The organism is Pseudomonas arsenicoxydans (assembly GCF_900103875.1).
GTDB lineage: Bacteria > Pseudomonadota > Gammaproteobacteria > Pseudomonadales > Pseudomonadaceae > Aquipseudomonas > Aquipseudomonas arsenicoxydans.
Genome location: NZ_LT629705.1, coordinates 4,612,370 through 4,843,055, shown reverse-complemented (window position 1 = coordinate 4,843,055; position 230,686 = coordinate 4,612,370). Strand labels below are relative to the sequence as shown.

The window sequence follows — 230,686 nt, the reverse complement described above, 5'->3', positions numbered from 1 at the left end:
CGAACCAGCCATCGGCCTGAGGCAGTAGCGGCAAGGATTGTCCATCTTCCAGTTCGACACTGACATAAAACGCATCTGGCGCCCACAAGGCAAAACGCGTGTGTTCTGCGTCCAGCATAATTGCGCCGTGGGGCCAGGTCTCAAGGGTCCGTAACGGCATCTTTGAAAGCCTCTTTTTACTGTTTCCCTGATTTACCCAGGGCTTTGGCGACAAGTTGTTCGTAGAGTTCGGCGTAGGGTTCGACGGCTTGGCACCAGTTGAATGGCGCGGTCATGGCACGGCAACGCATGGCATTGAGCAGGTCAGGGAATGCAAATACCTTGAACGCACGGCTCAAGGCCTCCTGATAACTCTCGACCGTGGATTCGTCGAACAGGAAACCGGTCACGCCGTTCTCGATGGTGTCGGCCAGGCCGCCGGTGTTGCGTGCGACCGGCAATGAACCGAAGCGCTGGGCGTACATCTGGCTCAGGCCACAAGGCTCATAACGCGACGGCATCAACAGGAAATCGCTGCCGGCAAACATGCGCCGCGCATCGGTTTCGTTGAAACCGATGCGCACACCGATCTGCCCGGGGAAGCGCAGGGCCAGTTCACGCATGGCCTGTTCTTCTTCCGGTTCGCCCCGACCGATTATGGCGATCTGGCCACCGTTGTTGACGATGTATTCGGAGACCGCTTCGGTCAGGTCCAGGCCTTTCTGATAGACCAGGCGCGAAACCACGGCAAACAGAGGGCCTTCTGAGTCATCCAGGCCAAACAGATCACGCACATGGGCGGCATTGACCGCTTTGCCTTCCCAATCGCCGATGGTGAACGGGCAGAACAGGTGCGGGTCGGTGGCGGCGTCCCAGCTTTCATCAATGCCGTTGGGAATGCCGCTGAGCAAACCTTGCTGGGTCTTGGCGGCCAGAAAACCGTCGAGGCCGCAGCCGAAAGCCGGCGTGGTGATTTCCTGAGCGTAAGTGGCGCTCACCGTGGTGATGTGGCTCGAATAGGCCATGCCGGCCTTGAGGAACGACATCTTGCCGTAGAACTCCATGCCTTCCTGTTGCAAGGCGTGCATGGGAATACCGAGTTCCGGGCACGATCCAAGGCTGGTGACGCCTTGGTACGCCAGGTTATGGATGGTGAACAACGTCGGGGTGCGCTGCCCACGCCAGTGCATATAGGCAGGGGCGAGACCAGCAGGCCAGTCATGGGCGTGCACCAGGTCCGGGCACCAGTGAATTTGTGCAAGGTTGGCGGCGATATCGGCGGCGGCAAGGCCCAGGCGGGCAAAACGAATATGGTTGTCCGGCCAGTCGCGGCCGTTGTTGGCGCCGTAAGGAGAACCTTCGCGCTCGTAGAGTTCGGGGCAGATCAACACGTAAATGACCAGACCGTCCGGCATGTCCATGCGGCCGATCTTGCAGGGTGGCAATGCGGCGTGCCCTCCCATTTCACCAATGATATGGATCGGATTTTCGCTGTGCAGCACTTGCGGATAACCCGGGATCAGTACCCGCACGTCGTGCAGATGAGACATGGCCCGTGGCAATGCGGCGGAGACGTCACCCAAACCACCGGTCTTCACCAGGTCGGCAATCTCGGAGGTGACGAATAACACTTTCTTTCGATTCGGATTCTGACTGGCAGCCGGTGTCAGCGTCTTGGTGCCTGGCACGCTGATCGATTGAGCGCTCGGAGCAACCACGGCGCTCGATTCGCCGACCTGCTGATGAGCACGCTCTCCCTGAATATCTAAAGCCGCACTTATCATATGAATCTCCCGTGTTGTTGATCTAATTCTTAGTCCGGCACAAACGGTGTCGTGGCCAAATCCTGTGGCCGGGCGCGAACGCGCGACGCATAGGTGAGCAAGTGCTGCCCAATGCGTTAAAGCAAAATGGGTGGAGGGGCCGTTGCAAGGAATACACCAGTCGCTTAAGCCCTACCTTTAACCTGACCCCTGGCCACGACCTAAAGTTTCGAGTTTTTTACCGCCAGATGACCGACCGGTTTTACCTCGCGAAAATGAGTCTAGGCCAGATCCTAGAGCGGGGGAGGTCAAGTGGCGAAATTGTTCGACAATCGGTTCAAAGAGGGTAAAGGCACACGGCTTACAGGGGGAAACGCACCGACGAAGTGCAGGTTTATTTTTTATAGTGAGTCAAAACGGGACTGGCAAGTCACGGAAACGGGCGGGTTTTGCGTTGCGTCGCACCATTGTGGTGCGGGCGGATCAAGGGAATGGTGTGGGTTTCAGGGACCCATCGCGGGCAAGCCCGCTCCCACAGGTGACCGCATTCTTACAGTAGGAACGCGATTCATGTGGGAGCGGGCTTGCCCGCGAAGAACGATGACTCGGTATCAGATCAGTAATCGAATCGGTTCTCCCGCCGACCAAGCCTGAATGTCTTCGATCATCTGCGAAAAGAATTGATGATAGTTCTGCTGGCTGACATAACCGACATGCGGCGTCGCCAGCACATTTTCCAGCGTTCGGAACGGATGATTCACGGGCAACGGTTCCACGTCGAACACGTCCAGTGCCGCCCCGGCAAGCCGGTTCTTTTGCAACGCCTTGATCAGCGCTGCTTCATCGACAATCGGTCCGCGGGCGGTGTTGACCAGCAGCGCCGAAGGTTTCATCCAGGCCAGCGCCTGGGCATCGACCAATCCCCGGCTGCGCTCGCTGAGCACCAGATGCACCGACAGCACATCGGCCTGCTCGAACAGTTCCTGCTTGCTGACATGGGTCACGCCCGCTTCTGCGGCGCGTTCAGGCGTGAGGTTTTCGCTCCAGGCGATCACCCGCATGCCGAACACCTGGCCGAACTGGGCGACGCGTTTACCGATGCTGCCAAGGCCGAGGATCCCCAGGGTCTTACCATGCAGGTCGCCGCCCAGGCCTTGCTGCCACTTGCCTGTGCGCAAGGCATTGGCTTCGACCACCAGATTGCGGGTCGCGGCCATGATCAACGCCCAGGTCAGTTCCGGCGCCGCGTGTTTGTAGCTGTCGGTGCCGCAGACTTTAATGCCCAGTTCGGCGGCGGCTTTGAGGTCCAGCGCGGCATTGCGCATGCCGCCAGTGACCAGCAGTTTGAGCTTGGGCAGTTGGCGCAGCAGGTCGGCATCGAATCGGGTGCGCTCGCGCATCACGCAGATCACCTCGAATGCGCCCAGGCGTTGTGCCAGGGTTTGATTGTCGGCCGGATAGTCATGAACAAAGCTGACCTCGCCGATGCTGTCCAGCGCGGACCAGTCGACCACATCACGGGCCACGTCCTGCCAATCATCGATCACCGCTATCTGCACTGCCATCAGCCTTACCTCCTTAACGAACGGGATTGGTTTTGTTCAGCCAGTCGAGCAGGGCCTGGTGGAATTTCGCCGGCTCTTCCATCTGCGGCGCGTGGCCCAGGCCAGGGAATTCGACCAGGGTCGACTGCGGGATCAGCTTCGCCACTTGTTTGCCAAGAACGTCGTAGTGACCGAGCTTCGCCTTGACCTCCGGTGACGCGATATCACTGCCGATGGCCGTGGTGTCGGACGTGCCGATCAGCAACAGCGTGGGCATCTTCAGGTCCTTGAACTCGTAGTACACCGGCTGGGTGAAGATCATGTCGTAGATCAGCGCCGAGTTCCACGCCACTTTCGTGTGTCCCGGACCCTTGTTCAGGCCGGCGAGCATGTCGACCCAGCGGTCGAACTCGGGCTTCCAGCGACCGCCGTAGTAGGTATTGCGTTCATAGGTGCGGATACCGTCAGCGCTGAGTTTGAGCTCGCGTTCGTACCATTGATCGACACTGCGATACGGCACGCCGAGGGCTTTCCAGTCTTCCAGGCCAATGGGATTGACCAGCGCCAGTTGCTCGACTTGATCGGGGTATTGCAGCGCATACCGTGTGGCGAGCATGCCTCCGGTGGAGTGGCCCAGCACGCTGGCCTTCTGGATGCCCAGGGCCTTGAGCAGTTGTTGGGTATTGGTCGCCAATTGCTGGAAGGTGTACTGGTAATGATCCGGCTTGCTGGACGTACAGAAGCCGATCTGGTCCGGCGCAATAACCCGGTAACCGGCTTCACTCATTGCTTTTATTGAACTGTCCCACGTGGCGCCGCAGAAGTTTTTGCCGTGCATCAACACCACGCTGCGCCCGTTGGGCTTGCCGTGGGCGGCGACGTCCATGTAACCCATCTGCAGGGACTGCCCCTGGGACTTGAACTCGAAATGTTTGACCGTGTAGGGGTAGGTGAATCCTTGCAGTTGCGGCCCGTATTCCGGGCCTTCGGCGTGGGCCAGGACAGGCAGGGCCGCCATCAGGAACAGACCGGGCAGCCAGCGGGAGAGGGCAAGTGACATGGGTGAACTCCGTAGAAAACCCACCGATGCTGGATCGGCATGATTAGGGCGACATTAAACACTGGCAATCCGCGCTTCTGATCGTTCAACCGATCCAGCCCAGTGTGGCCAGCGTGAGCACACCGTAGCGCGCGCCCTTGGCCAGGGTGACGATCAACAGGAATCGCCCGAAGGGTTCGCGCATCACACCGGCCACCAGCGTCAGCGGATCGCCGATGATTGGCACCCAGCTCAGCAGTAATGACCAATGGCCGTAGCGTTGATAGTGTCGTCGGGCTTTTTCCAGATGGCGCGGGCTGACCGGAAACCAGCGCCGGTGGCGAAACCGCTCAATGCCGCGTCCCAGCCACCAATTGACCACCGAGCCGAGTACGTTGCCCAGCGTCGCGACGGCCAGCAACGACCACAACCAGTATTGACCATTGAGCAGCAGCCCGACGAGCAGCGCTTCGGACTGCAATGGCAGCAACGTGGCCGCGCCGAATGCCGCGAAGAACAGCCCGATGTACGCGCCGGACATCAATGGGCGGGGTAGTCCGCCACCACGACATCGGTGCCATCTTTTTTCAGACCGATGACTTGATAGGCATCGCTCATGCCATCCATTTCCATGCCGGGCGAACCCATTGGCATGCCCGGCGCGGCAACACCCAGCAAATCATCGCGCTTGCTCAAGGCCAGCACCTGATCCGCCGGCACATGGCCTTCGACGAACTTGCCATTGATCAGAGCGGTGTGGCAGGAGGCCAGGCGCGGTGGCACACCGTGCTGTTGCTTGAATTGGCTCATGTCCGATTCGACGTGATCTTCGACTTTGAAGCCGTTGGCTTCGAGGTGGCTGATCCATTTTTTGCAGCAACCGCAATTGGCATCGCGGTGGACTTCGATGGGGATCAGCTCGGCGGCCTGGGCCAGGGAGGAGATGAACAGGGCGCTCAGGGCGACCAGACGCAGGTGGTTTCGCATGGGGGATCTCGACTCGGATGGCGGTCAAAAAGAGCCATTTTGAACACTTTAGCCATTAAAACGGAGCGAGATTGTTTCGAAGTAATTCCTGTAGGAGCTGTCGAGAGAAACGAGGCTGCGATCTTTTGATCTTGACCTTAAAAAACAAAGTCAAAAGATCGCAGCCTCGTTGCACTCGACAGCCCCTACACAGCTCCTACACGGTTCCTACGGGGGGCTGTGTCATCAGCGAACCTTGAACCGCCCCATGATCGAGCTGACGCGTGCATTGGCTTCCAGCAGTTGATGAGTATTGAGCTCGCTGGCCTGGCCGCTTTTGACCAGTTCATCAACCATGTGACGGATCTGTACCATGCTGCGGTTGATCTCCTCCGTGACCGCGCTTTGCTGCTCGGCGGCCGTGGCGATCTGCGTGCTCAGACTGTTGATGTGGCTGACCGAACCGGCCATTTCATCCAGGCCCGAGTTGACCCGCGCCGTCGCATCGGCGGCGGACTGACAACTGGCCTGGGTGTTTTCCATCGCGCTGACCGAGGAGCTCACACCTTGAGTCAGGCGCTTGAGCATTTCATTGATTTCCGAGGTGCTGGCCTGAGTACGGGCGGCGAGGGCGCGGACTTCATCGGCCACCACCGCAAACCCGCGACCTTGCTCACCGGCCCGTGCCGCTTCGATAGCCGCGTTGAGCGCCAGCAAGTTGGTCTGGCCAGCAATGGCGCCGATCACCCCGAGAATCTCGGTGATGCGTTGCGCGTCCTGTTGCATGCTTTCGACTTTGTGCGTGGCGCTGGCGACTTCGTCAATCAACGCGATGACGCTGCTGGATGCTTCGCCGACCACCACCCGCGAACGGTCGGCGTTTTCATTGGCGCGCTGGGTGAAAGCGGCGGTTTCAGCGGCGTTCTGCGCGACGCTTTCAGCGGTCGAGCTCATCTCGGTGATCGCAGTGACGGTCTGATCAGTCTCCGAGGCATGACGCACCAGAATCTGGCTGGTGTGGGCGGAGGTGCGCTGCAGGTTGTCCAGACTGGACGCCATGGCGCCGGTGGCCTGGGTGATTTCGCCGATCATGTTCTGCAAGTAAATGATGAACGCGTTGACCGAATGGCCGATGGCGCCCAGTTCATCTTCGGCACGGATGGTGATGCGTTTGGTCAGGTCAGCATCGCCGGCGGACAGCGCTTCGATGTTGGTCTTGAGGATTTTCATGCGATTGATCAGTTGGCGAATCGCATAGACCTGCAGCAACACCAACAGGATCACCATCGGAATCTGCAGCAGGCTCAAGGTGCTGAGCACGTCGTCGCGCTGGGCGGTGATCAGTTTGGTCGGCAGGGCGGTGGCGAGGAACCACGGCGTGCCTTCGATCGGCCGCATGAAGAAGGTGCTGGCCTCGCCGTTGTTGTCGAATTCGACCCGCTGCGATTGATCACGGTTTTGCAGGCCTGCCTTCACTTGACTGGCGAAAGGCGAGTTGCCGGCCAGTTCACTGATGTTCTTCAGCACAATCGGTCCGCTGATCCGCGAGCTGTTGCTGATGATCTTGCCATCGGCTTCGACGATCAGCATTTCTGCACCGAGGTCTTTTTCCTTGCGTGCGATCAGGTCATTGAAGAAGCCCAGGGTCACGTCGATGGTTGACACACCGTACGCGGCGCCATTTTACTGAATGGCCATGGCGCAGTTGGTGCGCGGCTCGGCGCTGGCGTCATCTTTATAGGCGGCAGCCCAGGCGCATTGGCCGCGCGGGGTTTGCATGCCGCCCTTGTACCAGCTCTGGTCGTAATAGTTGGGGGCGGCGTCACTGTTCCAGAAGGTATTGACCGCCAACTTGCCCGAGGCATCGCGGTGCCAGAAGGTGCTGAATTTGTTGCGCCCGGCTTCACGCTGGCCGGGCAACGGCCAGATCCCGCCGCCAAAGACTTTCAACTCGCCGTACTGATCAACCAGGCCCGGCAACACCGTATCGATCGCCGCACTGTCGAGCAGGGGAATGGTCTGGGTGATGCTGCGCTGTTGCGCCTGGACCTTGTTCAATTCGCCCTGGATTTGCTCGGCAACTTCGGCAATGCGGTTGAGGGCCACCTGTTCTTCGGTGTGGCGAAGTTTTGGGGCGACCAACTGGCTGATGCCGACGACTGTCAGCACGAACAGCAGAAGGATGAACAGGACCAGAAACAGGGTGTAGCGAGCCTGGATGGTGCGGAATGCGGGCATGGGACCGGTCCTTGTGCAGCGTTCTTATTGTGGGTTTCGCTATGAAAAAATCGGCGCTTCATGGGGCTATCGGCCTGCTGACGGCGAGCTTTAGGTACGGACGTGCAAGACGAGGCGCAGGTGACGGACGCTTCGTGTCTGGCGGGTATCGATCCTGATACAAACAAACTAACCAAGCCGTGCAAACAGCGGAATAAGTTGGCTATGCCCATTACCAGAAGCTGGGATAGGCCAATGAAACAAGGCACTGTCGGCGTTGTATCCGAATTGTACGAGAATTGTAAAAAACACAAATAATTGTTGGTGTGGCTAGTTGCCAGCCTGATACTCGCCCGCACTAAAGTCGGTTAAACAAGGAGTTTTTATGGTCACGCAGTCGGGAGTTCATTCATGACTATCGGCTTAACCGGGGGCTGGACGGCCAAGGCGGGATTACTGGTTCAGGACACGAGCGGTGGCAAAGTTGTCACGCAAAGCGCCCGAGTCAGGCAAATGCTGGCGCTGGTGGGCAATAATCCAAGCGTGCTGAATACGGCGAAAATGGATGAGCTGAAAATCCACCGAAACGTAAAAGGTTTCGACCCGGAAAACGTATCGGCCAGACAGTTGGGCAATCTCAGTGCCTTCTTGAGAGATAGAGGGCTGATTTCTGACATTACGGCGATGACGCTGATGAATGCCGGTGACAAGTTCGACCGCTTCGGCGTGCAGAGTGACCCGGATGCCAAGTTTAATGCCCTGGCGTATTTCGCCACGCAACTCGACACCATCCAGAGCAACAGTATCAAGGGCGACAAGTACGCTGCTGGGTTGATCCCGGAATACAAGAAGGCAATCTACGTTCTGCAGAACCTGCAAACTTACGGCAAGGGCAACGGTACGACAGTGCCGACTGACAAAGGCGTTAAAGGCAAGGCCTGACTCAGTACTGGCCCACCCGGGTTGCGGGTGGGCCAGATGGCGGTTAGCGGTCGAGCAACTTCATGACTTCCTCGGGATAACGCAAGCCTGCGGTGGCATGTGCGGGAAATATCGCTTCCAGCGCCTGCAGCTCCTCCGGGTTTAACTTGACGTCCAGCGCGGCGACGTTTTCTTCAAGGTATTTACGCTGCTTGGTCCCTGGAATCGGGATCAGGTAGTCACCCTGCGCCAACACCCACGCCAACGCCAGCTGCCCGGCGGTCACGCCTTTGTCCGCGGCAAGGGCTTGCACCTGCTGCACCAGCAACAGATTCTTGGCGAAGTTTTCACCTTGAAAACGCGGGCTGAAGCGACGGTAATCGTCAGCGGCAAAGTCGTCCGGGCTTTTCAGGGCTCCGGTCAAAAAGCCACGCCCCAATGGGCTGTAAGGGACGAAAGCAATGCCCAGGCGCTGACACGCGGCCAGGCATCCGTTTTCCTCCTGATCGCGGCTCCATAGCGAATATTCACTTTGCAGTGCGCTGATCGGATGCACCTTGTGGGCGCGCTCCAGCGTGGTTACCGACGCTTCGCTCAGCCCCAGATAACGAACCTTGCCAGCCTTCACCAGTTCGGCCATCGCCCCGACGGTTTCCTCGATGGCCACCTGCGGATCGATCCGGTGCTGGTAATACAAATCCAGGGTTTCAACGCCCAGGCGCTTCAAGGTGCCGTCGATCGCCGCGCGAATGTACTCCGGCCGGCCATTGACGCCACGTGCGTCGGGGTTCGACAGATCGCGGACGATCCCGAACTTGCTGGCCAGAAATACCTGGTCGCGTTTGCCGACAATGGCTTTGCCGATCAACGTTTCGTTGGTGTGCGGACCATACATGTCGGCGGTGTCGAGCAGGTTGATGCCCAGCTCCAGCGCACGGTGCAAGGTGGCGGTGGCTTCGCGGGTATCGACGCCCGTGGTGTAGAAATCGGTCATGCCCATGCAGCCCAACCCGATAGCGGAAACTTGCGGACCGTTTTTGCCCAATTGACGTGTTTGCATGAAATCAACTCCCTGTGGTGAAGGCCCCTAGTGTTGACCTCGACAGAAACAAGATAAACCGGCTAAAACTGCTATCACTATTCGTAATTTCTAAATAATTAGCTGGATGGCCAGAGCAATGGACCGATTTAATGCCATGCGCGTCTTTACCCGAATCGTCGAGCTGGGCGGTTTCGCCAAAGCGGCGGACAGCCTGCAATTGCCCCGTGCCTCTGTCACTGTCCTGGTCAAACAGCTTGAAGCTCATCTTGGGGTGCAACTGCTGCAACGCACCACGCGGCAGATCAGCCTGACCCTCGATGGCGCAGCCTATTACCCAAGATGCGTTCGCTTGCTGGCGGATCTGGAAGAGACCGAAGCGGTGTTCAGCGCGGCCCGTTACAATCCAAAAGGGTTGCTGCGCGTCGACATGCCGTCCGGGATCGGGCGGCTGCTGGTGATTCCGGCGTTGCCGCAATTCACCCAGCGCTATCCGTTGATCGAGTTGGACATCGGCTTGAACGATCGGCCTGTCGACCTGATTCGCGAGGGCGTCGATTGCGTGCTTCGCGGCGGTTCGGCGCTGGACGATTCGCTGGTAGCCCGGCCGCTGGTGATGCTGGACCAGGTCACCTGCGCCAGCCCCGACTACGTGCAACGCCACGGCGCGCCACACAGTCTCGCGGAGCTCGAGGGGCATCAGATGGTTGAGTACTTCTCCAGTACGACCGGCAAGCGATTCGGGCTGGAGTTCATGGTCGACGATCAGGTCCAGGTGATTGACCTGCCCCGACACGTATCGGTCAACAGCGCCGATGGTTACCTGGCGGCGTGTGAAGCGGGATACGGCCTGGTGCAGGCGCCGTACTACCACGTTGCACGTCAGTTGAAGGAGGGGCGATTGTGCGAAGTGCTTGAAGCGGTGCCGCCACCGGGAATGCCGTTGACGGCGCTGTATCCACCTCACCGCCAGTTGTCACGGCGTGTGAGGGTGTTCGTCGACTGGTTGGTAGAGCTTTGCGCGCAACCGGGCAATGACTTTCATCGAAAAGTCTCAAGCCGCTGAGCGAGCGCTACGCAGAGGTTGAGCGTTGTGCTGCAGGTCGTTGTGCAACTGCTGCATGTGGGGGCAATGCAGGCTCAGGGATCGAGGCTGCGCCCCGCGATGAAACAGGGCGAACCATCCATGACGCCCGGGCGCGGGCGTCAGCCCGGTGAAGGCGAATCCGAGCATCGTCAAGCTGTGCAAGGCTTCGGCAAAGTGCGCGGACAACTCGACCCTTGCCGAGATCAGCCAATGGCCGGGCAACTGCCGGACTTGTTCCAGCAGATGTTTATTCAGCCGCTGGATGACGATTTCGAAGCGGTGATGGTGCTGCGTGATCTGCAACGGTATCGAAGACAGCGATGGCACATCGGCCTGCGTTCCAAACACCGAACACAAATGCTCCATGAAGCCACGGCAGCTCTCTGGCCACGCAATGTCTGGAAGCGGTCGGATGTTCCCCTCGACCAGGTAACAGCCCATCACGATCGTTTCCGCAAGTGGCTCGGCGAAGGGCGAGGGGACGTAGTCGGGTAGCACTCCGGTGCTCTGGAAACCGATAGTGGTCGCCATGCGCTGCGTATAGGAATGGTGAGTGACTTGCTTGATCACAACACTCGTTGACCCCAGCGAACCTGCTTGCTCCAGCAGTTCTCGGGAAAGGCGGGTCGCGATGCTTTGTCCCTGCGCGGCGGGATGCACGACGCTGAGGGCCAGTTCGGTGGTGCCAGAAGGCAAGTCATGACACAACGCCGCGTGGCCCAGCACGCGATGATCTTCTACCGCCAGCATGGACATCCAGCGACCATCGGCATTGTGCTGGCTGATCATGTTTGGCAGGTAAACATCCGGCTGGACATAGATATCGCCATAGACCTCGCGAAACAACTGGCTCACGCCCCGAGCGTCCGAGGATCGATAGCGACGAAAAATCAGCTCAGTCATCACGCGGACTCCGACGATGGGGTGTCATAGGTGCGCAAATCCAGCACACGCATCTGTTTGCCGGAGCGAGGGTGAAGCTTCAACTCCGTAACGGCGCATGACAGCACCCGCAACTCCAGCAGGCCTTCTTGCGTCAGGTGCTCGATGGCGGGGTAGTGGGCCATGAGCGCTTCATATAACGCACTGGACACCGCAAAGGTGTCCGCGGCCTGATCGAAAGGAACCCACTTCACGCTCACAATGTCCTTGCATCCCAGCTGCTCGATCCGTAATTGCCATTGGTCGCTGCCAGTAACATTGCGGACCATGTGCAGCACTTCGTCGATCAGCAACGAAAACATGCCCACCCGAACCCGTTGGCTGTGGGCGCTACGTCCCTTGATGGCAAATTTTCGCATGGGCGTGGCGCTGGGCTCTCGCCAGCAAGCAAGGTCTCCTACCGGATAACGCAGCAGCGGCATGAGCCGACGGGTGAGATTGGTCACTACCAGCATCCCGGTTCGGTCACATTCCTCGATGACTTCGCCGGTGAGCTCATCGACGATCTCCAGCACCGTCTGCGGTTCAAACATCCGGTGTTCGCCGAGGGCGCAATCACGGCTGGTTGCACCAATTAGACCCGCATCGACGCTGGCGTAGCCGATGGAAGCAATGCGCACGTTTGGCAGAACCTCGCGCAGCATGTCCAACTGCGAGGCAAACAGGCTTTCGCCGCCGTACAGCAAGGTATCGACCCCCGACAGCACTTGCTTTTGCTCTTTCAGGTAGGCGGCGAGTTGCAGCAACTGCGCCGGTACTCCGACGAGTACATTGATTCGGTGTCGGTCCAGCGCATCGGCCAGAACGTCCATGCTGACCTGTCCGGTAAAAGGAAACTCGCAGATCGAGCGTTTGACGTGCGCCAGTGCGTCATGGATGAACACGAAACTGGCATAGAGATCACCGCAAAAAAACAGGTTGGCGATTCGGTCGCCGTTTTTCAGTTGACAGGAAACACTGTCGCCGAAAGTACTGACCAGTGTTTGCCATTCGCTGACGGTATACACCGACAACTTGCCATCGCTGGTCGATCCGCCCGTTTTAAATACGACGCCATCGCTGAGTTCAGCCGTCAGCACTGGCCAACGATCCAGATCGCTACTGTCAGCCCAATAGTTGGCCACAGAGGTCAGCGGAAGATCTTTCAATGTCAGGGTGTCAGTTGGCAAGTGTTGCAGGTGTGCCTGATAAAAATTTGAATGTTTGCGTATGTAAGGCACGAGTTGTTCAAGCGAGTAAGTTGATTTCACAAGGTTCTTTCCTGCCAGGCGTTCACGGTTATAAGTGTTGGCAAAGTTGTTTTTATATTCTTTTGTCTATAACCAGGGGCGTTTTGCCGCTGTGATTATTTCGTGCAAATCCGGATTCGGCGCACTGTCGAACTTCGACGGTTAACAGCTTGGCGTTCACAGCATTGGCCACGGGCGCGTGAGTCAATAGTTGATCTAATACGTTGCTGCTCGTTGAGTTCGTCAATACCAGCATCCGCTCCCTGCCATCGGGGGCATGATCCAGGATGATTTGGACAGGGCCGCTGATGGCGTCCTGAAGCGCTGACGGTGAAATGAACTCCGTGCCAACGCGCAGCAGCTTGCCGTGGCGTTGCAGCAATTCGAATCGCGGTGAATCGAGCCCGCAAGGGCAGGCGCCGGGTATCCAGCGACCTGTGTCGCCCACCTCGTATCGCCGCACCGCCTGACCCTGGCGTGCTTTTGATGTGAACAACAACCGGCCGATCTCGGTGGCCTCAACCGGCAGGTCCTCTTCGAGGTGGACGATTTCCAGATGCTGCGTATCGCACATCAAATGAAACACGCCGTCCGCCGTTGCCGAGCAGGCATGCCCCAGCGGGCCGGCGTCGACCGAGCCATAGATCGCGGAGCGGATCAGCGAGACGCCGCAGCTTTCCATCAGGCGTATCGTGGCTTCGCCTGGATGCTCGCCGCCAAGAAACACTTTGGTGATGCCGGCATACTGCCGAAGAAGCGTTTGCTCATTGAAAAACAGTCGGTGCAGCGTACTTGGCATGCCGATCAGCACGGACACTCGATGGTCCACGATCATCTGGGCAATTTCGCTGAAATCATCGTTGTATGGCGCCCCCATGGGCAGGTGCGTTGCGCCCAACTGTTCCAGCACTTTGGTGAAACTCGAGAAGCCGCCATACAGGCCACCCCCATAAAACAGGTTCATCACCCGATCCGTCGAGGGATCAAGGCCGGCGGCGAAAATGCCGTCTGCCACGGCGCGCATTTGCCGCTCAAAGTCGCGATAGCTGAACCCGGCCAGTGCCGGTGTGCCGCTGCTGCCCCCAGAGCGGAAAAACAACTGTGCGCTGGCGCTCATCGGCTGGGTCATGAACGCGTTTTTGTCCATGATCGGGTCATGACCCGGAGCAGGGGCGGCAGGCAGTGCGTCGAGTGTCCCCCGACCCGGCACCGCTTGCGCCGGCAGGCTCACCGAGAGACGGCGGCTCAAGCGTGACAGGGCGTAGACACCGTCATGCGGTTCTCCGGGATAACCGTCGTGAATCTGCTCGCACGGTGCGATGCGCGTGACGCCGGCATTGACCAACGTGCGCACCAATGCGGGCGTTTGAGCCGCCGCGCAGATCAGCGCACAGCTTTGCAGGACGGTGCGCCAAGGCAATAGCGTCTCGGCAAGCAGCTCCTGCGGCACCGGTTTGAGCAACAATGTACGAAACAATGGCGACGGCGCGAGCGTTTGATGATGATCCCAGATAATCCGCCACCCGGGACCGGCCCAGACCTGACCCGCCTGATTCGCAAAACAATGATCGAGTCGCGCCATGGCGACGCGGGTGGTGATCTCCGAAGCCTCTTGATCGGTCGGCACCAGCGCTGGCCACTGTGACGCTCGACGTGTAAACGACTCGGCCAGGCGTTCACCCAGGTCTCGCAGGATGGCTGGATCGTTACTGTCCACCAGTAACCATTGCGGGCTGGAACACGCTTGTTGGTCCAGGCTGCACACTTGATCCACCAGCGCCTCCAGCGTCGATGAGTCGGCGGCTTCGGGTGTCAGGTAGGCAAAACTGATCTTGTGCCCCCAATCGATCCAGCGACATCCCGCCGGCAGGTGCTGGCGGATCGCTTTAAGGGCATTTACCCCGCCCCACGCCGCCACCCCGTCGGCTTGAACGCACAGCAGGGGAATCTGAGCAGTAGTGACCGGCAGCACCGCGATGAAGTCGGCGAGCTTGCCGCTGGCGTCGCACTGCACAAGCGCTGCCAATAAGCGTGCAGTCAGGCCTTCATCGCTGGAACTGGGACGTAGCCAATTGATGTTGCCGGCCAGCAGGCTTTCGAGCACGGCACAGAACGCGAGCATCGGCGCATTGCCAGGCGTCACATGCACCACCAGTCCCAGAGGGTGCCAACTTTCAAAGCAGGCTTGCTGGTAGTCGATGCGGCGCAGCGAACGCGGTTGTACACCCAGCTCGCGCTCGATTTTTGTGTTCAGATTGCTGTGTGAACAGAAATCGATGAGCCCTTGGCGTTGATCGTCGTCCAGGGGCAGGTCGAGTCGGCGCGCGTTCAGTTGCAGGCTGAAACGAGCGGCGGCTTCGATGACGGTTTCACTGTCGATCGGCACGTTCAGCAGGTCTGGCAACTGTTTGTGAAGCCGATCAAGCGTGGCCTCAAGGGTCACGTCATCGCGTAATTGGCCATTGATCAAATACATGTCATGCCCCTCCCAACAATTCTGATGCCGCCATCGCACAGCTTCGGCTGGCGGTGGTGCCGGCGCGTCCATGCAGTTCGAACCAATCGGTTGCAAGGCCGCACCCGCAAGCTGTCCCGGGATGCAGCGTTGCCAGGTCGCCCATCACCACGGCATGTGCCGGGCTGGACGAAATGTAGGGCGACACGAACTCAAGCAAACCGGGCCGGCCATAGGGTTGAACAGTGAAGTCGGATGGATTGCGCACGAAAACCTTCGAGTACACCGGGACATGGAAATGTTGGTGGGCACATTGGATGTAGGGCACGGCATGCTCGACGGCGCCATAGCCGTCGCGGCAGCGAGACAGGTCGATGCCCAACTGACGATTGATCCGTCCATACAAACGCGCCAGGGGAATCTCTTGCGCCGCCTGGGTTTTCCAGCCGCCGCCGAGAAACACCAGGGATTGGGCCGGCAGTTGCAGATCCGCTACGTCGGTGTCTTCCATGTGCTGCAGCGCATGGGAAAGAAATGCCGGAAAGCCGAGAATCCGCACCGGCAAACCTTCCTCGGCAAAATCCTGCAATGCGCGAATCACTCCGAACAGGTCGAACTCATGACCCGTGCCCGTCAGGCGCAATCCGTAGGCGACGCGGTTGACCGGCGCATAACGGCACAAAAACTGGTCGGTGTAGGCGGTACCCAGGGTGATTGCAGCCTTGGGCTCGTAGCTCAGGAGCAAGTAATTGCAGGGGCTGTCAGGCGTGTCCCAACCATAGTGGCGAAAAATATGACTGACCATCCCTTGCGCCGCGGCCATGCTGCGCGAGTCGTAGCGCATGCGACTCTTCTGGCCGCTGGTGCCCGATGACGTCAGTTCCAGCGCGCCTTCGCCCGTGGGACCGAACAACAAGTGACGCTTGAAGTAATTGGCGAAGATCGGCGGCAATCTCGACCAGTCGTCCAGCGTCTCCAGATCTTGCGTTCCCAGGCCATTGGCGTTCAGCCAGCGTTCATAGCCTGGCGTGTGGTGGCAATGGAAGAGGCTGATTTCCCCCATGGCCTGATCGAACAAGCCTTCGGGCACGGCTTCCAGGCAATAGGGTTGCGCTAACGCGCAAAGCGCATCGGTATGGGGTAAATGGATCATCGAGAAACCTATGGTGTTGTGTCAGACAGCAGGCACGAAGTGAGGGCGGCGCAGAAACAGTCGTAAGGGCAGCAGGCACATAAGTCCTGCAATGCCGGCCATGAGTGCGAACGACTCGTGACTGTCACCGGCGCCGGCGGCTGCAATCAGCGATCCACCGCCACCCATGATGGCGATCGACAGCATGCCGATCATGGCCGAAACCAGTCCCTTGCTGTCCTCGCTGGTAAACAGCGCAAGGCGGTACAGCGCGGCATTGCTCATGCCAAGGCCGATGGCGTAGAGACTCAGGCAGATGATCAGCAAGGGGGTAGAGGCCGTGCTGAAACTGATGACGATCAAGGCGATGAGTCCGGCGCAAAACGGCCAGAGCGCGTAGCGGATCAGCTGTGGCAATTGCGTGTGGGCAATCAATCGGTTGAGAATTAAATTACCGAGGATGACGGCCGCAAATACCGGGATTTGCCACAGGCCATACTGCAAGGGTGTGAGGCCCTGATTGTGGATCAGCAAGAGCGGCGCCAGGCCGATCCAGGCAATCAATGGCAGGCTCATGACACCCAGTGCGACAGTGGCGCTCAGGAAGCGCGGGTTGGTGAGCAACGCCGCATAGCGCCGCATCGTGCCGCCCCATTGAAATGGCACTGCCGCCAGCCGCTGACCGTCGTGGCGCAAGGTCCCCACGGTTTCCGGCATGAACACATACAGCCCGAGCCAGACCACGACTGCGCCGGTACCCAGCAGTAAAAACAGCTCTCGCCAGGAGAACCACTCCAGCAGCAGACTGCCGAGTAGCGGCCCCAGTAGGGGAGAAAGGAGCGCAATGTTTCCCAGCAACGCCATGATTTTTACCGCATCGACTTCGCTGAACACTTCCTGCAAGGCGGGATAGCTGACGGCGATGACAAATCCCAAACCGAGACCTTGAATCAGTCGCAGGCCATTGAACGCATAGATGTGTTGCACGTTGAATGCCGCTGCACTGGCGATGGCGAATACCGCACAACCGATCAGCAAGAGTTTGCGCCGTCCGTAATGATCCGACAGCGGACCAATCAGCCATTGCAGAAGAATGCCGCCCGCCAGATAAAGATTGAAGGCATGGGGAACATGACTTGCACTGGCGTCAAGATCTTGGGTGACGGTTAACATCGCGGGCATAATCAGGTCACTGGCCATATAGGTCAGCAGTTCGAAAAGTGTTATTGCAAGGCAAAAGCCGAGCAAGTGGAAAGAACTGATGTGTATTAAAGGTTTGTGCATGACATCCCGGCTTTGTTGCTCACGGTTTAATAACGAGATTGAAACGAGGCGGGGAGATTAAACGTCACTGATGGGCAGTTACAATCAACTATTGAGACTTAATGCTTCAATAATTTTCGTTATGTTTCGAAGTACAATAAGCGGCGGGAATAAAGTGTATTTGCTTGTAGGAAAATGCCCGCAGCGAGCGGGCATTTTTTCAGTGAGGTGAGGAACTGGAAATATACGAATGACGTTTAATTAATTAATGATCCTGGCCCGACGTTATCGGTGTTGGTAATAACCGGGTCCGCCCCGGTCGTAATGGTGATCGCCGTGCCAGCCGCCGTGGGGGAAAACGATGCAGCCGCTAAGGGTCAGGAGAGCGAGCAGGGGAATCAGCAGTGTGATTCGACGAAACATTTTTAGATCCTCATGGTTATCGCCGTCATGAAGCCAAAACTCTTCATCGGCTGTAACATGAGACCCCGTTTGTAGCGTTCCATCCCCGCGAAAAGGTAGGGGCTTGGTATGCTCTCGGATACAAACCGGATACATTTTTCAGGTTCAGGAACTCGCAATGACTCAGTCGCAACGTTTGAAATATTCGATTCTGATCTCCCTGGTGGTGCTGGGGATCATGTTCGGCCTTTCGTATCTGCAAAACACAGGCGTCATCAGCGAGAAGCTGTTTCAGTACATCGCCATCGGTGTGGCGGTGATCGTGGTGGTCATCAATGGCGTGATGCGCCGCAAGGTCAAGCCTTGAGCGACGCCTTGGGCTGATTATTCGCCGCGCAGCATGGCTGCAGCGTGCGGATGCAGGCTGTAGCTCTTGTCTGGATTGAGAATGATCACGCCTTCGCTGCACAAGCGTTTCAACACTTCGCGCACGCTGAGAAACGACAGGGGAATATCCAGGTCCAGCAAATATCCGTGCACGCCTCGTACACCCAGGCTGCGCTCGCTTTCGGCGGCGGTCAGCAAGGCGTCGATGACTTTCAGGCGAATCAGGCTGGTTCGCAGGCCAAAGCTCTTGAGCAGCAATCTGATCCGCTCGTTGCCATTGCGCTCGCCCCGTTGACTGAACATGCCGGAGCCCGGGGAGGCGTCCGTTGGCGCATCGCTACCGTCCGTTGGCAGTTGCGAGTTGTACATGCAAAACTCCTTTTCGGAACCGGCCAGGAAATGTGAGGGGGGGCTCTCAATCATTAATACGAACGAGTACGACTAATGATGAGGGCCTGAATGTAGAAAATTTGTCGCCGTCGCGTGAGCGGCATGTAAGAAACCCGCGAAGAGTGTCTTTAGGCGGCTAAATTTTTGTCTTTTGTTTCGGTCCTGACGATCCGTGAGCAGGATGACAAGACAGTGACGGTCGCAGCGCAATGAACATCGAAGGCCGCACCCGGCAGGGTGGCGGCCTTCAGCTTTTCGGGGCTTGCTGCGGAATCGAATTGAGGACGGGATTGCCCTCTTTATTGCGGGTCAGATAGACCGGCAACACTTTGGGCAGGGACGCCACCAGAGTATTGAGCTCCTTGATGTTGTAGATGCCGCCCAGGCGAATCGAGCCCGTGTTGTGATCGGCCACCATCACCGGTTTACTCAGGTAACGATTGATCAACGGCAACGCGTCGTTCAATTCCAGATTATCGAGCACCAATTTGCCGCTGCGCCAGGCAAGTGAATTGTCATTGGCGTCGGTCTGGCTGATTTGGGGCGTGAAGTCACCACGTTTGTAACGTGCCTGCATGGCCGGCCCCAGGCGCATGCCATCCCCTGCAAGGTCACCGCTGCTGCTGACCAGAACCGACCCTTCGATCAAATTGACGCGCACCTGATCCTCGTACATCCAGACGTTGAATCGGGTCCCGGTGACCTGAATCCTACCGTCCGCGGCCCTGAGGATAAATGGATGGCTGGCGTCATGGCTGACGCTGAAGAAGGCTTCACCCTTTTCCAGCGTGATCCGACGTTGATCCTTGTAATTGCTGAATGTGAGTTCGCTGCCGAGGTTCAATTCGACCTGACTGCCATCGCTGAGGGAGACCTGGCGGACAGTGTCGCGCGCTTCAAAATGCTGATACGAATTGGGTAACCAGCCCATGTTCCAGCCGCCATACAGCGCCAGCGGCACCGCCAGGGCGCAAATAGCGGCGGCGATGCCAAGCGTGCGCCAAGGCATTACCGGTCGGCTGTGGGCAATAGGCTCGACAGCGTCGGGCCGGGGCAAATCGCCCGCGATTTCCCAGATCTCCAGAATGGCCTCGTACTCGAACGCATGCAGCGGATGAGCATCACGCCAGTGTTCGAAGGCGATCCGCTCTTGCGCGGTGCAATCGATGGCGTGCAGACGCGTGCACCAGTGCGCGGCGGCGTCGGTGATCGCGTCATATTCGGCTTGCGAGAGAGAACTGTCGGTCATTGACTCATCCTGATGTCCCGCATTCTAACCTTGAGAGGAAGTCTGCGAGAACTGCCGTAATGGCAATTACCCATCAAATGAGCACTATTCTCTGATCATGGGGTATCGACGTGCAGCTGCCGTCCCAGATGACTGATCAGCCAGGCAACGCTGTCGGCGTTTGCGAGTTGCACGTTCAACCTGATCAGTGGATCTCGCCTGAAGGTGTGGCGGGCACCGCTGAGGTTTTCGGCCCCGGTCAACGCCAGAACACGCTGCTTTATCTTGCGAGTATCTTCAAAAAAGGTGTTGCCCAGGTCCTCCCACTCGCCGGTATCAGGGTCCAGGTTCATGAACAGTTGACTCAGGGGTGTCTTGATCGACAGTGCCGTTTCCTGAGTGGTGGACAAGGCATTCTTGAGTTCCGTGGCAATCGGGGTCGCTGTACCGATCAGCTCCACGAACGGCCTGCCGGGATCAAGGTAGGTGATGTCAACGGTGTCACAGACAATGTGTGAAATCTCATGAATAAGGGTCGTCGCTCGGGCATGGGTGCTGATCGGAAAGTCCGGATCAGAAAGATGCTGGCGGTAGTGATTGAACCTGGGCGTAAAGAACCGTTCGGCCAGATAAATTTTGCGTTTGATGTCCGTTGGCACGGTGAAACCGAAGACGTTTTCGGAGTCCCCGATCGTGTTGCCTATCACCATTCGGTTGGAGTCCGGTTTTCTGAGCGTGGGGTCCAGCAGCGCTGCAAAAATGTCTTCGACGACTTTTTCGATCTTCTCGATATGGATGGACTCCACCTGTGTCACGCCCATGAAATCCATGATGATTTGATGCACCGGGGTGACCGTGCCTTCAGAAGTCTTCAGCAGTTGCAGGTTGCGAAAACTGTTCCAGGCGTAGGTCGTTGCCAGGTCCAGCGATTCATCAATCTGACGGGCTTTGTGCGGAAAGAACCGACGGATCTCTCTCATCCCGCGAGCATTGACGTTCATGCCATTCCAAACCGATAGCGCGGTACGCAGGCGTTTGAGCAAGCTGAAGCGAGGGGCCGGTTTTTCCTCGGCCAGCACCCATTGCCTGACGACGTTCTGTTCAAGCTTCGCTCCCAGTGTGCCGGGCGCCGCGATGCGCCACCGAATGCCACGCTTGGCCACCGGATAGACCTTGCCCTCGACCGGTGCATAGTGTTTTTTGCTGACCGGATGGGTGTAAACCCCAAGCGCCGTATCGTGTGTCATGGAGCCCAGGTCCAGATCAATGCATTCGTGACGGCTCAATTTCGTGCGTTCTGGCGCGGTGATGTCGACGTGATGCCAGTCAAAACGGCTGGCGGAGGTTTCTGTGGTAGGCACGGCCGGCGTCACAGACAGGGGCGTTTGCTCACCCAGCGATTGGCGCAACGCGGCTAGTTGCGAGATGCCGCTGATAAACTCTCTGATGGCAGCCGCCCATTTATGCGTTTGAAGGTCCTCGGCAGATTGCTTGATATCGCGGTAACTGCGCCACACGGTCTGGGGGTACGCCAGTTTGCCCATGCAAAACGAGGATGCCTCGTGCACATCTTCGCCCAGCACCCGCTTGATGGTTGTCCACTCATTGGCTTTTTTATCGTCGGACTGACAGCCGAGCAATCGGGACAATAGCGCGGCGTTGTCATTGAAGAGGTGTTTGAACAGGTGGCCCGTCAGGGGACTGGACGCCAGCTTGACCTCGCCGGGGCGATTGTCCGAGTTCGCAGGCATGCCTTTGGCAACACGCTGAGGGTTGAGCATCATTCGGTATTCCAGGTGCGTCCGATCAGGCTGTGGCAGGTTCATGAGCACCCAGTCGAGCAATGGCCCGCGGCTTTTCAGTTCTGCCAGCAGTTGTGCTTCATTTTTGTATTCCTTCACGCTGTGCCGAGGACTGTGCGGTGCAATAAGCACCTGCGGCGCAGCACGGTCGGTGAGCGAACCGATCAGATACACGCCGGGCACTTTGAGGGCCTGCGCCTGCTTGATACCGAGCAACTCAAGCGGGCGGATGATCGCCTCGGCACCGTGGACGGCGGCACGGGCGATGGCGTCGGGCATGTTCATCACTTGCCGGATCAGGTCGAACCCTGTTTGGCTCAGGCACTCCTGCAGTCGTTCCTCGTGGGCGTAGTGCATCAGTTGCCAGGGCAATTGAGTGTGAAAGCGCTTCCTGCGCTCGGCATTTATCGGGGTGTCTGCGAGGGCCTGGTTCAGTACTTGCTGCTGATGCTCGCCTGGTTTCAGGTCGCGGATCAGGTCCTTGATGTAGCGCTCGTTCATCTCCTCAGGGATCACGGTGGTATCCAGGGAAACCAGTTTGAAACGGGCGTGCTCCAGATCCTTGATGTGCTCCAATGCAAAATCGGTCAGGGTCCGGGTGCTAGCCGCCGACGTCGGGCGCGCGCTGATCTGCACCTGAACCTTGTCCGGATCGATGTTGATATCGTCTGCCTTGAGTCGTTTCTCAAGCTCGTGGTGAGCCGTGCGTTGCAGCGAGCGGATGCCCGTGAGGTAGTCCTGGTCGTTGTTGACGTTATCAAGGTACTGCTGAAGCAGTTCGCCATGCAGCATCAGGTCTTCGATGGGTGCTTTGGCCAGCCATGCCGGCAGTTTTTGTTGCGTCGTCAGAGACTGTGCAATGTCCGTCACGCGGTGCAGTCCGGTCTTGGGCTCACGCAGTGTCACCAGATTCAAGAGACTGGTGAGCGGCGCAGCAGGCAGCGTCGTGGCCAGCGCGTGGGTCAGGCTCGTCAGGTCCAGATGGATGTGAGGTTTTTGCAGGTGTTCAAGAAAATGCCCTTGGATTCGGTGCAGCGGCGCCAGCGTGGGCGCCTTGCCGTGGACGCGCTCGGTGCGGCCAAGGTTCTCCAGAAGGGTGGAGCGATGATCGTCGTCGGCGAGGCGCGCCTCAAGCTCGGTCTGCAACAGTGACAATGCATTGAAGGACTCGAATCCGCAGGCAGGTGTCCACAAGATTGCCTTCCCGGAATGCACGGGGTCCAGGCCACCACGTTCGGTCAGCACGAAACAACTGGCCAGTTTCACCGGGTCGGTCACGTCGGCCATCTTCAATGCCAGGGAAAATACGTCCGGCAAAAAACCATTCAATGCCGCTCGCTGTAGATGGACAGGGGAATCGAGTACGGTCTTGATGATTGCCTGTTCGGCCGTGCCCAGGGTTCGCGAGACTGTGCGCAGCTTCAGCTCACTGCGTAACGCCGTTGACAGGGTATGCGTAAAACTCGATTGCAAGCTTGCCACTGAAGCGTCGACGAGCCTGAGTGCCTCGGTGTGCGTACGAGTTGTTGCGGGAATGGCCGGGTGTTTGTCGCGCAGTTGATCGAGCGCCTGCGCGACGGAATCGAGCGAGGCCAGCGCCTCTTTGGCCGACTCGGCCCGCACGGTTGCCGGTTGCGCAATCCAGCGTTGGTCCACCCGAGTGCTCCAGCGTCCTGCTGCTTCGGCAGACAGCAGCCGGTCATCAATCAGCCCCCGGACATCCAGCGCCTTGTCGAGCAGGGCGTGAGGGTCCAGCGAACCTTCGCTTTCACGGTAGCGGCTCAGTGCATGGCTCAGGTTGTCCTTTTGCTTGTCGAGGATGTCGGACATCAATTGTTCGAACACATTGCCGACGATCGGGTGACCGACAATCACTCGCTCATCGGACTTGAACGCCAGGAACCGGGCGCGTTCCTCCAAAGACATGAAATTGAGCAACGCGTCCTCATGCCCTTCACTGGCCATCATTTGCAGCACGATTTTCTTGAGGGCGGGCAGATTGCTTGTCGCCTCGATGCCTCGGGATTGGGTGTACAGAAAACCCAGGGTGTCGGTGCCGCTGATCATCAAGGTCGAGGCGAGCTCCGCGAAGTGCTCGAAGGGCGCGGCGACCCGCACTTTTTCAATACTGAGCGGGTCGTCAGGGCTCGGTGCGAGGCTGACATTCATCAGCCGTATGTATTCATGCGTCGTCAAGATACCTTGCTGGCGATGGTGAAAAAGCCTCGTGTGGAACGTGTCGCGCAAGCTTTCGGCAAAGAACTTCAGGCGTGACAACCCGTTGTTTACGGGCGTATTCCAGAAAGTGTCGAGCAGGCTGTGCAAGTGTGGCGTGAAGCTCTGCGCAGTTTCTTTCAAGGCGCTTTCCCACGCCTGGTTATCGGCATCACTGCTGACGCTGAGCTCGGGGTGGGCAAAGACTCTGGAAACGCCGGCAGGCCACTGATTGGTGAGGTAAACGTGCAACAGGGTTTCACTCAATGACATCGCCGATACCGTGTGGTGATGGTCGCTCCCGTCAAACGCTGAAATCGTACTGACAAAACTTTTCATCTGGGTGAGGCGCTGGTCCAGCTTGGGAAACGTCTTGTGCAGCGCATGTTTGAGGGTGTCGTCCAGCATCGATTGCAAGGTGGGCAGCCTGGCCAGCTCGCCGATCATTGTCTTGATGTTCTGTGCCTGATTGCCATCGAGGATCAGTTGCTGGGCCTGGAATACCGCGCCGTCAATGGTTTGGGTGGCGATCTCGGGGACGGTGGCAGAGGGCAAAGCGCTGCGCTGTTCGATGGCCAGAAAGCGTAAAAGCTCTCGCTTCCCGGTGGCCCGGGCCAGCCATTCCTTGAGCTTGCTTTTAAGGTCGGCCATGTCGGCAAACTTGATCAAGCCTTTCCATGGTGTGAAGAGCATGACCTCGGCGTCGTCGGGTCGGCTCATGGTAAATGCGCCGGCCAGTGGAATATCCTGCATGCCGGTCGCACTGAGCATCAATTGGTCGACGTGCATGGGGTTGGCTGGCGCGATGCGGGCCGTATGAGTGGCCAGGTAAACGTTCTTCAGCCACTTCAGGTCATCCATTGTGAAGTTCAGCGCTTTTTCGCGGTCGCCGGGCTGTTTGGCGTTGGCTGCACGTTCTGCCTCATCGAAAAAGTAGGGGAGGTCGGGTTCTGTCACGGTGTTTCCTCTTGTGCCGCGATCAATTGCCCATCACAGGCTGTCGGTTGAGGAAAAACAGTAAGACCCGGGAAGGGCTTAAATGCGGTACATATTGCTTGCACCGAACTGGCAGTCGAGACTTGACAGGACGCCCGTAGAACAGCGCTTAATCGACGTCTGCTGTGGGTTGCCATGCAACCTCGTTTTCCCTGGTGCCCGTACTTAATAATAAAACTGGAGCTTCAGATGACCGCAACGCCCGAAGTGGCCGTCAGTTCGACCACCCAATCGCTTGATTTCGACGCCCTCGTTCTATTGCTTGAGCAGGTTTTCCTGCGTCACGGTACGTCTGCCGACGTCGCCAGGACCCTGGCGCTCAATTGCGCCGGCGCTGAACGCGACGGCGCGCACAGCCACGGCGTATTTCGCATCCCCGGGTATGTCTCGACGCTCAAGAGCGGCTGGGTCAACGGCCAGGCAGTGCCGGTGGTCGAGGACGTTGCCTCAGGTTTCGTCCGGGTCGATGCCGGCAATGGCTTTGCCCAGCCCGCGCTCGCCGCTGCCCGTGCATTGCTGGTAGAAAAAGCTCGCAGCGCGGGCATCGCGGTGTTGGCGATCCGCAATTCCCACCACTTTGCGGCACTGTGGCCGGATGTAGAGCCGTTTGCCTATGAAGGGCTGGTGGCGCTGAGCGTGGTCAATAGCATGACCTGCGTGGTGCCGCACGGTGCCGATCGCCCACTGTTCGGTACCAATCCGATCGCCTTCGCCGCGCCTCGGGCTGACGGTGAGCCGATTGTCTTTGACCTCGCCACCAGCGCCATCGCCCATGGCGATGTGCAGATCGCCGCACGAAAAGGTGAACGCTTGCCGGTCGGTATGGGCGTAGACAGCCTTGGTCAGCCGACTCAGGACCCGAAAGCGATTCTGGAAGGTGGCGCGTTGCTGCCGTTCGGCGGCCACAAAGGTTCGGCATTGTCGATGATGGTCGAGTTGTTGGCGGCGGCGTTGACCGGCGGTAATTTTTCGTTCGAGTTCGACTGGTCGAATCATCCGGGAGCCAAGACACCGTGGACCGGTCAGTTGCTGATCGTGATCGACCCAAGCAAAGCAGCGGGGCAGAACTTTGCCGAGCGCAGTCAGGAACTGGTCCGGCAGATGCATGGCGTGGGGCTCAAGCGTTTGCCAGGTGACCGACGTCATCATCAACGGGCCAAGTCGGCTGCCCAAGGTATCGAGCTGGACGCTCAGACCCTGGCTGACCTGCGAGAACTGGCGGGGCAGTAACGCCGCCGCTACACGCAGGCATGCAAAAGGCGAGCACGAGGCTCGCCTTTTTTATGCTTTATCTTTTTTACGCTGTAACCATGAACGCGTGAGCGCTTAACGACGGCCCAGCAACAAGCCTACCACCAGGCCGAAACCGGCGGAGATGGCAACGGTTTGCCACGGGTGACCACCGATATAGGTTTCGGTCGCATCGACCACCGGCTTGGTACGGTCACGCACACTGGTGACCGAATCCCGGGCTTGCTGGAGCTTCTGGGCGATTTGTTCGCGCAGGGTTTCTGCCTCCTCACCGACCAGTGAGGCGCTGCTTTTGAGCAGTTTTTCCGACTCTTCGATCAGGGACTGAAGTTCGCTGAACGCCTGATCCTTGATTTGGTCCTGGGCGATTTGTATGTTGGTTTTCCGGGCCATTGGGGTACTCCTTGCAGATAAATGGGCAGTGAACAATGGAGTCTATCGCTGGCGAAAAAGTTGCACTCGATTTTCGCGTCGCGCCCACCCGGAACAAAAATCCCGGGTCGGACATTTCCTCCTACAGTGTAAGATGTCGCCTATTTTACGCAGCAGGTAATTCCCATGAGCTTCAATCTGGCCGACAAACCCCTTGCCGAGCGCGCGGCGCTTGAAGATGAAAAATCCCGTCTGTTCGACCTTTGGCAAAGCAACCTCGGCAAATCCAAGGGCGAAGCCGCGCGCCTGTTTGGCGAGCGCGCCAAGCGCAAAGGCAAGTGGGCTGAATGGGTTCGGGCCGAACTCGACGGCATGTCACCGCCGGAATTCGCGAACATGGTGCGCAGTGAAGTCAATCGGTTGATGGCTGCCAAGTAAACGCAGCCGTCAGGCAAAACTCGCAACAATGGCTTCACGCACTTTCAGCACCACCGGGTCGAGCTGGGTGCTGGTGCGCCAGCCCAACTCGATCGGGTAGCGCGGTAATGCCAAGGGGCAGGGCAGCAGTGCCAGCCCGCTGAGCGCCGCGATGCTTTGCGCCGCGTGCGCCGGAATGGTCGCTACCGCCTCGCTGCCCTTGAGCAAGTGCGGCAACGCCGCGAAGTGCGTGGTTGACGCGCACACCCGTCGACTCAGTCCCAGCGCCGCCAGCCCTTCATCTGTGATCCCGATAAAACCGCCCGACGACACCAGAATGTGCTCGCGGGCGACGAACTCTTGCAGGCTGATTGCCTGTTGTCCTGGCCCCAGGCTGCGCGGATCGACCAGGCACAAATAGCCGCCTTCGCCCAATACCTGACGACTGAGCAACCGCTCGGTGAACCCGCCCGCGGTGATCGCCAGATCAATGCTGCGCTCCATCAGCGCTTGAGCGACGATCTGGCTGTGGGTTTGCCGGAAGATCAGCCGCAGCTTTGGCGCACTGACGGCAATGTGTTCGATCAATCGCCGTCCGTAAGCAATTTCGAAGTCATCCGACAGGCCCAGCGCGACCGAGCGTCCGTCGTAATGGTGGGCCGCCGGATCGACCATCGCCAGGCTCTGACGGCATTTGTTCAACGCGTCACTCACCACCGGTTTCAACTGATTGGCCTTGAGCGTTGGCGCAAGGCCGCGACCGGTGCGCACGAACAACTGATCGCCATACACCTCGCGCAGCCTTCGCAGCGCGGCGCTGACGGCTGATTGCGTCACCCCAAGACGCAGCGCCGCGCGGCTGGCGCTGGACTCTTCATGCAGCGCTTCAAAGACTTTGAGCAGGTTCAGGTCGACGTCGGCGATATTCATTTGGTTCATATCAGTTAGCAGCGAACAGGGCTTTATTCATGATCACGTGGCGCCTGAGAATGAGCAACACCTCATTGCTTTCGGAGTTGCCGACATGCCCAAATCAATCGTTGCTGCGCTGCAAATCGGCGCCTTGCCCGGCGGCAAGGCCGAGACGCTGGAGCAGATTCTCGCCTGGGAAAACGCCATTACCGAATCCGGCGCCGGGTTGGTGGTCATGCCCGAAGCCTTGCTCGGTGGCTATCCCAAAGGCGAAGGCTTTGGCACTCAACTGGGCTTCCGATTGCCGGAAGGTCGTGAAGCCTTCGCCCGCTATTTCGCCAACGCCATCGACGTGCCCGGCATCGAGACCGAAGCGCTGGCCGGCTTATCGGCCCGCACGGGTGCCAATCTTGTCATCGGTGTTATCGAGCGCGCCGGCAGTACGTTGTATTGCACGGCGCTGTATTTCGATCCGCAGGCCGGGCTGGTCGGCAAACACCGCAAACTGATGCCCACCGGCACCGAACGTTTGATCTGGGGCAAGGGCGATGGCTCGACACTGCCGGTAATCGACAGCCAGGTCGGGCGGATCGGCGCGGTGGTGTGCTGGGAAAACATGATGCCGCTGCTGCGCACCGCGATGTACGCCAAAGGCATTGAAGTGTGGTGCGCGCCGACGGTGGATGAGCGCGAGATGTGGCAAGTCAGCATGCGCCACATCGCCCATGAAGGACGCTGCTTTGTGGTCAGCGCTTGTCAGGTCCAGGACTCGCCGCAAGCGTTGGGCGTAGACATCGCTAACTGGCCGGCAGACCGGCCGCTGATTGCCGGCGGCAGCGTGATCGTCGGGCCGATGGGTGACATTCTGGCAGGGCCGTTGCGGGGTGAGGCCGGTTTGCTGACCGCTGAAATCAACACCGATGACCTGGTTCGCGCCCGCTATGACTACGACGTCGTCGGGCACTACGCGCGCCCGGATGTGTTTGAGTTGATCGTGGATGAGCGGCCTAAAACCGGTGTCCGCTTCACTACATAACCCCTGTGGGAGCGAGCCTGCTCGCGATAGCGGTGGATCAGGCCACTGATTTGTTGAATGTGCCGGCGTCATCGCGAGCAGGCTCGCTCCCACAAGGGAAATGCATCGTTTCCAAGCTCCCGCAGTTTACCAAGTGCCAGTCGTAGACCCCGGCAAACTCAGTTTGCCCGTGTCGACAAAACGCATCGTGCCAAACAATCCGCCAGCCAGTTTGCCGCGCAGAACATAGGGAAGATTGTTCAGTGTCTGGGTCTGACTCAAGCCCAGCGTCTGGCGTATGACTGAAAACGCCGAAACGCTCACCGGCACCGTGAGCACGGTTTCGGAGAAGCGTGCGATCGAGCCCGATTGATCGCTGACGCCAGAGGCTAGCGGCTGGCCATTGACCTCTAGATCCAGCGCGACGCCGTTGTAGTCAATCGGCGTTTCGTTGGGGTTTTGCACGCGTATCTTTACGGCAAACCGTACTTCCATGTCCTGGCTTTGCAGCGGTTCGATGCCGACCACATTGATGTTCAACGCGTCGCGATGGGGGAAGAGGGCGCAGGCGCTCAGGGAGAGCAACAGCAGGGAAAGGATGACGGCGTGGACGCGGCGCATGGACAGGCTCTCGTTCAGAAAAAGGGCTGAACCGCCAACGGCTCGGCCCTTGAGCCTTTTAGCGGGTCAACTGTGCGACCGCCTCAGGCGTTGCGGGTTCACCTTTGGCCGGGACATCGGGATTTTCCATGACCTGCAGGATCGAGGCTTCCGGATCGAAATCGTCTTCCTCCAGCTCGATGAATTCCTCTGGCAGGAAGATGTTCAGCACGATAGCGCACAACGCACCCACGGTGATCGGCGATTCGAAGATGTTGTGCAACGCCAGGGGCAGCTCACGCAACACCTGCGGCACGGCCGCGACTCCCAGGCCCATGCCGAGGGAAATCGCCACGATCAGCATGTTGCGTCGATGCAGACCGGCTTCGGCGAGGATCTTGATCCCGGCCACCGCGACGGTGCCGAACATCACCAGTTCGGCGCCGCCGAGGACCGGTTTGGGCATCAATTGCAGCACCGCGCCAATCATCGGGAACAGCCCCAGCAGCACCAGCAGGCCGGCGATGAAAAACGCCACGTAGCGGCTGGCCACGCCGGTGAGCTGGATCACGCCGTTGTTCTGCGCGAAGGTCACCATCGGCATGCTGTTGAACACCGCCGCCATGGCCGAGTTGAGGCCGTCAGCCAGCAGACCGGACTTGATCCGGCGGATGTACACCGGGCCTTTGACCGGTTGCCGGGAAATCATCGAGTTAGCGGTCAGGTCACCCGCGGCTTCCAGCGGCGACACCAGGAAAATCACCGCCACCGGCACGAATGCCACCCAATCGAAGTTGAAACCGTACTTGAACGGCACCGGCACACTCATCAGCGGCACGTCGGGCAGGCTGGCGAAATTAACATCGCCCAACAACCAGGCCACGACGTAGCCCAACGTCAAGCCAATTACGATCGCCCCAAGGCGCAAGAATGGCACGTCGACCCGGTTCAATACCACGATGGTTCCCAGCACCAACGCCGCCAACGCCAGGTGACTGGCCGCGCCGAGGTCCGCTGCGCCGAAACCGCCGGCGATGTCGGTCATGGCGACTTTGATCAGCGACAGGCCCATCAACGTAATGATGGTGCCGGTGACCACGGGCGTGATCAGCATGCGCAACTTGCCAATGAACTGGCTCAACACCACTTCAATGAACGCCGCGAAAAAGCACACGCCGAAGATGGTCGAGAGGATTTCATCGGTGCCGCCGCCCCGGGCCTTGACCATGAACCCGGCGCTGAGGATCACGCTGATAAACGAAAAACTGGTGCCTTGCAGGCACAACAGGCCAGAACCCACCGGGCCGAACCGTCGCGCCTGGACAAAGGTGCCCAGCCCGGAGACGAACAACGCCATGCTGATCAGGTACGGCACTTCGCTTTGCAGTCCGAGGGCGCCGCCCATGATCAAGGTCGGGGTGATGATGCCGACAAAACTGGCCAGCACGTGTTGCAGGGCGGCGAAGACCGTGGCGGTGAGGTGCGGGCGGTCGTCGAGGCCGTAGATCAGGTCGGAACGGGGCTGGGGTTTTGCGTGTTCGGATGAGGTCACGGGGAAAGCGCCAGGGCCAGGTCAAAAAATGGAGGCGCAGGATGCCAGAAAGTGGCAAAAGATCAAAAGATCGCAGCCTCGTTGCACTCGACAGCGCCTACATGTGGAACGTGATCTCTTGTAGGAGCTGTCGAGTGCAACGAGGCTGCGATCTTCTAAATCTTCAGGCAAACGCCGCCAGCAAATCCTCTTCGAACGCCTTCTGCGCATCCCCCGGCACCTGCGCACGATGACGCGCCAGGTGAAACGCCACATCGAAACTCATGTCCTCTTGACGCACAGCCCTGAGCAAGCCTTTGTCTTCCCAACTGCGGGCAAAATGATCGGGCAAATAACCGACGTGTTTGCCGGACAGAATAAAGGCGAGGGTGCCTTCGACCTGCTCCGACCTTGCCGAACAGCGCTGTCCCTGGAAGGGCTCGTCGGCCCGCAGGAAGCGGTAGGGATGATCGACCCGGTCACACGCCTGCAAGGCTCGGTCGTCCGGCGCATCGTCAGTGAACAGCGGATGTCCGGGGGCGCAATACAGGTGCTGGGTTTCCATGAACAACTGGCGGTAGTCAAACGCACGCTGCACCTGTGAGAAATAACCGATGGACAGGTCCAGCCGTTGTTGCAGCAGAAGACGTTCCATTTCGCCGGGCATGGCGCTGATCAATTCGATGCGCACCGATTCGTCTCGCTCGCGAAAACGACTGATCGCATCGGCCACGCGTTGCAGCACCGATTGATCCAGGGCTTCGGACAAGCCGAGGCGTATTTCGCCGATCAAGCGCCCGGCCACACCATTGGATTTATGGCGGAAGGCTTCGATGGATTCAAACAGGCCGCGCGTCGCCGTCAGCAACTGCTCACCTTTGGGCGTGATCCTGAATCCACCCTTGCCGCGGCTGCACAAGCGATAGCCAAGCCGGGTTTCGAGCTTGGCCATTTGCTGGCTGATGCTCGATTGACTCAACCCCAGTTCGCCCTGTGCCGCACTGAAGCCGCCGCACTCGACCACTCGGACAAACAAACGCAGCAGTTGCAAGTCGAGGTCATGGAGTTGACCGAGCATCAAACATTACTCCGCAATAAAGTCAGGTTAACAAACTTGATATTTCGACAATGTATCGGAACGCGCACGCTGCAACCACTTCCTCTGGTCAGGTGTTCGTCATGGCTCCCATGTTCAAGCTGTGTTTATCCGCGTTGTTCCTCGCCGTGGCCGCTTCGGCCCAGGCCGAGGAAAAGACCCTCAACCTCTACAGTTGGGCCGATTACGTAGCGCCCGAGACCTTGCAGCGTTTCGAACAGGAAACCGGGATTCACGTGCGTTACGACACGTTCGATGCCCCGGAGGTGCTCGAAACCAAACTGCTCACCGGTGGCAGCGGTTACGACGTGGTGGTGCCGTCGTCCAGCGTGTTGGCTCGTGGCTTGGCGGCCGGTGCGCTGAAAGCCATTCCTCACGAAGGCTTGAAGGGCTACGCCAACCTCGACCCGGACCTGTTGGAAAAGCTCGCCGCCGTGGACCCCGGCAACCTTTACGGTGTGCCCTATACCTGGGGCACGCTGGGGCTGGGGATGAACGTCGAAGCGGTACAGAAGCGCTTGCCGAATAGGCCGCTGAACAGTCTGGATTTGTTGTTCAAGCCGGAGTACGCCAGCAAACTGAAGGACTGTGGCATCGCGATCATCGATTCGCCCCAGGAGGTCATCGGTCTGGCGTTGCACTACCTGGGTAAAGATCCCTACAGCACCGACAAGAACGATCTGGATGCGGCGCAGGCGTTATTGCATCAGTTGCAGCCAAACGTGCTGTACGTCGCCAGCGGCCGGCAGATCAACGATCTGGCCAACGGCAGTATCTGTCTGGCGCTGACTTATAACGGTGACGCCAGCATGGCTGCCGATCAGGCACGCAAGGCCAACAAGCCCTACGAAATCGCCTACCGGATTCCCAAGGAAGGCACCATCGTCTGGCAGGACAACCTGGCCATTCCCAAGGACGCGCCGCATCCCGAAGCGGCCCGCCAGTTCATCGAATTCATGTTGCGCCCCGAATCCGTCGCAGCGCTGACCAACACGCTGTTCTTCGCCACCGCCAACCAGGCCGCGACGCCACTTGTGGATGAGGCGGTGCGCACCGATCCAGACATTTACCCGCCCGCCGACGTTCGCGGTCTGCTGTACGCCGACCGCACCATGAGCCTCAAGGACATGCGTCAGCGAACCCGCTTGTGGACCACTTTCCGTAGCCGCCAATAAAAAGGAATACCTGATGGACATCCCTGTGCAAAACGATCAGGCCATGACCCGTGACAGTCTTTACGGCACAGCCGCCGAAAGCACCTACGCCGGCATTACCAGTTTCATGCGTCGACGCTACAGCCGTGACTTGCGCGGTGTCGACGTCGCGGTCAGCGGTGTCCCGTTCGACACCGCCACCAGCAACCGCCCCGGCGCGCGTTTCGGGCCGCGAGGCATTCGCGCCGCGTCCACCGGGATCGCCTGGGAACGCCACTGGCCGTGGACGTTTGATCCGTTCGATCATTTGGCCGTTATCGACTACGGCGATTGCGACTTCGATTACGGCTCGCCGCACTCGGTGCCGGAAAGCATCGAAGCGCATGCCGAGCACATTCTCAACGCCGGCAGCGCGATGCTGACGTTCGGCGGCGACCACTTTATTACCTATCCGCTGCTCAAGGCCCATGCCCGCAAACATGGTCCGTTGTCGCTGATTCACTTCGATGCGCACAGCGACACCTGGCCGGACGAGGCGGGCAAGCGCGTTGACCACGGCACCATGTTCTGGCACGCGGCCAGGGAAGGGCTGGTCGATCCGTCGCGTTCGGTGCAGATTGGTTTGCGCACCACCAATGACGATCACCAGGGATTTCAGGTGCTGGATGCGCGGCAGGTGCACCGGCAAGGGTGTGACGCCATTGTCGAAGCGATTCGTGCGCGGGTCGGCGATAACCCGGTGTACCTGACATTCGATATCGATTGCCTTGACCCGGCCTTCGCGCCCGGCACCGGGACACCGGTGTGCGGCGGCTTGAGCACCGTGCAGGCGCTGGAGATTCTCGGCGGTTTGCGTGGGATCAATCTGGTGGGGATGGACGTGGTGGAAGTGGCGCCGGCCTACGACAGCGCGGACATCACTTCGCTGGCAGCGGCGACATTGGCCATGGAAATGCTCTGCCTTTATGCCGCCAGACATAAGGTGGACCGGTAGCACCCGCATGTGCTGACGCCGTAGGCCGTTACTCACAGATGGCTACTGCCAGTTTCTGACAGTAGCCTCTGCTAAGCTCCGTCGACTTCTCAGGAAAGAGACTACGGATCGTGTCGCGTACCACACGTTTACTCACGTTGTTGCAGGTGTTACGGGGCAAAAGTCGTCCGGTCACGGCGGCAACGCTGGCCAGCGATCTGGAGATTTCCGAACGCACGCTGTACCGAGACATCGCCGAATTGACGGCGCTGGGCGCACCGATATTCGGTGAAGCGGGGATCGGTTACGTATTGCGCAGCGGATTGTTCCTGCCACCCTTGATGCTCAACGCCGATGAAACCGAAGCAATCGTGCTGGGATTGCGCTACGTCGATCAGCGCGGCGACGAGGTGTTGAGCAAAGCCGCGGCGGATGCATTGGCCAAGATTGCCGCCGTACTGGCGCCCGAAGCCCAGGATGCATTGCGCAACCCGACGGTGCTGCCGGGCCCGCCCGGTTATGGCTACCCGCAAAACGCAGTGCCATTGAATGTGTTTCGCCAGGCCATACGCGATCAATCCAAGCTCAGCATCGACTATGCAGACGCCAACCAGGTGCCCAGTCAACGGCTGATCTGGCCCTTGGCGCTGGGGTTTCTCAATGAAGTGCGGATCATCGTCGCCTGGTGTGAATTGCGCGGCGCCTACCGCACCTTTCGCACCGACCGGATCTCCGCTGCCAACGAGCAGGGCGAGCGCTATCCGGGGCGGCGCAGCGACTTGTTGCGCACCTGGCGCAAGCAGATGCAACTGGATGAAGCGGGGCGTTTCACTCCTGACAAGAACTGACACAGGCGTGTTCTAGGATGGCTCCAGAACCAACAAACAAGGAGCCGTAAACATGTCCAATCCAGCCTCTTCACTGGCGCCCGCCATTGCCGCCTACATTGCCGCCGCCAATGCTCGCGACACTTCGCGGGTCGGCAGTTTTTTTGCTGAGGATGCCAATGTGTTCGATGAAGGACATCACCGTATCGGCACGCAAGCCATTGCCCAATGGATGCAAGACACGGCGCAGCGCTATGAACCACGGGTCGAAGTGCTCGGCGTGCAGCAGCGCACCGGTAAAGTGCTGGTGCACAACCGGATTTCCGGGACCTTTCCCGGCAGCCCCCTGGAACTGCGTTACATGTTCCGCCTCAATGAGCAGGGCAAGATCGCCCGGCTAGACATCTCTCTGTAACGCGAGTGCGTGGCATACTGCCGCGCATGAATGTCGACTCTCCCCTAAGCGCCTGGCAACACGCCATCGAACAAAAGGGCTTCGTCCAGGACGAAGCCCAGGAACATGCCGTGTGGGCGCTGCAAAAATGCCACGAAGCCTTGCACGAAGGGCGCACGCCGATCACCGGGGTTTACCTCTGGGGGCCGGTCGGTCGCGGCAAGACCTGGTTGATGGACCAGTTCTATCAAACCCTCAAGGTTCCGGCCCGCCGGCAACACTTTCATCACTTCATGAGCTGGGTGCACCAGCGTTCATTCCAGCTGACCGGCACCGCCGACCCGCTGAAGGCGCTGGCCCGTGAGCTGAGCGAGGAAGTGCGGGTGTTGTGCTTTGATGAGCTGTTCGTCAACGACATTGGCGATGCGATCATTCTCGGGCGGTTGTTCCAGGTGATGTTCGAGCAAGGCGTGGTGGTGGTCTGCACCTCCAATCAGCCGCCGGATCAGCTGTACGCCGATGGCTTCAACCGCGACCGTTTCGTGCCCGCCATCGAGGCGATCAAGAAACACATGCAGGTGATCGCAGTGGATGGCGGCGAAGACCACCGCCTGCACCCGGGCGCCGGTCTGCAACGTTATTGGGTGGCGACCGCCGGCCAGCCGAGCGCACTGGCAGAAGTGTTCAAGGCATTGACCGCTGGGCAATCAGTGTCCAGCGAGCCGATCACCGTCGGTTATCGCTCGGTCAATGTGGTGCAGGCCAGCGCAAAGGTGCTCTGGTGCCGTTATGCCGATCTGTGCGAACAACCGTTTGCCGCCATGGACTTCATGGCGCTGTGCGACACCTTCAGCGCTATTCTGTTGAGTGAGGTGCCCAACCTGAGCGCACAAAAGCGCGCCGGACGCATCGCCCGTGGCACCGAAGACGCTGCCGAGCGCGTGGTGGCCGGTGATCGCGAACTGCCGCAATTGTCGGTACACGACGACGGTGTCCGGCGTTTCATCGCGTTGGTGGACGAATGCTACGACCGCAAGGTGCCGCTGTATCTCGAAGCGCAGGTGCCGATGGCGGCGTTGTACACCGAGGGTTACCTTGAATTCCCGTTCCGCCGCACATTAAGCCGTCTACAGGAAATGCAGCTGCAACGTTTCGCTGAAGCCTAATTGCAAGGAGCCGCGAACATGAATCAGCCCCTGTCTCATCATCTGCTGACCATGGCATATCAGAACGCCTGGGCCAATCACCGACTCGCCAAGGCCTGGGGCCAATTGAGCGCGGCCGAACTGATGGCGCCGCGTGTCAGCTTTTTCCCCAGCATCAGGGCCACCCTCAATCACATCCTGACGTGCGACTGGTTCTACATGGATGCGCTGGAGCGCGAGCTGCGCGGTGACGAGCCGCACCCTGACTGTTATGTATTCTTCACCCGGGACGAGCCGTTCACCTCGGGCTCCGACCTGAAGCTTGAGCAAGCCCACGTTGACCGTCGACTGATTGCCTACTGCGAACAGTTGCGCGATGCCGACCTGGGGCGAATCGTGACCATCGCCCGGGAAACGCCGCAGCATGACAGTCGATTGCGCATGCTTTCCCATCTGTTCGAACACCAGATTCATCACCGTGGCCAGGTGCACGCGATGCTCAGCGGCACGTCGGTCAAGCCGCCGCAGCTGGACGAGTTTTTCTGCGCCGGTGAGTCAAGCTTACGGGCCGCTGATTTTGCCGAGCTGGGATGGACTGAAACGCTGATCTGGGGCGTTTGAGGCCGGTTCGGGTTGTCGATGATTGCGCCTCGCGATAATGTCCGTCGACCTCCCGGCGCGAGAGACGTGTCGGGGCAACCTGATGGGATGTTGACGATGGAAATGGAAGCCGCAGAAGTGCTTGTCCTTCAAGCCAGCTACACCAACCCGGTGCACGCCGAAGCGATCGGCATCGTGCTCAATGCTTATGCTCAGGACCCCATGGGCGGCGGGCATGCATTGCCCGAGGACATTGTGCAGCGATTGCCGGGTGAACTGGCCAAGCGTCCCCACGCTTTCAGTGTGCTGGCCTTTGTCGATGGCGAGCCGGCCGGGCTGGTCAATTGCTTTGAAGGGTTCTCGACCTTTGCCTGTCGGCCTTTGGTCAATGTGCACGACGTGTCGGTGGTGCCCAAGTTTCGCGGCCTGGGACTGAGCCAGAAGATGCTGCAAAAAGTCGAGGACATCACCCGCCAGCGCGGCGGCTGCAAGATCACCCTGGAAGTCCTTGAAGGCAATGCGGTCGCGCAGGCGTCCTATGGCAAGTTCGGTTTTGCACCCGGCATGTTCGATCCGGCCCATGGCCGAATGCTGTTCTGGACCAAAGACCTTTAATCTCGCCTCTATCAAGCATAAGAAAGGGCGTCCATCAGGACGCCCGTCTGCCATCGTTTATTTCGGCCTGTAGCTTTCGGTGACCTGCGCGGTTTGATCGTCCGGAACCCTCAGCTCAATCACTTTGCGCTGGATGCCATTGGCCTGTTCTTGCTTAAAGCGCAGGCTTTCGAAGTAATACCTCATGCGCTCGGCACCACCTTCAGCTAAAGCAGCGGCCGAACCGAACATCATCAGACTGGCGAGTATCAGCGTTATACGCTTCATGGTGTGCCTCCAACTACGGATATCGGATGCCTGTCTTCCATGAGTCAAATGTCGCCGGGACATTATCCGCCGAATTGGTGATTTGGGAATTAACCGCCGCAAAGCTTCAAGTCCAGGCTAACGAGAATTATTGATATTTTAAAATGTGTCGTGCGCAGCAGCGGGACACAAAAAAGGGGCCGGAATCGGCCCCTGAGGATTACTGCTTGGCGACTGCCGGATCGTCCGGCGTGGCCTTGGGTTTCATCAGGCTGAAGTCGATCAGCGGACGCACTTGACGCTCGTAAGGGTTGCCGATCATCAATGGTCGCGGCTTGAAACTGTCGCTGACCAGGCTTTTGCTGCGGTCCAGTTCATCAAAACTCAGGCCCGCCATATCGGCCCAGGTATGGATCAGTTGCGAGCTGCTGTAAGGCCGCCCCAAGTCACCGGCCAGATTCCAGTCGTGGGTTTCACGCCACTTTGGTGAGGCCCACGCCATGAACGGAATGGTGTACATCGGCGCGGTCGGCTTGTTTTCGTTACGGCCCAGTGTGCTGTGGCCCGCTGAGTCGAACACGTCTTCACCGTGGTCGGAGAGGTACAGCAAGAAGCCGTTCGGATCGGACTTGGCGTAGTCCTTGATCAGGCTCGAGACCACGAAGTCGTTGTACAGCACCGCGTTGTCATAACTGTTGTACGTCGGCACCTCATCGTCACGCACGCCGTCCGGCACACCTTTGCGGTCGGTGAACTTGTCGAAGGTCGGCGGATAACGGTACTGATAGCTCATGTGCGTGCCGAGCAAATGCACCACGATCAGCTTGCGCGGCGCGGCGTCTGTCAGGGCCTTGTTGAACGGCTCGATCACGTCGCCATCGTACTGGGCGGCGTTCTGGTTGCGGTTATTGTTCAGGTACACCTGCTCGTCAGCCTGTTCGGAGAACGTGGTGAGCATGGTGTTGCGCTTGGTCATGGTCTGCTGGTTGGTGATCCAGAAGGTTTTGTAACCGGCCTGCTTCATCATGCTGACCAGGGACGGCGTGGTCAGGTAAAGGTCCGGGTTTTCCTCGTCGGCGAAGGTCAACACCTGCTGCAACGCCTCGATGGTGTAAGGGCGCGGGGTGATGACGTTGTTGAAGACCGCCAGTTGATCCTTGAGCTTGTCCAGTTCCGGCGTGGTTTCACGCGGGTAGCCGTAGAGGCTCATGCGCTGACGGTTGGTCGATTCGCCAATCACCAGCACCAGGGTGGAGGGCTGGTTGGCCATCGTGTCAGTGAGGTTTTTGAGCGGTGCAATCTTGCTCGCGCTGTTGAGCATGTCTTGCATGCCGGCCAGCGTCTCGAGGTAACGGTGATAGGCCACGGCCATCTGCCACGGCACCGCCGGCTCGACGCGGGTCTCGAACTTCTCGAAACCATCAGCGAAGTTGCCTGTGCGCGCAGTTTGTTTGACCAGCGGATAACCGACCACGGCCACCAGAATCGCGGTCGCCGCGACCCAGGCCTGCCAGCGCGGCAGGTACACCGGGCGCAAGCGCGTCCACAGGAAATAGGCGAACAGGGTATGGGCGAGGAACGCCGCCACCATCCACCAGGCGAAATACTGGGTCATGTACTCGCCCGCTTCAGCAATGTTCGATTCGAACATGATGAAGATGACGCTTTGGGAGAATTCCTGCTGATAGATGAAGAAGTAACCCAGGCTGGCCATTGAACAGGCCCACAACACCACGCCGATCACTGCAGCCATTACCCGTGTCTGCCGAGGGAACAGCAGCATCGGTGCGAGCCAGATGGCGCTCATCACAAAAGCCTGGCGGAACCCGGTGAAACCCGAGGTGCCCGTCAGTTGGATCAACAGTTGAGTGATGCCTGAAAAATACCAGAAGAACAGGAATAACCAGAGAAATCCTGCCCAATCAAAACCAGTCGCAGTCGTTTTGCTGCGGTTAAACAAAGCCATTCAGCGCTCCAGCCAAGTATTCACTTCGACCGTCGAGCCTTCCCTGTTGTCGACGAACGGAAGCCGCGCGCAAACCGCTCGGCCATAGGGCGGCGGAGTATCAACAAGTAAATGTGAAAAATTCGTGAGTTTAAGGCTTGGCGGCGCGTTGCATCGCATCGGAAACAGCAGGGCACTGTTTCCGATTCAGGCGAGCGGATCAGGCGTGGGGAGCGCGCTGGGTGACGGGCAATTGCAGAGCGGGGGAGCTTTGTGTGAGTAAGCGCAGCTGCGCGAGCTCCTGCTTCAACAGGTCGCGCTCTTCTTTCAACTGGCGCAATTCATCACGACGGATCGTGACATAGAGGGTTTGTGCTGGCCGTGCTGCTTGTACTGTGCCCATTGCTCACCTCGCAAATGGCTATCTCAACTGTAAATCCGCCCCGACATCGGTGCTTATTTACTATCGGCTGCGATTTTGATTTCTTTTGCCCCTGAATGGAACTTTTTTATTTTTGATGGTCGTTGTGTCTTCGACGCGATTACCGACGTTATCAATCAGGATCGGGCACAATGCCCGGAAACTTAGCGCCAATGCTCTGGACTAACCCACATTGGTCGCGTTGGGCTATAACCTTTGACACACATTTTTAGTAGTAGGGAGCATCAGCACATGCAACTCGGGATTATTGGACTGGGCCGCATGGGCGGCAATATTGCGCGTCGCCTGATGCTCAACGGGCATACCACCGTTGTTTATGACCGCAATACCGCCTTCGTCGACACCCTGGCAGCGGAAGGCGCCAAGGGCGTCATCGACCTGCCGGCGCTGGTCGCAGGCCTGGCCAAGCCACGCGCCGTGTGGGTCATGCTGCCCGCTGGCGCACCGACCGAAGACACCATCACCGCCCTGAGCACGTTGCTCGAAGCCGGCGACACCATCATCGACGGCGGCAACACCTTCTATAAGGACGACATCCGCCGCGCCAAGAGCCTGTCGGAGAAAGGCCTGCACTACGTCGACGTCGGCACCTCCGGCGGCGTCTGGGGCCTGGATCGTGGTTACTGCATGATGATCGGCGGCGACGCCGAGGTGGTGAAACGCCTTGATCCGCTGTTCGACAGCCTGGCGCCGGGCATGGGCGATATCCCGCGCACCAAGGACCGCAAGTCGGACGACGATCGCGCCGAGCGTGGTTACATCCATGCAGGCCCGGCAGGCTCGGGCCATTTCGTGAAGATGATCCACAACGGCATTGAATACGGAATGATGCAGGCCTTCGCCGAGGGCTTCGACATTCTCAAGACCAAGTCCAGTGAGCAACTGCCGGAAGATCAGCGTTTCGACCTGAACGTGGCCGACATCGCCGAAGTCTGGCGTCGTGGCAGCGTCGTGTCGTCCTGGTTGCTCGACCTGACCGCCGACGCGCTCGCCAGCGATCCGAAACTCGACGGTTACTCGGGTTCGGTGGCTGACAGCGGCGAAGGTCGCTGGACCATCGAAGCGGCCATGGAACAATCGGTACCGGTTCCGGTGCTGTCGAACTCGCTGTTCTCGCGCTACCGTTCCCGCGGCCAAGGCACTTTTGGCGACAAGATTCTCTCGGCCCAGCGCTTCGGCTTCGGCGGCCATGTGGAGACTTCGAAAAAATGACTCGCTTGATCCGCAATAAATCCAAGGCAGAACCCGCTCCACCGACCACGCTGTTTTTATTCGGTGCCCATGGTGACCTGGTCAAGCGTCTGCTGATGCCGGCGCTTTACAACCTGAGTCGCGACGGTCTGCTCGGCGATGGTTTGCGGATCATCGGCGTTGACCACAACGCCATCAGCGACGAAGCCTTTGCACAAAAGCTCGAAGATTTCATTCGCGCGGAAGTGGCGGCGAAGGTCGGCAAGGGCGATCAAGCCCTTGATCCGCAGCTGTGGGCCAAACTGGCCAAAGGCATCAGCTACGTCCAGGGCGACTTCCTGGACGACAGCACTTATCAAGCGCTGGCGGAAAAAATCGCCGCCAGCGGCACCGGCAACGCGGTGTTCTACCTGGCCACCGCGCCACGGTTCTTCAGCGAAGTGGTGCGCCGTCTCGGCGCCGCCGATTTGCTGCAAGAAACGCCTGAATCGTTCAGAAGGGTGGTGATCGAAAAACCGTTCGGCTCCGATCTGCAAACAGCCGAAGCCTTGAACGCTTGCCTGCTCAAGGTGATGTCGGAAAACCAGATCTACCGGATCGACCATTACCTGGGCAAGGAAACCGTGCAGAACATTCTGATCAGCCGGTTTTCCAACAGCCTGTTCGAAGCGTTCTGGAACAACCATTACATCGACCACGTGCAGATCACCGCCGCCGAAACCGTCGGCGTGGAAACCCGTGGCAGTTTTTATGAACACACCGGCGCCCTGCGGGACATGGTGCCCAATCACCTGTTCCAGTTGTTGGCGATGGTGGCAATGGAGCCGCCGGCAGCCTTTGGCGCCGATGCGGTACGCGGCGAGAAAGCCAAAGTGGTGGGTGCGATTCGTCCCTGGTCCACCGAGGAGGCGCGGGCCAACTCGGTGCGTGGGCAATACAGCGCCGGCGAGGTCAGCGGCAAGCTCCTGCCGGGTTATCGCGAGGAAAACAACGTCGCGCCTGACAGCAACACCGAAACCTACGTTGCGCTCAAAGTCATGATCGACAACTGGCGCTGGGTTGGCGTGCCGTTCTACCTGCGCACCGGCAAGCGCATGAGCGTGCGCGACACCGAGATTGTCATTTGCTTCAAAAATGCGCCTTACGCGCAGTTCCGCGATACCGAAGTTGATGAGCTGCAGCCGACCTATTTGCGGATTCAGATTCAGCCCAACGAAGGCATGTGGTTCGACCTGTTGGCGAAACGTCCAGGCCAGGCGCTGAAAATGGCCAATATCGAATTGGGTTTTGCCTACAAGGATTTCTTTGAAATGCAGCCGTCCACCGGCTACGAAACTCTGATCTATGACTGCCTGACGGGCGATCAGACCCTGTTCCAGCGCGCCGACAACATCGAGAACGGCTGGCGCGCCGTGCAGCCCTTCCTGGATGCCTGGCAGCAGGACGCGAGCGTGGAGCGCTATGCGGCTGGCGAAAACGGTCCGAAGGCCGGCGATGACCTGTTGATTCGCGACGGTCGCGTCTGGCACGGCCTCGGATGAGTGACGTCACGCCGCAACCCATCCGTTTTCTGCTCAGCGACATGGACGGCACGCTGTTGCTGCCCGATCACAGCCTGAGCCTGCGCACGATCGAAGCAGTTCGTTCATTGCGCGAGGCTGGCGTGCTGTTCAGCCTGGCCACGGGGCGCCCACCCAAAGCCATGTTGCAGCAGATTGAAGCCTTGGGTGTCGACCTGCCGACGGCTGCTTTCAACGGCGGCACCATCGTCAATCCACATGGCAGTGTGCTGGTTGCGCATTATTTACCGGTCACGGCCGCGCTGACGGCGTTGGCATTGTTTGCCGATCTGCCGGACATCGAGGTCTGGGTGTTCAGCGGGGGCGACTGGCTGCTCAAAGATCCACACCGTCCAATGGTTCCCCGGGAGCAACATGGCCTGGGTTATCCGCCCGTGGTGGTAGAGAGTTTCGAGCCTTACCTTGAGCGTATCGACAAGATCGTTGCAGCCAGCAACAACGCTGAGTTGTTGATCGAGCTGGAAGCGCAATTGCTGCCCAAGGTCGAGGGGCAGGCGCAGGTCTCGCGCTCACAGCCGATATATCTGGACGTGACCGCGATGCAGGCCAATAAGGGCGCCGCGTTGGCGACACTGGCCGAGTTTCTCGGTATCTCGCTGGAGCAGACTGCCGCGATGGGCGATGGCGGCAATGACCCGGCGATGTTTCATCGTGCCGGGTTGTCGATTGCCATGGGGCAGGCGGAAGAGGCGGTCAAGCTTCAGGCCGATGTGGTGACGGGCGCCAATACCGAAGATGGCGCAGCGCAGGCGATCGAGCGGTATATCCTGAACCGCTGAAACCGCTGAAACCGCTGAAACCGCTGAAGCCGCTGTAGGAGCTGTCGAGTGCAACGAGGCTGCGATCTTTTGATCTTGTTCTTAAAAAATCAAAGTCAAAAGATCGCAGCCTCTTTGCACTCGACAGCTCCTACAGGTTGATCGGTTTTACAGCCAGTAACTCACCGCATACCAACCCAGCACACCCATCACCACCGTATAAGGCAATGCCATCCACACCATCCGCCCGTACGACAGGCGAATCAGCGGTGCTATCGCCGACGTCAGCAGAAACAGAAATGCCGCCTGACCATTGGGTGTCGCCACGCTCGGCAGATTCGTCCCGGTATTGATCGCAATCGCCAGCGTTTCGAAGTGCTCGCGGCTCATGTGGCCGGAGATGAACGCCTGTTTCACCTCGGTGATGTAGATGGTTGCCACAAACACGTTGTCGCTGATGGCCGACAGCAAGCCGTTAGCGATGAACAACATGCCGGGCTGTTGATCGGCTGGCAGCGCCAGTACCCACTGGATCAGCGGCGTAAACAACTGTTGATCGTGAATCACCGCGACCACCGCGAAAAACACCACCAGCAATGCGGTAAACGGCATGGCGTCCTTGAACGCATTGCCGATGCGGTGCTCTTCGGTGATACCGGTGAACGCGGTGATCAACACAATCACCATCAAACCGATCAGCCCGACTTCAGCAATATGAAAAGCCAGCCCGGCGATCAGGATCAACGCCGCCGCACCTTGGACCAGCAAGGCGGCGCGTTGCCGTGAAGTGCGCTCTGCGTTGTCTTCGGCGGCGTAATTGGCCAGCACCGTGCGCACGTTGTCCGGCAGCAGCGTGCCGTAACCGAACCAGCGCAGCTTCTCCAGCAGCACACAGGTCACTAAACCTGCAGCCAGCACCGGCAGCGACACCGGGGCAACTTTCAGAAAAAACTCTGAAAAGTGCCAGCCCATTTCGTGACCGATCAGCAGGTTTTGCGGTTCGCCGACCAGTGTGCAAACACCGCCCAACGCCGTGCCCACGGCGCCGTGCATCAGCAGGCTGCGAAGGAACGCGCGAAATTGATCAAGGTCACCGTGATGGAGTGTGGGCAGGTGCTGGTCATCGCCGAATTCACTGTCCTGGCGTGGGTCATTGCCCGAGGCGACGCGGTGATACACCGAATAAAAGCCAACGGCGGCGCTGATGATCACCGCCGTCACCGTCAAGGCATCGAGGAACGCCGACAGAAACGCCGAGAGAAAGCAGAACATCAAGGCCAGCAGCGCTTTGGAGCGCACGCCCAGCAACAGGCGCGAGAACAGAAACAGCAGCAGGTCTTTCATGAAGTAGATGCCCGCTACCATGAACATCAGCAGCAGGATCACCGGAAAGTTGTGCACCAGTTCATCGTAGAGTGCCTGCGCCGTGGTCATCTTCAGCAGCAGCGCTTCAATCAGCAGCAAACCACCGGGCATCAGCGGATAACACTTGAGCGCCATGGCCAGTGTGAAGATGAACTCCAGCACCAGCAGCCAACCGGCCGCCACCGGGCCGACTGCCCATAACACCAATGCATTGATTATCAGGAAGCCGACAATGCATGCCTTGTACCAGCGGGGAGAGTGGCCGAGAAAATTGTGCGCGAAGGCCTGAGCCATTGAGCCGGACATCGGCTACTCCTTGTATTAAGAAGCGCGCAAGTTGCCGGAAGCGACAGGGAAGATCAAGTGTGTAACAACAAGTTGGCTCAACCGAGATAACGCACCACCACTGCCCGGTAATTACCGTCCAGCGAATAGCCGCCGACAATAATGCCTGCGTCAGTTTGAACCGCCACTGAGGTGGCCATGTCGAGGCTACTGCCAAGACGGGTTCGGACCCAACAGGTGCCTTCGGCAAAGCCGGGGTCCGGCTGTCCACCGGGTAGATACCTGGCCAGCAAAAAGCCGGGTTCAACCCCACCGAGGGTGCCACCGACCGCCAGCACCCGGCCATCTGACTGCAACCGGGCGGCGGTCCATTGGCTGGTGTTGCGGCCAATGTGCAGCAGCTGCGGCTGGCCATTGTTGCAATGAGTATCCGGGCGGCCGTTGCTGTGCACTTTCAGCGCCAGGCAATGCATCGGTTCGCGGCTGCTGCCAAAACACTGCAAATCGCCACTCTCCAACTGCACGGTCTGGTTGATGTGCGCGCTTTTTCCTTGAACACCGAAGGTCATCAAACCATCCACGGCGAAGCGCTCATCCAGGCTGCCGTCGGGAAGATAGCGCGCCAGTAATGCTTGTTCGGGGAAACTGATCGATCCGCCGACCATTATCCGACCATCCGCCTGCAGCATCAGGGCGCTGAGCCAGGAGTTCATCAGCAAATGCCTGACCATGACAAAGCCGCGGCCATTGAAGGTAGTGTCCGGTTCACCATCGGCGGTGAGGCGTATCAACAGGCCGGCGTGATCGGCCTGTTCAAAATAGTGATTGGCCAGTAACAGGATCGCGCCGTCAGCTTGCACTTTCACACCACAGGTTTCAGCCCCCGGTACGCCAAAAGGCCCAGAGGTGTTGCGCCGGCCTTGGGAGAGATTTCCCGGCAGACGTACGACACAATAACCATTGTCGCCAAATTTCTGGACCGGGCGGCCTTGTTCATCGAATAGCGCCAAGGCCGGCAGTGTTCGATGGGCGTCTTCATAGTGCAGGCCGGCCACCAGAATGTTCCCGTCGGCCAGTAACTGGACGCTGCCCGCCATGGCTTCGTGACCGCGCTGGAATTGCCCGATAACGCTCCCGTGAGTGCCAAAAGACAGGTCAGATGAACCGTCGGCCAGCAAACGGGCCAGGCCAAAAAAATGACCACTGCGAGTGCCGACTTTCGCCGCCACCAGCACACGACCCTGTGCATCAATCGCCACACTGTTGGCGATGCTCCATGTGCTGCCGGCGAAATACACTTGGGTTTTGCCGCCGCAAGCGAAGCGCTTGTCGAGTTGGCCGGCAGTGTAAGGAGATGCAGGCAGGGCAACAGCGGTCTGGTGAGGCATGCGCGCACCTCCTTGCGAGCTGACCAACTCCCGGGGTTGGGAGGGCAATGGCCTGTGCAAAACATTCAATCCTTGAATGATCGATAGCACAACGGTCACAACTAACTGGCGGAGGGTCGTTATGTGCCAGAACAGTGTCTTTTCGAACCACTGGCAAGCCTGCCAAGTAATAAAGCAAAAAAGATCGTCCGGGCTCGGCCTGGACGATCTTTTTTTAAAGCGTTAACGCAAGTCGCTTAGTGCGGCATAGACCACGAGAACAATTTGTAACCTTCCTGGCTCAGTTCTGTGCGTGCCTCTTTAAGAACATGTTCCAGTTGCGCCGGGTCGGTGTAGGCGCTGCTCGGGATTTGTGTACGGCCCAGCGGGGTACTGGTGCGATCAATCACCGTCAGGCTGAGTTCGCCGTTACCGTCTTGTGGCGCCCAGGCTACGCATTTAAAGGGCTTAAATGCGCGGTCGGCAATCAAAAGAGCTTCGTTGATACGGAGCGGGGCGGTCATGGGATCTTCTCTCTCTATGCCCAATCAAGTGACAGGCCGTCGGTTGGGCTTACCGTTCGGCTGGTTACTTGTACTGATGCCCGCAACCGGGGGGCAGGTCACACACATTCGGAAGAAATTTCAACTTTCTTTCATATACTCATTAAGGGAGGCGTTTTTGAAAGCTTCATGAAAGGTTGAACTCGTTAGGTAACTAACAAAGCGCTCTCTTATAACTAATTAACTAACAACCCTATAGACAAACGGTACAAGGGACCGTCAAATTCTTGCTAATGTTACAGCCAGGCCCGCCAAACGACTGTTTTTAATAATATTTCTCAAAATTGGCGCCAAGGAACAGTCATGATCGAAGCGCCCGCGTTGCGACGTCTGTTAGTAGTGGACCCGTGTGACGACTGCCATCGTCTATTGCCGGGTTTACGCTCTGTCGGTTGGGATGTAGACAGTTGCACCTTGGAGAACGCAGCCGAGCGCACCTGCGACGTTGGCCTGTTGCGATTACAACCTTTTCATCTGGAACACCCGGAAGCCGTCAAAGAGCTGATCAGCCACAGCGGCACCGAGTGGATCGCTGTGCTCAATCAAGAAGTCCTGCGACTGCAGAATGTCGGCGACTTTGTTTGCGAATGGTTTTTCGACTTCCATACCTTGCCGTTTGATGTTTCGCGGGTGCAAGTCACGCTCGGACGAGCGTTCGGCATGGCGCGCTTGCGAGGGCAGGGCACGATTCATATCGATCAGCCCGAACACGAGTTGCTCGGTGACAGCAAGCCGATTCGCGAACTGCGCAAACTGCTCAGCAAACTGGCGCCTACCGAATCTCCGGTATTGATTCGCGGCGAGAGCGGCACCGGCAAGGAGTTGGTTGCGCGCACCTTGCACCGACAGTCCCAGCGTCACAACAAACCGTTCGTGGCGATCAATTGCGGTGCAATCCCTGAACACTTGATCCAGTCCGAGTTGTTTGGCCACGAAAAGGGTGCGTTTACCGGGGCTCATCAACGCAAGGTCGGACGGATCGAAGCAGCGAACGGCGGCACTCTGTTTCTCGATGAAATCGGTGACTTGCCCCTGGAGCTGCAAGCCAATCTGCTGCGCTTCCTTCAGGAAAAACACATCGAGCATGTCGGCGGCAGCCAGCCCATTCCGGTGGATGTGCGGGTGTTGGCGGCGACTCACGTCGACCTTGAGGCGGCAATCGAAAAGAAGCGCTTCCGTGAGGATTTGTACTACCGCTTGAACGTGCTGCAAGTCGTCACCGCGCCACTGCGTGAGCGCCATGGTGACTTATCGATGCTGGCCAACCACTTTTCCCATTTCTACAGCCATGAAACCGGTCGCCGCCCACGCAGTTTCAGCGACGACGCCTTGATTGCCATGGGCAAACATGACTGGCCAGGCAATGTTCGCGAGCTGGCCAACCGGGTACGTCGCGGGTTGGTACTGGCCGAGGGCCGGCAGATTGAAGCCCGAGATCTGGGGCTGATCAGCCAGCAGGCCATGCCCACGCCAATGGGCACGCTGGAGGACTACAAGACCCGCGCAGAACGCCAGGCCTTGTGCGATGTGCTTAACCGCCACAGCGATAATCTGAGCATTGCCGCCAAGGTGCTCGGGATTTCCAGGCCGACGTTCTACCGTTTGCTGCACAAACATCAAATACGTTGAGTTGCCATTTTTAGTTAAACATTGTCGGTAAATGCTTTTTAACCCGAGTAGCGATCGACAAAAAACCCGCCGAAAAGCGGGTTTTTTGTGCGCGCCGTATCAGAAGTAATATGGGAATTTCAGGCTGAAGGAAAAGTCTGGCGAGTCTTCGGTCAGGCCAATGGCCAGATTGGGAACAATCGTCAGCTTATCGGTGGCGGCCAGTGTCATGCCGATGTTGAAGTTAGCCGAGTTGTAGTCGCTGTTGGTGATCGATTGCCAATCGCCACCGTCCGGTTTGATTTTGCTCTTGCGAGCGAATTGATCGGTGAACGAAAACGACATACTCATCTTCTCGTTCAAGGCGAACGCAATACCGGCGCCCACCTGCCAGGAATCGCCCAGTTTCACGTCCCCAGGGACCTTGGAGTTGACCTGAGGGCTGATGTCGCTGAAAGAGTCCTGGATGTTGTAGGTATAGGCCAGGCTGCCGAACAACACCGCCGGATCGAAGGTCTTGACCAGGGAGATACCCGGGGTTACCGACCAGACACCATTGCCGGTAGGCAGGCTCTGGGGTACCGAAAGGTTATCGTTATTGGGGTCATTGACCAGCTTGATGCCGTAAGGGTCATCACCGGTTGGCGCTTTGACGCGCAGCGTCACGACTGCGTCGGGCAGGTTGACCGACTCATCGAGAAACTTGTAAGCCACGCCGACGTTGATGTCGCCGATAGTGGGGTCGCGGGTTACGGTTGCGTCAGACGTCACCGGGCCTGCGCCGCCGGCGCCACCGGAGGAATACGTCGATTCGCGATACACCACGGGAACGTTGATGTCGAACTGCCAACGTTGTGCCACGTTATAGCGAGCCGTCAGGTCCAGGGTCCAGTTATCCGCCTTGATGCGGTCGAGGTTGATGTTGCCGAGGAAAATCGAGTCCAGTGCCAGGAAGCCATTGAGCGTCAATGCACGGGTATCGTAGTGCGTGTAGGTCATGCCGGTTTCGAAGCTGAACTTGCCACCACCGAAGAAGCCGCTGGCTTCGTCATACAGGTTGGAAACGCTTTGTGCAGGTTCAGAGTCGTCCTTGAGCGCCTGGCCATATGAACTGCCCGTGGTTCCCGGCGCACCGGTGGCCACCGTCTGACCCCCCTTGACCGGTTCGGCAGGGGATTTGGTCAGACGTTTGGGCGGTGGTGTCACTGGTGTTGCTTCGACTTGGCGAACGCGCTGCTCAAGGACCATCAGCGCGTTCTGTTGTGCTTCGTAACGCTGTTTCAACTCCATGAGTTCTTGTTTTAATAATTCGACCTGAGGGTCCGGTGCTGCATATAGCAGTGTCGCCGGGGTCAGGCTACTTAAACAGACAATAGCTCTGAGCGTTAACGATCGATGCATGGGTGTGCCGTCCCTTCTGATGACTTCCGATGAGACTGAGCGTAGATCAGAATCCGAGTGCGCGAAGACCTTTGAGTTGATCGAGGTTGCCGCTTACCGATCCGGCTGACGGCACGTTGTCACGCAACACAACATTGAATGAGGTTAGATTGCGGACCTGGTTGCTGCTACCGAGCAATGTCGTGTTCTGCATCAGGCCTCCCTGGGCCAGTCGTTGGATGGTACTGCCCTGATTGTTATTGGCCACGATGTTGAGTTGCACACCCGTGCCGGTTGAGGAAACGCTCAGCGAACCCGCGCCATTGGTGCCGGACACCGTCGAGCCTGCGGCCAATGCCTGGCCTTGTTGTTGCGTTACGGGTGCCTGGTTAGCCTTTGTGACGTTGATATCAACGTTGTTGTAGGCCGTATTATTGTCGCCGGCAGCGCGCACGACCTGAGTGACGCCTTCGGTGCTGTTGAGGCCGCTGCCGCCAGTGACGCTACCGGTGCCGGTGCTTTGCGATTGCGTTGAGCCACTACTTTTTTCATCGATCATCGATACATAGAACTGTGGCTTGATGGTTGATTGTTGAATTTGCATCGATGAAGTGGCGCCGATTACTTCACCGTTGGCATTTTGCCAAGAGCTGGTCATGACGATGCCGAAACTGACAATTCTTCCCGGCATCACAAAGCGGCCGCGCAGGGTCGCCAGTTCCTGATCCTTCAGTTCGATGGGTTTGAATGGTTGTGCCTGGGTAGGCAGGCTGGCGGCCAGGCAGACAACGGCCAGCCAGATTGGAGTCTTCATTGGATGCTCCCGGAGCTTCATGCTCCTTATCATTAGAAGAAGTCGCTTTGGATGAATCCGAAGTCCATCAACTCTGCGTCTGGTACCGGGCTGAAAGCGTTGATGCGGTTCTTGGCGGTCAGTGGCAGGGGAGGGTCGAGCAACGCATTGGTTTTGTCATAGCCCTGGCCGATGACGGCAAAAACGATGCCGTTCCAGCCTTTGACAAAGTCGTCGAGTTTGTAACGTTTATGACCCAGTACCGGATCTCCGATATAGACCCAGCCGTCATGCACTCTTTGCAACACCACAAAATGCTTGTAGCCGCGGATATCCATGAGAACCACAACGGGTATTTTGATTTCGCTCAACGTTTCAGTGGCTACCCGGTAGCCGCGGGCACGCATGCCGATACTTTCCACGTAATGCTTCATGTCGAGCATGGAGAAGCCCTGGACGCGGACAAGATTTTGATCGGAGTGTGCCAACATGCCTTCGATAATCTGTTCTTCATTCACATCCAGCCAATAGGCCTGGCGCAAAATCGTCGCGAGCGCAGCTGCGCCGCAACTGAAATCGGTTTTCTGTTGCACCAGGTCGGCAAATTTACGCTCACGTATGCTCTGGACCGGTTTGTACACCACCGCGCCGCCCGGCAGGACGGAAAGCGGCATTTGTGCAGCCTCGCTCACACTGGCCACGCACAGCAAAAATGCCAAGGTGATAATCCGCATGGTGGGATGCCTTCAGGTGGTGGCTGAAAAAGGCCCCCGTGAGGGGGCCTCCACAGTCAACAGTTAGAACGAGTTGTTGGAAATGGCCAACGAGTTGCTTTGTTGGTTGCCCACACCGGCAGCTACGTTGACGCCCAGGTTGCCGCTGCCGCCATTCACCGAACCGGTCAGGGATGCAGTGTTGGTCACAGGGTTGGCCCAGCCAGTTGGAGTCAGCACTTGATAAGAGTAAGTGTTGCTCAAATCATACGAGCTGCTTTCACTGTAGCTCTTAGCTTTGTCATACGCAGATTGGGACGACTTGCTGCCCGATTTTTCGAACGAGGAGCTGTACGATTTATCAAACGATTTTTCGTGCGTTTTGTCGTACGACTTATCGACCGATACGTCGAGTGATGCATCGAGCGATGCGTTCAGCGAAGCGTCAGAAGACGAGCTGCTGCTGCCCGAATGGTGAGGGCCATAGTTCCACGAAGCGCTGTTGGAAGCCGCGGCTGCTGCGTCCAGAGTAGCGTTCAAGGAAGCGCTCAAAGAAGAACTCGAGGAGCCGCTTGCATGAGAGCTGCTAGAGCCATTGGCATTGAAGTTATTCGAACCGCTCACGTCAAAGCTCGAAGAAGCGCTTCTGCTGCCGCTCGCTTCGCTAGACTTATCGCGAGAGAAACTGCCGCTGGCCGTTACGGTATTGGTCAGCGTATCTACACGGTAGGTCCGGTCGGCGTTGTTATTCACAGTCAGGCCAGGGCCTTGTTGATCGGCAGAGGCGGTGGCGGTGGCGTTACCCAGCGGAGCATTGGTGTTGGCGATGGCCATGGTATTTTTCTGCTGGTTCAGATCGCCGCCAGCAATGTTGATCCCCATGTTGCCGCTGCCGCTGTTGCCCGATCCACTCATGGTGGCCGAGGCAGTGCTGCCGTAGTTGTCAACCCTGTTGCCGTTGCTGTATTGCTTCACGCTTGCGGTAGCAGTGGCAGTGCCGAACACGAAGCTGTTATCGGTGGCTGCGGCTGCGGCGTTTGCAATGGCGGCCGCGTTGTCTTGTTGGTTGCCGTCGCCGGCAGCCACGTTGACGCCGACGTTGCCGCTGGTGCCTGTGGCAGAGCTGCTCATGCTGGCATCGTTGACAGTCCCTTGGTTAAGGACGTGATTGTTGGTACTGCTTTGGTTATCTATCGCACTCGCCGTCGCGTAGACCGGGATCTTGGTTGGAGGAGGGGTGTGATGACCGTTGTTATTGTGGCCATTGTGGCCATTGTGGTGGTCATCAGTCTGCCCAGCTTGTACAGCAACAGCCATGACCGCAGCAATTGCGAAAACCAGAGGCTTGATTGCCATCGAAGGTTTCATGGTGATTCTCCGTACTTATTTTAGGTTAAGTGTTGTTTCTACCTGTTTGGGTCAATCCGCGACCCGTACGCTTAGGGTGTTTGCCATTCGATTACCCACCCCGGCGCTCTGATTCAACTGAATCACCCCACGACTACCGGTGAAGGCCTGGTCGCTTGTAGCGACATGGCGATAGCCGGGTGCAGAGTCAGTTGCATCGGAGTTGCTGATCAGCGCCACGTTCTGTTGCCTGAGGACGCTGTCGTCGATACTTTGCGGTTGCGTACCAATGCTGATGCGCAGTGCATTGGCTTGCTGGTTGCTGGCGCCCGCGCTCTGGTTCACGCCCAGTGCGCCGTTGCCGTTACTGAAGGAGTTGCCCTGGATAGTGGACTGAGCATCGATTCTGGGATCGACCTCAGTGCGCAACCGTTGGCGAATTTGTGTGGTCGCGTCTGCACCATGACCAATGGCGAAAGCCCGGGCATTGGCCTGTTGTTGCTGGTCGCCCGCAGCCTGGTTGACCGTGAGGTTGCCTTGGTACTGAGCGCCCGAACCGTCGATGTCGGCGTTATTGATGACGGGAGGTTGGGCGAACGTCGATGCACTGCAAAACATGGCGATAATCAGCAGCGAACGATTCATCTCAACGGTCTCCCGTTATGATTTTCAGAGCACCCAGGCCTTGCTGGACGTTTGAATTGACCATGTTGGCAATGCCGCTGCCCGAATTGCCTGAACGTCCGGCGGGGAGGTTCGAAAGCTGACTCTGGGTGCTGATATTGCCGCCCAGATTGTTGGTGTTTTGCGTGACCAGGCGGGAGATGCCCGCACCACTGGCAACGTTGGCAAAGTCACCATCGCTCAGCTCATTCGTTTGGCTGAGGACTTGTTTGGACGGGTTGGCGTTGACGGTTGTGGGGCTAGGGTCGGGGATCAATGGCGGAACGGTTGCGTTGCGGGGCTGGACATCACGTTTGATGGTGATGATGCCGTTGTCGGCCTGTACGGGCAGGCAGACACTTGAGCCCAGTGCGCATCCGATCAGCAGGAGGCTAAAGATGCTGTTATTGAATTTCCCCACGGCTGCAATTCCTTCTGTAATTGGACGCTGGCCCTTATCAGCGTTGCGAGGTAGAGAGCAGAAGGTGTGCCGGTTTTTACTTTTCTTTTAAAAACAGCGGGTTGAGTTTAATTATCGAGACAGTCAAAAAAAATGTGTAAAGCCGCTGAAACAGAGCCACGCAAAAGCCCCGTCCATACTGGCGGCACTGCTCGCTAAGGGCGCTGAATGCAGGTTGTATCAGTGGCTTAACATTTTTTTGCTGGCGCGAAGGAGCCGCTTTAGATCGCGGGTTCGCGCAAGCGGATGTGTTTCAGAAATGGACAGTAGCGACAAGGCGGGCAACTCTGTCAGGTGTTGAGCAACTGCGTTACCGCCTCGAATGACGCTTCCTTGCGCTGTTTCCAGTCACCTTCCACAACCAGGCAAGGCTGATGGTGCAGGTCAAGCCATTGGCGGCTTGCCTGGAAAAACGCCTGGCGTTCTGCCAGTTGCGGTTGGCAACGCTGGCCATCGTCATGCCAGGCCACGGTTTCCGGGCTCAGCAGCAAATGCAGGTCGTATTGCCGTGCCAGCAATGCTTGCTCGATCCACGCCGGGCAAGCGCCAAACAGCGTGTGACTCCAGAGGATATTGCTCAGCAGGTGCGTATCGAGAATCAACAGTGAGGGTTGTCGGGTGCGAGCTTCATCCTCCCAGGTCAGCTGGCCATGAGCTATCGGCGTGATGTCATCGTAGCGGGTTTCTCGGGCTTCGCTGTCGATAAAGTGCCGAACGTACTCACTGACCAATATGCCGCCAAAGTTGGCGTGAATCTCGCTCGAAAGCCAGCTTTTGCCGCTGGATTCCGGACCTGTAAGCACCAGCACTTTCATGCGCGCAACGCCGGGTCGGCGCGCCATTCACGCCAGCCTTGCACCGCCAGAAGCAAGAACAGGGCGTAGAGCGAGGCGGTCAGGTACATGCCTTTATAAGTGAACAGTGCGACGAAAATCACATCGACGGTGATCCACAGTGGCCAGCACTGCACGCGTTTTTGCGCCATCCACAGTTGCGCCACGAGGCTGAATCCGGTCAGTGCAGCGTCGAGCCAAGGCTGCGCGGCATCGGTCCAGTGCGCCATGGCAGCGCCCAGCAGCAGACTGCCGATGGCGCCGACCGCAAGGCCCGATGCAATCGATTTTCCGTCGAGTCGACTGACCTGCCGACCGGCATTCGCCTCACCCGCGCGGGTCCACTGCCACCAGCCGTAGAGCTGCAGCGCGGCATAAATCACTTGCAGAAGCATGTCCGAATACAGCTTCACTTCATAAAAGATCCAGCTGTAAAGCAGCACCATGACCAGGCCGATCGGCCAGCACCAGGGGTTCTGTTTGACCGTCAGCCAGACGGCGATCACGCCGAGGGCGGCGGCAAACAGTTCTAGCCCGGACATGGGGGTTCCTTGGGGAAATCGAAGAGGGGGGCGGATTGTACCGGCAGGTGCTGCCAAGTAGAACCGCCAGTAGCAGCTGCGTCGTGCTGCCTGGCAGCTGCTACAAGGGTGTTGCTACACGCGAAACTGCTTGAGCAATCCGTTCAACTGCTCGCTCAGGTCCTTGAGCCGAACACTGGCCATACTCGACTGCTCGGCCGCCAATGCCGTGCTGTGGGACAGCCCCGCAGCCTGGGTGACGTTCTGATTGATGTCTTCCACCACATGGGCTTGCTGCAACGTCGCACTGGCAATCGAGGCATTCAGTCCATTGAGGTTACGCAAGGCTTGCCCGATCGCATTGAGGCTGGCACCGGCCAGGCCTGCCTGTTCGATGGTCAGTTGCGAGGCGCGGCTGCTGTCGCCGATGACTTTGACCGCCGCTTCGGAGTGATTTTGCAGGCGTTCGATCATCGACTGGATCTCCGCCGTGGACTTTTGGGTGCGCTGGGCCAGTAGGCGCACTTCATCGGCCACCACCGCAAAGCCTCGACCTTGCTCACCGGCCCGCGCCGCTTCGATCGCCGCATTGAGCGCCAGCAGGTTGGTTTGCTCGGCGATGGAGCGGATGACCTCCAGGACACTACCAATCTGTGTGCTTTCAGCGGCCAGGGTGCGAATCACCTCGACGGCTTGATCGATGGTGCCGGACAGTTTGTCGATCTGCTGCAAGCTGCCATCAATATTGATTTGCCCCTGCTGCGCCTGAGATTCGGCATCGCGCATTTCGCTGGCCGCATGCTCGGCGTTCTTGGCCACATCCTGCACGCCATAAGTGACTTCGTTGATCGCAGTCGCCACCAACTCCATTTGCTGGGATTGTTGCTGGCTACGTTGCTGGGCCTGAGCCGCGTCGTTGCCAAGGTCGCTGGATGACTGCCCCAGCGCGCTGGCGGAGACTTGCAGTTCACTGATCACCCCTCGCAGCTTGGCGGTGAACGCATTGAAGTGGCGAGCCAGTTGAGTGACTTCATCGCGGCCGTGGGTGTCGAGGCTGCGGGTCAGATCGCTCTCGCCGCTGGCAATATTGGCCATGGCGTTCACGGTGTCCTGCAGCGGGCGCACGATACTGCGCGCAATCATGATCACCAGTAACACCATGATCAGCGCAATCACCAGTCCTACGACAGAAGCCTTCCACACCTGTCCATAGAATTCGGCCTGCATGTCATCAATGTAGACACCGGAACCAATCACCCAACCCCAAGGCTCGAACAGTTTGACGTAGGAGGTTTTTTCGATCGGAGCGCTGGCACCCGGTTTCGGCCAGCGGTAGTTGATCGTGCCGGCGCCCTTGGCTTTGGCGACGGCAACCATTTCGTTGAACAGCGCAAAACCGTCCGGGTCGCGGATCGCCGAAAGGTTCTGGCCATCCAGTTTCGGGTTCGCCGGGTGCATGATCATCACGGGCGTCAGATCGTTGATCCAGAAATAGTCATTCTGGTCATAGCGCAGACCGCGAACGGCTGAAAGCGCTTGCTTCTGTGCCGCCTCGCGGGTGAGCGTGCCGGCCGTTTCCAGGTCATGGTAGTAGCTTAAAATGCCGCTGGCGGTCTGCACCACATGCTGGGTTTTCTGAGCCTTGCCCTGATAAAGGTCGTCGTGGATCTGGTTGAGCATCAGCACGCCCAGCGTCAGCAGCATTACTACCGACACGATCAGGATGAGCCATAAACGTCGGCTGATCGACACATTGCGCAAGCTGTTCATAACGCTGTCACTCCGGTTTCTTGTTCTTGTAATAAACGATGGCCAGCATCCAACCACGCTTTGGCCTATCGGGCATATGCGACCCAAGTCTCATGACGCGGCAGCGTTATCGTGGCTTGTCTGATAGGATTTCGGCCCCGCGCGAAGAAACCTGAATCCAAGTTGATTTTTCACGGGATTTTTACCGGGTTGTCTGGATCCTGTGCGCGCGGAGTTCAGCTACGCTTGGCGCAATTGACGCTTAAAAAAACTAATGGGGCATGCCTTACGCATTGCCTTTGGGGGATTGATGGATCTTTGGACCGCCTTTCAGGCATTGATTCTTGGGGTTGTAGAAGGGCTGACAGAGTTTTTGCCCATTTCCAGCACCGGCCACCAAATCATTGTCGCGGATTTACTCGACTTTGGAGGCGAGCGGGCCATTGCGTTCAACATCATTATCCAGCTGGGGGCAATCCTGGCGGTGGTGTGGGAATTTCGTCGCAAGATCCTCGACGTGGTGACCGGTTTGCCGACGCAACCCAGCGCTCGCCGATTCACTGCCAACCTGCTGATCGCCTTTATGCCGGCCGTGGTGTTGGGCGTACTCTTTTCCAACCTCATTCATGAATACCTGTTCAACCCGATTACCGTCGCAACGGCGTTGGTCGTGGGCGGGGTCATCATGTTGTGGGCCGAGCAGCGTCAGCATGAAGTGCACGCTGAAACCGTGGACGAGATCACTTGGAAAGACGCATTGAAAGTCGGCTTCGCCCAGTGCCTGGCGATGATTCCCGGCACTTCGCGCTCCGGCTCGACCATCATTGGTGGTTTGCTGTTCGGGCTGTCGCGCAAGACCGCAACCGAGTTCTCGTTCTTCCTGGCCATGCCGACCATGGTCGCGGCGGCGGTGTACTCGGGCTTTAAATACCGTCACCTGTTCGTGCCGGCGGATTTGCCGGTGTTCGCCATCGGCTTCGTGACCGCGTTCATCTTCGCGATGATCGCCGTCAAAGCCTTGCTCAAGTTCATCGCCAGTCACAGTTACGCGGCGTTCGCCTGGTATCGCATCGTGTTCGGCCTGTTCATCCTGGCCACCTGGCAGTTCGGTTGGGTCGACTGGGCCGCTGCGCGTCCATGAGTGACTCCAGCGCGCGCAATAACCCCGGACGCCGATCCGGGGGAGAGCGGATCCAGTATCCACGGTTGAAACTGCTGGTATTGGCGATCGTGTGCGCGCTGCCGCTGACGGGCTCGATGTCGTTATGGTTGCGCGGGGTTTCGCTGATTCCCCTGGCGGCCTACGGCGTCGTCAGCGTGCTGGCGTTCTTTCTGTACTGGAGCGACAAGCGCAAGGCGCGTGCCGACAGTTGGCGTACCCCGGAGAACGTCCTGCACGCGGTGGAACTGGCCGGCGGCTGGCCGGGTGCCTTGCTGGCCCAGCAAGTGTTTCGGCACAAGACCCGCAAGGTTTCGTATCAGCTGGTGTTCTGGCTCATTGTGCTCGCGCACCAGGTCTTCTGGATCGACCAGCTGTTTCTCGGCGCGAACTTGTTGCGTCTGTTCTGAAAGAGCAGGCCTTACAGTAGCAACCCGATCTGGGTGCGCTTGGGTAGTTTGCTTACCACTAATTGGTGGGAACGTTGCAACAACCCTTGCAGCTCTTCGCTAGCCAGCGGGTAGGGCGTTTGCATGATGATCCACTGCGCCCGCGCCAGATACGGCGCCGGGTGAATCCCCGGACGGTCGCAGTGCCCCAGGAACAGATCCTTGTCGACCTTGAACGCGAGGGAATCGCCGCGCAGGTTCTGCAAGGCGAACATCTTGTTCCCGGCAATCGAAAACACCCGAACGCCTCCCCATTTATAGTCTTCCCGGGCGCCGGGCAGCGCGAGACAGAATTGCGCGACATCCTCTTCGCTCATGCGTCCAGCCTTCATATCAGTCGGTCCCCACACATATTGAATGATTCGATCAAATGGTCGAGCCAGGCACGTACCGCCGGCATCACCCCGCGCCGATGAGGGTAGACCGCTTGCAGCCAGCCGCCAGGCAGTGACCAATCGGGCAACAACTGCACCAGAGAGCCGTTTTCCAGCTCCTGCTCGCAATACATCATCGGCAGCATCGTGAAACCCTGGCCAGCGAGGGTACAGGCCTTGCGCACGATGAAATCGTCGATGCCCAATCGCGCTTCCAGGCTCAGTTCAACACTTTTGCCCTGTTGATCAAGCATGCGGATGTGCACCAGGCGGTCCGCTTCCAGCGCGCCGAGCACCGGCAAGGTTTTCAGGTCATCGGGATGGTTAATCTCGCGCTCATGCAGGAAGGCCGGGCTGGCGACCATCGCCATCTGCGCCTGGCGCAAACGCCGTGTCACCAGTAACGGATCCTCATCGCCCAGCTCGCGTACCCGCAGCGCGACATCGACACCCTCGTTCACCAGGTCGACGCGGCGATTGAGCAGCATCACTTCCAGTTGAACCTGAGGGTATTTTTCCAGAAATTTGCTGATCACCGACGGCAGCATTTCGTGGGCCAGCCCGACCGGGCAAGACACCCGCAAGCGTCCACGGGGTTCGCTTGACATACTGGCCACGGCCTCATCGGCCATCTCGGCCTCCAGCAGCATGGCCTGACAGTGGCGCAGATAACGTTCCCCTACAGCGGTCAGCTTCAGTTGTCGGGTGGTACGTTGCAGCAGGCGCGCGCCGAGGCGCTCTTCCAGCTCGGCGATACGCCGTGATAACCGGGACTTTGGAATCCCCAGCAGCCGCCCGGCAGCGGCAAAGCCACCGGCTTCGACCACTTTGGCGAAATAGTAGAGGTCGTTGAGGTCTTGCATGGATGGCGTCCGATTGTTCTATCAGTGAGACGAACTATCGCATCATTGCAGGCTAATCAGCTATTGGTTTCATCTGTAGGATCATCCCCATCAGATCGCCGGGTGGCGATCCTCACCTGGAGATCCCACATGAAACTGTTGCATATCGATTCGAGCATTCTTGGTGACAACTCGGCTTCCCGTCAGTTGAGCAGCGAAGTCGTTAAAGCCTGGCAAGCCGCGGAACCTACTGCTGTCGTGACTTACCGCGACCTGGCCGCCGATGCCATCAGCCATTTCTCCGCTACAACCCTGGTCGCCGCAGGCACCACTGCTGAACTTCGCAACGCCGCTCAACAGCACGAAGCCGAGTTGAGCGCTACCACCCTGGCCGAGTTCCTGGCTGCCGATGCTGTCGTCATCGCCGCGCCGATGTACAACTTCACCATCCCGACCCAACTCAAGGCCTGGATCGATCGCATTGCCGTTGCCGGTCAGACCTTCCGTTACACCGAAGCTGGCCCTGAAGGCCTGTGCGGTGGCAAAAAAGTCGTAATCGTCTCCACCTCCGGCGGCCTGCATGCCGGTCAAGCAACTGGTGTTGCTCACGAAGAATACCTGAAGGTGTTGTTCGGCTTCATCGGGATCACCGACATCGAGTTCGTTCGTGCCCACGGCCTGGCTTACGGTGATGAGGTGCGCACCAAGGCCATGAGCGACGCTCACACGCAAATCAGCGAGCAATTGTTCGCCGCCGCGTAAGGCTTGCGTAAAGACGACAAACAGCTCAGGCAACACCCCAAAAAACTCTGTATTCTGATCACGCAAGTGTCAGATACGGAGTTTTTTGTTTCTGACCGTTTCAGGTTGTGGCCCAGGTTATGCAGTCTAGGGTTATCGTCCCCGTTCTGTAACGACCTTGGTAGCTGCAATTACGGGCTCAAGGCCGCTTCCTCGGTATTTCGAGTAGAACGGGCTTTCCGGTCAAGTAACAAAGGGTAGGGCATCCGATGGTGCGTCTTTGTGCAACGTTACTGATTTGCCTGCTCAGCAGCCTGAATTCAGTGCACGCCGCGCCTGCGCCGCATCCTCACTGGAGCGTCGGTTTCCATGAGATGAGTTTTCTCGACCCTCTGGATTTGCAGCCGATGCGCGCCATCGCGTTCTATCCCTCGAGCGACAGGGAACACTCCAGCCTGCTGGAGGGGTACACCGTCGAAGCCGGCGAAGACACCCGGGTTGCTATCGGGCGTTTCCCGATGCTGATGCTGTCCCACGGCAACACCGGAACCCCGCTGGCCCTGCACGACCTCGCGACCTCTCTGGCGCGCAAAGGGTTTGTGGTGGTGGCGGTGATCCATCCCGGCGACAACTCCACAGACCACAGCCGTCTCGGTACGTTAAGCAACCTGTACGGCCGGCCTATCCAGATTTCCGAAGCCATCACCGCGACCCTCGGCGACCCGATGCTCGCGCCTTTCGTCAATGCTGACCAAGTCGGCGTGATCGGGTACTCGGCGGGTGGCGAGACGGCGTTGATTCTGTCCGGCGCCACGCCTGACCTGGATCGTCTTCGCCGCTATTGCCAGGAACGCCCGGACGACCGCGATGCCTGTAACACTAAAGGTGAGCTGATCGTCGATCGCGACGACTTGCGGCCGGTGGCCGATCCACGCGTCCATGCATTGCTGCTGATGGCGCCGCTGAGTTTGAAATTCGGCCGCCAGACTTTGGCCGACGTGCATGTGCCCGTGCTGCTTTACAGTGGTGATGGCGACAAACTGGTGGCTTACGACAAAAACGCGGCGGCGCTGGCGCGCAAACTGCCGACCGCACCTGACTTCAAACTGCTGGCCGGGGCAGGGCACTTCGTGTTCCTGGCGCCGTGCAATGAAGAACAAATCATCGCCATGCCGGCCTTGTGCACCGACGCTGACGGCGTCGACCGCAAAGACATCCACCGCAACATGGTGTCCGAAGCCGATCGGTTCTTCTCGCATGCTCTGGGCAAACCAAGCCGCGCCGGCATGCAAACCGCCGACCAGTGAAATCACCACCTCCCATGTAGGTCCTACGCGTGTTTCAGACCATTGCGCGACGTTTTAGTAGCAGCGTCAAGCCGAGGCCCGTCACTGACAGCAACGCCGCGCTGAAGAAGATCCACGAATACCCCAGGTTCAACGCGACCGCACCCATCAGCGGCCCGGCAATCGCCAGCGCCAGATCGAAAAACACCGCATAAGCACTCAAGCCCGCGCCGCGACTTGAGTTGGGCACTTGTTTGATCGCCTCGACACCCAACGCTGGATAAACCAGCGATAAACCAAACCCGGTCAGCCCGGCGCCGATCAACGCATAACCGGTCGAGGGCGCGAGCCACAGCAGCACCAGGCCCAGGGTTTCGATGGTCATGCAGGCGATGGCCGAGGTGAAGCCCCCGAAGCGGCTGATGCTGGAGATGAACAGCAGCCGCGCAAGAATGAAGCACACGCCAAACACCGTGAGGCAATAAGCAGCGCCGGCCCAGCCGCGACTGATGTAATAAAGCGTGATAAAGGTGGTCAGGGTGCCGTAACCGATCGAAGCCAGGCTCAGGCTGGCACCAAACGGAGCGATCCGCCCGAACACCGCCCAGAACGGCAGGCGCTCCCCGCGAATCACCGGCACGGAAGGTTTGTTGCGGATCAGCAGTAACGCCGCCAGAGCCAACAGTGACAACACAATCCCCAGGCTGGCGAAGCCATATTCACCGACCATCACCACGCCCAAGGGCGCGCCGATGGCGATGGCGCCGTAGGACGCGATGCCGTTCCACGAAATCGAACGGGCAGTGTGTTCGACGCCGACCTGGCCCATGCACCAACTGATCGTGCCCACTCCGATCAATCCTTGTGCGATCCCCAGCAATAAGCGACCGGCAATGAGGATCAGCAAACTTGGCAACGGGTAGCTTTGCAGCAAGGTTGAAATCAGCGTCAGAACGCCGCTCAACACGATCCCCGACAACCCGTAGACAATCGCCCGTTTGGTGCCGATGGTGTCCGACATGCGCCCGGCCATCGGGCGACTGAGCAAGGTGGCCAGGTATTGCGAGCCAATGGTCAGGCCCGCGATGATTGCGCTGAAACCCAACTGCTCATGGACGTAGCCCGGCAACACCGCAATCGGCAGGCCGATGCAGAGGAAGGCAATAAAGGTGTAAAAAACGATGGAGACGATCTGCAGGGTGATCGCCATGGAGCTTTGCAGGGGCAATTGCTGCGATGACATGAGGGCTCGTTCGCGGGCGGCGGTGGGAGAGCTGCATCATGGCGTGGGTCTGAAATAAAGGAAAGCAGGCTAACGATCAAAAGATCGCAGCCTCGTTTCACTCGACAGCTCCTACAGAGAACGCATTCCAATGTAGGAGCTGTCGAGTGAAACGAGGCTGCGATCTTTTGATCTTAAAAAAAAGCCCCGTCACCAGGACGGGGCTCTTCATTTATAGCGAACGTTTAGAACACAACGCCCTGGCTACGCAGGTAGTCGTCATAGGTGCCGCTGAAGTCGATCACACCGCTAGGGCTGAGCTCGATGATGCGGGTGGCCAGGGACGATACGAACTCACGGTCGTGGCTGACGAAGATCAGCGTGCCCGGATAGTTCTCCAGCGCCAGGTTCAGCGCCTCGATGGATTCCATGTCCAAGTGGTTGGTCGGTTCGTCCATGATCAACACGTTCGGCTTTTGCAGGATCAGCTTGCCGAACAGCATGCGACCTTGTTCACCACCGGAGATGACCTTGACCGACTTGAGGATCTCGTCGTTGGAGAACAGCATACGGCCGAGGGTGCCACGAACGATTTGCTCGCCGCCCTGGGTCCATTGGCCCATCCAGTCGAACAGGTTGCAGTCGTCTTCGAAGTCGTGCGCGTGGTCCTGGGCGTAGTAGCCCAATTCCGCGGCGTCGGTCCACTTCACGGTGCCGGCATCCGGGGTCAGTTCGTTGACCAAGGTGCGCAGCAGGGTGGTTTTACCGATACCGTTCGGGCCGATGATCGCAACGCGTTCGCCGGCTTCAACCTGGAAGCTGAAGTCCTTGAACAGCGGCTTGCCATCGAAGCCTTTGGCCATGCGCTCGACGATGACCGCCTGACGGTGCAGCTTCTTGGTTTGTTCGAAGCGGATGAATGGGCTCACACGGCTCGAAGGCTTGACTTCGGCCAGCTGGATCTTGTCGATCGCCTTGGCGCGGGAGGTCGCTTGCTTGGCTTTCGAGGCGTTGGCCGAGAAGCGGCTGACGAACGATTGCAGTTCCGAGATTTGAGCTTTCTTCTTGGCGTTGTCCGACAGCAGTTGCTCGCGGGACTGGGTCGCCACGGTCATGTACTCGTCGTAGTTGCCCGGGAACAGGCGCAACTCGCCGTAATCCAGGTCAGCCATGTGGGTGCACACGCTGTTCAGGAAGTGACGGTCGTGAGAGATGATGATCATCAGGCTGGAGCGCTGGGTCAGAATGTTTTCCAGCCAGCGGATGGTGTTGATGTCCAGGTGGTTGGTCGGTTCGTCGAGCAACAGCACTTCAGGATCGGAGAACAACGCCTGGGCCAGCAAAACGCGCAGTTTCCAGCCCGGGGACACTTCACTCATCGGGCCGAAGTGCTGCTCGATGCCGATACCCAGGCCCAGCAGCAATTCGCCGGCACGGGATTCGGCGGTGTAGCCGTCCATTTCGGCGAACTCGGTTTCCAGCTCGGCCACGGCCATGCCGTCTTCTTCGGTCATTTCCGGCAGCGAGTAGATGCGGTCGCGCTCGGCCTTGACCTTCCACAGCTCTTCGTGACCCATGATCACGGTGTCGATGACGGTGAATTCTTCGTAGGCGAACTGGTCCTGGCGCAATTTACCCAGACGCACGTTCGGCTCGAGCATGACCTGCCCGCCGGATGGCTCAAGGTCGCCGCCGAGGATTCTCATGAACGTCGACTTGCCGCAACCGTTGGCACCGATCAGGCCGTAGCGGTTGCCCGCGCCGAATTTGACCGAAACGTTTTCGAATAGCGGCTTGGCGCCGAACTGCATCGTGATGTTAGCTGTAGAGATCAAAGGTTTTTCCTGCGAAGCATTCAGAATAGCTAAGGGTGCGGCAGTACCGATTCAGTACCCGTTTCCGGTTTTCGAACCACAGGAAATGCATCCCGGTCAGAAGCGGAAGGTCCATCTGGCAATAAGTGGACAGCAGCAATGGAGCGCTTGGCCCGAGTCGAAGTGCGCTGAGACGGGGTTCATTCCCGTCATCAACCAAGGGGGGCGCGTAATGTTTGGCGGCGATTGTACTGGTCTGGCTCTTTAAACGATAGGGCGTTGAGACTCCGCGGGCACTTTGGTGGCATCAGCGGACAGATTTTCACATTTGCAAGCTAACTATTTGTTACAAACCATGGCTAAAATGCCATCTATCGAGCTTTTGCCGACAGTCGGCACAGGCTCAAGAACGCATCATTGAGACCGCTGTTGTGTATTCAGACGCTGCACACAAGCCCAGGGGCGCGAGGCCTCCCGGGAATGCAGTTTGTTTACTTCTGACGTGTGACGATTTCCCGTGAAACTGATAATTGCCGCTATATATGTTGTCTCCATTGCGTACGTCCACCTGCGCGGTCGGGTGCGCCACAAACTGGGCCGTCAACTGAGCGATCACTCGACGTTTCTGGCGCCGATCAATTGCTTCCTCTACTTGTTCTCGAAAATCCCCAACAAGCCTTACCTCAATCCGGCCGACTTTCCTGATCTGAGTCCGTTGCAGGACCATTGGGAAGAAATCCGCGCCGAAGGCCAGAACCTGCTGCAGGCTGGTGAAATCAAGCGCTCGAATCAATACGACGATGTAGGCTTCAACTCGTTTTTCAAGACCGGCTGGAAGCGTTTCTACTTGAAGTGGTACGGCGACAGCCATCCTTCAGCCACGAAACTCTGCCCACGCACCACTGAATTGCTGCAGGGTATTGGCTCGGTAAAAGCGGCAATGTTCGCCGAACTGCCACCGGGTTCCAAACTGGTCCGTCACCGCGACCCGTATGCAGGCTCGTATCGTTACCATCTGGGCCTGAACACGCCAAACGACCCCGGTTGCTACATCAATGTCGACGGTCAGAATTACCACTGGCGCGACGGCGAAGCGGTGATGTTCGACGAGACGTTCATTCATTACGCTGAAAACACCACGCAGCAGAACCGCATCATTCTGTTCTGCGACGTTGAGCGACCGATGAAATACCGCTGGGCAGCGGCCTTCAACGCCTGGTTCAGCCGTAACGTGATGTCGGCCGCCGGTGCACCGAACGAGGTAGGGGACAAGACCGGTGGGATCAATCGGTTATTCACCAAAATCTACAAGATCCGCTTGCGCGGCAAGGCGCTGAAGAAGACTAATCGCAAGCGGTATTACCTTGAGAAGTGGGCGCTCTTCGGTGGGTTGCTGGCAGTTATTGTGCTGATCTGAATGTTGAGCTGTGGCGTATGGCCTCTTCGCGGGCAAGCCCGCTCCCACAAGGTTCAGCGCTTGCCGCCAATTATTGAGCTGACACTGAACTCTGTGGGAGCGGGCTTGCCCGCGATGGGACCTTAAGCCCCACCGCAAAATCATCAATCAGCCACGAGAAGTCTTCGTGGCTTTTTTCTGCGCAGTCGGTTTAGTCGCCGGCTTGGCCTTGCCGGCACTCTTGCCGCCCAGGCTGCGTTTAAGCAATTCAGTCAAATCAATAACGTCAGCGGTTTTGCGTTCTTCTTCCCCGGTCGCTGTCTCGACATCCTCGATCTTGCCTTCATTGGCTTTCTTCTCGACCAGCGCCATGATCTTGTCTTCGAAGCTGTCGCGGTAGTCCTCGGGGCTCCAGTCGCCGCTCATGTCCTGAACCAGTCGCTTGGCCATATCCAGCTCACCCTTGGCCAGTTCGGGTTTGGTCACTTCAGTGCCGAGTTCCAGCGTATCGAGGCTGCGGACTTCGGCAGGCCAGCGCAACATCACCAATACCAGCGCCGACTCCAGTGGCATTAGTGCGGCCAGATGCTGTCGGGTATGCAGCACAACGTGCGCCAGCGCGACTTTATTGGTTTTGCTGAGGGTTTCGCGCAACAGCGCATAGACTTTTCCGCCGCGTTTATCCGGTGCCAGGTAATAGGGCGTGTCGATGTTTTGCAGGGGAATCTGGTCGCTGTCGACAAAGGAAAAGATGTCGATGGACTGCGTCGATAAGGGGTGCGCCGATTTGATTTCCTCTTCGCTGAGGACCACGTAGCGACCTTTCTCGTACTGCACACCTTTGACGATGTGCTCTTTGGTGACTTCCTTGCCAGTGACCTTGTTGATGCGCTTGTAGCCCACCGGCTCCATGCTGCGACTGTCCAGCCAGTCAAAATCCACGCCCTGGGAAGACGTCGCCGAGACCAGCGCCACAGGGATATGCACCAGACCGAAACTGATTGCGCCTTTCCAGATTGCCCGTGCCATGGTCGCCTACTCGCAAGTGATGTGTTCAGGTGACCTGCGTCGCCGCGAAAAAGTTTCAGCGGGCTGCGGTCCGGTTTTGCTGGGCGGTCACCCGGTGTTACATCTTGTGAAGGAGGTTTTGGTTAACAAATCCGAACCCCCGGCGTAGCGTGCTATCGAAGACCCTATCCACGCTGGCGTAGAGAGGCTCCCCATGAACAGACTTGTATTCGTCTGTACGGTATTGGCATTCAGTGGCCTGCTGAACAGTCTGGCCCAGGCAGCGCAACCTTCATCAATGCTGCTGGCGCAGAGCCCGACGGGCACGTCGAGCAATCCTTACAACAGCCCGATTCACCGGGCCAATCCCAATAGCATGCAAGGCACGCAACCGAGTGCCCCGACGATTCGCGGGCCGAACACGGTGCCGGTGCCACGGCCGCCGACGCTCGACAATGGCGGCATCGGCAATCGCTACCCACAGGATCGGTCGCCGCCCGCCAACCCTCCGAAATTCATTCCCAATCCGCCGCATCGAGACGACGACACCAATAACCGTTGAACGGCAGTGTTTTTGCCGGCCATTTGAACGACAAAAGGATTCGTGCATGTTGCGTAAAACCCTCCTGGCCACTTTTTGCGCCAGCGTACTGCTCACCGCCACGGCGCCCGTTATGGCGGCGCCAACTCAGGAGATGAACAGCGAGCAGGGCTCCCTCGAAGTCACGCCGATTGCCAAGGGCCTGGAGCATCCGTGGTCCCTGGCGTTCCTTCCTGATCGCAAGGGCATGCTGGTGACCGAACGGCCCGGCAACCTGCGAGTCGTCGATTACGCAGGCAAGCTTTCAGCACCGATCGATGGCGTGCCGAAGGTTTGGGCCAAGGGGCAGGGTGGTTTGCTGGATGTGGTGCTGTCGCCTGACTTCAAGCAGGACCGCACGGTTTATCTGTCTTACGCCGAGGGTGGCGGCGCGGGTGACAAGGCCGGCACGGCGGTCGGGCGAGGACAATTGTCTGAAGACTTGAAAACCCTGAAGGATTTCAAAGTGATCTTCCGCCAGGAACCCAAGCTTTCCGTCGGTAATCACTTCGGCTCACGGTTGGTGTTCGATCGGGATGGCTACCTGTTCATCACCCTGGGCGAAAACAATGACCGGCCAACGGCTCAGGACCTCGACAAGTTGCAAGGCAAGGTCGTGCGGATTTATCCCGACGGTAAAGTGCCAGACGACAATCCCTTTGTCGGCCAGGCCGGTGTACGCCCGGAAATCTGGTCCTATGGACATCGCAACCCTCAGGGTGCGGCGCTCAATCCGTGGGCCGGGACCCTCTGGGAAAATGAGCATGGCCCTCGGGGCGGCGATGAAATCAACATCATCGAGCGCGGCAAGAATTACGGTTGGCCGCTGGCGACTCACGGCATCAACTATTCCGGCGAACCGATCCCGGAAGCCAAGGGCAAGACCGCTGAAGGCACCGTGCCCCCGCACCATGTCTGGGAAAAGTCCCCTGGCCTTAGCGGCATGGCGTTCTACGACGCTGATCGCTTCAAGCCCTGGCAGCACAACGTGTTCATCGGCGCGCTGGTAAGCCAGGAGCTGATCCGCTTGCAACTCGAAGGCGGCAAAGTGGTTCACGAAGAACGTTTGCTCGGCGAACTGGGCAAACGCATTCGCGATGTGCGGCAGGGGCCGGATGGCTACTTGTATGTGCTGACTGATGAGGACGATGGCGGCTTGTACAGGATCGGCCTGAAGTAGCACGTTCTGCGGCTGTGATTATGAGGCTCATGAGCGGGCATACAGGATCACTGCAGCGCGCAACTTGCCGCGCCCGAAAGTGCACATTTTCTCGAACTCCCCACGGCTGACCGGCAAGTGCTGGCAGTCCATCGGCTGACGATGTTGGCTGTGGTCCACATCCGGGTCATGCAGGTAGACGAACTCGTCATCGCAATCGGTGACGATCACCCAATGCGGCGCCTTGGAGCGAGTCAACCGATAGCTGCTGATCAGCACCAGCGGTTGGCCACCATCGTGCAGCAAATGCGCAAGATCCAGCGGCCCACCGATCACTCGTTCCACATCGGTTTCTTGCAATTGCGTGGTGAACTCCTCATGCACCAAGCGCATTACGTCTTTTTTATGCTCATCTCGCACACCATCGAGAAACAACGGCCCTGCCAAGCTCAGCTGCAACTGCACCCGAAACCCCCGTCGCCACGCCGCCAGCGCCAGACCCTGCGGGCTGCAACCACCGTGACCGGAGGTCATGAATACCGTCGTCGCCTCGCGCCAGATTTGCAGTTCCTCGCGACGCTCCAGTAATCGTTCGCCTTGCAGCGCTCCCATCGCCATCAGCAGGCAGGCCGGGCCACAGGTGAAATCGGTGGTTTGCGAGTAATAAGGGACCTTGATGTTGCGCGAATCGCGGTGTTGGAGAATGCGTTTTTCCAGCCGCAACGCATCGGCATGGTCCTGGTAATAGTCATGGATCAATGCGAATCGCCGGTAGCCGTTACGCTCATACAGGGCAATTGCTGCCGGGTTGTCGATACGCACCTCAAGCCGCAGGTAGGCGCAATCATGCTCAAGGGCGCAGGCCTCGATGCGTTCGAGCAACTGCTTGCCCAGCCCGCTGCCGCGAGCATCAGGGGCGATCGCAATCGAGTAAAGCCGCGCCAATGAGGTGCCCCTGTGAAACAGCACCACGGCGTAACCCAGCAGCTGCTGACCTCGCTGGGCCACCAGCAACTGACCGTTAGCCCGTGTGATCATCCACTGAAAACTGCGGCTGTTGAGCCGATCGGTGGTGAAACATTGCTGTTCCAGTTCGAGTAGCGTTGGCAAGTCTGCAAGCGTTGCCAGGCGAAAGACAGTGTTCATATGACCGCCGTAAAAGTTGCGTAACTAAACGAGACTTTCGAAAAAGTTCGTGCTTAATAGGAAAGGTCTTGTTCTCCAACGGATCAATCACTATGTCAGCGGTACAAGGTCATTGGCGCGAAGTATCCGAGCAAACTTTGCCGGCAGCAACTTATTTAAGTGATGCAAACAAACCTTCAAGTCAATTGATTATCATCGTCGAACGCAAGGAAGACTGGGCGTCGTATTTCCCCAGCGAGGACATCGTCAGCGCCCAGGAATACCTCGAGCAGACCCGAGACAACGGACAGGGCAAGCGCATACAGGTAATCAACCTGTGCCGCAGCTACAAGTACCTGGGGCACGGCTATTACTGCTCGTTGCTGGCCGAAGCCCGTGGGCACAAGGTCATTCCGTCGGTGCGGACCATCAGCGAGCTGACCAGAAAATCGTTGTATGGCTTGGCACTTGACGACCTGGATAAACTTCTGGAAAAAGCCCTAAGCAATCATCTTTACAGTGATACCGAAGGCTTTACCCTGACGCTGTATTTCGGAAAAACCAATATCGAACCGTTGCAGGATCTGGCTCGGCAATTATTTGAAGTGTTTCCTTGTCCGATATTGTTAGTTGAGTTCAGAAAAACTAACGGCTGGCACATCGAAGGCATAAAGTCTGGTGCCCTGCATAAGTTGCGCGAAGATCAGGAAGATCAGTTTGCCCACTCTCTGGACAGTTTCAGTCGCAAGATATGGCGTGTGCCGCGCTCACCACGGCTGGCCCGTTATGACCTGGCCATCCTGCATGACCCACAGGAAGCGTTGCCGCCCTCTAACGCCAAGGCCCTGGACAACTTCGTACGCGTCGGCAAGACGTTGGGCATCGATGTGGAGTTGATCGAGCGCAAGGATTACTCGCGTATCGCCGAGTACGACGGATTGCTGATCCGCGAGACCACCAGTGTCGACAACCACACCTACCGCTTCGCGAAAAAAGCCGAAAGTGAAGGGCTGGTGGTGATGGATGATCCCGCTTCGATCCTGCGCTGCACCAACAAGGTGTATCTGACTGACCTGCTCAAAAGTCATCAACTCGGCATGCCCGCCACTGAAATCCTTTACAAGGAACGACCGGAAGATTTCGAACGGGTCGGCGAACGCCTGGGCTTTCCGTTGGTACTGAAGATCCCGGACGGCTGCTTCTCCCGTGGAGTGATCAAGGTCGAAAGCCAGCAAGCCTTGCTCGACGCCACGGCCGAACTGTTCGAACACTCCGTACTGTTGCTGGCTCAGGAATTCTTTTACACCGAATACGATTGGCGCATCGGCGTGCTTAACCGTAAACCGATCTTCGCCTGCCAGTACTTCATGTCCAAGGGCCATTGGCAAATCTACAACCACAAGGCCAAGGGCCAGGACGTCAACGGCGAGTGCCGCACCCTGGCAGTCCACGAAGCCCCGCGCGCGGTGGTGGAGCTGGCGGTGAAAACCGCGAACCTGATCGGCGACGGCCTATATGGCGTGGATCTCAAGCAGTCCGGCGACAAAGTGGTGGTGATCGAAGTCAACGATAACCCGAACATGGACGCCGGGATTGAAGATGCGTACTTGCAGGACGATCTGTATTCGCTGGTGCTTGAAGAGTTCGTCCGCCGGCTCGAACTGAAACGTCGCGGCCAGGCCTGGTGAAACGCCAATGATCAAAAGCTTTCAACTGGCCGGCGGTACCTTGCATGCGGTCGAGCGGCTGGATGCTGAGGTGATGTTGTTCAGCAACCCCGACGCGGCGGAACGGGATCTGCTGCACAGCCACTTCAAACTTGATGAACACGCCCTGGCTTCGGCGCTGGACCCTGATGAGGTGTCGCGCATCGAGTTTCACCCCGATAACCTGTTCCTGATCTGGAAGCGCCCGGAAAATTATTCCGGAGCAGGAAGCCTGGCGTTTGAAGTGTCGTCCTGTGGCCTGCTGTTTTCCGCACAGCGCCTGCTAGTGATCGCTACCGACGACTCGCCGCTGCATGGGCTAGGCGCCCGGCAGCCGTTGAATACGCCGCTGGATGTGTTGCTCGACCTGCTGTTCCACAACATCCATCACTATTTAGGTCACCTGAAGGTGATCAAGATGGTTGCCCGGGAGTTGCAACAGAAATTCAACGCATCGATGCAGAACCAACACCTGATCCAGATGTTCAACCTCAGCGAAAGCCTGATCTATTACATCAACGCGATTCACAGCAACGGTGCGGTGCTGACACGGCTGCGCAACCATGCGGCCAAGGAACACTTCAGCGCCGAAGCCATTGGCCTGATCGACGACCTGATCATCGAAAACAACCAGTGCTACAAACAGGCGGAAATCTATTCCACGGTGTTCTCCGGGCTGATCGACGCCCGGGGCAACCTGATGAACAACAGCATGAACAACCTGCTGCGCAAACTGACATTAATTAACGTGGTGTTTTTGCCGCTGAACCTGATCGCGAGCATTGGCGGCATGTCCGAGTTCAGCATGATGACCCGGGACACGCCGTGGTGGGTGTCGTATCCGTTGTTTCTGACGGCGATGATGGTTGGGGCTGGAGCGATGGTGCTTGGGCTCAGGCGGTTGGCGAAATGACTGTGTTGTCTTTCAGACCGCCTTCGCGAGCAAGAACTTATGGATCAGGCTTGCTGGCCTGCATCGACGCAGTTCTTAGGGTTCTTAAGCCCCCGAACCACGAGGTACAACAACGGCCCGACAGACACGAAAATCGCCGTGATCAACAAATACGGAATCACCGACAACCCCGACTGCCCACGCTTGCGCGCATCGTGATACATCCAGATCCCGGCCAGAATCGCCAACAGATAAAGATCAATCACCACCTGCGCTGTATCCGGGCGTGACATCAGGCTGATGCCGAAGTCGATCAACGACTGCTCAGCCTGGAGCATCACCGAAACGGTGTAACCGGCAAAGGCAAGCAGGGCAATGAGGGGCAGGGCGACAGACTTCATGGTTTCCTTCCTTGGGACAATGAGCAGAGTCGCCAGCCTACAGAGGCCAAAGGAAATTGACCATTGACTTGCCATCGGCGCCCGGCTAATTTCCAGTCATGACTTTCACCGTACTGCGCTGCCAGCCAAGCATTATTACCGCCATTCCTTATTTGGCGGGCTAGCTCACGACTGCAGCACCCAACCCGCCCTCGAGGCGGGTTTTTACTTTCTGTCTCCTGGGTTGCGATCAACGTCAGGAGACGACCATGAGCACGACACCCGCCCAGCAGACCTTGCTTGAGCATTACGTAAAAAAGATCCTGGCCGCGCCCGTGTATGAACTGGCCGTGCGTACGCCGTTGCAAGCGGCGCCGGCGTTGTCCGAAGCCCTGGGTAATCAGGTCCTGCTCAAGCGCGAGGATTTACAGCCGACCTTTTCCTTCAAGATTCGCGGTGCCTACAACAAGCTCGTGCAGCTAAGTGACGAGCAAAAGGCTCGCGGGGTGATCACCGCTTCGGCAGGTAATCATGCCCAAGGCGTGGCGCTGGCCGCGCGAGAGTTAGGAATTGCTGCCACTATCGTCATGCCCTGCACGACGCCTGAGCTGAAAGTGCTCGGGGTCCGCAGTCGTGGTGCCGATGCCGTGCTGCACGGAGAAAGTTTTCCATTTGCCCTCGAATATGCGCTTAGCCTGGCCAAACAAAGCGGTCGCACCTTCGTTTCGCCCTTCGACGACCCGGACGTGATCGCGGGGCAGGGCACCGTGGCCATGGAGATCCTTCGCCAGCATCAAGGGCCGCTGGATGCGATCTTCGTCCCGGTGGGCGGTGGAGGCTTGATCGCCGGTATCGCGGCGTACGTTAAATACCTGCGCCCGGACATCCGCATCATCGGCGTCGAGTCAGAACATTCCGCGTGTTTGTACGCTGCATTGCGGGCGAATGAGCGCGTGGTCCTGCCCAACGTAGGCACCTTCGCCGATGGCGTGGCCGTTGCGCAGATCGGCGCCTATGGATTTGAGGTCTGCCGGTTTTGTGTCGATGAAGTGCTGACGGTTTCCAATGACGAACTGTGTGCCGCCATCAAGAATATCTACGACGATACCCGCTCGATCACCGAACCTTCCGGCGCGTTGGCGGTAGCGGGTATCAAAAAGTATGTCGCACAAACCGGTGTGCATGGCCAGACATTGGTGGCGATCGACTCGGGCGCCAACATCAACTTTGACAGTTTGCGCCATGTCGCCGAGCGCGCCGCGTTGAGTGGCGCACCGGCATGAAGGAGGCGGGTGTTATTCCTGAACGGCTTTTTCGACCTTGCTTGACGCAGACCAGATCCGATAACGAACTTCAACGTCCTTGGGCACGTAAAGCACGATTGGCAGCTTGCTGTTGTAACGCAACATGAAGCCGTCGCCGACCACAGGCACGAAGTCCTGTTTGCTTTTGCCATCAGGACAGGCCATCAGCGTGCTCATCGGGCCGATGACTTTCTCCAGGCGGTAGAAGGGATAACCCCAACCCTCGAGGTTTTTTTCTTCAAGGATGCCGCCCAGACGCTGGCGGTTGCAGTCCACGGTCAGGGTCTTGCCGGCGAGCACCTCGACCTGAAAGTTTTCTTCCTGCGGTTGCGGGGCAACGTGGATGACCTGGCGGGTGTAACCGCTCTCGGGCTTGGGAAACGGCGCGACGGTTTCCAGTTTTGCGGCATGAGCTACAGTCGACAGGCCGGCAACAATCAGCCCAACGGTATTGATCAGGGTCAAAGAACCCATGATGCCTCCTTGCGTGTAAGTAGGGTCAGCGGATACTGAAATTACTGGGCGCATTCTTACTGCCGCCTTCAGCTAATGCAAACCCGCTCGGGGAAATTGCAGGGCTGAAACCGGCCTTCCTTGCATATTGCATGAGGCCATTTATTGGCTGTGTCAGTAAATCATTGATTTGCCGATGAACTGCACAGCGAAATTCCCGGCATGTTTTATGCTCAACAAGTCTTAAGTTGGCCGGGACAGTATTGAGTCAACCTGAACGAGAAAACGGTGCGATGTCGAGACGTAGAAGCCCCGCAAAGGAAGTAAAGCGAGAGATCTCAGCACCCACCGACGTTGAAATTTAATTGGCAATCTCACATTTAGGAGAGGGTCGCCATGTTTCTTTCTGCCTTGGAACTTCGCAATATCGTTGAAAGCAGCTTTTTGCCGAGACGCTGCCAGTGCACGCTGTCGCCGGACCTGTCGATGACCGTAAAGGTATATGCCGACGGTGCAACCGATCACCTTGATCTGGTGGTGAGCGGAATAAATGCCAAGCAGCTCAATGGTTGCCGGGAAATCAATGACCTGATTGCTGGACTGCGCTTTGACCTGGAACATCGTTCCGCCATTCAGACCCTGCATCCCGACAGAAAAGCGCTTTAACCTGCAGTTTCGAGTTCCGCCGATGCGCGCCGGGTCTGGATGAATCCCAGTCCCAGCGCCAGCTCGACCAACACTGCCAGCAGAATGCCCGGACCGGCATGGCCATTGAGCCATTCGCCGAAGCCCAACGTCGCCAAACCGAAACATCCGACGGTAAACCCGGTGCTCAGTGCGCCGCGAGTGACCGATGGTGCCTCGTTTCGCACCAGATAAAAAATAACCCCCAGCGCTGCAAACAGCACCGCACTGCGTCGCGCTACAAACCCCGCCGCAGATGAATATTCAATGCTCCAGATCGCAAGCAACCCGTCCGGTACGAAACCCCAGACCAGAGCCAGCAGAAAACACAAAAGGGAAGTGAAGGTCGACAAGGTACGAAACGAAAACTGCATGGCCAATCCTTGCGGCAGTGAGGGAGGCGCAAAGCATAGCGCCAGAACCCCTCACAGGAATACCGCAAAGTGCACAATCAGACTTTTCAGTCAGTTCTGATAACTGCAAGCGTCGGAAAGTTTTCGGTAGCTGATTTCTTCAGGCTTGCCGGAGGTATCGATGTATTTCATGTCAGCGGTAATCACTTTGCACTCCAGCGTCTGGGGCTCGGTCAGGGCAACGACCTTCTTGATATTCAGCGGCATGCCGTAGTGATAGGGCACGGCTTGCGAGGAGGAAGTGTCATTGGCCTGGGCCAGCCCGGTGAATGCGGTGCAGGCGAGGGCAGAAGTAACCAGCAGTGTGCGGATGTTCATGTGACGATCTCCCGTGCAGACGTTAAGTCAGCTCGACGGATTGGCGTCGAACCTGCCGCACTGGGCGTCAGAGGACTCTGAGGGCGTGCGGTCCAGTAAAGTTTTGGACCGCGGAGTTAAGTGATGGTTAACCCGGCTGAATGCCGTCTGTCGTGAGGCGTTTCTGTCAGAAGTTTCATGTGGGAAACGATCTACGGGATGTTCGGCTTGGTCCTACACGGTCAGATGACTTGTCGACTTTCGCCTGATGGGGTGGGCGGTTAGTGTTTGGGCTCGCTGCAAAATCAGCGATCGGGTTTGGTCACCTGATGCCATCGCACAGTTTTGTGCCATCATTTGCGCTGCGGATTTCCACGTCCGAGTCGTGCGTTGCAATGGTGGCTGTGTGCTGGACGCCTTCGGGCGAACCGATTTGATGGTGTCGGTTGACCAAGCCTGTACACAGCCGCCTCCATCGTTTGGTCACGGTGCTGGCGATTACTAACCAATCATCGAGTAATTACTATGCCAACGCTAAATCCGTTCCCAGGTCGCTATCGTTCAATCAACAGCGGCGTCACCGACTCAAGTCCGTTGTTGATCGACACAGAAGCCAATCCCCAAGACATTCTCGAAGCCGCGCTACAGCGCATCCGAGCCTCCAGCCAGCTACTCGAAACGCTCCACTGCCAATGCTTCAAGCACGGCGATGTTCAAGACATTCCACACATTACGCATGCGGTTTACCTGCTGACTCAGGATGGTTTTGATCTGTTGCAGGTGGCTCAGCAACGGATGATGGGGTGGAAGGCGCCGGTCTGACCTCTGAAATTCCCAAACAATCCAGCGCCCGTAGGCGCTGGATTTTTTATATCAGGAGGACAATCATTTGAAAACGTACATAGATCTTTTTCGCTACGTTTAAGCTGAATCATGGCATAAAGATCCCCTTGTGCAGCAGAGGCCTCATACCACTTTCGTGCTTCAGGATTCATGTAATGATTTTTCCTCCTGAGCGATTCACCCAAATGATATTGCGCTTCAGCGTCGCCAGCCTCTGCGGCTACTGTTAGGTATTGGGTGGCTGAAACTGATTTGTATTGATTGTAAAGTACTATTCCTTTTGTCTTGGCTGTGTTTGCTTCAGGTGTTAGTTGAGTTTGCGCGCTAGCTAAAAATGTCAGTGCTAATAGGCCCCATAAAAATAAATTTTTCACCGCGTTTAACGACTCAGCTTATCAGGGAAAAATGAAAGTGGAGGATGAGTAATCTTCCATTTCTGAGCGAACTCTTTAGCTTCAATTATCTGTTCGGGTGTCATCTTTGCCGCAATTTTTGGGAGTTTGCTTTCGACTCTGGCCTGAATCCCGCCACCGCCGTCGAGTTCTCTCAAAGAGTATACAAGTGCATAGCCTTTAATTATGTCGAATGGAAAGCCATATTTATCTGGTTCATGAGCTAAATCGGATCCATAGCCATAAACTGTAGATGCGTAGCCTGCCAATGCTGCTTGTTCATTCCAATGGCGAAAACCATCCATATCTCCCTTTTCGTACAAGATCGCCGCATATTCCATCATCGATTTTGGATATCCGCCCTCTGCAGAGGCTTTGAACCATTTTTCAATTGCTTCCGTGCGCTTCCATGGTAGAAGAAATTCATCACCTTGCTTGTAGCCCACGGCCATCCAATATTGTGCAAGCGCAAAACCGGCCGAGGCTGATTTTGCAAGCCAGTTTTTTTCTAGCGTAAGCTCGTACATGATGTACATAGCTTCGGCGTCTCCTGCTTCTGCTTTGGGTTTTGCTAAATCTCGGGCTTCATTTAACCACTCAACCGGTTTCTTTTTATCTTTGGGGCAATCATTTTTCAGGTCGCAAATATCATTTTTGCTGCGGCCGAGTTGGATCATGGCATACAGGTCACCTTGAGCAGCAGCAGCTTCATACCAATGTCTGGCGTCCGTGGTCATGTAGTGGTTTTTTGTTCTCAATGATTCTGCTAGAAAATATTGTGCTTCGTAATCCCCAGCTTCCGCGGCAACAGTCAAAAAAGGAACGGCGGATACAGCTTTAAGTTGGTTGAAAAGCACTAGCCCTTTATCTTTTGAAAGCTTCTGCTCTAAGTTGAGTTGTGCCGATACGTATCTAGGGCTCATTAATAAAAAGATAATCGCCAGGAGTACTCTCGATGACATGTTTTTCCCTTCTCTGGATTTAGTGAGTCGGCCCAACATAGGTTGTTTTTCCAGCCGGAATGTAAGTGCGCCCGAAATATTGACTGCGCTGGCAGTATCCGTCTCTGTTAGCTCCAAGTACTTTTACATGAGATCTGTAGTCGGCGCGCATGTCATCTCCGTCTCGTTCAGTTAGCCGAAGAACAGCTTCTGCCATAAAATTATCAAGGGCCAAGCGATTCTCGCAATACGGCTGCCCGTATTCTGTAGGTTTAACTCCGAAGCGATTCATGCAGACGCAAATTTCTTCGAATTGACTCTGAGCTTTATCTATTGAATTTTGTTTTTTTGCTCGATTTAGAATCCAACCAAGAATCCGTTCAATCGCTTTTTGTTGAAGTAGATGTGCTTGGTCTTCGTTGTATTTGCGTGTCCCCGCTTTGTCTGAAGACTCATCTGCACTGTTTGTGAGTGTAACAGTAAAGTCCTCTGGTGGACTAATTAGTGTAAGCAATAAAGGCCCCAATGCCCCCGGTATTGCATTCACGCACCACTCTTCAAGTTCTGCTTGGTTCTCATAATTAATAATAGTATCTGCAATCGGCCCACCTTTGCCCGTGGCGATCAATGATTCGTAGAGTGACATAACCATGTCAATCCCAAGTAAATACACCATACCCACATCAAAACCGCAGAGAGCCAAAGTGTTTAAATTGGACATCAAGGTAATTGCTTTTTCATCCACCATAATAAACGGATTCTGCTTGTTTTTATAAAGCTCTCGCCGAAACAGGTTAATCAACTCTGTCACCGCGTCGTAACCCACTTCGAACTTGAAAGCGCCGCCCACACCTGGCCCCGCTACCAACGAAGCCTTCAGCACCAGAATCAAGCGGCCATCATACAGCGAAATACTCGCTTCGCCCTTGGCGCCCAAACCCGCCGCCACGTTTAGTTCAGCGGTCAAACGGGCGAGGCTGAACCACTCGTTGGCTTTCATCGAGCCTTTAGACCCGGGTGAGGGTGCCCTTTGCAGCAGCGCGACTTCGGAAGGAGGGGCCCAGTTCAAGGCGCCGGTAACCATGATTCCTGATTGCAAACCTGCGAATAAATTGAATGCCGCTTTGCCTCCATTCTGCACTTGCAGGTTGGTGGGGGCTCCCTTGATTTGGTTGCTGGTTTGCGTCTGAGCGAAGTCTCGCTTGTCTCCGGTACGGACCACAGGTTCAGGCGGGGCCAAATGGAATCCGGCGTTGCCAACATCCAGTGCTATCTCGGAGGAAAGCAGCAGGGAAGCTCCGGCATAACCCCAGGCCTTGGCGCCGAGATACAACGAAAACCGACCCAGATTGAGGGTTTGCTGGACGCTACCAGCGTCCAGATAGGTGAATGTGATTTCTTTGGCTTTGCTGCGTTCCGGTAGATCGACTTTGAACAGTTCGACTTCGCCACGGGCAAGGTCGACGCCGAATGACGCTTTGGCCGAAGCTTTAAATCCTTCCGCTACGGTAAAAGCGGGGCCTTCGACCTTGATTGATCCGTGGATGATGTCCTTGGACGACGACGTCAGGCAGCGAACCAGTTGCGCCTGTGGGCTGATATCGAATATGCGGAAAGTCTTGCGCACATTGTCTTTGAACAGAACTTGCTGCAAGCGTACGCCCCATTCTTTACGGGAACTCGCACTTTCAAGGCCGCTGACTTCGTACTTTTTGGCTTGTAGGAAACTGTAGAACTTTTCAATCTCGAACCAGCCTTCAGCAGAAAACCAGTCACTTTCCTGGTCCTTGATTCGCAGTGCGCCTTCCTGTGCTAGCCATTGGCCGAACAAATTAAGTTCACTGTCGGTGGCCGCTTTTCCAGTGCTGTTGCCTGGACGCTTTTTAAGGTCTTTGACCTTGGCGCCGACCTTTTTCCAGTCGTCTTTGAGTGTTTTTTGAAGTCTTGGAAGCGAATACATACTGAGGTAAGTCAGAGGTTTCTTCAGATCGTCCAACATGCTCATTTCATGCAGCGGAAAACCATCCTTGACGAGCCGATCCATTGGCTTGGCTTGGAATTGCTCCGGCTCCCACAAAAGGTGCCGTCGAACGGGCGCGGTTTCCATGTTCTTCTCAGCCTGTAGCCGCAACTTTTCTTTTTCTGCCTGCAAACGGTCCCATTCGGCACGCTCGAGGGAAACAAGGTTTGCCGGAGCTTTGGCTTGCCGGCCGCTAGCTTCGATCCAGCCTTTATATTTTGTGCTGAGGCGTTCGTTGACTTCGTTTGCTTCTTCTCAAGCGCCAAGTATTGCTTGAACAAGTCGACACCACCTTCGACCGAAGCGCCGGTTGCAGGAATCAGGGCGAATTCGGGTAACGCGATTCCGTATTGAGCAACATGGGTAATGGAATCAAGGTAAGCGACATAGATCGCTTTTCTTTTTAAGCGCTGTGTTTCCTGGTCGCGTACGTAAGTACACAGAGGGAGTTGGTTATTCGTCCCGCAAGTCGCGACATCGTCTAGCCGCTTTTTGTCTGCAGCCAGCAATGGCGCAAGTTCAGCGGAGCCTAAAGTGGCCAGGTCTTTTTCTTTGAGTAAGGTTTCTCGAGCTTTGAGGTATTTCTGCACGCCCTCGCGAGCCGCAATGGCTTCGGGCGAGTACAGATTTCCACTTTCGTAGGCGTAGCCCTTTTCTTTGGCGGCGGCGATGGCAACGCGCTTCAACGTTTGCCATTCACTATGAATTCCGCGCACCCGCGTTGCGTCTTGTTGCGCGGCCATCCACTCGGACTTTTTGATGTCATCTTGTTCAAGTCGGGTGAGCGGCGTCGAGGGAGTCGGGGCAGGCGCTGTTGCAGCCTTTCTCTGCTGCTGCGCCTCTAGCAACGTAGCATCGAGATCACTGATGCTAGGGTATTGCGCTTCAATCTCGAGCATTCGCGCTTGCTGCTCGCCCGCGAGAAAGTTACCCAACTTGGGTTCGAGGAAGTATTCAAGCAAACCGGTGCTGTAAAGGCCTTTTTTACGTTCCTCGGGTGATTTGCTCGTGCTGACCTTTTGATCCAAATCATTAGCCGCTTCTTTGAGTGCCGAGGTTGTGCGATCTGGAAGCAGCCAGAATGACTCGTTCTCAGTGTCATAAATCGCGCTGCCGTAGGTTGTTGAACACGGCGTTTTTACTTTGTCATGCGAGCCTGGCGTTTCATCTGGAGCGTCGGGCTGCTCGCCGATGTCCCGTGGTGGCTTCGTACAGGTTTCTTCTGCTGCTGGTGCAGCAGGTGCCGTTGAGGTGTCAGGTGTAGTACTGGTATTGGATTCCATAAATGCTTCCATTCATTCGTTACGCGGACGGGTTCATCAGGCGGCGCTGGTGGCGAGTTGCTTCAGCTGTTCAACCTTGATGAACGACTCTTCCCTGGATTGCAGGACGGCCATGGCCTGGGGCTGCGTTTCGAGCAGCGGGCCGTTGGCGATGTCGGCCAGTTTGAGCAAATGCCGGCCTTCGTAGATGTTGTGAGCGACCAATACATCAAGGTTTGTCGCGATGTTGGGCAGCTCTTCGTCAGTCGGTTCGCCGAATGCGGCGTATTGCTCATCGACCCAGTAGACCCAACCCAGTCGCTCTTGGATCTTCGGCGCATCTTCCGGCAGGTTGAATGCCGAGACGTCGCCCAGCCATTTGAGTTCCGAGACTGGGCGCCAGCTTAACCAGTTGCCGTTGCGGGCTCCGAAATGGGTTGGGGCAGGGGTGTAGACGTGTTGCCACGGGCCGAAGAGCTGGTGGGCGGTTTCGCCGGCGGAGTGGGCCAGTGCAGCCCACAGGCTTGGCTTGTGATAGCTCAACAGGCTTTGGCCACCGGAACCGTCATTGGCGCGTAGCAGCCAGCGTGCATGGGCCAAGGCCTTGACCGGGTCGTCAGTGGTCAGGGCGATACCGGCAAAGTTTTCTGCGCAAAGCGCTGCGGCTTCGACTGCCAGTCGGCTGCCCCAAGGCGCGGTGAGCCACAAGGGGCCGTCAGCGGCGATCTCGGCGAAATCGGTGCCGATGAACAACCCTTGAGAATTCATTGGCTCGCCGACTCGGTAGAGGCGGCTCATGGCTTCTGGCTGGCGAGTGCGGTCGATGATGAAACACAGCGCTTGGCTGGATGATTCTCTTGGAAGTTGCTCGAACGCATGACGGGGTTCGGCGAGGAGGGCGTTCAACGCTTTTACATGCATGTGCAATCCTTACGGCTGCAAGCGCCGTTGCTCTGTTTGCCGCACAAAGGGGTGATGCCGGATTCATTCAAGCGTTTGGGCAACGGGGTCGGGACTTTGCCCGCTCTATCCGCATCCGCCGCTTTCAGTGGCCCCGGCAACAACGGCGCAGCAGGCGTACCCACGCCAGGCGAGCCCCCGGTATTCACCTTCACCTCACCCCCACTAATCGTCACGCCCCCCGCATCCACCTTGACGAAACTCCCCCCGGCCTTGGCCGTCAGTTCCATCCCGCCTTCAACCACCACCTTCTCGCCAGCGTGGTAATGGATCTCCTGACCCGCCTCGACAAACTGCGCCGTGCCGACCTTCACATGCTGGGTCACCGCCACAGTCAGGTGATCATTGGCCCGCGCCTCAACCTTGCGGTCCAGTTGCGTGATGCGATGTTCTTCAACCTTGAACTCACTGAATACATTGGCCTCGACCGTGTCGTGGCGTTCATTGCCGACACGAATCTTCTGGTCATGCTCGATGTTTTCATCCCAGTCACGCTGGGCGTGCAGGTAGATCTGTTCCGCACCTTTTTTATCTTCGATACGAAACTCGTTGTAACCCTTGCCACCCGGCGAGCTCAGGGTTTTGAAGGTGCTGCGGGTCTTGTTGGCGGGGAGGTCGTAAGGGACGACGTTTTCCTTGTGGAACAGGCAGCCGGTGACCAGCGGTTGGTCGGCGTCGCCTTCGAGGAAGGTGACGAGCACTTCCATGCCGACGCGCGGGATGGCGATGACGCCGTAGGCACTGCCGGCCCAGCCGGTGGCGACGCGCAGCCAGCAGCTGGTGTTGTCGTTGGCCTGGCCGTCGCGGTCCCAGTGGAATTGCACTTTGACGCGGCCGTATTCGTCGCAGTGGATTTCTTCGCCGGGCGGGCCGGTGACGATGGCGGTCTGGCTGCCCAGGACTTTCGGTTTGGGGGGCGAGGGCGGGGCGGAAGTGCGCGTCCCATGGGGTGGCGAGGAAGCGATTGCAGTAACCCTGACGGAATTCGTCTTTGTTTTGGATGATGTCGCTGGTGACGTCTTTGCCAAGCAGCTGCGGCTACTTACCCTCGTGGACGACTTCAAGCGCCAGCTAGAGGTCATTCCACTAGGCGCGCGGGTGTTCGCTCAGGGCCATGAAGTGGCTGCTGAGCGGAATTTGTAGATGTTTTTTACTCTTCACCTGACCAATACCAAAGCGTATCACCCCAATTCGAGCCGCTGAAACTCGGCAGAATTTCACCCTGACTGAAATAACGTCGGGATGCGGATTGAGCGGGACTAAACCAGTAGCCCGCCACGCTGCATGGTTGACCCGCTTCAAGTCTTGCTGGGGTTTTTGTCTTGCCATTGTCCTGGTCAAAACGGGCATACCAACGGGCTGTGCTTTCCTCTTCGAAGCCATCACCGTAGGGGGAATACGGATGCAGCTGATCAGGGTTTGGAATGCGAATCTGTTTAACTATTTTGTTCACAGCGACGTAGGAGGAGGGAAGTCCATTCTCTATCTTTCCGAGTTCAGGGTACTCGCCAGCGCGAATGATTAGCCCAGTACTGTACGGGACTATTTCAACATCGCCTCGACCACTGAAAGCTTGGCGAAGAGACGACTCGCCGCCGAGAAGCTCAACAAAACTTTCGCCTAAAACGGTTAGCCAATTGACTCCTTTGACTGTGTCCAGTAACTCGATAGAAGAGGCGTGCGGCATTGAGTCAACTTCCAACCCGAAATATTGCTGAGCCAGCTGATACTCGGTTGGGATATAGCCATGGTAGTCATACGGCAAAATGCTGGATAGGCCGCCATAACCATGTTCTGCGTTAACCTGGTCGCACAAATAAACGGCCCAGGCCTGAAATCGAGAAAGGCCGTCAGTCTCTTTGAGAATGCTCCAAGGCATCACGAGCTTGATATAGGAGCGCAGTTTGTCGCCATGGATCTCGAACGAATTCATCGCGGACAGGGAGTATTCGTCCGCCTCTGTCTCATCAGCGGCACTGCCTAAAAACAGACTGAATTCCTCATTGCCACCGCTCTTTGAAATGGCCTGTTGAGCTTTTTCAAAATTGGCGGAGGTCAATTTTTGATGGCGACCATAAACCAAGCATTTGAGCTGGCTCTGATATTCCTCATAAAAACGACGGAAACACGCCAAGACATTTTTTTTTGTGTCGTTTGTGTACCCGCGTTTGAAATAAAGTGTGAGGATCAGCCCCAGCCTGACTACAGGCTTTCCATCCGGCAATTCGAAGGCAAGATCGGGTGCGTGTTGTTCCAGATTTTCCAGTGTGTTCATGCGCTTACTCGCTACCATGCCACCCTCCACTACAACCTTATCGCTAACGTGGTAGGGAATCTCCTGATCTGCCTCGACAAACTTCGGCGTGCCGACCTTCACATGGGGCACAACGGTGCCGTCTAAATTCGGCTGCGAATTCAAGAGTGACGGCACCTGCCCATTTTATCGAATTAGCTGCTCAAGCCATGTGTTCTGAAATTGACGGCGGAATCTGTGCAAGACGCACCGACGCCTGGTTTTCCGTATGCGAAGCCCAGCGGTCGATGTGCGTTTTCAGTTCTGGCAATTCACTGCGGTCACCATATACGTCAGCGATGGTCAGCTTGGTGCTGCTCAACGACGTCAGTCGTTGCAGAGTCAACTCGATGGCTTCCAGTTCTTTTTTATTGTGTCGCACCGCCTGATTGATCGCCGTCTGGCGTTCCTGAAGATCGGACATCGTTGAGCGACGTTGCAACGGCGTGGCACGCTCCTGCGGACGGCCTTCGATGGTCCCGCCGGGGAACTCTGAATCGGCGTTACGTTGCCATTTCTGAAGTTCGGTACGGTACGTTTCCACTTCGAGTTTCAGGCGATTCGATTCGGTTGAGCTGATGACGTAGCCGCCAGTTGTCTGTGTTTCCTGCCAGCGCCGAAGTGACGCCCAGCAAGACGGAATGTAGCCATCGAGCATTTTGTGATCTGCGGCGCTGAACACCTGTGACATAAATTGGCTGCGATCAGGCATGTCGTTCTTTTTCATCTGAGCAACACAGCGTGCCATTGCGGCTTCTTCGTATCCTTCGCAACCAGGTTTCCACAACACAGAGGAAACAACCCGTCCAGGTAGCTGCAACGGCATGAAGTGGCGCTGTTCTCCGTGGTGCCAATAGGGCTTCCCGCCAAACCGCGCCATGCCGGCGGCAAATACCAAACCGCCGGCCGCCGGCGTTAAAACGCCTGAGACTGTTGCGGCGAGGCCGGTGATCCAGATTGGTTTCTTGGTGTCCATCCAACCAGCCGGAACGCTAGGGACCGGATCGTTATGGTTGACGATACGGTGATGAACCAGTGCTTTGGCGCCTTCGACGAAGTCCGCATCACCGGCTCGGGGTGAGCCGAAGGTGTAAAGAATCACGTCGTCTGTAATGTTCTGGCGAAGCCATTCGGCTAGCAATAACGCGATTGCACCGCCAAGGCTGTGGCCGCATACGAGGATTTTTTGATTTCGACGGAAGCGACGCATGTAACCTTCGATGAATGGACGAAGCGCGACGAAGGCTTCATAGAAGCCTTGGTGTGCTTTGCCTGTTCCACCTTCAATCGGTACTTGTTGAGCATCGGCATCTCGCCAGCCATCCCAGCCTTCGGCTGTTCCTCTGACGCCGATGAGTACCAATCGATCATCGTGAGTGGCATAAGCCTGGGTGTCAGTGTTTTTCCAATCAGTGGTGCCTAGGCGAGCATCATTGAAGAAATGTACTGAAGATGGTGTCTCGAGTGGTACACCTGATGTAGCGTCATTTTGAGGATAACGGTCCGGATCAAAGGGAACGACTTCAAGGCGTTTTGAATATGGGACATCTTCAACCAGTGGATAAGTTGGTTGCTTTGAGTCCGCGTAATGCGTTGGCTCTTCGTAACATGCAAAACATGTATTCAATACGTGCCCGATAGTACCTCTCTTCGGGTAGGAGAAGGCAAAGTCCTTCTTGAGTTTGGCATTACTTTGCAAAGTTTCGGGAACTTGGCCGAAGGCGCCATAGCTTAGAGTGCCCATTAGCGAAAGCTGATATAAATTGAGGGCACTGAATTCGTTAGCTAACGACAGAAGTGGTCTAAAGGCGCGTAAAGCTCGTACTTCAAGTACATAGTGAGTTTCCGGAAGCAATCCTACACCAAAGCTCGGGACTTTGCTGCCCGCGAAGTCTCGCACTAGTTTTGCGCAACCAGTGGGAATAGGGTTGGACAATTTTGATGCTGACGGTAGATGTCTGCTAAATTCAACAAAGTCGCGGACTTCAACATTGTAATACACGCCTTTTTCAGCGGAAGCTCTATAGGCGCCTGTTTTGCTGGTGCTGCCAATAGCGCGGCGAAGCGTCTGCTCGGCTGCTACTTGTAATTCGGTCAATGGAATGTCGAAGCTTTGCCGGTTTATAAGGTAGTTATAGTAGTCATCGGTGCCAGTATATATTTTCGACAGCGTAAGTATTGCAGGGCCAGAGTAATTTCCTTCGACTCGTGCAAAGCCATCGCCGTCCAGTACGCCAGTTTTTTTCTCACCTTCACTATCACTAAGTTCATACGCAAGCCCAGCATAGGGTTTGCCTTCACCAAACTCATCAACCAGTCGAAAGCTTATCCAATTGCCACGTAACGGGCAGGATCGACGCTGATCACTCAGGGTTGAGGCTTGCAAGTTTTCCATCAGTTAAGTCCTTTTAGTTGCAGCTCGGGTAAACCGTGCATTCACGTCCGTTCAATTTAAAAGTTCTAAAGTCTTTGGTGTTGCCCCTGCAGAAGCCGTACGGGTCATCTACGCCCCTGCCGAGGCAGGGTTTCCATCCTTCAGGTAGTTTTTGCCAAGTATCGTCAATTGAAGGGCGCTCTGTAGTTGCTTGGCGGAGTATCAATTTGATAGTTCTTCCTGGAAGTTTGCTCCTTTCAGCTACTCCTCCGGGCTTGCGGCGCGCAGGTTTACTTTCCGGAACCTGCCAGTTCTCATCAGCAGAATTACACGATAAAATTTTCTCAATTTCACCTTTCTTGGCTTTAGCAGTACTTATTTGGAAAAGCCAAGTGCATAAACCTCTTTGTTCGGATGACTCTACGGTGTTCAACTCGTTATCTACAATTGCCAGCCCGCCTGCGTGTTCGAGGTCATGATCCCAAGCGTCAGTACCGTACGTGGCATTAACTTCATAATCCACTCTAGTGAGCGCCATCGAGCAACCAGCTATTTGATACTCCAACGGTATTTCTGTCGAGATCGTCTGCTCCGTGCTTTTTGCTGGGGTTTTATTGGACTTCTGTTGTTGACGAGTAACCGACCCACCAAGGCCTGGGCTATAGACTTGACAAGACTCACCATCTTTAGGTGAGTATTGCGCCTTAGAGGTAAAGCCGAAATTGGGAGGAATGATGGCGATAAGAGTGAAATGTTCACTTCCATATTTGCTGGCTACCCCGTCAACGCTATCTTTGGCCATCTGCCCAGCCCAACTACAAGCACCCATCAATGGAAATGCAAGAAAAAATATAGACTTGACGCTGCGTGAGAATAAAGTGTTATTCATTCGAGGTTCCGTGCTCTGCGCAATTCGGGTAGACGGTGCATTCACGTCCGTTCGATTTAAAGTTCTTGAAAATGGGCGGTGAGGTACAACGATCTGACGTTGATGTGCCTTGACATGGCTTCCATCCGCTGGCGGTTTTAATCCATCTATTATCCATGGATGGCTCATCATCTTCAGATAACCGGAAGATAATATATACAGTGTTTTTGTTTAGCTGATCTCTGTTTGCTATGCTGCCAGGCTTCCGTCGTTCAATATATTTACTTGGCACTCTCCAATGTTCATCGGCTGCACTGCAGGATAAGATTTTTTCAATGTTTTCTTTCTTAGCTTTTGCTGTACTAATTTGGAACAACCACGTGCACAACCCATGTTGTTCTTGAATGCTTAAAGACGGATTTGAATTGTCGTTCGTTGATGGCGCTATTATGGATAGCCCACCTGCGTGATCGAGGCCATGATCCCAAGATCCCGGACCGTAAGTAGCATTAACTTCATAATCCACCCTGGTAAGCGCCATCGAGCAACCCGCAATGTGGTACTCCAACGGGATATCAGTAGCGACCGTTTGCTTTACGTTTTTTGCCGGAAACTTGTCGGACTTCTGCTGCTGTCGAGTCACCGAACCGCCCAAGCCGGGACTATAAACCTCACAGTCCTGACCCGCTTTCGGTGAGTACTGCGCCTTGGAGGTAAAGCCAAAATTCGGGGGAACACTAACGACAAGAGTGAAATGTTCGCGCCCATAGTAGCTGGCCACTCCCTCAACGCTGTCTCGGACTGCAGATCCCGCCCAACTACACGCACTGAGAAGCAGCACCAACCCCGGCAGCAACCCGAACCAGATATTCAAACGGCCACGCCTGGCTCGATGAACACCCGCTGACATCGCGCAAAATGCATCTCTGGCGTTTCCCCCGGCAGAGGCTCCCACGCAACATCGTCCATGCACTTGGGGTTCAGCCGTCGACTCAGCATCAACTCGCGCTGTTCTGGCGTATTCCACCGCCATAGATCCAGCAGTTCCATCTGCTGCTCAAGCCATTCGCTGACGACGCGTGTTTCTGCCAGTTCAGCAGCAGCTTCGACGTGGTAGGTCAGCAGCCAGCGTTTCAGGTTGTCGCGCAGGATGCTGCGGGCCTGTTCACCGGACTCAGGGTTTCGTAACCATGGCGCCGGGTCCGGCGCCGGGTACGCCCCTGGCCTGATGTTGTCGACACTCTTCCACTGGTCCTCATCCCAAAACGTTACGCTAGCAATCGGGCCAAGCAGCAGCGGATACTCGGCTACGTTCAGGTTGTTTATGCAACGAGCAATCACCCGATTATCCTGAAAACGAAACAACGAACGCTCCCCGTCTTCCTCAATCACCATCCGCGCTTGCCAATGCTGAGTCAGGCCGTCGAGGTCGGCTTTATCCATGCTGCCGATCCAGCCCCAGTTGCGTTGCGGGTCGTCCAGCAGTTTGCGGAAGGCATCGGCGTGGGGTTCGTGCAGTTCGGTCAGCCACGGGCTGATGGCGGAGAAGTCGGCATATTGGGTGCGTCGATAGAGCTGCACCGAGCGTTTCATCAAACCGGCGCTGTAGAGCGAAGTAACCGGGCTCGGTTCGGCAAGGCTGTCGAGGGCCAGGATCAGCACGCGATTGAGTTTTGCCTGTTCGCCGAGCCAGTTGTTCAGTGCGTCGCTCATGCTGCAGTCCCCAGGTCGCACTTGCCTTCACGGCACGCTTCGCAAATCGGGCAGCGTATGTCGCCCGCCGCACGGGCGGCTTTGGCCATGGCCATTTGTACGGCGGCCGGGACGAGCAGGGCGCCTGCTTTGTCCTGGGCTGCGGCCCATGGAATGACGGGCGGCAGAATCTGAATCCCGGTCCCCACCCCAGGCGAGCCGCCGGTATTCACCTTCACCTCACCCCCACTAATCGTCACGCCCCCCGCATCCACCTTGACGAAACTCCCCCCGGCCTTGGCCGTCAGTTCCATCCCGCCTTCAACCACCACCTTCTCGCCAGCGTGGTAATGGATCTCCTGACCCGCCTCGACAAACTGCGCCGTGCCGACCTTCACATGCTGGGTCACCGCCACAGTCAGGTGATCATTGGCCCGCGCCTCAACCTTGCGGTCCAGTTGCGTGATGCGATGTTCTTCAACCTTGAACTCACTGAATACATTGGCCTCGACCGTGTCGTGGCGTTCATTGCCGACACGAATCTTCTGGTCATGCTCGATGTTTTCATCCCAGTCGCGCTGGGCGTGCAGGTAGATCTGTTCCGCCCCTTTTTTATCTTCGATACGAAACTCGTTGTAACCGTTGCCACCCGGCGAGCTCAGGGTTTTGAAGGTGCTGCGGGTCTTGTTCGCGGGCAGGTCGTAGGGGACGACGTTTTCCTTGTGGAACAAGCAACCGGTGACCAGCGGTTGGTCGGGGTCGCCTTCGAGGAAGGTGACGAGCACTTCCATGCCGACGCGCGGGATGGCGATGCCGCCGTAGGCACTGCCAGCCCAGCCGGTGGCGACGCGCAGCCAGCAGCTGGTGTTGTCGTTGGCCTGGCCGTCGCGGTCCCAGTGGAATTGCACTTTGACGCGGCCGTATTCGTCGCAGTGGATTTCTTCGCCGAGTGGGCCGGTGACGATGGCGGTCTGGCTGCCCAGGACTTTCGGTTTGGGGTGTTCGAGGGCAGGGCGGAAGTGCGCGTCCCACGGGGTGGCGAGGAAGCGGTTGCGGTAGCCCTGATGGAAATCGTCTTTATTTTGGGTGACGTCGCTGGTGACGTTTTTGCCGAGCACCTGTGGCTGCTTGCCCTCGTGCACCACTTCGAGCAGCAGCCAGAGGTCGTTCCACTCGGCGCGCGGGTGTTCGCTCAGGGCCATGAAGTGGCCGCTGACCAGGGTGGGCTCGTCGCTTTTGCCTTCGGCCAGTTGGTAGTCGCTGCGATGGCGTTCCAGGGCACGGGTCGCCAGTTGTTTACCGCGAGCGCGGTCGGTGAAGCGGCCGGGGTAGTCGTAGTCTTCCAGGTCCGGAGCGAAGGTGCTTTTGGCGGCGCCTTCGGGCAGGATGGCTGGTTTTTCGAAGTCGTAATCGCGGCGGTTGACGCGGGTGGTGCGGGTTTCCAGGCGCAGGTTGAAGCGCTTGATTACCGGTTTTGTCGCGGCCATGCCGGAGTCTTGCTGGTAGGCCACGGGCGCGAGTTTGCGGAACACCGTCTGGTCATCGCCGAAGACGAGTTTGTGGCCGCTGGCGCTGTGCTGGAAGTGGAAGTGAATGCCTTCCTCTTCGCACAGGCGCTGGATGAAATGCAGGTCGGACTCGTCGTACTGCACGCAGTAATCGCGTTCGGGATAGATTGCGCCGAGCTGGAAGCTGTAGGCATCGGACAGAATGCCGCGTGCTTCAAGCACCTGGGCAATGATCTTCGGCACACTGAGATGCTGGAAGATTTGCTGGTCATGGTTGTGGCGCAGATAAGCCAGTTGCGGCACCAGGCTGATGCTGTAGCGCGTCAGGCTTTTGCCGGAATCGCCTTGTTCGATGCGATACACCAGGCCGTGGATGATGCCTTCGCCGGTGGCGCCGAAGGTCAGGCAGCCAGGCTTGTGCAGCAAGTCTTCGAGTTTCAGGTCTGGGCGGGCGCTGACCAGTTCGATGTCGAAACAGAACGGCTGATTGAGGGTTTCGCGACCGACGAAGCTGAGCACTTGCAGGTCAACGGAAACGCCTTCCAGCGTCAGGGAAATATGGGTAGCGTTCGCGTCCAGCATGCCTTTAATTCCGTCCTTTGAATAAGCAGGTGCGGATGGTGCAGCATTAAACCGCCTCGTTCAAGGCGCAAATGCCGTAGGCGCCGGGGCTTGCCACCATCAGGAAAACCCTTAGAGAGAAGGTTTCGGCCAATGAATACGGGGGTTGCTGCTCCATCCTTTGCACCGCACCGTTACGCCACAGGATCGTGGCAGCCAGAAACTGACAGTCATTTTCAGACTAAAGTCGCCTGTAGCCGCTGAAAGCCTTCTGCCATCATTGTCGATCACCCCCGTGTGTCCGCTTCACCCTGGCCATTTACATGTCCGGGGCGAACGCTATTTCTTTGGCTTATTGCGCCTTGCGCAAACGCTGCACTGTTGGAGCTTTTTTTCATGCGTCCCCCATTTCCTTTCATCACCGCGCGCCAGTCTTCGGGCTTCGGCGCTTTAGTCCTGTGCGCCGGTTTTACGGCCCAGGCTCACGCGAGCGGTTTCATCGACGACACCAAGGCGAACATCGAATCGCGCACGGTGTATTTCAATCGCGACTTCCGTGACGGGCATACCTCCACCGAGCAGGGCGCTTCGAAGCGCGATGAGTCGGCTCAAGGCTTTATTCTCAATCTTCAATCGGGTTACACCGAAGGCACCGTTGGTTTCGGCGTGGATGCATTGGGCATGCTCGGGCTCAAGCTCGACTCCAGCCCCGACAGCAGTAGCAGCGGTTTGCTGCCGTCCACGGGGCAGGACCCACGCGGTTCCAAGGATCAGTACGCGAAACTCGGATTAACCGCCAAAGTGCGCGTGTCCCAGAGCGTCTTGAAGTACGGCGCGCTGTTGCCGGATGTTCCGTTGCTCAAGTACAACGACGGCCGATTGCTGCCGACGATGTTCAACGGCGCGATGCTGACCTCCAAAGAGGTCAAAGACCTGACCTTCATGGCGGCGCGCCTGGACAAATACACCGCCCGGGATTCCACCGATGCCCAGGACATCCGCGTGCACTGCAAGAACAAGCGCTATGCCTGCAACATCACCGCCGATCACTTCGACATGTATGGCTTCGACTACAAGATCAACGAACGCCTGACCGCTCAGTATCACTACGCCGAACTGGAAGACATCTATCGCCAGCATTTCGTGGGATTGCTGGCCAACCAGCCATTGGGCGACGGCGTCCTGAAAGCGGACATGCGCGTGCTCAAGAGTGCCGACAGTGGCGATGCCAAGGCCGGTTCTATCGATAACCGTGCGCTGAGCGGGATGCTTGCTTACGCCATCAGTGGTCACACGTTCAGCGCCGGTTGGCAGCGCATGAATGGCGACAACTCGATGCCGTATCTGGATGGGACCAATCCGTACCTGGTCAACTACGTGCAGGTCAACGATTTCGCGGCGGCGCAGGAGCGTTCGTGGCAGCTGCGCTACGACTATGATTTCAAGGCAATCGGCATCAGCGGACTGAGCTTTCTGACCCGTTATGTGAACGGTGATCACATCAAGGTGTTGGGCAGTGATCAGGAAGGGAAGGAGTGGGAGCGCGACAGCGAGCTCAAGTATGTGGTGCAGAGTGGGGCATTCAAGGATGTCAGCCTGCGCTTGCGAAACGCGACCTACCGGACCAACTACGAGAAGTTCGCCCGGGATGTGGATGAGACCCGGTTGATTGTGAGCTACAACTTTTCGGTGTTGTGAACCTTTGATCTTGCGGCGTGAGTGACATCGCCATCGCGGGCAAGCCCGCTCCCACAGTGTCCGAGACGAATACAAATTCTTCGGACGCCGCCAAACCTGTGGGAGCGGGCTTGCCCGCGATGGGGCCGTGAGCTTCAGCGCACCTCTAATTGATGCCGATACGGCAAATCCGGCCCGGTTTTGCTGCACGTCAGCGCCGCCGCTTGCACCGCAAACTTCAACATCCCGTCGATTTGCCCGCGCTCAAGCGATTGCACACCCTCAACCGAGTCCAGTTGCTGCTCTGTCAGCCAGGTGATCAGCGCTGCCTGAAACGTATCGCCAGCGCCCACGGTGTCGGCGATTTTCACCGCACAGGCCGGCACCGACCACGAGCCATGACCCTTGCTGAATACCGTCGCGCCTTCGCCGCCACGGGTCAAAAAGACCAACTGACAGCGATGCTGCTGCCAGCCTTCAATGACCCGCTGCGGGTCCTGCTCGGGGTACAACAGGCTCAAATCTTCGTCGCTGACTTTGATCAGGTCGGCCAGCTCCACCAGCGCGGCGATCCGCGAACGCCACAGCTCGATGTTCGGCTCAGGATTGAGTCGCACGTTCGGATCAAGGCTGATCAGGCGTTTGCCGCTTTCGCGCTGCACCAGCGTCAGCAAGGTCTCGGCAATCGGCTGCACCACCAGCGAAAACGAGCCGATGTGCAAACCGCGCACGTCAGGCCCCAGCTCCGGCAGGTGCTCGGATTTAAGCTGCCGATCCGCGCACCCTTCACCACGGAAACTGTAATGCGGTGAGCCATTGGCGCCGACGGCGACCATCGCCAGCGTGGTCGGCGCGGCGAAATCCACCAGATAGTCCGGGCGTACGCCTTCATCCTGTAAAACCTGCTGCAAGCGTCGGCCCAGGTAATCGGTGGACAACCCGGCAAACAGCGCCGACTCCACGCCCAACCGCCGCAAGCCGACTGCCACGTTGAACGGCGAGCCACCGGCAATTGCCTTGAAATTCACTTTTGAAGCCAGGCCACTGGCATCGTCTTCGCTGAAGAAGTCGAACAGCGCTTCGCCACACACCAGATACATAGTTGTTCGCTCTTTAAAGGGTTGCGACATGCTGTTGATAGCGTTCATAGGCTTGCTGAAAGGCCGCTACGTTGTCGGCAATCGGCAAGGTTTCACTCGCCGGGTCGAGTTTCACGCAACGCGCGCAAAGGTCTGCGAGGCTGTCCTCGTTGCCGTTTGCCCAGGACAGGCACCACACCGCTTGAATCGCTGCGCCGAGGGCGGCGGCTTCACTTTGTTCGGTGCAGATGACCGGGGTGTTCATGATGTCGGCGACGATCTGGCGCCACACCGGACTTTTCGAGCCGCCGCCGATCAGGCAAATGCGCAGGCTTTGTAAGCCATTCTGGCGCAGCAGGTCCAGCCCATAACGCAAGCCGAAGGTGGTGCCTTCGACGACCGCGCGGCACAGGTTGGCCTGGGTCAGGTTGGTCATGGTCAAACCCAGCAGGCTGCCGGTGGCATGGGGCAGGGCGGGGACGCGTTCGCCGTTGAGGAACGGCAGCATGCTCACGCCCTCGGCGCCGATGGGCGCTTGTTCGACCAAATCGTTGAAACGTTCGATATCGAGGTCGAACAAATCGCGAATGACCCCCGTGGCGTTGGTCAGGTTCATGGTGCAGATCAATGGCAGCCAACCGCCGCTGGAGGAGCAGAAGGTGGCGACAGAGGCATCCGGGCTGACTTTCGGTTGGTCGGCATAGGCGTACACCGTCCCCGAAGAACCCAAACTCATGGTGATGGCGCCGGGCTTGATGTTGCCGGTGCCGATGGCGCCCATCATGTTGTCGCCACCGCCGCTGGAGACCAGCGCCTGCGGGTTGATGCCCAGGTGTTCGGCGATGCCCGGCAGGATCGTGCCGACCGCTTCATGCGCCTCGATCAGCTCCGGCAACGCGGCTTGCAGGCGTCCGGTCGGGTCGATATCACGCAGCAGCTGCACATCCCACTGTCGGGTGCGCACGTTGAAATACCCGGTGCCGGATGCATCGCCGTATTCGCTGCAACTGCGGCCGGTCAGCCAGTAATTCAGGTAATCGTGGGGCAGCAGGATGTGTGCGATTCGAGCGAACAATTGCGGGTGTTGATCTTGGGTCCACAGCAATTTGGAAACGGTGTAGCCCGGCGCGATGACCACACCGAGGCGTTCCAGCGAACCTTTTTCGCCGCCGAGTTGCGCCAGCAGACGGTCGTTTTCGGGCGTGGATTCGGTGTCGCACCAGAGCTTGGCGGGGCGCAGCACCTGGCCTTGATCATCAAGCAGAACCAGTCCGTGTTGCTGGCCGGAGACGCCGATGCCGAGAATGTCCTGGCCATCGACGTTGGCGGCGAGCAGGGCACGGCGAGTGGCCGACGCGAACGCTTCAAGCCATTGCGAAGTGTCCTGCTCGCGGCGACCGTTGGCGCCGCTGATCAAGGTGTGCGCGGCGGCGCCCTGACCAAGGACCTGGCCGCTGCTCGCGTCGAGGACGATGGCTTTGGTGCCCTGGGTGCCGCAGTCGATGCCGAGGAATAGTTGTTGGTTTGCCATCGAAGGTCCTTGGATTTTCAGGTTCAACACATAAGTTGTCTGTCAGTCCGCCATCGCGGGCAAGCCCGCTCCCACATTGGTCAGTGTCGGAACACAATGTTGTGAATGACATTGATCCCTGTGGGAGCGGGCTTGCCCGCGATGGCGGCAGCGGTTTCAACGCAAAGCCTAGGCCAGCACCCGCTCCAAAGTCTGCGTCACACCCACATTGCGCAAGCTGTTGCAGCACCATTCAAACGCCGCCACAAACTCCGGCGAATGCGCAATCGCCGTACCGAAAATCTCCTCGACGCCCAGCAACCGCTGGGTGATCAACGCATCATCGGCCACCAATCCCTGACAGAACGCCGCCCGTGGGTCTGGAATCGAATAGGTGTCGCCATTTTCGTCCACGCCTTTCAAGTACAGCGCCCAGGCCGCCACCACCAACGCCGCGCGCTTGGTCTCGCGACCATCGGCGATCAGACGGTTGATCGTCGGCACGGTGAACTTGGGAAACTTCGATGAACCGTCCGAGCACACACGCTCCAGTTGATCGGCAATCGCCTGGTTGGAAAAGCGCTCGACCAGGGTGTTCTTGTAGTCAGTCAGATCGATCCCCGGCACGGGCGACAGTTGCGGGGTGACATCCAGGTCCATGTAGGCGCGCATATAACGCACAAACAGCGGGTCGTTCATGGTCTCGTGGACAAAACGATAACCCTTCAAAAATCCCAGGTAGGTCAGGGCCAGGTGACTGCCGTTGAGCAGTTTGATTTTCATCTCTTCGTAAGGCGTTACGTCGTCGGTGAACTGCACCCCGACCTTTTCCCAGGCCGGTCGGCCATTGACGAATTTGTCTTCCAGCACCCACTGCACAAACGGTTCACACACCACCGGCCAGGCATCGTCGACAGCGTGTTTGTCGGCCAGTTGCAGGCGATGTTCGGTGCTGGTCATCGGCGTGATGCGATCGACCATGGCGTTGGGGAAGCTGACATGGCGGTCGATCCAGTCGCGCAGGTCGGCATCACGCAAGGCGGCGAAGGCGAGCAAGGCTTTGCGGGCCACCGCGCCGTTGTGTGGCAGGTTATCGCACGACATCAAGGTGAACGCAGGCGTCCCGGCGGCGCGACGTTTGGCCAGCGCCGCGCAGAGAAAACCGAACACGGTCTTCGGAGCGTCAGGATGGGCCAGATCATGCTGAATCTGTGGCAAGTGCGCCATGAACTCGCCGTTGCTGTCGTCGATGCAATAGCCGCCCTCGGTGATGGTCAGCGAGACAATGCGAATCTCCGGACTGGCGAGTTTGTCGATCAGCGCGGCTGCGCCATCTTCGGCGAGCAACATGTCGCGAATGGCGCCAATGACCCGGACTTCGGTGTCGCCGGTATCGCCCAACTCGAACAGGGTGAAGAGGTAATCCTGCTCCTTCAGATCGTCCCGGGCGCGGCGGTCTTCAGGGCGCAGGCCAACGCCGCAAATCGCCCAGTCCAGGCCTTCGCCCGTATTCATCAAGGCGTCGGTGTAATACGCCTGATGGGCGCGGTGAAATCCGCCGACGCCGATGTGGGCAATGCCTTGGCGCGTGTCGCTCAGGGCGTAGGCGGGCAGGATCACCTCGGGGGCGAGGTGGTGCAGGTTCTGTTTATTGAGTTTCATCAAAGGCTCTCTGAAATCAGGCCGCTGCGCGCAGTGGGCGGGTCAGCGCCACACCGTCGGCATCGAATAAATGGCAATGTTCGGCGTCCAGGTGCAGGCTCAATGTTTCGCCATAACGGCTGGCCAGGTCGCCGCGAACTCGCATGGTCAGCGCCTCGCCGGAGGCGGTCACGACATGGCAGAAGGTGTCGCTGCCCAGGCGTTCGCTGACGTCGGCGGTGACTTGCAGGGTGCAATCGCCGGTTTGCGCCAGTTCGAGGTGTTCCGGGCGAATGCCCAGCGTCACCGCGCTGCCGATGCTCAGGTTGGCGCTGCTCAATGGCAGGCTGATACGGGTGCCGGCGTCCAGCTGCACTTCGCAGCTTTGGCTTTCGACGCGGGTGACTTTGCCCTTGAGGAAACCCATTTTCGGCGTGCCGAGGAACCCGGCGACAAACAGGTTGGCGGGCTGGTGATACAGGTCCAGCGGCGAACCGACTTGCTCGACTTTGCCGCCATTGAGCACGACCACTTTGTCGGCCATGGTCATGGCTTCCACCTGATCGTGGGTCACGTAGATCATCGTGGCTTTCAGTTCTTTGTGCAGGCGCAACAGTTCCAGGCGCATCTGCACGCGCAGGGCGGCGTCGAGGTTGGACAGCGGTTCGTCGAACAGGAAAATTTTCGGGTTGCGCACAATCGCCCGGCCGATGGCCACGCGTTGGCGTTGGCCGCCGGACAGTTGCTTGGGCTTGCGCTCCAGCATCGGCCCGAGTTCAAGGATGCGTGCCGCCTCGCCGACTTTCTTTTCCACTTCGGCTTTCGGTACGCCAGCCAGGTCGAGGGCGAACGACATGTTCTTCTTCACGGTCATGTGCGGGTACAAGGCGTAGGTCTGAAACACCATGGCCAGGTCACGCTTGGCCGGGCTGACTTCGGTGATGTCGCGGCCATCGAGTTCGATGGTGCCGCCACTGACTTCTTCCAGGCCGGCAATCAGGCGCAGCAAGGTGGATTTACCGCAACCCGAGGGCCCGACGAACACCACGAATTCCTTGTCATTCACTTCCAGGTCGATGCCTTTGATGATGGAAAAGCCTTCGAAGCCTTTTTGCAGATTCTTGATTTTCAGGTTGGCCATGGTGGCGCTCCTTTTGTGCTTATTCTGTGAGGGCTATTTCACGGCGCCGAACGACAGGCCGCGGACCAATTGTTTCTGGCTGATCCAGCCGAAAATCAGGATCGGCGCGCAGGCCAGCGTCGACACCGCCGACAACTTGGCCCAGAACAGGCCTTCAGGGCTTGAGTACGAGGCGATCAATGCGGTGAGCGGCGCGGCTTTCGAGGAGGTCAGGTTCAGCGACCAGAACGCCTCGTTCCAGCACAGGATCAGCGACAGCAAAACCGTAGACGCCAGACCACCCTTGGCTATCGGCAGCAGCACCCGGACCATTTCCTGCCACAGCGTGGCGCCGTCCAGGCGCGCGGCTTCGAGGATGTCTTTGGGGATGTCCTTGAAGTAGGTGTAAATCATCCAGACCACGATCGGCAGGTTGATCAGCGTGTAGATCACGATCAGCGCGATGCGCGTATCGAGCAGGCCGAAGCTCTTGGCCAGCAAGTAGATCGGCATCAGCACGCCCACCGGCGGCAGCATCTTGGTGGAGAGCATCCACAGCAGCGTGCCTTTGGTGCGCTGGGTTTCGTAGAACGCCATCGAGTACGCCGCCGGCACCGCGATCAGCAGGCACAGGGCCGTAGCGCTGAACGAAATCACCACCGAGTTCCAGGCAAAGCTGAAGTAGTCGCTGCGCTCGTTGATGTGCAGGTAGTTCTCCAGCGTCGGCGTGAAGATGAATTGTGGCGGCGTGGCGAAGGCGTCGATTTCGGTTTTGAAACTGGTCAGCACCATCCAGAAAATCGGGAAGAAAATCAGGATCGCGATGGCCCAGGCCAGCGTGCCGAGCAGCAGGCTTTGCAGGCGACGGGATTGTTGAAGAGTCATGGCGCAGGCCTCAGGCTTTGTCTGTCAGGTTTTTGCCGATCATGCGCACCAGCACGATGGCCGCGATGTTGGCAATCACCACCGCGATCAAGCCGCCGGCGGACGCCATGCCGACGTCGAACTGCACCAGCGCCTGGTTGTAGATCAGGTACGCCAGGTTGGTCGAGGCGTAGCCGGGGCCGCCGTTGGTGGTGGTGAAGATTTCGGCGAACACCGAGAGCAGGAAGATGGTTTCGATCATCACCACCACCGCAATCGGCCGCGCCAGGTGCGGCAGGGTCAGGTGCCAGAAGATCGCGATGGGGCCGGCGCCATCGAGGCGCGCGGCTTCCTTCTGTTCTTGGTCGAGGGACTGCATGGCGGTCATCAGGATCAGGATGGCGAACGGCAGCCACTGCCAGGACACGATGATGATGATCGACAGCAACGGGTAATGCGCCAGCCAGTCCACCGGCTGGGCGCCGAACAGCTTCCAGACGTAGGCGAGAATCCCCGAGACCGGGTGGAAAATCAGGTTCTTCCAGATCAGCGCACCGACCGTGGGCATGATGAAAAACGGCGAGATCAGCATGACCCGCACGATGCCGCGACCGAGAAACTCGCTGGCCTCCAGCAAGGCACTGATCAAGACGCCGAACACCACGCTGATCAGCAGCACGCTGCCCACCAGCAACAGGGTGTTGGTGGCGCCGGGCAGGAACCCCGAGTCGGTCAGAAAATAGGTGAAGTTCTCAAGCCCGACGAACTCGTTTTCACCGGGATTGAGCAGGTTGTAGCGGATCATCGAAAAGTACAGGGTCATGCCCAGCGGCACGATCATCCACAGCAGCAACAACGCCACCGAGGGGCTGACCAGAAACCAGCCGGGATTGGCCAGCCGGCTTTTACGCACCGGTTGGGGAATGTCCATATGAGCTTTGGCAGTTGAAATATTCATGGCGATCAGAACCGATGATGAACAGCAAACGAAGTTCGACTGTGGGAGCCAGCCTGCTGGCGATTGGGCCGGTACCTCCGGCGCATCGCAGCTGGCTTGACTACCGCTATCGCGAGCAGGCTCGCTCCCACAGGTTTAGTGGCGGTTACTTGGGATAACCGGCGCGCTTCATCTCGCGTTCGGTGGAGGTCTGGGCGGCGGCCAGGGCCTGGTCGACCGTGGTCTGGCCAATCAACGCTGCCGAGAACGACTTGCCGACCTGCGTACCGATGCCCTGGAACTCAGGAATGGTCACCAACTGGATGCCGATGTAAGGCACAGGCTTGAGCGTCGGTTTGCTTGGGTCCGCGGTTTTCAGCGATTCCAGCGTGACCTTGGCAAACGGCGCTGCGCTCATGTATGCCTCGCTGTACGTCGAGGCCCGAGTGCCGGGCGGCACGTTGGCAATGCCGTCTTTTTCCGCCACCAGTGCACCGTATTCCTTGGACGTCGCCCAGGCGCTGAAGGTTTTTGCTGCGTCCTTGGCCTTGGAACTGGTCGGGATCGCCAGCGCCCAGGAATAGAGCCAGGCCGAACCTTTGTCGGTAGTCTGGTGCGGCGCATAGGTGAAGCCGACGTGGTCGCTCACCTTACTTTGAGTCTTGTCGGTCACAAAGGAACCGGCGACGCTCGCATCCACCCAGATCGCGCACTTGCCGCTGTTGAACAGCGCCAGGTTTTCGTTGAAACCGTTGCTGGAGGCGCCCGGCGGGCCGGATTTCTTCATCGTGTCGACGTAGAAGTTCAGTGCGTTTTTCCACTCTGGACCGGTGAACTCCGGTTGCCACTTCTCATCGAACCAGCGCGCGCCATAGGCGTTGGCGAGCGTGGTGATCAGCGCCATGTTCTCGCCCCAGCCAGCCTTGCCGCGCAGGCAGATGCCGTACTGTTCTTTGTCCTTGTTGGTCAGCTTGCTGGCGAATTCGCCGATCTGTTCCCAGGTCGGATGCTCTGGCATGGTCAGCCCGGCGTCCTTGAACAGGTCGGTGCGGTAATAGGTGATCGAGCTTTCGGCGTAGAACGGCAGGGCGTAAAGCGAACCCTTGACCGACAAGCCTTCACGCACCGAAGGAAAAACGTCGTCCAGGGCGTAGGAGGCGGGCAAGTCCTTCATCGGCTCCAGCCAACCCTTTGCCCCCCAGAGTGCAGCTTCGTACATGCCGATGGTCAGCACGTCGAACTGCCCGCCCTGAGTGGCGATGTCGGTGGTCAGGCGTTGGCGCAGAACGTTTTCTTCCAGCACCACCCAATTGAGCTTGATGTCCGGGTGCTCGGCCTCGAAGGTCTTCGAGAGCTTTTGCATGCGGATCATGTCGCTGTTGTTGACGGTGGCGATGGTCAGGGTCTGAGCGCCGAGACTGACGCTGCTGAGGGTCATGCAGGTGAGGGCTAGCAGAGCTTTTACAGAAGGTTGCATCGTGCACTCCTTTTCTGCACCCGCAGGGATACAGAAGGACAGTTATTGTTTTTGTGTCTTCCGATGACAGGAAGAATGTGCGCTGATTACAGCCTTCAATTGATGATCAGACAAATCATCCGTAGCACTTGAATCGATACTTTTTTGCACTGGGGTTTGGCGGGGGAGGCTTAGGGGCCAGCCTGCAAGTGATGGCACGACATCGGATATGTACAGGTTTAACCCAAGTTTTGCTCAGTCAACCGTTGCACCGCCAACCGCCGATAGTGAGAAGGGGTCATGCCCTTGAGCTGCTGGAAACGCCGATTGAAGTTCGAAATATTGTTGAAACCCGACTCGAAACACACGTCGGTCACCGGTTTGTCACCATCGGCCAACAGCTCGCAGGACTTGCTGATGCGCAGGCGATTGACGAATTCGATGAAGCAACGTCCGGTAGCCTGCTTGAACACCCGGCTGAAATAAGTCGGTTTCATGCCCAGATGCGCGGCGACTTCCTCCAGCGGTAGCTCCCGGGCGTAGTGGGCAAAGATGTAATCCACCGCCCGGTTGGTGCGATCTATGTTGTGCTCATCGGCCAGTTGCGGCGTCGTGGCTCCCGACAGCAATTGAAAATCATCAGAGGCTGCCAACAGTTCCAGCAGGATGAAGAAGTGCCCGAGGCGGGTCACGCCCTGGGTGTCGGCGATGCGCTGCATCAGGGTCATGGCCTGGCGAATGGTGCGTTTGCAGCGAAACTCGATGCCGTATTGCGCGCGCTCAAGCAACGGGCTGAGGGTTTTGAGTTCAGCAAAGACCTGATGACCGCTTTCGAACAACTCATCTGTGAAGTTGACCAGCATGTCGCGTTTGGGCACCACCTCGTCTTCGGCGACCTGGCTGATCCAGTTATGTGGCAGGTTAGGGCCGGTCAGGAAAAGGCTTTCGGGGTAGAAATTGCCGATGTAGTCGCCGATGAACACCTTGCCGGAGCTGGCGACGATCAGGTGCAGTTCGTACTCCTTGTGAAAGTGCCAGCGCACCAACGGACACGGGAATCCGTGTTGGCGATAGATGATGGACAACCCGTTGTGGTCGTCCATCAATTCGTAGGAGGGGTCGGTGACTCTGGCTGTTCGGGTCATGTCTGGGCGCTTTTTATTGTCATTGCTTCCTGATCATGCCTCTTTCCGAGCGATTAATGCCAGCGTGTAGCACTGCGGCGTCAGGCCGGCGCCCGATCGTGCAGGGCGCTGCCATAGACGGCGTTCATGCTGGTGGCTGTCCAGCAGTAACGAACGATCTCTGACTCATCGAAAAAGTCGGTATTGATGAGGCAGCAGCGAGTGACCCAGTCCCGAGTGGGATCGAACCAGTCATTGATCTGGGCCTTGATGTCTTGAGGTCCTCCCAGAAACGCATAGCTTGTGGCCGATAACGCCCAGAGGAAGGTTTCGAAAGGTGCGTCTTCAAGGGTTTTGGCGATGTGGGTTTTCAGGTCATCGGTGTCGCTGAACCGCTTGTTGATCCACTTGTGCGGGATACGCGGCCAGAAATAACCCTGGTCCAGGTCGGGCTGGGCGGGCGCCGCCAAGACTACCCTGCGGCGAGTGCTGAGCCGCTTGAGTTCTCCCACCGTTTTCAGGGCGTCGGTGGGTGGTATGACCCGTTGTCCGAGTCGGCTCACCAGCAAGGCATTGAATTTTTGATAGTCAAAGGGTTTGGACCCGTCGCCGAGTTGGTGGAAATCCAGCACCAGGAATTCATCCGGGTGACGATCCAGGAACGCTGAAACCGCCGTGATCAGTTCATCGAGGACACGATGGGACTGGTACCCGTTGTGATGAAAATAGAAGATCGACTGGTCGGCACCCTCGGTATACCCGAGGCGGATATCAAATGCCCGTGCACCGTTTGCTAATTGCCAGGCAAATGAATCGTTCTGGCAGGTGGTCCAGTTGCCGACCACCACGTCATAGTTGGGGGCCTGCTTGTCCATGCCTGCATTGTGTGCACCGGGCCAGACAATCTCGGTCAGTTTCAACCGATGAACATCCAGTACGTGACGCATCCAGTTTTGTTTGTCCAGCGTGGTGCCTGCGTTGTGGGTCATGACAGTTCCTTGTCGTTGACTCGCCCCCTCCCTGGGGGCGATGAAGTTCGTGTGGTGTGGTGGCGTTCCACACCCGTAAGAACGATGTTCATGACCCAGCATAGAAGTGCGCGACAGCTTTGCCAGCCATGGAAATAACTGCACAAAAATAGCCCATTGATGGCACCGCGAACTACTTGGCTCGCTTCGCGGCCTTTGTGAGGTTTGCTGTTTGGCAATAGGACACAATATTGCTCTCTTCAATGAAGTCGACATTGATAATGTTGCACAGGATCGCCCAATCGCTATTGTTCGGATCAAACCACTCATTAAGTTGGTCATGGATATCCACCGGACCACCCAGCGCGCTGTAACTCGTCGCCGAAAGCGACCACGGTGCCCATGTGCCTGGCGTGTATCGCAGCACCTTTGTAATGTGCTGCTGCAACTCGGCGACACTGGTGGTGGCGATGCCGGACCATTGATGTTCGATTTGTTTAATGAACACGTTGCTGTCAATTGCCCGGTGCCGCGGCGCAGCGACCACAATGCGCTGACTGGCGCTGAGTTGTTTGAGTTGGCCAAGACTCAAGGCATGATGTTGGCTGGGAATCAGGCGGTGCCGAAAAAAGTGCATCACCATCTTATTGAAGTAGTCAAAATCAAAGGCATCCCCACTCAACTCGTGAAAGTCCAGAATGATGAATTCATTCGGGTTTTCTTGCAAAAACGTTTCCACGTCGTTGAAAAGATGCCCAAACGTACGTCCGTTGCGGTAGCCGTTGTGGTGAATGCACAGCTTGCCCAGGCCCTGCGCACCGGCGTCATAGGTCAAGCGCACGTCAAGCACCCGGGAGCCGTGGCGCAGTTGGGAATAAAACGATTCGTGCTGGCAGGCCAGCCAATGGGCGCCAGGAATCAGCGGCCAGGAGGCCTTCCAGTCGCTGCCAGCATTATGAGTGCCTGGCAGTGTCAACTCAGCGAGTGACAAAGTATCTATGGCTGGCGTAGCGGCCATCCAGTTTTGAGGTGCGTAGTTGTTCTGAACAATGGTGTCCATTCAATGCTTCCTTGCAATATTAAATAGGTGTGGGTGAAGTAGTATCCGTTACTAACTTCGCCAACCCTTTATAAGGAGAAACAGGGAGTTCATCAACAAGGTGTTAATGCAAGATATGTGGTGTCGACGCGCACAGCTTAGAGCGGGACTTTGTTTTTAGCCTCGATCCATTGCGCCATGTATTGCGTACTCTTGTGGTGATGATGGCGCAACATGCTGCCCATAAAGTTATGACTTCTTAGTTGTGCCAAGTGCTGTTGGCAATGCACTAGTTTTTCGATCAGCGCCGGGCCATGTTCGGACTGTCGATAACGATCAGCCAGCAACGTCTGCCCGTGGGATTGGGCTTGCGTCCACAGCGCTTCATCCTTGTACAGCCGCACCGCACAGTCAGCCACTTCGCGAGCCGTGAGGGCCACGGCTCCGGGCCAGGGGTGATTGTCGTGCATCGCTTCGGCACCGATGGGGGTGGTCACGCTGGGCGTGCCGCACAACATGGCGTCGACGATCTTGCCTTTGATGCCTGCACCGAAGCGAAGCGGCGCCAGGCACACACGTGCAGCCGACATCACCTGCAACGCATCTTCTGCCCAGTTCATGACATGAAAACCCTGCGTTGGGTTATGCAGCGCCGTGGCCTTTGGCGGTGTGTAAGCACCGTAGATATGCAACTGAGCCGTGGGCAGTTGCTCGCGAATCAACGGCCAGATGGCTGTTTTCATCCAGAGCACCGCATCCCAGTTCGGTGCGTGGCGAAAGTTGCCGATGCTCAAGAAATGGGCCCGGTCTGCGAATGCCGTCGGCGGCGCAACCGGCATATCGACCATCAGCGGACACCAATGCAATACGTTGCGCGGCAACTTGAACTGCTCGACCAGCAATTCGATTTCCACCTCGGAGATCATCAGGTTTACGTCACACCGGTAAAGCGCCGCGATCTCCCGTTTGGCCAGATCGCTGTCGGCCATCAGTTCGAACTCTTCGCGCAACGCCGGTGCAAACAACTCGCTGAAGTCATTGGCATCGTCGCTGTGTTTCAAACGTTCCTTGAGTCGTTGATGACGAGCGTGTCGCAGGCTTTGCAGATCCGATGTTTCAAGCACTCGCAACGCGTCAGGACAGTGCTTCTCTACCCGCCAACCGAACTGTTCTTCCATCATGAACTGGTCAAACAGGACGATGTCCGGCGCGAGGTCGCTGATAAACGCATCGAAGCTGCTGTTATTCAACTCGATCGGCACTTCGCGGATGCCCAGCGCCGTCAAGTCCGCTCGATGTTCGCCGGTGCCAGCAGGACTGCTGAAAGTGATGTCCCAGCCCTGTTGCAAGAACGTATCGAGGATTTGCATCACATGCCCGCTGGCCGCCGAAGAGCGGGGCTCGGGCCAGACGTAACCAATGACCAGGACTTTGGTTGCGCGGGGCTGACTCATGTAAGGACGTTCCTTGATGCGGGGAAAAGGCGGGGGAGAGAATGAAGGCCGTAATTAAACCACAGCCCACCGTGCTTTTCCGTCCACCGGACCTTTTGGTTAAAGCATGCTTTTAACCTTGTCGCGCAACTGATCAATGGAAAATGGCTTGCCGATCACCTGCATGCCTGCAGGCACCGAAATGCTTTCGGCATAACCGCTGGCGAACAGGATCGGCAGCTCAGGGCGCAACATGCGCGCCTGGGTGGCCAGCTCGCGCCCGTCCATCACCGGCAAGCCGACATCGGTCATCATCAAATCGATGTACTGGTCTTCATCGTTCAGGAACTCAAGGGCTTTCTCGCTGCTATCCGCCTCAAGCACTTTGTACTCCAGCTCTTCCAGCACATCGACAATCAGCATGCGTACGATGGCATCGTCTTCGACGACAAGAATGATGGACGGGTCGGAGGACATAGTGGGGCTCTCAATGATTGGTTTGCGGGTGCCGGACTCACAAAATTGCCGGGCTCTTGCATGAGTAAGTGGCGGATCCCGACAAGTTCCCAACGCTGTACAAAAAAGAATAGCTGTACAAGAGCGCGCAAGGATAACCGCTCCTTTCAGGAGGGCGCAGCTAAAAGAAGCCGTTTACGCGCCTATTGCTCAGAAAATTAGATCAATACGGCCGTTTTGGGGCAAACTCCCTGGTTTTGAACAGTTCGACAAGGCCTTCCCATGACCACGGTGTCTTCGGTTGATGAGCAACGATTTCGCAAACTCCTGAGCCGCAACGTCAGCCTGCCACTGGGCGTCGGTGTCATCAGTGCGGTGTTCTTCGTCTCGCTGATCACTTACTTGTTGTCGGTGATCCAGTGGGTCGAACACACCGACCGGGTGATCAATAACGCCAACGAGGCCGTGAAGCTGACCGTCGATCTGGAAACCGGCATGCGCGGCTTCCTGCTCAGTGGCGATGAGCATTTCCTGGATCCTTACGAGACGGCCAAGCCGAGAATCGCGGTCGCACTCAATACCTTGCTCGAATTGACTGCCGATAACCCGGTGCAGACCGATCGCTTGCGCCGGCTCCAGGCTTTGCAAACGGAATGGGCCACCTACGCGCAATCAATGATCGATTTGCAGCGCAGCAGCGGCGATTACCGCAGCGCGGTCAGGGCCGGTCATGGCAAGCGCCTGACCGATGAGATCCGCAAACAGTTCGAAGACGTGATCGACATGGAGCAGCAGTTGCGCACCGCGCGCAACGAAGAAGTGCGCCGCACCACGATCTGGAGCATCTCGCTGTACCTGTTGTTCATCGCCGCTATCAGCACGTTGCTGGCGTACATCGGTCGCCGGGATCTGCTCAACCTGTCGCAGGATTACAGCGCCAACCTGGCGGCGCAACAATCCGCCGCCTCGCGGCTGGAACAGCAAGCCTGGCTGCGCAATGGCCAGACCGAACTGGCCGAGCAGGTGCTGGGGCAACTGTCGCTCAATGTGCTGGGGCGCAACATTCTGCAATTTTGCGCCCAGTACCTGGGCATTGCGGTGGCCGCTGTTTATGTTCGTGAAGAGCATGGCAGTCTGCGACGCATCGCGTCCTACGGCTTTTCACGCGAACAGGAAGAACGCAATCAGCACATTTACAGTGATGAAGGGATCGTTGGCCAGGTGGCGAGCCAGGCACGCCTGATTCGCCTTGATGCCGTACCGAGCGACTATTTCAAAGTCAGCTCCGGCTTGGGTGAAGGCCTGCCACATAGCGTGCTTGTCGTACCGACCAGCGATGACGACCGGGTTAATGGCGTGATCGAGCTGGGATTCCTGCGACCGCTGACAGAGCGTGACGTTGAGTTGCTCGAACTGATTGCCGGCAACATCGGCACCTCGATCGAGGCCGCACGCTACCGCCAACGCTTGCAGGAAGTGCTGGCCGAGACTCAGCAACTCAACGAGGAGCTGCAAGTCCAGCAGGAAGAGCTCAAGACTGCCAACGAAGAGCTGGAAGAGCAGTCGCGGATTCTCAAGGAGTCCCAGGCGTATCTGGAAACCCAGCAGGTCGAGTTGGAGCAAACCAACGAACAACTGGCCGAGCAGGCGCAGATTCTGGCCGACCAGCGGGATGCGATGGACTTGAAGAACACCGAGCTCAATCAGGCCCAGACTCAGCTTGAAGAGCGCGCCGAAGAGTTGCAGCGCTCCAGCAAGTACAAATCCGAATTTCTCGCCAACATGTCCCACGAACTGCGCACGCCCCTCAACAGTTCGTTGATTCTGGCCAAGTTGCTGGCAGAGAACCCTCAGGAAAATCTCACGGCCGAGCAGGTGAAGTTTGCCGAATCGATTTATTCGGCCGGTAACGACTTGCTCAATCTGATCAATGACATCCTCGATATTTCCAAGGTCGAGGCCGGCAAGCTGGAGATGCGCCCCGAGAACACCAGTGTGGCGCGTCTGGTGGACGGGCTGCGCTCGATGTTCGAGCCGATGGCCACCGACAAGAAGTTGAAGTTTGAGGTCGACTTGCAGCCCGGTTCGCCGATGATGCTGTTCACTGACCGCCAGCGTCTGGAACAAGTCATCAAGAACCTGTTGTCGAACGCGGTGAAATTCACCGAAAAAGGCACAGTCAGCCTGACGGTGGCGTCCCAGCCAAACGAAGGCATCGCCTTTATTGTCCGCGATTCCGGGATCGGCATCGCCGCCGACCAGCAGGAAAGCATTTTCGAAGCCTTCCGCCAGGCCGATGGCACCACCAATCGTCGTTATGGCGGCACCGGCCTGGGCTTGTCGATTTCCCGGGATCTTGCGGCGTTGCTGGGCGGCTCCATCACTGTCACCAGTGAGCCGGGGCAGGGCAGTGTGTTCACGCTGGTCTTGCCGCAGCAGTATGTCGAACCGGGCGATGAGCCGGTCGAGCCGATGCAGGCCTCGCCGGTTGCCGTGACGCCGCGCGTGGCAGCCACTGCGCCTGTGCCGCTGATCGCCGAAGTCGATATTCCACGTTTTGCCGATGACCGCGCCAAGGCGCCGTTCGCCACCCGGTGCATTCTGGTGGTGGAGGATGAGCCGAATTTTGCGCACATCCTTTACGATCTGGCGCACGAGCTGGGTTACCAGTGCCTGGTTGCCCACGGCGCGGACGAGGGGTACGACCTGGCCAAAGAGTACATTCCCGACGCCATTCTGCTGGACATGCGCTTGCCCGATCATTCCGGGCTGACCGTGTTGCAGCGCCTCAAAGAGCACGCCGCAACCCGCCACATTCCGGTGCATGTCATTTCGGTCGAAGATCGGGTCGAAGCTGCCATGCACATGGGCGCTATCGGCTACGCGGTCAAACCGACCACCCGCGAAGAGCTCAAGGACGTGTTTGCCCGCCTCGAAGCCAAGCTGACCCAGAAGGTCAAGCGCGTGCTGCTGGTCGAAGATGACGATTTGCAACGTGACAGCATTGCTCGGTTGATTGGCGATGAGGACATCGAGATCACCGCCGTCGGTTTGGCCCAGGACGCGCTCGAGCAGCTGCGCACAACCAATTTCGACTGCATGATCATCGACCTCAAGCTGCCGGACATGCTCGGCAATGACTTGCTCAAGCAAATGTCCACCGAGGATATCTGCTCATTCCCCCCGGTCATCGTCTACACCGGGCGCAACCTGACGCGGGACGAAGAAACCGAGCTGCGCAAATATTCACGCTCAATCATCATCAAAGGCGCTCGCTCGCCCGAGCGTCTGCTGGATGAGGTCACACTCTTTCTGCACAAAGTCGAATCCAAGCTGTCCCATGAACGGCAAAGGATGCTCAAGACCGCGCGCAGCCGCGACAAGGTCTTCGAGGGTCGAAAAGTGCTGCTGGTGGATGACGATGTGCGCAACATTTTCGCCCTGACCAGCGCGCTGGAGCAGAAAGGCGCAGTCGTGGTCATTGGCCGTAACGGGCGTGAAGCGATTGAGAGATTGAATGAAGTCGAGGACATCGACCTGGTGCTGATGGACGTGATGATGCCGGAGATGGATGGTTATGAAGCCACTATCGAGATCCGCAAGGACCCGCGCTGGCGCAAGTTGCCGATCATTGCGGTGACGGCCAAGGCCATGAAGGACGATCAGGAGCGCTGCCTGCAGGCCGGTTCCAACGATTACTTGGCCAAGCCGATCGACCTGGATCGTCTGTTCTCGCTGATTCGAGTGTGGTTACCGAAGATGGAACGTATTTAAGTGGAGCGCGATTGTTCAGTGGAGCGAAATAGCGAGATCGAATTGCGGTTGTTGATCGAGGCGATCTACCTCAAGTACAGCTATGACTTTCGTGACTATTCCGGCGCATCGATCAAACGCCGGGTCAATCATGCGCTGAGTCAATTCGAGTGCAATACCATTTCGGCCCTGCAAGAAAAAGTGCTGCACGATCCCGCCGCGTTCATGCAATTGCTGCAGTTGCTGACGATTCCGGTCAGTGAAATGTTTCGTGATCCTTCGCATTTCCTGGCGATCCGCAACGAAGTGGTGCCGCTGCTCAAGACCTACCCGTCGATCAAGATCTGGATCGCCGGGTGCAGCACGGGCGAAGAAGTCTATTCGATGGCGATACTGTTGCGCGAAGAGGGCTTGCTCGACCGCACCATCATCTATGCGACTGACATCAATCCGCGTTCGCTGGAGAAAGCCAAGCAAGGGATTTTCTCCATGGAGAATGTCCGCACCTACACTCAGAACTATCAGCAGGCCGGTGGTCAGCGTTCGCTCTCCGATTACTATACGGCGGCGTATGGCTACGCCATTTTTGACAAGAGCCTGTGCGAAAACGTGACGTTCGCCGACCACAGCCTTGCGACCGACAGCGTATTTTCAGAAACTCAATTAATTTCGTGTCGTAACGTTTTGATTTATTTCAATAAAAAGCTTCAAGATCGTGCCTTTGGCCTGTTCCATGAATCCCTCTGCCACCGCGGATTCCTGGTGCTGGGCAGTAAGGAAACCCTGGATTTTTCGGCCTTTGGCAATCAGTTCGAGGCATTGGTCAAACAAGAACGGATTTATCGCAAATCATGAACAGTGCTGCGGGTCTGCCTACTGTGGAAGCGATCGTGATTGGTGCATCGGCCGGAGGTGTCGAAGCGTTGCTGAATATTCTCAGCCCGCTGCGTCAGGGTTTCGTGCTACCGATCATCGTGGTGCTGCACTTGCCTGAAGCACGTCGCAGCCAATTGGCCGAAGTGTTCGCACGGCGAGTCGCCATGCCTGTCCTGGAAGCTATCGACAAAACGCTGGTCGAAGCAGGAACGCTGTATTTCGCAGGTCCCGGTTATCACTTGTCGGTGGAGCAGGATCGCAGTTTCTCCTTGAGCCTGGAGCCCCGCGTGCATCATTCGCGGCCGGCCATCGATTTCCTCTTCGAGTCGGCTGCCGATGCCTACGGTCCGACCCTGGCAGCGGTGCTGTTGACCGGTGCCAACCAAGATGGCGCGCGCGGACTGGCCCAGGTCAAGCAGCGCGGCGGGCTGACCGTCGTGCAGGATCCTGACGAAGCTCAAGTTTCAACCATGCCGCAAGCTGCGCTGGATATACACCAGCCAGACCACATTCTCCCTATACGCGGCATCGGCCGTCTGATTGTCGAGCTGGAACAAATAGTATGCTAAGTAACATCCAAGCCAAACTGCTGATAGTCGACGATCTGCCGGAGAATTTGCTGGCGCTGGAAGCGTTGATCAAGCGTGAAGACCGCATAGTCTACAAAGCCTTGTCCGCCGACGAAGCCCTGTCGTTGTTGCTTCAACACGAATTCGCCATGGCCATTCTCGACGTGCAGATGCCGGGCATGAATGGTTTTGAGCTGGCTGAGTTGATGCGCGGCACGGAGAAGACCAAGAACATCCCGATCGTGTTCGTCAGCGCCGCCGGCCGTGAGCTGAACTACGCGTTCAAAGGTTACGAAAGTGGCGCCGTGGACTTCCTGCACAAGCCGCTGGACATTCATGCGGTCAAGAGCAAGGTCAACGTGTTCGTCGACTTGTATCGCCAGAGCAAGGCGATGAAGCAACAGGTGGAAGCCCTGGAGCAAAGTCGTCGGGAGCAGGAAGCACTGCTCAAGCAATTGCAGGCGACCCAGAATGAGCTCGAACAAGCCGTGCGCATGCGTGACGACTTCATGTCCATCGTCGCCCACGAACTGCGCACGCCGCTCAATGGTCTTATCCTCGAGACCCAGTTACGCAAAATGCACTTGGCCCGGGACAACGCCGCGGCGTTCACCCTGGACAAGATGCACTCAATGGTCGATCGGGACGAGCGGCAGATCAAAAGCCTGATTCGCCTGATCGAGGACATGCTCGATGTGTCGCGAATTCGCACCGGCAAACTGTCGATCCGTACCAGTCGATTCGATCTGGTGCAATTGGTCAGCAATCTGCTGCAAAACTTCGCGCCGCAGATCGATGCTGCCGAGACGTCGGTGACGTTTACCGCCGACCAGCCAGTTGTCGGTAATTGGGACGAATTTCGTATCGAGCAGGTGATCTCGAATCTGCTGACCAACGCATTGCGCTATGGTGGCAAGGATACGATTGATGTTCGCGTGTACACCCAGGACGGCCAGGCGCGGGTCGAGGTTCAGGATCGCGGTATCGGTATCAGCGAAGAGAACCAGAGGCGCATTTTTCAGCAATTCGAACGGGTTTCCGCCAAGACCGTCGTTGCTGGATTGGGTCTGGGATTGTTTATTTCGGAGCAGATTGTCACCGCCCACGGTGGCTCCATTACCGCCGAGAGCCGGATTGGCGAAGGCGCCTTGTTTCGCGTTTGTCTACCGTTGTAGGAAAACAGCCGGATAAACGCAACCTCTGATCGACCTCATGGTCGTATCAGCAGCTATTGACCGAACAAAGGCTTCCCATGAGTGAAGATGCACAAGATGTGGTATTGATCGTCGAGGATGACCCCTCGATCCTGATGGTTTTATCTGCCTATCTTTCGGGGGAAGGGTACCGGGTGTTGCAGGCCGAAAACGGCGAGCAGGCATTCGAGATCCTTGCGAGCAAACCGCACCTGGACATGATGATCACCGACTTCCGTCTGCCTGGCGGGATTTCTGGCGTTCAGATCGCTGAGCCAGCGGTGAAGTTGCGACCGGAGCTCAAAGTGATTTTCATCAGTGGTTATCCGCAGGAAATCCGTGAGACCGACAGTCCGATCACGCGCAAGGCACCGATCCTTGGCAAGCCGTTCGATCTGGATGTGTTGCAAGAACTCATGCAGGAAATGCTTTCCTGAATATCCCCGAAGCCCCGATTGTCGGGGCTTTCAGATTCTGATCATCTCGCGCACTTTGGCCGTCAGCAGGTCGAAGGTAAACGGCTTGGTGATCAGCTGCATGCCCGGGTCGAGAAAACCTCCACGTACCGCGGCATGTTCGGCGTAACCGGTGATGAACAACACTTTCAGATCAGGCCGGTATTGGCGCCCGATTTCCGCCAGTTGCCGGCCATTCATCCCTGGCAACCCCACATCGCTGATCAACAGGTCGATACGCTGGCCCGAATCCAGAATCGGCACCGCGCTGTCGGCATCGCCGGCTTCCACGAAGGCATAACCCAATTCACTCAGTACCGCGCTGACCAGCACGCGTACCGCCGGATCGTCCTCGACGATCAGCACCGTTTCACCTTCTTGGGCATGGGGCATGTGAGCGACATCCATTTGCGTGTCCTCATCCAGCTCGCCCCAGTAGCGCGGTAGATACAGGCTCACCGTAGTGCCGTTGCCCACTTCACTCTGGATGGTGACGTGACCGCGAGACTGCTTGCTGAACCCGTAGATCATCGACAACCCCAACCCCGTTCCCTGGCCGATCGGCTTGGTCGTGAAGAACGGATCAAAGGCTCGGCTGATGGTGCTTTCCGGCATGCCGCAACCAGTATCGGTGACTCGCATGACAACGTAATCACCCGGCTGCAGATTGCCATTAGCCTGGGCGAAGGTCGTGTCCAGTTGCTCGTTGGAGGTGCTGACCACCAGTTTCCCGCCCTCAGGCATGGCATCACGGGCATTGAGCACCAGGTTGAGCAGGGCGCTTTCGAGTTGGTTGGGGTCGGCCTCGGCCACCCACAGATTGTCGTCCAGCTGCATGTCCAAATGAATGCTTTCATTGAGGCTGCGCTGCAGGAGCTCGCCCATGGACACCACGAGGGTGTTCATTTTCACTGGCTTGGAGTCCAGCGACTGGCGACGGGAAAACGCCAGCAGACGATGGGTCAGGCCCGCCGCACGGTTGGCGGATGTCACCCCAAGATCGATCAGGCCGTCCAGGTCATCGGTGCGACCTCGGGCCAGGCGTCGACGCAGTAGCTCAAGACTGCCGATGATACCGGTCAGCATGTTATTGAAGTCATGAGCGATGCCGCCGGTAAGTTGGCCGACCGCTTCCATTTTCTGCGACTGCCTGAGCGCTTCTTCATTGTGGCGCAATTGGGCGGTACGCTCTTCGACCTGTTGTTCGAGGGTTTCGAGCGTGGTTTGCAGACGCAGTTCGCTTTCAGTCAGGTCGATCATCCGGTCCCTGGCTTCGTACTGTCGTCGTCGGCCCCGCAGCGCCGTGGTGACCAGGCTGATCAACGTCACTGGATGAAACGGGCGCTCAAGGAAGGTCACGTTACCGAGCTGCGGGCCGAATCGCGAAGCGGGATTTTGCTCAGGGCCACCGTGGTGGGTCAGCAGGACGATCGGCAAATCCGACCAGGCTGGTTGTGCTTCGATCAGACCCAGCAGAGGGGCCAGGTCACAACCCAATAGCGCTTCTGAGGAAATCACCAGCAGGCCGGCGCCTCGTGCCAGTTCGTCGCACAACGTGATCAGGTCGCGGGCCACAAGGCCTTCGAAGCCCGCCTCGTTGAGCATCATCAGCGCAATCTGGCTGTCGCGTCCCAGCGGCGCGAGAATGATCGCGCGCTCGGACTTCGCTTCGACACTATTCACCGGGCATCATCCTTGAGTAGCGGCTGGCTTGCGCCGAGGTAGGTCGGCACGCCACGTAATACACCCTGAAAAGCATCCAGTGGCTCACCAATCGTCATGCCGCGGGTACCGATGCGGTATTCGCGAATGGTCGATTCGTGGCTGCCGGTACGTTTCTTGATGATCGAGATCGCCCGGCGAACCTTGCCCAGGGCTTCGAAGTAACGCAAAAGAATCACCGTGTCAGCCAGATAAGTAATGTCGACCGGGGCTTGCATGTCACCGACCAGACCATGCTGAGCCACGGTCATGAACGTCGCCGCGCCTCGACGATTGAGGTACAGCAGCAACTCATGCATGTGCAGTACCAGCGCGTTTTCCTCGGGCATCGCGGCCTGATAGCCGTTGATGCTGTCAATCACCACTGTTTTGATTGCTTGCTCATCGACACAACGACGAACCCGGTGTGAGAACTCGCCGGGGGACAGCTCGGCGGCGTCGACTTGTTCGATCAGTAAATTGCCAGTGTCTTGCAGGGCCTTCAAATCGATACCCATGTTTTTCATGCGCTCAAACAGCAGGCCCAGCTCTTCGTCGAAGATGAACAGCGCGGATTTTTCACCTCGCGCCACGGCGGCCGCGGCGAAGATCATCGAAATCAACGATTTGCCAGTACCGGCCGGGCCCAGAATCAGCGTGCTGGAGCCGGTCTCGATACCGCCGCCGAGCAGGGCGTCCATTTCCTTGATCCCGCTGGTCAGCTGCTGGCGGGTGTATCCGCCTCGGTGTTCAGCCGCCACCAGGCGAGGGAATACATGCACGCCGTCGCCCATGATGGTGAAGTCATGGTAACCGCCACGGTATTTCTGTCCGCGGTATTTCACCACGCGGATCCGCCGCCGTTCCGCGCCATAGTTGGGCGTCAGCTCTTCAAGGCGGATCACGCCGTGTGCAACGCTGTGCACGGTTTTGTCGAGGGATTCGGTGGTCAGGTCATCAAGCAGTAGAACCGTGGCGTCGTAGCGCACGAAGTAGTGCTTGATTGCCAGAATCTGCCGGCGATAACGCAGGGAGCTCTGGGCCAGAAGACGGATTTCGGAAAGACTGTCGAGGACCACTCGGGTCGGTTTGACCCGCTCGACCACTTCGAATATCTGCTTGGTGGCCTCACCCAACTCAAGGTCGGAGGAGTAGAGCAGGCTCTGCTGATGCTCGGCGTTGAGCAGGCTTTCAGGCGGTGTCAGCTCGAAAATGTGGATGTTCTCGTCCAGGTCCCAGCCGTGGGACAACGCGCCTTGGCGCAGTTCGCGCTCAGTCTCCGACAGGGTGATGTACAACGAGCGCTCGCCGGCACGAGCGCCGGCCAGCAGAAAATGCAAAGCGACCGTGGTTTTGCCGGTTCCGGGTTCACCCTCTAGCAAAAACACATGACCTCGGGACAACCCGCCGGCCAGGATGTCATCCAGACCCTCTATACCGGTGGCGGCTTTTGCACTGAACAGCTCGTTAGATGTAGACAAAAAAAACCCTCTCATGACTAGGGGAAGCGAGGCAGCAGGCCTGAGGTGCCTGAATGTACTGCCTGATCACTTGACCTTTTGCCGTGGCGACGGTTCAACCTTTTGTGCCTGTCTGTGAGTGGCCGGGCTTAAAAATCGATTAGAGTCCTTGCTGCAACACCGGGTCGTCCGGGTTGAGCTGCTCCAGCTGCGCCAGCAAAATCTGCACGTTCTGCAACTGGCCGCTTTCCTTCCAGTAATTGATCAGCAACACCCGCGCCTTGCGGTCGGCCGGGTGGCGCTGGACGATCTCCTGCAACTGCTTTTGCGCAGCCTCCAGCTCTTGCTCGTCGTGCAAAGTGGTGGCCAGGTCGTAACGATAGTCCTTGTTGCCGGGCTCGATCTCTACGGCTTTCGAGAGCCCCAACAAAGCAAATTCGCTTTGCCCGTGATGCAACAACCATAGGCCCAGCGCATGTTGAAGGTAGGCTGAGTCGGGCTGCGCCTTTAACTGTTTCGCCAGTAATTGCTGGGCTGCATCGCTTTGGCCTTGCTTATCCAGTACCTCAATCTGCATGACCAATGCCGGCAGATTCGCCGGATCCAGCTGCAAGGTGCGGTCCAGTGCCTGCTGCGCCTCTTTCAATTCGGCGTTGTGCAGGTGCAGCCGGGCCAGTTGGTATTGGGTTTCGGCGCTTTCGGTTTGGCTCTGCAGGACCCGTTCCCAGGCATCGATGGCTTGTTGCAGTGGCCCGAAATACAAGCCCAGGTCATCCGGCGACAAGCCCAGCAAGGCGTTGATTGCAGCAAAGCGTACGCTTTGCTCGCTGTCCTCCAGCAACGGCCCGATCAACAGGCTGCGCTGCCCGTTGGGAACCAGCCCACTGATGCTCTTGATCGCTGCCACGCGGACTTCTGGGGAAGGGTTTTGCAAGTCTGCATCGGCCAGTTTCAGGGCTTGCGGGCTCGGGTAATTGGGCAGTTCAGCATGCAGCCAGATACGGCGCTTGGCCGATAGATCGGGGCGAGCCAGTTGCTGATACAACACCCGCGCGGCGCCGGGTTGCCCGGCACGTGCCTGGGTCAGCGCTTCGCTATAGCCGCGCTTGATGGCCTCCGGCACCACCGGGGCAGGCGTGCGCAGGAAGAACCAGGCAAGGACAATGGCGAGCAGGACACAAAGGCTGATGAGCGCGTAGCGGCGGGACTGGGACATGCAGGAATCCGGGAGCTGGCAGCGTGTGCAAAGCCGTCAGCTTCGGTCAGGTGGGGCTGTGAGTCAAACCCTGACTCGGTTCAATTGCGACGATTTTGCCTACAGGTCGTGTCGACATTGAAACCCGTCGCGGCGCCGAAGCAGTGACTACGCTTGCTGGAGATAACTCCACGAGTATTTCCATGCAACCGTTTCTGCAGTACTTCAAAGCTATGCTCAACCCCGGGCCGGGGGTGCTGCTGTTCGCGTTGAGAACCATCGCCGCCGGGTTGCTGACGCTGTACCTGGCCTTTCTGTTCGACCTTGACCAGCCCAAGTGGTCGATCATGGCGGTGGTCATTGTCAGCCAGCCATTGGCTGGTATGGCTCTGGCCCGCAGTTTTGGCCAAGTCATTGGCACCACTCTGGGCGCGGCTGTTGCGGTGTTGATCATGGCGATTTTTCCCCAGGCGCCGCTGCCTTTCATTATCACGTTGGGGTTGTGGTTGGCGTTGTGTACGGCTGGCGGCACCTTATTGCGCTACACCAGCTCCCAAGCGTTTGTGCTGAGCGGTTACACGGCGGTGGTGGTCGCCTTGCTGGCGATGCCTGATCAGGAGGGCACGTTCCTGCTGGCTGTCACGCGTGTCACCGAGACGCTGCTGGCGGTCGCCTGCGTCTGCGTCGTCAGCCTGCTGACTGCTCGCCCGGAGGCCGTGGCCCGGGACTATTTTGCCAAGATCGATCAGGTCATCAAACTGCTGGCGACCCATGCTGCCGCCGTCATCCGCACCGAGGAAAGCGAGGCGGATTTTCATCGGCGGCAGATGCAATTACTCGGTGCGATCAGCGCGCTGGAAGGGGTTCGCCGGCATCTGTATTACGATGCACCACGCCTGCGCAGCGCTAATGAGCTGGTGCAGTTGCTGGGCAATCAACTGGTGCTGCTGACCTCGCGCCTGACGGCGCTGCGCCACCAGCGGGAATTGCTGACCGAGCGCTGGGAGGGTGCATTGCCGCTGGAAATTCAGCACCTGCGTGCCGAAGAACTGGCCTTTCTTGATGATCTGGCAGTGCAGGGGCGCTCGTTATCGGCCGAGGCGCGGCATCATTTTTCGGCGTTGCAACAGCGTTTCGATGACCAGGCCTACAAGGCCGAGCAACTGACCGAAACGATGCCGGCCACGCTGCGGTCACTGGCCTGGGCGCTGCGCTGGGAACAGGCGCGGATGCTGGAACAACTGGGGCAGATCCTGGAGCTGAGCGACGCGATCCAGGAGGGACGGCAAGCCAGTTGCGTGTTCCGCGGCCAGGACAACCCGCTGCACCTGGATTTCACCTTGGCGGCGATGAACGCCATCCGCGCATTCAGCGCCTTGATGGTCGCGGGGCTGATCTGGATCGAAACCGCGTGGGATGGCGCTCGCGGCGGGATGATCGTGGTCGGGATTCTCTGCTCGCTGATGGCGACGTTCCCACGGCCGTTGCTGGCCAGCCAAAGTTTCGCCCGGGGGCTGGCGCTGGCCCTGGTGGTGTCGGCCCTGTACCTGTTCTTGCTGGTTCCAATGATCAGCGATTTCGAGTTGCTCGCCTTGTTATTGGCCCCGTTGCTGTATGCCGTCGCGGTAGGGCTGTCCAGTCCGCCCACCACGGGCACGGGCATCGGGCTGGGGCTGACCACGATGTTGTTGCTAGGCCCGCAAAATGTGGGCGTTGGCCAAAACACCGCGATTGCGTGGTTCGAGTTCGCCGGTGCGTATATCTGCGCCGCGACGCTGGCATTGAGTGTCTATGCGCTGATCTTTCCGTTCCGGCCCGATCTGCGGATTCGCCGACTGTTCAAGGAGAACTGTGAGCAGGTCTACGCTTTGCTGAAGACCCCGGCGACCGATGAACAGCAGTTCGCCTTTGAAAGTCGCATGGTCGATCGCCTGACCATGATGTTGGGACTGTTGCCTGCGACCCAGAACAAACAATCCGGCGAGCTGTTCGAGGTCAGCCTGGGGTGCATGGCGCTGGGTGTGGCGTTGAACCAGCTCAGGCAACAGGGGGACGGCAATACGTTACTCAGTACCGAACAACAGAACCGCCTGATGGCCGCCGTCCGTGAGACCGGGCGATTGATCGCCGGGCGACCCGGAATTGACCTCAACCTGCTGCTCGCCAACCTGCATGCCTTGGGCGATGAAATGGACGATCTGCAGCTGGTGGTTCATGAGCACCTGTGGTCGGTGTTCAGGATGCGCGTGGCGCTGCTGATCGTGGTGTCGTTTCTGCAGCGGCATCGCCAACAATTTCAACCTGCCGAACCCAAAGGAGTGCCGGCCCTTGCCCATTGATCTGGAAATAGGCGGCGTGTACCTGCCACCGATCGCCCAGGCCCTGTTGCTGGCCTTGCCGATTTTCCTGCTGCTGGACTGGATCCTGCGCCGCTTGGGTGTGCTGAGTTTCGTCTGGCATGAAGCCCTGTTCGAGGGCGCGTTATATGTCTGTGTATGCGCCACCCTGATTCTGGTGATGGGAGCCTGATGCCTTGAAGAAGATCCTTGCCCGATTGACGACCGTTGTGGTGGTGCTGCTGGCCTTCGTCCTCGGCTGGTACGCCTGGGAGCATTACACCCGCGCGCCCTGGACTCGCGATGCACGGGTTCGGGCCGATGTGGTGACCTTGTCCGCCGATGTCTCGGGGCGCATCGTCAGCCTGACAGTGCATGACAACCAGCATGTCGATAAAGGTCAGCTGTTGCTGGAGATCGACCCGGCTCGCTACAGGCTGGCGGTGGAACGTGCCAAGCGTTCGGTGGAGGTGGCGAAAGCCTCTTTGGGGCAGTCCGAAGCGACCATTGTCTCCAGCCAGGCGCTGCTCAGGCAGCGTGAGAGCGAAGAGCGCCGGCGCCGCACGCTCAAGGAGCGTGCGGCGATCTCTGGCGAGGAGTGGGAAAAGTCCAGCACGGACGTAGCCGTGGCCCAGGCTGAGTTGTTGCGCAACCAGGCCAACCTCGGTTTGGCCCAGGCTAACGTGCAACTGGCCATCGCCGCGTTGACCCAGGCCGAACTCGACTTGCAGCGCACCCGGGTCGAGGCGCCCGTCAGCGGTTACGTTACCAACCTGCTCACCCGCCAGGGTGACTATGCCGCCGCCGGTGGCGCGTTGTTGGCGTTGGTGGATAGCGACTCGTTTTATGTCAGTGGCTACTTCGAAGAAACCAAGCTGCCGCGCATAGAGGAGGGCGATCGCGTCAGGATCGAATTGATGAGCGGCGAGACGTTTGGCGGCACCGTCCAAAGCATCGCCTTTGCCATCGCCGACCGGGAGAACCTGCCCGGCGGACGATTGCTGGCAAACATCAATCCCAGTTACACCTGGGTCAAACTGGCGCAACGGGTGCCGGTGAGAATTCAGATTGACGCCGACTATGTCGCTAAAAATCGCCTGCGTGCCGGGACCACGGCCACCGTGACCGTCATGGAAGACCACAAATCTCAAGACCAACCTTAGCCATCCCACCGAATCCCGGGAAACGCAGATTTTATTGCCCGACGAAGTAGTAATGCTGTTTCCCAACCATCATGGGTTTGAGCACTTTCAAGGGCGCGGGTGGTTCGGCATCGGCAGCCATGACCGCTACATTGGAGGGCGACGCCGTCAGAAACTCATGCAGCTGCGCCTCGGTATCCAGTCCTTTGAGCACGCGGCGGGTATAGAACACGCTGGCGCCGCCCAGGCGTTCGTTGGCTTGATACAGTGCGACTTGCTGACCGTTGGCTTGCAGGGTCCGGATCTGCTCGGTCAGTGGCAGGAACGACAATGTGCGGTCGGCGTGGGGTAGCGCCCATTGTGCGGCGGCGAGGTAGCCGCCGATCACCACCGCCAGCGTGCCAAACGCGACGCTGCGGCGATGGCGGGTAACGCTGGCTGCCAGGGTGGATACGTCTTGCCGAGCCTTCAGTTTTGCGTAAAGGACGCTCGCGTACTCGGCGGCGATGACGGCCGCCGCCGGCGTCAGCGACATCAGGTATACCGTGCGTTTACTTGAAGCCAACGTCAGCATGACGAACTGCGCCAGTATCCATAGGGTGAAGAACAACAGGTAACGATTGGCCATCAGGCTTTTGCGGAAATGCCACAACCCCAGGTACACCAGAATGTTCCAGGGCAAAAACGCCTCGGGCAGTTTGGCCAGGTAGTAGTAGAACGGTTCGTGATGACCGGCTTCCACGAAGGAGCCACTGAAGCGTCCGACGCTATTGGTCAGTAGCACTTGCGTCACGGCCTGGATGCCGTCGCGTTGATACAGCAGTGCCAGCCAGATCATCAAGGGCAGCAAACCCAGCAGCGTCAGCAGGCCCGGACGTAGCCAGTGCGAGAGGTACAGGCGCTTGTCCATCAGGCTTTCGGCCAGCAAAAAGGCGAAGATCACCACCCCGGGCATCGCCAGTCCCAGGATGCCTTTGCTCAAGGTGGCGATGGCGATGCCCAGGGTAAACAACAACGCGTTGCCGGGACTCGATTGCCGATGTCCCTGGAAGAACGCCAGCAGCGCCAGCGTCACGCCGAGGGCGAGCAACGCGTCTTCGCCGACGCCACGCACATTGCTCCAGTAACTGGCCATGGTCGCCAACAGCAATGCCGCGGTCCAGGCCAGTGCTGTTGGCCGGCCCAAGCGTCGCAGCATCGCGAACAACAGCATCACGCTGAGCAAACCGGCACAGGCCGAGGTCAGGCGTACCGCCCACGGCGTGCCGCCGAATGCGCCGATCGCCTCGGCGTCGAGCCACAGGCTCAGGGGTGGTTTTTCCAGGAAGGGTTCACCGAACAGGCGGGGTGTTACCCAGTCTTTGTCCAGGTGCATTTCCATGGCAATGCCGGCGACCCGCGCCTCGGTGGAACCTTGCAGTTGGTGATTGCCCAGGGCGAAGAAAAACAGCAGCGCGGCGAGCAAGAACAGTGAGGAAGTAGAGCGCGACATGGGCTTTCGGAGACCAGGGAGGGATTGCGGACCCCGAGCATACGAAGCGAATCCTTAACAAAGCGTGAACGAGGCGTGAAAGCTTAGGAAAGTTGTCTTGCCCAGTACTGATCAGGGTCTATATAGACCTTGCTGGCCAGTGCCGTCAGCACATGATCCTGCCAGCGCCCACCGATGTTCAGGTACGCCTTGGCATAACCTTCGCGCTCGAAGCCCAGACGCTCCAGCAACCGGGCGCTACGCTCGTTGCCGGGGATGTAGTTGGCCATGATCCGGTGCAAGTTCATGGTTTCGAACATGTAGCGGATGCCCCCTTGCAGGGCTTCATGCATCAAACCCAGGCCCTGGCGGGAATGGTCGATGTGGTAGCCGAGGTAGCACGCCTGAAATGCCCCCCGGATGATGCCGCTGAAATTGCACGCACCGATCATTTGCTCGCTGTCGCGATCCAGCACCGCAAAGTGCACTGCATAGCCGTCTTTAAAGGCCAAGGCCTGCTGTTCCAGGCGCGAGCGGATTTTTTCGGGCGTGTAGTAATCGTCGGGCCGAACCGGCGACCACGGGGCGAGGTGAGCCTGGTTGCGCTGGTAGAAGTCGCTTTCCAGCGGGGCCTGGCTGGGGCTGAGGATCGCCAGCGTCACGCGTTTGCACGGCAGGGAGAGGATTGTCATTGGGTGCTCCGGATTACGGTGGACGATGACTAATCTACAGGCAAAAAAAAGCCCCGCGACCGAATGAGGCACGAGGCTAAAAAACTGGCTGGATGCGACCAACCAAAGGAGCGCTTTAAAACATTACTTGCTGGCCACCGTCTCGGGTTGCCAGCCACCGCCAAGGGCTTTGTAAATCGCGACAATGCCGCGATACAAATCAGTTTCGGCCAGGGCCTGGGTATCTTCCGCCGCCAGGCGCTCACGCTGGGCATCCAGCAGGACGAGGAAGTCCACGGTGCCTTCGCGGTAGCGAATTTCGGCCAGGTCCGCGGCTGCACGGCTCGCTTCGCTTTGGCGAATCAGCGAGATCAAGCGTTGCTGGCGTTTGCCATAGTCGCTGAACGCGTTTTCCGACTCTTCCAGCGCCAGCAGCACTTGCTGCTCGTAGGTTGCCAGCGCGCCTTCGGCATCGGCATCGGCGGCGCGCAAACGTGCCCGCACGCTGCCAAGGTCAAATGCCGCCCAAGTGATGCTTGGGCCCAGTGCCCAGGCATTGGCTGCCGAGGAACCGATTTGCGAACCACGCCCGGCGGTAAAGCCAAGGAAGCCGCTGAGGCTGACCTGCGGGAACAAATCGGCTTTTGCCACGCCGATACGGGCCGTGGCGGAGGCCAGTTTGCGTTCGGCGCTGCGGATGTCCGGACGACGTTGCAGCAATTCGCCGGGATCACCGATTGGCAAAGCCTTGGCGATGGCCGGCAAGCTCTTTGGACTCAGGTCGACGGTCAATTTGTCCGGACGCTCACCCAGCAGGGTGGCGATACGGTTTTTCTGCCGAACCTGTTCCGCTTGTAACTGAGGCACGCTGGCTTCGACCGAGGCGAGGCGTGCATCGGCACGTTCCACGTCCAGTTGGTCGCCGACGCCGGCATCGCGCAGGCTTTCAGTGATCTTGCGCGATTCCTGCTGGTTGCTCAGGTTGGCCAGGGCGATCTTTTCACGCAGTTGCGCACCGCGCAGTTGGCCATAGGAATCCACCAGTTCGGCAATCATGGTGACTTGCAGTTGGTACAGATCGGCTTCAAGCGCTTGCTGTTCGGCGTTGGCCGATTCCAGGTTGCGCTGGATACGGCCAAACAGGTCGATCTCCCAGGCCATGTCCAGACCCAGGTCGTAGCGTTCGCTGTTGACCCGTTGGGTGGTCTGGCCAGGAATCTGCCCTTTGGCCAGATCGCTGCTGGCGCGGCTGGTAACGGTCGGCATGGCGTTATTGCTGACGTCATCACGAATTGCCCGGGCGGCTTTCCAACGGGCGAATGCCACCCGCAAATCACGGTTGCCTTGCAGCGACTGAGTCACCAGCTGATTGAGCGTCGGGTCTTCGAACTGCTGCCACCAGATGCCTTCGAAGCGCGAGCGATCGAAGTTTTTCTGACCGGCAGCGCCATCGGTAGCGGTGGTGATATTCGCCGGATCAGTGGCTGGGGTCTTGTAGTCCGGGCCGACGGCACAGGCACTCAGGGCCAGTACCAGAAGGCTCGGCAGGAAGGCTTTCAGGCTCATTGTTGCGCCTCCAGTTGCTTTTGATGATTCAGCGCCTTGGCCGCTTTGCGCGCTTCACCGCGCTCCACAAAGTTACGAATCAGTACGTAGAACACAGGCGTCAGCAACAGGCCGAAGAAGGTTACCCCGAGCATCCCGGAGAACACCGCCACACCCATGGCGTGACGCATTTCGGCACCGGCACCGCTGGAGAAAACCAGAGGCACCACGCCCATGATGAACGCGAAGGAGGTCATCAGGATCGGACGCAGACGCAGGCGGCAAGCTTCCAGAACCGCAGCCAGCGGGTTAAGGCCTTCCTGCTGTTTATCCTTGGCAAACTCGACGATCAAAATCGCGTTCTTACAGGCAAGCCCCACGAGTACGATCAAACCGATCTGGGTGAAGATGTTGTTGTCGCCACCCGAGGCAATTACACCGGTAATGGCCGACAGCAGGGTCATCGGTACGATCAGGATCACCGCCAGTGGCAGGCTCCAGCTTTCGTACTGTGCGGCGAGTACCAGGAACGCCAGCAAGACGCAGAGCGGGAACACGAACAACGCGGTGTTGCCGGACAGAATCTGCTGGTAGGTCAGGTCGGTCCATTCGTAGGTCATGCCGTTAGGAAGTTCATCCTTGAGCAGTTTCTCGATGGCCGCCTGAGCCTGGCCGGAGCTGTAGCCCGGGGCTGCCGCACCGTTGATTTCAGCAGTGATGAAGCCGTTGTAGTGCATCACGCGGTCCGGACCCGAGGTGTCGCTGACCTTGATGAAGGTCGCCAGCGGGATCATCTCGCCTTTGTTGTTGCGCACTTTGAGCTGACCGATCTGGTCCGGTTCGAGACGGAACTGCTGTTCAGCCTGAACGTTGACCTGATAAGTCCGACCGAAGCGGTTGAAGTCGTTGGCATACAGCGAACCCAGATAGATTTGCAGGGTGTCGAAGATGTCACTGACGGCCACGCCGTGGGTCTTGGCTTTCTCGCGGTCGATAGCGGCATCGACCTGCGGCACGTTCACGGTGTAGCTGGTGAACAGGGCGGCCAGTTCCGGCACGTTGTGGCTTTTGGTAATGATGTTCATGGTTTCTTTGTACAGCTCGTCGTAGCCGAGGTTGCCCTTGTCTTCGATCTGCAGGCGGAAACCACCGATGGTGCCCAGACCCTGTACTGGCGGCGGCGGGAAGATCGCCATGTAGGCTTCCTGAATCCCGGCAAACTGACCGTTCAAGGCACCGGCGATCGCACCGGCGGACATGCTCGGGTCTTTACGCTCGTCGAACGGTTTCAGGGTCACGAACACGATGCCGGCGTTAGGACTGTTGGTGAAGCCGTTGATCGACAGGCCCGGGAAGGCCACGGCGCTTTCCACACCTGGCTGTTTCAGGGCCAGGTCGGACATGCGCTTGATCACATCTTCGGTACGGTCCAGGCTTGCCGCATCCGGCAGTTGCGCGAAGGCCACCAGGTATTGTTTGTCCTGGCCGGGTACGAAGCCGGTCGGGGTGTGGGCGAAACCGAAGAAGGTCAGCACCATCAGGCCTGCGTACAACAGCAGTGCAATACCGCTGCTGCGGATAACCCGGGCTACGGTGCCGACATAGCCATGGCTGGCGCGTTCGAAGAACCGGTTGAACGGACGGAACAGCCAACCGCCCAATAGTTTATCAAGCACTTTGGTAAAGCGATCTTTCGGCGCACTGTGGCTCTTGAGCAGCACGGCGGCCAGGGCAGGGGACAGTGTCAGCGAGTTGAACGCCGAGATCACGGTAGAGATGGCAATGGTCAGGGCAAACTGTTTGTAGAACTGGCCAGTGAGTCCGGAAATGAACGCCGCCGGGATAAATACCGCACACAGCACCAGCGCCGTCGCGATGATCGGCCCGGTCACCTCCCGCATAGCTTTCTTGGTGGCTTCTACGGGCGTTTCTCCCAACTCGATGTGCCTCTCCACGTTCTCCACCACCACGATGGCGTCGTCCACCACGATACCAATCGCCAGTACCAGTCCGAACAGCGACAGGGCGTTCAGCGAGAAGCCGAACAGGTGCATCACGGCAAACGTACCGATCAGCGAAACCGGCACCGCCACCAACGGAATGATCGAGGCGCGCCAGGTTTGCAGGAACAAGATCACTACCAGTACAACGAGGATCAGTGCTTCGAAGAGGGTGTGGACCACCGCCTCGATGGAGCCGCGCACGAAGATCGTCGGGTCATAGACGATGCTGAAGTCCATGCCTTCCGGGAAGTTCTTCTTCAGTTCGGCCATCTTGTCGCGAACTTCGTTGGAGATCTCGATCGCGTTCGAACCCGGACGCTGGAAGATCGGGATCGCCACTGCCGGCTGGTTGTTCAGCAACGAGCGCAGGGCGTATTGGCTGGAACCCAGTTCTACGCGAGCGATGTCTTTGAGGCGGGTGATCTCACCGTTGTCGCCGGAGCGAATGATGATGTTCTCAAACTCTTCTTCAGAAACCAGACGGCCCTGAGTGTTGACCGACAGCTGGAATGCAGTGGCATTCGGCGCAGGCGGCGCGCCCAGTGCACCGGCCGCTACCTGACGGTTCTGCTCACGGATCGCCGTAACGACATCGGTCGCAGTCAGGTTGCGCGAAGCGGTCTTGTTCGGATCGAGCCATACCCGCAGGGAGTAATCGCCCATGCCGAACAGTTGCACGTCACCGACACCGCCCAGACGCGCCAACTCATCCTTGATGTTGAGCAAGGCGTAGTTGGACAGGTAGAGCATGTCGTAGCGTTTATCCGGCGAGGTCAAGTGCACCACCATCGTCAGGTCCGGAGAGGCCTTGTCGACGGTGATACCGATGCGCGTCACTTCTTCTGGAAGCTTGGGCTCGGTACGGGTCACGCGGTTCTGCACCTGGACCTGTGCGTTATCCAGGTCAGTGCCCAGCGCAAAGGTGATGGTCAGGGTGATCTTGCCGTCAGCGGTGGATTGCGAGGACATGTACAGCATGTTCTCGACGCCGGTAATGGCTTGCTCAAGAGGAGCTGCCACGGTTTCACCGATGACTTTTGGGTTGGCGCCCGGGAAGTTGGCACGAACCACCACCGTCGGTGGCACCACTTCCGGGTATTCACTGATCGGTAACTGGAACAGCGAGATGGCGCCAGCGATCAGGATCAGCAGCGATAGCACCGCTGCAAAGATCGGCCGTGAAATGAAGAATTGGGAAAAATTCATCGGAGTTGTCGTCCCTTAACCGCGTGGAGTCGCAGCAGCCAGTTTCACGACCGTGCCCGGCGCGACCTTGGCAGGTGCGACTTGGGGCAGGTTGCTGGCTTCCAGCGCTTGTCGTTGTTGTGCGAGTGCCGCGAGGGTTTGTTCGCTGGCCATCGGGATCACTTCGGGGGTGACCGGCGAGCCAGGGCGAACCCGTTGCAGACCCTTGACGATGACGGTGTCATCCTTGTTCAGGCCGCTGCGCACGATGCGCAAGCCTTCGATCTTCGGACCGAGCTCGACCGCGCGATAGGCCGTCTTGTTGTCGGCATCCATCACCAGTACGAACTTCTTGCCCAGGTCGGTACCGACCGCTTCATCGTTGATCAGCACGGCGGAGTAGGTGCCGCTGCCAACCAGTTTCAGACGGGCATAAAGGCCCGGGGTGTAAGTGCCGTCGGTGTTGTCGAACACGGCGCGACCACGGATGGTGCCGGTTTTCGGATTGACCTGGTTGTCGACGAAGTTCATCACACCCTGGTGCGGGTTGCCGTCTTCGTTGGACAGGCCGAGGTAAACCGGAGTGGTTGCACCGCGTTTGCCCTGGCGAGCGAGCTGGGTGTACTTGAGGAACACACGTTCGTCAGCGTCGAAGTAGGCGTAGACCTTGTCGGTGGAAACAACGCTGGTAAGCGCGGTGGTGTCGGCGGTGACCAGGTTGCCGGCGGTGATTTCCGCACGGCTGACGCGACCGCTGATTGGCGCGGTGACGCGGGTGAAACTCAGGTTCAGTTTGGCCAGATCCAGTTGCGCCTGAAGGGCGCCGACGGCGGCGCGGGCTTCTTGTGCGGCACTGGTGCGCGAATCGGCCAGTTCGGCGGAGATCGCGTTGCTGGTCCGCAGGCGTTCGCCACGCTGGGCTTCGTTGTCGCTGCGGTTGGCATTGGCGCGAGCCTGGGCAACCAGGGCTTCAAGGCGGCGGACCTCAGCCTGGAACGGACGCGGGTCGATCTGGAACAGCAAGTCGCCTTTCTTGACCAGTGCGCCTTCAGTGAAGGCCACGTCATCGATCTGGCCCGAGACCCGTGGACGAATTTCTACGGTTTCCGGCGCTTCAAGACGCCCGGTGAATTCGTCCCACTCGTTGACCGGTTGTTCCAGCACCTTCGCGACACTGACTTTGGCCGCGGGCATGGTGGCGGCAGACTCCGGGGCCTTGCCGCAGGCGCTCATCACCAGTACGGCCAGCAAGGCCAACGGGAAGCGCAAATGTTTGAGTGACTGTTCCATGGATGCATCCGCCAATGTATTGAGAATGGGCGGATGATGCTCGGGGGAGGGTGTATCTCACGAATCGAATGAGGCAAAGGTAACTATCATTCGGAATGATATAAGACTAAGGCGAGCTCTCTAGCATGCGCCTTCGGTTAGAAAGCGATCAATCGGTTTGATGACAATTCTGTGTTGCCGAGTGTGCAAAGGTCAGCGTGGGTTAATGTTGACTGACACGGCCCACCTCCGCGTGGGCCGTTTTCGTGCTGCTCAGATAGTCACGGCAACTTTGTTCGCCTGTTGTTCCCGCGCCTCGGCGGCACGTTGCAATTGACTGGCGATCAGGGTGTTCTTCAGCAGATACGCAATGGTCATCGGCCCGACCCCACCGGGTACCGGCGTGATCGCGCTGGCCACTGTACGCGCACTGGCGTAATCGACATCGCCTACCAGCCGGTTGCCGGACTCACTGGCAATGCGATTGATGCCGACGTCGATCACCACCGCCCCGGGTTTGAGCCAGCTGGCGTCGATCATCTCAGGACGACCCACCGCCGCGACCACGATGTCCGCCAACCTGCATAACGCCGGTGCATCGACACTGCGCGAGTGCACCACGCTGACCGAGCAATTGGCCTGCAACAACAAGGTCGCCATGGGTTTGCCGACAATGTTCGAGCGGCCGATGACCACAGCGTGCAAGCCGCTCAAATCACCGCAGGTTTCGTGCAGCAGGCGCATGCAGCCACTGGGCGTGCAGGGTGTGAGGACTTCGATTCCTTGCACCAGGCCGCCGACGTTTTCCCGATGAAAGCCGTCCACGTCCTTGATCGGATCAATGGCATGGATTACCGCGCCTTCGTCAATATGCGCCGGCAATGGCAGCTGCACGAGGATGCCGTTTACCGTGGCATCGGCATTCAGTTGCGCAATCAGTTCCAGCACTTGCGCCTGGCTGGCGGTTTCCGGCAGACGGTATTCAAGGGAGCGGATACCGACGTCCTTGGCCCGCAGCAGTTTGTTGCGTACGTAGACCTCGCTGGCCGGGTCTTCACCGACGAGCAGCACGGCCAGGGCGGGGTAAATCTGCTGTCCGGCCAGGACCAGAATCTCTTCTCGAACTTCGTCGAGAACCTGGGCAGAGATGGCTTTGCCGTCGATAACGCGGGCAAGAGCGGGGGTGGTGCTGATCAAAAGAGTCACCGTCGTCTTGATTGATAGAGGGGCGCAGTGATCATCGAGGCGTCGTTGCGCCCCGATGATCCATCAGCGACCTGCAGGCAAGGTCGCTCAGGCTACCAGTTGATGGCAACCGTACACCACCAGTACACCCGCAATCAGCGTGGCATAAGGCAGCCAACCGGCGCTTTTTTGTCCGGCATCGGCCTGATTTGTCGCGCTGTCTTGCCGGCAGTGCAGCGATGCTGAGGACTGACATCCGTCGCCGCTTTCACGACTACCGCAGAAGCATTCGCTCAACCGATTGTCGAGGGTACGGATCGAACCCGGCAATGTGGTGTCGATGAGTAGGATGGGTATAAAGATTCGTAATTTCGAATCAGCCCCATTTTGGCGGAACGAGATGCACAGCACCGATGATTTTCGATTTAAATCCCATCAATTCCTGATAGAACTCGACGCGGCAACCACTGACATGATGATGTTGGTTTCGAGTCGTGAGACGACCGGCGAGCGTTGGGCGCTGGCAAGCCAACGACATTGTGCGGCCTATGCAGCCTGGAATTCGTTCATCAACGAGTCAGCGCAACCTTCGCGAAATAACCCCGCTGTTTCCGAGTAGAAACCGGTTTTTCCACCGGTGGATCATTTATGAATGACGCTTTGGCCGGTATCTATGTAACAGTGGTCCGGATGATCCAGATTGGGTTGTCACGTCACAGGTGGCATTAGTCTCAAGTCCAATGTCCATTCGAATCTCTACGACTCGGTGAGGGTGTACTATCAATACCAATCCATCAGAAATCAGTTAGCCATGTCCGCGCTAAACGAAGAGAGCCGCCAGATCGTAGCTTCTCTGGCGCATCGGGTTGGCCCTAATGCTGATACTGCAAGGATCGCTAACGCGATTGTCTTGACTTTGCAGGATATGGATAAAGCCCTAACGCCTATCATCGGCCAGCAGGGGGTTGCCGCACTTTTTCGCCGCAGCCTTCATCTTTGCGCCAACCACCAGGCGCGCCTGGTCGGCAGCGCAGACCGTGTGCTCGCTTCCCAAGCTCCGGCAGCCCTCATGTCCATACTCGTTGAGCAAAGTGACACCGACGCCTTGTTGTTCGGTGAAGTGTTGCTGATGACCTATTACGAGCTGCTGACCAAGCTGATTGGGCCCTCGCTCACCGCACGTTTGCTTCGTGGCGTGTTGGAACCTTTTTTGAGCGACATATCTGCGCAGGAAAAATCGCCATGAACACCAAAGTGACTATCAACCGCCTGGCCACCGGCGTGCCAGGACTGGACGAGGTGCTCGGCGGAGGATTGCCGGAGTTTTCGTTCAACTTGATTGCCGGCCCCCCTGGCTGTGGCAAAACCACTCTGGCGCATCAAATGATGTTCGCCCTTGCGACGCCTGAGCGTCCGGCGCTGTTCTTTACCGTGCTGGGCGAGCCGCCGTTGAAAATGCTGCGTTATCAGCAGCAATTCGATTTTTTCGACAACGAAGCGATCAACCAGTCGATTCGCTACATCAACTTGGCCAATGACACCCTGGCCGGGGATCTGGACGAAGTGCTGCGGCGCATCGTCGCCGAGGTCGAGGCGTACTCGCCGTCGCTGGTGTTCGTCGACTCATTCCGCTCCGTGGTGCTGGCCAGCCAGACCCAGGACAACCCCAATAACAACCTGCCGCAGTTCGTTCAGCAGCTGGGCATGTTGATGACCACCTGGCAGGCGACGACCTTCCTGATTGGCGAATATTTCAACGAGACTGACACCAACCCGATTTTCACCGTCGCCGATGGCCTGATCTGGCTGCGCCAGAGCGTTCAGCGCAACTCCATGGTGCGCAAGATGGAAATCATGAAGATGCGCGGCCAGCCAACGCTGCCAGGCCTGCACACCTTCCGCATCGCCACGTCAGGGATCAAGGTCTTTGCACCGGCTGTCATCAAACCGGTCGAGACGCCACTGGAGTTCCCGATCAAACGCCTGAAAATGGGCGTGCCGCAACTCGACGAGATGCTCGGCGGCGGTTTGCCCCGTGGCTACTCCTTGCTGGTGGCCGGCCCCTCGGGCTCGGGCAAGAGCATTCTGGCAGCCACGTTCCTGGCCGAAGGCGCGCGCAATGGTGAAACCGGCGTGATCGCGGTCTTCGAGCAACGGCCCAATCATTCCCAGAACGCCACTCTCGCAGGCCTTATTCGCAGCGGCCAAGTGGGGCTGGTTGACAGCCGTGCACTGGACTTGTCCATCGACGAAATCGTGCAGTTGTTGCTGAGCGAGATCGACCGCCTGAAGGCGACCCGCGTGGTCATCGATTCGTTGTCCGGCTTTGAACTGGCGCTGGCACCGACCTTTCGCGAAGACTTTCGCGAGTCGTTGTCACGCATGGTCACGGCACTGACCCGCGCGGGCGTCAGCGTGTTGTTGACCTCCGAGCTGGAAGACCGCTACACCGACCTGCGTTTCAGTCCTTACGGCACCGCTTTTCTCACTGACGCAATCATCGTCCAGCGCTACATTGAAGTGCAGAGCCGCTTGTTGCGCATCATGGCCGTGGTCAAGGTTCGGGCCAGCGCTCACTCCGATGAACTGCGGCTGTACAGCATCGACAATGACGGCTTGCAGATCGGCGAAATGTTGCCGGATAAAGAAGGATTACTTGGGGGACGCCCGACTCAGCAGCGTTTGGGCACAGTCGAAGGATGAGCGCACTATCATGAGTGAGGCCGACGGCAAGAATGAGAAAGCGATAGCCACTGCTGCACGCGAACTGTTCCTGCTCGGCCAGAAAACGGTCGCGGCGCGCGCGGTACTCGCAGCGGTGCATAGGGAACTCAACCAAGCGAATACCCAGCTCGTCGATAGCCAGCAGGTCGAGCAACTGATCGAAGCCAACCAGCAGTTGGTGCTGGCCATCCTGTCGGCACAGTCGGATGCTGAAGGTCCGAAAATCGCTCAGTCAGAGCAGCAAATGTACCTGGAGATGCGCGAAGCCAATGAACAGTTGGTGATCGCCGCGCTTAGCGCCCAAGACCTGCAGGTCGCAGCGGAACAGGCGCTGGAGCAACAACGCAACTTCCTCAACCAGGTGGCCCACGAGCTGCGAAATCCTCTGACGCCCATCAGCATGATTGCTGGGCGGCTGGTACGGGTACCTAGCGAAGAACTGCCCCGCATGCAGATGTTGATTGAAGGTCAGGTCAAGCAGATGTCCCGATTGGTGGAAGACTTGCTCGACATCTCCCGTGCCAGCACCGGCAAGTTTCGCCTTGATTGCCACCTTGTCGATATGGCTCAGATCATCCATGAGGCCATCGACATCTGTACCCCGGTCATGATCGCTCACAACTTGCATTTCAGCTCGCAACTGCCTGAGCGTGCGCTAATGATGAATGGCGATCCGACACGCCTCACTCAAATTCTTGGCAATCTGCTGGGCAACGCAGCCAAGTACACACCGGCGGATGGCGAAGTCATTTTTACAGTCACCGCCGAAGCCGATCTGCTGGAAATTCGCATCCGCGATACCGGCATCGGTATAACTTCCAAGGCATTGCCATTCATCTTTGAGCCATTTGTACAGGACGTGCATGCGGTCGGATTCAACGGGGCAGGCCTGGGCATCGGTCTGACGGTGGTGCGCGAGTTGATCGAAGCCCACGGCGGCACGGTGACCGGCTTCAGTGCGGGGGAAGGGCAGGGAAGCGAATTTGTAGTGACGTTGCCCTTGGTGATTCATTGATGCTTTTTTGTTGATGGAGCCGAAGCTGACGACTCCCTTGGCTTGAGCAGAACGGAGTGTCCCGCTTTCGCCAAGGACCTCGCCATCGGTGTGCTTGCCTGGCGCTGTCAGCGACCTTGCTTGAGCGTCGCTGAGTTTGCGTCTATTGGTAGAGTTTCTCAGAGGCTGTCCGGATCTCCAGAAAACATTTCACCCTAACTGACGAAAAGCCCCGGCAACTGACGAAGCCCGCCGGGGCCATGTTGCGTCAGGCTTCTTTGACCACGTAGCGCAGAATCAATGTCAACACCGTTGCGACACACAACATCGTGGCCATCGCAATGAGCCCCGCGTTGAATGAGTGCGTGACGTCCTTGAGCCAACCGACTGCGTACGGCCCCACTAAACCGCCAAGGCTGCCGACCGCGTTAATGAACGCAATGCCACCGGCTGCCGCCTGTTTGCTCAGGAAAGTCGATGGAATGCTGTAGAAACAGGTACGTACCGAGCTGAGCCCGATCAGTGCGACAGTCAGGCCAATCAGTGCCGGAACCAAGTCACTGTAGACCACGGAAAAGATAAAACCGGCCGCTCCCGTGGCGCATGTAATGGCCAAGTGCAGGACATAACGTCGCTTGCGTGCTAGCACTTTGGCCCACAGCAGCATGGCGACACTGGCAATCAAATAGGGGATGGCCGACACCCAGCCGATCTGCATGGTGGTCAGAGAGTGGGTCTTGAGGATTTGCGGCAACCAGACGCCGATACCGAGGATGCCAATGATATAGCTGAACAGAATGGCCGCCAGCAGCCATACCCGGACGTCCTTGATGGACTCGTGAAAGCTGTGTGAGCCCTTCGACTCATGCTCGGCATCGAGGGATGATTGCAACGCTTGGCGCTCCTGCACGGTCAGCCATTTCGCGTCGGCAGGTTTGTCGGCCAGCATTTTCAGGCACATCACGCCCAGCACGCAGGCCGGCAGGCCTTGCAGCACCAGCAGCCACTGCCAGCCGCGGTAACCCCAAACACCATCCATGCCCAGCATTGCGGCAGAGAGTGGCCCGCCGAGTACCGAAGACACCGGAATGGCGAACAGAAACCAGGCCATGACGCGCGTCCGATACTGGATGGGGAACCACAGCGACAGGAAGAAGATCACACCGGGGAAAAAGCCGGCTTCTGCAATGCCGGCCAGCAGGCGGATTACGGAATAACTGAAAGGCCCTTGCGCCAACGCTGTGGAGGCGGAGAACAGCCCCCAGGTGATCATAATCCTTGCCAGCCATCGCCGCGCGCCGAAGCGATAAAGCGCCAGGTTGCTGGGTACCTCGAAGAGGCAGTAACCGACATAAAAAATGCCGGCTGCAAAACCGAATTGGGAGGCGGTAAGCCCCAGATCGTCATTCATGGTCAACGACGCGAATCCGACGTTGGTTCTGTCCAGATAATTGAAGAAGTACGCGATGGCGAGCAGGGGGATAAGCCTTATCGCGGCTTTGCGACAGGCGCTGGATACGAGGGCCTCCTGCGTTGTTACTTGACCGGCGGTGAGTGTATTCATGGGGCTCCATTATTGTTGTAATCAGGAGCCAGGAAGCATATGGCCGGCGTTCATGTGTGCGCCAAGACCTTTAAACCATAGGTGTCCATAACGGCAGAGCATGGGCCTTGGAGGGCGTTCAGTACGGGGCTGGGGCCATGCCCGACAAGCATTGAAAATCATGAGATATAGGTATTGGTTATTTTCTTCCCCGTGCATAAACCTGAGGGTTCACACCAATAATAAAAGGCTCATCCCATGCACTACACTCGCGTCATGCAATCTTTAATCGTCGCTGGCCTCGTTGCCTATAGCCTGCCGGGAAATGCCGATGATTCGGTACGTACACTGGTTGCCGAGAAGGGCAATGTGCACATCGAGGCGCTGGACCAGGGCAAGGGCCATGTCATCGTGATCCTGCCGTCAAAGGGCCGTGGCGCGAATGATTATGACGAGGTGGCACGCTACCTGGCCGCTGACGGCTATCGCGTGATCCGCCCTGAACCACGCGGGGTCAAGGGTAGCAAGGCGCCGATGGACACGCCGACGCTGCATGACTTCGCCGCCGATGTGGCCTTGGTGATGGACAAGGCCAAGACCGGACCTTCGGTGGTGGTCGGGCATGCCTGGGGCAGCCAGCCCGCGCGCGTGCTGGCGGTGGATCGCCCGGACCTGGTCAATGGCATCGTGTTGGCCGCCGCGTCGATTGGCAAGTTTCCCGCGGGCTCATCCGAGAAACCCTACGGCCGCATGGTCGAGGCTATCAAAGGCGCGGGTAATTATTCATTGTCAGAGGCCAAGCGTATCGATTATCTGAAAGAGGCATTTTTCGCGCCCGGCAATGACCCGCGCGCCTGGCTGAGTGGATGGTATGACAAGACCCACCAGGCCCAGGACCATGCGCGGGATTCCACGCCTGTGGAGCTCTATTGGTCTGCCGGTAAAACCGTGCCGATCCTTGACTTGCAGGGCCAGCATGACGCGGTGGTCATTCCGAATATTCTCAAATCGATGCTCGGCGACCGGGTCGAACACAAGACCATCGCCAACGCCGGGCATGCCATGGCGCCCGAACAGCCTCGTGAAATGGCCAATGCCATCGCCGAGTTTGCTCAGCGCGTGTATGCGGCCAAGTGATCAACTGATTGCTCAATGCCCTTGAGGAGGGCGCTCAGCGCTGCATGGCTCCGCTCCAACAAAAAAAATGCTCCGAACCATTGAGTTCGGAGCATTCTTCATTTCCCGCTACCGCTATTTTTTCGCGTATTGCGCCTTGGCAAACGTGGCGATTGCATCCGCCATCGCCTTGGGTTGCTCCGGAGCCATGGCGTGGCCGGCATTTTTCAATACCACCACCTGGACCCGGTCGCCGAGCATGCTTTTGAGCACGCCGGAGAAGCGCCGTGGAGCAACCGTGTCCGCCTCACCTTGCAGGTCGAGAATCGGCGCCGTGCCAGCGGCGAAGTAGTCGTCCACCGGCGTTGTGTTGCGCGCGTGGCCTTCGGCATCGTGGGTCGCCTGGTGCCAGCCGTCCAGCCATACCTTGGGGTCGTTGCCCGAGGCAAAGAACGCTTTGCGCAGATAGATCAGGCGTTGCTCTGCGGAAAGCGACATATCGCCCGCGCCGTCGATGGCCTGACGCATCTCTGCATTGATGGGTTTTTCCGTCGAGCCCGGCGGCACCTTGCCGGCGGACGCTGCAGCCATGACCACGCCACGTACCAGGTCGGGACGGTCCGCGGCGAGCATGCGCGCGGCGAAGTTGCCCCAGGCGTGACCGACTACCACGATGGGGCCTTTGTTTTCATGCTCGACCACTGCCGCGACGTCGCGGGCAAAGTCATGCACGGTCAGGTTTTCCATCGGCCCTTTGCTTTGCCCTATGCCACGCGGCTCCGGCCTCACGACCCTGAACCCATCCGCCTGAAGATAATTCGCAACCTGGTCGTAATCACGACCCGAGCGCCCCAGCGACGGCAACATTACGATGACGGGTCCAGTGCCTTGGGAGTTGACCTCGATTTGCACATTGTTGTAATTGACCAGTTCCTGCTTGAACGGAGTACCAGCGGCCATCGCAATGGCGGAGGCCAGGCTCAATGTGGCACCGAGCAGAAGACGCGAGACTTTTTTCATTATTTGGACTCCTGGACGCTCGGGGTTTTCGCAGGCTCAAGGCCGCTCTCTTCAAGCAGGCGGCGTGCGGCCGGGCTGTTGAGGAAGGCAATGAATTCGCGGGCAGGCACGGCATTGGCCGTCTGGTGAGCAACGGTTGCGCAGAAGCGGCTGACTTTTTGCACTTCCTCGGGAAGCGGGCCTAGGAAGTCGACACCCGGGGTAACCTTCAATTCGCTGATCTGTTGCATGCCGATGTCCGCATCGCCCCTGGCCAGGGCCGTGCCTACAAGCTCTTTGCCGGCAATCTCGACGGTCTTGCCTTTCACCTGATCGCTGATACCCAAGCGCTGGAACAGCTCGGTGCGGATGTACACGCCACTGGCACCCTGGGAATAAGCGATCTTGTCGGCCTTCAGCAGCGCTGCTTTCAATGCGGCAACGCTTGAAACATCCGGGTTGGGTTTACCGTGAGGTACGCCGACACCAATACGCGAATCAGCGATCTCGCGGCGGGTGGTCATGTCGAAGGCGCCGGTGGACGAGAGCAGTTCCAGGGTTTCGTCGGCCATGATCGCAAGGTCCATCGGCTCTTTATGCCGGATGCGCTCTGGAATGGACTCAGGCGAGGTGCCCATCGATGGCCCCCAGCTGAAAATCAGGGTGTTACCGCTGGCTTTTTCATAGGCCGGTTGAAGGTGTTCCATGGCGCCCCGGAGTGCGCCACTGGCAATGACCTTCAGTTCGGCTGCTTCGCACAAATGAGAGAAGCCGAGCAGGCTGACCAAACCGGTGGTCACTAACATCGGGGCAGATCTTGTTTTTTTCATGGTGCTACCTTCTCGATTAGACGGCCGTTTCAAGCGCCGCGGGTGTTGACGAACAACGAATACAACGAGGTGGTTGAAGCCATCAGCAGGCGATTGCCGCGTGGCCCGCCGAAGCACAAATTGGCGCAACGCTCCGGCAAATCGATATGCCCGATTACGCTGCCATCGGGTGCAAAAATGCGTACGCCGTCCAGCCCGGGCTCGGGTGCGCCCCAGCCGCACCAGAGGTTGCCGTCCACGTCGACGCGCAAACCGTCCGGCAGCCCGCTGCCGGCGTCGATCAGCTCGAGCCGCTGGCTGAGTCGGCCTTGGGCATCGACGCTGTAGGCCACGATTCGTCGCGGGCGCGCCCTGGATTCGACCAAATAGAGGGTTTTTTCATCCGGGGAGAACGCGAGGCCGTTGGGGCCTTCGAGGTCTTCAACGACACAATGCAGCGTGCCGTCCGCATCGAGGCGATAGAGGTTGGCCGGCAATTCGGGCGTGCCTTGGCGGCCCATGTAGTCACTCATCAGGCCGAAAGGCGGGTCGGTGAACCAGATGCTGTCGTCAGACTTCACCACAATGTCATTCGGCGAATTCAGCGGCTTTCCGGCGAAGCTGTCGGCCAGCACGGTAATGCTGCCGTCGTACTCGGTGCGGGTGACGCGCCGACCGCCGTGTTCGCAGACCAGCAAGCGGCCCTGACGGTCGCGCGTCATGCCGTTGGCTTGGTTCGAAGGATGGCGGAACACCCCCAGGCCACCGGTGGCCTCGTCCCAACGCATGATTCGGTCGTTAGGCAAATCGGTGAACAGCACGAAGCGTCCATCGGCAAACCAGGCCGGGCCTTCCGCCCAGCGCAGGCCGCCGCCGAGCCGTTCGACCTTGGCATGCGCCAGGCGGTAGTGGGCAAAGCGCGGGTCCAGCTCGCGTACCCTTGGATCGGGCACGCGCGGGCTGGGCGACCAGGAAATATCGTCCATCGTTTGATCTCCGAAAGGGGTGGGCGTCAGGTGTATAGTCGCGCTGGGTTATCGATCAGGACCGCCTGCTGCAAGCCGGGGCTGTCGCAGACCTGGGCAATGAAGTCGAGCAACTGTGCGTCATCCGGGACCGGTCCCTTGATATTCGGATGCGGCCAGTCCGAGCCCCAGATAGCGCGTTGCGGCGCGCATTCGAGGAGCGTACGCACCTGCTCCAGCGCCTGCGGCCACGGGCCGGGCAGGCCTTGCATGGCGCGGTCGATGCCGGACAGTTTGATCCAGCGGTTTGCATGGCACAGCTCGGCACGCAGTGCATGTATCAGCGTCGGGTCAACAGGCCCGGTGAGGTCGGGGCGGGCCATATGATCGATGACCAGCGGCGTCGCCAGATCTCGCCAGGCGTGAAGAAACGGCAGCAGCACCGGCAATTCCCCATGCACCAGCACATGCCAGCCGAAAGGCGCGACGCGCTCGGCCAGGGTGCGCAGTTTTTGCGGATCCCGAGCGCCTGGCAGGTGGCCCATCAAGTTGAAGCGGATACCGCGCAGGCCGCCGTCATGCAGTGCCTGCAATTGAGCGTCGGTGGTGCTGTCGTCAATGATCCCGACACCACGGTAACGCCCGCCACTGCCGGCAATCGCCTGCAGGATGGCGGCGTGATCCGTGCCATAGGGCGCGGCCTGCACCAGCACCCCATGACTGATGCCCAGTTGTCGATGCACCGCCAGTAACTCGGAGAAGGGCGCCGGCTCAGGCGTGTAGGCGGCATTGGCCGGCAGCGGAAATTGGGCCCAGGGGCCATATATGTGCGTGTGGCAATCCCACACCCCCGAAGGGCTGGATGAAGTCGACATGCGGGCTCCTGCGGCTGGCTTAGTCACAACGGGCAGTCATGCCGCCATCGACGATGATTTCGGTGCCGGTGACAAAGCGCGCTTCATCGCTGGCCAGGTACAGCGCGGCGTAAGCGGTGTCACGGCCATCGCCCATGAACCCGAGCGGAATGCGTGCCAGCCGGGTGTCGAGCAACTTGCTCACATCGCCGCCGGTGCGTTGCCCGGCCAGGCGCACCTCGACCATCGGCGTATGCAGTTGCCCTGGCACCACGGTGTTCACACGGATGCCTTTGGGCGCGTATTCCACGGCGGTCACGCGCGACAACTGGATCACCCCGGCTTTACTGGCGGCGTAGGCCACTTGGGCCGAGCCTGTCCAGCGAATACCGGACGTCGACGCGGTGTTGATGATCGAACCGCTGCCCTGGGCCTCCATCAGTGGCAGCACGTGCTTGCAGGTCAGATAGACGCTGCCGAGGTTCAGGGCGATCTGCGCATCGAACTTTTCTTCAGCCAAGGCAACTGCGCCACCCGCCGCCGAGCCGCCGACGTTGTTCACCAGAATATCGACTGTGCCATAGGTCTCTTTGCAGGCTGCAACCATGGCGGCGACGGCCTGGGTATTGGTGACGTCGCAGGCATAAGGAGTGACTTCACCGCCGGCCTCGCGGATGCGCTCCAGCGTTTCCTCCATGGCCCCCAGATCACGATCGACCGCGAAGACCTTAGCGCCGGCCAAGGCAAATATCACCGCAACTGCGCGGCCGTTGCCCCAGCCGCTGCCGACACAACCTGCACCGGTGACGATGGCGACTTTGCCCTTGAGGCGCTCGCTTTTTGTAAGAGTTTCAGTCATGCACGTATCCTCAGTTAAATGTAGTCGGCAGTTCGGCAATGGCGCCCACGGGCGGCGGCACTTCGAACACCTTGATGGTCATGGAAATCAGGCTGTAGTAACCCGCGATGCCGACCAGGTCGACCGCCGCATCGGTGCCCAACAGCTCGGTGAATTCGGCGTACAGGTCGTCGCTGATTGCACGCTGGGCATGCAGCTCGCGAATGAAGCGGTAAACCAGTGCTTCATCGGCGTTCTCGAACTCAGGCGGCAGGTCATCCCGGACGGCATCGATGATGTGCGGCGCCAAACCCGCCTCCAGTGCGAACGGCTTGTGAGCGGCCCATTCGTACTCGGCGAGCCAGTGGCGCCCCATCATCAGGATGGCGAGCTCCGACAGGCGCGGGGCCAGGCAGGTGTCATAGCGGCAGTACCGGCCCAGCGCTTGGGCGCATTCGGCCAATTCCGGCCGATGCAGCCAGATGGCCAGGGGGCCTCGTACACCTTTGCGCGGGCCGTTGGCGATGCGATCGTAAACCGGGCGCTGCGCATCGCTGAGGTGGTTCGGGTCGATAGGGGGCAGACGATTCATGGAGCTTTCCTGTCAGGGACGCGGTGAATGAACGTGGGATTTGTGCGCGGGCTCGATGGGGTCCTCGTCCGACTGGTTTTCCACCGGTGGGCGCAGCAGGCTGCGGCTCGGTTTACGGCCGGTTTCGCGCTCGAAATCTTCAGGATTGAAGGCGCCTTCCCAGCGTGCGATGGCAAACACCGCGACGGTGTTGCCAACGATATTGGTCAGGGCAGTGGCGGTGGCCATGATGCGGTCAATGCCGAACAGCAAGCCCAGGCCACTCAGGGGCAGGGTTTGTACCGATTGCAACGTCGCAGCCAGCTTGATGAAGGCCCCGCCCGCAACCGTGGTGCCGCCTTTGGAGGTGATACTCAGGATGGCCAGCAAGCCCAGTTGTTGCACCAGCGAAAACGGCGTGTCGGTGGCTTGTGCGATGAAGCCGATGGCAATGGCCATGTAGATCGCGGTGCCGTCGAGGTTGAAGCTATAGCCGGCGGGCAGGACAAAACCGACCACCACTTCATCGCAACCGCTGCGCTGCAGTTTTTCGATCAGGCGTGGAAACACTACTTCACCGGACGCGGTGCCGAACACCAGCAGGATTTCATCGCGAATCAGGCGCAGCACACTGCCAAACGGCAAGCCGATGGACCAACTGATCGACCCCAGAATGCCAAACACGAAGATCAGGGACGCCGCGTAGTAAACCGCGATCAACTTCAGAAGGTAGAGGAGGGTATCGCCACCGTAGCTGCCGATGGCCGCGGCCATGGCGCCGAACGCGCCCAGCGGCGCCAGTTTCATGATGAAGCTGAGCATTTTGAACAGGATGCTCTGGGCTTCGCCAATGGCTTTCACGGCGACCGAATCCGGGCCGCACACGCGGTTGATGGCGATGCCGGCCAGTACCGAAATAATCAGTACCTGGATGATGTCGCCCTTGGCGAATGCATCGACCAGCGTGTGCGGGATCAGCCCCAGCAGGTAGTTAATCATTGACACACTGCCGGCGCCGGAGGTCGCCTTGATCGCTTCGCTGGATTCGTTAAGGCTGGTGGCATGCAGGCCCACGCCGGGCTCCACTACGTTGACCAGAATGAAACCGATCAACATGGCGACGGTGCTGACCACTTCAAAATAGATCAGCGACTTGACGCCGAGTCGGCCGAGTTTGCGCATGTCTTGAACGTGGGTGAGGCCATGCACGAGGGTCACGAAGACGATCGGTGCCAGCATCATTTTCAGCAGGGCAATGAACGCTTGTCCTAGGGGCTTCATGGCCACCGCCCATTGTGGCGCGGCGAAACCGAGTATGACGGCAGCAACAAGTGCGATCAGCACCTGCACGTGGAGCTTCTTCAACTGATTCATGGCATTTCCTGACCCAATAGTGGGCATCATTATTCTTGTGGTAACGCATCCCTTGACGGGAAAGCTGGGTCTTCAGCTATCTGACTCGAGCATAGAAAAAACCAACGCTAGGCACAAAAACCTTATTTTGATACAAAGCTATGCTCTGACGGCATGGTGAGTACGATGGACATTCGAGAACTCCGCTCCTTTGTGAAGGTGGCTCAGTGCGGCGGCTTCAGCCGTGCGGCGAAAGAACTCTTCATCGCTCAGCCGGCGTTGAGTCGGCAGATCGCCAAGCTTGAAGAGCAACTTCAAGTGGCGTTGTTCATTCGTCATGGCAGGGGCGTGGAGCTGACGGCAGCGGGGGCGCGGTTGCTGGAGCGCGCAGACGTGATGCTGCGCTACATGGAAGAAACCGCTGACCATGTGCGCAACAGTGTGTTCGAGGAACGCGGGCACTTGGCAATTGGCTTGCCGCCTGCGATCGGTACCATCGTCGGGCCGCAGTTGATCCGGCGTTTTCACGAGCGATGGCCGAAGGCCTCGTTGCATGCATTGGAAGGCTTGAGCACGTCGCTGCAGGAGTGGTTACTGGATGGTCGGATCCAGGTCGCTGTGGTCTACAACCAGCCTTTGCTCGAGGCCTTTGATGTCAGGCCGATTTTCAGTGAACGCATGGTGCTGGTCGGGCCGCCTGGGGAGGCATCGAAATCAGTGCGCATAATGGGGCTGGCGGATTTTCCGCTGATCCTTCCGGGTTTGCCTCACAGCAATCGGCGCCTGATTGAACAGGTAGCAGCGCAAAATGGCTTTCAGTTGAATGTCGTATTCGATGTCGATAGCGTCAGCCTGACCAAGCGTATGGTGGCTGAAGGCATGGGCTATTCGATCCTGGCGCATGCCGCTGTCCAGGAGGACATCGCCACGGGGATCCTGGTGGGACACGCGATTGAGCGGCCGGGCATTCGCTCCACGGTTTCGTTGACCACGCTCAAAGATCGCCGAAACAGCCGACTGGCATTGAGTTGGGAAAAGATTCTGCTGGAGACCTTGGAAGAGCTTGTGACGATTGGGGCGTGGAAGGAGGCCACTCTTTGGCTTGGGCGAGAGTAATTTCGAGAGGGGATTGTTGGGACTCGGGCTGGGAGCATCTTTCTCAAATCATCCAGAACATGCCCTCAGGCATGCCCCAACGGTGGTAATCCTCTGGAAGAGGATGGGGATACCTGGTCTCTGAATAGGCAGAAATGATCAGCTTAAAAGCCTAACCGAAGCCCCCCTAGAGACTCTCAGGATCCCCGAAAAACATCTGAATCCGCGACCGCAACCAACGCTCACCCGGGTCATTGTCCTGCGACCCGCGCCAGGCCATGTGCAACTCAAAGCTGCGCACCGGCAGCGGTGGGTCTTCCGCCCGCACACCACCGGCGGCCGTCAACGCTTCAGCGGTGTAGTCCGGCACGGTCGCGACGATGTCGGTTCCGCTGATGAGTGTGCTGAGTCCGTTGAACTGCGGGACCGCGAGCACCACATGACGTTTGCGCCCGAGCTTTTCCAGTTCTTCATCGATAAAACCGCTCAGGTCGCCGGCGAATGACACCAGTGCATGCGGTCGGGCGCAGAAATCGTCCAGGCTCAATGGCCCTGGCACCGTGTCCGCCCGCAACAGCTTGGGCAGGCTGCGACGCAACACTTTGCGCTTGGCATTGGCCGGCAGGTCGGCGGTGTAACTGACGCCGATGGAAATTTCCCCCGAGGCGAGCAGGCTCGGCATCAGGATGTAGTTGGCCCGACGCACCACCAGTACGATCCCCGGAGATTCGGCGCGCAGGCGCTTGAGCAGCATCGGCAGCAGGGCGAACTCGACATCGTCCGACAGCCCGATGCGGAAAACCGCGGTGCTGGTCGCAGGATCAAACTCCGCCGCACGGCTGACGGCGGTGGAAATCGAATCCAGGGCCGGGGAGAGCAGGGCGAAGATTTCCACAGCACGGGCGGAAGGCTCCATGCTGCGGCCGGTGCGCACAAACAATGGATCATCGAACAGCCCACGCAGACGCGAGAGCGCCGCGCTGATGGCTGGCTGACCGAGGAACAATTTCTCCGCAGCACGGGTCACACTGCGTTCATGCATTAATGTTTCAAAAACGATCAACAGGTTCAGGTCGACACGACGCAGGTCATTACGATTCATCTGGGGTCCTGGCAGAGTCATCAAGCTTGACGAGAGCAGCCATATGAGAACAATGGCCGGCATGAATATTAAGGGCAAAGGCTGCTACTCTGCACCGAGTAATTCAGTTTTTCCAAGAAAGGCGCTTCGGTTTTCATGACATTTGCGAATGTCACCGTCGCTGCGGAATCAATGACAGGCATGTCGACTATTAATAGCCACTGATAGTCTTGGGTAGAAAGCCCAGATAGAGTTCAGGGCATTAGAGGTTTCTTTGACGAGGTTTGCGATGTCCCGCACGATCCGTTTTCACAAGTTTGGTCCAGCCGAGGTGCTCAAATGCGAAGAGCATGCGGCCGCTCTCCCTGCTCCGGGCGAAGTGCAGGTGCGCGTCGAGGCGATTGGCATCAGCTGGTACGACATTCTCTGGCGCCAGAACCTGGCCTCATCCCATGCTCGTCTGCCTTCGGGCCTTGGCCATGAAATGGCAGGTATCGTCACGGCGGTCGGCGATGGCGTCGATGACCTGGCAGTTGGTGACAAAGTCGCCAGCTTCCCGGCTGAAAGCCCCAACGACTATCCGGTCTACGGCGAGCAGATCGTTCTGCCACGCTCGGCACTGACCCGTTACCCCGACGTGCTCAGCCCGATCCAGGCCAGCGTGCATTACACGCCGCTGTTGATTGCCTACTTCGCCTATGCCGATCTGGCTCGGGTAAAACCAGGGCAGTTCGCCTTGGTGACCGATGCCAGTCACTGCGCCGGTCCATCCTTCGTACAGTTGGGTAAAGCGTTGGGTGTGCGAGTGATTGCCGCTACCAAAACGGCTGAGGAACGTGAATACCTGCTGTCGCTGGGTGCCGAGAAAGTCATCGTCACCGAAGAAGAAGATCTGCTCATGCGGATCAACAAGATCACTGACAACCGCGGTGTGGATGTCGTGTTCGATGGCCTTGGCGGTCCGCAGATGTCGCTGCTTGGCGATGTGCTCGCACCGCGTGGCAGCCTGGTGTTGTACGGCCTGCAAGGCGGTAATCAGACGCCATTCCCGGCCTGCGCGGCGTTCCAGAAGAACATTCAGTTCTTCGTGCACTGCATCGGCAACTTCACCGGCAAGCCGGAACTGGGCATCATCCAGGACCAGGTCGCCCTGCAACGTGCCCTTCGCGACATCAATCAGATGACCGCTGACGGCGTGCTGCTGCCACTCAAGACTCGGGTCTTCCCATTTTCCGAGTTTGTCGAGGCACACCGCTACATGGACGAGTGTCCATGCCGCGAACGGGTCGCCCTCCAGGTCGAACCTGCGTAACACTCCTGAAAAAGTCCGTGCGTGCACGGACTTTTGCATTTCCCCGCCGCCACCCTGAGACCCCCTTCAATCAGTGATGGGACCGTTCAGCAACTGAACTGGTTTTTGCTCTCAATCTGTATCTTCTAATCATCATGTAAGCCCCGATAATTGAATGATTACTTTCATCTCAAGGAATGAGCCATGTCCGGGTATCGAACAGGTACTTCTCAACGCGCTCCGGCAATACAAACTCGACAAATAACGTCTTATCGATCAGTTAGCGAAAAGCCAAGGGTGACTTCTTTCTTTATTTATCGTGCTACTTGTCTGTGGGACGCTGTGGGACATTTCCTAAGATCTCCCGTGCCGGGGCAGGATGCCTGTGCTGCGGGGGCTTGCTGAAAACTCTCGCCAAAATGGCATCCTGCATCGCGATATCATTTCAAATAATTACTAAAAACTAAGTGTTAGCATTTGATATCTAGCAAAACACTCTAATCATGCCAGGCAACCGATTGCGCTCTGCATAGAGTTGTTTGCGTGACATTGAATTTATGAGTAACAGGTAAACAATGATGACCCATACCCATGATCAGGCAATGAACTATGTTTATCAGCAAGTATTGCAACGATTGCTGAGTTTCTTTTCACGTGCTGAACGCACCGCCTTGCAACTCATGATTCAGCGTTTAGTGGTCGCCGCGGGCGGCATGGAGCGCATCGGCGATTACAAGGTGCTGGCGGTCCAGTCCGGGACCCGAGACAGTTGTTACACCCTGGCGCTGCTGCGTGCGGCGCAATTGAGCATTGCCGGCCGGGCACCGGCGACGTTCCAGTTGAGAGTGGCGACCTTGCGCTCGAACGGAGCAAGCGCAACGGCCCTTGAAAATATCCATCGCAGTTGCAGCGCGTTGTTTCTGTATGACGATCCCCGGGTCGAAATGCTGATGGTCGATAACCGTGAGGTCCTGCCGTTCAATCACCTGGCGCCGATTTCCGATGCCGGTCGCGAGTCCAATCGCCTCAATCTGCTGATGGTGGGTCATCGCCGTGACAGCAACGGACCGCTCGATCTATGGGACGAAGGCTATCTGACAACCGGAGAATTTTACGGCCAGATTGCCCGTTGGGACCGAGGCGTGGACGCAATGATCAGCAGTGAAACGCCTCGTCAACAAAAGCAGTTCCTGGAAGGCCTGAACCGCGCGGCGGTCAAGGCGGGTCTGAAAGCATCGCTCCCCCCTGCAACAGGCTTCGAGGAGCTGTTCTCCCGGCTCGATGAAATGGGCGGCGATTACTACCGCGAGTTTTACCCGCAAGGTGCACAAGCCACGTGGCGCCCAGCGGAGCGTTTTGAGGCATGCCGTCGTACCACTTTCATCGATATTCACGACATGCTGGTCAGTAACCTGGAAGAGCGTTGGCCGCTGCTCACCGATTTCCTCAGATACCAGCCGGAAGAGCTCGCGGTCCAGCTCAGCGATAACGAATACGTCAGCCTGACGATTTGCGCGCACCTTCGCGGGTTGCAGAGTGGCTTTGTTCAAGGCCGCAGCTACGAAACCGGCGTTGCCGAATACGTGCAGCGGACATTGGTCCTGATGCGCCGCAAACAGATGCCCGAGCGCTTCTGCGAGCAGGTCATGGAAAAGCTTGGCAGTCCGGCGGCAGCGGTGGACCAGCGTGCATTGGCCTCGGCCGAGGCGCAAAAAAGCCTTGGATTGAGTGAATCACAGCTGGTGTGTTTGCTGTTTGCGCCCTTTGTCGATAAGGGGGCATCGCTTGAGCGTTTCCTGCGCCAGTGCCACCCCGGCATGCTTGTCGCCTTGCCCGATCTGCACCGGGCGATGCAGGGCAACCCGGCCCCCGAGCAAGTGCTGCAATGGATGGTCGACGTCAGCGGATTGCCCGTCAGCCTGATCGCGACGCTTTACCGCATGGGGCCAGTGGTTGCGGCCGAGGTACCTGACGTAGAAGAAGATCCCGCGGTCTCGCACGCAATGATGCCGGATAGTGATGATGACGGCTCGGTGCCAGTCGAACGGTCAACGGGCCGTTGAAAGTGCCTGGTTTGACAGTTTTCACACAGGGGCGCCGCGCTGCGCGTACCGTGCCTGGCCATTTCCCATGAAGGGGCCGCGAGAAACCGACTTCGCTTACCAGGCGGTGTACCGCTACCTGACGAACCTGATCAGCGAGCCGGTCAGCGACGCGCGTGTCCGTCTTCCTTCGCTGCGGCAATTGGCGGACCGTCTTGGCGTATCGATCTCGACTATTCAGTACGCCTACTCGCTGCTGGAAAAGGAAGGGCGCGTGTACTCGGTCGCCAAATCCGGTTACTACGCATTGCCGGTGTCGTCCGTCCGCCCGCTCAGCAGTGGCAATGACCTGCTCGAAACGCTCTATGTAAACGCCAGGCGTCCGGGAATGCTGGTCTTGAGCGCCGATGAGCCGGCATTGCTGCAACCTCTGGACAGCCCGCTGTTGCTGCTTGAGCGAGAACTGTTGCGCCAGTATCCACGTCAGCCGCAACCGGTGTCACAACCCTGCGGTGAACTGGAACTGCGCGCCGCCCTTGCGGCACGCTACACCTCATCGCCGGCGCGCTGCTGGCACGCCGACGATGTCTATATCGGCGCTGATTTACGCGGCGTACTGGAAATTCTGATCACCGTGCTTTGCCTGAAAGAGGCCATTGTCGTGGTGGAGTCACCCTGTGACTGGGCGATTCTGCGCTTGCTTCAGGACGCTGACGTTCAAGTCATCGAGCTGCCGTTGCAAGCCAATGGCTGCCTGGACCTGGAGCGGCTCAAGCAACTGCTGGAGACCGAACCGGTTCGGTTGGTCATGCTTTCGTCTGGCCTCAACATGCCGCGTGGCAGCGTGGCCTCCCACAGCAACAGGCAGTCAACCGCCCAGTTGCTGGAGCGTCATGGCAGTTGGGTGTTGGAGAACGATAGCCATGGCGAACTCGAATTCGAGCCCGACGGCCAGCGGTTTCGAGATTTACTGAACCCTGATCGACTCATCGTGTTTTCCACGTTCGAAAAAATCATCGGGCCTGAGGCGCCTTATGGCTATTTGCTCTCGCGCCAACTGCATGCCGAACTGCAGCGGCATTTTTTGCTGCGCTCGTTTCGCCTGTCGCCGATCCGCCAGAAAGCCATCGCACGGCTGTATGTCAATGGACGCATCGATCAGCACTTGGTGGTCCTGCGCAGGATGCTCAAGGACCGCAAGGTGCAGATGACCCAGCTGCTGCAAGAGCGTCTGGGTGATGCATTGCATTTCGTCGAGCCCCAGGGCGGGGCGACAGTGTGGGTGCGGTCATTGCGCCCGGTCGATGTCCGCCGGGTGTTCCAGCGCCTGCTCAACCATCAGGTGGTGATCGCGCCGGGAGAACTGTTCAGTCTTCAGGGCCTGCACACTCAACACTTGCGACTGAGTCATACCTTTGGTGGCGACCATGACCTGACGGCCGCAATGGGCCTGCTGGGGGACGCCTTGCGTCTGGAATCGATCGATTGAGCCGGGCGACAAGCCGTTCCTGGCCTGTGGAGGTTGATAACATCGGGTACGGGATCGATAACGTCGCGCTGCGGTCAAACTGCCAGTAAACTGCGTTCCTATTCCTGAACCACTCTATTCCAGAGGTTTTGCATGACAATCAGTCCTTTTGCGGGCAAACCGGCGCCGGCAGAATTGTTGGTCGACATCCCGCGACTGGTCACGGCCTATTACACCGGCCAGCCTGATGCCGCCATCTCTACCCAGCGCGTTGCCTTTGGCACGTCCGGCCACCGCGGCAGCTCGTTCGACCTGAGTTTCAACGAATGGCACGTTCTGGCGATCAGCCAGGCGATCTGCCTGTACCGTGAAGCCCAAGGCATTGATGGCCCGTTGTTCGTCGGCATCGATACTCATGCATTGTCCACGCCGGCCGGTGCCAGCGCCCTGGAAGTGCTGGCGGCGAACGGCGTTACCGTGATGATCGCCGAAGGCGATGAGTACACGCCGACCCCGGCGATTTCCCACGCCATTCTTTGCTACAACCGTGGCCGTACTTCCGGCCTGGCGGACGGCATCGTCATCACGCCGTCCCACAACCCGCCGCAAAGCGGTGGCTACAAATACAACCCTACCAACGGCGGACCGGCCGATACCCACATCACCAAGTGGATCGAAGCCAAGGCCAACGAACTGCTGAGCAACAAGTTGGCCGGCGTCAAACGCATCAGCTACGAGCAGGCGCTCAAAGCCAGCACCACGCACCGCCACGACTACCTCAACACCTACGTCGCCGACCTGATCAACGTGATCGATTTCGATGCCATCCGTGACGCCAAGCTGCGTCTGGGCGTGGATCCGCTGGGTGGAGCAGGGGTGCGCTACTGGTCGGCGATTGCCGAGCATTACCGTCTGGACCTGGACGTGGTCAACAAACAGGTCGATCCGACATTCCGTTTCATGACAGTCGACTGGGACGGACAGATCCGCATGGACCCTTCCTCCAGTCACGCCATGCAAGGCCTGATCGGTCTCAAAGAGCGCTATGACGTAGCGTTTGCCTGCGATCCGGATCACGACCGCCATGGCATCGTGACGCCATCCGGTGGTTTGCTTGCGCCGAACAGTTACTTGGCGGTGTCCATCGATTACCTGTTCCAGAACCGTCCGCAATGGCGCGCCGACGCTGCCGTGGGTAAAACCGTGGTCAGCAGTGGCTTGATCGATCGTGTGGCCAAGCGTCTGGGACGGCGCCTGTACGAAGTGCCGGTCGGCTTCAAATGGTTTGCCGACGGTCTGTTTGACGGTTCTCTGGGCTTTGGCGGCGAAGAAAGTGCCGGCGCATCGTTCCTGCGCAAGGACGGCGGCGTCTGGAGCACCGACAAGGACGGCTTGATTCCGGCCTTGCTGGCTGCAGAAATGACCGCTCGTACCGGCCGCGACCCAAGCCAGGCCTACCGTGCGTTGACCGATGAACTCGGCGAGCCGTTCTCGGTGCGCGTCGATGCCAAGGCCAACCCTGAGCAGAAAGCCTTGCTGAGCAAGCTGTCGCCTGATCAGGTCACCTCGACTCAATTGGCCGGTGAAGCGATCCAGAGCATCCTCAGTCATGCCCCGGGCAACGACCAGGCCATTGGCGGCTTGAAAGTCATGACCGAGAACGGCTGGTTCGCGGCGCGTCCTTCCGGGACCGAAGACATCTACAAAATCTACGCCGAAAGCTTTGTGAGTGACGACCACCTCAAGCAGTTGGTGGCAGAGGCTCAAACGCTGGTAGACGGCGCGATTTCCGCGAAATAAAAGAAGGCCCCATCGCGGGCAGTCCCGCAATCATAAAAAAGGGCGACCCTATGGTCGCCCTTTTTTTGTCCGGCATTTACAGCCTCAAGCCAGGTCCACCAACACGATTTCACTGTCCTCGATCGCCGTGACGCGCAACACCTGCTCGTCGGCCACTGCGACACCGTCTCGAGCTTGTGCACGCAAGCCATTGACTTCAATGACGCCAGTGGCGGGAACCAGGTAAGCACGGCGGCCTCCATCCAAGTGATATTCGGCTGTCTCACCAGCTTTCAGGTTCGCTGCCACCAACCGCGCGTCAGCACGAATCCGCAGACTTTGATCATCACCGGCCTTGCCACTGGCGAGCGTCACGAACCCTTCGCGCTGGCCTTTGGGGAAAGGCCTTGCGCCCCAGGACGGTGCCAGACCGGACTCATTGGGGATGATCCAGATCTGGAAGATCTTGGTTTCGCTCGACTCCAGGTTGTATTCGCTGTGGGCGATGCCGGTGCCCGCACTCATGACCTGAACGTCACCTGCTTCGGTACGCCCCTTGTTGCCAAGGTTATCTTCGTGGGTAATGGCCCCTTCACGAACATAAGTGATGATTTCCATGTCCCGGTGCGGGTGTTTCGGAAACCCGGTGCCAGCGGCAATCACATCGTCGTTCCAGACGCGCAGGTTGCCCCAGTTCATGCGTTTGGGATCGTGGTACTCGGCGAACGAAAAGTGGTGATGCGCATCCAACCAGCCATGATGGGCGCCGCCCAGGGAGTTGAAAGGTCTGAGTTCAAGCATGATCGTCTCCTGAAAAGGTTCGTCATGGGGCAGAGCGCCTGAGCCACGAAACAAGAACCGGTGGTTGATGAGGAGCATCTTCTATCAGTCACCAATCGATAAAAAGCGTAAAAAGTGCCTCAATATGATCGGATTAATCGATGTTAAATAACCTCGAAATAGTCTCATCCAGCCTTCACTTCATCGTATAAGCCAATGACCTGTAAGCATTTCACTAGAACTCAAAGGCAAATACAGACACCATAACCGCAACAGCCTCACACCCTGGAGTCAGTCCGCGTGCCGCAACACACCCCCGATCTTCCTCCCGAACTCCGTCCGCTGGCCGAGATGCCTCTGCTCAAACGCTTGGCCGCCCGGTTCTTTGGCCATGGCCTGACCCGCTTGCGCGCTCAGCACCGCGCTTCCTGGCTGCACGGGCAAGCTGACGGTTTTCGCAGCGGGCACAGCGCCGGGGTGGATTACGGCTATAAAGAAGGAAAGCTCGACGGACTGGAAGAAGGTCGGCAAGTGCTGTTGATCCGCGATTCGCGCTCGACCGAACACCGGCCGCCCAACGTCGATGACTATCTGTTCGATGATTGGCGCTTGCCACTGAGCGCCGAAGTGAAGAAACGCATGAAGGCCGATGTCGCCCGCTTGCTACCACCGCATGCGCAACCCAGCGCCGCCCAGTGGAAGATGATTTTCAGCGACACACCTTCGACCTCGGTGATCGCCGGGGCTGGTGCGGGCAAGTCAACGACGCTGGTGTTGCGTATTTTGCTGCTGACCCATTACCTGGGTTTCGAGCTGGGTTCGATGACCGTGGTGACCTTCACCCGTGAGTCGCGCAAAGACTTCATTAATAAGCTGGTCGAGCTGTTTGCCCTGTGGGGGCGAGTGCTGAGTCTCAAAGAAGCGCGAGACCTGGTGCGCACCTTTCATTCACGCATCCTGCCAATGGTTCGCAGCCTGCCGGGTTTCGAACGCCTGCAAGCATTTGAAAACCTCAGTAGTCGCCCACAGATCGGCGATGAAGAGGTCGACAGCAATCCTTTCGACCTGCGAATCAACGACGCTCAGCGCCAGCAGCTCAACGCCTGTTTCCACAGCCTGCACAGCCGCGATGAGCGCTTTCGCGAACTGATCAAGCCTTTGTCTCGGCATGCCTTGCAACTCAAGGAGCTGGAACGCGATCACCCCGATGTGCAGAAGCGCATGGCGGTGACCGAGTTGGCTGCCAAACGTGATGAAGAGCTGTGCGACACAATCGAAGACCTGTGGTTTCGCGCTGGCGCCTGGCCAATCAAGGGTATCGAACCGAATCGACAGACATTCGACATCAACGGCTCAACGTTCCATTGCCACGGTTACATCCCGACCCTCGACGCCTGGGTGGTGTTGGGGTTCGACCCTGCGGAAAATCCGCAGCTCAGCCGTCCGAATGCCAAATTGACGGTCCGCGCAGAATGGGCTGTGAAGCGCACCCTGTTTCAAGCTTTCTGTCGTAAGCCTTTGATATGGCTTGATAGTTATGAGTCTTCAAAGCGCGTATTAGCCTCCCTGGCCGGTGACGCAAGCGCCGGGCCGGGCTTCGACTATAAGGTCAAAGGCGAGCTCGGATCGGCGCCGTTGCTGGACTGTTTTGTTGCAACCGCCGGGTTTATCGAAAACCTGGGGCTCGACGTGCCGAATGCAGTGGGCCAGATGAGTTTTGCCAAAGACGACCCGGACCGGTTTTTCTTCGAGGCCTTGAGCCTGTTCTGGCGTGCCCTGGAAGATCATCTGCTCGATCAAAAGCCACCGGTGATGACCTACAACCGAATGTTTGCCTTGTTCAGCGAGCATTCGCCGGAAAACCTGAAACTGCTGAGTGATGAGCAGTTAAGGCCTTTGTCGCATTTGATGATCGACGAGTTTCAGGACGTTTCGCCGCAAATAGTTTCCTGGATTCGCGCCAGCCTGGCTGAAATCCGCAGTCGCGGCCCGGCGATGCACGTTGGCCGTGGGGCGCAGCATTCATCGTTGCTGTGTGTCGGCGATGACTGGCAGTCCATTTATGGCTGGCGTGGCAGTTCGCCGACGTATTTCATGGAGTTCAACAAGCAGTTCCTGTCGCCGAGCACCACCAAGGTGATGCTCAGCGACAACTATCGCAGCCATCAATACATCATCGATGCCGCCGAGCACATCGTCCGCGCAGCACCGGCGATCGCAGGCAAGAAGGCAAAGGCGAGCGGCGAAGCCAAGGCTGTGCTGCCGGTGAATGTCCTGGATCGTGACGATCAAGGCATGGCCCAGCGCTTGATCGAGCACTACCGGCGGGGTGATTCAATCTTGATGCTCTATCGAAAAAGTAGCGATAAGCTATTGATAGAACAGCATATTCAACCTGTAGTTAATGTTGATTCTAGTTTGCCGTACGAAGCGCGCCGACTTAAACAGCTGACCTATCACAGCGCCAAGGGCCTGCAAGCGGACGCGGTTTTTCTGCTGGGTGATTGTCAGCACCTGACACTTTCGCCTTACAAGAACCAGGTCTACCGCATGGCTGGCCTCGGCAAGGCAGGCGACACTGAGCCGTATGACAACGCGCAGAAAGACGAGATTTTGCGCCTGGCCTACGTCGGCATCACGCGGGCAGTGAGTCACTGCTACTGGTATGTCGACGATCAGGACACGCAGGCTGCGAACATGCCCAAGGCGTCTGATCGCATCGGCAAGGGCAAGCCATTCTTCGCCGATCATCGTCAGGGACAAACCCCAGGCTGACTCCGCCGCCCACAAAAAAAGCCCACATAATGTGGGCTTTTTTTTGTGGGATTGACCTTCAGGCGTAACTTCTGAGGGCCACTGGTGGAATGAAAGACTCAAGCTCGTCTTCGACGGCTTCGATTATTCGCTCTACATCCGCGGCATTCATGACGGTTGCGCAAGGAATGCCTGCAATGGCGATCATGGTCTCGCCACTGGCGCGGTCGAACAGACGGGCGATCATGCTGCCCGGCGCATCCATGCTCGCCTCGAATCCCATGGGATGAAAATGCCAGCGCATCAGCTGGCAGGCGTTTGGAAACGTTACTTTGCTGAACGATCCTTTATTCATATGTTGCCCGCCTTCTTCATCGAGCGCTTCCATTAGCTCATGTTAGGAGGGAAGAACCTTCAATGGTTCAACCGGTGACTGCCTTTAAAAGTAGCACCGAGATGTGAAAACCATGTGATTTTTTTCAGTCCGTTTGGCGATTGGCGGTGGTTTTTTTGATGTGGGTCAATTGTCGGAGTGGTTTGGCGCTGGGCTGATTCTGCCCACTCATTGATGCTGAGACAGAACTTCGGCAAGCTCGGCTTTTTTTCGTCGAGTCATTTATGCACGCCGATGATGATGGCCCGCTGCAAGCCCAGGCCACGGGCGAGACGGTCATGCGCTACCACTTGTGCTGGAAACACCGTGATCTGGACGGCGTGATGGCGCTTTATCACCCGGACATTCAGTACAACGACTTTTTCCAGAATCGGGTCATGGGGCTCGACGAACTGCGTCAGTACGTGCGTGACAGCATGCCGCGCAACCCGGACGAAGCGCTTGAACACTCGGATCGCATTCGCCTGGACGGCAACACCGCGTTTATCCAGTACCAGATGACGTTGCGCGGCAGCGAGGGGCTGGTGTCGTTCCGTTCCAGCGAGGCGATTACGGTGCGCGACGGATTGATCTGGCGCGTCAATGAATACGCCTCGCTGGTGCGTGAACAGGCGCAAAGCCACACGGCCGCGAATGTGCGCCCGGCAGCCAGTCGCCTGGGGCTTTCACCGCGGCAGCTGAGTTTCATGGCGCAAGACCTGCAACAGTATTTCGAGCGTCAACAGCCTTATCTGGACCCCGAGCTCGACCTGCAGCGGGTGGCGAAAGAGTGCGGCTACAGCCGCAACCAGATTTCGTACCTGCTCAATCAGGTGTTGGGCCAGAGCTTCTACCGCTACGTTAACCGGGCGCGCCTGCAACATTTGCTCGCCGCGCTAAACGCTGCCACGCCGCCCGTGCGCGTCGATGAACTGGCTTTCGCCGCCGGCTTCAATTCGTTATCGGCGTTCTACACCTGTTTCCGCCAACACACGGGCCTGTCACCGAAGGCCTACGCCAAACAAATTTCTTTGCGTGCACGCGCGCAAGACAGCCCCTGAGCCCACGCACTAGGATCGACGCCATCGAAGTTTGAGTGGCGGAGTCTGGCATGTCGGCGTGGCGCACGATCAGTTTGTGGATGGATCAACTCGACGAGCCTTTGCTGGCACGTCCCGCGCTGGAGCGCGATCTGGACGTCGACGTGGCGATCATCGGCGCGGGTTACACCGGGCTCTGGACCGCGTATTACCTCAAGCGCCTGGCACCCAGCCTGGATATCGCCATCGTCGAAGCGCAGACCGCTGGCTTTGGCGCATCGGGTCGTAATGGCGGCTGGTTGATGGGCAACCTGCTGGGCGAAGATCGCCTGCTGGCCGGCTTGCCCCCTGAACAGCGCCGCGCGTCCTTCGATTTGCTGCACGAAATTCCAGATGAGGTGGAAATTGTCCTCGAACGTGAAGGCATCGACTGTGATTATCTGAAAGGTGGGGTGCTCTACTGTGCAGCTCGTTATCCCGAGCAGGAAGCCAGCCTGCGCCACTATCTGGACAAGCTCTACAGCCAGGGCCTGACCGAAAGCGACTATCGCTGGCTCAGTCCGGAGCAACTGGCGCAACAGATCAGAGTTGCCAAGCCTTATGGCGGTATCTATGCACCGCACGTTGCGACCATTCACCCGGCAAAGTTAGTGCGAGGGCTGGCCAGAACGGTGGAGCGCATGGGCGTCAAGATTTATGAAAACAGCGCGGTCACCCAGTGGCAGTCGGGGTCGTTGCGTACCGACAAGGCGCAGGTCCGCAGTCGCTGGATCGTCCCCGCCGTAGAAGGGTACGCAACGACGTTGCCGCCACTGGGCCGCTATCAGTTGCCGGTGCAAAGCCTGATGGTGGCTACCGAGCCGTTGTCCGCCGCGACCTGGGACGAAATCGGTCTCAGCCGTGGCCAGGCATTCAGCGAAAGCAGCCGCCAGGTCACTTACGGTCAGCGCACGGCGGATAACCGGTTGGTGTTCGGCGCCCGTGGCGGTTATCAGTTTGCCGGCAAGCTGCGGCACGACTTCGATTTGACCACCCGCGAAGTGGAGCTGCGGCGCTACCTGTTCAGCGAGCTCTTCCCGCAACTCAGGAACGTGCGGATCACCCATGCGTGGGGCGGCAACCTGGGCATGTCCCGACACTTCAAACCGCACATGCTCTGCGATCACGCCAGCGGCATTGCCTTGTCCGGCGGTTATGGCGGGGAGGGCGTCGGTGCCAGCAACCTGGGCGGCAGAACCCTGGCCGATCTGATTCTGCAGCGTGATACCGAATTGGTCCGCCAGCCGTGGGTCATGTCTCAAGGCGGTCTCGACACGCTCAGGACCTGGGAACCGGAACCCTGCCGCTGGCTGGGCTACAACGCGATCATCCGCAGCTTCGTCCACGAAGACCAGACCCTGGCCAACCCGGCCACTGCCCCGTGGCGGCGCAAGCTGGCCAGCAAGGTGGCGGGGTTCATGGAAGGTTTCATGCAGTAAACAGCGCTTCTCACACCACAGGTACTCCCATGGGCATCACGCAATTCAAAAACACCGCAACCTTGAAACTGCAAGAGTCGAACCCGGTCGCCGTTCCATTGGGAACGCCCGTGGCAGTGGCCTCGACCACCAGCGTCGAACGCGACGATGGCGTTGAAACCGGTGTCTGGGAATGCACGCCCGGACGCTGGCGGCGGCAGATCGTCGCCCAGGAATTCTGTCACTTCATCCAGGGCCGCTGCACTTTCACCCCGGACGACGGTGAAACCCTGCACATAGAAGCCGGTGACGCACTGATGTTGCCAGCCAACAGCACCGGTATCTGGGATATCCAGGAGACCGTGCGCAAGACCTACGTTTTGATTTTCTGATTTTTTGAATTTTGATCTTTTGATTGCCTGCCAGCCCAATAAAAAGCACAACAGCCCATACAGGAATCGACTCATGATCCGAAAGACACTGACTCTGGCACCCCTTGCGCTCGTTGCGTCACTCAGCCATGCGGCCGAGACCGTCAAGATTTACAACTGGTCCGACTACATCGCCCCGGACACCACCAAAAACTTCCAGAAAGAAACCGGCATTGCCTTCAGCTACGACGTCTACGACAGCAATGAAACCCTCGACGGTAAGTTGATGACCGGCAAATCCGGGTATGACGTGGTGTTCCCATCCAACCACTTCATGGCCCGGCAGATTCAGGGTGGCGCGTTGAAGAAACTCGACAAGAGTCAGTTGCCGAACTGGAAAAATCTCAACCCGGTATTGCTCAACGCTTTGCAAACCAACGACCCCGGTAACGAACATGGCTTCCCGTACCTGTGGGGCAGCACTGGCATTGGCTACAACATTGCCAAGGTCAAAGCCGTACTGGGTGACAACGCGCCGTTGGATTCCTGGGATCTAATTTTCAAGCCCGAGAACATGGCCAAACTGCAAAAGTGCGGCGTGGCGATCCTCGACAACGGCCCGGAGCTGCTGCCGGCCGCGCTGAACTACCTGGGCCTGCCGCATCACAGCAAAAACCCGGAAGATTACAAAAAAGCTGAAGCGTTGCTGATGAAGGTTCGGCCGTATGTCAGCTATTTCCACTCGTCCAAATACACCAGCGACCTGGCCAATGGCGACATCTGCGTGGCCGTCGGCTTCTCTGGCGACATCCTGCAAGCCGAGAACCGCGCCAAAGAAGCCAAGAACGGCGTGGACATCGGTTACGCGATTCCCAAGGAAGGGGCCGCGATCTGGTTCGACATGGTCGCCATGCCCGCCGATGCCCCGGACGACAAGGCCGGCTATGCCTTCATGAATTACCTGCTGCGCCCCAACGTCATGGCCGACATCAGCAATTACGTGCACTACGCCAACGGCAACGAGCAGGCTGACAGCCTGATCGACCCGGCCATCAAGAACGACACCAAGGTTTATCCGAGCCCGGAAATGATGGGCAAGCTGTTCGCACTGGAGGCGATGCCGCTGAACATCGACCGAATCCGCACGCGGGTGTGGAACAAGATTCGGACGGGTAGCTAGGGGGCAGGCTGGCAATGCAGTAGATTCCGAGCCTCCTTTCAATGGTCAGGAGGCAATGGAATACCTTACTGCTTGAATGCTGGTCACCTTCGTATTGGCCGTTTTCCAAATCCCATCAAATATAAATAAACTGATATCAATTCGCTGGCACTGATACTAATAAGTCCGAAAAAATGAGACGCCTTAGCCATAAAACAACTTAGGCCTATTTAATATTTAAATACGCAGTTGTCAGACAATCTCCCCGAAGCGACCTATTTACAACATTATTTCGACAGCGCATGCATTGTTTCCGGGTACTTGCTGGAACAGCACAATTTGACGTCAAAAAAACAGTAGACGTTTGATTTCGAATTGTGTCAGTTTTCTTTCGCCTTCATTGGGCGAGTGATAGGACGATCTCGCCAGAGATTGTCGCTATCTGAAAAAAACTGTTCCATTGCTAAACAAGGAAGTGTGTTTATGTCGAAAGTAAAAGATAACGCTATCGGTCTTGCTGAACAGGCCTTTGCGCCATTGGCTGCTCCCAGTTCCGCTTACAGCCAGATCGACAGCTTCAGCCATCAGTATGACCGGGGTGGCAATCTCACGGTCAATGGCAAACCCTCCTATTCCGTCGACCAGGCAGCGACCCAATTGCTGCGCGACGGCGCTGCTTACCAGGACAAGGACGGCAGCGGCAAAATCGAACTGACCTATACGTTCCTGACCTCGGCGTCATCGAGCACCATGAACAAGCATGGGATTACCGGCTTCAGTCAGTTCAGCTCGCAACAAAAAGCCCAGGCTGTGCTCGCCATGCAATCCTGGGCTGACGTCGCCAATGTCACCTTTGCTGAAAAGGCCACGGGCGGCGACGGTCACATGACTTTCGGCAACTACAGCGGCGGTCAGGACGGCGCAGCGGCGTTTGCCTATCTGCCTGGCACGGGCGCAGGTTACGACGGTTCTTCGTGGTACCTGACCAACAGCAGCTACACGCCGAACAAGACGCCGGACCTGAACAATTACGGTCGTCAAACCCTGACGCACGAAATCGGTCACACCCTGGGCCTGGCCCACCCTGGCGACTACAACGCCGGTGAAGGTGCGCCGACCTACAATGACGCTTCCTACGGGCAAGACACCCGCGGCTACAGCGTCATGAGCTACTGGAGTGAAAGCAATACCAGCCAGAACTTCAGCAAGGGCGGTGTCGAAGCGTATTCGTCCGGGCCGTTGATGGACGACATTGCTGCGATCCAGAAACTCTACGGCGCCAACACCACCACCCGCACCGGTGACACCACCTATGGCTTCAACTCCAACGCTGGTCGCGACTTCCTGAGCGCGTCTTCGTCGTCGGACAAGGTCGTGTTCTCGGTCTGGGATGCGGGCGGCAAAGACACGCTGGATTTCTCCGGTTTCACCCAGAACCAGAAGATCAACCTCAATGAAGCCTCGTTCTCCGATGTCGGTGGCCTGGTGGGCAACGTGTCCATTGCCAAGGGCGCAACCATCGAGAACGCGATTGGCGGTTCGGGCAACGACCTGTTGATTGGTAATGGCGTGTCCAACGAGCTGAAGGGCGGTGCCGGCAACGACATCCTCTACGGCGCGGGCGGCGCGGACAAACTGTGGGGCGGCGCTGGGTCGGACACCTTTGTGTTCGCGGCCAGCAGCGATTCCAAGCCAGGTGTTGCCGACCAGATCCTCGATTTTGTCAGCGGCCTGGACAAGATCGACCTGACCGGCATCACCAAGGGCGCCGGCCTGCACTTCGTGAATTCGTTCACCGGTGCGGCAGGCGATGCGGTGTTGACCTCGTCGGGCGGTAACAGCCTGTTGTCGGTGGACTTCTCCGGGCACGGCGTGGCTGATTTCCTGGTCAGCACCGTTGGCCAGGCGGCGTTCTCGGACATCGCCGCGTAATGTGATGCGAAAAGGAGGGTGGCGCCGATGCGCTGCCCTCTGCGCAAAAAGCCTGCAAGCTGGAGTACAACAACCTATGGCTCATAAGGCCTTGATCCGTCGAACAACCGCGTGGCTTCTGGCGACGTTCATGATTTTCATTGGAGAGACCGCCATGGCAAGTAGTTTGAAATTGACAGATCCCTCGGAACTGGCCGGCAAATGGCAGGCAACCTTGAGTGCCAGGGATGACTCATCAGAGTCGCTGGCATTGCAGGACAAACCATCCAATGTGTGCGTCATCGACTTCCAGCTGAAGCAAACGCTGGGTGAAGGCGCAGATTGTTTAAGCGCATGGCTGGCGGGTGAAAAAGCGATCGGTTGGTTCACCGAGCCGGACGGTATTGCGATTACCGGTAACGAAGGTTCCAAGATTCTGTTTCTCAGCCGCCAGCGTGATGGTTCTTATGCAGCCACATTGAAATCCGCTCAGGTCATAACACTTGTGCGTCAGACGCAGTAATAAACAGACAGCAGCGAAAAGCGTGACAGTCATTATCGTGATAAGCACTAAACCAGATTAAAAGTTGTTATTGGTTTGTAAGCGCTAGTGCTCCAAACCTATAGCGGCTTCTGCACGAACAGTTACTGGAGACTTCGTCAGGTATGACGGGGAATAACACCTCAGGAAGAACCCATGAAGATGGCAAAGAGCCCAGCCACCGCACCACTATTCAAAGCCTTGGGCGACTACAAGAGCATCCTGATCAGCGTAGGGTGTTTCACCGCGTTAATTAACGTATTGATGCTGGTCCCGTCGATTTACATGCTCCAGGTCTATGATCGCGTGCTGTCTTCGCAAAACGAAACTACCCTGGCCATGTTGTCACTGATGGTGGTCGGGTTCTTTGCCTTCATCGGTTTGCTTGAGGTCGTGCGCAGCTTCATCGTTATTCGCATCGGCAGCCAGTTGGAGCGGCGCTTCAATTTGCGGGTGTATCAGGCCGCGTTCGAACGCAACCTGTTCAAAGGCGAAGGCAACGCCGGGCAATCCCTCGGGGACCTGACCCACATTCGCCAATTCGTCACCGGTCCTGCGCTGTTCGCGTTCTTCGATGCGCCGTGGTTCCCGGTGTACCTGTTCGTTATTTTCCTGTTCAACGTTTGGCTCGGCGTATTGGCCACCGCGGGCGCGGTGTTGCTGATCGGCTTGGCATGCCTCAACGAGGCGATGACTAAAAAGCCGTTGGGGGAGGCCGCGGGTTTTTCCCAGAAGTCCAGCCAACTGGCGACCAGCCATCTGCACAATGCCGAAACCATCCAGGCGATGGGCATGCTCGGGGTGTTGCGCAAGCGTTGGTTCCAAGTGCACTCGCGCTTCCTCGGTCTGCAGAATCAGGCCAGCGACACCGGCGCCGTCATCAGCTCCCTGAGCAAAACCTTGCGTCTGTGCCTGCAATCTTTGGTGCTGGGCCTGGGGGCGTTGCTGGTCATCAAGGGCGATATGACCGCCGGGATGATGATCGCCGGGTCCATTCTGATGGGCCGCGTCCTCAGTCCCATCGATCAATTGATCGCGGTCTGGAAACAATGGAGCGGCGCCAAGCTCGCTTACCGCCGTCTTGATGCTTTGCTGCAAGCTTTTCCGCCGAGTGACGAGGCGATGGCACTGCCGGCACCGAAGGGGCAGATCACCTTTGAACAGGTCAGTGCGGGTCCGCCGGGGCGGCGCGCCGCGACCTTGCACATGGTCAATTTCAGCCTGGGCGCCGGGGAAGTCATGGGCGTGCTCGGCGCTTCCGGCTCCGGTAAATCGACCCTGGCCCGGGTGCTGGTCGGCGTCTGGCCAACCCTGGGCGGCACCGTGCGGCTCGACGGCGCCGACATCCATCGTTGGAACCGCGACGACCTCGGCCCGTACATCGGCTACTTGCCGCAGGACATCGAATTGTTCAGCGGCAGCATCGCCGAAAACATCGCCAGGTTTCGTGAAGCCGATCCGCAAAAAGTCGTCGAGGCCGCGCAACAGGCGGGCGTGCATGAGCTGATCCTGCGCATGCCACAAGGCTACGACACGGTGCTGGGGGAGGACGGCAGCGGTCTGTCCGGCGGTCAGAAACAACGGGTGGCATTGGCTCGTGCGCTGTACGGCAATCCAAGCCTGGTGGTGCTCGATGAGCCCAATTCCAACCTCGACACCGTGGGTGAAGCCGCCCTGGCGGGTGCCATCGCGCACATGAAGGCCCGGGGCACCAGCGTGATTCTGGTGACCCATCGTTCCTCGGCATTGGCCCAGGCCGACAAATTGCTAGTGCTCAACGAAGGCCGTTTGCAGGCCTACGGCCCCAGCCAAGAGGTGCTCAAGGCACTTTCCGGCGCTCAGGAACAGCAACGTGAAAAAACTGCGCAAGCACCGGGCGGGCTCAGCATGAGTCGCCAGCAGCAGCCCACGACAAGGAATTCGGGTGTATGAGCAGCACACGCATGAACACTGAAAACGAAGCGACGATGGAACACGATTACATCGCCGAACGCCCCGAGCGCGATGCGCGTTTCTTCGCCCGCATGGGCTGGATCCTGGCCATCGTCGGCGCGGGCAGTTTCTTCACCTGGGCCAGTCTTGCGCCGCTCGATCAAGGCATCCCGGTGCAAGGCACGGTGGTGGTGTCGGGCAAGCGCAAGGCCGTGCAATCGATGAGCAGCGGCGTCGTCAGCCGGATTCTGGTGCGCGAAGGCCAGGTGGTGAAGCTGGGCCAGCCGCTGTTCCAGCTCGACCAGACCCAGGTCGCGGCTGACGTGCAATCGTTGCAAGCGCAATACCGCATGGCCTGGGCCAGCCTGGCCCGCTGGCAGAGCGAACGTGACAACCTCAAGCAAGTGAATTTCCCCGCTGAACTGAGCAACGATCCCGATCCACGCCTGGCGCTGGTCCTGGAAGGCCAGCGGCAATTGTTCAGTAGCCGCCGCGAAGCATTTTCCCGCGAGCAGGCAGCCTTGCGCGCCAGTATCGAAGGTGCCGGGGCGCAACTGGCCGGGATGCGCCGCGCGCGCACGGACCTGACAGCACAGGCCAGTTCCCTGCAAAAGCAGTTGAGCAATCTGCAGCCCTTGGCGGACAACGGCTACATCCCGAGTAACCGGCTGATGGAGTACCAACGTCAGCTGTCGCAAGTTCAGCAGCAATTGGCGGAAAACGCCGGCGAAAGCGGGCGGGTGGAGCAGGGCATCATTGAATCTCGCCTGAAGCTGCAACAGCACATCGAGGAGTACCAGAAAGAAGTCCGCACACAGTTAGCCGACGCGCAACTCAAGAGCGTGACGCTGGAAGAACAATTGACTTCCGCCGGCTTCGATCTGCAACACAGCGAGATCATCGCCACCGCCGACGGCATCGCGGTCAACCTTGGGGTGCACACCGAAGGCGCGGTGGTGCGTCAGGGCGAAACCTTGCTGGAGATCGTGCCCCAAGGCACACGCCTGGAAGTGGAAGGGCACCTGCCGATCAACCTGATCGACAAGGTGGGCACCCACTTGCCGGTGGACATCCTGTTCACCGCGTTCAACCAGAGCCGTACACCGCGCGTCCCAGGCGAGGTCAGCCTGATCTCCGCCGACCAGATGGTCGACGAAAAAACCGGCGCGCCGTACTACGTGCTGCGCAGCAGTGTCAGCGACCAGGCGATGGAAAAACTCAACGGCCTGGTGATCAAGCCCGGCATGCCGGCGGAAATGTTCGTGCGCACCGGTGAACGTTCACTCCTCAACTATCTGTTCAAACCGCTGCTCGACCGGGCAGGCTCCGCGTTGACCGAGGAATAAGGATGTTCGGCTGTATGAATAAGCTTTCCATGCTCGCGGCAACCCTGGCGTTGCTGACGTGCAACAGTGTGATGGCCATGGGGCCGTTCGATATCTACGAGCAAGCGTTGCGCAATGATCCGGTGTTTCTCGGCGCGATGAAGGAACGCGATGCCGGCCTTGAAAACCGCATCATCGGTCGGGCCGGCTTGTTGCCAAAACTGGGTTACAACTACAACAAGGGCCGCAATACCTCCAAGGTCACCTATCTCAATGAGCGCGGGCAAAACCAGAGCGATGACCGCAACTACAACAGTTACGGCTCGACGTTGACCCTGCAACAACCCTTGATCGACTACGAGGCCTACGCGGCGTATCGCAAAGGCGTGGCGCAATCGTTGTTTGCCGATGAAGCGTTCCGTGGCAAGAGTCAGGAGTTGCTGGTGCGCGTCCTGGAAAACTACACCAAGGCGCTGTTTGCCCAGGATCAGATCGACATTGCGCTGGCCAAGAAAAAGGCCTTCGAGCAGCAGTTCCAGCAGAACGAGCAAATGTTCCGCCAGGGCGAGGGCACACGCACCGACATTCTTGAAGCCGAGTCCCGTTACGAGCTGGCAACCGCCGAGGAAATCGAGGCGCGCAACGAACAGGACGCGTCCTTGCGTGAACTGGGCGCGCTGATTGGCGTGCAGGCCATCGATATCACGGACCTGGCGCCGCTGGACCAGAACTTCCAGACGTTCAGTCTGCAACCGGCCAATTACGACACCTGGCACGAGATGGCCGTGGCCAACAACCCGAACCTGGCCTCCCAGCGCCAGGCGGTGGAAGTCGCGCGTTATGAAGTCGAACGCAACCGCGCCGGGCACTTGCCCAAAGTCAGTGCCTACGCATCGGTGCGCCAGAACGAGTCGGAAAGCGGCAACACTTACAACCAGCGCTATGACACCAACACCATCGGCATTGAAGTCAACGTGCCGCTGTATGCCGGCGGCGGAGTGTCGGCGTCGACCCGCCAGGCCAGCCGCACCATGGAACAGGCCGAGTACGAACTGGATGGCAAAACCCGGGAAACATTGATCGAGCTGCGCCGACAGTTCAGTGCCTGCCTGTCGGGTGTGAACAAACTGCGCGCCTATCAAAAAGCCCTGAAGTCCGCCGAAGCGCTGGTGATCTCGACCAAACAAAGCATTTTGGGCGGTGAGCGGGTCAACCTGGATGCGCTGAACGCCGAACAACAACTATTTACCACCCGCCGGGATTTGGCCCAGACAAGGTATGACTACCTGATGGCCTGGACCAAGTTGCATTACTACGCCGGCACCTTGAGCGAACAGGATCTCGCCAAGGTGGACGAGGCATTCGGCCAAGGCCCACGAACACAATAAAGCCCACGAATACCCCCGTAGGAGCTGTCGAGTGCAACGAGGCTGCGATCCTTTGACTTTGCTTTAAAGATCAAGCCCCAAAGATCGCAGCCTCGTTGCACTCGACAGCTCCTACACAGCTCCTGCAAAAAATAAGAAAAGCGAGAAGTGAACATGGACGTACAGATCAAGCCGGTTTCGGTCGGCACGCTATTGCTTTGGATTTCATTTGTGCCCGGCTCCGCCCAAGCGCTGTATCAGGAAACCGGCACCCTCGGCGACGCCGCCAGTTGGCGTTCGGCCGAGTTCCAGCGTGATTGGGGGCTGGGCCGCATGCAGGCCGATCAAGCCTATGCCGCCGGCATCACCGGCAACGGCGTGAAAATTGGCGAACTCGATTCAGGCTTCGATGCCTCCCATCCCGAATTCACCACTGATCGTTACCACGCTGTGCTGGCCAGCGGCAGTTATGTCGACGGCTCAGTGTTCAACGTCGACGGCACGCTCAATCCCAACAACGACTCCCACGGCACCCACGTTGCGGGCACCATTGGCGCCGCGCGCGATGGCAGCGGCATGCACGGCGTTGCCTACAACGCGCAGGTCTACGTCGGCAACACCAACAAGAACGACAGCTTTCTGTTCGGTCCCAATCCCGATCCGCGCTACTTCAAAGCGGTCTACAACGCCTTGGCCGATGCCGGTGTGCGAGCGATCAACAACAGTTGGGGCAGCCAGCCGCCGGACGTCAGCTATCGGACCCTCGACGATTTGCACGCCGCTTACGCACAGCACTGGAACAAGGGCACATGGCTCGATGCGGCCGCCGACGTTTCCCGACGCGGCGTGATCAACGTGTTCAGCGCTGGCAACAGCGGTTACCCGAATGCCAGCGTGCGCTCGGCATTGCCGTATTTACAGCCGGACCTGGAAGGTCACTGGCTGGCAGTCTCGGGGCTCGACCAAAGCAACCAGCAGAAATACAACCAGTGCGGCATCGCCAAGTATTGGTGCATCACCACCCCGGGCGCGAAGATCGACAGCACCATCCCGGGCGCCGGTTATGCGATCAAGTCCGGCACCTCCATGTCTGCGCCGCATGCCACCGGCGCCCTGGCGCTGGTGATGGAACGCTATCCGTACATGAACAACCAGCAGGCGCTTGAAACCTTGCTGACCACCGCCACCCAACTCGATGGTTCGATTACCGACGCGCCCAATACCCGGGTCGGCTGGGGCGTGGCCAACCTGGAGCGGGCGATGCACGGGCCGGGGCAATTGCTCGGGCGGTTCGAGGCCAATCTGGGGGCAGGGCAGAGCGACGTCTGGAGCAACAACATCACTGACAAGGCGCTGATCCAGCGCCAGAGCGAAGACGCTGCCGAACACACTGCCTGGCAACAGACGTTGCAGAGCAAAGGCTGGCAGAACGGCGTGCCAGTCGGTGCCAGCCAGCAGGATCAGACTGACTATGCGGTGGGCATGCTGCGCGATGCCGCAGCGGCCACTCGGGTCTACGAAGGCAGCCTGATCAAGTCCGGCGCAGGACGGCTGATGCTGACCGGCGACAACAGCTATCGCGGGCCGACCACGGTGAATGGCGGGTTGCTGTCGGTCAACGGTTCACTGGCATCAGCGGTCACCGTCAATGACAGCGGTACTCTGGGCGGCTCGGGACGAATTGCAGCACTCACCGCCAATCGTGGCGCGACGGTCGCTCCCGGCAATTCCATTGGCACCTTGCAGGTCAATGGCGACGTCACGTTTGCCCCGGGCTCGACCTACGCGGTGGAGTTGTCGCCGACCGCTAGCGATCGGATCGTCGCGGGCGGCATGGCCACGGTCAGCGGCGCGACGGTCAGCCTGTTCCTGGAAAACAGTTCGACCTTGCTCAGCGCGCAACAAGTGCAGAGTCTGCTCGGTCATCAGTACAACATCCTGCAAGCGGCCGGGGGCATTCAAGGCCAGTTCGGCGCGGTGCTGCCCAACTACCTGTTCATCGGCGGCAGCCTCGATTACGCCGCCACCGGCATTCAACTGAGTGTCGAACGCAACGCCACAACCTTCGCCAGCATTGGCCAAACGCCGAACCAGCGCTCGGTAGCGTTCGCCGTGGAAGGTCTTGGTGCAGGGAACCCGGTTTACGAAAGCCTGCTGCTGTCGCCCGATGCATCGTCTGCGCAACAAGCGTTCCAGCAATTGTCGGGGGAAATCTATCCGGCGTTGGGCTCGGTGTTGATCAACGACAGTCGCTACCTGCGCGATGCGGTCGGCGAACGACTGGTGGACGCCCACGGCGCTCAGAGCAATGGCTGGATCAAGGCGCTGGGCAGTTGGGGCACGACCGATGAGCGCCATGACACCGCCGGCTATACCACCTCGATTGGCGGCTTGCTCGCCGGGGTCGACGGGGCGCTCGATGAGCAAACACGGATCGGCCTGGTCACCGGCTACAGCGACAGTTCGATCAGCATGGGCTCGGGCACGCATTCATCGGCCAAGGTCGACAGTTATCACTTGGGCGCGTACGCCGGCCACGAATCCGGTGCCTGGCGCCTGAGTGCCGGCGGCGCCTACAGCTGGCATCGCGCCGACGTCAAACGGGACCTGCAATACGGCGACGTCAGCGCCAAACAGAAAGCCAAGGTCGATGCTGGCACCACCCAGGTGTTCGGCGAAGCGGCGTATCGCCTGAACCTGCAACCTGCGGCGCTCGAACCCTTTGTGAATCTGGCCTATGTGCACCTCGATACCGAAGGCTTCAACGAGAAAGGTGATGCCGCTGCACTGAAAAACAGCGGCGACAGCCGTGACGCGGTGCTCAGCACCTTGGGCCTGCGTGCTCTGAAAACGGTGAACCTGTCCGGCCAGCAACAACTGGACCTGAGTGCGAGCCTCGGCTGGCAGCACAACCTGAGCAACACCGATTCAGAGGAACACCGATTCAGAGGAACACCTGGCATTCGTCAGCGGCAGCACACCGTTCTCGATAGAAAGCTCGCCCATGGTGCGTGATGCCGCGCTAGTCGGCGCCCATGCCAGCCTCGCGCTGAGCCGCGACATTCGCGTGAACCTCGATTACACCGGCCAACTGGCCAGCCGCGAGAAGATTCACGGCGTAGGGCTTAGCCTCAATTGGCAGTTCTGATGCATAAGACGCGTGAAGATGAAAGTGCCTTCAAGGCAAAGGGATTTTGGCAACACAACTAAGGACGGTAACGGGATGACTAACAAGTACAACAACCTGGCCTTGCTCTGCGCATTGGCTTCGGTCGGCACCGCGCAAGCCGCACCCTATGTGGAAAACGGCCGCGCGGGCGATCCCAACAGCTGGCGCAGCGCGGAATTCAACGCTGATTGGGGCCTGGGGGCCATCAACGCTCAGGATGCCTACGCCGCCGGCTATAGCGGCAAAGGCGTGAAACTGGGGATCTTCGACCAACCGGTTTACGCTCTGCACCCGGAGTTCTCGGGCGCCAACAAGGTCGTCACCCTGGTCACCCGCGGCATTCGTGAATACACCGACCCGTACATTCCGGTCAAAGCCGGAGACGCGTTTGTGTATGACGGTTCGCCTTCGGTCGGCTCCGACGGCAAGCTCGGTTCCCACGGCACCCATGTCGGCGGAATTGCCGCGGGCAGCCGTGACGGCAACCCGATGCACGGCGTGGCGTACAACGCGCAAATCATCAGCGCGGACAATGGTGACCCCGGTCCCGAAGACGGCATCATCCTTGGCAACGACGGCGCGGTGTACAAGGCGGGTTGGGACGCCTTGATTGCCAGCGGCGCACGGATCATCAACAACAGCTGGGGCATCGGCATCACCGATCGCTTCGATCTGGGCGGGCGCGACCCTGCGTATCCGCATTTCACCGTGCAGGACGCGCAACTGCAGTTCAATCAGATCCGCCCGATCCTCGGCACTCGCCAGGGCGGCGCCTACGACGGCGCGATCGCGGCAGCCCGCAGCGGCATCGTCACGATCTTCGCCGCCGGCAACGACTACAACCTCAACAATCCTGACGCCATCGCCGGCCTGGGCTATTTCGTCCCGGAGATCGCACCGAACTGGGTGACCGTCGCGGCCTTGCAAAAGAACCCGGACCTCAGCAGCCCGGACCTTTACAACATCAGCACCTTCTCGTCGCGCTGCGGCTACACCGCGAGCTTCTGCGTGTCGGCCCCCGGCAGCCGGATCTTCAGTGCGGTCATCGGCGGCACCAATGCCGATAACCTGACCGTGGGTTATGCCAACAAAAACGGCACGTCCATGGCGGCGCCGCATGTGGCCGGTGCGGTCGCGGTGCTGATGGAGCGCTTCCCCTACATGACCGGCGGCCAAGTCGCCAGCGTATTGCGCACCACGGCCACCGACATGGGCGCACCGGGTGTCGACGCGCTGTACGGTTGGGGCATGATCAACCTGCGCAAAGGCATCGACGGCCCGGCGATGTTGGTCACCGAGCAGGACATTCCCGAGGAGTTCCGCATCCAGGGCGCCTACGGTTCCAGCCAGTTTGTGGCGGACTTGCCGGGTATCGGCGCGACGATCGATGCGGGCAAACCAACCGAGCGCGTGTGCAATGACGTGCATTGCGGACTGGACGTGTGGCGCAACGACATTGCCGGTCATGGCGGCCTGACCAAGCAAGGCATCGGCACGCTGGTGCTGACCGGCGCCAACACTTACGCGGGCCCGACGCTGGTCAATCAGGGCCGGCTGGCCATCAACGGCTCGCTGCTCTCGGCGGTCACCGTCAATGACAGCGGGATCCTCGGCGGTAACGGTCGCATTGGCGCACTGACCGCCAAAAGCGGCGGCACCGTGGCGCCTGGCAATTCCATCGGCACCTTGCAGGTCGCCGATGATGTGACTTTCGAGCGTGGCTCGACCTACGCCGTGGAGTTATCGCCGACCAACAGCGACCAGATCGTGGCGGGCGGTAAAGCCGTGATCGATGGCGCGACGGTCAGCCTGTCCCTGGAAAACAGCCCGACCTTGCTGACGACTGGCGAAGTGAAATCCTTGCTCGGCCACCAGTACAACATCCTGCAAGCGGCCGGCGGCATCCAGGGCCAGTTCGGCGCAGTGCTGCCCAACTATCTGTTCATCGGCGGCGCGCTCGACTACTCGGCCAATGGCGTGCAACTGGCGGTAGAACGCAATGCAGCATCCTTCGCCAGCGTCGGCCAGACCCCGAATCAACGCGCCGTCGCCGCTGCGGCCGAGCAACTCGGCGCGGGCAATTCGCTCTATGAAACATTGCTGCTGTCGCCAACCGCCGCCGTCGCGCAACAAGCCTTCCAGCAGTTGTCCGGCGAGATTCACCCGGCCATCGGCACGCTGTTGCTCAACGACAGCCGTTACCTGCGCGATGCCGTGGGCGAGCGCCTGCGTGAGCGTGATCTGTTCGATGCCGCCGCGCCTACCGATGACCGCAGCAACGCCTGGGTCAAAGTCCTTGGCGCCTGGGGCAAGAGTGATGGCGGGCACGACAACGCCAGTTCCACAAGCTCCATTGGTGGCTTGCTGGCCGGCGTCGACGGTCTGATCACTGAAGATACGCGGCTGGGTTTCGTCACCGGTTATAGCGACAGTTCATTGAGCCTGGGCGATGGCACGCACTCGTCGGCTTCCGTCGACAGCTACCACTTGGGCGCCTATGTGGGCCATGAAATCGACGCCCTGCGCTTGAGCGTCGGCGGCGCTTACAGCTGGCATCGCATCGATGTGAAACGGGAACTGCAATTGGGCGATGTCAGCGGCAAGCAGAAATCCAAGCGCGATGCCACGACCGCACAGTTGTTCACGGAAGCCGCGTATCGCCTGGACCTGCAACCGCTGGCGCTGGAACCGTTCGCCAACCTGGCATACGTGCACTTGAACAGCGACAGCTTCACCGAGAAGGGCGATGCCGCCGCACTCAAGGGCGGCGAAGACAATCGCGACGCCGTGCTTTCGACCCTCGGCCTGCGGGCGAGCAAAGCCATTGCGCTGTCGGATAAGCAGCAACTTGAACTGTCCGGCACGCTGGGCTGGCAGCACAACCTGAGCAACACCCGTTCCGAAGACCATCTGGCCTTCGTCAACGGCAACACCGGGTTCAGCGTGCAAAGCGTTTCCCTGGACCGTAACGCCGCCGTCATAGGCGCGCGAGCCGGTCTGGCGGTGGCGCAGGATGTGCGTTTGAGCCTGGATTACAACGGACTGCTCGGTTCCCGCGAGAAGGACCACGGCGTGGGTCTGACGCTCGACTGGCAGTTCTGATTTAACGCAAAGCAAGCATGCACTAGAAGCTCCGGTGCGCCTCGTGAGTGGGGCGTCCTGGTTGTGAGCTATCTCTGACAATTCCAAAAAAAGAGAGGCAATACCAATGGGTGTGTACGACTACAAGAACTTCGGCACGGCAGATTCCAAAGCGTTATTCACTGACGCGATGGCGATCACGCTGTATTCCTACCACAACCTCGACAACGGCTTTGCCACCGGTTACCAGCACAACGGCTTTGGCCTTGGTTTGCCGGCGACACTGGTCACTGCGCTATTGGGCGGCGCCGATTCCCAAGGGGTGATTCCCGGAATTCCATGGAACCCCGACTCGGAAAAAGCAGCGCTGGATGCCGTGCACAAAGCCGGCTGGACGCCGATCACCGCCTCGCAATTGGGCTATGACGGCAAGGTCGATGCGCGCGGAACGTTCTTCGGTGAGAAAGCCGGCTACACCAGCGCGCAGGTGGAGATCCTCGGCAAGTACGATGCGCAAGGGCATCTCACCGAAATCGGCATCGCCTTTCGTGGCACCAGCGGTCCGAGGGAAACCTTGATCAGCGATTCCATCGGGGACGTGATCAACGATCTGCTGGCGGCGTTGGGTCCCAAGGATTATGCGAAAAACTACGTTGGCGAAGCCTTCGGCCATTTGCTGGGCGATGTCGCGGCGTTTGCCCAGGCCAATGGCCTGTCGGGCAAAAACGTCCTGGTCAGTGGCCACAGCCTGGGCGGGTTGGCGGTCAACAGCCTGGCGGACTTGAGCAGCGGCAAGTGGAACGGGTTCTATCAGGACTCCAATTACATTGCCTACGCGTCGCCAACCCAGAGCAGCACCGACAAAGTGCTCAACGTCGGTTACGAAAACGATCCGGTGTTTCGAGCCCTCGACGGTTCCTCCTTTAACCTGTCGTCGGTGGGCGTGCACGATGCCCCCAAGGACTCGGCGACCGATAATATCGTCAGCTTCAATGACCACTACGCCTCGACGGCGTGGAATGTGCTGCCGTTCTCCATTCTCAACATTCCAACGTGGATCTCGCACCTGCCCACCGCCTATGGCGACGGCATGAATCGGGTCATCGAATCGTCGTTCTACGACCTCACCGGCAAAGACTCGACGATCATCGTCGCCAACCTCTCGGACCCGGCGCGCGCCACGACCTGGGTGCAGGACCTGAATCGCAACGCTGAAACCCACAAGGGCAGCACATTCATCATCGGCAGCGACGGCAATGACCTGATTCAGGGCGGCAAGGGCAATGACTATCTGGAGGGCCGTGACGGCAACGACACCTTCCGCGATGCGGGCGGCTACAACATCCTGCTCGGTGGCAAGGGCAACAACGTGTTGGACTTGCAGCAGTCGGTAAAGGGCTTTGAATTCGCCAACGACGGCGCCGGCAACCTGTATGTGCGTGATGCCCATGGCGGCATCAGCATCACCCGCGACATCGGCAGCCTTGTCACTCAGGAACCGGGGGGCTTGTGGGGACTGCTCAAGGATGAGGTGACCCACAGCGTGACGGCCAACGGGCTGTTGGCGGGCAATAACCTGACGCAGTACGTGTCCTCGGTGAAGGGGGGCTCAAGTGCCGATACGCTCAAGGCCCAGGCGACGGGCGACTGGTTGTTTGGCCTGGACGGCAACGATCACCTGATCGGCGGCAAGGGCAATGATGTGTTGGTGGGCGGGGCGGGGAACGACCTGATGGAATCGGGTGGCGGGGTCGATACGTTCCTGTTCAGCGGCGCATTTGGTCAGGATAGGGTGCTGGGCTATCAGGCCAACGACAAGCTGGTGTTTCTCGGGGTACAAGGGGTGACGCCGAGCGATGACTATCGGGCGCATGCCACGGCAGTGGGACACGATACGGTGCTGACGTTTGGTGCGGATTCGGTGACGCTGGTCGGGGTTGGACTGGACAGTTTGTCCGGCTCAGGGATTGTGATTGCCTGATAGTCCTGTGGCGCCGGTATGGGCCTCATCGCGGGCAAGCCCGCTCCCACATGCATTCGACTCAGAACCTGTGGGAGCGGGCTTGCCCGCGATGAACAATAACGCAGTCTTCAGTCTTCCTTGCGAACCGTCGCCACGTCGTTGGCGTTGACCTTCACTTTCGCGCCGGAAATATCCTCGAACTCGTAAAAGCCATCCTTGGACTTGGTTTTCGGCATGTCCTTGGTCAAATACTGGGTGCCGTTCTGCAAGGTCACGACCGTGGGTGTAGAGCAACCGCCCAGCGCCAGAAACGCTACCGCGGCCAGTGGCAAACTCAGAATCCTGATATTCATAAACACCTCTAACAATGCCAAAAAAAATCGTCTATGTCGGTTGGTGCCGTGGAACAAAGGAAAGTTCGATAACCCGCGCAAATTGCCAAATAGCGCCGCCGCTTATCCTTTTCTGTTTGCGCCGGGTACGCCTTGGCTGGTATCTGTACGCATAACCAGTACTCACTTTCCAATGGCCCTGTTTTTCTGTGACTGAAAATCCGCTCGACGATCCGTTCTATTACTTGAACAACTTCATGCAAGTACTTGATTGGCTTGAACATCGCTATGGCGATGTGCTCAGCGTCGAGGAGCAGGGCTTCGTCCAGGATTTCCGTCGACAACCTCGTGAGTCCCGCGCACTGCTGGTCAGGATGGTGATGCGCAAGGGCGTGCATTTCAGGGCCGGCAAACTGAGCTACCTGGAGATTGGTGACATCGCCCGCGCTGCCGAGCCGTTGTTGGCGGCAGGCTGGATCGATGAACACTCGCCCTTGCCGATTGAGGAGCTGTTCGATGTGCTGCTCAAGGCCGAAATTCTGCAGTGCTTCGGTACGGTCATCGAACAACCCAAAGGCAAGAAGTCCGATTGGCTACCGTCGCTGAGCGAACAGTTGTGCGATGCCCAAAGCTTCAGCCAATGGTGCCCGCAACTCGATGACCGCCTGTTTACCTTGACCATCATGGGCCTGTGTGACCGGTTGCGGTTGATGTTTTTCGGCAATCTTTATCAGGACTGGTCTGAGTTCGTGCTGGCCGATCTCGGCATTTTCACCTATGAGAAAGTCGAATTTTGCGCCGAGTCCCGAGGCCTGCGCTGCCGTGAAGACGTGGACGCCTGTGTGTTCTTGCACCAATGCCAGCAACGTTTCGAGGCGGGTGAGGCGGTGGCGGACATCGTTGAGCAAATCAACGCACTGGAACTCAGTAACCCGTGGCTGCAACGACGCCGGGGCAAGCTGTTGTTCCAGATTGGCCAGCACTGCGAACGCCTGGCGGATTTCTCCACCGCACTGACCATTTACCGCGACTGCGCCTATCCCGGCGCACGGGTGCGGTTGATCCGGGTGTTGGAGCGCTGCGGTGAGTATCAACTGGCCATGGACCTGGCGACTCACGCCGAGCAAACGCCGGAAAGCGCCGCCGAGCATCAACATCTGTTGCGTGTGCTGCCCAGGCTGCGACGCAAACTGGGCGGCCCGGCGATGAAACGGCCAGCGCCTCGAGACATGCAGCGCCTGGACCTGCAATTGCCCAGAGTCGATCCAGCGCTGTCGGTGGAATATTACGTTCAAGCACATCTGGCGCAGGATTCGGCGCCAGTGCATTACGTCGAAAACAGCCTGATCAACTCGTTGTTTGGACTGCTGTGCTGGCCAGCAATCTTTGCCCCGTTGCCAGGCGCTTTTTTTCACCCGTTCCAGCGCGGGCCGGTCGATCTGCTCAACGAGGACTTCCATGCTCGTCGGGCGGGGTTGTTTGAGGCGTGTCTTGCCGAACTCGATGACGGGCGCTACGTACAGACCCTGCGTGAGCGGTATGTCGCCAAGTGGGGCGTGCAGTCGCCGTTCGTGTTCTGGGGCGCGTTGAGCCAGGAACTGCTGGACCAGGCCCTCGATTGCCTGCCGCCCGAGCATCTCAAGCACTGGTTCAATCGTCTGCTGATGGACATCAAGGCCAACCGCGCCGGCATGCCGGACCTGATCCAGTTCTGGCCGCAAGACAAGACCTACCGCATGATCGAAGTCAAAGGCCCCGGCGACCGCTTGCAGGACAACCAGTTGCGTTGGCTGGAGTTTTGTCACGAACACCAGATGCCTATCGCCGTCTGTTACGTGCAATGGTCGGAGCAGAGCGCTTGAGCTACAGCATCGCGGTGCGGGCGTTGTGTGAGTTCACCGCCAAGGTTGGCGACCTGGACCTGCGATTTACCCCGTCGCCCACGGCGCTGGAAGGCATCGTCGGGCACCGCACCGTCGCTTCACGGCGCAGCGAGGGCTATCAAAGCGAAGTGGCCCTCGAAGGCCTGTACCGAACCTTGTCCGTGAAGGGCAGGGCAGACGGTTACGATCCTGCGCAAAACTGCCTGGAGGAAGTCAAAACCTATCGCGGCGACCTGAGCAAACAACCGGCCAACCACCGTCAGTTGCACTGGGCACAGGCGAAAATCTACGGCTGGCTGATGTGCCAGAAGCTGGAACTGGCCCGGATCAATCTGGCGCTGGTGTACTTCGACATCGTCAGTGAAAAGGAAACCTGCCTGGTCGAAGCTTTCAGCGCTGCGCAGCTGCAGCAGTTTTTCGAACATCACTGCGGGTTGTTTCTGCACTGGGCCGAGCAGGAAATGGCCCACCGCGATGCGCGCAATCACGCGGCGCAGCAGTTGGCGTTTCCCCATTCGAGCTTTCGTGCTGGGCAACGGCATCTGGCTGAGTCAGTGTTCAAGGCGGTCAGCACCGGGCGCTGCCTGATGGCTCAGGCGCCAACCGGAATCGGCAAGACCCTGGGCACGCTGTTCCCGATGCTCAAGGCCCTGGCGCCGCAGCAACTGGACAAGGTGTTCTTTCTTACCGCGAAAACCCCGGGGCGCAAACTGGCGCTGGACGCCGCGCAAGTGATCCTTCAAAGCACCGCTGCGCCACCGTTACGGGTGCTGGAAATGATCGCCCGTGACAAGGCCTGCGAACACCCGGACAAAGCCTGTCACGGTGAGTCCTGTCCGTTGGCCCATGGTTTTTATGATCGTTTGCCCGCCGCTCGCCAAGCCGCCAGTAAGCTGAGCTTGCTCGACCAGGCCGCCATTCGCCAGGTTGCCCTGGCGCATGAGGTTTGTCCTTATTACCTGAGCCAGGAAATGGCCCGCTGGGCAGACGTGGTGGTCGCCGACTACAACTACTATTTCGATTTCAGCGCGCTGTTGTTCGGGCTGGCTCAGGCCAACAACTGGAAAGTCGCGGTGTTGGTGGATGAAGCCCATAACCTGGTGGAGCGCGGCCGGCAGATGTACAGCGCCAGTCTTGAGCAGTCGACCCTTGATTGGGTGCGAAAAGTCGCTCCCGAGGCGCTGAAAAAGTCGTTACAGCGGGTCAATCGAGAGTGGAATGCCCTGCACAACCTGCAAACGGCCCCGTATCAGGCGTACGACAAGGCACCGGAAAAACTCCTCCAGGCGCTGTCTTCATGCAGCGCGAGCATTGGCGATTATCTCAACGATCACCCCCAGGGCCTGGACAGCGCCTTGCAGGGTTTCTACTTCGACATGCTGCAGTTCTGCCGGGTGGCCGAACTCTTCGATGAACAGTTTCTGTTTGACATCAGCAAGCGCGACCTCGACCGCAAGCGTCACCTGTCCCGACTGTGCCTGCGCAACGTGGTGCCCGCCGGGTTCATTCGCCCACGCCTGACGGCCGCGCGCAGCACGGTGATGTTCTCCGCCACCCTCAGCCCTCGGCATTACTACGCCGACCTGCTGGGAACCCCAACGAACACGGTGTGGATCGATGTCGAATCACCGTTCCATGCCGACCAGCTGAAAGTGCACATCGTAAGCCAGATCTCGACCCGATACGTCCACCGCCAAGCGTCTCTCGAGCCAATCGTCGAGTTAATTGCACAGCAATTTACCCAACGCCCTGGCAACTACCTGGCGTTTTTCAGCAGCTTTGATTATTTGCAGCAGGTGGCGCAGTTACTGGCCGAGCGACACCCGCAGATCACTCAGTGGTCACAGTCCCGGGGCATGGCCGAAGATCAGCGTCAGGCTTTTCTCGATCAATTCACGGCGCACAGTCAGGGTGTCGGTTTTGCCGTGCTGGGCGGAGCCTTTGGCGAAGGCATCGACTTGCCTGGCGCTCGCCTGATTGGCGCGTTCATCGCCACGCTGGGGCTGGCGCAACTCAATCCGGTCAATGAACAACTGAAGCACCGCATGGCCGCCATCTTCGGTGCCGGTTATGACTACACCTACCTGTTTCCAGGGGTACAGAAAGTGGTGCAGGCGGCGGGACGGGTAATTCGCACGCAGCAGGATCAAGGCGTGGTGATGCTGATCGATGACCGGTTTGGCGAGAGCAAGGTCAGGCAGTTGCTGCCACGCTGGTGGTCAGTCGAACAGGCGCCTTTTCTCTCGATAGCGTAGGAGTTTTTTACTTTTAAAACAGCGACATATCTTGAAAGACACGCGTATTTGAACAAACGCGGAAACAGCGCTTTATTCAGAGGACCGGCCATCACTTCCGCCAGCTCTTTGATAAGGAAATCAAGGTATGTCAGTTACGCCCAGTTATACCTACACCCCGGAGCAGGTCACTGCAGCGTTCAACGAAATCAAAGCGACCCTGTTTCGCGGTATCACTGCCGAGCAAACGCCGAAAATCCTGGTGGTTGCCGGGCTTCAAGGGGCAGGCAAAACCTTCCTGCTGGAAAAGCACCTGTTGCCTTCAAAGCGCTACGACAAATACGTTCGTCTCTACCTGCCCGAATACCGACGAAAACACCCTCAATACGCAGAGATGATCAAACTCGGCGTCTTGCACGCCTACGAGCACACACAAGCCTTTGTAGAGGAAGTCAGCGAAAAGATCTTCACTGAAGCCTTTACCCTCAAATACAACATCATCATGGAGTGCGCGTTCGACAGAATCACTTTCGCCACGTTTCCACCCCTGGCCACAGCCGCCGGGTATCAATTCGAAACGCATATCGTCGGCTGTACGCGGGAATTCGCCCACGTATCGAGCATCAAGCGCGCACTCAAGAGCCTGGAAAACCAGGAACTCGAACGCTTTGTCAGCTACGCGGTCCTTGATGCCAGCATGAGTCTTGCGCACGCGATCATCCTGGCCTGTGAGGTCGCCTCCAAAGCAGTCGACGGCTCACAAATCACCTTGTATGAGCGCGGGCCTGGATCGTTGAAAGAGCGCGTCCAACGTGCTCATTTCACCTACCCGAAAGCTGACACTCCTGCACCCACACCTTCAACGGCACCGACGCCGAACAGCACCTATGCCAACATCATCAATAACCATGTTTGCACCCCGCGAGAACGTGACGAGATGGTAAAAGACTGCCATTTGGCGTTGCTCAAAGCCCAAACCTACGACCAGCTTGTCCCTGCCGTTGTCTACAACGATTTGTACTCTTACATCGTCAAATACGTTTACCGATAAGAAGTCGGAGCCATTCAGCGGCGAACCGGTGGCAGTCTCCTGGCCAGCGAGCGGTCAGCAACTGACCATCACGCACAACGAAACCGCGGAGGGGTTCGTCCGCTGAATCACGGAGCGCCAGCAACGGGCCTCGCTGAAAATGCGCAGGGCTGGCGAGGGCGCCCGTGACTTCTGCTTCGACGGTTTGCGGATAGGTCCGGTAATAGCGTCCAAGCCAAGGGGCGGTGATTACCCAGGCCGGCAACTCCATGGTGCTGGCCAGCAAGGCAGTGACCTTGCGTCCATGCAACACCGAATGCCTGGTATCTGGATCGATGGTACGGGCAAGTAACAACACGCCGTGACACACTGCTGCCACCGGTTTGTCAGCCTTGAAAAAATGCAGGGCGATCCGTTGCGCCTGGTCTGACTCCAGCAGACTGCGCATGCCCTTGGCATGGCCACCCGGAATCAGCAGTCCGTCGTACTGATTGCAGTCGACATCGTTATAGGCCATCGGTTGGCGAAACCACTTGTCTTCGATCATGCGGGCGTAGTGGGCAAGATCAGTATCACGGGTCATCAGCAAAGGGTTCAACGGACCGAAGCCAATGTTCACCAGACGTGAGTCGGCGTAGGCGGGCAGACCTTGGGGTGTTGCAAAGCGCACCTCGATACCGGCCTGGCGCATGGCTTGCCATACAACGCTGCTTTCAGTGGGATCGTAATCAGACGTGGGCAGCAGAATCAGGATCATCGGGGTGCCTTGCATCGGCCAGGGTGGCAATAGGCGTCGAGAATAGGCGGTGTGAGCGTTATGCTCCAGTCCTCAACCGTTTTCATGCTTACCAAACCGACGGTTTGTCGCATACTCCATAACAATAACAATCACGGGTGTGATCGATGAGTGATAACCAGTCCAGAACCTATTCCGTCGAGGAGATGCGCTTTCGTCTGCTGATCGATGCCGTGGTGGACTATGCCATTTACATGATTGATCCAGACGGCATCATCACCAGCTGGAACGCCGGCGCCAAGCGTTTCAAAGGGTATGAGGAGGCGGAGATTCTCGGTCAGCACTTCTCGCGCTTTTATACCGAAGAAGATCGCTTGGCCGGTTTGCCGCAACGTGCGCTGGACACGGCAATTGGCGAGGGTCGTTTCGAAGGCGAAGGCTGGCGTGTACGCAAGGACGGTACGCATTTCTGGTCGCACGTGGTGATTGATCCGATCATCGATCCATCGGGCAAGCTGTTGGGTTTTGCCAAGATCACCCGTGATCTTACCGACCGCAAAATGGCCGAAGAAACCCTCAAGCAAAGCGAGCAGCAGTTTCGCTTGCTGGTCCAAAGTGTCACGGATTACGCCATCTATACGCTCGCCCCGGATGGACGCGTGTCCAACTGGAATCTGGGCGCCCAGCGCATCAAGGGTTATCGCCCCGAAGAAATCATTGGCCAGCATTTTTCGATTTTCTATACCCCGGAAGACCGCGCTGCCGGTGAGCCGCAACGGGCATTGGAGATCGCAACGCGCGAGAAGCGCTTCGAAAACAAAGCCTGGCGCGTGCGCAAGGACGGGACGCGGTTTATGGCCCATGTGGTGGTCGACCCGATCTGGGGCGAAACCGGCACGTTACTCGGCTTTGCCAAGATCACTCGGGATATCACCGAAGCCACGCAGGCGCAGCAGGCCCTGGAGCAAACCCGCGAGGCGTTGTTCCAGGCGCAGAAGATGCAGGCCATCGGTCAACTCAGCGGGGGGATTGCCCACGACTTCAATAACCTGCTGACCGTCATCCTCGGCAACCTGGAAATCGTGCGCAAGCGCGTGGGTGACGATCCGAAAGTCACCCGTTTGCTGGATAACGCCACTCAGGGTGCGATGCGCGGGGTGTCGCTGACCCAACGCATGCTGGCGTTTGCGCGGCGTCAGGAACTCAAGTCCGAATCAGTCGATTTACCCGGGTTAGTGCAAGGCATCACCGGCCTGTTGCGTAGCTCGCTCGGGCCTTCAGTGACACTCGAAACACGTTTTGCACCCGGGCTCGTTCCTGTCATGGCCGACCTCAATCAGCTCGAGTTGGCGGTGTTGAATCTCGCTACCAATGCCCGCGACGCCATGCCCAAGGGCGGCCGAATCGTCATCAGTGCCAAGACGGGAGATGCCAGCGATCAATCAGCCCTGCACTTGGCACCAGGCGATTATGTCTGCCTCACTATCAGCGATTCAGGTGAAGGGATGGATGAAGCCACACTCGCGTCGGCGAAAGACCCGTTCTTCACCACAAAAGGCATCGGCAAAGGCACGGGGCTGGGGTTGTCGATGGTCCATGGGTTTATCGAACAATTGGGCGGACGGTTCATTCTCAAGAGCCAGAAAGACGTAGGCACTACCGCCGAGCTCTGGATACCTGCCGCCACGAGCGCGTCGGTGGTCAAACCCGTCATGGAGTCGGCACAGCCCCCTCCCGTGGAGCAGTTGTGCGTGTTGGTGGTGGACGATGACAGTCTGGTGCTGACCAGCACCGTCCTGCTGCTTGAGGATCTCGGGCATCGGGTAATCAGTGCGACATCGGGAGCGCAAGCGCTTGAGCAGTTCGACAACGAGCAGCACATAGACCTGCTCATTACCGACATGGCCATGCCGAAGATGAATGGAGCGCAACTGGCACAGGCCATACGGTTCTTCAAACCCGGCCTGCCGATTATCCTTGCCACGGGCTATGCCGAGCGGCTGGAAGGCTTCGCCGCCAAACTTCCGCGCTTGTCCAAGCCCTTTACCCAACTCAACCTGGTGGAAGTCATCGCCCTGGCCATGAAGTGAGCAGGGCGGGAGGGCGCTTTGAGATTCGGCTGAACTTTGCCCGGGTACGTTTCTTCTAAACGTTTTCCCAGACTTATGTGATTGCCGTGCCAAGAATATTGACCGAGCCACCGGCCGAAGAGGCCCTGACCGAACATAATGCGAAGATGTTCGGCTCACCCAAGGAACGCCTGGATTTTTACCGCCGGGAAATCCAGTACGAAACCAGCATCCTCGCCAATCGAACCGACGCTTATCTGGCCGCGCAATCGTTTCTGGTGATTGCCTTTGCTTCCTGCATGTCCAACCTCAATCCGGAGTGGGGGAAACTCTTCACGCTGGTGGTACCGGCGTTCCTGGCGTTACTGGGATTGCTCAGTTCGCTCAACGCCTGGCCGGGCATCCGTGCCGCCTATGACATCATCGATCATTGGCATTTCAAGCAGAGTGAATTGCTGCGCGCCGAGCCATTGATGGGGTTGGCGTACGATGAGTCTCCGCTGTTCAGCGAGATGGAGTCGTCCCACAAGGGGTATCGCAAGTCGTTGCTGTTTTCCGTGCGCACGCCGTGGATCTTTGCCACGTTCTGGGTATTGCTGGGCATGTACGCGGTGTACATCCAGGTCACCAACCCCGGCGGCTGATCCGCACAATAAAAAGGCCCGGCGGTTGCCGGGCCTGGTGAATCAATGCACTTCATCACGCTGCCATGTTGGACGCGGTCAGTTCTTTCTTGTATTGAACCTTGAGCGTTTCCATCTGTGCACCCAGCTCTTCCAGAGTGGTCTTGCCCAGCAGCTTCTTGGCTTGCGGGAACATTTCCGTTTCCTCTTCTTCGATGTGGTGTTCCAGCAATTCCTTGACCACTTTGACTCGACCTGCGAATTCCGGGGTAGAAGGATCGGTGGCTTTCAAGTCAGGCAGTACCAGCGAATCCACGGTGCGATGTTCTTCCTTGGCTTCGTAGTACATGACGTCTTGTTCCTTGCCGCCCGCTTTTTTGAACGCGGGGTACAAGACTTCCTCTTCGAGGCGGGTATGGATGGTGATCTCCATTTCAAGCTTGGCCAGCAGTTCGGTGCGTTTTTTCACACCACGTTCGGTGGACTCGCTCAACTGGGTCAGGATGCTTTTTACGCGTTCATGGTCGGCTTTCAACAGGTCGATGGCGTTCATGGTCAAATCTCTCAGGTAATCTTTGGGGGTGCGCTATCGGTCTCAAGGCCGAAGGTCGCTTATGGTCCTGGAGCATTTGTCGTGCCTACTTTTTCAGTCACGTAATTTCTATGTAAAACAATGGGTTGAGCGCTCTGCTGGCGAACTGCATTCGTGCAGGCTGCATGAGTCTGGAATTTGACTCATGCACTTCGCGGCACCATAGATCCTGGCAACTAGACTGTTCACTTAAGAAAGTTTTGGGGTTGGGTTGGGTTAGGTTGGATTGGATTGGATTGTGGGCATATCCGTTACTTGGGTCACGGCGACTATTGGTTCCGCCCTGACGGCGGGTCACTTTGAAAAGCGCAAAGTAACCAAACGCTTTCGCCCCTGACGTACGGTGCCTCGCTGTGGCTCGGCATTCCCTCACTCCGGTCCTGCTCCGTGGGCCCGCCGCCATCGGCCATCCATGGCCGGGGGCGGCTAACCCGGCATCCATGCCGGGTTGCCCACTGCGCAGAACCTGCGTTCGGCCTTCCGATGGGGCAGATCAAGATCAAAATCAAAAGCGGAAGGCGAGCTAACGCTCGGCCTGATGAGTGGTGAGGAGCAACAGCGGTGCGCCGGCCTGCTCTGCTTTATGTGGGAGTGAGCCTGCTCGCGATGCTGTTGATCTTGTCGTTGATCGTTCCCATGCTTCGCGTGGGAATGCCGCCGGGGACGCTCTGCGTTCCGCTGTCGACACCGGCTTGAGTCTTGCGCAAGGGTGACGCGGAGCGTCACGGGATGCATTCCCACGCGGAGCATGGGAACGATCAGGACGCGTCAGCGTTGAAGAATCAGGCCGGCCGGCAGGCCGCCTCGCTTTGCTTTTGCGGTACACGCCCCCTCGAGAGGCCGAGTGGAGGTTCTGCGCAGTGGGCAACCCGGCATGGATGCCGGGTTAGCCGCCCCCGGCCATGGATGGCCGATGGCGGCGGGCCCACGGAGCAGGACCGGAGCGAGGGCATGCCGAGCCTTAGCGAGGCACCGAACGTCAGGGGCAAAAGCGCTTGGTTACTTGGCGCTTTTCCAAGTAACCCGCTGTAAGAGCGGAACCAATAGCCGCCGTTACTGCAGAAACGGATATGTACCTAATCCCAATCCCAATCCCAATCCCAACCCCAACCCCAACAACCAGGCCAGGCTTTTCAGGTCCACGCTCAGAGCTCAAGTGAATCACGCAAACGCTGGGAATGGTTCGCACACACCGGAATCGGCGGAAAATCTTCATTGAGCAATCGCAAGTGCTCAATCGCTTCCTGAAACTTCTCATCAGCTTTTCTGCGCATTGTCCGATATCGCTCAAACAGCTCCACATCCAGATCGCCGCCTTCAAGCAATTCAAAGGCACAGCGGCTCAGCAACTGGGCTTCTTCGAACATCTGCCGATTGCGTTCCAGAGCGAACGTGCGGCAGGCCTTGATCTGATCGGGGGACGAACATTGAGTCATGACGGGCACCTTATTGTTATCCGAGGTCCCTTTTGAACGGCATCGTTGCCACAGTGGAACCGTACACTGTCGTTCCTGCTTGCCTGACAAAACACAGACGGCATTAACGTTGTGACTGACGGGTTCCCCAGGGATTTAATTTTTTTTGAGATGAAAATTCGATAGGTCAACAACTAATTACACAGCAAAAAATCAAAAAAACCGTTTCTTGCTGCGTTCGTAATGGGCGAGGGTAGGTTGGGTACTGACCCCGTGAATCAGGATGCTCAAGGCAACCACCGACAACGTCAGGTCAGTGCACAGCGTCGCCACCGAGTGATCCAGCCCATGGTTCAAGGCATAGAACAGGTAATATAGGCTGCCGATGCCACGGATGCCGAACCAGCCAATCAACAGCCGCTGCCGCCGATCGAGCAGCCCGCCCCAGGGCATGACTGCGACACTCAAGGGCCGAATCAGGCAAAACAACACCCCGCTGACCAGCAACGCACGCCAGTCCCAGTGCGCGATCAGCACTACGCCAAGCAGCGTCACCAGAAACACTTCCATCGCCCGCTCCACCAGGCTGCCGAAGGCGAGCATGTCTCCCATCATGATCCCCGCTGCGACTTGGGTGTCTTCCAGATGCTCGGTATCGCCATGCACGGCGTGCTGCGGTTCAACGTTCTGATGACCGACAACGGGTTGAACCAGGTGCTCGGCGGGCGGTTGTGATTCGCCGGTGGATTTCACCTCGGCCTGACGCAACCCCAGGCCGGCAGCGAACACAGACAAGAAACCATAGGCGTGGATGGACTCGGCGCCGACATAGGCCAGGGCGATCAGGGCGAGGGCCAGGTAGTCGTTCGGGGACAGCGTGCTGTCATCATTTTTGATCCGCAGCGACAATGTTGCCCGTCCAATACCGCGTCCCATCCAGTATCCCGTCAGCAATCCGGCGGGAACCGCCCAGAGCACACTGCCCAGCGCCCAGTCGCCGAGCCATCCGGGGTTGCCATCGTGTTGCAGCAGTAGCAGCCCAAGGATCACGAACGGAAACGCAATGCCGTCATTGAGTCCGGCTTCACCGGACAGGCCAAAGCGCACGCTGTCGTCGTCCCTTGCGTCGTTGACCTGGACGAGGGCTGCGAGCACAGGGTCGGTCGGCGCCAGAATGGAGCCGATCAGCATCGAGGCCCCCCAGGACAACTGCAGCCCGTAATGCAGCAACAGGCAGAGGCCGCCGATGGTCAAGACCATGACCGGACCGGCGAGACCGAAGGCGATCCGCCAGTTCTTTTCCTTCAGCGGCGAGCGCAATTTCAAGCCGCAGACAAACAATGAAAAGAGCACCGCGACTTCCGTCAGGTGCTCCATCCAGCCAGAAGCGTCATCAATGTCGAGTTTCAACAGGCCGAGCCCTGCCGGCCCGATGCCGACCCCCAGCGCCAGGCAGACGGCTGAAGTGGTCACCGGCATCCAGCGCAGGTACGACGAGGTCAGTGCCAGCGTCAGCAGCACGGCGCCCAACACGGCCACCCATATAATAAAGCTCATGATCGGTACTCGTCAGGGGGCACGTGTGGGCGGGTTCAAGGTGATCAAACGAACGTTACGCTTGCCCGGTGAGGTGCAAGACGGAAACGACAGGCGCGATCACAACATCGGCTTGCCGCCCGTGACGCCATACCGTTGCCCCGTGATGTAACTGGCCTCGTCCGACGCCAGCAGCACATAAATCGGCGCCACTTCCACCGGTTGACCCGGCCGCCCCAGTGGGGTTTGGGCTCCGAAGTTCTGCACTTCTTCATTGGGCATGGTCGAGACGATCAAGGGTGTCCAGATCGGCCCCGGTGCCACGCAGTTCACCCGAATGTTTTTTGGCCCGAGCATCTGCGCCAGGCCGCCGGTGAAGTTGGCGATCGCGCCCTTGGTCGTAGCGTAGGCGAGGAGGGAGGGTTTGGGCATGTCAGAGTTGATCGAGCTGGTGTTGATGATCGAACTGCCGGCCTTCATGTGCTTGAGCGCGGCCTGGCAGATCCTGAACATGGCCGTGATGTTCACGTCGAAAGTCATGACCCATTCTTCGTCCGGGATGTCTTCGAAGTGCTCGTGAGTCATCTGGAAGGCGGCGTTGTTGACCAGAATATCGATCCGGCCAAAGCGCTCGACGGTCTTGTCGACCAGGGCCTGGCATTGCGCTTTGTGCGCAATGTCGCCGGGCAGCAGCACGCACTGGCGCCCGGCCTGTTCGACCCAGCGTGCGGTTTCCTGTGCGTCTTCGTGTTCATTAAGGTAGGCAATGGCGACATCCGCGCCTTCACGGGCGAAGGCAATGGCTACCGCCCGGCCGATACCACTGTCAGCCCCGGTGATCAGGGCGATCTTGCCGTCCAGCCGGCCCGAGCCTTTATAGCTTTGCTCGCCGCAGTCCGGGTAGGGATCCATTTTCTTTTGCGAGCCGGGAACGGGCTGGCCTTGTTTCTTGAAGGGTGGTTTTGGGTAGTCAATCATCGGGAAATCTCCGTTCTCGAGGCACAAGAGTCAAAGGGTTGACCTTGGGTTTTTGCCTTGAGTTCGGTTGGATTTCGGAGCCTCTTTCATAGATCGTTCCCACGCTCTGCGTGGGAATGCCGCAATGGACGCTCTGCGTCCGCTCTTGGGACGCAGAGCGTCCCGGACTGCATTCCCACGCAGAGCGTGGGAACGATCAACTGGGCAGGGTCAGGCCTTGAGGTTGAGCAGGCTGCGCTCCATTCGCGCCAGACCCTCTTCAAGCAACGCCCGCGGGCAGCCGAAATTCAGGCGCACGAACTGCCGGTCGTTATCGCCGAAATCCAGTCCCGGGCTCAGGCCAACCTTGGCCGTTTCGAGGAAGAACTGTTGCGGATTGTCCAGACCCAGGGCTGAGCAATCGAGCCACGCCAGGTACGTGCCTTGCGGGATGTTCATTGTCACGCCCGGCAGCCGGGTGCGAACCGCGTCCACCAAATAATCCCGATTGCTTTGCAGATACGCCTTCAAATCGGCCAGCCACGGACCGCCTTCGCTGTACGCGACGCGCGTCGCTTCCATGCCCAACGGGTTGACGCTGTCGACCATGCCGCAACGCGCATGATTGACCCGAGCGCGCACCGCAGCGTCCTGAATGATCATGAAGGAGGTTTTCAGGCCGGCGATGTTGTAAGCCTTGCTCGCCGACATCAGCGTGATGGTGCGCTGAGCGATCTGTGGGCTTAATGAAGCGGTCGGAATGTGCACACGCCCGTCGAAACACAGCTCGGCATGGATTTCATCGGAGATGATCCAGGCGTTTTGCTCCAGGCAGATGTCGGCGACCGCTTGCAGTTCTTCCCGCGGGAAGACCTTGCCCAGCGGGTTATGCGGGTTACTCAGCAGCAGCGCGCCGCCACCTTTGAGCGCCTGGCTCAAGGCGTCGAGTTGCGTGGCATAAGTGCCGTCGGCCAATGCATCGAATTCCAGTTCAACCTTGTGCAAACCCCAGTGACCCGGCGCATGGCGCAGCGGCGGGTAGTTCGGGACCTGGACCACCACGTTCTGCTGCGGCTCGACCAGCGCCTTCAGGGCCATATTGAAACCCGACTCCACGCCCGGCAGGAAGATCAGTTCTTCCGGCAATACGCGCCAGGCGTACTTGTTCCAGAGGTCGGCAATGACGGCCGCGCGCAGATCATCCTGAGGCACGCTGTAGCCGACCATCGGGTGTTCGAGGCGTTTACGCAGGGCTTCGACAATGACCGGCGGCGCGGCGAAGTCCATGTCGGCGACCCACATTGGCAATACATCGGCGGGGTAGCGGCTCCACTTGGTACTGCCTGTGTCGTGGCGGTCGAACACCTGATCAAAATCGAAGGTCATGCTCAGTCTCGTAGAAAGCGTGGTTGAACGTGGCGCAATGATAAACGCCAAGCCCTGTGGGAGCGAGACGCTAATGGTGCGAACAACACATTCCCACAGTGTCAGGTGTGATGGCTGACATCCGGCACTGCCCGATGGTCGGTTTCCAGGCAGTCAGTTCTCCCATTGGCTAAAGTTTCAGATGTCGGTAGTCACGCTGCCGCCACTGTGATCGTCAAGAAAAACCCGGCAAAAGTACCGGGTCTCCACCTGATCAGGAGTGCACGATGGACCTCAACCGTCGTCAGTTCTTCAAGGTCGCTGGTATCGGCCTTGCGGGCTCGAGCCTCGGCGCGCTGGGCATGCTCCCCGCGACAGCCTTCGCCGAGCAGGTACGCCATTTCAAACTCGCCCACACCCATGAAACCCGCAACACCTGCCCGTATTGCTCGGTGGGCTGCGGCGTCATCATGTACAGCCAGGGCGATACCGCCAAAAACGTTGCGCAAAGCATCATCCACATCGAAGGCGATGCCGACCACCCCGTCAACCGCGGCACCCTGTGCCCCAAAGGCGCCGGTTTGCTGGACTTCATTCACAGCCCCGGCCGCCTGCAATATCCGCAAGTGCGCAAGCCGGGCAGCACCGAATGGACACGCATTTCCTGGGATGAAGCGCTGGACCGGGTCGCCGACCTGATGAAGGCCGACCGCGATGCCAACTTCATCGAGAAGAATGCCCAGGGCCAAACGGTGAATCGCTGGCTGACCACGGGGTTCCTGGCGGCGTCGGCGGCGTCCAACGAAGCGGGCTACATCACCCACAAGGTCATTCGCAGTCTCGGCATGCTGGGGTTTGATAACCAGGCGCGTGTCTGACACGGCCCGACGGTGGCAAGTCTTGCCCCGACGTACGGCCGTGGTGCCATGACCAATACCTGGACCGACATCGCCAACGCGAACTTGGTCCTGGTGATGGGCGGCAACGCAGCAGAAGCGCACCCCTGCGGCTTCAAATGGGTGACCGAAGCCAAGGCGCACAACAAGGCGCGGTTGATCGTGGTCGACCCGCGGTTTACCCGCACGGCCTCGGTGGCTGACTATTACGCGCCGATACGCACCGGCACCGACATCGCGTTCATGGGCGGGTTGATCAACTACCTGCTGGCCCAGGACAAGATCCAGCACGAATACGTGCGCAATTACACCGACGTGTCCTTCATCGTCAAAGCCGGCTATGGCTTCGAGGACGGAATCTTCAGCGGTTACGACGTCGCCAAGCGCAGCTATACCGACAAGTCCGGCTGGGGTTATGAACTCGGTGAGGACGGCTTCGTCAAAATCGACCCGACCCTGCAGGACCCGCGCTGCGTCTATCAATTGATGAAGCAGCATTACAGCCGCTACACCATTGAACTGGCGAGCCAGATTTGTGGCATGCCGGTCGACGCCATGCAAAAAATCTGGGACGAGATCGCTACTTGCGCGCAACCGGGCAAGACCATGACGATTCTCTATGCGCTGGGCTGGACCCAGCACTCGATTGGCTCGCAAATCATCCGCAGCGCCGCGATGGTGCAATTGCTGCTGGGCAACGTCGGCATGCCGGGCGGGGGCGTGAATGCCTTGCGCGGGCACTCCAACATCCAGGGCCTGACCGACCTCGGCTTGCTGTCCAACTCGCTGCCGGGTTATCTGACCTTGCCGACGGATGCCGAGCAGGATTACAACACCTACATCGTCAAACGCACGCAGAAACCGTTGCGTCCGGGGCAACTGTCCTATTGGCAGAACTACAGCAAATTCCACGTCAGCCTGATGAAAGCCTGGTACCGCGACAACGCCACGGCCGAGAACAATTGGGCCTATGACTATTTGCCGAAGCTGGACATTCCCAACTACGACATCCTCAAAGTGTTCGACCTGATGGGGCAGGGCAAGGTCAACGGCTATATGTGCCAGGGCTTCAACCCTATCGCGGCGTTGCCTGACAAGAACCGGGTGATGGCGGCGCTGGCCAAGTTGAAATGGCTGGTGGTGATGGACCCGCTGTCGACTGAAACCTCGGAGTTCTGGCGCAATGTCGGGCCGTACAACGATGTGAAGAGTGCGGACATCCAGACCGAAGTGATTCGCCTGCCCACCACCTGTTTCGCCGAGGAGGACGGCTCGCTGGTCAACAGCAGTCGCTGGCTGCAATGGCACTGGAAAGGCGCCGAAGGCCCGGGCGAAGCTCGCACCGACATCCGCATCATGGGCGAGTTGTTCATACGGCTGCGCCAGCGTTATCAAGCCAATGGTGGCGCTTACGCCGAGCCGATCCTAAAACTGTCGTGGCCCTACAAGATGCCCGAGGAGCCGTCGCCGGAAGAACTGGCGAAGGAAATCAACGGCTACGCGGTCAGCGATTTCACCGATGCCACGGGCGCGGCGATCAAGGGCAACGCGCAACTGGCCGGGTTCGCCCAGCTCAAGGACGATGGCAGCACGGCGTCCGGCTGCTGGATTTTCTGCGGCAGCTGGACCGAGACCGGCAACCAGATGGCCCGCCGCGACAACAGCGACCCTTACGGCATGCATCAACATCAGGGCTGGGCCTGGGCGTGGCCGGCGAACCGGCGGATTCTCTACAACCGTGCCTCGGCGGACCCGCAAGGCAAACCATGGGACGAGAAAAAACGCCTGGTGTGGTGGAACGGCAAAGTCTGGGGCGGCACCGATGTGCCCGACTACAAGGCTGACGTGCCACCGGAAGCGGGGATGAATCCGTTCATCATGAACCCCGAAGGCGTGGCGCGATTCTTCGCCGTCGACAAGATGAACGAGGGCCCATTCCCCGAGCATTACGAGCCGTTCGAGACGCCGATCGGCATCAACCCGCTGCACCCGCAAAACAAGAAAGCCACCAGCAACCCGGCGGCGCGGATCTTCGATTCGGTGTGGGATTCGCTCGGCGTGGCCAAGGATTATCCATACGCGGCGACGAGCTACCGGCTGACCGAGCATTTCCACTTCTGGAGCAAGCACTGCAAGCTCAACGCGATTGCCCAGCCCGAGCAATTCGTCGAGATCGGTGAAGTGCTGGCCAAGGAGAAAGGCATCGTCGCCGGCGACCGGGTCCGGGTCAGTTCCAAGCGTGGCCATATCGAAGCGGTAGCGGTGGTCACCAAGCGAATCCGGCCGCTGCAAGTCAACGGTCAGGTCGTGCACCAGATCGGTATCCCGCTGCACTGGGGCTTTACCGGACTCACGCGCCACGGCTACCTGACCAACACCCTGGTGCCGTTCCTCGGCGATGGCAACACTCAGACCCCGGAATCCAAGTCATTCCTGGTCAACGTGGAGAAAGTCTAAATGGCCAGCCAAGACATCATCGCCCGTTCGGCCACCACCACCGTGCCGTCCTCGGTGCGCAATCAGGAGGAAGTGGCCAAGCTGATCGACACCACCAAGTGCATCGGCTGCAAGGCTTGCCAGGTCGCCTGCTCGGAATGGAACGAGCTGCGCGACGAGGTCGGCCACAACCTCGGCACCTACGACAACCCTCAGGACCTCAGCGCCGACACTTGGACCTTGATGCGTTTCACCGAGCACGAAACCGACGCCGGCAATCTGGAGTGGCTGATCCGCAAGGACGGCTGCATGCACTGCGCCGAACCCGGTTGCCTGGCGGCGTGCCCCAGCCCCGGCGCGATCATCAAGCACGCCAATGGCATCGTCGATTTCGATCAGGATCATTGCATCGGCTGCGGCTATTGCATCACCGGCTGCCCGTTCAACATTCCGCGGATCTCGCAGAAAGATCACAAGGCGTACAAATGCACCTTGTGTTCGGACCGGGTGGAAGTGGGGTTGGAACCGGCCTGTGTGAAAACCTGCCCGACCGGCGCCATCGTGTTCGGCAGCAAGGAAGACATGAAGGAACACGCCGCCGAACGCATCGTCGACCTGAAAAGTCGCGGCTTCGACCACGCCGGCCTGTACGACCCCGAAGGTGTCGGCGGCACGCACGTGATGTATGTGCTGCACCACGCGGACACGCCGGCGCTCTACGCCGGTTTGCCGGCCAGCCCGACGATCAGTCCGTTGGTGCACTTGTGGAAAGGCGTGAGCAAGCCCTTGGGGTTGTTGGCCATGGGCCTGGCGGTGTTGGCCGGGTTCTTCCATTACGTGCGCATCGGCCCGCAAGTGATCGAGGAGGATGAACTGCCGCCGTTCAAAGACCCGGCGGTGCATGAAGTCGATCCATCGGTGCATACCTATGATCCGAAACGGGAGGACCGGCCATGATCCGTAAACAGATCCTTCGCTACACCGCCAACCAGCGCACCAATCACTGGCTGGTGGCGATCCTGTTTTTCATGGCGGCGCTGTCCGGCCTGGCGTTGTTCCACCCGGCACTGTTCTGGCTCAGCAACCTGTTCGGCGGCGGGCCGTGGACACGCATCCTGCACCCGTTCATGGGCGTGGTGATGTTTGTGCTGTTCCTGGGCCTGGTGATTCAGTTCTTTCGGGCGAACTTCTTTATCAGCAATGACGGCTTGTGGCTCAAGCGCATCGGGCGGGTGATCCGTAATGAAGAAGAGGGTGTGCCCCCGGTCGGCAAGTACAACCCGGGGCAGAAACTGCTGTTCTGGACGTTGCTGCTGTGCATGCTGGTGTTGCTGTTCAGCGGGCTGGTGATCTGGCGCGCCTACTTCAGCGTGTACTTCGGCATCACCGCCATTCGCTGGGCGATGCTGCTGCATGCGTTGGCGGGTTTCGTGCTGGTGCTGAGCATCATCGTGCACATTTATGCCGGCATCTGGATCAAGGGCTCGATCAGCGCCATGGTGCATGGCTGGGTCAGCCGCGCCTGGGCGAAGAAACACCATGAACTCTGGTATCGCGAAGTGACCCGAGACGAGCATCCCGACCGGCCGATCAGCAAAAAAGGATAAGCCCTTGGCGACCATTCTTCAGCCTGGCGAGATCGAAGCGGCGGCGACTTCACCGCCGTTTTTGCACTTGCCCCCGATCAATCTGTTTGCCTTGCGGGCGCAGCGCCTGGAAAAACTCGCTGAAGGGCACCCACTCGCCGACTACTTGCGACTGGTGACCGACCTGTGCCGCATGCAGCAACAGCTGCTGGACGATCCACCCGACACCGCGCCGCTCGATCCCGAACGCCTGCGCATCTGTCAGCAACACGGTTTACCGCCGTTCGCCGCCGACAGCCTGGTGCGCGAGGACGCCTGGTTGCCGTACCTCGATGCCTTGTTGCAGCGTTTTCAACCGCCGGCCAAGTCCTCTGTGGAACAAGCCATCGCTGCGTTGCGCAATGCCAATACCGGGCAACGCAAGGCCTGGGCGATCGCCTTGGTCAGTGGCCAATATTCATTGCTGCCGGCAGCGCTTGTGCCGTTTCTCGGTGCCGCGTTGCAGGCTGCCTGGAGTCATTGGCTGCTGAGCACGCCCGACCTGACACTGAAACCCGGCGACAGCCTCAGCCAGTGCCCGGCCTGTGGGTCGCCGGCCATGGCCGGGGTGATTCGCCATCGCGGTAAATACAACGGATTGCGTTATCTGGTGTGCTCTTTGTGTGCCTGCGAATGGCATGTGGTGCGGGTCAAGTGTGTGTATTGCGAGCACAGCAAAGGCCTGGAATACGTCAGCCTCGATGACGACCGCCACGCCGCCAATCAAGCGCCGTTGCGCGCCGAAACCTGTCCCGGCTGCCACCACTACCTGAAACTGCTTTATCTGGAAAACGACGCCGAGGCGGAAGCGCTCTCGGCTGACCTGACTAGCCTGATGCTGGACATGCGCCTGGAGCAGGAAGGCTACTTGCGCGCGGCACCGAATCTTCTGCTCGCTCCGGGAGGCGATTAAGCACAACGGCTACACTCAGGCGCGACGGTCAACGTTTGCGGGAGCGCCTGATGTCTGCCAGATCCGCCAGCCCAGCCTTGCGGCTGCCTTCCATCGACAGTTTGTTGCGTCATCCGGCGTGCCAGCCATTGGCCGAGCGCTATGGGCGGGATGCGCTGCTGGCCAGCCTGCGGCAATTACTTGATGACCTGCGCGAGCAGGTGCTTTCGGGGCAACTCGACGCCGTTGAAATCACCCCTGAGGTGCTGGCCGGCAGAACCGGCGAACGCCTGGCGAACCAGCAACGCAGTCACGTGCGCCGGGTGTTCAACCTGACCGGCACGGTCCTGCACACCAACCTCGGTCGCGCGTTGTTGCCGGAGGAAGCCATCGACGCGGTGCAAATGGCCGCACGCTATCCGCTCAACCTGGAATTCGATCTGCACAGCGGCAAGCGCGGCGACCGCGATGACCTGATCGAAGGCCTGATCCGCGAGCTGACCGGCGCCGAGGCGGTGACGGTGGTCAACAACAACGCGGCCGCCGTGCTGCTGACGCTCAACAGCCTGGGCGCACGCAAGGAAGGCATTATTTCCCGGGGCGAACTGATCGAAATCGGTGGGGCGTTCCGCATTCCCGACATCATGGCCCGGGCCGGGGTCAGGTTGCATGAGGTCGGCACCACCAATCGTACCCATGCCCGCGATTACGAAGCGGCCATCGGCCCGCGCACTGGTCTGGTGATGCGCGTGCACGCCAGCAACTACAACATTGAAGGTTTCACCGCACGCGTGCCGACCGCGGAACTGGCGGCGCTGGCGCATAAACACGGATTGCCGCTGCTCGAAGACCTCGGCAGTGGCAGTTTGCTGGACCTGACTCGCTGGGGTTTGCCCGCCGAGCCGACGGTGCGCCAGGCGCTGATCGACGGCGCGGACATCGTCACCTTCAGCGGCGACAAGTTACTGGGCGGCCCCCAGGCCGGATTGATCGTTGGCCGCAAAGACCTGATCGCCAGGATCAAGAAGAACCCGCTCAAGCGCGCATTGCGCGTCGACAAACTGACCCTGGCGGCGCTCGAAGCGGTGTTGGGTTTGTACCGCTATCCGGATCGGCTAGCCGAGCGGTTGCCGAGTTTGCGCCTGCTGACCCGGGCGCAGGCCGACATCCTCGCCCAGGCTGAGCGCTTGCAACCGTCCCTGGCGCAGGCGGTGGGAGAGGAATGGAATGTCAGCGCGGTGCCGGCATTGGGCATGATCGGCAGCGGTAGCCAACCGGTGGCGCGATTGCCCAGCGCGGCGTTATGCCTGCGCCCGCTGGTCAGCAAGCGTCTGCGTGGCCGGCAATTGCTGGCGCTTGAGGCAGCGTTTCGCCAGTTGAGCATTCCGGTGCTGGGCCGGATTGACGACGACGCGTTGTGGCTGGATCTGCGGCAACTGGACGACGAAGCCGCGTGGTTGGCGCAACTCGATCAATTGCAGGTGCAAGGGTGATTGTCGGCACGGCTGGGCACATCGACCACGGCAAAACGGCGTTGCTCCAGGCATTGACCGGCCAGGCTGGTGACCGGCGGCGCGAAGAGCGCGAACGCGGCATGACCATTGACCTCGGCTATCTCTACGCCGCATTGGAGCCGGGCGCGCCACTGACCGGTTTTATCGACGTGCCCGGTCACGAGCGTTTCACCCACAATATGCTGGCCGGGGCCCAGGGGATCGACCTGGCGTTGCTGGTGGTCGCGGCCGATGACGGCGTCATGCCGCAGACCCGCGAACATTTGGCGATTGTCGAACTGCTGGGCATCCCACAGGCGCTGGTGGCAATCAGCAAATGCGACCGCGTTGATCCGGCCCGCGTGCAGGCGGTGCGCGAACAAGTCGAAGAATTATTGGCGCCGGGCCCCTTTGCCGACGCGCCACAGATTGCACTGTCGAGCGTGACCGGGGAGGGCGTCGAGACGTTGCGACAGGCCTTGCTTCACGCACAACGTGAGGTCCATCAGCGCAGCACCCTCGGTGGTTTTCGTTTGGCGATTGACCGCGCGTTCAGCGTGGCCGGCGCCGGCATCGTTGTAACCGGCACCGCGTTATCCGGACAGGTTGCCGTGGGCGACACGCTGACGCTCGGTCCGTTGGGCAAAGCGGTGCGGGTGCGAGGACTGCACGCGCAAAATCAAGCGGCAGACACGGCGGTGGCGGGGCAGCGTGTCGCCTTGAACCTGAGCGCGGAGCGGTTGGCGTTGGAACAGATTCACCGTGGCCACTGGCTGGTAGCCGAGTGGCTGTACGCACCGACCCAGCGCCTGGATATCGACCTGCGCTTGCTGGCCAGCGAGCCCAAGGCGTTTGAGCATTTTCAGCCGGTGCATATTCACTTGGGCACCCAGGATGTCACTGGGCGAGTGGCGTTGCTGGAGGGTTCGAGCCTGGCGCCTGGTGAGCGAATGTTTGCGCAGATCCTGTTGAATGCGCCGGTGCAGGCGGTGAAGGGCGACCCTTTGATTCTGCGCGCCCAGAGCGCGCAACGCACCCTGGGCGGTGGCCGGGTGCTCGACCCGCTCGCGCCGACCCGCCAACGCCGCAGTCCCGAGCGATTGGCGCAGCTACAGGCGCTCGCGACATGCACCGAACTGGAAGACGTTCTGCCTGCATTGTTGGTGAACAGCGACACCGGGCTCGATCCGCAGCGCATTGAGCGTCGGTTCAACCGGCCGCGTGACACCTGGCTTTTGCCGGCCGATATCCGTTTGATCAATACGCGCCAAGGGTCGTTGCTGTTCAGCGCAGCGCGTTGGGACGCCTCGAAGGCCGCGCTGCTGGAGCATCTGGCGCGCTTTCATCAACTCGAACCGGATCAAATGGGACCAGACCGGGATCGACTTCGGCGCTTCTGCGCAACAGCGCTGGATCGACTGACATTCATCCGCCTGGTCGACGAGTTGCTGGCCAGTGGCGCCATCCTGGCCAGCGGCCCTTGGCTGCATTTACCGCAACATCAGGTGCGCTTGAGCGAAGAGGATCAAGCCCTCTGGCAACGCCTGCAGCCGCTGTTCGAACAGGCCGGTTTCGATGCGCCTTGGGTGCGTGACCTGGGCCATGACGAAGCGGCGGTGCGCCTGTTATTGCGCAAAATGGCGAGGTTGGGGTTGGTGCATCAAGTCGTTCGTGACCTGTTTTACACCGATGCGATCCTGCGTCGTTTGGCGGCTATGCTTGTGCAACTGGCGGCGCAGAACCCGGTCATTCAGGTCACGGCGTTTCGCGATGCAGTCGGCCTGGGACGCAAGCGCAGCATTCAGATTCTCGAGTACTTCGACCGGCTCGGCCTGACCCGTCGCATGGGCGACAAGCGTCATATACGCCTGGACAATGCCTTGGCTCAACCCAACGATCACTGACGTCAAGGAAGGCAATCGCGCCCGGTGGCGCGGCCGGGCTTCAAACCCGGTTGGGGACGGCATCCGTTCCCGGGCCGGTTCGACTCCGGCTGCCTTCCGCCATTTTCCGCTCAGAGATGCCCCAAGTTCAGCGGGTACTCGATAACCACATACACCCTGTCGATATCATCGCCCGCCTGGGCCGCGTTGGCCCGATGCGACACATGGGACAGTTGCAGGGACAATCCCTTGGCCGCACCGGATTGCACGATGTAGTGCAGGTCAATGTCGCGTTCCCAATGACGCCCGCCATCGCCTTGTTGCGGCACGTATTCACCGGTCGACGCATCGAACGGGTTATAGGCGCCGCCCTGTGGGGCGTGGGTGCCGTCAATCTGGCTGCCCGTGACATACCGCGTCATGAATTTCAGGCCGGGAATCCCGAAGGTACTGAAATCGAAGTCGTACCGTGCTTGCCATGATTGCTCGTGGGCGCCGTTGAAGTCGGCGTACTTGATCGAGTTGGCCAGGTAGATCGAATCGCCGCCAACGAAATCGAAGGGCGTGTCGCCGTTGATTTTCTGATAGGCGAGGGTGAAGGCGTGCGCATCGACCGTGTACTTGCCCGACAGGCTGAACGCGGTGTTGTCGATGGCGCCGGCCAGCGCTTCGCCGGTGTCCCGCGTGTGGTAGAGATTGGCGTCGAGGAACACCCCGGGCTGTTTCAGATGCAGGTTGGCGTAGTACTGATACCAGGTGTCGGTGAGTTGGGACGCATAGAGCGAACCGCCGACAGGACTCTGGGTGAACAGGTCAGTGCCGACAAAGCTGATACCGCCGGCCTCGGTGTTGGCGCCGTAACCATAGAAGTTGCCCTTGCTTGAAGAGCTGTCCTGGTTCTTGAACGCCGTGAAATGACCGGCGACTAGATTGACCCCATCGATCTCGTGGCTATTGAGCAGAAAACCGGTGGCGTACTCTGGTTGCAGGCGCTTGTCCGCGGTGTCGAACACCGGGGTTTCGACCATCATTTCACCGAATGCCAAGGTGGTGCGCGAAGCCTTGATTTTGAGCGCGCCACCGCCACTGGAATAGTTGTCTTCGCTGCGGCCTTCATCGTCCACGGGCAGCAATCCCGTCCCGGAATGCCCCTTGCCGCTATCCAGTTTAAAGCCCGCAAAGGCATGGGCATCGAGCCCAAACCCGATTGGCCCTGGTGTGAAACCAGATTCAAAAGCGCCGATAAAGCCTTGAGCCCACTCTTGTTTGTAGCTTTTACCAGTCGAAGAGGGGGATCGGTAATCACTGTTCAAATAGAAGTTTCGACTGAGCACATCAAGCGTTGCGCCGTCGAGAAAGCCTTGTGCGGATTCGTCAGCCAGCGCTGTGCCGGCGAACAGCGCGGGTATCCAGAGGGACAAACCGGCGCGAAAGTCTTGCTTGCCAAACTTCATCGATCAATCACCATGGGCGCAGCGACTGCGTAAAAATCCGCAGCCGCTGGCTTTGTATGAAACCGCTTAGTGGCCTTCGGAGGCGCCGAACATGGTTTTGGCGTAGATCAGGCCCAGACCGTACGAGCCACCGTTGGCGATCGAGGTTTTCACGGTTTCGTCGTAGGTTTCGGTACGTGCCCAGTCGCGCTGCAGTTCGAGCAGGTATTGCAGCGAGGTCATCGGGCGGGCGCCAAGCTGGATCATGCGCTGCATGGCCATTTCATGGGCTTCGGTGCTGACGTCGCCGCAAGCATCGGCAATCACGTACACCTCAAACCCTTGGTCGATGGCCGACAGTGCCGGGCCGACGATGCACACGGACGTCCAAAGACCGGCCAGGACGATCTTCTGTTTGCCGAACTTGTTGACTTCGACGGCGATGCGTTCGTCTTCCCAGGTGTTCATGCTGGTACGGTCGATAACGTTGTGTTCCGGGAACACCGACTTGATTTCATCGAAGATCGGGCCGGAAAAGCTCTTTTCCGCAACGGTGGTGAGGATGGTCGAAACCTTGAAGCCACGGGCAGCCTTGGCCACGAGCGCGGCGTTGTTGCGCAGGGTAACGGCGTCGATCGACTTGGTCGCAAACGACATCTGCGACTGGTGATCGATCATGATCAGGGTGTGGTCAGTCGGGGTCAGCAGGGTTTTGCCAGGAACAGCTTTTGCGATAGCCATGACGATGTCCTTACGGGTGAATGAGGAGGCCATGGTTACGTAAATTCAAACGGCGGGATTGAATCGGTGTGCTGTGTTTTTGGCAAATCCGGGCCAGCACACGCGCTCAATAGTGCAGGCTCTCTTGCCGCAACCGTGCGAAGTGCGCCATTGCCGCGGCATCTAAGGCTTGTGCGGCCTGCGGCGCAGCGCCGTCGCGGATGGCTTGCCACACCGATGTCGAGCCGATCGAACCGCGGGTTGCCACAAGATTGAATTGAGTGGGATACAGCGCATGCAAGTTGACGAGCAATGACAGTCCCAAACTGGCGACGGGGCGTCGATCAGCGCTCTGGTCACGAACGATGCTGACGCCATGACACAGTTGACCTTGCCAGGTCGATTCGGAGGGGACGAAATCGATCGGCTCGAAATGCGCGCCAGCCTGCAGCGCATTCAGCGCGCCTGCCAACCGCGTTGCATCGATCCACGGTGCCCCGAGCCACTCGAACGGGTGCGGCGTTCCGCGCCCCACGCTCACATTCGCACCTTCCAGCAAGCCGACATCCGGGTACAGGTCGAGTTGGGCCAGCGTGCGCAGGTTCGGCGACAGCGGCACCCAGCCGAGTCCGGTGTCGGTAAAGGTCATGTCGCGCCGGTAGCCTTGCATCGGCACCACGCGCAGATCCGCCCCGAGGTGCTTGTAGCGATTGAAAAGGCTCGCCAGCTCACCGACGGTCATGCCCGGTTGCAAGGGCGCGGGGAAATAGCCGGTAAACGATTCGCGCTGACTGTCCAGCATGGGGCCGCCAAAGCGCTGCGCGCCGAGTGGATCGGGCCGGTCCAGCACAAACAACGGAATGTTATTCGCCGCGGCCGCCTCAAGGGCGTAGCCGAGTGTTGTTTCATAGGTAAAGAAGCGTACGCCGGCATCCTGGATGTCGAAGATCAGCGCATCGAGTCCTTGCAGTGACCCGGCCGGGAATCGCTGCTTTGCGCCGTAAAGACTGTGCACGACCAGTCCCGTTGCCGTGTCGCGTGTGTCGCCGACCCGTTCGTCCACATCGCTGTCGAGCCCGTGTTCAGGCGAGAACAGTGAGACCAGCCTGACGGCTGGCGCATGGGCAAGTACGTCGATGGTGCGCCGGCCTGCAGCATCGAAGCCGCTGCGGTTGGTGATCAGCCCGACGCGCTTTCCGGCGAGCGGGGCAAACTGTTGCGCCTCGAGCACGTCGATGCCGGTTTGAACCGGTCCAGTGGAGGTGGGCAGACGCTTGGCGGCCAGGAGCGCAGGCATCGCTGACGGCAGCGCCTGGCCGATCTGCATGGCGCTCGCTGGCGCTCCGTGACTGGCCAGCAACGCGAGCAACTGAGCACGAAGCGGTCGGGCGTCGCCACGATCGTCCGGGTACACACGATTGGTCAATATGACGATGAATTGGCGTGTGACCAGGTCGATCCACAGACCCGTGCCGGTGTAACCCGTATGGCCGATGACGCCAATGGGCGGGAGGCGGTCATGGTTGGGCACCAACGGTGCACTCAGCTCCCAGCCAAGTCCGCGCCAGGGTACGCTTGTGAACGGCGAGGACGCAGCCGCCAGCGCGGCGATACTGGCGGGCCTCAGTATCTGCGCGGTGCCGGCGCGGCCATCATTGAGTAGCATTTGCGCGAAGCGTGACAGGTCATCCGCGGTTGAAAACAGCCCTGCATTCCCGGAGACGCCCTGCATCCACTGAGCCAATGGGTCGTGCACACGCCCGCGCAGCAGGCCGGCCTTGTTGGCGAGGGTCGGCGCACTGCGCGGCACTCGCCCAGCGTCTGGCACAAAGAGCGTGTCACGCATGCCGAGCGGTGCAAAAATGTGCGTCCGGCAATAGGCATCAAGTGAAAGGTGGGTGATGCGTTCGACCAATTCCCCGAGGACCACGAAATTCAGGTCACTGTAGATGACCCGCGCACCGGGTTCGTCAAGCAGAGGCTGCGCCGCGATGGCGCTCAATACGCCTTTGCGCTCGCCCGACAGGGGCCGCGCAGGCAAGCCGGGGCGTAGTCCCGAGGTGTGCGCCAGCAGTTGGCGCACCGTCACCGCCGCTTTGCCACCCGAAGCAAAGGCTGGCCAATAGCGGGCAACCGGTGCATCCAGGTCGATACGGCGGGCTTCGGCCAGTTGCATGATCGCCGTGGTGGTGGCGATGACCTTGGTGAGCGATGCAAGATCGAACTCGGTGTTTAGCGTCATCGGTTCGGGGGAGGGCGTGGTCATCCGTTGGCCGAAGGCTTGGCGATAAAACACGTGCGTGGCATCGCCGATCACCACAACGGCGCCCGGCATGCGTGCGGCGGTGATCTGCGCTACAACCATCTGCGCAGCTTGCAGGCGCGTCGGCGCATCCAGATCGATGGCGATGGCAAGCTGGGCGAACATTGCCAAGCCGAGCCACAGTGCCCAGCGTTCAAGTGGTCCGATCAACGATGCGGCAGATCGGCGGCTTCGTAGTGATTGCGTGGGTTCCATAACATCCATCCATCAGTACCGGCCGCGTCGGCGGCGTCAACCTGAGCCTTGATCGCCGCCTCGTCAAACGGCCGATGATCGAACGCATAGTCGCGAAAAGCCTGCAACCACGGACGAAACCGTACACCGGGCAGCTTTGTTCGGCGCTTCGCCTCCGCCAGGGAACGCCTGACGATCTGAGCGGGATCCTCGGTCGGGTTGGTAAGGCCCGGCAGCCCCCAGGTGAAGCTGGAGGGGTACAACATCGGGGAAATGTAGTCGAGTGCCGCGCCGAGCAATTCGATTTGCTGGCCGATGGCGGTGTCGTCCAGATTCCAGCAGACGTAGCCGAAGATATCCGCGGAGATGAAAACGTTATACGGCGCGAGCCGTTGACGCGCCTCCTTCAGGAAACCGACGATCGCCGCCGTCCGGTTGGCCCGGGTGTTGGGCAGCTCAAAACGTAGACCGGCCTTGTCGGGAAAGCGCACATAGTCGAACTGGATTTCATCGAAACCCATGCGCGCGGCCTCCTCGGCGAGATCAAGATTGTGCTGCCAGACCTCATGTGAAAACGGATCCATCCATTGCAGGTTTTCACGATCCCGCCACGGCATGTCGTCCGCGTCATGCACGCTCCATTGTGGGTGCGCGTCGGCGAGAGGATCGTCCTTGAACACCACGATGCGTGCGATCAGGTACAGGTGTCGCGCACGCAACTTTGCCAGTAACCCGGGAAAGTCTCGTGCTTGAGGTGCGGGGCGACTTGTGTGGGCCGCTGCGCCGATCGCCTCGCGGGCAGCACTGCGATAAGGCGTCAAGCCGCGATCACCCTTGACGTCGATGACCAGTGCGTTGATGTCAGTGCTGTCGGCCAGGCTGACGGCCCTGTCACGTAACAGCGTACTGGTCACGCCGAACACCGACAGATAGACCGCTTTGGGGCGGAACGGGGTCAATGTGAGTACGCAGGGCGCGTCGCACGCCACCAGCGTCGCCTCGGTGCGCAGGTAACCCGGGGCTCTGGCCGCGATGCTTGTGGCCGGGGAAGCGGTTTCGAACCGACCCTGTTCGTCGGTCTGCGTGACTGCGGCCGAGGTCGTGACCGTTGCGCCGGCAATCGGCTTTTGGGTGTTGGCGTCCAGTACGACGCCGCTGACGGCCAAGGCCTGATCACACAGCAAGGCGGCCATGAGCAGCAACGTCGCAGTCGCCTTGCGCCCCGAGGCACGGATGAAGGTCATCGTGTGCTCCCTACGGTTGGCAGCGGCCGGGTGTCCGGTTCACCAAGCAGACGGGCGAAGGTGTTGGCACCGTAGGCGTCGATCATCAGATAGCGCGGCAGGGCGAGCAGGCGCGCGTGCCGGTCAGCCTTTTTTGCCTCAAGTGAAAAGGCCGCGATGTAGCCTTCGTCTGCGGCGAGTGTAATCAACTCGTCGTCGTAGAGGCCGAACGGCCAGGCGAGCATGTCGACCGTGCCTCCGGTTTGCGATTCGATCCGTCGCCGCGATTTGTCCAGTTGCAGGTGAACGAACTGGCGAAAATCTGCCGGGGAAAGACGCCGACGCTCGATCTTGAAATTGGGATGCCAATAGGTGTGCGACTGGATCTCGACGAGGCCCGTCTGCTTCAACGTTCGCAATTGCTCCCAGGTCAAGGCATAGGCGGCATTGGAGATCGCCGACGGATAGACAAACAGCGTCACGGGAAAATGCTCGCGCAGCATCACCGGCAGCAGCTTGTCGAATACCGAACGATGCCCGTCATCGACAGTGATCGCGACCGGTTTGTCCGGTAACGTCGCATCAGGATTTCGCAGCCAGTCGACTACCGCGCGCAGCGTGACGAAGTGGTAGCCATGCGAACGCAAGACACCCAACTGACTGTCGAACGTGCTCATGCGCACCGTCATCGAATCGTCCGCGGTGTCCGAGAAGCGGTGGTACACGAGGATCGTGACAAGCGGTTCGGTGGGGTGCGCTGCTCCCCAGGAAAATCCGCAGGCGCACAGTAAAGCGGCGCACAGCAGAAGCCGTGGCACGACGCGGCCTTCGATCCACGGCAGGATGTTCCTGTACATGTCAGCACCCGCGATCAAATGCACCATTTTCCCGCAGGAAGGCGGCGGTCAGGGCCGTACTGTCGAGTATCTGCAGGTGGCGCGTCACACAATCAGGGGGCAGACGAAACGGCGGCACGGTGTCGGTGATCGCGATGTGTTCAAAGATCGGCGAGTCGAACATTTGACTGCCCGTGGTAAACAAACCATGAGTGGCGGCGGCGAACAAGCGTCCGGCACCGGCCTGCTGGCAGGCAAGGCCGGCGTGTTTGAGCGTATCCCCCGTGCTGATCAGGTCGTCGAAAATAATCGCGGTCTTGCCGCGCACATCGCCGATCAAGAGGGTGCCCGTCAGCGTGGTATGGGCACGGTGTTTTTCCATTACCGCACTGCCAACCGAACGTCCCAGCTGTCGCTCCAGCGCCTGACGAAATTGCTCGGCTCGCTTGGTGCCCCCTGAGTCCGGGGATACGGCAACCACTTCAGTGTCGCCGACATGCGTGGCGAAATGCTCGGCGAACAGTTCCGCGCACTGCAGACTCCACGCCGGCCGGCGAAACGCGTTATCGAACGCGGCCGGATTGTGCACTTCCAGGGTGATCAGGCGATCCACGCCACAGGTTTCAAAAAACGCTGCCACGTAGCGCGTGATGGTCGGGTCCTGAGGCTGGCTGCGGCGGTCCTTGCGCCCGTAACAGAGGTAGGGCGTCACCACCTGCACCTGGCGAGCGCCGGCATCCTTGAGGGCGCCGCAGAAAAACAGCAGACGACACAGCTTGTCGTTAGCGCTCTGCCGTCCATCTCCATACAAGGCATGGAACACCACGACCTCGCGCCCGTTCACCGGATCCAGCGGGCGGCATTTATGCTCGCCGTCTTCATAATCACGCTCCTCATGGCGCGCCAACGGACAGCCAAGCCGCTGAGCAACGCGGGCGGCATACGGCTCGCTGCCTTGCAGGGCGAAAAGAAGCGGGGGCAGGGTGAGCATGCAAGACTCCTTTTAGGACGTTGCCAAGTGCGCATCATCTACCGTCAGCGGGCGGCGCCATGCCGCACCACCTCAATGCAAAACTCCCGCTCGAAGGGCGGCACGTTGCATTCGACGATGTCATCGGCGGCGACTTGCAGATGCACCCCGACAATGTCGGCCCGGATCGGCTGCTGACAGGTATGCCGGTCGACCAGCACGGCGGTGTGGACCCGACGAGCCCCCAGTTGTGCCAGATAGGCGCAAGTACGCAGGAGCGAATGGCCCTCGAAAAGCACATCATCGACCACCAGAAAAGTGGTGTTGGCAATGTCCAGCCTGCCCAGCCCCGGGTTCTCGGTCAATTGCGTGTAGGAATGCAGCACTTGCAGGTCGTCGGCATAGCGCTTGACCTGCAGCGGGAAAAGCGGGAACTCCGGCTGACCGGTCTGACGCGCAATGCATTGGCGCAACCGTTGAGCCAAAGGCTCGCCTCGGCGCTGGATGCCAATCAATACCGCGTGAGTGTGGGGCAGTAAGGTCGCGGCCTTGCGCGCCATCGCCTGCAGCACATCATCGAGCTCATTGCTGTCATACAGGCGCAACCGCTGACTTGCCAGTAGGGTCGTCATTGCTTTCTCCTGTCCGTTAATCATGGGTTATGCGCTGCTGGGGACGGCCGCAGGCGGGGGATATGCCCCTTGGCCCGCCAGCAAGTAGTGGCCTCCCGGGAGCCGCCACTCGCGCATGCGTTTTCGTTCAATGTAGACCGGTCGGCACTGGCGCGATTGATATTGATCAATTGTGATCAAATCGAAAATCGTTCCCATGTGGTTTGTTGATAAATATCAGAGGGCACCGCTGATGCCCCTTGGATACTTGGTTTGACCGACCTGATCAGGTCGGTATCCACCAAGGAGTCCATCATGAATAAGTGCTTGCCTGTTGCCTGGCTCGGCATTCTCCTGGCAACCACTGCCGGGTGCAGCGATAAGTACGCCCAGGAAATCAGTGCACGCTTGGAGTCGGCTGAAAACAACGCAGCGATGGCACGGGTACGAGCCGATGAGGCGTACACGAGGGCGTTACTGGCTGCGGAAGTGGCCCATAAGGCACAACAGACTGCCGATGAGGCCAACAGACGCACGGCCAACAAGGCGACACGCAAATGAAGAAACAAGCATCAAGCTCTGACAGGAACACAGGGTTGCCGCATCGCAGGTAAGCATGTTTGGTGAGGTACGAGATGTTGAAGCTCAAGCGGATTTTGTTGATTGCTCCCTCGGAAATGACCCGAACCCCGGCGTTTGATCGCGCACATGCACTGGCCTGCGCCACGGGGGCGTTATTGCACATCGTTGCGTTCGATTATGTCCAGGCGCTGGCGCTGGCCGGGCTGGTGGACCACGATGCAATGGCCCAGGCGCGGGAAGGTTATTTGCAAGTGCATCGTCACTGGCTGGAGCAACAGGCCCGGTTTCAACGAGGTATCGGATTGCCGGTGACCACTGAAGTGGTCTGGGCCAAACCGAGCCTGGCCCACACGCTGGAGTACGTGAATGATTTCCACGCGGACTTGGTGATCAAGGACACTCAGTGTGTGCATGCGTTGGGTCATGCATTCCACCGTCCTCTGGACTGGTGGCTACTGCGCGATTGCCCGGCCCACTTGCACCTGGTCACCGACGCCAGAAATCCCAAGCCATTGAAAGTTCTTGCCGCCGTCGATCTGTCTCACCTGGAGGATCTGACCCAAGGGCTGAACGACCGGGTACTCGATCTGGCGTCGACGCTGGCGGCTTCCTGTGGCGCCGTCTTGCACCTGCTCAACGTCAGCAGTTGGTCGGTGATGGGGGACTCGGTCGCGAGCGTGCCAACGACCACCTTGCATGGCAGTTTGCGTGACGCAGTCATTGACACGCAGGAGGAAGCTTTCGAGGTGCTTGCCGATCGTTTTGGCGTCGAGAAACAACACCGGCATCTGCTGTCTGGTATCCCCTATAAGGTCATCGATCAGTTCGTCCGGCAGAATGCCTTTGACATGGTGGTGCTGGGCACGCTGTATCGCCGTGGCCTCGACCGGTTCATCGGCAGTACTGCTGAAAGTGTGTTGAACCGGGCGCCGTGCAGCCTGGTAATCGTCAAGCCGCTGCCGTGGCTTGACTGAAACGGCGCTCCGTCGTGGCCGGGCTTGATAAATATCAACGACCGCCGGCCTGTAAAGAGCGTTCTATGACGTTTACACGAGCGATCCAGGAGACGGCCATGCGAATGACATTTCTCGGCGCCGCAGGCACCGTCACAGGCAGCAAATATTTGCTGGAACACCGTGACCGACATGTGCTGATCGATTGCGGCTTGTTTCAGGGCTATAAGCAATTGCGACTGCACAACTGGGACCCGTTCCAGCTTCCGGTTTCCAGCCTCGATGCCATCGTGCTGACCCATGCCCATCTGGATCACAGCGGCTACCTGCCGGTGTTGGTACGCAATGGCTATCGCGGACCGGTCTACGCCACGCCCGCCACCTGTGAACTGGTAGCAATCCTGCTATTGGACAGTGGACGCCTGCAGGAAGAAGAAGCCGAGTTCGCCAATCGGCACGGCTTTTCCAAACATGCACCGGCATTGCCGCTTTACACCGAGAAAGACGCCGAGCGAGCACTGAAACTGTTGCGGCCGGTGGAATTGCATCACCGAGTCGACATTCTTCCTGACTTTGCCATCCTGTTACGCGGTGCCGGGCATATCCTCGGCGCCGCCACGGTAGAGGTCACCGCCGATGGCGTCACCCTGCTGTTTTCCGGGGACTTGGGGCGTCCGGATGATCCGGTGATGTTCGCCCCGGAATCCGTCGAACAGGCGGATTATCTGCTGGTTGAGTCGACCTATGGCGACCGTAAACATCCGCAGGAATCGCCGCAAGCGCAGTTGGCCGACGTCATCATGCGCACCACGCTGCGTCATGGTATTACCCTGGTGCCATCGTTTGCGGTAGGACGTGCCCAGTTGCTGATGTACCACCTGTATCAGCTCAAGCAACAACATGCGATTCCTGACCTGCCGATCTACCTCAATAGCCCCATGGCCACCGACGTCACGCAGTTGTACCAGCGCTTCAGCAGCGACCACCGATTGTCAGCAAAGGATTGCGCAGGCATGTGCAGTGTCGCGCACTTCGTGCGAACGACCCGTGAGTCTATCGAGCTGGACCAGCAGCGCACCCCTGCGGTGATTATCGCCGCCAGCGGCATGGCCACCGGTGGACGGGTGATCCATCACCTCAAGGCGCTGGCCCCCAACCCGATCAACACCCTGCTGATTCCTGGGTTTCAGGCCGGCGGTACCCGCGGCGCGCACATTATCGCGGGTGCGCCTTCGGTGCGTATCCATGGCAAGGACGTGCCGATCCGCGCTGAGGTAGTTCCGATGGAAACCCTGTCTGCCCATGCGGATGCCGACGAAATCATGCAGTGGTTGCGCGGCTTCAAGCGACCTCCAAAACACACCTTCGTCGTGCATGGGGAGCCTAATGCCTCGGATGTGCTGCGCCGACGTATCAGCGTGGAATTGGGCTGGTCGGTGTCGGTGCCGGAGTATCGCGAAAACGTCGAACTCACCCGTAACGATTCATTGCCGTAACGACGTTTGCACTCGTCTGTACGGCAGGAGAGATGATGAGCAACGCCGTGGTCGCGCCCCCAGATCATCCAGCAATTGTTTCGCGCGGGCTAAACAAATGGTTTGGCGAAGGGAGCGCGCGCATGAAGGCTATCGATGAGGTGGCGCTGGTCGCGCAGTACGGGGAAATGGTGTTTATCGTCGGTCCATCGGGCAGCGGCAAGACGACGCTGTTAAGCATCATTTCCGGCATCTTGCGCCCGGATTCCGGGACGGTGACGATTAATGGTCAGGATATCTGGAGTCTCGATAGCGATCAGTTGGCGCAGTTGCGCCTTAATAACATCGGATTCGTGTTTCAGGACTATCACCTCTTTACCCGGTTAACCGCTGCAGAGAATGTCGCCATTCCGCTGATTCTCCAGCATCACGACTGGGATGATGCCATCGCTCAAGCCAGGGAAAGTCTTGATGTGGTCGGCCTCAAGGATCGCGGGGATATTTTGCCGGTCAAGCTGTCCGGTGGTGAACAGCAACGCGTTGCCATTGCTCGGGCGATCGTCGGCAGGCCGCAGATCCTGATTCTGGATGAGCCCACTGCCTCCCTCGACGGCGATACGGGGAAGATGATCATCGCCTTCGTCAAGGCGCGTATTCTCAATCAGCAGCGATGCATTCTGATCGTCACGCACGATGCTCGGATCAATGAATACGCTGATCGCATCATTTACATGGAAGACGGCCATATCACCGAGCCCGAGCGGACGTTGCCGTGAAAAAACCCGTACTGTTCGCGCTGGCGGTACTCGGCATAGTGGGCGGTTTAGTCGCCGCCTACCTGTTCGGACGCACACCACAAACATTGCCGCCAGCCTTCGCGCCAGCGAGCAGTACCTTTGACACGGCCATCTACGCCAACGGCATTATCGAAAGCGAGCAGTCCGGTGGCAGTAACATCGTGATCTACCCGCAAGTTGCCGGCCCCGTGACTCAGGTGTTGGTGCACGAGGGGCAATCCGTCAGCCGCGGCACGCCGCTGGTGAACCTGGATGACGCAGTCCCCAGGGCCAATTTCGAGTTGGCGCAAGCCAATCTGGCCACTGCCAGGGATCAGTACAACAAACGGCTGTCGTCCTATGCCATCGACCCCAAATCCATTAGCAAGGACACCCTCGACACCGCCAAAGACTTGATGGTCCAGGCGCAAGCCGCGCTCAAGGCATCCGCGGCGGTATTGGCCCAGTACGCCATCAAGGCGCCGGCGGACGGCGTGGTGTTGGCTATCAACAGCGCCGTGGGCAGCTATGTCTCACCTCAAGGCGCATACGAGGTTTACACCCAGGCATTCAGCCCGCTGGTGGTCATGAGTGCCAATCAGGATCATCTGGCCGTGCGCTGTTATGTCGATGAAATTCTGATCGCACGTATACCGCCCCCCGAACGCATTCGTGCACAGATGCTGATCCACGGCACGGATATCAAAGTGCCGTTGGAGTTCGTGCGGGTGCAACCCTATGTCTCGCCGAAAATCGAGTTGTCCAATCAGCGCCAGGAAAAAGTCGACCTGAGGGTGTTGGCGGTGATTTTCCGCTTTGAGAAAAAAGACCTGCCGATGGTGTATCCGGGGCAGTTGGTGGATGTCTTCATAGGTCAGAAAGAGTAATGGACACCACAGGCCGTTTTCGCCACGTAAGGGACTGGGGCCGGGTCCTGAATCTGATACTGCTGATCAGTGCCTGCACGGTCGGGCCGGACTTCTCGCGCCCTCCAGTGCCTCGGCAAGAGGGCTACCTGCGCGATCCAGTTTCAAACACCGTCGAGGCACAGGGGCAGTCGCAACATTTTGTCCCAGGCGGCGAGGTCACGCCGGATTGGTGGCGTTTTTTTCACTCGCCGTCACTGGATGACCTGGTGCAGCAGGCGATCGCTCACAACATGACGTTGCAGGCGGCAGAGGCCAGCCTGCGCCAAAGCCAGGACATACTCATGGCGGGCCATGGGGTTTTCTACCCACAACTGGATGGGCGCTTTGCGGCGAGCCGTCAGCGCAACTCCCTTGCTCAGCAGGGGCAGACGACAACAGGCTCTATATTCAATCTGCTGACCTTGAGCGGCACCGTCAGCTACACCCTCGATATTTTCGGCGGCGAGCGGCGAACCGTCGAAGGCCTGCAAGCGCAGGTCGATCAGCGGACCTGGTTGATGGCGGCGGCTTACCTCACCCTGACGGCCAATGTGGTCAATACGGCTATCGCCCGCGCGGCCTATGCGGCGCAGATCGAGTCAACGGAACAACTCATTGAACTCCAGCGCGAGCAGCTTAAATCCACTGAGGTTCAGGTGCGCAGTGGAACAGTGCCTTACTCCACGGTCCTGAGCCTGCAAAGCCTGATCTCCACCAACGAAGCCCAGTTGCCGGCCCTGAAGCAAAAAATCAGTCAGGCCGAACATCTACTGGCCACGCTCGAAGGCGTTGTCCCGACACAGGTGACACTGCCTGATATCCGCTTGGCGGAACTCTCGTTGCCAAGGGATTTACCCGTCAGTCTGCCTTCGGTATTGGTCCGTCGACGGCCGGATATCCTCGCCGCCGAAGCACAGTTACATCAGGCCAGTGCCGATATCGGGGTGGCCACGGCGGCCATGTTTCCCAGCTTCAGCCTGACAGGAACGTATGGCACGGCCGGAACCTCCGCCGGTTCACTGTTCGCCGGTGCCGGGCGATTCTGGAGTGTCGGGCCCTCGGTCGACATTCCGTTGTTCCAGGGCGGTCGTCTGTGGTTTGGCCGCCAGGCCGCGATCGATGCTTATCAGCAAGCTTCGGCGAATTACCGGCAAGTGGTGCTCGAGTCCTTCGCTCAGGTGGCTGATGTACTCAAGGCGCTGGAGTTTGATGCCGTGGCCCTGCAAAAACAGGCCGAAGCACAAGCCTCGGCTCAGGAGGCCTTGAGGTTGTTGCAAGCCAATTACCGCTCGGGGCTGGTGACTTATCTGGATCTGTTAGTGGCTGATGTGCAACTGCATCAAGTCAACATTGCCTACCTGCAAGCCTTGGCCCAGCGTCATCAGGACACCGTAGCCTTGTTCGTTGCGCTGGGCGGTGGGTGGTGGAACCGTCCGGACGCTGCCGGCAGCAGGCAGACTCCATGAAGTACGCCGGAATCCTGCGCATCGGTTACAAACTTCTGGTCAATGACCGCGCCAAGTTTTCCGCGTTACTGGTGGGCATCACTTTTTCGGTGTTCCTGATGATGCAAATGACCGCAATGTTTGCCGGGATCCTCAACAGGGCTCACTCGACAGTGACCAATATCGGGGCGCCGATGTGGATCATCGACCCGGCGGTGAATACGCCCACCGTGGTTATTCCTTTGCCTGACTACCTGCTCGATGCGGTGCGCAGCATGAAGCAAGTTGAATACGCCGTGCCGATTTTCATAGGCAGCGCGCAGGTTCGACTTTCCAATGGCACTTACCAGGCTGTCAGTGTGATCGGGCTGGACGATACGAGCCTGTTTGGCCGCCCTGCGCTTGAGCAGGGTGCGATCGAGGATATCTACGCCGAAAACGCATTCATCATGGTTCACGACACCGAATTTTCGAAACTGGGCAACCCCGTGATAGGCACCACGTTTGAACTCAACGATCATCGCGGCACGATCGTCGGCATTGCCAAGGTCCTGGTCGGCGGTTTGACCGGCGTGCCGACGCTTTACACCACCTACCGGCGAGCCATCGAATACATTCCCACGACCCGCTTCACGGTGTCTTATATCCTGCTCAAACCCAGGGGCAAGCAAGCTGTCGCGGCCATCAAGCAGCAAGTGGCGCAGCTGGGTTACATCGCCCTGACCAGGGCGGAATTCAACCAGCGGATCGCCAATTACTACATCTATCAAACCGGGGTAGGCACCAACATTCTGATGATGACCGTCATCAGTTTCCTGGTCGGTTTATCGATTTCCGGCCAGACGTTCTACAGTTTTATCCTGGAAAACCTGGACAAGTTCGCCGCCCTCAAGGCTATCGGCGCCAAAAGCCGGGAGCTGGTGTACATGATCCTGTTCATGGCCATGTTTACGGCGATGACCGGCTATGGATTAGGCATCGGCCTGGTGACACTGATGATTGCCCTTGCGCGGACATATCTGCCCAATTACGCCGCTATCGTGACCTACTGGAATCTAGGATTTGCGTTCGGGCTGGTGCTTCTGATCGCCGGGTTTTCCAGTTATCTGGGGATCCGCAAGGTATTGCGAATCGAGCCTTTTGACATTTTCAGGGGAAAAGGAGCGGGCCGGAAGACATGGCTCGGCGGCGACGCCATTGAACCCGGCGGCCGGCGTCATTCCTGCAAAAAAATCAAAGCCCCCGACCGGGTTCCGGCGGGGGCAGGGTGCGTCAGCGGTCAGTCATCCTTGATCGGCACCACGTTGTCCGCTTTGGAATCACAACGTCAGTGTTCCGGTCCACAGCATCCAGCCGGCAAACGCTGCCGCCGTCCAGATGATGATCAACAGACCCGTCTCGGGCCCGCTGAGCGGTTTTCCCTGGCGAGACTTTATAGTGGCCAGGTAAATCAACGAACCGGGGGCGTAAAGCAACCCGCTGAGCAACATGTATTTAGGCCCGGCGGCATACAGGAGCCACAGGCAATACAGCGTGGCGATCGAGGCAATCAGCATGTCGCGCAGTTGCAGGCCTCTTTGGCCAGCGTAGGTCTGGCCTTGCCAGGTCAACTTCAATGCGTACAGACCGCTGAACAGATACGGGACCAGAATCATCGAAGTGGCGAGGGAAATAAGGGCCAGGTAGCTGGCGCTCGAATACAGCGTCAGCAACAGAAACAGCTGAATGCAGCCGTTGGTGATCCACAATGCATGGGCCGGCACACCTTGAGTGTTTTCCACCGCGAGCGTCTCGGGCATGACCTTTTCCTTGGCCGGCGTAAAGATTGATTCAGCCGCCAGCAGGGTCCAGGCGAGCAGGGCACCGCCGACCGAAAGGATCAAACCGATGTTGATCAGCACGGCGCCCCATGGCCCGACAGCCGCCTTCAGCACGCCGGCCATCGAAGGGTTTTTCAGGGCCGCCAGCTCGGGCTGCGTGAGAACGCCCAGCGACAACAGAGACACGGCTATCAGCAGTAACAGCGTGATCACAAAACCAATCACTGTCGCACGACCGACGTTGGCCCGTTCTGCCGCACGGGCAGAAAATACGTTGGCGCCCTCAATCCCGATGAACACCCAGACGGTCACCAGCATGGTGCTTTTGACTTGATCGAGTGTGCTGCCCAGCGCTGGCGCCCCCCAAAAATCGACATTGAAGGTGTCACGCTGGAAGGCCGCAATCACCAGGCCGATGAACAACAATAACGGCACGATCTTGGCCATTGTCGTTAATGCGTTGGCCCGTGCTGCGGTGCGCATGCCCCTGAGAATCATCCAGTGCAAAAACCATAGCGCCACGGACGCCCCGGCAATTGCCGCTTTGTTGTTGCCTTCACCAAACATCGGGAAGAAGTAACTCAGTGCCGCAAACAGAATCACCAAGTAGCTGACGTTGCCGATCCAGGCACTGATCCAGTAGCCCCAGGCGGAGTTGAAGCCGAGGAACTCACCCCCTAATGCCCGGGCGTAGGCAAACACGCCGTTGTCCAGCGCTGGCTGGCGATTGGACAAGGTTTGGTAGACCAAAGCGAGCGACAGCATGCCGACGCCGGTGATCAGCCACCCTATCAGGATCGCCCCGGCCCCCGCACTGGCCGCCATGTTCTGCGGCAGGCTGAAAATACCGCTACCAATCATCGAACCGATCACTAAGGCAGTGAGCAAACTCAGGGAAAGGCGCTTGGGTTCTGTCTTGCGCAAGCTGCCTGCCAGGGGTTGTCCGGCAGCTGGTGGAGCGACCGGTTGAGTGCCATGCACGTGCGTAGCCATGAGAAGCCTCCAGAAGACGAGATTCTGAGTCCATCGAATGCGATGGTGCGACTGCTGGTTTTGATTCTTGCGAGAACGTCCAAAGCCGGTTTGATATAAATCAGAAACGGCGCAAAGACCTGATTTGCCCGGGGACAGTCATGAGCTCTTCTGCGACCATCGACTTCATGGCGACGTCTTGACCAACACAAAAGACGTTCAAGTCCTAAGCTCTACCTCGAAAGCGGCAGATGACTCATCGCGAGGGAAGGCCGTGTTTTCGAGGTGCCCACTGCAATGCTCAGTAAATGGCGGGACCCCATCCTGTTGCTGCTCACGACCCTGACGCTGCTGGCCGGGGGCGCTGCACAGCTTGCGCAAAAGTCTGACTGGGCCTCGATGAGCTGGGCCGCAGGCAGTCTGGTGATGGCGTTGGTGCTGCTCGTCGAGATCGCCGGGCGCCTGGCTCGGCGCGAGGCCGGTGTAGATCTGATCGCGCTGCTGTCGATCGCTGCCGCCCTGGTGTTTGATCAGACGCTGGTCGCGGCGGTGATTGCCTTGATGCTGGCGACCGGACGGACCCTGGAGTTTTTCACCCGGCAACGCGCCGAGCGCGAGCTACGTGCGCTGATCGACAGGGCACCGCGTTTTGCCTGGTTGCAGGAGGAGGGCGGCTTGCGCCAGATCCCCGTTGAACAAATCCAGCCACATCAAACATTGCTGGTACGCCTGGGGGAAGTGGTGCCTGTGGATGGTCGACTGCTGAGTCCCGCGGCCATTCTGGATGAGTCGGCGCTCAGCGGTGAATCGTTACCGGTGACCCGCCGAGAGGGAGAGCCACTGCCCAGCGGCGTCTCCAATGTCGGCGCCCCCATCCTGCTCATCGCTACGCGAACGGCCGCGCAAAGCACCTACGCTGCAATAGTGCGACTGGCCGAGGCAGCACGCCGTTCGCGTGCGCCTTTCGTGCGTCTTGCCGACCGCTATGCGCTGGTCTTCATTCCTGTGACGCTGCTGATCGCCGCGTTGGCCTGGCAACTGAGTGGAGATCCCCTGCGAGCGTTGGCGGTGCTGGTGGTGGCCACACCTTGCCCATTGATCCTGGCGGTGCCCATTTCGATCCTGTCAGGGATTTCCAGGGCAGCGCGGCGCGGGATTCTGATCAAGGACGGAGCGACCCTGGAGGCGCTGGCCGGGATCAAGCAGGTGTTTTTCGACAAGACCGGCACCCTGACCAGCGGGCATGCCCGTCTGCAGTCGATTGAAGTCAACGGACTGGCCGATGCGCAGCAATTGCTTGGCCTGGCAGCGTCGCTGGCACAGGCCTCGACGCACCCGATCTCCCAGGCGATTGTCGAGGCGGCGCTACAGCGCCAGCTGTCACTCAGCGTCCCGCAGGAGGTGGAAGAAAGTCCGGGTTCGGGTCTTTGTGGGCTGATCGATGGCCGGCGAGTGCGATTCGGCACGTTGTCTTTTGCTCACAGGGATGCCCCCGCGACCGATTGGGCCACTGCCATGCTGCGCCACATGGATTATCTGGCTTGCTCTGGAAGCTTCATCGAGGTGGATGGGCAACTCGCTGGCCTGCTGGTTTTTTCGGACAACGTTCGGCGCGAAACCCCGCAAACACTGCGTCGACTGCGCAACCGAGGCATCGAGAGGATCGTCATGCTCACCGGGGATCGACTGGAACCCGCCGAGATGATCGCGCTGTCTGCTGGAATTGACGAACTGCGTGCCGGGTTGACCCCAGAGGAAAAAGTGCGTGCCGTTCAGGAGGGTTGCCTGCGCACCAGCACGCTGATGGTCGGTGATGGTATCAACGATGCCCCTGCATTGGCAGCGGCGAACGTCGGCGTCGCAATGGGGGCCAGCGGTGCGACGGCTTCTGCACAAGCCGCAGGTGTCGTGCTGCTGGTGGATCGCCTGGATCGTCTCGTCGAGGCGCTGGACATTGCCCGACGCACCCGCCACATCGCTCGCCTTGGCGTACTGGCCGGCATGGGCATGTCGCTGCTGGCCATGGTGGTGGCGGCCCTCGGTTATCTGCCGCCACTGATCGGCGCCGTGGTGCAGGAGGGCATCGATGTGCTGATCATCATGAACGCTTTGCGGGCATTGGGCCCATTGTGGGGGCGCAGGCAGCAAAAGCTGACGGCGGAGCATATCGATCGTTTGCAAGATGAACACCAGCAACTGTCCAGTGTGCGCAGCGACCTGCACCAACTGGCCAGTGACTTCGCCTCGCGTCCGGTTGCGCAAGCGCAGACCGACTTGCTGGAACTGGTCGACAAACTGCAAACCTCATTGGCGGACCATGAGCGCGATGATGAGAAAACACTGTATCCGCTGCTGACGCAAAAGATGCCAGGCGAGGATCCGATGTCGGCCATGAGCCATGCTCACCGTGAGATTTTTCGCCTGATCCACCTGTTGGCGCGCATGAGCCGTGATTTCGCTGCTGATCCGGCAACGGCGTCCGCCGACGAGGTTCAGCATCAATTGATTCGGCTGGATACGCTGGTGCGACTGCACTTTGACCAGGAGGAGGAGTTGTTCCGTTTTCTTGATGGGCGTTAGACGTCTTGTTCCAGCACACAGCATTCGCGACCTGCGCTATTCATCTGGAAGCGCTTCGCCTGGCGCTGTCTTTCCTCGGTGCCCATAAGTTAAGGAAGAAAATATGAGTCGCGAAAGTCCAACCACCAAAGCCGAGCGTCTTCGCATTCCGCGCACGATCTGGGCGTTGGGCTTTGTCAGCCTGTTCATGGATGTATCTTCCGAGCTGGTACACAGCTTGTTACCCGTATTTCTGGTCACGACATTGGGTGCGAGTGCATTGACCGTCGGCGTGATTGAAGGTGTTGCCGAGGCGACCGCCATGCTCGTCAAGATATTCTCTGGCGCTATCAGCGACTTCATGGGTCGGCGCAAAGGATTGCTGCTGCTGGGATATGGTTTGGCCGCACTGAGCAAACCCCTGTTTCCTCTGGCGCACTCGGTTGAAGTGGTCTTTACCGCACGTTTTCTGGATCGCATCGGCAAAGGCATTCGTGGTGCGCCGCGCGATGCCCTGATCGCCGATGTTTCGCCGCCTGAGATCCGCGGGGCCTGTTTTGGTTTGCGCCAGTCAATGGACACCGTAGGGGCTGTTCTTGGCCCGGCTCTGGCCATCTCGCTGATGCTATGGTTAGCCGATATCCAGCTTGTGCTGTGGTTTGCGGTGATTCCCGCAACAGTCGCGGTGGCTCTGATTGTCGCTGGCGTAAAAGAACCCACCCACGCCTCCCGCGAACACACATTCCGGTCGCCGATTCATTGGAGAGTCCTCCACGATTTCTCCACTGGTTATTGGTGGGTCGTCATTGTGGGCGGGGTGTTTACACTTGCCCGTTTCAGCGAGGCGTTTCTGGTATTACGTGCGCAGGAGACAGGTCTGTCGGTCACCTGGATTCCGCTGGTGATGGTGGTCATGTCGGTTTTCTACACGTTTTCCGCTTACCCTGCCGGCTGGTTATCTGATCGTATGAGCCGTACGAAGCTGCTCTGCGTGGGGATGGCGTTACTTGTGCTGGCGGATCTGGTGCTGGCTCAGTCCAGCACAGTCATCACGATGATGCTGGGCGTTGCATTGTGGGGACTTCATATGGGATTCAGCCAAGGCATCCTTGCCTCGCTGGTAGCCGACACAGCACCTGGAGAACTCAAGGGCACCGCCTTCGGCATTTTCAATCTGGTCAGTGGTGTATGCATGCTGATCGCCAGTGTTCTGGCGGGCGGGTTATGGCAAAGCTTCGGATCAGGCAGCACGTTCTTCGTGGGGGCAGTGTTTGCCGCCACAGCGTTACTCTTGCTGCTACTGAAGAAACAGTGATTCTTCAGATGAAGAGCAAGTCACGCGCCCGCGCCGCAGGCTTCACTCAAAATACTTATCTCTCTTCAACCAAGACTCAAACTCTATCGCAGGCATCGGGCGTGCATAGAGATATCCTTGCCCTTGGTCGCATCCGATACTTCTCAGAAAAGAGCTCTGCTCGGCGGTCTCAACGCCTTCCGCAACAATCTTGAAGCCCAGAGCATGTCCCAATTCAACGACGGTTTTGGTGATGGCCACACCACTTTTGTCGTGAGGCAGATCGGAAACGAAGCTGCGATCAATTTTCAGACTGTTGATGGGCAGCATCTTTAGATAGGCCAGAGATGAGTAGCCGGTGCCAAAGTCATCGATCGCAGTCGAGATCCCCAGACTTTGGAGCGTGCTCAAGACTTCTCTGGAATGCTCCGGGCTCGCCATCATCAAACTCTCTGTGACTTCAACTTCCAAGACGCTTGCGGGTAAATCATATTTATCCAGCGCCGCTCGAAGTGTTTCGACGTAATCGGTTCTGTCGATTTGTATAGCCGCCACATTGACAGCGACAATCCCGCAAGCAATATCACGATCAATCCAGTGTCGAATGTCACGGCAGACCCTGTCGATAACTTGCTCACCTATCTGGATTATCAGCCCAGTACTCTCCGCCAAGGGAATGAAGTCTGCCGGGGAAATGAGGCCATGAACCGGATCCCGCCAACGAACCAGTGCCTCGGCGCCTTCAACCCTATCGCTCATCAGATTAATCTTTGGCTGGTACCAAACCTCAAACTCATGGTTTTTTACAGCACGGCGCAGGGAGCGTTCGAGGATCAAACGCTCATGTGCACGCAGGGTCATTTCAGGCTGATAGAAGCGATAGTCGTTACGGCCTCCTTCTTTGGCGCCGTACATGGCTGTATCCGCTTGACGGAGCAATTGCTCCGGCGTTTCGCTATCTTGCGGTGCCACGGCAATCCCGATGCTGGCTGTCAGGAGCGTGGAGTTGCCCCCTAGATCAAAAGGCTCCTGAAGAGACATCAGTAGTTTTTTCGCGACGACGATGGCATCGGTTGGCTGGCTGAGATTGTTCAAAATGACTGCAAATTCGTCTCCGCCGATTCGAGAGACCGTGTCCTCAAGGCGTACACACTGCGAAAAGCGAATCCCTGCTTGCTGCAGCAGTAAGTCTCCCATCGAGTGGCCAAGGCTGTCGTTTACCGTTTTAAAGCCATCCAGATCTACCAAAAGCACCGCAAGTGACTGGTCATAGCTCAATGAAAGATCCAGGGAGTGCTGGAGTCTTTCCTGGAAGAGGAGGCGATTGGGCAACCCCGTAACCGGGTCATAATGCGCCATGCGGTCAAGTTCGGATTGCGACTGATTGATAGCTGAAATATCAGAGAAGACAGCCACATAATTGACAGGCTGACTGAACTCATCGAACACAGCATTTATCGTCATCCACTTCGGATAAAGCGTGCCATTTTTTCTACGATTCCAGAGCTCACCGCGCCAAAATCCATTTGCCTTGAGCGTCTCCTGGATGTCTCGGTAGAAATCGAGATCTTGTTCCTCTGACATGAGGATATAAGGCTTCAACCCTATAGACTCTTCTGCGCTGAATCCTGTGATGTCAGAAAATGCTTTATTGATCGATATGATATGACCTAGAGCATTAGTGATAATGACCCCGTCGGCCGTATTCTCCAAGACAACGCCAGCGAGTCGTAATTGTTCGGTACTTTGTTTGATTTCAGTGATGTCAGTAGAAATGCTGAGCACACCTGATTGCTGACCATCATTGTCGTAAAGAACGCACTTGGTTGTAAGATAAATGTGATTAGTGTTGTTTCTGTTGATCTGTTCCTCAAAGCGCATGGCACTACCAGTGGCGAGAACTTGTTCGTCATTTTGACGTTGGGTGTCAGCTTCGTCAGACGTAAGAAAGCTTACGCGTGGCCTGCCTTTCATATCGGCAAATGGTAAGCCTGTCGCGCGCTCAAACATGAGATTGCACAGTTGAAGGTTGCCTTGAAGGTCGAACACATAAATCAGCGATGGCGCATTATCTACTACATCCTGAAGTAACGTCGTTTGAGTCAGCAATGCCTGTTCAGCTTTTTTACGGTCGGAAATGTCTCGAACTACCGCATAGAGCATCGGCTCGTTAGACAAGGTGACAGTGGAGAGGGTTACTTCAGCCGGAAATACCACGCCGTCGGCACTTTTATGTAGCCATTCAAAACGATGAACACCTCTTTCCATTGCCATGCTCAACATGACTTGTGCTTTCTTTGTCGTGCACTGACCATCACTTTGAAAGGGTGGAGAAATATCGGTGGCTTTGACTTTATGTAATGTTTCCAGGTCTTCATAACCGAATAACTTGAGTGCTGCGGTGTTGGCATCACTACAAATGCCTCCTCGACGCAGGATCCAGGTCGGATCTGGCGAGCGCTCAAACAGGGCGCGGAAGCGTGCTTCACTTTGCACTAAAGATAGCTCCGCAATCTCACGCTCTTCAATTTCCCTGGCGAGCTGCGCATGGCGCTGGCGAAAAAGGCGGTGACTTCGGCTGAGTTGAGCTGCAAGAAAGGTAAAAAAGCCAGTGCAGGTCAGCGCAAAAATAAACAAAGGTGAGCTGAAGAGTGTGCCGTTCCTCCAGCCTTCTCGAGGAATCGCCGCGAGCTGCCAGGTGCCGCCTGGCACATCGACAGAGGTTGTAATGGCATCTTCTGAAAATACTGCAGGATTTCCCCAAATCATTTTTCCATTGTTGCCTAATCCATCCGCACCTCGTAAGGCCAACTCAAGCGTCCCGCGCGCATTGATGCCACTGGCTTCAAGCAATGCATCAACATCAGCGACAACTGACGCGCTGCCCCAATAACGATCAGTACCGTCTTCGGTGGTGACAAACACTGGGCGCCGATGGACAAAACCTCGCCCTCCCTGGAAAAGGTCAATAGGGCCTGCCAGCACGGGAGCTCTTGATTCTCGAGATCTCAACACGGCAGCGTACTGACCGGGCAGATTGCGATAATCAACGCCTAAAACGCCTTCATTACCTTTGACGGGATAGACACTGCGAATGACGTCGTTGGGAGCAAGCGCGATGTGGTGGATATGCGATTGCAGAGCCATTGCTTGCTCTGCCATTCCTTCAAAATGCGCAGTTGTTATGCCGCCGTCCAACCTCAATAGCTGAGCAATACCTTCCGTTGCGTCAAACGTAGAGTTTATTTGACCTTCTAAATGAGCTCGGACGCCCGTCAGTTTCGAAGTAACTTGTGCTCTATCCTTACTTGATTCTTGCTGGATATCCAAGTGCCCTAGTGTTACGGAGAGCAAAGTACCTAGCAACAAGATGCTGATAGGGAGCAACATGGATCGAAGCGATCGTTTATGCGAAACAAGTGCAACTGGGTAAAAGCCTGGGTTTGCCATCCGTAATTCTTCCAATGTTTAAACCCCGGTTATTTTGTGATGGACAGGTCTTGATGTTTCTAACGTCCGCTTCGCAAATACGAATACAGTTGCTGATTTGCGTTCAAGGCCAGTATCAATACCTATACAAAATAAAATTAATGTATAAGGGGTGGAAAAGGCATGGCATTCAATCATGGGTCAGATAGAAACTCCTGATATAGGCTCCCTGGCAAATTTTCCAGAGCGCTTCCTGTAGTGATCTACTGGAAATCTTTCGCATTAACGCCCGATAAAACGTTTGAGGTCAGAGATAGCGAAAGGTGCATTTTTTCTCAAATAAGACGTTTCGTCGGCTTCCTTCACGGCCTCGAACTCTGCTCTGTGGTGACCAGATACAATCATCCACCCTTCATAGGCCCACTCGGCGTTTCGGTGATGGTGTCCACCTTTTTTGCCTATGCCAAACCTATGAGTCGAAATACCCGATGAGTGATTTTGAAGATACCGCGCGTGAAGTGCTTTCGTTCTTGCGGCACCGGCTGGGGTTCGATTTGTGGATGGTTACCCGGGCTGACGGCGATGACTGGACTGTTTTGCATTGCGAAGATCATGGCTATCAAATTCAGCCAGGCAAAATCCTCAGTTGGAGCGATTCTTTTTGTAGCCATATGGTCAAGGGGCTCGGGCCACGAATAGCGCCAAATGTCGGACTGGTGCCTTGTTATGCAGCGGCCCCCATCAGTCGCCAGCTAACCATCAACGCATACATCGGGGTTCCACTTCTCCTGTCCGATGGCTCCTTGTTCGGCACGCTTTGCGCAATTGATCCAACGACTCAACCTGAAAAAATCAGGGAAGACCAGGCACTCATTGAAATGGTCGCCAAGGTGCTCAGCAAGATTTTGCAAATGGAATTGAGGGCCGATGAAGAGGCGAGCAGGGCGGAGCGATTTGAAGCGCAGGCACTTAACGATGCCTTGACGGGCCTTTATAACCGTGCGGGCTGGGATCAGTTAGCGGCTTGTCAGGATGTTCGAAACCGTCGTTACGGAAATTCCTCTGCGGTTGTGATTATTGATATGGACGATTTAAAACTCATCAATGATGGCCAAGGTCATGCTGCAGGTGACAGTGCACTCAAGAGTGCCGCTGACGCCTTGAATCACGCTTCTAGATCCGGCGATATCGTTGCAAGGTTGGGTGGAGATGAGTTCGGAATCATCGGTGTCAACTGCGACAGAGTTGGCGGCGAGGCGCTTCGCGAGAGGGTGTACCAGTCACTTCAACTGTCAGGCGTCAGTGCTTCTGTCGGTTTAGCCATGGCTAACGCTTCGAACAACATAAGCTCGGCGATGACGCTCGCTGACCATGAGATGTATGAGCAGAAGCGCACAAAAAAAATTGGAGAGGTTGGTTCTCACATACTTTGAGATTTACCGACAGGTACTTTGACCAGGAAAGTGGTTCCACGAGCGCGGTCGGAGGTCACATCCAAAGACCCGGAATGTGCGGCCACAATCTCGGAGGCGATGTACAGGCCTAACCCCAGCCCGGCGCTCGGGCCAAGACCACTGGTAGTGGACAGCGAGACACGCTCCATAGGATTAAAGATGAAGGGCAGGATTTCTTCTGGTACAGGCTCGCCACGATTGTGCACAGAGAAAACGACGCTACCGTCGACTGGTGCCAGCGTGACCTCGATAGGAAACTGCAGATCTCCATGTTGAACTGCATTGCTGAGCAGATTGGAAATGACTTGCTCCATGCGGGCCCCATCGAATTCGCCACGAGTGGATGCACCTGCGTTGAATATGATCTTCGCGCGCGGATGAAACGTTCGAATCTCTTCCACTATGCGTGTGCACAGTGGCGTCAGGTCGATATATTCCTTTTTAATGGGAATACCCGGGCCCATTTGGCAGCGGGTCAGGTCCAGCAAGTCGCCGACTATCTGGCTGGCTCGTCTTACGCTGGTATATATCCCTGATGCAATTTTAGTCTCGCGCGCCCCCAGATCATCCGAGCGCCGCAACACATCAGCGCCCAGCAAAATAGCGCCCAGCGGCGTGCGTAAATCATGGCCGAGAATGCCCAAAAAGACATTGCGTGAGGCTTCCACGGCGCTCGAGTAGCTCGCAATAGATTCACCTAGCGCCTGGTCTATGGCTTCGTTGAAGCGGGTCATGTCGTCCACTTCAAAAGCGGCCCCGTCTTTTACCTGTCCCAGCCATTGGCTGACTACGCTCGTTCTCAGCGCACGATACTCAGACACCATTTGATCCAGCGTGAAACCCGCCATCAAACGTGTGACTGCATGGATTTCCGCGGCAGTTTCCAGCTCGTCTGCAGGGCTATTCCCATGGGCCTTGGCTATCTGTTCCTGGGCAGACTGGTAGGTGCGCATGTCTAACGCTATAGCGCGCAACATCTGTTCGGCATGATCGCGTAAAGCCTTGGAATCCAGAGCTTCGCCGGGCACCTCAATGGTTCTTGCAAAATCCTCCCAAGCTTGCAGTATCGGCTCAAGATTTTTGATGATGAAGTCTGACAAGCGCATGCCGATGATCCTGGTTATTCGTAGGCCTAGGTCAGGCGTAACACCTCAGGTGTAAGGGGGGAGGGCATGTCGAATTTCATCGAGCTCGTCCCAGGGGCGTGTCCTCGCCAAAGCCGCTTTCGAACACGTTGTAGTATGGGGAAAATCGCTTTCTCTATCGAGTTCCGATTGCGTCGCCTTGCATGACTTGCAAGTGACGGTAGCCTTCGAAAGACTCCAGTTTCCGTGCCAGGCGATAAGATTTTCCGAAGGAGACATGGTGATAAAAAGCTCTACAGATTTTGTACAACATTAGTTTCTTGTATAGCTTTTGGCGAGTTAATTTTGCGTTTTTACTTGCTTGGCTGCTCAGCGGTGATTGGCGTCTGCCACGTGGTTGTAAGCCGCGCTCTGCGGGTGGCTGATCGATACGATCCCATGCCGCCTGGAATTCGTTTATCAATGAATCAGCGAGCCAGAAACTAAGTTAGAGTGCTCATAAGGGCTCTCCACTCGATTCGCGTAGCCGCGCCAAGCGATTACAGTGAACGAACAGGGCAAGAAAAACCGTAAATCAATCGTTATGTGAAGAATGAATCGTGCGCTGTTTGTTTCTCTGGATGGGCCCAAGGGTGCCGGCAAAACCACATTGTTGGAGGCCGTCACGAAAGTACTGAGGGCAGATAACAAAAAGGTAATCCGGCTTTGCGAGAGAAAAAGCGATCCCTATCGAGGTGAAACAATGACCCTCGTGAACAAACTCGTCAGAAATCCCACCCGGGAACTGGAGTTGCAGGTTTGTGAGCGCCTTGCTGAAAGCCGTATCTGGATTTCACGGCACGTACTGGCTAAACAGCCACCAGACAGCATCATCCTGATCGATCGTTGGTACCCGTCCGATGCCGCGTTTCGCCGGATAATCCCGTTTGCAGAGATTCTGCAGTTGAACATTGATCGAAACGTGCGTGTGCCAGACCTGCATGTCGGCGTTGTCACCGCCCCTGATATTTCATGGGCGAGGGCAGCAGCACGAGGGCGTGGGCTGGGCAGTACAGTGATGCATAAGCTGGAAGAACATGTCGCTTGTACAAAGGCGTTCGAGGAAGCCATCGCAGATCACGGCTGGGTGTTATGCCGTAATGAAGGAACGCTTGAGGACGCAACGATGCAGGTGATTTCCGAGATCTATAAAGTCCTTCTCGGGCATCACGAGCATTGCTAGGGTCATGAACGTGCGATCCGTTGTGACGTGCTTAGCAGCTAACGCTATACAAGGCCGACAAACGAAAGAATAACGAGGACGATCACAACTGCCCCGACGATGTAGATAATATTGTTCATGAAAACCACCTCTCTATACCTGAACAGGATTACGACGAACAAGGTCGTCTAATACAGACGACACCTTGACTCGCCATTCCGTTCCGCAAACTGGTCTCAGCGGCAGCAGAGCTATCGATCGCCGAGATTGCTTGGGCTGTCCGCTCATCCTTGCGTGCCGGACGGCACCAGGCTCATCCCCCACTTACCTTCCAATGTTTAACATCATCTGCGAATACCATCTGTCGCATTTCATGAGCAATCCCATAGGACAGGGATTCGTGCGCGGCGATCACTTTTTCTTCCGCTGACAGGCAATGAAAAATATCGAGTTTGGTCTCTGCCTCAGCCGTTTCGAGCGCGTAGATTTGCACATAGCGCGCGAGGTCGTTGTCGAGACTGGACAGATATTCTCTCAAGCGTTGATGGTCGACCGATTTCTGGCTGAAGTACCAGTTCATCGGATGAATCAAAAATCTGGCATGAGGGGAGGTGATCCTGCGACCTGCTGCCAGAAACATGATGATCCCCATCGATTCGATGTTGCCGGCATTGATGGCGCAGAGCGGTACGGGCAATGACTTCAGGAACGTGTAGAGCGTGAAGCCGAAGTTGGTGCTCCCCCCACAAGTGGACAGGTTCAGTAGCAGTGATGTGGCGCCTTGATCGATGGCTTCAAGGCAGCAATCCCTGAAGCGCTCAGTCGTTGCCTGATCGATCTGGCAATGAAAATGAACGATGTGTTCTGTCATCGACTGACCCCCTGAATGGGATGCGTGGAGGGCTTCCTGCGAGTTTTCCATTCTAGTAAAAATCGACGATTCGATCTAAAGAAAAAGGCGGAAGGTACTTTTTAGGCCGGCAGGCCGCCAGTCGAATGGCCGCATTTTCGATGGAACCAAATCTCGAAATCCACTCGTCTGCGAGTTGGATATTTCGTTCAAACTTTCGATTTTCTACACCCTCCGAATTATACGGGCCCATGCTCGTACTAACGATGTAGAGGTGAATAGAAATGGCTAATACAGAAAATAAAAACCCGGGTAATTTTTCAAATGACCGGGACAAGGCATCTGAAGCAGGCAAAAAAGGTGGAGAAGCCTCTGGCGGGAATTTCGCCAACGATCCGCAACGAGCGTCTGAGGCGGGCCAGAAAGGTGGCCAGGCATCGGGCGGACAACCACCCCGCGATACTGATCGCATGTCGGGAGGCGGGCAGGGTGCGAATCGTGGAGGGGAGTTTGCTGATGACAATGATAGTGCCTCCAAGCCAGGCCAAAAAGGTGGTCAGGCCTCAGGAGGACGGCAATCTAAAGATGCAGATCAAATGACCAGCGGTGGCCAGGGAAGTGGGCGCGGTAGCAATGTTACCGATGACCATGCCAAGTCCGCAGATATGGGCCGCAAGGGTGGTGAACAAGGTGGCGGTGGAGGACGCAAAGCCTGATGCGGTTTGTTCATCAAGCCCCGAGTTTGTTTCGGGGCTTGGTTTGAGAACATTCGCTGATCAGGAAAATCTCAAGGGAGTATTCAACCGAGTGACGCATTGCGAGCAGAATCAAACC

General features: G+C 58.3%; 191 protein-coding genes, 1 tRNA gene and 5 pseudogenes (2 of these 197 cut by a window edge). 85 read left to right on the top strand and 112 right to left on the bottom strand.

Annotated elements, in window-relative coordinates; translation table 11 throughout:
* From treZ to BLQ41_RS31430, 8 genes are all read right to left on the bottom strand, one after another.
* A protein-coding gene (gene treZ, locus BLQ41_RS22580) for a malto-oligosyltrehalose trehalohydrolase (RefSeq protein ID WP_090184561.1) crosses the window boundary here: on the bottom strand, positions 1-160 show its beginning. 1,637 nt of this gene lie to the left of the window's left edge; 160 of the gene's 1,797 nt are visible here — the first part of the coding sequence; the start codon lies at positions 158-160; its stop codon lies off the left edge, out of view.
* Between the two features lie 16 nt (positions 161-176).
* Entirely contained in the window at positions 177-1,763 is a 1,587-nt protein-coding gene (gene glgA / locus BLQ41_RS22575; protein ID WP_090184558.1) for a glycogen synthase GlgA, read from the bottom strand.
* Positions 1,764-2,353: 590 nt separating this feature from the next.
* Positions 2,354-3,307, bottom strand: a complete 954-nt coding sequence (locus tag BLQ41_RS22570; RefSeq protein ID WP_090184555.1) for a D-2-hydroxyacid dehydrogenase family protein — start codon at positions 3,305-3,307, stop codon at positions 2,354-2,356.
* Positions 3,308-3,320: 13 nt separating this feature from the next.
* Positions 3,321-4,346, bottom strand: coding sequence for an alpha/beta fold hydrolase (locus BLQ41_RS22565; RefSeq protein ID WP_090184553.1), 1,026 nt, complete (start codon positions 4,344-4,346; stop codon positions 3,321-3,323).
* 85 nt (positions 4,347-4,431) lie between these two features.
* Positions 4,432-4,866, bottom strand: coding sequence for a YqaA family protein (locus BLQ41_RS22560; RefSeq protein ID WP_090184550.1), 435 nt, complete (start codon positions 4,864-4,866; stop codon positions 4,432-4,434).
* A complete protein-coding gene (locus BLQ41_RS22555) occupies positions 4,866-5,312 on the bottom strand; it encodes a DUF411 domain-containing protein (protein ID WP_090184547.1) in 447 nt (148 codons plus the stop codon). Before BLQ41_RS22555 ends, BLQ41_RS22560 begins: the two co-directional genes overlap by 1 nt.
* A 225-nt stretch (positions 5,313-5,537) precedes the next feature.
* On the bottom strand, positions 5,538-6,578 hold the full coding sequence (locus BLQ41_RS31435; protein WP_408003517.1) for a methyl-accepting chemotaxis protein: 1,041 nt from the start codon (positions 6,576-6,578) through the stop codon (positions 5,538-5,540).
* A 396-nt stretch (positions 6,579-6,974) separates the two neighbouring features.
* The gene (locus BLQ41_RS31430; RefSeq protein WP_408003470.1) at positions 6,975-7,529 is read right to left on the bottom strand and encodes a PDC sensor domain-containing protein; all 555 of its coding nucleotides are present in this window, start codon (positions 7,527-7,529) and stop codon (positions 6,975-6,977) included.
* Between the two features lie 390 nt (positions 7,530-7,919).
* Between BLQ41_RS31430 and BLQ41_RS22545 the strand changes: the two genes are divergently transcribed.
* Positions 7,920-8,450: a hypothetical protein gene (locus BLQ41_RS22545; protein WP_090184544.1), complete on the top strand. Its 531-nt coding sequence runs from the start codon at positions 7,920-7,922 to the stop codon at positions 8,448-8,450.
* 43 nt (positions 8,451-8,493) lie between these two features.
* Here the strand turns inward: BLQ41_RS22545 and BLQ41_RS22540 are convergent, their stop codons facing one another.
* Positions 8,494-9,489, bottom strand: coding sequence for an aldo/keto reductase (locus tag BLQ41_RS22540; protein WP_090184541.1), 996 nt, complete (start codon positions 9,487-9,489; stop codon positions 8,494-8,496).
* Between the two features lie 118 nt (positions 9,490-9,607).
* Here BLQ41_RS22540 and BLQ41_RS22535 point away from each other — a divergent pair, with 118 nt between their 5' ends.
* The gene (locus BLQ41_RS22535; protein ID WP_090184538.1) at positions 9,608-10,534 is read left to right on the top strand and encodes a LysR family transcriptional regulator; all 927 of its coding nucleotides are present in this window, start codon (positions 9,608-9,610) and stop codon (positions 10,532-10,534) included.
* Here the strand turns inward: BLQ41_RS22535 and BLQ41_RS22530 are convergent.
* From BLQ41_RS22530 to BLQ41_RS30725, 6 genes are all read right to left on the bottom strand, one after another.
* Complete coding sequence (locus BLQ41_RS22530) at positions 10,523-11,458, bottom strand: GNAT family N-acetyltransferase (RefSeq protein ID WP_090184535.1); 936 nt, start codon at positions 11,456-11,458, stop codon at positions 10,523-10,525. The two genes, BLQ41_RS22535 and BLQ41_RS22530, sit on opposite strands and share 12 nt — an antisense overlap.
* Entirely contained in the window at positions 11,458-12,747 is a 1,290-nt protein-coding gene (locus BLQ41_RS22525; RefSeq protein ID WP_090184532.1) for an AMP-binding protein, read from the bottom strand. The genes BLQ41_RS22530 and BLQ41_RS22525 overlap by 1 nt, the downstream gene beginning before the upstream one ends.
* Before the next feature lie 52 nt (positions 12,748-12,799).
* On the bottom strand, positions 12,800-15,202 hold the full coding sequence (locus tag BLQ41_RS22520) for an acyl-CoA reductase (protein WP_090184528.1): 2,403 nt from the start codon (positions 15,200-15,202) through the stop codon (positions 12,800-12,802).
* 1 nt (position 15,203) lies between these two features.
* Positions 15,204-16,334 (bottom strand): LuxE/PaaK family acyltransferase, encoded by a 1,131-nt coding sequence (locus BLQ41_RS22515; RefSeq protein ID WP_090184525.1) that lies wholly within the window; start codon positions 16,332-16,334, stop codon positions 15,204-15,206.
* Positions 16,335-16,355: 21 nt separating this feature from the next.
* Positions 16,356-17,597 (bottom strand): MdfA family multidrug efflux MFS transporter, encoded by a 1,242-nt coding sequence (locus BLQ41_RS22510; protein WP_090184522.1) that lies wholly within the window; start codon positions 17,595-17,597, stop codon positions 16,356-16,358.
* Positions 17,598-17,861: 264 nt separating this feature from the next.
* Positions 17,862-17,999 (bottom strand): hypothetical protein, encoded by a 138-nt coding sequence (locus BLQ41_RS30725; protein ID WP_165557409.1) that lies wholly within the window; start codon positions 17,997-17,999, stop codon positions 17,862-17,864.
* A gap of 157 nt (positions 18,000-18,156) precedes the next feature.
* Here BLQ41_RS30725 and BLQ41_RS22505 point away from each other — a divergent pair, with 157 nt between their 5' ends.
* Positions 18,157-18,345 (top strand): hypothetical protein, encoded by a 189-nt coding sequence (locus tag BLQ41_RS22505; RefSeq protein ID WP_028620074.1) that lies wholly within the window; start codon positions 18,157-18,159, stop codon positions 18,343-18,345.
* Positions 18,346-18,362: 17 nt separating this feature from the next.
* Here BLQ41_RS22505 and BLQ41_RS22500 read toward each other — a convergent pair whose 3' ends face one another.
* The 3 genes from BLQ41_RS22500 to BLQ41_RS22490 form a co-directional block, all read right to left on the bottom strand.
* Positions 18,363-18,734 carry a fe2+ zn2+ uptake regulation protein gene (locus tag BLQ41_RS22500; protein ID WP_090184519.1) on the bottom strand — a complete coding sequence of 124 codons (372 nt, stop codon included), beginning with the start codon at positions 18,732-18,734 and terminating at the stop codon, positions 18,363-18,365.
* A 268-nt stretch (positions 18,735-19,002) separates the two neighbouring features.
* The gene (locus BLQ41_RS22495) at positions 19,003-20,004 is read right to left on the bottom strand and encodes a FecR family protein (protein ID WP_090184516.1); all 1,002 of its coding nucleotides are present in this window, start codon (positions 20,002-20,004) and stop codon (positions 19,003-19,005) included.
* Between the two features lie 95 nt (positions 20,005-20,099).
* Positions 20,100-24,956: a dermonecrotic toxin domain-containing protein gene (locus tag BLQ41_RS22490; protein ID WP_090184513.1), complete on the bottom strand. Its 4,857-nt coding sequence runs from the start codon at positions 24,954-24,956 to the stop codon at positions 20,100-20,102.
* Between the two features lie 228 nt (positions 24,957-25,184).
* Between BLQ41_RS22490 and BLQ41_RS22485 the strand changes: the two genes are divergently transcribed.
* On the top strand, positions 25,185-26,225 hold the full coding sequence (locus tag BLQ41_RS22485; protein ID WP_090184510.1) for an Ldh family oxidoreductase: 1,041 nt from the start codon (positions 25,185-25,187) through the stop codon (positions 26,223-26,225).
* 96 nt (positions 26,226-26,321) lie between these two features.
* Here the strand turns inward: BLQ41_RS22485 and BLQ41_RS22480 are convergent, their stop codons facing one another.
* Positions 26,322-26,639 carry a DUF883 family protein gene (locus BLQ41_RS22480; protein ID WP_090184505.1) on the bottom strand — a complete coding sequence of 106 codons (318 nt, stop codon included), beginning with the start codon at positions 26,637-26,639 and terminating at the stop codon, positions 26,322-26,324.
* A gap of 165 nt (positions 26,640-26,804) precedes the next feature.
* Between BLQ41_RS22480 and BLQ41_RS22475 the strand changes: the two genes are divergently transcribed.
* A complete protein-coding gene (locus BLQ41_RS22475; RefSeq protein ID WP_008155229.1) occupies positions 26,805-27,056 on the top strand; it encodes a hypothetical protein in 252 nt (83 codons plus the stop codon).
* Between the two features lie 9 nt (positions 27,057-27,065).
* Here BLQ41_RS22475 and BLQ41_RS22470 read toward each other — a convergent pair whose 3' ends face one another.
* Positions 27,066-27,974 carry a LysR family transcriptional regulator gene (locus BLQ41_RS22470; RefSeq protein WP_090184503.1) on the bottom strand — a complete coding sequence of 303 codons (909 nt, stop codon included), beginning with the start codon at positions 27,972-27,974 and terminating at the stop codon, positions 27,066-27,068.
* An 85-nt stretch (positions 27,975-28,059) separates the two neighbouring features.
* Between BLQ41_RS22470 and BLQ41_RS22465 the strand changes: the two genes are divergently transcribed.
* Positions 28,060-28,983, top strand: coding sequence for a carbon-nitrogen hydrolase family protein (locus tag BLQ41_RS22465; RefSeq protein ID WP_090184500.1), 924 nt, complete (start codon positions 28,060-28,062; stop codon positions 28,981-28,983).
* Between the two features lie 126 nt (positions 28,984-29,109).
* Here the strand turns inward: BLQ41_RS22465 and BLQ41_RS22460 are convergent, their stop codons facing one another.
* From BLQ41_RS22460 to BLQ41_RS22450, 3 genes are all read right to left on the bottom strand, one after another.
* Positions 29,110-29,583: an LEA type 2 family protein gene (locus BLQ41_RS22460; protein ID WP_090184497.1), complete on the bottom strand. Its 474-nt coding sequence runs from the start codon at positions 29,581-29,583 to the stop codon at positions 29,110-29,112.
* Positions 29,584-29,641: 58 nt separating this feature from the next.
* Positions 29,642-31,114 carry a nucleobase:cation symporter-2 family protein gene (locus tag BLQ41_RS22455; protein ID WP_090184494.1) on the bottom strand — a complete coding sequence of 491 codons (1,473 nt, stop codon included), beginning with the start codon at positions 31,112-31,114 and terminating at the stop codon, positions 29,642-29,644.
* Between the two features lie 163 nt (positions 31,115-31,277).
* Positions 31,278-32,171: a LysR family transcriptional regulator gene (locus BLQ41_RS22450; RefSeq protein ID WP_090184491.1), complete on the bottom strand. Its 894-nt coding sequence runs from the start codon at positions 32,169-32,171 to the stop codon at positions 31,278-31,280.
* Positions 32,172-32,272: 101 nt separating this feature from the next.
* Between BLQ41_RS22450 and BLQ41_RS22445 the strand changes: the two genes are divergently transcribed.
* From BLQ41_RS22445 to BLQ41_RS22415, 7 genes are all read left to right on the top strand, one after another.
* The gene (locus tag BLQ41_RS22445) at positions 32,273-33,364 is read left to right on the top strand and encodes a polyamine ABC transporter substrate-binding protein (RefSeq protein WP_090184488.1); all 1,092 of its coding nucleotides are present in this window, start codon (positions 32,273-32,275) and stop codon (positions 33,362-33,364) included.
* Positions 33,365-33,377: 13 nt separating this feature from the next.
* Complete coding sequence (gene speB, locus BLQ41_RS22440; protein ID WP_090184484.1) at positions 33,378-34,337, top strand: agmatinase; 960 nt, start codon at positions 33,378-33,380, stop codon at positions 34,335-34,337.
* A 110-nt stretch (positions 34,338-34,447) separates the two neighbouring features.
* Positions 34,448-35,164: a helix-turn-helix transcriptional regulator gene (locus BLQ41_RS22435; RefSeq protein WP_090184481.1), complete on the top strand. Its 717-nt coding sequence runs from the start codon at positions 34,448-34,450 to the stop codon at positions 35,162-35,164.
* A 52-nt stretch (positions 35,165-35,216) separates the two neighbouring features.
* A complete protein-coding gene (locus BLQ41_RS22430) occupies positions 35,217-35,558 on the top strand; it encodes a nuclear transport factor 2 family protein (protein WP_090184477.1) in 342 nt (113 codons plus the stop codon).
* Between the two features lie 26 nt (positions 35,559-35,584).
* A complete protein-coding gene (zapE, locus tag BLQ41_RS22425; protein ID WP_090184474.1) occupies positions 35,585-36,703 on the top strand; it encodes a cell division protein ZapE in 1,119 nt (372 codons plus the stop codon).
* A gap of 18 nt (positions 36,704-36,721) precedes the next feature.
* On the top strand, positions 36,722-37,303 hold the full coding sequence (locus BLQ41_RS22420) for a DinB family protein (protein ID WP_090184471.1): 582 nt from the start codon (positions 36,722-36,724) through the stop codon (positions 37,301-37,303).
* Positions 37,304-37,405: 102 nt separating this feature from the next.
* Positions 37,406-37,897, top strand: coding sequence for a GNAT family N-acetyltransferase (locus BLQ41_RS22415; protein ID WP_090188771.1), 492 nt, complete (start codon positions 37,406-37,408; stop codon positions 37,895-37,897).
* 57 nt (positions 37,898-37,954) lie between these two features.
* Here the strand turns inward: BLQ41_RS22415 and BLQ41_RS22410 are convergent, their stop codons facing one another.
* From BLQ41_RS22410 to BLQ41_RS22400, 3 genes are all read right to left on the bottom strand, one after another.
* Positions 37,955-38,164 (bottom strand): hypothetical protein, encoded by a 210-nt coding sequence (locus BLQ41_RS22410; RefSeq protein WP_090184468.1) that lies wholly within the window; start codon positions 38,162-38,164, stop codon positions 37,955-37,957.
* Between the two features lie 199 nt (positions 38,165-38,363).
* Positions 38,364-40,109, bottom strand: a complete 1,746-nt coding sequence (locus tag BLQ41_RS22405; protein ID WP_090184464.1) for a phosphoethanolamine transferase CptA — start codon at positions 40,107-40,109, stop codon at positions 38,364-38,366.
* A 199-nt stretch (positions 40,110-40,308) separates the two neighbouring features.
* A complete protein-coding gene (locus BLQ41_RS22400) occupies positions 40,309-40,491 on the bottom strand; it encodes a DUF6026 family protein (protein WP_090184462.1) in 183 nt (60 codons plus the stop codon).
* Between the two features lie 270 nt (positions 40,492-40,761).
* Here BLQ41_RS22400 and gnd point away from each other — a divergent pair, with 270 nt between their 5' ends.
* From gnd to BLQ41_RS22385, 3 genes are read left to right on the top strand one after another with little or no spacing between them, the layout of a single operon-like run.
* Entirely contained in the window at positions 40,762-41,742 is a 981-nt protein-coding gene (gene gnd, locus BLQ41_RS22395; RefSeq protein WP_090184459.1) for a phosphogluconate dehydrogenase (NAD(+)-dependent, decarboxylating), read from the top strand.
* The gene (zwf, locus tag BLQ41_RS22390) at positions 41,739-43,262 is read left to right on the top strand and encodes a glucose-6-phosphate dehydrogenase (RefSeq protein WP_090184456.1); all 1,524 of its coding nucleotides are present in this window, start codon (positions 41,739-41,741) and stop codon (positions 43,260-43,262) included. Before gnd ends, zwf begins: the two co-directional genes overlap by 4 nt.
* The gene (locus BLQ41_RS22385) at positions 43,259-44,080 is read left to right on the top strand and encodes an HAD family hydrolase (protein ID WP_090184453.1); all 822 of its coding nucleotides are present in this window, start codon (positions 43,259-43,261) and stop codon (positions 44,078-44,080) included. The genes zwf and BLQ41_RS22385 overlap by 4 nt, the downstream gene beginning before the upstream one ends.
* A gap of 147 nt (positions 44,081-44,227) precedes the next feature.
* Here the strand turns inward: BLQ41_RS22385 and nhaB are convergent, their stop codons facing one another.
* From nhaB to BLQ41_RS22370, 3 genes are all read right to left on the bottom strand, one after another.
* A complete protein-coding gene (gene nhaB / locus BLQ41_RS22380; RefSeq protein ID WP_090184451.1) occupies positions 44,228-45,730 on the bottom strand; it encodes a sodium/proton antiporter NhaB in 1,503 nt (500 codons plus the stop codon).
* Between the two features lie 77 nt (positions 45,731-45,807).
* Positions 45,808-47,097 (bottom strand): NHL repeat-containing protein, encoded by a 1,290-nt coding sequence (locus tag BLQ41_RS22375; protein ID WP_090184448.1) that lies wholly within the window; start codon positions 47,095-47,097, stop codon positions 45,808-45,810.
* Positions 47,098-47,333: 236 nt separating this feature from the next.
* The gene (locus tag BLQ41_RS22370) at positions 47,334-47,600 is read right to left on the bottom strand and encodes a hypothetical protein (RefSeq protein ID WP_090184445.1); all 267 of its coding nucleotides are present in this window, start codon (positions 47,598-47,600) and stop codon (positions 47,334-47,336) included.
* 342 nt (positions 47,601-47,942) lie between these two features.
* Here BLQ41_RS22370 and BLQ41_RS22365 point away from each other — a divergent pair, with 342 nt between their 5' ends.
* Entirely contained in the window at positions 47,943-49,268 is a 1,326-nt protein-coding gene (locus BLQ41_RS22365; protein WP_090184442.1) for a sigma-54 dependent transcriptional regulator, read from the top strand.
* Between the two features lie 99 nt (positions 49,269-49,367).
* On the opposite strand, the gene BLQ41_RS22360 is transcribed toward BLQ41_RS22365, so the two are convergent.
* The 9 genes from BLQ41_RS22360 to BLQ41_RS22320 all read right to left on the bottom strand — a co-directional run bounded on the left by BLQ41_RS22360 (position 49,368) and on the right by BLQ41_RS22320 (position 57,727).
* Entirely contained in the window at positions 49,368-50,648 is a 1,281-nt protein-coding gene (locus tag BLQ41_RS22360) for a hypothetical protein (protein ID WP_090184439.1), read from the bottom strand.
* A gap of 46 nt (positions 50,649-50,694) precedes the next feature.
* Positions 50,695-51,441, bottom strand: coding sequence for a hypothetical protein (locus BLQ41_RS22355; protein WP_090184436.1), 747 nt, complete (start codon positions 51,439-51,441; stop codon positions 50,695-50,697).
* 32 nt (positions 51,442-51,473) lie between these two features.
* Positions 51,474-52,154, bottom strand: coding sequence for a C39 family peptidase (locus BLQ41_RS22350; protein WP_090184433.1), 681 nt, complete (start codon positions 52,152-52,154; stop codon positions 51,474-51,476).
* Between the two features lie 63 nt (positions 52,155-52,217).
* The gene (locus tag BLQ41_RS22345) at positions 52,218-53,501 is read right to left on the bottom strand and encodes a heme utilization protein (RefSeq protein WP_090184430.1); all 1,284 of its coding nucleotides are present in this window, start codon (positions 53,499-53,501) and stop codon (positions 52,218-52,220) included.
* 51 nt (positions 53,502-53,552) lie between these two features.
* The gene (locus BLQ41_RS22340; protein ID WP_090184427.1) at positions 53,553-54,125 is read right to left on the bottom strand and encodes an adhesin; all 573 of its coding nucleotides are present in this window, start codon (positions 54,123-54,125) and stop codon (positions 53,553-53,555) included.
* Position 54,126: 1 nt separating this feature from the next.
* Entirely contained in the window at positions 54,127-54,564 is a 438-nt protein-coding gene (locus BLQ41_RS22335) for a hypothetical protein (protein WP_090184424.1), read from the bottom strand.
* 329 nt (positions 54,565-54,893) lie between these two features.
* Positions 54,894-55,418 (bottom strand): AAA family ATPase, encoded by a 525-nt coding sequence (locus BLQ41_RS22330; protein ID WP_090188768.1) that lies wholly within the window; start codon positions 55,416-55,418, stop codon positions 54,894-54,896.
* Positions 55,415-55,978, bottom strand: a complete 564-nt coding sequence (gene pnuC, locus BLQ41_RS22325) for a nicotinamide riboside transporter PnuC (RefSeq protein ID WP_090184421.1) — start codon at positions 55,976-55,978, stop codon at positions 55,415-55,417. Before pnuC ends, BLQ41_RS22330 begins: the two co-directional genes overlap by 4 nt.
* A 114-nt stretch (positions 55,979-56,092) precedes the next feature.
* On the bottom strand, positions 56,093-57,727 hold the full coding sequence (locus tag BLQ41_RS22320; protein WP_090184420.1) for a methyl-accepting chemotaxis protein: 1,635 nt from the start codon (positions 57,725-57,727) through the stop codon (positions 56,093-56,095).
* 289 nt (positions 57,728-58,016) lie between these two features.
* On the opposite strand from BLQ41_RS22320, the gene BLQ41_RS22315 reads away from it, so the two are divergent.
* Positions 58,017-58,847, top strand: coding sequence for an undecaprenyl-diphosphate phosphatase (locus tag BLQ41_RS22315; RefSeq protein ID WP_090184419.1), 831 nt, complete (start codon positions 58,017-58,019; stop codon positions 58,845-58,847).
* On the top strand, positions 58,844-59,275 hold the full coding sequence (locus BLQ41_RS22310; RefSeq protein ID WP_090184416.1) for a DUF1294 domain-containing protein: 432 nt from the start codon (positions 58,844-58,846) through the stop codon (positions 59,273-59,275). Before BLQ41_RS22315 ends, BLQ41_RS22310 begins: the two co-directional genes overlap by 4 nt.
* A gap of 11 nt (positions 59,276-59,286) precedes the next feature.
* Here the strand turns inward: BLQ41_RS22310 and BLQ41_RS22305 are convergent, their stop codons facing one another.
* Positions 59,287-59,646 (bottom strand): MmcQ/YjbR family DNA-binding protein, encoded by a 360-nt coding sequence (locus BLQ41_RS22305; protein WP_090184414.1) that lies wholly within the window; start codon positions 59,644-59,646, stop codon positions 59,287-59,289.
* Positions 59,643-60,551, bottom strand: coding sequence for a LysR substrate-binding domain-containing protein (locus tag BLQ41_RS22300; RefSeq protein ID WP_090184410.1), 909 nt, complete (start codon positions 60,549-60,551; stop codon positions 59,643-59,645). The genes BLQ41_RS22305 and BLQ41_RS22300 overlap by 4 nt, the downstream gene beginning before the upstream one ends.
* A gap of 129 nt (positions 60,552-60,680) precedes the next feature.
* Here BLQ41_RS22300 and BLQ41_RS22295 point away from each other — a divergent pair, with 129 nt between their 5' ends.
* Complete coding sequence (locus BLQ41_RS22295) at positions 60,681-61,292, top strand: FMN-dependent NADH-azoreductase (protein ID WP_090184407.1); 612 nt, start codon at positions 60,681-60,683, stop codon at positions 61,290-61,292.
* A gap of 248 nt (positions 61,293-61,540) precedes the next feature.
* Complete coding sequence (locus BLQ41_RS22290) at positions 61,541-62,578, top strand: alpha/beta hydrolase family protein (RefSeq protein ID WP_090184404.1); 1,038 nt, start codon at positions 61,541-61,543, stop codon at positions 62,576-62,578.
* A gap of 34 nt (positions 62,579-62,612) precedes the next feature.
* Here BLQ41_RS22290 and BLQ41_RS22285 read toward each other — a convergent pair whose 3' ends face one another.
* Together BLQ41_RS22285 and BLQ41_RS22280 are read right to left on the bottom strand one after the other, a co-directional pair.
* A complete protein-coding gene (locus tag BLQ41_RS22285) occupies positions 62,613-63,800 on the bottom strand; it encodes an MFS transporter (RefSeq protein WP_090184401.1) in 1,188 nt (395 codons plus the stop codon).
* 224 nt (positions 63,801-64,024) lie between these two features.
* Positions 64,025-65,614 (bottom strand): ABC-F family ATPase, encoded by a 1,590-nt coding sequence (locus tag BLQ41_RS22280; RefSeq protein WP_090184398.1) that lies wholly within the window; start codon positions 65,612-65,614, stop codon positions 64,025-64,027.
* Positions 65,615-66,110: 496 nt separating this feature from the next.
* Here BLQ41_RS22280 and lpxO point away from each other — a divergent pair, with 496 nt between their 5' ends.
* Positions 66,111-67,010: a lipid A hydroxylase LpxO gene (gene lpxO / locus BLQ41_RS22275; protein ID WP_090184395.1), complete on the top strand. Its 900-nt coding sequence runs from the start codon at positions 66,111-66,113 to the stop codon at positions 67,008-67,010.
* A 147-nt stretch (positions 67,011-67,157) separates the two neighbouring features.
* Here lpxO and ku read toward each other — a convergent pair whose 3' ends face one another.
* Positions 67,158-68,018 carry a non-homologous end joining protein Ku gene (gene ku, locus BLQ41_RS22270; RefSeq protein WP_090184391.1) on the bottom strand — a complete coding sequence of 287 codons (861 nt, stop codon included), beginning with the start codon at positions 68,016-68,018 and terminating at the stop codon, positions 67,158-67,160.
* 193 nt (positions 68,019-68,211) lie between these two features.
* Here ku and BLQ41_RS22265 point away from each other — a divergent pair, with 193 nt between their 5' ends.
* Together BLQ41_RS22265 and BLQ41_RS22260 are read left to right on the top strand one after the other, a co-directional pair.
* Positions 68,212-68,559 carry a hypothetical protein gene (locus tag BLQ41_RS22265; protein ID WP_090184389.1) on the top strand — a complete coding sequence of 116 codons (348 nt, stop codon included), beginning with the start codon at positions 68,212-68,214 and terminating at the stop codon, positions 68,557-68,559.
* Positions 68,560-68,605: 46 nt separating this feature from the next.
* A complete protein-coding gene (locus BLQ41_RS22260) occupies positions 68,606-69,757 on the top strand; it encodes a PQQ-dependent sugar dehydrogenase (protein ID WP_090184386.1) in 1,152 nt (383 codons plus the stop codon).
* Between the two features lie 27 nt (positions 69,758-69,784).
* Here BLQ41_RS22260 and rimI read toward each other — a convergent pair whose 3' ends face one another.
* Positions 69,785-70,882 (bottom strand): ribosomal protein S18-alanine N-acetyltransferase, encoded by a 1,098-nt coding sequence (gene rimI / locus BLQ41_RS22255; protein ID WP_090184383.1) that lies wholly within the window; start codon positions 70,880-70,882, stop codon positions 69,785-69,787.
* A gap of 92 nt (positions 70,883-70,974) precedes the next feature.
* On the opposite strand from rimI, the gene BLQ41_RS22250 reads away from it, so the two are divergent.
* Positions 70,975-72,549: a RimK family protein gene (locus BLQ41_RS22250; protein ID WP_090184380.1), complete on the top strand. Its 1,575-nt coding sequence runs from the start codon at positions 70,975-70,977 to the stop codon at positions 72,547-72,549.
* Positions 72,550-72,556: 7 nt separating this feature from the next.
* A complete protein-coding gene (locus tag BLQ41_RS22245; protein ID WP_090184377.1) occupies positions 72,557-73,480 on the top strand; it encodes a magnesium transporter CorA family protein in 924 nt (307 codons plus the stop codon).
* Between the two features lie 44 nt (positions 73,481-73,524).
* Here BLQ41_RS22245 and BLQ41_RS22240 read toward each other — a convergent pair whose 3' ends face one another.
* On the bottom strand, positions 73,525-73,860 hold the full coding sequence (locus tag BLQ41_RS22240; protein WP_090184374.1) for a DUF2834 domain-containing protein: 336 nt from the start codon (positions 73,858-73,860) through the stop codon (positions 73,525-73,527).
* 248 nt (positions 73,861-74,108) lie between these two features.
* On the opposite strand from BLQ41_RS22240, the pseudogene ilvA reads away from it, so the two are divergent.
* Positions 74,109-75,104, top strand: a pseudogene (gene ilvA, locus BLQ41_RS22235) (threonine ammonia-lyase, biosynthetic); the annotation flags it as partial.
* 30 nt (positions 75,105-75,134) lie between these two features.
* Here the strand turns inward: ilvA and eco are convergent.
* A complete protein-coding gene (gene eco, locus BLQ41_RS22230) occupies positions 75,135-75,617 on the bottom strand; it encodes a serine protease inhibitor ecotin (RefSeq protein ID WP_090184367.1) in 483 nt (160 codons plus the stop codon).
* A gap of 375 nt (positions 75,618-75,992) precedes the next feature.
* On the opposite strand from eco, the gene BLQ41_RS22225 reads away from it, so the two are divergent.
* Complete coding sequence (locus BLQ41_RS22225; protein WP_090184364.1) at positions 75,993-76,262, top strand: DUF1652 domain-containing protein; 270 nt, start codon at positions 75,993-75,995, stop codon at positions 76,260-76,262.
* Here the strand turns inward: BLQ41_RS22225 and BLQ41_RS22220 are convergent.
* Entirely contained in the window at positions 76,259-76,654 is a 396-nt protein-coding gene (locus tag BLQ41_RS22220) for a hypothetical protein (RefSeq protein WP_090184361.1), read from the bottom strand. The two genes, BLQ41_RS22225 and BLQ41_RS22220, sit on opposite strands and share 4 nt — an antisense overlap.
* Positions 76,655-76,744: 90 nt before the next feature.
* Positions 76,745-77,011, bottom strand: coding sequence for a DUF2790 domain-containing protein (locus tag BLQ41_RS22215; protein WP_090184357.1), 267 nt, complete (start codon positions 77,009-77,011; stop codon positions 76,745-76,747).
* A 504-nt stretch (positions 77,012-77,515) separates the two neighbouring features.
* Between BLQ41_RS22215 and BLQ41_RS22210 the strand changes: the two genes are divergently transcribed.
* Positions 77,516-77,812 (top strand): hypothetical protein, encoded by a 297-nt coding sequence (locus BLQ41_RS22210; protein WP_090184354.1) that lies wholly within the window; start codon positions 77,516-77,518, stop codon positions 77,810-77,812.
* Here BLQ41_RS22210 and BLQ41_RS22205 read toward each other — a convergent pair.
* The 12 genes and pseudogenes from BLQ41_RS22205 to BLQ41_RS22155 all read right to left on the bottom strand — a co-directional run bounded on the left by BLQ41_RS22205 (position 77,776) and on the right by BLQ41_RS22155 (position 92,725).
* A complete protein-coding gene (locus tag BLQ41_RS22205) occupies positions 77,776-78,207 on the bottom strand; it encodes an SEL1-like repeat protein (protein WP_231997057.1) in 432 nt (143 codons plus the stop codon). The genes BLQ41_RS22210 and BLQ41_RS22205 overlap by 37 nt on opposite strands.
* 5 nt (positions 78,208-78,212) lie before the next feature.
* On the bottom strand, positions 78,213-79,226 hold the full coding sequence (locus tag BLQ41_RS22200; protein ID WP_331715167.1) for a tetratricopeptide repeat protein: 1,014 nt from the start codon (positions 79,224-79,226) through the stop codon (positions 78,213-78,215).
* Positions 79,207-81,273 (bottom strand): hypothetical protein, encoded by a 2,067-nt coding sequence (locus tag BLQ41_RS31040; RefSeq protein WP_231997056.1) that lies wholly within the window; start codon positions 81,271-81,273, stop codon positions 79,207-79,209. Before BLQ41_RS31040 ends, BLQ41_RS22200 begins: the two co-directional genes overlap by 20 nt.
* A complete protein-coding gene (locus BLQ41_RS31035) occupies positions 81,168-82,469 on the bottom strand; it encodes a hypothetical protein (RefSeq protein ID WP_231997055.1) in 1,302 nt (433 codons plus the stop codon). The genes BLQ41_RS31040 and BLQ41_RS31035 overlap by 106 nt, the downstream gene beginning before the upstream one ends.
* Positions 82,470-82,505: 36 nt before the next feature.
* The gene (locus BLQ41_RS22190) at positions 82,506-83,369 is read right to left on the bottom strand and encodes a DUF4123 domain-containing protein (protein ID WP_090184350.1); all 864 of its coding nucleotides are present in this window, start codon (positions 83,367-83,369) and stop codon (positions 82,506-82,508) included.
* Positions 83,360-84,536 (bottom strand): annotated as a pseudogene (gene tssI, locus BLQ41_RS22185) (type VI secretion system tip protein TssI/VgrG); the annotation flags it as partial. The pseudogene tssI and the gene BLQ41_RS22190, both read right to left, overlap by 10 nt.
* Before the next feature lie 22 nt (positions 84,537-84,558).
* Positions 84,559-85,827, bottom strand: coding sequence for a type VI immunity family protein (locus BLQ41_RS22180; RefSeq protein ID WP_231997054.1), 1,269 nt, complete (start codon positions 85,825-85,827; stop codon positions 84,559-84,561).
* Between the two features lie 37 nt (positions 85,828-85,864).
* Positions 85,865-88,096, bottom strand: a complete 2,232-nt coding sequence (locus tag BLQ41_RS22175; protein WP_090184347.1) for a lipase family protein — start codon at positions 88,094-88,096, stop codon at positions 85,865-85,867.
* 13 nt (positions 88,097-88,109) lie between these two features.
* Positions 88,110-88,964 carry a hypothetical protein gene (locus BLQ41_RS22170; RefSeq protein WP_090184344.1) on the bottom strand — a complete coding sequence of 285 codons (855 nt, stop codon included), beginning with the start codon at positions 88,962-88,964 and terminating at the stop codon, positions 88,110-88,112.
* Positions 88,957-89,817, bottom strand: coding sequence for a hypothetical protein (locus tag BLQ41_RS22165; protein ID WP_231997053.1), 861 nt, complete (start codon positions 89,815-89,817; stop codon positions 88,957-88,959). The genes BLQ41_RS22170 and BLQ41_RS22165 overlap by 8 nt, the downstream gene beginning before the upstream one ends.
* On the bottom strand, positions 89,814-90,656 hold the full coding sequence (locus BLQ41_RS22160) for a DUF4123 domain-containing protein (protein WP_090184341.1): 843 nt from the start codon (positions 90,654-90,656) through the stop codon (positions 89,814-89,816). Before BLQ41_RS22160 ends, BLQ41_RS22165 begins: the two co-directional genes overlap by 4 nt.
* The gene (locus BLQ41_RS22155) at positions 90,653-92,725 is read right to left on the bottom strand and encodes a type VI secretion system Vgr family protein (RefSeq protein ID WP_090184338.1); all 2,073 of its coding nucleotides are present in this window, start codon (positions 92,723-92,725) and stop codon (positions 90,653-90,655) included. Before BLQ41_RS22155 ends, BLQ41_RS22160 begins: the two co-directional genes overlap by 4 nt.
* A gap of 375 nt (positions 92,726-93,100) precedes the next feature.
* On the opposite strand from BLQ41_RS22155, the gene BLQ41_RS22150 reads away from it, so the two are divergent.
* Positions 93,101-94,402: an OprD family porin gene (locus tag BLQ41_RS22150; RefSeq protein ID WP_090184334.1), complete on the top strand. Its 1,302-nt coding sequence runs from the start codon at positions 93,101-93,103 to the stop codon at positions 94,400-94,402.
* Positions 94,403-94,536: 134 nt separating this feature from the next.
* Here BLQ41_RS22150 and BLQ41_RS22145 read toward each other — a convergent pair whose 3' ends face one another.
* From BLQ41_RS22145 to BLQ41_RS22090, 12 genes are all read right to left on the bottom strand, one after another.
* Positions 94,537-95,481, bottom strand: a complete 945-nt coding sequence (locus BLQ41_RS22145; RefSeq protein ID WP_090184331.1) for a carbohydrate kinase family protein — start codon at positions 95,479-95,481, stop codon at positions 94,537-94,539.
* A gap of 13 nt (positions 95,482-95,494) precedes the next feature.
* Positions 95,495-96,991: a xylulokinase gene (gene xylB, locus BLQ41_RS22140; RefSeq protein WP_090184328.1), complete on the bottom strand. Its 1,497-nt coding sequence runs from the start codon at positions 96,989-96,991 to the stop codon at positions 95,495-95,497.
* Between the two features lie 168 nt (positions 96,992-97,159).
* Entirely contained in the window at positions 97,160-98,632 is a 1,473-nt protein-coding gene (locus BLQ41_RS22135; protein ID WP_090184324.1) for a mannitol dehydrogenase family protein, read from the bottom strand.
* 16 nt (positions 98,633-98,648) lie between these two features.
* Positions 98,649-99,752, bottom strand: coding sequence for an ABC transporter ATP-binding protein (locus BLQ41_RS22130; protein ID WP_090184322.1), 1,104 nt, complete (start codon positions 99,750-99,752; stop codon positions 98,649-98,651).
* A gap of 33 nt (positions 99,753-99,785) precedes the next feature.
* Entirely contained in the window at positions 99,786-100,616 is an 831-nt protein-coding gene (locus tag BLQ41_RS22125; protein WP_007936731.1) for a carbohydrate ABC transporter permease, read from the bottom strand.
* Between the two features lie 10 nt (positions 100,617-100,626).
* A complete protein-coding gene (locus tag BLQ41_RS22120) occupies positions 100,627-101,553 on the bottom strand; it encodes a carbohydrate ABC transporter permease (protein ID WP_090184320.1) in 927 nt (308 codons plus the stop codon).
* A 145-nt stretch (positions 101,554-101,698) separates the two neighbouring features.
* Positions 101,699-103,009 carry an ABC transporter substrate-binding protein gene (locus tag BLQ41_RS22115; RefSeq protein WP_090184318.1) on the bottom strand — a complete coding sequence of 437 codons (1,311 nt, stop codon included), beginning with the start codon at positions 103,007-103,009 and terminating at the stop codon, positions 101,699-101,701.
* 218 nt (positions 103,010-103,227) lie between these two features.
* A complete protein-coding gene (locus BLQ41_RS22110) occupies positions 103,228-104,133 on the bottom strand; it encodes an AraC family transcriptional regulator (protein ID WP_090184316.1) in 906 nt (301 codons plus the stop codon).
* A gap of 80 nt (positions 104,134-104,213) precedes the next feature.
* On the bottom strand, positions 104,214-105,101 hold the full coding sequence (locus BLQ41_RS22105; protein ID WP_090184312.1) for a PI-PLC domain-containing protein: 888 nt from the start codon (positions 105,099-105,101) through the stop codon (positions 104,214-104,216).
* Between the two features lie 172 nt (positions 105,102-105,273).
* On the bottom strand, positions 105,274-106,140 hold the full coding sequence (locus BLQ41_RS22100; RefSeq protein WP_090184309.1) for a PI-PLC domain-containing protein: 867 nt from the start codon (positions 106,138-106,140) through the stop codon (positions 105,274-105,276).
* 137 nt (positions 106,141-106,277) lie between these two features.
* Entirely contained in the window at positions 106,278-107,573 is a 1,296-nt protein-coding gene (locus BLQ41_RS22095; protein WP_090184306.1) for a glycosyltransferase, read from the bottom strand.
* A gap of 99 nt (positions 107,574-107,672) precedes the next feature.
* A complete protein-coding gene (locus BLQ41_RS22090; protein WP_090184303.1) occupies positions 107,673-108,029 on the bottom strand; it encodes a response regulator in 357 nt (118 codons plus the stop codon).
* 261 nt (positions 108,030-108,290) lie between these two features.
* On the opposite strand from BLQ41_RS22090, the gene BLQ41_RS22085 reads away from it, so the two are divergent.
* The 5 genes from BLQ41_RS22085 (at position 108,291) to BLQ41_RS22065 (ending at position 114,836) form a co-directional block, all read left to right on the top strand.
* Positions 108,291-111,782 (top strand): response regulator, encoded by a 3,492-nt coding sequence (locus BLQ41_RS22085; RefSeq protein WP_090184300.1) that lies wholly within the window; start codon positions 108,291-108,293, stop codon positions 111,780-111,782.
* Positions 111,783-112,616 carry a CheR family methyltransferase gene (locus BLQ41_RS22080; RefSeq protein ID WP_090184297.1) on the top strand — a complete coding sequence of 278 codons (834 nt, stop codon included), beginning with the start codon at positions 111,783-111,785 and terminating at the stop codon, positions 112,614-112,616.
* Entirely contained in the window at positions 112,613-113,206 is a 594-nt protein-coding gene (locus tag BLQ41_RS22075; protein WP_090184293.1) for a chemotaxis protein CheB, read from the top strand. The genes BLQ41_RS22080 and BLQ41_RS22075 overlap by 4 nt, the downstream gene beginning before the upstream one ends.
* Entirely contained in the window at positions 113,200-114,381 is a 1,182-nt protein-coding gene (locus BLQ41_RS22070; RefSeq protein ID WP_090184290.1) for a hybrid sensor histidine kinase/response regulator, read from the top strand. Before BLQ41_RS22075 ends, BLQ41_RS22070 begins: the two co-directional genes overlap by 7 nt.
* Positions 114,382-114,458: 77 nt before the next feature.
* The gene (locus tag BLQ41_RS22065; protein WP_059405185.1) at positions 114,459-114,836 is read left to right on the top strand and encodes a response regulator; all 378 of its coding nucleotides are present in this window, start codon (positions 114,459-114,461) and stop codon (positions 114,834-114,836) included.
* A gap of 30 nt (positions 114,837-114,866) precedes the next feature.
* On the opposite strand, the gene BLQ41_RS22060 is transcribed toward BLQ41_RS22065, so the two are convergent.
* The 3 genes from BLQ41_RS22060 to BLQ41_RS22050 all read right to left on the bottom strand — a co-directional run bounded on the left by BLQ41_RS22060 (position 114,867) and on the right by BLQ41_RS22050 (position 119,231).
* A complete protein-coding gene (locus BLQ41_RS22060; protein WP_090184287.1) occupies positions 114,867-116,537 on the bottom strand; it encodes an ATP-binding protein in 1,671 nt (556 codons plus the stop codon).
* Positions 116,534-118,036, bottom strand: a complete 1,503-nt coding sequence (locus BLQ41_RS22055; protein WP_090184284.1) for an ATPase domain-containing protein — start codon at positions 118,034-118,036, stop codon at positions 116,534-116,536. Before BLQ41_RS22055 ends, BLQ41_RS22060 begins: the two co-directional genes overlap by 4 nt.
* 139 nt (positions 118,037-118,175) lie before the next feature.
* The gene (locus tag BLQ41_RS22050) at positions 118,176-119,231 is read right to left on the bottom strand and encodes a tetratricopeptide repeat protein (protein WP_090184281.1); all 1,056 of its coding nucleotides are present in this window, start codon (positions 119,229-119,231) and stop codon (positions 118,176-118,178) included.
* A 182-nt stretch (positions 119,232-119,413) separates the two neighbouring features.
* On the opposite strand from BLQ41_RS22050, the gene BLQ41_RS22045 reads away from it, so the two are divergent.
* Genes BLQ41_RS22045 through BLQ41_RS22035 form a run of 3 tightly spaced genes read left to right on the top strand, consistent with a single transcriptional unit; the run spans position 119,414 to position 122,709 of the window.
* Positions 119,414-121,549: an FUSC family protein gene (locus BLQ41_RS22045; protein WP_090184278.1), complete on the top strand. Its 2,136-nt coding sequence runs from the start codon at positions 119,414-119,416 to the stop codon at positions 121,547-121,549.
* Complete coding sequence (locus BLQ41_RS22040) at positions 121,539-121,739, top strand: DUF1656 domain-containing protein (protein WP_090184275.1); 201 nt, start codon at positions 121,539-121,541, stop codon at positions 121,737-121,739. The genes BLQ41_RS22045 and BLQ41_RS22040 overlap by 11 nt, the downstream gene beginning before the upstream one ends.
* A 4-nt stretch (positions 121,740-121,743) precedes the next feature.
* Complete coding sequence (locus tag BLQ41_RS22035; protein ID WP_090184271.1) at positions 121,744-122,709, top strand: HlyD family efflux transporter periplasmic adaptor subunit; 966 nt, start codon at positions 121,744-121,746, stop codon at positions 122,707-122,709.
* Between the two features lie 31 nt (positions 122,710-122,740).
* On the opposite strand, the gene BLQ41_RS22030 is transcribed toward BLQ41_RS22035, so the two are convergent.
* From BLQ41_RS22030 to BLQ41_RS22000, 7 genes are all read right to left on the bottom strand, one after another.
* Positions 122,741-124,180, bottom strand: coding sequence for an ArnT family glycosyltransferase (locus tag BLQ41_RS22030; RefSeq protein ID WP_090184268.1), 1,440 nt, complete (start codon positions 124,178-124,180; stop codon positions 122,741-122,743).
* 83 nt (positions 124,181-124,263) lie between these two features.
* Positions 124,264-124,851, bottom strand: a complete 588-nt coding sequence (gene rimJ, locus BLQ41_RS22025; protein ID WP_090184266.1) for a ribosomal protein S5-alanine N-acetyltransferase — start codon at positions 124,849-124,851, stop codon at positions 124,264-124,266.
* Between the two features lie 123 nt (positions 124,852-124,974).
* Entirely contained in the window at positions 124,975-126,396 is a 1,422-nt protein-coding gene (locus BLQ41_RS22020) for an efflux transporter outer membrane subunit (RefSeq protein ID WP_090184264.1), read from the bottom strand.
* Complete coding sequence (locus BLQ41_RS22015) at positions 126,393-129,584, bottom strand: efflux RND transporter permease subunit (protein ID WP_090184262.1); 3,192 nt, start codon at positions 129,582-129,584, stop codon at positions 126,393-126,395. Before BLQ41_RS22015 ends, BLQ41_RS22020 begins: the two co-directional genes overlap by 4 nt.
* Positions 129,585-129,599: 15 nt before the next feature.
* Complete coding sequence (gene mexE / locus BLQ41_RS22010; protein ID WP_090184259.1) at positions 129,600-130,853, bottom strand: multidrug efflux RND transporter periplasmic adaptor subunit MexE; 1,254 nt, start codon at positions 130,851-130,853, stop codon at positions 129,600-129,602.
* 252 nt (positions 130,854-131,105) lie between these two features.
* Positions 131,106-132,029: a bifunctional methylenetetrahydrofolate dehydrogenase/methenyltetrahydrofolate cyclohydrolase FolD gene (gene folD / locus BLQ41_RS22005; RefSeq protein ID WP_197678897.1), complete on the bottom strand. Its 924-nt coding sequence runs from the start codon at positions 132,027-132,029 to the stop codon at positions 131,106-131,108.
* Between the two features lie 96 nt (positions 132,030-132,125).
* The gene (locus tag BLQ41_RS22000) at positions 132,126-132,347 is read right to left on the bottom strand and encodes a hypothetical protein (RefSeq protein WP_090184253.1); all 222 of its coding nucleotides are present in this window, start codon (positions 132,345-132,347) and stop codon (positions 132,126-132,128) included.
* 70 nt (positions 132,348-132,417) lie between these two features.
* On the opposite strand from BLQ41_RS22000, the gene BLQ41_RS21995 reads away from it, so the two are divergent.
* The 4 genes from BLQ41_RS21995 to BLQ41_RS21980 all read left to right on the top strand — a co-directional run bounded on the left by BLQ41_RS21995 (position 132,418) and on the right by BLQ41_RS21980 (position 135,756).
* Positions 132,418-132,636 carry a hypothetical protein gene (locus BLQ41_RS21995; RefSeq protein WP_090188757.1) on the top strand — a complete coding sequence of 73 codons (219 nt, stop codon included), beginning with the start codon at positions 132,418-132,420 and terminating at the stop codon, positions 132,634-132,636.
* A gap of 192 nt (positions 132,637-132,828) precedes the next feature.
* Entirely contained in the window at positions 132,829-133,263 is a 435-nt protein-coding gene (locus BLQ41_RS21990) for a hypothetical protein (RefSeq protein ID WP_090188756.1), read from the top strand.
* Entirely contained in the window at positions 133,260-134,720 is a 1,461-nt protein-coding gene (locus BLQ41_RS21985) for an ATPase domain-containing protein (protein ID WP_090184250.1), read from the top strand. The genes BLQ41_RS21990 and BLQ41_RS21985 overlap by 4 nt, the downstream gene beginning before the upstream one ends.
* A 10-nt stretch (positions 134,721-134,730) precedes the next feature.
* On the top strand, positions 134,731-135,756 hold the full coding sequence (locus BLQ41_RS21980) for a sensor histidine kinase (protein ID WP_090184248.1): 1,026 nt from the start codon (positions 134,731-134,733) through the stop codon (positions 135,754-135,756).
* 247 nt (positions 135,757-136,003) lie between these two features.
* On the opposite strand, the gene BLQ41_RS21975 is transcribed toward BLQ41_RS21980, so the two are convergent.
* Positions 136,004-137,299: an MFS transporter gene (locus tag BLQ41_RS21975; protein WP_090184245.1), complete on the bottom strand. Its 1,296-nt coding sequence runs from the start codon at positions 137,297-137,299 to the stop codon at positions 136,004-136,006.
* 237 nt (positions 137,300-137,536) lie between these two features.
* On the opposite strand from BLQ41_RS21975, the gene BLQ41_RS21970 reads away from it, so the two are divergent.
* A complete protein-coding gene (locus BLQ41_RS21970) occupies positions 137,537-138,415 on the top strand; it encodes an alpha/beta fold hydrolase (RefSeq protein WP_090184241.1) in 879 nt (292 codons plus the stop codon).
* A 114-nt stretch (positions 138,416-138,529) separates the two neighbouring features.
* Here BLQ41_RS21970 and BLQ41_RS21965 read toward each other — a convergent pair whose 3' ends face one another.
* From BLQ41_RS21965 to BLQ41_RS21935, 7 genes are read right to left on the bottom strand one after another with little or no spacing between them, the layout of a single operon-like run.
* On the bottom strand, positions 138,530-139,414 hold the full coding sequence (locus BLQ41_RS21965; protein ID WP_090184238.1) for an alpha/beta fold hydrolase: 885 nt from the start codon (positions 139,412-139,414) through the stop codon (positions 138,530-138,532).
* Entirely contained in the window at positions 139,414-140,223 is an 810-nt protein-coding gene (locus BLQ41_RS21960; protein WP_231997052.1) for a molybdate ABC transporter substrate-binding protein, read from the bottom strand. Before BLQ41_RS21960 ends, BLQ41_RS21965 begins: the two co-directional genes overlap by 1 nt.
* Before the next feature lie 29 nt (positions 140,224-140,252).
* The gene (locus BLQ41_RS21955) at positions 140,253-141,188 is read right to left on the bottom strand and encodes an SMP-30/gluconolactonase/LRE family protein (protein WP_090184232.1); all 936 of its coding nucleotides are present in this window, start codon (positions 141,186-141,188) and stop codon (positions 140,253-140,255) included.
* Positions 141,189-141,214: 26 nt separating this feature from the next.
* Positions 141,215-142,042 carry an amidohydrolase family protein gene (locus BLQ41_RS21950; RefSeq protein WP_090184229.1) on the bottom strand — a complete coding sequence of 276 codons (828 nt, stop codon included), beginning with the start codon at positions 142,040-142,042 and terminating at the stop codon, positions 141,215-141,217.
* A gap of 19 nt (positions 142,043-142,061) precedes the next feature.
* Positions 142,062-142,880 (bottom strand): SDR family NAD(P)-dependent oxidoreductase, encoded by an 819-nt coding sequence (locus BLQ41_RS21945; RefSeq protein ID WP_090184226.1) that lies wholly within the window; start codon positions 142,878-142,880, stop codon positions 142,062-142,064.
* A 10-nt stretch (positions 142,881-142,890) separates the two neighbouring features.
* Positions 142,891-143,451, bottom strand: coding sequence for a carboxymuconolactone decarboxylase family protein (locus BLQ41_RS21940; RefSeq protein WP_090184223.1), 561 nt, complete (start codon positions 143,449-143,451; stop codon positions 142,891-142,893).
* A gap of 12 nt (positions 143,452-143,463) precedes the next feature.
* Complete coding sequence (locus tag BLQ41_RS21935; protein ID WP_090184220.1) at positions 143,464-144,804, bottom strand: cation:dicarboxylate symporter family transporter; 1,341 nt, start codon at positions 144,802-144,804, stop codon at positions 143,464-143,466.
* 165 nt (positions 144,805-144,969) lie between these two features.
* On the opposite strand from BLQ41_RS21935, the gene BLQ41_RS21930 reads away from it, so the two are divergent.
* Complete coding sequence (locus tag BLQ41_RS21930) at positions 144,970-145,899, top strand: LysR family transcriptional regulator (protein ID WP_090184218.1); 930 nt, start codon at positions 144,970-144,972, stop codon at positions 145,897-145,899.
* A gap of 166 nt (positions 145,900-146,065) precedes the next feature.
* Here the strand turns inward: BLQ41_RS21930 and BLQ41_RS21925 are convergent, their stop codons facing one another.
* Positions 146,066-146,980: a LysR family transcriptional regulator gene (locus BLQ41_RS21925; protein WP_090184215.1), complete on the bottom strand. Its 915-nt coding sequence runs from the start codon at positions 146,978-146,980 to the stop codon at positions 146,066-146,068.
* A gap of 268 nt (positions 146,981-147,248) precedes the next feature.
* Between BLQ41_RS21925 and BLQ41_RS21920 the strand changes: the two genes are divergently transcribed.
* From BLQ41_RS21920 to pgm, 4 genes are all read left to right on the top strand, one after another.
* Entirely contained in the window at positions 147,249-148,271 is a 1,023-nt protein-coding gene (locus BLQ41_RS21920) for a zinc-dependent alcohol dehydrogenase family protein (RefSeq protein ID WP_090184211.1), read from the top strand.
* 557 nt (positions 148,272-148,828) lie between these two features.
* Positions 148,829-150,313: a hypothetical protein gene (locus tag BLQ41_RS21915; RefSeq protein ID WP_090188752.1), complete on the top strand. Its 1,485-nt coding sequence runs from the start codon at positions 148,829-148,831 to the stop codon at positions 150,311-150,313.
* Positions 150,314-150,380: 67 nt separating this feature from the next.
* A complete protein-coding gene (locus BLQ41_RS21910; protein ID WP_090188750.1) occupies positions 150,381-151,781 on the top strand; it encodes an aminotransferase-like domain-containing protein in 1,401 nt (466 codons plus the stop codon).
* A gap of 132 nt (positions 151,782-151,913) precedes the next feature.
* Complete coding sequence (gene pgm, locus BLQ41_RS21905) at positions 151,914-153,560, top strand: phosphoglucomutase (alpha-D-glucose-1,6-bisphosphate-dependent) (protein WP_090184207.1); 1,647 nt, start codon at positions 151,914-151,916, stop codon at positions 153,558-153,560.
* Positions 153,561-153,644: 84 nt separating this feature from the next.
* Here the strand turns inward: pgm and BLQ41_RS21900 are convergent, their stop codons facing one another.
* Complete coding sequence (locus BLQ41_RS21900) at positions 153,645-154,340, bottom strand: pirin family protein (RefSeq protein WP_090188747.1); 696 nt, start codon at positions 154,338-154,340, stop codon at positions 153,645-153,647.
* A 279-nt stretch (positions 154,341-154,619) separates the two neighbouring features.
* Between BLQ41_RS21900 and BLQ41_RS21895 the strand changes: the two genes are divergently transcribed.
* Entirely contained in the window at positions 154,620-157,094 is a 2,475-nt protein-coding gene (locus BLQ41_RS21895) for a UvrD-helicase domain-containing protein (protein WP_090184204.1), read from the top strand.
* Positions 157,095-157,152: 58 nt separating this feature from the next.
* On the opposite strand, the gene BLQ41_RS21890 is transcribed toward BLQ41_RS21895, so the two are convergent.
* Complete coding sequence (locus tag BLQ41_RS21890; RefSeq protein WP_090188743.1) at positions 157,153-157,428, bottom strand: DUF1652 domain-containing protein; 276 nt, start codon at positions 157,426-157,428, stop codon at positions 157,153-157,155.
* Positions 157,429-157,691: 263 nt separating this feature from the next.
* On the opposite strand from BLQ41_RS21890, the gene BLQ41_RS21885 reads away from it, so the two are divergent.
* The 12 genes and pseudogenes from BLQ41_RS21885 to BLQ41_RS21830 all read left to right on the top strand — a co-directional run bounded on the left by BLQ41_RS21885 (position 157,692) and on the right by BLQ41_RS21830 (position 176,780).
* Positions 157,692-158,507, top strand: coding sequence for a nuclear transport factor 2 family protein (locus tag BLQ41_RS21885; protein WP_090184201.1), 816 nt, complete (start codon positions 157,692-157,694; stop codon positions 158,505-158,507).
* A 50-nt stretch (positions 158,508-158,557) separates the two neighbouring features.
* The gene (locus BLQ41_RS21880) at positions 158,558-159,964 is read left to right on the top strand and encodes an NAD(P)/FAD-dependent oxidoreductase (RefSeq protein ID WP_090184199.1); all 1,407 of its coding nucleotides are present in this window, start codon (positions 158,558-158,560) and stop codon (positions 159,962-159,964) included.
* Between the two features lie 29 nt (positions 159,965-159,993).
* Positions 159,994-160,335: a cupin domain-containing protein gene (locus BLQ41_RS21875; RefSeq protein ID WP_090184196.1), complete on the top strand. Its 342-nt coding sequence runs from the start codon at positions 159,994-159,996 to the stop codon at positions 160,333-160,335.
* A gap of 73 nt (positions 160,336-160,408) precedes the next feature.
* Positions 160,409-161,494 (top strand): polyamine ABC transporter substrate-binding protein, encoded by a 1,086-nt coding sequence (locus BLQ41_RS21870; RefSeq protein ID WP_090184193.1) that lies wholly within the window; start codon positions 160,409-160,411, stop codon positions 161,492-161,494.
* Positions 161,495-161,956: 462 nt separating this feature from the next.
* Positions 161,957-163,405, top strand: coding sequence for a serralysin family metalloprotease (locus BLQ41_RS21865; protein ID WP_090184190.1), 1,449 nt, complete (start codon positions 161,957-161,959; stop codon positions 163,403-163,405).
* Between the two features lie 76 nt (positions 163,406-163,481).
* On the top strand, positions 163,482-163,907 hold the full coding sequence (locus tag BLQ41_RS21860; RefSeq protein ID WP_090184187.1) for an AprI/Inh family metalloprotease inhibitor: 426 nt from the start codon (positions 163,482-163,484) through the stop codon (positions 163,905-163,907).
* Positions 163,908-164,081: 174 nt separating this feature from the next.
* A complete protein-coding gene (locus BLQ41_RS21855; RefSeq protein WP_090184185.1) occupies positions 164,082-165,857 on the top strand; it encodes a type I secretion system permease/ATPase in 1,776 nt (591 codons plus the stop codon).
* Positions 165,854-167,203, top strand: a complete 1,350-nt coding sequence (locus BLQ41_RS21850; RefSeq protein WP_090184181.1) for an HlyD family type I secretion periplasmic adaptor subunit — start codon at positions 165,854-165,856, stop codon at positions 167,201-167,203. The genes BLQ41_RS21855 and BLQ41_RS21850 overlap by 4 nt, the downstream gene beginning before the upstream one ends.
* Positions 167,204-167,205: 2 nt before the next feature.
* Entirely contained in the window at positions 167,206-168,570 is a 1,365-nt protein-coding gene (locus BLQ41_RS21845) for a TolC family outer membrane protein (RefSeq protein WP_090184178.1), read from the top strand.
* 153 nt (positions 168,571-168,723) lie between these two features.
* Positions 168,724-171,697, top strand: a pseudogene (gene eprS, locus BLQ41_RS21840) (autotransporter serine peptidase EprS).
* Positions 171,698-171,772: 75 nt separating this feature from the next.
* Complete coding sequence (locus tag BLQ41_RS21835) at positions 171,773-174,820, top strand: autotransporter serine protease (protein WP_090184175.1); 3,048 nt, start codon at positions 171,773-171,775, stop codon at positions 174,818-174,820.
* A 106-nt stretch (positions 174,821-174,926) separates the two neighbouring features.
* Positions 174,927-176,780 (top strand): polyurethane esterase, encoded by a 1,854-nt coding sequence (locus BLQ41_RS21830; protein ID WP_090184173.1) that lies wholly within the window; start codon positions 174,927-174,929, stop codon positions 176,778-176,780.
* Positions 176,781-176,890: 110 nt separating this feature from the next.
* Here BLQ41_RS21830 and BLQ41_RS21825 read toward each other — a convergent pair whose 3' ends face one another.
* Entirely contained in the window at positions 176,891-177,115 is a 225-nt protein-coding gene (locus BLQ41_RS21825) for a YgdI/YgdR family lipoprotein (RefSeq protein ID WP_090184169.1), read from the bottom strand.
* 236 nt (positions 177,116-177,351) lie between these two features.
* Here BLQ41_RS21825 and BLQ41_RS21820 point away from each other — a divergent pair, with 236 nt between their 5' ends.
* From BLQ41_RS21820 to BLQ41_RS21810, 3 genes are all read left to right on the top strand, one after another.
* Complete coding sequence (locus BLQ41_RS21820) at positions 177,352-178,956, top strand: VRR-NUC domain-containing protein (RefSeq protein ID WP_090188740.1); 1,605 nt, start codon at positions 177,352-177,354, stop codon at positions 178,954-178,956.
* The gene (locus tag BLQ41_RS21815) at positions 178,953-181,232 is read left to right on the top strand and encodes an ATP-dependent DNA helicase (RefSeq protein WP_090184166.1); all 2,280 of its coding nucleotides are present in this window, start codon (positions 178,953-178,955) and stop codon (positions 181,230-181,232) included. Before BLQ41_RS21820 ends, BLQ41_RS21815 begins: the two co-directional genes overlap by 4 nt.
* Before the next feature lie 127 nt (positions 181,233-181,359).
* A complete protein-coding gene (locus BLQ41_RS21810) occupies positions 181,360-182,262 on the top strand; it encodes a zeta toxin family protein (RefSeq protein WP_090184163.1) in 903 nt (300 codons plus the stop codon).
* Here the strand turns inward: BLQ41_RS21810 and BLQ41_RS21805 are convergent.
* Positions 182,243-182,998 carry a DJ-1/PfpI family protein gene (locus tag BLQ41_RS21805; RefSeq protein WP_090184160.1) on the bottom strand — a complete coding sequence of 252 codons (756 nt, stop codon included), beginning with the start codon at positions 182,996-182,998 and terminating at the stop codon, positions 182,243-182,245. The two genes, BLQ41_RS21810 and BLQ41_RS21805, sit on opposite strands and share 20 nt — an antisense overlap.
* A gap of 146 nt (positions 182,999-183,144) precedes the next feature.
* Between BLQ41_RS21805 and BLQ41_RS21800 the strand changes: the two genes are divergently transcribed.
* Both BLQ41_RS21800 and BLQ41_RS21795 read left to right on the top strand, forming a co-directional pair.
* Positions 183,145-185,067, top strand: coding sequence for a hybrid sensor histidine kinase/response regulator (locus tag BLQ41_RS21800; protein WP_090184157.1), 1,923 nt, complete (start codon positions 183,145-183,147; stop codon positions 185,065-185,067).
* Positions 185,068-185,153: 86 nt separating this feature from the next.
* The gene (locus tag BLQ41_RS21795; RefSeq protein WP_090188737.1) at positions 185,154-185,690 is read left to right on the top strand and encodes a hypothetical protein; all 537 of its coding nucleotides are present in this window, start codon (positions 185,154-185,156) and stop codon (positions 185,688-185,690) included.
* 55 nt (positions 185,691-185,745) lie between these two features.
* Here the strand turns inward: BLQ41_RS21795 and BLQ41_RS21790 are convergent, their stop codons facing one another.
* From BLQ41_RS21790 to BLQ41_RS21770, 5 genes are all read right to left on the bottom strand, one after another.
* A complete protein-coding gene (locus BLQ41_RS21790) occupies positions 185,746-186,222 on the bottom strand; it encodes a hemerythrin domain-containing protein (protein ID WP_090184153.1) in 477 nt (158 codons plus the stop codon).
* A 1,184-nt stretch (positions 186,223-187,406) separates the two neighbouring features.
* Entirely contained in the window at positions 187,407-187,697 is a 291-nt protein-coding gene (locus tag BLQ41_RS21785) for a hypothetical protein (protein WP_090184150.1), read from the bottom strand.
* A 192-nt stretch (positions 187,698-187,889) separates the two neighbouring features.
* On the bottom strand, positions 187,890-189,233 hold the full coding sequence (locus BLQ41_RS21780) for a cation:proton antiporter (RefSeq protein ID WP_090184148.1): 1,344 nt from the start codon (positions 189,231-189,233) through the stop codon (positions 187,890-187,892).
* 99 nt (positions 189,234-189,332) lie between these two features.
* Positions 189,333-190,190 (bottom strand): SDR family oxidoreductase, encoded by an 858-nt coding sequence (locus BLQ41_RS21775; RefSeq protein ID WP_090184145.1) that lies wholly within the window; start codon positions 190,188-190,190, stop codon positions 189,333-189,335.
* A gap of 210 nt (positions 190,191-190,400) precedes the next feature.
* Positions 190,401-191,555, bottom strand: a complete 1,155-nt coding sequence (locus BLQ41_RS21770; RefSeq protein WP_090184143.1) for a MalY/PatB family protein — start codon at positions 191,553-191,555, stop codon at positions 190,401-190,403.
* A 266-nt stretch (positions 191,556-191,821) separates the two neighbouring features.
* Here BLQ41_RS21770 and fdnG point away from each other — a divergent pair, with 266 nt between their 5' ends.
* The 7 genes from fdnG to BLQ41_RS21730 all read left to right on the top strand — a co-directional run bounded on the left by fdnG (position 191,822) and on the right by BLQ41_RS21730 (position 200,882).
* Positions 191,822-194,887, top strand: coding sequence for a formate dehydrogenase-N subunit alpha (gene fdnG / locus BLQ41_RS21760; RefSeq protein WP_157695037.1), 3,066 nt, complete (start codon positions 191,822-191,824; stop codon positions 194,885-194,887).
* Positions 194,888-195,823 carry a formate dehydrogenase subunit beta gene (fdxH, locus tag BLQ41_RS21755; RefSeq protein WP_090184134.1) on the top strand — a complete coding sequence of 312 codons (936 nt, stop codon included), beginning with the start codon at positions 194,888-194,890 and terminating at the stop codon, positions 195,821-195,823.
* Complete coding sequence (locus BLQ41_RS21750) at positions 195,820-196,473, top strand: formate dehydrogenase subunit gamma (RefSeq protein WP_090184132.1); 654 nt, start codon at positions 195,820-195,822, stop codon at positions 196,471-196,473. The genes fdxH and BLQ41_RS21750 overlap by 4 nt, the downstream gene beginning before the upstream one ends.
* 4 nt (positions 196,474-196,477) lie before the next feature.
* On the top strand, positions 196,478-197,404 hold the full coding sequence (fdhE, locus tag BLQ41_RS21745; RefSeq protein ID WP_090184129.1) for a formate dehydrogenase accessory protein FdhE: 927 nt from the start codon (positions 196,478-196,480) through the stop codon (positions 197,402-197,404).
* Positions 197,405-197,454: 50 nt separating this feature from the next.
* On the top strand, positions 197,455-198,876 hold the full coding sequence (gene selA, locus BLQ41_RS21740; RefSeq protein WP_090184126.1) for an L-seryl-tRNA(Sec) selenium transferase: 1,422 nt from the start codon (positions 197,455-197,457) through the stop codon (positions 198,874-198,876).
* Positions 198,873-200,780 carry a selenocysteine-specific translation elongation factor gene (selB, locus tag BLQ41_RS21735; RefSeq protein WP_090184123.1) on the top strand — a complete coding sequence of 636 codons (1,908 nt, stop codon included), beginning with the start codon at positions 198,873-198,875 and terminating at the stop codon, positions 200,778-200,780. Before selA ends, selB begins: the two co-directional genes overlap by 4 nt.
* Before the next feature lie 6 nt (positions 200,781-200,786).
* Positions 200,787-200,882 (top strand) — tRNA-Sec (locus tag BLQ41_RS21730).
* Between the two features lie 8 nt (positions 200,883-200,890).
* Here BLQ41_RS21730 and BLQ41_RS21725 read toward each other — a convergent pair.
* From BLQ41_RS21725 to BLQ41_RS21695, 7 genes are all read right to left on the bottom strand, one after another.
* Positions 200,891-202,213 (bottom strand): OprD family porin, encoded by a 1,323-nt coding sequence (locus tag BLQ41_RS21725; protein ID WP_090184120.1) that lies wholly within the window; start codon positions 202,211-202,213, stop codon positions 200,891-200,893.
* A gap of 66 nt (positions 202,214-202,279) precedes the next feature.
* On the bottom strand, positions 202,280-202,933 hold the full coding sequence (locus BLQ41_RS21720) for a hydrolase (protein ID WP_090184117.1): 654 nt from the start codon (positions 202,931-202,933) through the stop codon (positions 202,280-202,282).
* Positions 202,934-203,039: 106 nt separating this feature from the next.
* Positions 203,040-205,340, bottom strand: coding sequence for an exo-beta-N-acetylmuramidase NamZ domain-containing protein (locus BLQ41_RS21715; protein WP_231997051.1), 2,301 nt, complete (start codon positions 205,338-205,340; stop codon positions 203,040-203,042).
* Between the two features lie 41 nt (positions 205,341-205,381).
* Positions 205,382-206,653: a putative glycoside hydrolase gene (locus BLQ41_RS21710; protein ID WP_090184114.1), complete on the bottom strand. Its 1,272-nt coding sequence runs from the start codon at positions 206,651-206,653 to the stop codon at positions 205,382-205,384.
* Complete coding sequence (locus tag BLQ41_RS21705) at positions 206,650-207,489, bottom strand: polysaccharide deacetylase family protein (protein WP_090188731.1); 840 nt, start codon at positions 207,487-207,489, stop codon at positions 206,650-206,652. Before BLQ41_RS21705 ends, BLQ41_RS21710 begins: the two co-directional genes overlap by 4 nt.
* Before the next feature lies 1 nt (position 207,490).
* Positions 207,491-208,459, bottom strand: a complete 969-nt coding sequence (locus BLQ41_RS21700; protein ID WP_090184111.1) for a ribose-phosphate diphosphokinase — start codon at positions 208,457-208,459, stop codon at positions 207,491-207,493.
* Positions 208,460-208,503: 44 nt separating this feature from the next.
* Positions 208,504-209,070 carry a phosphoribosyltransferase family protein gene (locus tag BLQ41_RS21695; protein ID WP_090184108.1) on the bottom strand — a complete coding sequence of 189 codons (567 nt, stop codon included), beginning with the start codon at positions 209,068-209,070 and terminating at the stop codon, positions 208,504-208,506.
* Between the two features lie 294 nt (positions 209,071-209,364).
* On the opposite strand from BLQ41_RS21695, the gene BLQ41_RS21690 reads away from it, so the two are divergent.
* The 7 genes and pseudogenes from BLQ41_RS21690 to BLQ41_RS31230 all read left to right on the top strand — a co-directional run.
* Positions 209,365-209,610 (top strand): Lpp/OprI family alanine-zipper lipoprotein, encoded by a 246-nt coding sequence (locus BLQ41_RS21690; protein ID WP_090184106.1) that lies wholly within the window; start codon positions 209,365-209,367, stop codon positions 209,608-209,610.
* A gap of 74 nt (positions 209,611-209,684) precedes the next feature.
* Positions 209,685-210,605 carry a universal stress protein gene (locus BLQ41_RS21685; protein ID WP_090184103.1) on the top strand — a complete coding sequence of 307 codons (921 nt, stop codon included), beginning with the start codon at positions 209,685-209,687 and terminating at the stop codon, positions 210,603-210,605.
* 98 nt (positions 210,606-210,703) lie between these two features.
* A complete protein-coding gene (locus BLQ41_RS21680) occupies positions 210,704-212,080 on the top strand; it encodes an MBL fold metallo-hydrolase RNA specificity domain-containing protein (RefSeq protein WP_090184100.1) in 1,377 nt (458 codons plus the stop codon).
* 35 nt (positions 212,081-212,115) lie between these two features.
* Positions 212,116-212,835: an ABC transporter ATP-binding protein gene (locus tag BLQ41_RS21675; RefSeq protein ID WP_090184097.1), complete on the top strand. Its 720-nt coding sequence runs from the start codon at positions 212,116-212,118 to the stop codon at positions 212,833-212,835.
* Positions 212,832-213,722, top strand: coding sequence for an efflux RND transporter periplasmic adaptor subunit (locus BLQ41_RS21670; RefSeq protein WP_090184094.1), 891 nt, complete (start codon positions 212,832-212,834; stop codon positions 213,720-213,722). Before BLQ41_RS21675 ends, BLQ41_RS21670 begins: the two co-directional genes overlap by 4 nt.
* Positions 213,722-215,209 (top strand): efflux transporter outer membrane subunit, encoded by a 1,488-nt coding sequence (locus BLQ41_RS21665; RefSeq protein WP_090184091.1) that lies wholly within the window; start codon positions 213,722-213,724, stop codon positions 215,207-215,209. The genes BLQ41_RS21670 and BLQ41_RS21665 overlap by 1 nt, the downstream gene beginning before the upstream one ends.
* Positions 215,206-216,315, top strand: a pseudogene (locus BLQ41_RS31230) (ABC transporter permease); the annotation flags it as partial. The gene BLQ41_RS21665 and the pseudogene BLQ41_RS31230, both read left to right, overlap by 4 nt.
* Positions 216,316-216,507: 192 nt before the next feature.
* On the opposite strand, the gene arcD reads toward BLQ41_RS31230, so the two are convergent.
* On the bottom strand, positions 216,508-218,001 hold the full coding sequence (gene arcD / locus BLQ41_RS21655) for an arginine-ornithine antiporter (protein WP_090184087.1): 1,494 nt from the start codon (positions 217,999-218,001) through the stop codon (positions 216,508-216,510).
* Between the two features lie 276 nt (positions 218,002-218,277).
* Here arcD and BLQ41_RS21650 point away from each other — a divergent pair, with 276 nt between their 5' ends.
* Both BLQ41_RS21650 and BLQ41_RS21645 read left to right on the top strand, forming a co-directional pair.
* Complete coding sequence (locus tag BLQ41_RS21650; RefSeq protein WP_090184083.1) at positions 218,278-220,560, top strand: heavy metal translocating P-type ATPase; 2,283 nt, start codon at positions 218,278-218,280, stop codon at positions 220,558-220,560.
* Positions 220,561-220,663: 103 nt separating this feature from the next.
* Complete coding sequence (locus tag BLQ41_RS21645) at positions 220,664-221,854, top strand: MFS transporter (protein ID WP_090184080.1); 1,191 nt, start codon at positions 220,664-220,666, stop codon at positions 221,852-221,854.
* Between the two features lie 42 nt (positions 221,855-221,896).
* On the opposite strand, the gene BLQ41_RS21640 is transcribed toward BLQ41_RS21645, so the two are convergent.
* The gene (locus BLQ41_RS21640; protein ID WP_167360500.1) at positions 221,897-225,223 is read right to left on the bottom strand and encodes an EAL domain-containing protein; all 3,327 of its coding nucleotides are present in this window, start codon (positions 225,221-225,223) and stop codon (positions 221,897-221,899) included.
* Between the two features lie 527 nt (positions 225,224-225,750).
* Between BLQ41_RS21640 and BLQ41_RS21635 the strand changes: the two genes are divergently transcribed.
* Entirely contained in the window at positions 225,751-226,695 is a 945-nt protein-coding gene (locus BLQ41_RS21635) for a sensor domain-containing diguanylate cyclase (RefSeq protein WP_090184075.1), read from the top strand.
* On the opposite strand, the gene BLQ41_RS21630 is transcribed toward BLQ41_RS21635, so the two are convergent.
* On the bottom strand, positions 226,683-227,822 hold the full coding sequence (locus tag BLQ41_RS21630; RefSeq protein ID WP_090184072.1) for a sensor histidine kinase: 1,140 nt from the start codon (positions 227,820-227,822) through the stop codon (positions 226,683-226,685). The genes BLQ41_RS21635 and BLQ41_RS21630 overlap by 13 nt on opposite strands.
* 571 nt (positions 227,823-228,393) lie before the next feature.
* On the opposite strand from BLQ41_RS21630, the gene BLQ41_RS21625 reads away from it, so the two are divergent.
* Entirely contained in the window at positions 228,394-229,023 is a 630-nt protein-coding gene (locus BLQ41_RS21625; RefSeq protein ID WP_090184070.1) for a dTMP kinase, read from the top strand.
* A 292-nt stretch (positions 229,024-229,315) separates the two neighbouring features.
* Here BLQ41_RS21625 and BLQ41_RS21620 read toward each other — a convergent pair whose 3' ends face one another.
* Positions 229,316-229,873, bottom strand: a complete 558-nt coding sequence (locus BLQ41_RS21620; protein ID WP_090184067.1) for an ATP-dependent Clp protease proteolytic subunit — start codon at positions 229,871-229,873, stop codon at positions 229,316-229,318.
* A gap of 263 nt (positions 229,874-230,136) precedes the next feature.
* On the opposite strand from BLQ41_RS21620, the pseudogene BLQ41_RS31025 reads away from it, so the two are divergent.
* A pseudogene (locus BLQ41_RS31025) lies at positions 230,137-230,298 on the top strand (general stress protein); the annotation flags it as partial.
* A 381-nt stretch (positions 230,299-230,679) separates the two neighbouring features.
* Here the strand turns inward: BLQ41_RS31025 and BLQ41_RS21610 are convergent.
* Positions 230,680-230,686, bottom strand: the 3' end of a protein-coding gene (locus tag BLQ41_RS21610) for a cupin (RefSeq protein WP_090184061.1). 515 nt of this gene lie beyond the right edge of the window; 7 of the gene's 522 nt are visible here — the last part of the coding sequence; the start codon falls outside the window, past its right edge; its stop codon occupies positions 230,680-230,682.

Bases quoted from the DNA above. Each gene is read 5' to 3' on its own strand.
- BLQ41_RS22420 (WP_090184471.1), top strand. From the start codon at position 36,722: ATGAATCAGCCCCTGTCTCATCATCTGCTGACCATGGCATATCAGAAC.
- BLQ41_RS21725 (WP_090184120.1), bottom strand. From the start codon at position 202,213: ATGAAGTTTGGCAAGCAAGACTTTCGCGCCGGTTTGTCCCTCTGGATA.
- BLQ41_RS21710 (WP_090184114.1), bottom strand. From the start codon at position 206,653: ATGACCTTCATCCGTGCCTCGGGGCGCAAGGCGACTGCGACGTTGCTG.
- BLQ41_RS22555 (WP_090184547.1), bottom strand. From the start codon at position 5,312: ATGCGAAACCACCTGCGTCTGGTCGCCCTGAGCGCCCTGTTCATCTCC.
- BLQ41_RS22540 (WP_090184541.1), bottom strand. From the start codon at position 9,489: ATGCAAACACGTCAATTGGGCAAAAACGGTCCGCAAGTTTCCGCTATC.
- BLQ41_RS22475 (WP_008155229.1), top strand. From the start codon at position 26,805: ATGAGCTTCAATCTGGCCGACAAACCCCTTGCCGAGCGCGCGGCGCTT.
- BLQ41_RS21680 (WP_090184100.1), top strand. From the start codon at position 210,704: ATGCGAATGACATTTCTCGGCGCCGCAGGCACCGTCACAGGCAGCAAA.
- BLQ41_RS22290 (WP_090184404.1), top strand. From the start codon at position 61,541: ATGGTGCGTCTTTGTGCAACGTTACTGATTTGCCTGCTCAGCAGCCTG.
- BLQ41_RS22225 (WP_090184364.1), top strand. From the start codon at position 75,993: ATGTTTCTTTCTGCCTTGGAACTTCGCAATATCGTTGAAAGCAGCTTT.
- BLQ41_RS21650 (WP_090184083.1), top strand. From the start codon at position 218,278: ATGCTCAGTAAATGGCGGGACCCCATCCTGTTGCTGCTCACGACCCTG.
- BLQ41_RS22530 (WP_090184535.1), bottom strand. From the start codon at position 11,458: ATGACTGAGCTGATTTTTCGTCGCTATCGATCCTCGGACGCTCGGGGC.
- BLQ41_RS22375 (WP_090184448.1), bottom strand. From the start codon at position 47,097: ATGCCTCACCAGACCGCTGTTGCCCTGCCTGCATCTCCTTACACTGCC.
- BLQ41_RS31040 (WP_231997056.1), bottom strand. From the start codon at position 81,273: ATGGAAACCGCGCCCGTTCGACGGCACCTTTTGTGGGAGCCGGAGCAA.
- BLQ41_RS22445 (WP_090184488.1), top strand. From the start codon at position 32,273: ATGGCTCCCATGTTCAAGCTGTGTTTATCCGCGTTGTTCCTCGCCGTG.
- BLQ41_RS22120 (WP_090184320.1), bottom strand. From the start codon at position 101,553: ATGAATATTTCAACTGCCAAAGCTCATATGGACATTCCCCAACCGGTG.
- speB (WP_090184484.1), top strand. From the start codon at position 33,378: ATGGACATCCCTGTGCAAAACGATCAGGCCATGACCCGTGACAGTCTT.
- nhaB (WP_090184451.1), bottom strand. From the start codon at position 45,730: ATGTCCGGCTCAATGGCTCAGGCCTTCGCGCACAATTTTCTCGGCCAC.
- BLQ41_RS21830 (WP_090184173.1), top strand. From the start codon at position 174,927: ATGGGTGTGTACGACTACAAGAACTTCGGCACGGCAGATTCCAAAGCG.
- BLQ41_RS22220 (WP_090184361.1), bottom strand. From the start codon at position 76,654: ATGCAGTTTTCGTTTCGTACCTTGTCGACCTTCACTTCCCTTTTGTGT.
- BLQ41_RS21690 (WP_090184106.1), top strand. From the start codon at position 209,365: ATGAATAAGTGCTTGCCTGTTGCCTGGCTCGGCATTCTCCTGGCAACC.
- BLQ41_RS22105 (WP_090184312.1), bottom strand. From the start codon at position 105,101: ATGACCCACAACGCAGGCACCACGCTGGACAAACAAAACTGGATGCGT.
- BLQ41_RS22240 (WP_090184374.1), bottom strand. From the start codon at position 73,860: ATGAAGTCTGTCGCCCTGCCCCTCATTGCCCTGCTTGCCTTTGCCGGT.
- BLQ41_RS21900 (WP_090188747.1), bottom strand. From the start codon at position 154,340: ATGCTTGAACTCAGACCTTTCAACTCCCTGGGCGGCGCCCATCATGGC.
- BLQ41_RS22460 (WP_090184497.1), bottom strand. From the start codon at position 29,583: ATGCGCCGCGTCCACGCCGTCATCCTTTCCCTGCTGTTGCTCTCCCTG.
- BLQ41_RS21995 (WP_090188757.1), top strand. From the start codon at position 132,418: ATGCACAGCACCGATGATTTTCGATTTAAATCCCATCAATTCCTGATA.
- BLQ41_RS22110 (WP_090184316.1), bottom strand. From the start codon at position 104,133: ATGACCCGAACAGCCAGAGTCACCGACCCCTCCTACGAATTGATGGAC.
- BLQ41_RS22505 (WP_028620074.1), top strand. From the start codon at position 18,157: ATGACTCAGTCGCAACGTTTGAAATATTCGATTCTGATCTCCCTGGTG.
- glgA (WP_090184558.1), bottom strand. From the start codon at position 1,763: ATGATAAGTGCGGCTTTAGATATTCAGGGAGAGCGTGCTCATCAGCAG.
- fdxH (WP_090184134.1), top strand. From the start codon at position 194,888: ATGGCCAGCCAAGACATCATCGCCCGTTCGGCCACCACCACCGTGCCG.
- BLQ41_RS21685 (WP_090184103.1), top strand. From the start codon at position 209,685: ATGTTGAAGCTCAAGCGGATTTTGTTGATTGCTCCCTCGGAAATGACC.
- BLQ41_RS21850 (WP_090184181.1), top strand. From the start codon at position 165,854: ATGAGCAGCACACGCATGAACACTGAAAACGAAGCGACGATGGAACAC.
- BLQ41_RS21715 (WP_231997051.1), bottom strand. From the start codon at position 205,340: ATGTTCGCCCAGCTTGCCATCGCCATCGATCTGGATGCGCCGACGCGC.
- BLQ41_RS21870 (WP_090184193.1), top strand. From the start codon at position 160,409: ATGATCCGAAAGACACTGACTCTGGCACCCCTTGCGCTCGTTGCGTCA.
- BLQ41_RS21915 (WP_090188752.1), top strand. From the start codon at position 148,829: ATGACCCATACCCATGATCAGGCAATGAACTATGTTTATCAGCAAGTA.
- BLQ41_RS21820 (WP_090188740.1), top strand. From the start codon at position 177,352: ATGCAAGTACTTGATTGGCTTGAACATCGCTATGGCGATGTGCTCAGC.
- BLQ41_RS22075 (WP_090184293.1), top strand. From the start codon at position 112,613: ATGAACAGTGCTGCGGGTCTGCCTACTGTGGAAGCGATCGTGATTGGT.
- BLQ41_RS22385 (WP_090184453.1), top strand. From the start codon at position 43,259: ATGAGTGACGTCACGCCGCAACCCATCCGTTTTCTGCTCAGCGACATG.
- BLQ41_RS22500 (WP_090184519.1), bottom strand. From the start codon at position 18,734: ATGTACAACTCGCAACTGCCAACGGACGGTAGCGATGCGCCAACGGAC.
- BLQ41_RS22065 (WP_059405185.1), top strand. From the start codon at position 114,459: ATGAGTGAAGATGCACAAGATGTGGTATTGATCGTCGAGGATGACCCC.
- BLQ41_RS22465 (WP_090184500.1), top strand. From the start codon at position 28,060: ATGCCCAAATCAATCGTTGCTGCGCTGCAAATCGGCGCCTTGCCCGGC.
- BLQ41_RS22535 (WP_090184538.1), top strand. From the start codon at position 9,608: ATGGACCGATTTAATGCCATGCGCGTCTTTACCCGAATCGTCGAGCTG.
- BLQ41_RS22020 (WP_090184264.1), bottom strand. From the start codon at position 126,396: ATGAGCCTGAAAGCCTTCCTGCCGAGCCTTCTGGTACTGGCCCTGAGT.
- BLQ41_RS22260 (WP_090184386.1), top strand. From the start codon at position 68,606: ATGTTGCGTAAAACCCTCCTGGCCACTTTTTGCGCCAGCGTACTGCTC.
- BLQ41_RS21855 (WP_090184185.1), top strand. From the start codon at position 164,082: ATGAAGATGGCAAAGAGCCCAGCCACCGCACCACTATTCAAAGCCTTG.
- BLQ41_RS21950 (WP_090184229.1), bottom strand. From the start codon at position 142,042: ATGTCGACTTCATCCAGCCCTTCGGGGGTGTGGGATTGCCACACGCAC.
- BLQ41_RS21665 (WP_090184091.1), top strand. From the start codon at position 213,722: ATGGACACCACAGGCCGTTTTCGCCACGTAAGGGACTGGGGCCGGGTC.
- BLQ41_RS30725 (WP_165557409.1), bottom strand. From the start codon at position 17,999: ATGTTTCGTCGAATCACACTGCTGATTCCCCTGCTCGCTCTCCTGACC.
- BLQ41_RS22450 (WP_090184491.1), bottom strand. From the start codon at position 32,171: ATGCTCGGTCAACTCCATGACCTCGACTTGCAACTGCTGCGTTTGTTT.
- BLQ41_RS22295 (WP_090184407.1), top strand. From the start codon at position 60,681: ATGAAACTGTTGCATATCGATTCGAGCATTCTTGGTGACAACTCGGCT.
- BLQ41_RS22215 (WP_090184357.1), bottom strand. From the start codon at position 77,011: ATGAACATCCGCACACTGCTGGTTACTTCTGCCCTCGCCTGCACCGCA.
- BLQ41_RS31035 (WP_231997055.1), bottom strand. From the start codon at position 82,469: ATGGAATCCAATACCAGTACTACACCTGACACCTCAACGGCACCTGCT.
- BLQ41_RS22365 (WP_090184442.1), top strand. From the start codon at position 47,943: ATGATCGAAGCGCCCGCGTTGCGACGTCTGTTAGTAGTGGACCCGTGT.
- BLQ41_RS21750 (WP_090184132.1), top strand. From the start codon at position 195,820: ATGATCCGTAAACAGATCCTTCGCTACACCGCCAACCAGCGCACCAAT.
- BLQ41_RS21640 (WP_167360500.1), bottom strand. From the start codon at position 225,223: ATGTTGCTCCCTATCAGCATCTTGTTGCTAGGTACTTTGCTCTCCGTA.
- BLQ41_RS22160 (WP_090184341.1), bottom strand. From the start codon at position 90,656: ATGAGCGACGCACTGAACAACTGGCTCGGCGAACAGGCAAAACTCAAT.
- BLQ41_RS22190 (WP_090184350.1), bottom strand. From the start codon at position 83,369: ATGCATGTAAAAGCGTTGAACGCCCTCCTCGCCGAACCCCGTCATGCG.
- BLQ41_RS21935 (WP_090184220.1), bottom strand. From the start codon at position 144,804: ATGAATCAGTTGAAGAAGCTCCACGTGCAGGTGCTGATCGCACTTGTT.
- BLQ41_RS22070 (WP_090184290.1), top strand. From the start codon at position 113,200: ATGCTAAGTAACATCCAAGCCAAACTGCTGATAGTCGACGATCTGCCG.
- BLQ41_RS21720 (WP_090184117.1), bottom strand. From the start codon at position 202,933: ATGGCTATCGCAAAAGCTGTTCCTGGCAAAACCCTGCTGACCCCGACT.
- BLQ41_RS22565 (WP_090184553.1), bottom strand. From the start codon at position 4,346: ATGTCACTTGCCCTCTCCCGCTGGCTGCCCGGTCTGTTCCTGATGGCG.
- BLQ41_RS22400 (WP_090184462.1), bottom strand. From the start codon at position 40,491: ATGGGCACAGTACAAGCAGCACGGCCAGCACAAACCCTCTATGTCACG.
- BLQ41_RS22210 (WP_090184354.1), top strand. From the start codon at position 77,516: ATGCCAACGCTAAATCCGTTCCCAGGTCGCTATCGTTCAATCAACAGC.
- BLQ41_RS22265 (WP_090184389.1), top strand. From the start codon at position 68,212: ATGAACAGACTTGTATTCGTCTGTACGGTATTGGCATTCAGTGGCCTG.
- BLQ41_RS21835 (WP_090184175.1), top strand. From the start codon at position 171,773: ATGACTAACAAGTACAACAACCTGGCCTTGCTCTGCGCATTGGCTTCG.
- BLQ41_RS22155 (WP_090184338.1), bottom strand. From the start codon at position 92,725: ATGCTGGACGCGAACGCTACCCATATTTCCCTGACGCTGGAAGGCGTT.
- BLQ41_RS22360 (WP_090184439.1), bottom strand. From the start codon at position 50,648: ATGCATCGATCGTTAACGCTCAGAGCTATTGTCTGTTTAAGTAGCCTG.
- BLQ41_RS21960 (WP_231997052.1), bottom strand. From the start codon at position 140,223: ATGAAAAAAACAAGATCTGCCCCGATGTTAGTGACCACCGGTTTGGTC.
- BLQ41_RS21620 (WP_090184067.1), bottom strand. From the start codon at position 229,873: ATGACAGAACACATCGTTCATTTTCATTGCCAGATCGATCAGGCAACG.
- BLQ41_RS22470 (WP_090184503.1), bottom strand. From the start codon at position 27,974: ATGAACCAAATGAATATCGCCGACGTCGACCTGAACCTGCTCAAAGTC.
- BLQ41_RS22125 (WP_007936731.1), bottom strand. From the start codon at position 100,616: ATGACTCTTCAACAATCCCGTCGCCTGCAAAGCCTGCTGCTCGGCACG.
- BLQ41_RS21810 (WP_090184163.1), top strand. From the start codon at position 181,360: ATGTCAGTTACGCCCAGTTATACCTACACCCCGGAGCAGGTCACTGCA.
- mexE (WP_090184259.1), bottom strand. From the start codon at position 130,853: ATGGAACAGTCACTCAAACATTTGCGCTTCCCGTTGGCCTTGCTGGCC.
- BLQ41_RS21825 (WP_090184169.1), bottom strand. From the start codon at position 177,115: ATGAATATCAGGATTCTGAGTTTGCCACTGGCCGCGGTAGCGTTTCTG.
- BLQ41_RS21790 (WP_090184153.1), bottom strand. From the start codon at position 186,222: ATGAACGCCATCGACCTGTTGAAAGCCGACCATGAACGCGTAAAAAGC.
- BLQ41_RS21975 (WP_090184245.1), bottom strand. From the start codon at position 137,299: ATGAATACACTCACCGCCGGTCAAGTAACAACGCAGGAGGCCCTCGTA.
- BLQ41_RS21700 (WP_090184111.1), bottom strand. From the start codon at position 208,459: ATGCTCACCCTGCCCCCGCTTCTTTTCGCCCTGCAAGGCAGCGAGCCG.
- BLQ41_RS22250 (WP_090184380.1), top strand. From the start codon at position 70,975: ATGTCAGCGGTACAAGGTCATTGGCGCGAAGTATCCGAGCAAACTTTG.
- BLQ41_RS21925 (WP_090184215.1), bottom strand. From the start codon at position 146,980: ATGAATCGTAATGACCTGCGTCGTGTCGACCTGAACCTGTTGATCGTT.
- BLQ41_RS21625 (WP_090184070.1), top strand. From the start codon at position 228,394: ATGAATCGTGCGCTGTTTGTTTCTCTGGATGGGCCCAAGGGTGCCGGC.
- BLQ41_RS22015 (WP_090184262.1), bottom strand. From the start codon at position 129,584: ATGAATTTTTCCCAATTCTTCATTTCACGGCCGATCTTTGCAGCGGTG.
- BLQ41_RS22085 (WP_090184300.1), top strand. From the start codon at position 108,291: ATGACCACGGTGTCTTCGGTTGATGAGCAACGATTTCGCAAACTCCTG.
- BLQ41_RS21780 (WP_090184148.1), bottom strand. From the start codon at position 189,233: ATGAGCTTTATTATATGGGTGGCCGTGTTGGGCGCCGTGCTGCTGACG.
- xylB (WP_090184328.1), bottom strand. From the start codon at position 96,991: ATGGCAAACCAACAACTATTCCTCGGCATCGACTGCGGCACCCAGGGC.
- BLQ41_RS21635 (WP_090184075.1), top strand. From the start codon at position 225,751: ATGAGTGATTTTGAAGATACCGCGCGTGAAGTGCTTTCGTTCTTGCGG.
- BLQ41_RS22305 (WP_090184414.1), bottom strand. From the start codon at position 59,646: ATGAAGGCTGGACGCATGAGCGAAGAGGATGTCGCGCAATTCTGTCTC.
- BLQ41_RS21705 (WP_090188731.1), bottom strand. From the start codon at position 207,489: ATGTACAGGAACATCCTGCCGTGGATCGAAGGCCGCGTCGTGCCACGG.
- BLQ41_RS22285 (WP_090184401.1), bottom strand. From the start codon at position 63,800: ATGTCATCGCAGCAATTGCCCCTGCAAAGCTCCATGGCGATCACCCTG.
- BLQ41_RS21970 (WP_090184241.1), top strand. From the start codon at position 137,537: ATGCACTACACTCGCGTCATGCAATCTTTAATCGTCGCTGGCCTCGTT.
- BLQ41_RS21940 (WP_090184223.1), bottom strand. From the start codon at position 143,451: ATGAATCGTCTGCCCCCTATCGACCCGAACCACCTCAGCGATGCGCAG.
- BLQ41_RS21775 (WP_090184145.1), bottom strand. From the start codon at position 190,190: ATGATTGACTACCCAAAACCACCCTTCAAGAAACAAGGCCAGCCCGTT.
- BLQ41_RS22560 (WP_090184550.1), bottom strand. From the start codon at position 4,866: ATGTCCGGCGCGTACATCGGGCTGTTCTTCGCGGCATTCGGCGCGGCC.
- BLQ41_RS22135 (WP_090184324.1), bottom strand. From the start codon at position 98,632: ATGAAACTCAATAAACAGAACCTGCACCACCTCGCCCCCGAGGTGATC.
- BLQ41_RS21880 (WP_090184199.1), top strand. From the start codon at position 158,558: ATGTCGGCGTGGCGCACGATCAGTTTGTGGATGGATCAACTCGACGAG.
- BLQ41_RS21920 (WP_090184211.1), top strand. From the start codon at position 147,249: ATGTCCCGCACGATCCGTTTTCACAAGTTTGGTCCAGCCGAGGTGCTC.
- BLQ41_RS21800 (WP_090184157.1), top strand. From the start codon at position 183,145: ATGAGTGATAACCAGTCCAGAACCTATTCCGTCGAGGAGATGCGCTTT.
- BLQ41_RS22090 (WP_090184303.1), bottom strand. From the start codon at position 108,029: ATGTCCTCCGACCCGTCCATCATTCTTGTCGTCGAAGACGATGCCATC.
- gnd (WP_090184459.1), top strand. From the start codon at position 40,762: ATGCAACTCGGGATTATTGGACTGGGCCGCATGGGCGGCAATATTGCG.
- zapE (WP_090184474.1), top strand. From the start codon at position 35,585: ATGAATGTCGACTCTCCCCTAAGCGCCTGGCAACACGCCATCGAACAA.
- rimJ (WP_090184266.1), bottom strand. From the start codon at position 124,851: ATGACAATCCTCTCCCTGCCGTGCAAACGCGTGACGCTGGCGATCCTC.
- arcD (WP_090184087.1), bottom strand. From the start codon at position 218,001: ATGGCTACGCACGTGCATGGCACTCAACCGGTCGCTCCACCAGCTGCC.
- BLQ41_RS21910 (WP_090188750.1), top strand. From the start codon at position 150,381: ATGAAGGGGCCGCGAGAAACCGACTTCGCTTACCAGGCGGTGTACCGC.
- BLQ41_RS22345 (WP_090184430.1), bottom strand. From the start codon at position 53,501: ATGAAACCTTCGATGGCAATCAAGCCTCTGGTTTTCGCAATTGCTGCG.
- BLQ41_RS22510 (WP_090184522.1), bottom strand. From the start codon at position 17,597: ATGCACAAACCTTTAATACACATCAGTTCTTTCCACTTGCTCGGCTTT.
- BLQ41_RS31435 (WP_408003517.1), bottom strand. From the start codon at position 6,578: ATGGTGATCCTGTTGGTGTTGCTGCAGGTCTATGCGATTCGCCAACTG.
- BLQ41_RS22030 (WP_090184268.1), bottom strand. From the start codon at position 124,180: ATGTCGCGCTCTACTTCCTCACTGTTCTTGCTCGCCGCGCTGCTGTTT.
- BLQ41_RS22050 (WP_090184281.1), bottom strand. From the start codon at position 119,231: ATGTCCCAGTCCCGCCGCTACGCGCTCATCAGCCTTTGTGTCCTGCTC.
- BLQ41_RS22355 (WP_090184436.1), bottom strand. From the start codon at position 51,441: ATGAAGACTCCAATCTGGCTGGCCGTTGTCTGCCTGGCCGCCAGCCTG.
- BLQ41_RS22405 (WP_090184464.1), bottom strand. From the start codon at position 40,109: ATGGCTTTGTTTAACCGCAGCAAAACGACTGCGACTGGTTTTGATTGG.
- rimI (WP_090184383.1), bottom strand. From the start codon at position 70,882: ATGAACACTGTCTTTCGCCTGGCAACGCTTGCAGACTTGCCAACGCTA.
- BLQ41_RS21955 (WP_090184232.1), bottom strand. From the start codon at position 141,188: ATGGACGATATTTCCTGGTCGCCCAGCCCGCGCGTGCCCGATCCAAGG.
- BLQ41_RS22100 (WP_090184309.1), bottom strand. From the start codon at position 106,140: ATGGACACCATTGTTCAGAACAACTACGCACCTCAAAACTGGATGGCC.
- BLQ41_RS21630 (WP_090184072.1), bottom strand. From the start codon at position 227,822: ATGCGCTTGTCAGACTTCATCATCAAAAATCTTGAGCCGATACTGCAA.
- selA (WP_090184126.1), top strand. From the start codon at position 197,455: ATGTCTGCCAGATCCGCCAGCCCAGCCTTGCGGCTGCCTTCCATCGAC.
- BLQ41_RS22245 (WP_090184377.1), top strand. From the start codon at position 72,557: ATGATCAAAAGCTTTCAACTGGCCGGCGGTACCTTGCATGCGGTCGAG.
- BLQ41_RS21885 (WP_090184201.1), top strand. From the start codon at position 157,692: ATGCACGCCGATGATGATGGCCCGCTGCAAGCCCAGGCCACGGGCGAG.
- BLQ41_RS21980 (WP_090184248.1), top strand. From the start codon at position 134,731: ATGAGTGAGGCCGACGGCAAGAATGAGAAAGCGATAGCCACTGCTGCA.
- BLQ41_RS22170 (WP_090184344.1), bottom strand. From the start codon at position 88,964: ATGAATAACACTTTATTCTCACGCAGCGTCAAGTCTATATTTTTTCTT.
- BLQ41_RS22495 (WP_090184516.1), bottom strand. From the start codon at position 20,004: ATGACCGACAGTTCTCTCTCGCAAGCCGAATATGACGCGATCACCGAC.
- BLQ41_RS21785 (WP_090184150.1), bottom strand. From the start codon at position 187,697: ATGACTCAATGTTCGTCCCCCGATCAGATCAAGGCCTGCCGCACGTTC.
- BLQ41_RS22480 (WP_090184505.1), bottom strand. From the start codon at position 26,639: ATGGCCCGGAAAACCAACATACAAATCGCCCAGGACCAAATCAAGGAT.
- BLQ41_RS22430 (WP_090184477.1), top strand. From the start codon at position 35,217: ATGTCCAATCCAGCCTCTTCACTGGCGCCCGCCATTGCCGCCTACATT.
- BLQ41_RS22150 (WP_090184334.1), top strand. From the start codon at position 93,101: ATGCGTCCCCCATTTCCTTTCATCACCGCGCGCCAGTCTTCGGGCTTC.
- BLQ41_RS22145 (WP_090184331.1), bottom strand. From the start codon at position 95,481: ATGTATCTGGTGTGTGGCGAAGCGCTGTTCGACTTCTTCAGCGAAGAC.
- BLQ41_RS22045 (WP_090184278.1), top strand. From the start codon at position 119,414: ATGCAACCGTTTCTGCAGTACTTCAAAGCTATGCTCAACCCCGGGCCG.
- BLQ41_RS22545 (WP_090184544.1), top strand. From the start codon at position 7,920: ATGACTATCGGCTTAACCGGGGGCTGGACGGCCAAGGCGGGATTACTG.
- BLQ41_RS31430 (WP_408003470.1), bottom strand. From the start codon at position 7,529: ATGCCCGCATTCCGCACCATCCAGGCTCGCTACACCCTGTTTCTGGTC.
- BLQ41_RS21890 (WP_090188743.1), bottom strand. From the start codon at position 157,428: ATGAATAAAGGATCGTTCAGCAAAGTAACGTTTCCAAACGCCTGCCAG.
- ku (WP_090184391.1), bottom strand. From the start codon at position 68,018: ATGGCACGGGCAATCTGGAAAGGCGCAATCAGTTTCGGTCTGGTGCAT.
- BLQ41_RS22300 (WP_090184410.1), bottom strand. From the start codon at position 60,551: ATGCAAGACCTCAACGACCTCTACTATTTCGCCAAAGTGGTCGAAGCC.
- BLQ41_RS21805 (WP_090184160.1), bottom strand. From the start codon at position 182,998: ATGATCCTGATTCTGCTGCCCACGTCTGATTACGATCCCACTGAAAGC.
- BLQ41_RS22515 (WP_090184525.1), bottom strand. From the start codon at position 16,334: ATGATCCATTTACCCCATACCGATGCGCTTTGCGCGTTAGCGCAACCC.
- BLQ41_RS21845 (WP_090184178.1), top strand. From the start codon at position 167,206: ATGTTCGGCTGTATGAATAAGCTTTCCATGCTCGCGGCAACCCTGGCG.
- BLQ41_RS21945 (WP_090184226.1), bottom strand. From the start codon at position 142,880: ATGACTGAAACTCTTACAAAAAGCGAGCGCCTCAAGGGCAAAGTCGCC.
- BLQ41_RS21770 (WP_090184143.1), bottom strand. From the start codon at position 191,555: ATGACCTTCGATTTTGATCAGGTGTTCGACCGCCACGACACAGGCAGT.
- BLQ41_RS22330 (WP_090188768.1), bottom strand. From the start codon at position 55,418: ATGAAAGTGCTGGTGCTTACAGGTCCGGAATCCAGCGGCAAAAGCTGG.
- BLQ41_RS22570 (WP_090184555.1), bottom strand. From the start codon at position 3,307: ATGGCAGTGCAGATAGCGGTGATCGATGATTGGCAGGACGTGGCCCGT.
- BLQ41_RS21875 (WP_090184196.1), top strand. From the start codon at position 159,994: ATGGGCATCACGCAATTCAAAAACACCGCAACCTTGAAACTGCAAGAG.
- BLQ41_RS21865 (WP_090184190.1), top strand. From the start codon at position 161,957: ATGTCGAAAGTAAAAGATAACGCTATCGGTCTTGCTGAACAGGCCTTT.
- BLQ41_RS22370 (WP_090184445.1), bottom strand. From the start codon at position 47,600: ATGACCGCCCCGCTCCGTATCAACGAAGCTCTTTTGATTGCCGACCGC.
- BLQ41_RS22310 (WP_090184416.1), top strand. From the start codon at position 58,844: ATGAGTGACTCCAGCGCGCGCAATAACCCCGGACGCCGATCCGGGGGA.
- BLQ41_RS21695 (WP_090184108.1), bottom strand. From the start codon at position 209,070: ATGACGACCCTACTGGCAAGTCAGCGGTTGCGCCTGTATGACAGCAAT.
- BLQ41_RS21965 (WP_090184238.1), bottom strand. From the start codon at position 139,414: ATGAAAAAAGTCTCGCGTCTTCTGCTCGGTGCCACATTGAGCCTGGCC.
- BLQ41_RS22175 (WP_090184347.1), bottom strand. From the start codon at position 88,096: ATGGAAAACTTGCAAGCCTCAACCCTGAGTGATCAGCGTCGATCCTGC.
- BLQ41_RS22350 (WP_090184433.1), bottom strand. From the start codon at position 52,154: ATGCGGATTATCACCTTGGCATTTTTGCTGTGCGTGGCCAGTGTGAGC.
- BLQ41_RS22320 (WP_090184420.1), bottom strand. From the start codon at position 57,727: ATGAACAGCTTGCGCAATGTGTCGATCAGCCGACGTTTATGGCTCATC.
- BLQ41_RS22115 (WP_090184318.1), bottom strand. From the start codon at position 103,009: ATGCAACCTTCTGTAAAAGCTCTGCTAGCCCTCACCTGCATGACCCTC.
- pnuC (WP_090184421.1), bottom strand. From the start codon at position 55,978: ATGTCCGGGCTAGAACTGTTTGCCGCCGCCCTCGGCGTGATCGCCGTC.
- BLQ41_RS22485 (WP_090184510.1), top strand. From the start codon at position 25,185: ATGACCGCAACGCCCGAAGTGGCCGTCAGTTCGACCACCCAATCGCTT.
- BLQ41_RS21930 (WP_090184218.1), top strand. From the start codon at position 144,970: ATGGACATTCGAGAACTCCGCTCCTTTGTGAAGGTGGCTCAGTGCGGC.
- BLQ41_RS21645 (WP_090184080.1), top strand. From the start codon at position 220,664: ATGAGTCGCGAAAGTCCAACCACCAAAGCCGAGCGTCTTCGCATTCCG.
- BLQ41_RS21675 (WP_090184097.1), top strand. From the start codon at position 212,116: ATGAGCAACGCCGTGGTCGCGCCCCCAGATCATCCAGCAATTGTTTCG.
- BLQ41_RS22520 (WP_090184528.1), bottom strand. From the start codon at position 15,202: ATGTATTTGATCAATGGCCAATTACGCGATGACGTGACCCTTGAGGCC.
- pgm (WP_090184207.1), top strand. From the start codon at position 151,914: ATGACAATCAGTCCTTTTGCGGGCAAACCGGCGCCGGCAGAATTGTTG.
- BLQ41_RS22410 (WP_090184468.1), bottom strand. From the start codon at position 38,164: ATGAAGCGTATAACGCTGATACTCGCCAGTCTGATGATGTTCGGTTCG.
- BLQ41_RS21990 (WP_090188756.1), top strand. From the start codon at position 132,829: ATGTCCGCGCTAAACGAAGAGAGCCGCCAGATCGTAGCTTCTCTGGCG.
- BLQ41_RS22130 (WP_090184322.1), bottom strand. From the start codon at position 99,752: ATGGCCAACCTGAAAATCAAGAATCTGCAAAAAGGCTTCGAAGGCTTT.
- BLQ41_RS22315 (WP_090184419.1), top strand. From the start codon at position 58,017: ATGGATCTTTGGACCGCCTTTCAGGCATTGATTCTTGGGGTTGTAGAA.
- BLQ41_RS22340 (WP_090184427.1), bottom strand. From the start codon at position 54,125: ATGAATCGTTCGCTGCTGATTATCGCCATGTTTTGCAGTGCATCGACG.
- BLQ41_RS22095 (WP_090184306.1), bottom strand. From the start codon at position 107,573: ATGAGTCAGCCCCGCGCAACCAAAGTCCTGGTCATTGGTTACGTCTGG.
- eco (WP_090184367.1), bottom strand. From the start codon at position 75,617: ATGGGTTCTTTGACCCTGATCAATACCGTTGGGCTGATTGTTGCCGGC.
- zwf (WP_090184456.1), top strand. From the start codon at position 41,739: ATGACTCGCTTGATCCGCAATAAATCCAAGGCAGAACCCGCTCCACCG.
- BLQ41_RS21985 (WP_090184250.1), top strand. From the start codon at position 133,260: ATGAACACCAAAGTGACTATCAACCGCCTGGCCACCGGCGTGCCAGGA.
- BLQ41_RS21860 (WP_090184187.1), top strand. From the start codon at position 163,482: ATGGCTCATAAGGCCTTGATCCGTCGAACAACCGCGTGGCTTCTGGCG.
- BLQ41_RS22200 (WP_331715167.1), bottom strand. From the start codon at position 79,226: ATGTTGGGCCGACTCACTAAATCCAGAGAAGGGAAAAACATGTCATCG.
- BLQ41_RS22415 (WP_090188771.1), top strand. From the start codon at position 37,406: ATGGAAGCCGCAGAAGTGCTTGTCCTTCAAGCCAGCTACACCAACCCG.